The organism is Vibrio sp. qd031, assembly GCF_002100145.1.
Lineage (GTDB): Bacteria > Pseudomonadota > Gammaproteobacteria > Enterobacterales > Vibrionaceae > Vibrio.
The window spans coordinates 401,837-632,522 of sequence record NZ_JXQD01000025.1 but is presented as its reverse complement, the minus strand read 5'-3'; the positions used below and the strand labels follow the sequence as shown (position 1 = coordinate 632,522).

Below are 230,686 nucleotides of genomic sequence, written 5' to 3'. Positions count from 1 at the left end.
GTGAAGCCCGATTGAGCGACTAACATCTCGTCATACTTTAGGCCTGCAAGCTCAATGGCCTTTCGATAACCGAGTAATCGACCCCGCGCATCAGACTTATCGAGAGGTCCGGTAATGCACGCAATGCGTGTATGCCCATTTTTTAAGAGATGCTTAGTGGCTTCTATACCACCAAGTTCATTATCAATTCCTATGCAGCTGGTCGCCATTTCTGGTACAAAGCGATTGACTAAAACCACTGGAATACCGCGTTTATCTAAATCAATCAGGAAGTCATCACTTAACTCCAGAGTATGGAGAATCAGCGCATCTACACGACGTCCCAACAAAAAATCCACTGACTCTTGTTGCCCTTTTTGGGTATTTGAGCCTGCTGTTACGACAACGTGATAGCCAAATCGTCGTAAGTTATCTTCTATTTCTTGCAACAAGCTAGCGAAAAATGGACTACCCAACTCAGGAACGACAATACCAATGCTGTCTGTTCGGCTAGAAGCTAACGCTTGCGCAATACTGTTTGGTCGGTAACCCAGATCTTGAATCGCTTGTTCGACTTTAAACTTTTTGTCCGGGCTAACCGCACTGGTTCCGTTTATGACTCGAGATACCGTAGCTTGAGAAACTCCTGCTCGTTCCGACACATCTTTTATCGTTGTCACAGGTTTAATCCCTCACCACTTGAAACCGCTTACAGCAGAGTATCCGTTAGAAATTGATGGATTTACGTGAGTAAAATCACAATGACTACGCGGATTTATCGGTAAATATTCAAAGAGTGAATGTCTAGACAAAATCTCATTTGCTCATGAAACTGTTTCATGAGCAAATCTATATAAACTAAAGGATTAGTATATAGACAAGGAAATTGTGGCGATTTTTAGTAAATGAGTATTAATGGCGGGAATAGATTCAAATGCGCGTTAAGAGCAATATCTTTATTTACCACATCGAAAAACCTACTGGTGCCCGCATACGACAGCGAGCTCCTGAGGATAGACGAACGTCAGCTTTCATTGACTAGCAGCTCTACTTGTCGCAGTAATTGTTTGATCTTAAGTTTATTGTTTTGCTTAGAAACTTTACCTTCGCTACTTCTGCGGGTGATCAGTTCAGAAGCAATCCGGCGTTGTATTAGTGGCCCACGAAATAATGGGTCTTGGTTTTTCAACTGAATGGCTTCTTTTACCGCTTTCTCCCCAACCGCAATAAAATCTTGCTTAACCGTTGTCAGTGGTGGAGTAAAGTAAGCGCTATCAACAATCCCATCAAACCCGGTTACTGCAACGTGCTCTGGTACATTAATCTGCAGCTCATCCAATGCTCGCAGTGCGCCTAAAGCCATTTGATCACTCGCCACTACTATGGCATCAAACTCAATGTGCTTACCCACAGCTTCTCGCACGGCCAAATAACCACTGCTTGCCTGCCAATCGCCTTGGTACTGAAACGTGACCTCTTTATTAGCGTTGCCTATTTCATTAAGCCATGCGTTTAATCGACTGTTCGCTGCACTGGACTCGTGTGGGCCCGATAGCAATAAAAACTTTTCTCGCCCTCCCTCGATTAGATGCCGAATAGTTTGGGCTGCGCCCTGGACATACTCACCATGAACCCAATGGACAGGAGTCGATTCTGGCACATCAATAAAGATGAGATGCAAACTTGGAAATTGTTCTACTAAGGTCACAGCCTCTTCCTTAGAAAGAGGAACGTTCAAAATGATGCAATCGACTTGTTGAGCAATCAGTTCTCGCATTGCCACATGTATGCTATTGAGACCCGGCTCCGAGACTACAGAAAAGGCCGTTCCAAAATTTAGCTGATGCGCCTTTGTTCTCACACCGTCTGCAATAAGTGCTGCTCCATGCAACGCCATATCCAACGTGATCAGTCCAATATTGGTCGATTTTGCTCGGCTTAACATTTGCGCGCCTTTATTAGGCACGTACCCTAGCTGCTTGATCGCTTGATTCACCTTGTCGCGCGTCTGTTTCGCCACACTCTCTGAACCATTAGTAACTCGCGAAACTGTTTGAGTCGATACACCAGCTAATTTTGCAACATCTTTAAAGGTTACATTCATTGTATTTACCACCTAGCTCACCCCTACTCGTCGATGTTACTCCAACTGCACTTTTCGAACTGTGTACCACCTCTAAAAATGTTTTCGAAAACACTACAAATTGTTCTCGAAAACAGTCGATCTAGAGCTAATTTTGGTCAGTCTACAATGTATATAGATCACATATAGCGCCATTTTCGCTACTAAATTTTTGTCACTGACGCACTATTGCGAGCAGATAATGTTTACGTAAACATAAAGAGTTTGGTATGACAAAATTTTTACATCTGCAAAGCAAAAACCACAGTCTGATCATCAAGACAGATAAAGTGCCAGAGATTCTTCACTGGGGGGCTAAGATTGCACACATTGATGAAGACTTGCTGCTATCAACAGAGCGTCCTATTTCACAGGCGCGCCTTGATGTCGACGTTCCGCTGTCATTGTGTCCTGAATTAGGAAGTGGCCACTTTAATGCACCAGGTATTGAAGGCCATCGAGATGGTTATGACTGGGCACCCGTTTTTCAGCTTTGCTCTACCAAGATTGAGAACAATCACGCCACATTTGTCATGAATGACGAGGTTGCTCAGCTCGAGTTGACCGTTGAGATCAAATTGGATCACGCTACCGATGTGGTTCAAAAACGAGTGACCGTGAGAAATACGGGCAACAGCAACTACTATCTTGGAAAGCTCTCCTCTACCCTGCCATTACCTACTCATGCTAACGAGCTCATGACCTTTCATGGTCGATGGTGCCACGAGTTCCAAACTCAGCGTCAACGCTTTGAGCACGGCGGGTTTATACAAGAAAACCGTCGCGGCAGAACATCCCACGAAAACTTTCCGGGTCTGTTTGTCGGCAGTAACGGATTTAGTGAACAACTGGGTCAAGTTTGGGGTTTTCACTTAGGTTGGAGTGGTAACCATCAAATGCGCGCAGACGTTCGCAGTGACGGACGACGTTTTGTTCAGGCTGGTGAATTGCTTTTATCAGGAGAGTCGATATTAGATGTAGACACTCAGTATCAAACACCTTGGCTGTATGGCTGCTACAGTCAAACAGGTCTCAACGGTATTTCCCAACGCTTTCAGCAATTTGTACGTGACAATATTGTATCTTTTCCGGTTAAAAAACCCCGCCCGGTTCACCTTAATACTTGGGAAGGGATCTATTTTGACCACAAACCAGAATACATCAAAAAAATGGCCTCTGAAGCCGCAGAGATGGGTGTAGAGCGATTCATCATTGACGACGGCTGGTTTATCGGCCGCGACGGTGAGCGAGCAGCCTTGGGTGATTGGTATTTAGACGAACAAAAATACCCTAATGGTTTGGAGCCTGTCATTGAGCACGTAAATCAGCAAGGTATGGAGTTCGGTCTATGGGTTGAGCCAGAAATGGTCAGTGAAGATTCCAACCTTTACCGCAACCACCCTGATTGGGTGCTAGGCCTTAAAGGGTATCATCAGCCGTCTGGTCGCTGGCAATACGTTCTCGACTTGCAAAATCCCGACTGCTTTAATTATTTGTTTGAGCGACTTAACGATCTGCTCACTCGTTACAACATCACTTACCTTAAATGGGACATGAACCGTGAACTCGTCCAGCCAGGGCATCAGGGCCGCCCAGCGGTTCATGGACAAACTCACGCCTTGTATCGATTAGTCGATGCTCTCAATCACGCGCACAACAATGTCGAAATTGAATCCTGTTCATCCGGTGGCGGTCGCATCGATTTTGAAATTCTTAAACGTACTCAGCGTTTTTGGGCATCTGATTGTAACGATGCCCTAGAGCGTCAAGCCATCCAGAAAGGCATGAGTTATTTCTTCCCACCAGAAGTGATGGGAGCGCATATTGGACCTGCAGAGTGCCACTCAACCAACCGTCGACACGGTATTAACATGCGCGGTGTGACAGCATTAAGCGGTCATATGGGCGTGGAGTTGGATCCGGTAAAAGAGTCTACTCAAGAAAAAGCGGCATTTTCTCGATATATCGCCTTGCACAAGCAATATCGTCATCTGTTGCACGGCGGCCGAAGCTTTAGGATCGATCCTGCGGATAAAAACCAGAATATATATGGAGTGGAAAGCGACAACGAAATGCTGATCACAGTATGTCAATTAGCCATGCTAGATCATGCGCTTCCTTCGCCACTTCGGATCAGTTGTGCCGACATTAACGCTAAGTACCAAGTGAAGTTAGTAGAGATGCCACAAACCAGTTTCCAGCTAATGAAACAGCGTCCCAAATGGTTAGACAAAACGCTCACTCTAAGTGGCGACAACCTCAAAGAAATTGGTTTAACACTGCCTATTCTTGACCCTGAATCCGCGCTAATGGTGCATTTACAAAAACTCTAAATTATCCCAGGATGTTAATAATGCCCGCAATAACTTCATACCCACAACACACTTTATGTAGTGGGGTTTTATGTTTTAGGCCGCCTATCTGGTATTTACGCGCTTTGAAGCAAAAGTTGAATTGGAGCTCTACAACAATGTCAAAAGCATTCGCTGAACTCTGTTCAGTGTGCAGTTCAGAGAAAGCCCCCCTACGACGTAGTATCCTGTGAATTGAGTGAAGCGTGGCGCGTACGAGTTAGATGCTCCGCTACCCCTAACATCTAATGCTGCCTATTGATTAACCAGGATTACTCGACAACAACGCCCATAGTAGATCAACACTACTAAGGGCGTTGTTTTATTGTATTTCCATGACGTTATGAAACGTTTCCATACATATCTTAATATACTGCCTGAACCTCGCCATATAAACGCCTACTCATTATGGATAGAACAAGATTTTATTATTCATATTCTGAATGTTCGGTTAAAAATTCCACTCAATGTTTTGCTGTTGAGGTCGATAGATAAGTAGACACCGGAAAAGTGTAACAATTTGTATCCGGTGCAATTATAAAAATTAAACGTCGGATGCACTCATTACCCCGAATTTTTTGGTAAAGGAACAACTTATGAAACTCACAATTCGACAGCGTTTAGTCGCTTTGACGCTCATCCCAATATTGATCATATCGATATCGATGCTAGCGTTTACTCAATATGAAGCCAAGTTATTAACTGAGCAACAAATGGCGTCTGCTGAAGAACAGATGATGGAAATGAAGCGTATCGAACTTCGCTCGCTGGTTGAGGTTGCAGAAACATCACTCGCCGATCTTCGTCAAAACAATGGTACTAAAGAACAAGCTTTATCACTTTTAAAAAACCTCGCTTTTGGTCCAACTGGCTACTACTTCGCCTACGACTCGAAAGGGACTCGTTTACTGTTAGGTAAGAGCGACGCTGGTATCGGAGACAACTTTTGGAATTCTCGCGACACAGAGGGTAATCTATTTATTCAGCAGCTTGTTGAGCGCGCAAAACGCGGTGAATCCACTATTACCACTTACTACTTCCCTAAACTAGGGCAAACTCAATCTTTGCCCAAAATGGGTTACACCATTTACGTGCCAGAATGGGATATGATCGTTGGTACAGGCTTTTACACCGACTCTATTGATGCTACCCTCGCGAAAATGCAAGCGCAGGCCGCAGAAAAACAAAAAGAAGTGCTCTGGGAAACGATACTTATGTGTATTGCAGTCAGTGTGCTGTCACTGGCGTTTGGGCTCTTCATTTACCGTTCCATTAGCACCCCACTTAACGAATTTAGCACGTCAGTAGCACGCTTCGCGTCTGGTGATGCTGACCTTAAGGCGCGCATTAACGATTCACAAATTCCTGAGTTCAGTAGGTTAGCTAGCGACTTTAACCACTTCCTAGGTAACTTGCATTCCATAATCACTATGGTGAGAGAGGTCTCGGTAAACGTTCAAGATGAAACGGAGCAGATGAACAAAACCGCGAACGAAGTACAGCAAGTTAGCCAGTCGCAGCGTCAAGAAACTGAGCAAGCAGCCACTGCAATGACGGAAATGACCACCACTGCGCACGAGATTTCTGGAAACGCGAACCAAGCCGCAAGCGCAGCGCAAGAAGCAGAAACAAACGCTAAAGAAGCCATGGATACAGTAATCACTGCAGCCAATACTGTAACCGAACTTGCCACTGAAGTCTCCCAAGCTAATACGGTAATCTCTCAGCTCGAAGAAGATGTTCAAAACATCTCAGCAGCCCTATCGGTAATTCAGGGCATTGCTGAGCAAACGAACTTGTTGGCGCTTAACGCTGCAATTGAAGCTGCACGTGCAGGTGAGCAAGGTCGTGGGTTTGCGGTCGTTGCCGACGAAGTTCGTCAACTTGCCAGTCGCACTCAAGAAAGTACCGGTGAAATCCATGACATGATAGAAAGCCTCAAAGCGGCATCAGATGCTGCGGTAAGTGCTATGGATTCAAGTACCCAACGTGGTGAGGCATCGGTCGAAGAATCAGAACAGGCAAAAGTTGCACTAGAGTCTATTCAGCATTCAATTCATACCATCATGGACATGAACGACTTAATTGCGACGGCTACAGAAGAGCAGAGCATCGTTGGACAAGACATTTCGCAACGTATCGTAGCGATTGCCGATCAAAGTCAACAATCTGAAGAGATGGCGCAGTCTAACCGTGATAGAAGCCACACTTTACAAACAAAAGCTAATGAACTTACTCAACTTGTTGCACAGTTCACATTGTAAAATTTAGTTCAAGTTTCGCCCAATATTGATCGAGATCAATATTGGGCGATTTTATAATTTTTGCTTACAAATTCACTTCCCCTACTTGCGAAAAAGTGGCTAATATTAGTTCAGAAGGCGACGAAAACGATTGCGCAATATATGGGAGGTACACATGCAACGCGACTGCTACGGACTATGTCTCAATAAATCGACGCTTAAATCGCATAGTAATGCCATATTTACTCGTATTAGTGCCTATTCGAGGGGTAATAACGAGCCTAAAATTCAATTGTCTATCCCGCAAATGAACGGTACACAATTGCTGTCTATTATCAAACACCACTCACCCCTAATGTGGCGGGCAGAATACATGTGCAAACCGAGTGACTAATTACTCAGTGATTACCGATTAAACGCAGCATAAAGCTGCGTTTTTGCTATACAGTTCAAACGACTTTCAAACCAATTCAAAAACCTACCTAGCAAAAGCATTGCCAGAGTAAGTGTGCACTTCTACACTACACCTTCGTTCAAATATCTAAGAGACCTTCAATGCAGCAATCTTTAGACATTGCATGGCTTGATCTTGGCCTTTTTAGCACCCTGCTTCTCATACCCCTTGGGATCAGCCAATGCTATCGACTCAATATAAGCAGAGATGCACTGATTAGCATCGCAAGAATGGCCATTCAACTATTTCTTGTCGGGCTTTACTTAGAGTTTCTATTTACCCTAGATAGTATTGTCATCAATATTAGCTGGTTAATAGTGATGGCCTTGGTGGGTGGGAGTGCCATCACCACTAAAGCGCAGTTACTTCGTAAGCAAGCCTTAGCTTGCGTCGTGGTCGGGCTCTGTTGTGGGCTATTTCCGGTATTATGTATCACTGTCGTGTTGTTAATCCAACCAACACCGCTGTATAGCTCTCAATACCTCATCCCAATGGGAGGAATGTTACTGGGCAACAGCATGAGCGCTATAATAATTGCGCTTAAAACACTGACCAAAGCTTTCTCAGAACGAGAAATGGAATATCAAGGTGCAATAGCATTAGGAGTTAGCGGGCGCTATGCATGCCAACCATTTGTTCAAGATGCACTTAAAAGTGCGTTTGCGCCAACGTTGGCAACCATATCGACTACTGGTTTGGTGTCGCTACCTGGAATGATGACAGGGCAGATTTTAGGCGGTGTTTCACCACTCATTGCCATCAAATATCAGCTTGTGATCATGATGGCTATTTTTATTATGATGACCATCGCGACAACTGTCTCAATAGAGATGCTACTTAAGTTAAACTTATCCCAATCAGGTGCGAATAGACTTGAGCATAAATAGCGCTATATTCGATGCCCTGTTATTAACCACAGGGTACTTCCTTCCGGACATTGAGCGTAATCGAATCGTACCACTAACCTCGCAGCGAATACTCGAAAAGAGACTACAGCATGGTATTTGAAACTAGAAAATTGCTCAGTCGCAGTGTACTAAGGCGCTCGCTCACCAACGTCCACAAACGGCACGACCTGAAGCCAATGTATCTGGCACAGAGAAAGAAGCGGATTGTCGGGTGTAAGGTTGTTATCTAACGGGTAACGTTACTATAGTACAGAGTATAACGTCGCTTTTTCGTGACAACGGTTAGAAGCATAAGATCGTATTGCATTCCCGCCTCCAAGCGAAGTCCCTTGTGAATATGCCGTCTCATTGGCCACTTATTGTGAGCTGCCGTCTAAATTGACAACCTTCCATAATGGTGAATGGGCGGTTGATGAACCAGAATCTGAACACTAAATCTAGGTTAGGCCAAATCCCCGATTAAAATTTGTGCATTGCTCTCATCTGTTAAACAGAAAACCTATTTTTAAGCGCTTAGTTAGATAGGAAAATATTTTAGTGATTAAGAAGAAAATGTTCAAAACTATAGTTTCAGTCACAAAATACCCACAAAATTTGAGGTTAAAGCACACGTGAACTAGCTTTGCTATGCTTTAATGTGATCGAAATTAGTTGCGCTAAGCAACTGTTTTTATAGATAGCTCTAGGATTTGTTGCACAAACTAATTCTGGTCTACACTGTTGTTAGAAACAGAGAAGAACTCAATTAAAGGGAAAATTATGAATCGCAAAACAGGATTACTGACCGCTACAGGTCTAGCATTAGCTCTTGGATTTTCATCAGTCGCTACCGCTAACCAAAGCTTCGTAACTATTGGTACTGGTGGCGTAACTGGCGTTTATTACCCAACCGGTGGTGCTATTTGTCGTCTAGTTAATAAGTCTCGTGCAGACCATGGCATTCGCTGTTCAGTAGAAAGTACCGGTGGTTCGATTTACAACATCAATACCATTAAAGCAGGCGAGCTTGACCTAGGTATCGCTCAGTCAGATTGGCAGTACCATGGCTACAATGGTACTAGCAAATTTTCTGATGCGGGTCCATACAACGATTTACGTGCGGTATTCTCCGTTCACCCAGAACCGTTCACCGTGGTTGCTCGCGCCGATGCCGGTATCAAAACATTTGAAGACCTAAAAGGTAAGCGCGTAAACATTGGTAACCCCGGCTCAGGCCAGCGCGGGACAATGGAAGTGCTGATGGAGCGTTACGGTTGGGATAAAGGTGACTTTAAACTTGCGTCAGAACTTAAAGCGTCTGAGCAATCTAAAGCACTGTGTGACAACAAAATTGATGCAATGGTGTACGTAGTGGGTCACCCAAGTGGCGCAATCAAAGAAGCAACGACTTCATGTGATAGCGTAATCGTTAACGTTTCTGGTGAGAAAGTTGACGCACTGATCAGCGACAACAGCTACTACCGTACAGCAACTGTCCCTGGCGGTATGTACAACGGTAACGATGCAGACACCATGACATTTGGTGTTGGTGCAACCTTCGTTTCTTCTACCAATGTACCAGATGAAACCGTTTATCATATCGTTAAAGCAGTATTCGAAAACTTCGATACCTTTAAGAAATTGCACCCTGCTTTCTCTAATCTGAAGAAAGAAGAGATGGTAAAAGATGGTCTAACTGCACCCCTTCACCCAGGCGCACTAAAATATTACAAAGAAGTGGGTCTTGTACAGTAATCCCCTCGTTCTGTAATCTACTACTGCGGCCCACATATGTGGGCCGTTTTTTTTACGCTATGGGTGTCATTAGCGTTACATGGATCGCTGTTATGATAACTTTAGTGTACAGCGTGAAGTAACCTAGTATTTTTGGACTAAACTCAATACTATAGGCGATACCAACATCACTAAGGATGGTGACATGAAAGGAATAATTTTCACTGAGTTTTTAGAGCTTGTAGAGCAACAATTTGGTCTAGAAACACTAGATAAAGTACTCGATCTTTCTGAAGATCAAGGTGTTTACACCTCAGTAGGCAGTTACGATCACCAAAGTTTAGTAAAACTGATTGTTAATCTAAGCAAAACCACCGATATCCCTGCGGAAGCCTTGCAAGAAGTGTTTGGTGAAACCGTTTTTATCAGTTTACTGAACACGCTACCTGATAATGCGGGCATTTTAGATTGCACTCACTGTTTTGACTTCGTTCGCCATGTAGAAGAATACATCCATGTAGAAGTGAGAAAACTGTATCCAGATGCTAACCCGCCAAAATTTGATTTTGTATCAGAAACAGAAACACAACTGGTGTTCGATTACTCTAGTGCACGTTGCATGGGTCATGTCTGTATTGGGCTACTTAAAGGGTGCGCAAAACACTTTGACCAGCAGGTAGAGATTGGATCTCAATCGCTTAACGAGCAAGGAAGCGAAGTTCGTTTTGTGGTAAATCTAATTGCATGAGTATCTGCTAAGGATTAGGCGTGGAAAGCAAAATACCTGAGCCGCACAATAACACTGTCTCACCCCGCGCTCTTGACCGTAAGTTAGCGCGAGAAATAGCCTCGCGAAAACAGGCTGAGCAGTTGTTAGAGCAAAAGAGTCTAGAGTTATTTCAAGCTAATCAAAAGCTTGAAGTTGCGGTTGCCCAGCTCGAACGTTCATCACAGCAGAACATGCTTAAACTTGAGTTTCAGCGACATATAGATGCGTTGCTCATTTACTTTGGCAGAGCGTTTCTAAACCACCACTTAGACGACGTTTTAATCTCAAACTTAGTCCGCAGACTCACCCAAACCCCGCTTATTTGTTCCAGTTACGTCAAGCTTAACCCTAAACTCAATCTCGAGTTACAAAAGCCACATTACGGGTCTAGTGCCATTGCGCAAGACGTTGCCGAAACCCAATGGCAAGATCGCGTGTTGCATATTCGACTGATGGCGAAGCAAGAAGACATTGGTATTCTGAGTGTAGAAGTCATAGAAACCGATTATGATTTAGAATTTGTTCAGCGCTCATTTCAATTAGTTGCGGCCCTCTTGGCTGGTGCAGTAAACCGGCAGCTTATCATTGATAGGAACATCGAATCTCGCAAAAAAGCCGAACAATCAGAGCAGTCTACCCGTGATTTCTTAGCGATGATCAACCACGAGTTACGAACCCCACTCAATGGTTTATTGGGAAGCGCAGAATTACTGTCTCAAACCCCTCTCGATGCTCAGCAAGATGTTTTACTCAACAACTTGTCACAATCTGGCCAATTTTTAAGGGTCATCATTAACGACCTGCTCGACTTCAGTAAGATCAACACCGGTATGTTTGAGCTGATCCCGAACAACTTTGAAATGTGCAGCTTAATTAACACTTTACGCAGTATATTTTCCCAGAAAGCGATTGAAAAATCGTTAGAGCTTAGTATCGATAGTGACACGTCGCTACCAAGTCTCGTCAATGGAGATCGCGAGCGTATTACTCAAGTGTTCGTTAACCTTATTGGCAATGCTATACGTTTCACAGACCGTGGTTTTGTCTCCGTTAAGTTTAGTTGGCATAACAACATATTAAGCTTTGAGGTTAGTGACAGTGGTATTGGGATCAATGCTTCTGACTTTGATAAATTGTTTCAACCTTTCACTCAGGCCGATCGCTCAAGCAAACGCAATTTTGAGGGTACAGGGCTTGGGTTAGCAATATGTAATCAATTGCTCGAATTAATGGGTGGAGACATTCAGTTTGAAAGCGAAGTGAATGTCGGGACTCGCTTTTACGGTCACTTACCACTGCATAAGGCAGAGCAATCGGCCCCATCCCTCGCCCAAACAACCAAACAACGCACCACAGAGTTACCGCAAAGTACCAAAATTTTGGTGGTCGAAGATATTACGGTAAACCAGATCATCATCAAGCAGATGTTAATCAAAATTGGTATCACCCCCGATATCATGGCCAGTGGTATCGACGCGCTCGACGCTGTCAAAGCAAGCCACTACGATTTGATCCTAATGGATTGCCGTATGCCAGGTATGGACGGATTTGAAACCACCAGCAAAATTCGGCAGCTCGGATTCACTTTGCCAATCGTTGCCCTCACCGCTAGCACGACAGCTGCAGAGCGCGAACTCTGTTTTGAATCAGGCATGGATGACATTTTAACCAAGCCGTATACATCGACTGAACTCTCAAATGTCCTCTCAAAATGGTTATTAGACGAATAATCAAAATGAGAATAATCCCAAAATCCTATTTCTCAATATGAGAAATAGGCTATAAGGCATTGAATATAATATAAAATATATTTTGGCACGTAATCTGCTCTAACTACATTGCATTCGCAAGAACACAGTTAGGAGACAGGATTATGGAACTGCAAATCACCCCAGTAGATAACACCTCGCTATCACTCTGTGTCATTGGAGACTTTGACGCTCAAACCATAAAAGAAGCTCAAGTCTGTATCGATAAGCTACTTACCGACGACAGCCACGAGCACATCTGCATCGATCTCGAGCACGTAGATTTTCTCGATACCTCTGGCATTGGCACCATTGTCTACTTTTACAAGCGCCTGTATGAACGCAATAGAAGCTTGAGCATCTGTAATGCTCATGGACAGCCGCTAAAAATGATGGAGCTGCTGCGCATAGGTCAGGCAATCCCATTAAACGCTGTTGCAACACAGGTATAGCACCACAGCTATTTCCCCCAAACTTTTTCGACACAGTAATAATCAACAAAATTGCGCTCAACGGAGAACGACAGTATGGCTAATCTAACTATAAAAAACGTGTCTGTATCAATGCTGGCTGCAACCATTATCGGTTGTGCCAGCTATCCTGACCACGGCCAAGGTGGTTTAGGTGAATTTGCCTCTGCGTCAGACTTCTCTCCCGTGATGCCCGATGAGCCACTGGGACCGGAACATGGCCTACGTTTTGACTTTCATTTAACCAAACTGCATTTGGACTCATTGATCCAAAAAGGCGCAGAGTGGTGTTTTCCAGCGGCCGTCGTCCAAGCAAAAACCAAAGAAAATCGCATTGTAAGAGAGCTTGAAGGACAATTGCTTCTTGATGCCGCCAATGACATTGTGATCCAGAGAAAAAACCTAGCCAAACTGGAAAATCAGCTCGATTACGTGCGCTCTCAAGCAAGTTGCGTCCCACCAGAACATAATGCTGCATTTCAAAACGAAGTTGCCGTGATCACTGAACTGGTGGAACTGCTGAACATTGATAATCAGTTTGCTATAGACTCGATTGAGATTAATCCAAAGTACATGGGTCACCTAGCCAAAGCAACTACACTGCTTAACCAATATCCCAACTTAAATTTACGTGTGACCGGTCACGCTGATGCCACTGGCGATGCTCAATACAACGATAAGCTAGCGATGGGTCGCGCAGACCAAGTCAAACGCTACTTAACTGTGTTTGGTCTACCACCTATGCGCATTCAAACCCTTTCTGTTGGCGATACGCTACCTCTTTTTGAAGGTGAAAGCGTAGCAACCAAACTGACTAACCGCCGAGTCAGCATTGATGTTGTATCGACCAGTTCGACAGGAGGCAACCAATGAGCATCTTACCGCTTACACTCACCCTCATTCGCCGCATCGCGATCATTGCCGTGTTAATCAGCTATTCTGCTTTTGCCAGCGCAAACTCAGTGCAAATTGGCGATAGCGTGCAGATAAACCTACCTGGTGAAGCCAGTCTAAATAGAGCCTTTCAGGTGGATAAAACAGGCCGAATTGAGCTGCCTGAAGTTGGTCCAATTTACGTTGCCGGTTACAAAGATGACCAATTAGACAAAGCAGTGCGTGAGCAATTAAGCCAAGTCTATCGGGATCTCAACACATTAAGAGTGTTTGTGGCTAAGCGACAAATCTTGATTTCAGTGCAAGGTTACGTGCAAAACCCAGGTGAATATACTCTGGCTGACAACGCGACGGTGCAAATGGCGATTTACGCCGCAGGTGGCTTGCGTGCTGGTGCGCAATTAGACCGCCTACAGCTAAAGCGAGCGGGCGAAGTAAAACTATTTAACTATAAACAGTTTTTGGATACGGGCGTGAACAGTACACTGCCTAAGCTGGCTTCATTGGATACGTTGTTTGTTCCAGCATCACCGCTTGTCGGCAACATCGAACAAGAATTTGACGCCGCAAAGCTAGCCAATGCCGGTGACAGCGCCGACAGCCGCACCGCAATTAAAGTCTTTGGTGAAGTGAATGCACCTGGCTCTTTTAGCTACAAACAAGAGATGAACCTAGTGGACTTGTTGATGCGCTCTGGCGGCGTTACACGCTACGCCAGCGTAGAGCAGATCCGCGTGATTTCAGGAAACACCCCTGCGTTGTTTAACTTAAAACGCTATTTAGACACAGGCGACGAAAGCCTATTACCTAACATCGAAGCTGGCGCGACTGTATTTGTGCCAAAAATGGAAGAAGAGATCAAATCTGGCGCCAATACTGTGTATGTGATGGGAGAAGTGGCTTTTCCTGGTGCCTATGAGGGAAACAAAGGCGCTACCTTTATGGATATTCTGGCAAACGCAGGCGGCCCGACGCGCTTTGCCGAATCTCGTCAAATTAGACTAATTAAAGCAAATGGTCGCGTTATTCGTTTTGACCTTACCGCCTACTCGGAGGGGCTGACCAATCAAATGCCCCCTGCAATTGAAGCTGGTGACGCACTATTTGTTCCTGAAAAAACCGACATGAATGAGAAGTCATGGCTTAAAGTGGCTCCGAGTCGAGCCGTGAAAGTGATTGGTGAAGTCGTTAGACCTGGACGCATTGAATGGTCCAGTGAGATGGATCTAATGGATTTACTGGCTCACGTTGGCGGACCTACATTGCGCGCCGATACCACAAAAATTGAGATTGCATCAGGGCGTGGACCGGTAGTGATATTTGACCTCGACAATTACATCAAAAACGGCGCTCAGGTGAGTGAGCTTCCGCAAATTTCGGCCGGTGCTATCGTCCGAGTACACGACTTACCACAAGATCCGTCTGACAATAAATCCCAGTGGGTCCGTCAAAGCTCTGATGCGTCTATTTACGTCTTTGGACAAGTTAACTCTCCAGGTCGCTATCGCTTCACTAATGAGATGCATTTTCTCGACATTTTGTCGGCCGCGGATGGCCCAACTAAAGATGCCGATATCCATAATGTTCGCGTAACTCATCGTAACAAGGCACACGCGCAAGTCAGCAAACTCAATCTATCGCTTTACTTTGAAACAGGGGACGAATCACTATTGCCTGTTGTCGTACCGGGAGACACCATATACATTCCGGAGAAATCTAAAAACTGGCTCGATACTCCTAAAGAGACCACCGTACGCGTGTTAGGAGCAGTCAATAACCCTGGCCGCTATAACTTTGACGACAACATGACGGTTCTAGATTTGCTTGCCGAAGCAGGGGGCACCAGTGAGTTTGCCTATTTAGAGAAGATCAGCATTGTGAACCTATCATGTTGTCAAAACCAAGCACGCATTTTTGACCTTATCGAATTTAGTAAAACGGCTAACTTTAGACAGCTTCCTGTTATTCGCGCTGGAGATACGGTGTACGTTCCTCATGAAAAAGAGAGCTTTGCTCAAAAAGCTCGCAACAGCCTAGATGATGTATTCAAAATCGTAACCACTATAGTGTTGATTGGAGCGTTATAATGAGCCTATCTGCGACGTTGTCAGAGATTGAACAAATCTTCATTCAGCTTGAGCTGGATAAGATTGATACCCTGTGCGTGACCGCTGACAAGTCTGGAGCAGGTGCGACTAGCGTGGCTATGGCTCTTACCGAGCGTTACTTACTGGCAGGTTACAAAACATTGTTGGTCGACTTTAACTTGTTTAACCCCAGCTTTGATGCTTTTGTACTGCCTAGTAAGACACAGGTTGAAGGAAGTACGCCAGAATTTATTCGCCATAATCAGAGTCAGCATTTTTTTTCTGGGATCCAAGCCCCTGCTACACTAGAGCGACAACTGGCATTTAGAGATCCTATCAGTCTAATGAAAAGCATTGAGAAATGGCAAACCGAGTACGACAAAATTATCGTCGACACCACAGCGTTAAACCAATGCAACCAATCCAACATCCCTACTGTCACCATTGCGAATGTGGTGCAGGGGACGCTACTGGTTGTCTCGGCAGGTAAAAGCAACTCTAGCGACCTTAAAGCCGCGACCGCACTGCTAGAAAAAGCCCACGCCAATGTATGCGGTATCATTCTAAATCAACATCAGCAAAACACATTAGCGCAGGACATCGCCAATATTATATCCCGATTGCCTTTTGTGGGGTCACGAGCCTCAAGCAAAATCAAGAGCTACCTAACACGAAGTTCTCTGTTTCGCTACGGAGTCTAAATTATAGCATCAAATTTGCTCACAAATTTGGTGAAATGCCAATTTTTGGGTTATCGTTCTGTATATCTTGTCGACTAAGGAGGGTCGTATGAGTTCTCAATCTCTGCCAATTTTGGACCACACTGTTCTTGAAAGGATCATCGAAGATACTGGTAGAGAAGTATTACCTCTTCTTTTCGAAAGTTATCGAGCCGAATCCAGTGACTGGATGAATACGATCAACCAAGCTATCGTTGACAAAGATACCGAACAACTTGAGTTTGGCGTTCATTCGCTGGCCAGTACATCACTGTCGTTAGGGGTTTTGGCACTTGGACATACGGCTCGAAAAATCGAACACCTCTGTTTAGCAGGAAAACTCGATGAAGCCGTTACACATCATCAACATTTGGTTGGGCTGTTGCATTCATCACATCAAGCGCTTGAACAGTTTTCCAACGAACTCGGTAGTGATACCTAACCATAGAGCCCTACATTAAGGATTATATAGGTTAAGAATATTGGTAAGGATACGTTATGAGACCAAAGGTTTTACTAGTAGAAGACTCCAATTCACTGGCTATTTTGTACCAACAGTATGTCAAAGATGAACCCTATGATCTGTTTCGGGTTGATACTGGTGAAAAAGCGAAAGCATTTATTCGTGACCAACGCCCTGCCCTAATCATTCTCGATTTAAAGTTACCCGATACCTCTGGTGAAGAGATACTTGACTGGATTGTTGCTGAACAACTTCCTACTTCGGTGATCGTTGCAACCGCTCACGGCTCGGTAGATATTGCGGTTACCCTTATTCAAAAGGGAGCGAATGACTTCCTAGAGAAGCCTATTCAAGCCGAACGACTAAAAACCTCTATTGCACTTCATCTAAAGCAATCCAAACTCGAGAAACTGATCACTAACTTTGAAACCAAATTTGATCGCCATAACTTCCATGGCTTTATTGGATCAAGTCTGCCGATGCAGGCGGTGTATAAAACCATTGAAAGCGCCGCACCCACCACAGCAAGTATCTTCATTAATGGTGAGAGTGGCACAGGTAAAGAGGTGTGCGCAGAGGCCATTCATAAACAAAGCACCCGCGCGAAACGCCCCTTTGTCGCGATTAACTGTGGCGCAATCCCAAAAGACTTAATGGAAAGCGAGATCTTTGGGCACATTAAAGGTGCGTTCACGGGCGCAACCTCCGATCGAAAAGGCGCTGCGCAACAGGCCGATGGCGGGACGCTGTTTTTGGATGAACTGTGTGAAATGGAGCTTGAAATGCAGAAGAAATTACTGCGTTTTTTGCAAACAGGACGATTTACCCCCCTTGGAGGGAGCAAAGAAATTCAGGTAGATCTTCGCATCTTGTGTGCCACCAACCGAGACCCTATGGTTGAAGTTAGAGAAGGTCGTTTTCGTGAAGATTTGTACTATCGCGTTCACGTTATTCCAATTGATATGCCACCACTTAGAGAGCGAGGAAAGGACATTATTACTTTAGCGGAACATTTTGTGAAACTGTACGCCAAGCAAGACGGAAAGCAGTTTTCTAAAATAAGCAGTAACGTTAAACATGTCATGTCGAGCTACTCTTGGCCAGGAAACGTCCGCCAGCTTCAAAATATTGTGCGCAATATCATCGTGTTAAACGACGGTAAAACGGTGGAGTTAGAGCACCTTCCGCCACCGCTCAATCAACAAACGGCGACAGGCGCAAAAGCCTCAGAGCACGCTAAGTCTGCGATTATAGGGGCCAGTTTTACTGAGTCAATCGTCTCTCCGGCTATATCGCCACCCACTGTTGAACACAACACGCCGCTGGGATCTATCGAGACGTTATCCGCTGACGTTGCTGCACCAAAGCCATCAGCAGAAATGCTGGATGAACCGCTGCCACCGTCTACACCGAGACCTGTTAGACCGATGTGGGAAGTCGAAAGAGAAACCATACAAAATGCTATCGCATACTGCGATGGTAACGTCATTAACGCAGCAGTGCTGTTAGATTTGAGCCCTGCTACGGTGTATCGAAAAAAACAGCAGTGGGAAGCACAAGAGAGCGAGATAGAGTAATGCAGTGCACCTCATCCTATCGCGGAGGAAGTAACGTGGTTCGTCATGCAACAGATATTTGGTTACTACTAGACAGTCTAACGTTCGGCGGTATCGAAAGTTATGTTTTAGAACTGGCAAAAGGTTTAAAACAACAAGGACAAGTGGCGCAGGTCGTTTTACTGTCTAAGCACGACGAAGAATCACTGCTTATCGACAAATTAAAACAGGCCAATATTCGTTTTCGTTATTTGCATCAACTGGTCGACGCACAACCCTCTACCTCGTTACCCGCTCTGGCCAAACAACTGTTTATGGCGTCGCGAAAACATAAGCCAAAAGTTATCCATGCTCATGGCTATAAAGCGAGCATTATCAATAAATTGACTCCACATAATGCCAAAACAGTTATTACCTATCACAGTGGTGAAACGCCAAAAGGCAGAGTCTGGCTGTATGATTTTATTGACCGATACACAGCCGGTCTTGCTTCACACAACTTAACCGTAAGTGCGCAGATTTCGCAAAAAATTCCTTATTCAACCACGACCTTAAACAACTTTATTGCTGTCAATAACGTGCAGCCTTCTACTGGAAAACAAGTAGCCTTTGTCGGACGATTAAGCCACGAGAAAGGCCCCGACACATTTGTCTCACTAGCCGCAAAAATGCCAGATACCGAGTTTCATCTTTACGGTGACGGCCCTATGCGCTCAGAAATCACCTTACAATCGGGTAGCAACGTCCATTTGATGGGATTTGCATCAGATATGGATGAAGCTTGGTCTAACATTGGTTTGCTCGTTATAAGCTCACGATTTGAAGGGTTGGCGATGACGGCCATAGAAGCCATGGCTCGAGGGATCCCTGTGGTCAGCACGCGAGTGGGCGCAATGGATAGCTTAATCGCACACGACATTAATGGCTGGCTAGTCGACTCTCCAGACCAGCTGGCTCAATATGTAAAACGCTGGCAACAGTTGACACCGCAACAGCTCAATAAAATAAGTCGCAGCGCTCGTCAAACGGTTGTGGAAGAGTTCTCATCAGAGGCGGTTGTGACACAGCTGCTTAATCACTATGCTATAGCTTAGCGTTACCAACCAATAAACCTCATATCGACATGGATGACGATAGTGAAAAATATTCAACGGGCTTTGCCAGCGGCATTACATAGTTCGCTGGTCATTGCGATTGCTCTGCCCTGCTCAGTGCTTGCTGACGCAATAAACGACGACATAAAAACCCTGCTGCAAAGTCGATTCGCGGCTGCGGTTATACTCACCGACAGTGATGCGCTTGAGTTTGGCTTTGCCAGTTTTGATCCTAACGAATTGATTGACACTGGCGACGACAATTTGGGCAGTGACTCTGCCATAGAAAATCGAAACAACAAGTCTACTTATATTCTTCCCTACGGATTTGATTTTGGTGCGCACAATCAGCACAGCATCAACAGCAAATTGTTTTACATCAACTCAAAGAACGACGTTTCGCTTGTCGATGCATTTGACGATAGCCAACAACTTACTGAACACAGTTATGGTGGGGCTGTGGGTTACTCGTATCAAATCCCGCTGTCCGAACATTGGACACTGTACCCGTCATTCAACACCTACCTTACCTATTATAAAAACAGCTACAGTACCGACGTACCAGAAGCCCAAGAGATTGAAGACGCATTGAATGGCCGTATTATTAACACCTCTGCCTGGGCCTTACTGTTTGAGCCGGGATTTACTCTTGATTATCGCCTGCCAACCTCCTGGGGACGATGGCACGCAAGCTCGAAATGGAACTATTTCAACGGTATTGCTTGGGGCGATGCCAATGATGGAGATATAGGTCAGCCAGATGGCTGGTATATTACCAATAGAGTGACCGGTTATTACGATCTATTAAGCCAAAAGCACACTGTATTCTTAGGAGCAAAGCGTGTTGACCTATCCGCCATTTTGCAATCTGAGTTAGGCGCTCAACACTACTACGGCGCATCTATTGGTTGGCTTTATAACAACCCAACTCACTGGGACGCAATAAAAAATATTGGTCTTGGCTTAAACCTCAATTACGGCTCTGCGCTAAAAGGTGGCAGTATCGTCTTTCATTTCAATAAATTTTAGGCTTGATGAGAGAAGCCTGCCAAGCGCAGCGCAACCTACCGAGTCTAAGTTGAAGCTACCAAGCTGATTCTCAAATTGAGAATAGCAAATACAAATCAACTTAACCGTTGAAAAACAACAAGTTAAAAACTGGCATTGCACTTGCTCTACAACAATAGACACGTGGATTATCGTGGTCTTCGTTTTAAGGAGCTGGCAATGCAAAACTCAATACCGCTACTGTTTGTACACTTTGGGGATAATTGGATCCGTGGCAGCGAAGTATGTGCGCTGAATTTACTGAATAATCTCGATAGCCATTATGTGCCTGTTTTATGGACCAACAATTGCGCTATGGCGTCAGCAGCTCGACGTGCAGGGATCACCGTTGAGTTTGAACGTTTTGATATTGCTATTAGCTTTGATTCGTCTCGACGCCGCTTTAACCTGCTAGCTTGGGCAAAGCAGCGCCGCAGAGCCATTCAACTTATCAAGCATTACCAAATCCAGCTCATCCATATAAACAGCGGTGCGCCCTGTCAATGGGTACTCGGTGCCGCTAGACAATGCAATGTTCCATCATTGACTCATTTGCACAGCCCCTACAACTTGCATGACAGAATAACCTTAGGCCTACACATTGCGCCATACATCGTGTGCGTCAGTCATGCTGTAAGTCACGCTCTCCTCAATGAAGGCTACCCTAAACAGCAATTAAGTGTTGTTCACAATGGTGTGCCCGAACCACAAAACACAGACCAAAATGTATTTAGTGTCAAACAGCACTTGGGTATAAACCAAAACGAAAAAGTCGTTGTCAGTGTGGGTTCGCTCATTCATCGCAAAGGATTTGATCGGGTAATTAGTGCCATAGAGTGCTTACACCGCCAACAGTCTCGTTGCCATTTGGTCATCATAGGTGACGGCCCAGAAAAAACCGTTTTACAAACTCAAGTTGCAACCCTAGGACTTGAACACTTCGTCCATTTCGTAGGGGAACAACCTGACGTACCTAAATGGCTCTGCAGTGATATCGATCTTATGGTTAGCGGTGCGCGAAGCGAAGCCTTTGGACTGGTTCTTGTAGAAGCCGCTCTTGCTCGTTTGCCAGTCATTGCCCCAAATGTGGGAGGGATTGGTGAAGTTGTAGACCACCTTAAAACGGGTATTCTCTATGTAAGTAACATTAATACCGCACCATTGTTGGCTCAGCATATAGAACACCTGTTATCGGATCCGCTATTGGCAAGACGCCTTGCCTACAACGCGTATCGAAAAGCCAAAACACAGTTTACTGTTGCAGCTAACCAACAAAGCATGGAGCAACTGTATCAGGAGCAGTTGGAGCAAAACCCAGCTCAGGCTCAATCTCGACTGCGCGCGCTGCTAAGGCCTGTCCCTACCCTTATAGACCATATCAAACGCCGCTGGTTGTCCAATTCCTCCTCTGCGACACAAGGGTCTGCATTATGAAAACCAATACGACAACGTCCACTATTGTGTTTGATCCCATCCCTTTCCATGGTGGATCCAAAGTGGCAACTTCGGCGGCGTTAAAACAGTGTCCCGAGACCAGCAAACTCTATATTTTGACCGCCACCCCCAACAGTTGGAGCAAAGGCTTGCCTAGCGCTCATATCCAGACATTGTCGATAGCTGCTGTCTTGTTAAAGCAAACAACAGGGATAGGCTACTGGTTAAAGCAGTTTTACCTTACTGTCTATTTGGGGTTATTTTGCGCTCGGGTAAAAATGACAAATAAGCGACAACCGCTACAACTGGTTCTTGCGTCAGGTCATGGTGTCGATATGGCGGGCTACTGGTTGTCGGCGCTATTCGCCATCAAGATCACTCAATTGATCCATGGCCCTGTAGGAAAGAGTCGTCTCTCAAGTTATGCATTTCGACAAGGTCATCCCACTTTTTACTTACCGAGCGCTAAAGACTCTTTGTTGGCACTTAACCAAGACGGTGACAGCTTACCTCGCAACTGCTTACCCTTTGTTAATGGATTGGACAAGCAGGATTGGCCGACCTCAATTGAAGGTTCATTTGACTCGACTTTGCAAATTTTCTGGGCAGCGTCGCTGTTAAAATGGAAAGGCTTGTCGGTGTTAGACGAGGCATTGCAATTGAATCACTTGGACCAACAATTCCGAACACGCATATGTTACATACAACCTAAAAACTCACATCAGCCACAAAGTTCGTTGCCAACTACGCTTCAAAACTGCGTATCCATGCAGAATCCGAAAAATCTTGACCTTATTCGAGCTCAAAGCCACCTGTTTATTTCGACCAGTCATCAAGAACCCTTTGGCTTGTCGATACTGGAAGCATTAGCGGCAGGGCTAGTGGTAATAATTCCTAAAGATGGGGCTTATTGGGATCAGCAATTAGAACATGGCGTTGACTGCTTCAAGTATCAAGCAAACGATCCATTCGCACTTAATCTTTTGCTCGGCCAACTGCTTTTAAATCGTCCGAAGCTAGCATACGTCGCATGCAATGGGCAGCGCCATGCCCAGAGGTACCATGCACATACTTGTTACGCTCCCATTGTTGATGCGCTAACCTCACTTGACACCACAGCATGCCGACACAGCAGTCGTCGAGCATTATCGGCATTGAGGATTAAGTCATGACAGAAAATGCCACCGTTACCAGCAAAACTCGACCTGAGAACGCAAGTGCCACAACGACCGATAGACGCAATCCCATCGTATCAATGCTGCTTTATGCGTTCGCACTATTTATTATGAAAGGTTTATCGCTGTTGATGTTACCGATCATTACGCGATTTTTATCACCTGAAGTCATTGGTCAGTTAGAAATTATAGCCGTATCAACATCCTTTATCGGCTTATTTTTTAGTCTATCGCTGCATGAAGTGCTGTATCGTTTTGTCGCGCAAAAAAGTGGTAGTGCACAAAACAAAGCCGCAGCAGAGCTATTTTGGCTAACCTTGTTGTGCTCAACCGTTGGAGCAGCGTTACTCACCACTGTTGTCCAACTGACCTCACCAAACCTGTATGGCCTCTCCAAAGACGTACTTTCTTTAGCGGCGCTGTCTCTTAGTATTGAGGGGGGACTTGCCGTTGGGTTGGCCTGGTTACGTCTTCAAGATCGCGTGAGGTTATTTTGCGCAATCTGCGTTGCCGGCAGTGCCCTACAGGTTGCACTGGTGCTGGTTGCACTCAACGCTAACTGGGGGGTATTTGGCATCGTATCAGCGGGAGTGATCGCGCACTCTTTGCAGCTGTTCACTCTTGTTTTAGTGACAGGATTTACCCGTGTGTTACCCGATATCCACACCATTCAGCGCTACCTAAAATATTGCGTTCCAATGATGCTCTCAGGACTGTGCGCGTTTGGGTTAAATGGTGCAGAGCGCTACTTTATCGCTGAGTCAAGCGGGCTGGTTGCATTAGGATACTTTGCTATCGCTGCAAAGTTTGCTTTGGCAATGTGTGTACTGGTGCAACCCTTTGGGATGTGGTGGATGCCCAAGCGATTTGCGATGCTAACCGATAATCCTCAAAAGGCCTGCGACATCACCCAGTTAGGTATTGTATTGGTATGTACATTAGCCATTATCGTCACTTTTTTTGGACAATTTGGCATCACTTTTATTCTCCCTCAAAGCTATGCTCCCGTTGCGACGATCATATCAGGCACGATTTTCATGGTGTTGGGCAAAGAGTGCGCCGAACTGTTGAATCTATCTTTGCTGAGTCAAAAGCGCACCGTTTCGCTATTAAGGATTAATATCACCATTACACTCATTACCCTCGCTGGGTGTTACCTGTTAATGGATCACGGGCTATGGGCGCTAATGATTGCTGTAGGCGTTGGTCAGTTAATTCGAGCACTAACCATTTTGCTCGTCGGCCAATATGGTCAGCGTCTACCCTATTCTTATATCACCCTATCATCGACTCTTTTGGTGACTATTGCGGCCATATTGGGCCTTTCCCTTAGCTCTCATGCGCTAATGTCTTTAGTTACGACTTTGGGTGCTTTAGGCATTCTAGCGGCTATCGCCTCTACATTGGTTACCCAATCTAGGAGCTACCAGACACCTAGAGGTCTCAGCGATTGGCGTCATAAGTTGTCTCGTACTCTTACGCAGCAAAGGGTGAAGTCATGATAATGAGCCGCTACCCAAGTGTATTGATGTGCTGCGCTTACGTTATAGTAATTGTTGCACTGTGGGCCAAGATCCCGCACCCCGCGGTCGCCGCCGCACTTGGCCTATTGCCCATTGCTGCTTTGTTAACGATCCGCTATTTATTTATTTGGGTTTTGCTGTTTGTGCTGTTCTCTTTTTTCCGCCTACATGAAGTATTTCCAGTCCTTATGCCTTTTAAACTGCCCATGTTGCTGTCGTTGGCAGCATTAGGCTCGCTGGCGTGGCACAGTTTAGTTAGCCGAAGCCTTACCTTGTACTGGTCAAGACCGATGAGTTGGTTGTTTGCGTTTTGGATCTGTGTGATTGTTGGCTTAGTCATGGCGTCTAACCGTGGTATCGCGATTTCATCATTCACCAGTGTCTATTGGAAAATCATGGTCATGACACTCGCCATAATCTGGGTTGTCAATCACCCTACAAAACTCAAGTTGGCATGCTGGGGAATTGTTGCAAGCGGTTTATTGGTCTCTCTGGTCGCAATTCAAAATGCCCTTTTGGGTATTGGCCTAGTTGAAGGCAGTCGCGTCACAATAGGCAGAAGTATTGGCTCTATGCTGGGTGACCCCAATGACCTTGCGTTAGTTCTTCTTTTTCCTCTAGCGTTCGCCTGTGGCATTGCGTCTACATCAAGGTTAAGTAACAAACTGCGCTTTTTGACCGTTATCGTGTGCTTAAGTTTATCCTTTGCCATAATCCAAACTCAAAGCCGAGGCGGGCTACTAGGAATGATGACCGTCTACGCCGTTTTTTTACAGCAAAATATCCGTTCTAAAACCGTACTTATTTCATTAGCAGTTATTGGTGCGGTGGTTCTTTACTTTGTTGCAGGTATAGGAGAACGAGCATCAGGAGGCGCCGCAGAAGCCGGAATCGACGCCTCAGCAATGGGTCGATTATATGCGTGGGAAGCCGCATTCAAAATGGCATTGGATAATCCTTTAACCGGTGTAGGGCTAAACAATTTCTACTTTAATTACTATTTCTACAGCCCTCATTGGGATGGCCTCAATCACGCGGTACACAGTACTTGGTTTGGAGTGATGGCAGAAACAGGATTTTTAGGGCTGTTTGTGTTTCTGGGTTTAATCGTCTCACTGGCTAAAACGGGAGTGGCGACTTTAAAACGATTGAAAAGCGCAGACAATCCGCCTACTTACCTGTTTGTTGCAAGCAAGGCGGTAGTCGCAGGATTAGCAGGTACCGTGGTTTCTGGTACCTTCTTAACCCAAGGGTTTGTATGGCCGATCTATATCCTTGCAGCAATAACCATCGCTGTCGCGCAACTTAGCGAACAGCAGCCCACGTAACATTTTCTTCCAAAAAACAAGCACCTCAAATAACGCATAATACGCCACTGAGTAACCGTAGTAACTGACTGCCAGAGAGAAAAAAGAGTGCGTAACACGAGATCGCACTGGCGGTCCAGGGCAGCAAATCAATGGGCGCTTTATAGACTAATAAAATCAGACCCGTTTGCAAAATCATAAACACCCAGAACCATATCGCGCCCTTCGTTGGCCTATTTTGGAAGCGCCGTCTCCTTGATGAAAGTCTGTTATCGCATTTCAACAAAGCTGTGATTCTCATTTTGAGAAAATGTAAGCGACACTTGTTAACCCATTGTTATTATTCGTTTTAATAAGTGGCACAGATCATGGATTACCCCTATACACCCATTAATTGGATGCCGTCCGAGGAGTCGACCATGACAACGTCCCTAAACCACATGAAGGTTTGGTTAAAACACAGTGAATACCCGTTGGCAAAAAAGCTGTTTCGTTTGGCTAAGCGAATTCGAACCTTTGAAGTTAGAATGCCTAAAGCGGTTAACTTTTGTATCTACACCATTTACGTCGCTATTCGCTCGTTGTGTGGCGTAACATGCCGTTTGTTTATTGCGCAACCTGCGTTCCGTGGTCGCTGCGAAAAAGTCGGCTCACAGCTTTACCTCTATGGTGGCGTTCCACTGATTACAGGCCCCCTTCACATCGAATGTGGCGATCGATGTCGTATTTCTGGTCACACAACCTTTTCTGCAAGCAGTCATGTTTGCCAACCCACTCTGTTTATTGGCAATAACGTAGGAATAGGCTGGCAAACCACTATTGCAGTAGGCACAACGGTCAGTATTCATGACAATGTACGAATAGCAGGTGGCTGTAACTTATTTGGCTACTCTGGACACCCTCTAGACGCCAAGTCACGTGCCGAAGGCAAACCCGATGAGCTAGATCGAGTAGGCAGCATTACAATAGAAAAAGACGCATGGCTGGGAAGCCGGGTGATCGTTCAACCTGGTGTAGTCATTGGCGAAGGTGCCATCATTGCGGCAGGCAGCGTAGTAACATCAGACATTCCATCGTTTGTCATCGCTGCAGGCTCACCAGCAAAGGTGATTAAGTCACTCTCACCGTCGGCTCAGCGTTTTATCCCCAACAAGCATAAGATCAATAATAACGGCCACACCAAACACACGGAGGCCAAATCATGCGCGATCTAATTGTATTTGGTGAAGACTTTAATGGCCTGCCCTCAAGCACTCAACATTTGGTCAAACACCTTTCGACGACTCGAAAAATCCTATGGGTAAACTCCATTGGGTTGAGAAAGCCCAAACTCACAATCAACGATGCTAAACGTGCCATTGGCAAGCTATTTGGCGCGTCAAAATCAGATTTTCGTGGAACAGAAACCTCTTCCACAACACCACACAATATCGATGTGGTGAACGTGCGCACCATTCCAGCACCTAGCCGTCACTGGGAGCGCCAACTTGCAAAATCTCTGATTCGCGCCCAACTCGTTCCAAAGATTGAAAAGCTTCAATTACAGGCACCTATATTATGGACCTCACTGCCCACAGCCGCTGACCTTTGCGGCCAACTAGGCGACACCAACGTGGTCTATTATTGCGGTGATGACTTTGGCGCTTTAGCCGGCGTAGACCATGACACTGTTACGACACACGAACAAGAGCTGTCGAACAAAGCCGACCTCATTTTAGTGGCAAGTGCGAAAGTGCAGCAAAAGTTTCCTGCATGTAAAACCACGCTCATCCAGCACGGCGTTGATTTTGAACGTTTCACCCAACCTACCCCTCGCGCGCTAGATTTACCGCAAGGTAAACCCATTGCTGGATTTTATGGTAGCTTATCAAAATGGTTGGATTACCCCTTGCTCAACCAACTTATTGCAAACATGCCCGATTGGAATTTCGTTTTTATTGGCAAAAACGAGCTTTCTCATTCGCCGCTCAATCCAGCGCCCAACTTACATTTACTTGGTCCAAAGCCTCACTCCGCACTGCCCAGTTACAGCCAACATTGGCAAGTCAGCCTGTTACCGTTTTTAGACACGCCGCAGATCCAAGCTTGTAGTCCGCTCAAACTGTTGGAATACATTGCCGCAGGAAACCCTGTGGTGCATACCCACTTTGATGCCGCTAAACCCTACCTTTACCAAACAAACCTGGCTAATAATGCGGCTCAATTTGAGCGAGCACTTCGCACCTACCAGGATCTAAAGCAACCACAGCCTGCGTCAATCCAACAGGATAGTTGGTCATCGCGAGCTCAATTTGTAGATTGGTTATTGGAGTTATTATGACAGAGCTTACTGCACGGGTGACGCACATCATTCTAGCCGCCTGGAGACGTCGAGTACTGATTCTGCTGCCCACTTTGCTGTTACCTATTGCGGCGGTATTTGTGAGTAACAATGCCCCAAAAAGCTACACTTCTCACACCAGCATGCTGATCCAAGAAACGTCAAAAATGAACCCGTTTTTGCAGGATTTAGCGGTTTCCTCGATGCTCAACGAACGGATAAGTGGCATTAAAACGCTGCTTAAAAGTCGTCACATACTCACTATGGTCGCGCTAGAACAAGGCTTATTCGAAGAGGGCGATCCAGAAGGATATAAAGATGAGGTTATGGCAAGAATTGGCGCCAACTTAACGGTGACTCAATTGGGTAAAGACTTACTGAAAATTCAGTACACCTCTAACGAACCAAGTGGCATGAAATCGCTACTAGAGTCAGTAAGTGAGCATTTTATCGAGCAGATTTTAGCGCCCGAACGCAGTTCGATACGTGATTCTAGTGAGTTCTTAGCCGGTCACATCGATACTCGATTTGAACAGCTGCAGTTAGCCGAGCAAAAGTTGGCCGACTTTACCAATCTAAACTCCAGTCTCACTCCGGAAATGCAATCACAAAGCTACGCACAAATTGCCAGTTTAAGACTTACCTTGGCTGAGAAAGAAGCCGAGTTGTTGGGGGTCGAAAAAAGCTTGGGTAGTTTGGACGATCAACTGTCTAAGACCAACCCCGTGGTGGGCCGAATCGAAGAGCAGATTATTGATATCCGCAGTGATTTAACACTCTTGCAAGCCAAGTACACCAACAGTCATAGCGCCGTTCAGGCAAAACAGAGAGAACTGAAACGTTTAGAGCAAGAACGTGCATTACTTTTGTCCGCCAATCATCCCACTTTAAGTGCTGACCAATTATGGGATGTTGCCAGTAGCCAAAAGATCTCTACCTCAACCACGACTCAACCTTTGTTAATGTCTCAGCTTGAGCGATTGCAACAAGTACGTGGCAGATATGAGGCTCTAAAAGAAGAAACCATCACCATGAACGCCATGATCATCGATCTTGAGCAACGTACCCAACAATTTGGTGACAAAGCCAAGCAGATTTTTAGGTTACAGCGCGACGTTGAACTTAAGCGCGAGCAGTACGAAGCATTACTGCAGCGTTATGAGATGGCGCAATTAACGGGCAGTCTTGGCGATTTTGAAGAAAACAAACGGGTGAAAGTGATCGATCGTCCCTATACCCCAAGCACTGCCAATAACCTCCCTACCGTGGTTTATATCGCCGCAGGAGTCGTCGGCGGGTTAGGACTAGGCATTGGTCTTGCTATCGTATTTGAACTGTTTGATTCCACGATCAGAAATCGCTGCGACATAGAAGCAGTCACCGACATTCCAGTGGTGTCGTGTTTGCCTAATTTTAATCAAGTCGCTATCCAACTTGCTTCTCAAAATGAGAAGCCAACCTGAATGACAATTAATAACCTTTAAAAACAATTAGTTAAATATTGGCACGTACTATGCAGTTCACTTAGTAAGTAAACCATTCATCCACACATCTTGAGACATCAATGATGAAGCGGGTCACTGAGGATAGGGAACCAACGAATGATCACAGAGACACTGAAACATCGACAACCTTTGGATCTTTCCAGCGGACATAAGACAAAAAAGGTTGTGCATGTTGTCCAACATCTACGTCCTGGAGGGTTGGAATGCTTAGTACTCGATTTTTTGCGCTACGCGCCTGCCCACTGGGATGTACGAATTATCTCCCTCGAGGGTGAGGCTGAGCAGGCAATAAACGACTGGCCTGCGTTGCAAGCCTTTACAAACCAGATCACCTTTCTTAATAAAAATGGTCGAGGGGTCAGTGTTAAAAGCATTAAGCAACTCATCAACTACCTACGTAGCCAAAATATTGATGTGGTGCACAGCCATCATATAGGCCCACTTCTCTACGCTGGAATCTCCGCAAAACTAGCATCGTTAATCTCGACTCGAATAACATCGATACATACCGAGCACGACGCTTGGCATCTCAATGCTAGCAAAAATCGCGCACTACAAACAATACTGTTAAAACTTACCAATCCCATCTTAGTTGCCGATGCTCAGGCGGTGCAATCCACCCTTTCGACGCTGTTTGCGTTTACTCAACCGCAAACCATTTATAACGGAATCGACACTCGTTCATTTTCACTTGGTGACTGTCATAATGCGCGGACAACACTTGGTTTATCTGAGTTCAATAAGGGCGATATTCTCATCGGCAGCGCCGGCCGCTTAGAGCCCGTCAAAGGACACGACGTATTGATCAAGGCAATGCATTTTACACCAACCAACTACAAGCTCGTCATTGCAGGCTCTGGCAGTCAAAAAGAGACACTGCAAAACCTGATAAACCACTTAAACCTTCAAGATCGCGTCACATTACTCGGTCGAGTGGATGATATGCCTGCGTTTTACCAAAGTTTAGATGGGTTTTGCCTTCCCTCTCGACGCGAGGGGTTTCCGCTGAGTGCGTTGGAAGCGCAATCTTGCGGTATTCCCACTGTCGTCACTGAGGTGGGCGCAAGTGTACAAACCTTATGCCCTACATCGGGATTAAGCTGTGCACCCTTTAGGCCTATCGCCCTTGCAAAGATTCTTCTTCGTCTTAAGCCACTCGACAAACCTTGCGCCATTCAAACTCGACAGTACATCCAACACAATTTCGATGTAAGAAGCATGGTGAAGCAATACCAACAGTTAATAAAAACGGGGAGTTCACAATGAATACTTTTGACCTGATTTGGAGTTCGCTATTTTGTCTATCCGCGGCACTGATTATTTATCATCACGTTGGCTACCCGCTGCTTTTGAAAGTCTATTTAGGTGTGCTAAAACGTCGTGAAACTAACGAAAATGATCAATACGCATCGCAAAGTACCGATGATGAAATGCCATCTATAACTGTCATCATCCCTGCTTACAACGAAGCGCAATGGATTGCCGAAAAAATTCGCAATGTCGCTATGCTGGACTATCCAAAACAAAAACTAACTATCGAGATCATTTGCGACGGATGCACCGATGATACGGCCAAGATTGCCCAACAGACAATCCAAGAAGCGACCTGCGCCGATACCTTTTTTCGAGTTCATGTTCATCAACACAATAGAGGGAAAGTTCAGGTCCTAAATGAGGCAATGCGCAATGTGTCGAGCGATCTTACTGTACTCAGTGATGTCTCTGCCATGGTGTCTATCGATGCACTCAAAATTGCCCAGCACCACTTTGCCGACAATAATGTAGGGGTTGTTAACGGCCGTTACACGCTGTTTGAGAAAGGCTCTGAAGGCGAGTCACACTACTGGAAGTATCAAAGCGAAATCAAATACGCGGAATCTCAGATTGCGACCACAATAGGTTCACACGGTGCGTTTTACGTGTTTAGAAGTGCCCTATTTAGTCCATTACCTGCCAATACCATTAATGACGATTTCGTGATACCGATGAAAATCGTGGGGCAAGGTTACGCTTCGGTGTACGACACCAATGTAATTGCAACCGAACTTGAAGCCACCACTATCCAAAACGACTTCTCGCGCCGTTTAAGAATTTCAGCGGGGAACATGCAGCAAGTCATACTACTGGCTAACTTGTTTCACCCTCGGTTTCGACACATTGCATTTGCGTTTTTTTCCGGTAAAGGGCTTCGTTTGCTTACTCCATACCTAATGATGGTTGCACTTATCAGCAGTTTGCAAATGATTCATCTACCTATTTTCCAAGTACTTGTTTTTGCACAGTTGTCCGTTTACGTCATTGGACTTGCCGGCACCATGATCCCGGTGATCAATGCTAGTCGTGTTTTGCAACTAATCCACTACATGTTGCTCGGACACGCAGCCAACTTAATTGGTGGTATAGGGTATTTAGTCAATGACTCGCGAAAGCAAGGCCATTAAATCGCCAAATATCACTACAAAACCAACAATTTGCAATGACAGATAACGCAACATTGCACGTTCTACATCATTAAGTAAGGGATTCGTAATGAATAAACCATGCGCAATATCCAACAAAAGAAAAGTGTTTCACAGAGGACTGACCTTGTCAGCAACCTTACTGTTCAGTTTGAATGTATTTGCTGCCCCATTTGACACCTGTCCCAGCAAAGCGTATCTATTTCAATCCAAACCAGTGCAAGTATATGGACTTAACTTAGTCACTGGCGAATCAAAGCTTCTACAGGCAGATACTGGTACAGCATCTAACATCAATGGTGTGGGTTTTGATATGGACAGTCGTTATATCTACGGGTACGACACCACGAATAAAGGCTTAGTACGCCTAGGGAAAGACTTTAAAGTTGAGCCCCTAAACGTTGTTGGCTTACCGCAAGAGTTTACCTTCTACGTCGGCGATGTATTTGGTGGTGTGTACTATCTATACCGTAAGGGACAAGGTCTGTTTGCCGTCGATTTAACCCCACTAGAGAGTGACCCTAGTGCCAATTTAACTGTTCGTCTAGTAAGCAACAATGCAGCACTGACTCTTACTGATTTTGCGTTTCACCCGTTAAATCAATTGCTGTACGCCGTCGATAACAATACAGGCCTATTGCACGAAATCAATCCTAGCGATGGCTCTACTACTCAAATTGGTGACACCGGAGTTACCGGAACATTTGGGGCGGGATATTTTGACGTAAATGGGAATTACTATCTATCTCGCAATTCAGATGGCGCAGTTTTTAGAATCGATCTGTCGGATGAAATGCAAATCGCAAATGGGCAAGTCGCGGCGGTAAAATTCGCCGATGGCCCTGCGTCGGGTCAAAATGATGGTGCACGTTGTGCCCTCGCCCCTTTAATTGATGAAGACTCGCAGATTGACTTTGGCGATGCACCAGACAGTTATGGCACGCTATTAACAAGTAACGGTCCTCGCCACCAACTTGATGGTATTACGTACTTAGGCAGCGGAGTACCTGATGGAGAGCAAGATGGGTTTACAGCGCCACTAAGCGATCAAGACTCTGGGTATTACGACGAAGACGGGGTTAACTTTGTTACCTCAATAGAGCCTGGGCTCGATTCTATCGTTGTAGTAGAGGCTTCGACATCTGGTTACTTATCGGCATGGTTTGACTGGAACCAAGACGGCGACTTTTCTGACGAGGGTGAGCAAGCCTTTACCGATACTCTCGTCGTAGGAGGGCGTCAGTCTTTGATTTTCAACGTCCCAGTAAACGCAAAAACTGGAAGCAGCTGGAGCCGCTTTAGATTTAGCCAGCAACAAGGACTCAGTTTTGATGGTGGAGCAACATCTGGCGAGGTGGAAGACCATCCCATCTTAGTGACTGGCGAAGGGGCGACAGTACGCTACTTTCCATCACAAACCGGCTATGCCACCCTCGCCTACGAAGATAACTGGCCATACACCGCTGACTACGACATGAACGATGTCGTGATCCACTATCGCGTGACTGAGATCGTAAAGCAGGACAAAGTGGTGAAAAGCATTATTGAAGGACGTCTTGCGGCAGTCGGTGCCGATTACCATAACGGTTTTGCTATCGGCTTAACCGGACTAACAAGGGCTGATGTGAACGCAGCAACCACACGTCAATATCACAATGGTGTTCAACTGGCCGCTAGTGGATTGGAACAAGACAGCAACCAAGCTATTTTTATTGTCGATAACGATGTATCGACCAAAAAAACTGAACAGTGTCGCTACCACCGTACAACCGTTGATTGCTCCGCACCTGAGAACTTTTCGTTTGAGCTGCACATTAACCTAAACGATTCAGCGAGCGCCGAGAGCTTAATAGCCATGCCGTATGACCCTTTCATATTTGCCACTCCAGGATACTATCATGGCGAAGGGCTTCCATTTCAGCCAGGAAGATCATGGGAAGTCCATCTTCCCGATCATCCACCAACTGAGAAGTTTGACCAAGTACAGCTGTGGAATCTAGGTGTAGATGCGAGTAACCCAGACCAAGGTGTTTATTTTAAAACCGCCAATAATCTTCCGTGGGCACTGTTAATTACCGAGGAATGGCAATGGCCTCTCGAGCGCGTCGAACTGCTTCAGGCCTATCCACAATTTGCAGAATTTGCTCAAAGCAGTGGGATTAACAATGCGTTTTGGCACCTAAAACACCATGCGATACCTAACCGCACGTTCCAAAACCGTTAAGTAGACAGAAACGTACATTGATAGGATGATTATTATGAAGCAGCAACATAACAACACTTACAGCTCATTACTTGGGGTTGTCGTTTTAGCGATGACTCTAGGGATGTCTGGCTGTGGGTCCGACAGCAACACAACCAGTACTTCGCCAGCTAGCGAAGCCTCTTCGGAAGAAACAGACATAATTTTGAGCATGCACGATTTGTCGGTAGCTGCAGACTTTGACTACGAGTTGGTCGATACACGCCACTTGACGTTTGATCTCTCTACAGCAACAACGGGGTACATTGCAATCTACTCTCAATTTGATTCTGACGGGGACAACTATCGACCAAAACTGCGCTACAAAATTGCACAAATTCCCATTGTGTCGGGCAAAGGTGAGATTGATGTTACGTATGATATGGCAAACACCTTGTTACTTGCTGAGCTGTGGACACTAGAATCGACCCAACCCAAACAATACCTTATCGCTGAAGGTGTCGATCTGATCGCAGACTAAATGATCATCGTCTCGCGATATAACGTCGCGAGCGTTAGCGAAATACCAGCCAAGCTGGCCAACATATTTACGTGAATCACTCTTTAACAATCTTAGCTCGCATCGATTTCGTTTGAGAGCGAACCTGTTTGCCTTTAAGGCGTCGCTCTTTAGACGCGCGTGTAGGTCGTGTAGGACGTCGCGTTTTTTGAACAACCATCGCTTGCTGGATAATGGCCACCAAACGATTGAGCGCATCCTCTCTATTTTGCTCCTGATTTCGGTATTGCTGCGCCTTTATCGTGATCACGCCAAGTTTGGAAATCCGAGAATCATTCAGGGCTAGGATGCGCTCTTTATACACCGCAGGTAAGCTTGAGCGGTTAACATCAAACTGTAAATGTATTGCCGAGGACACCTTGTTAACATTCTGCCCGCCTGCTCCTTGTGCACGTATAGCAGTCAACTGTATTTCCCAGTCCGCCAGCGATACCGTGTTGGATATTTTTAACATACCTCGTGTACACCTTATCTAAATCCACTTTACAGTGGCGAGTGTACCGCTTAGTCGATGCAGTGGCTATGCCTGTTGTGCTACACTTCGCCCAACTTTTTCTGAGTCTTTATTATTATGTCATTTTCTAAGCTTGGCCTTAACTCAAACCTTACCAACGCGCTTCAAGAGTTGGGTTATACCACCCCAACATCCATACAAACCAAAGCGATCCCTGCGGTTCTCGAAGGTCGCGACCTTATTGCTGCTGCGCAAACAGGTACCGGTAAAACCGCCAGTTTTGTGCTTCCTATCTTGGAGCTGCTATCAAAAGGTGAAACCCAGAAAAAGAAACGTATTCGCGCGCTTATTGTTGCGCCAACTCGTGAACTGGCCATTCAAATTAACGACAAAATTGCTGACTATGCAAAACATACCGTACTGAAATCGGCGGTAGCTTACGGCGGCGTTAGTGACGCTCCACAAAAGCAAGCGTTGATCGACGGAATGGACATTTTAGTGGCAACACCGGGTCGATTGTTGGATCTATACGGCCAGCATGCCGTTTACTTTGAAGAAGTAGAAGTACTCGTGCTCGACGAAGCTGATCGCATGCTCGACATGGGCTTTATTGAAGACATCAACAAAATTTTAGATCGCCTGCCTGCAGATGTGCAAAACTTGCTGTTCTCGGCTACGTTGTCGAAAAAAGTACGCGACCTGGCGAAAACAGCAGTACACGACCCATTCGAAATTTCCATCGCTGCAACGGATGCGTCAAAGCCAAACATTGAACAGTGGTTAGTCACCGTCGACAAAGATAAAAAATCGGCGCTGCTTGCCCACCTCATCAACGAAAACCAGTGGCCACAAGCATTGATTTTTATCGAAACGAAACATGGTGCTGCAAAACTTGCCGCGCAACTAGAAAAGCGCGGCATTAAAGCTGAGCCTTTCCACAGTGGGCGCAGCCAAGCCATACGCTCAAACCTACTGGAGCAGTTTAAAGCCGGTAACATTCAATACATGATAGCGACAGGTGTGGGTGCTCGAGGAATTGACATTGAAGGCTTACCTCTTGTGATCAATTACGATCTCCCATTCCCGGCAGACGAGTACGTCCATCGCATCGGCCGAACCGGTCGTGCAGACCTGTCCGGTGAAGCCATCTCTTTTGTGTCTAAAGATAACTTCAAGAACTTATGCATGATTGAAAGCAGACTTGGGCACTTGTTAGAGCGCCGCGTCGTTGAAGGGTTTGAGCCGCGCAAAGAGGTCCCTATTTCGGTGCTAAATTACGTGCCAAAACATAAACGAACTTAACCTAACTAAACCCTAAGATCTGTGTGGGCAGGTACGTCCTATTAAAAGATGGGACGTAATCGTGCTGTTAAGTTTTTTAGCTTATCTCTACAACCTACCCACAGAGCCAACTAGCATAGTTACTAAATACTAAAAAAAACCAGTTCGGTTGGTTTAGTAAAACATACTGATCATTAAGGTATTCTCGTAAGGCGCTGAAATATGAAGCTTTTAGTCGGAAATGTTCGACCTAAAATTTGTGTGCATAACCCAACTACTATGGCTTAACGGACATCAACTCATTCAGCCCACCACCGTTATGTACTTTCGCATAGCCTTTTGACAGCAAGATCTGCTCTGCGCGACCAGAGCGATTGCCACTTCGGCAATACACGACAACAGGCTGATTTTTTGCTAGAAACGAAAGATCGGTGCGATCGAGTTCGGCTACTGGAATGTTTAACGCACCTTGTAAATGGCCAGATTGAAACTCGCCCACGGTTCGAACATCTATGACTACCGCATCTTGCTCAATCCACTCCCAAGCTGCTTGGGCTCGTTCACTGGCCGCCGCAATGCTCGGTAGTAGCGAGGCCAATACCATTACAAAATAACCTTTAATCTTACTCATACTGTGTTTACCCTTCAGTCCAAACATCGTTATAACGTAATTTTATCGCTAAATCTGAGCCTAATGGCCATTTCACCGTGTAACGGTACATATTCCATTTTACGTCCGTCTCAATTACACTGCTCACGTCATTATCAAACACATAAATGCTCATGAAAAGACTTGTCTTATACGTCGGTGATAAGTGCCCTCACTGCAAAGAAGCTCAACGTTACCTAGACTCGAAAGGGTACAAATACCGTCTCACCAACGCAAAAATGCAGCGCGGCCGTAAAGAGTTGCAAGCAATGGGCGCCCGCTCAATCCCTGTGCTAAAAATTGGCGATCAAGTCATGGTTGGGTGGAATCAAAAAAACTTTGAGCGGATGTATAACCAGTCGTAGCAGATGTTATTTGCTGATTGAAGCGGCAAAGGCTTTACGCTGAGTGTTGTCCATAAATGTCCATGCTGCGAAGCGGCTCACCTTCTGGCCTTGACTCATGTCGACAACTGTCATCTCTAGTGCACTGGTTTTCTCTAGTGCACGCTTCAACTGACGAACGTTCTCTTTTTTCGAAATCAGTGTCGAAAACCAGATCACTTGCTGGGCAAATTTTTGGCTTTCCAACGCCATATTGCGAATAAAGGCCGCCTCGCCACCTGAGCACCACAACTCATTGCTTTGACCACCAAAATTAAGCGTTGCCAGTTTTGATGATTTGTTCGCGCCCTGCCCTTTGTTTTTCGACAAGTTAGCGACTTTACGTTGGCTTCCTTGCTGTGCATCTTGCATCGACTTGTGAAAGGGTGGATTACACAATGTTACGTGGTAACGTTCATGAGGCTGAATAATCGACGTAAAGAAGTGGCGATCATTCACTTGGAGACGACACTCGATGTGCTCTTTTAAATGGATATTGTTTTCTACAATGCTGTTAGCGTTATTGATTGATACGGGATCGATGTCTGAGCCAACACAATGCCAACGATACTCGCTCGCACCAACAATCGGATAGATGCAGTTGGCCCCTGTTCCAACGTCTAATGCCTTAACTGCCACATCCTTGCTGTCGAGATCACGACACACCAATTCATGCAAACGATGGACATAATCGGCACGCCCCGGGATCGGCGGGCACAAATACCCTTGAGGTATATCCCACTTTTGCACACCATAACTGTGCGCAAGTAGCGCTTTATTCAGTAATTTGACCGAGTTGGGATCGGAGAAATTAATGCTTAAGTCACCATTTTTGGCCGTGATTAGGTGCTCACTCAGTTCAGGGGTCACTTGGCACAGCGCCTGCATTGGGTAGCGACCTTGATGGCGATTATTTGGGTGCAAACCCGCTTTGGATTTGTTTTTGGAGACTAAAAGTGTCGCTTTGGTTTTATTGTTGCTCATGACCCTTTTAACTCCAAGCAGATAAGAAATAAACGCGCGTCGAGCTCTAGCTGATGGTAGTCCGGCTCCATGTGACAACATAGCTGATAAAACGCTTTGTTGTGCTCTTTTTCTTTAAGGTGCGCCAGTTCATGCACCACGATCATTTTAAGTAGCGGCTCAGGGGCATCCCGAAACACTGTCGAAATTCTGATTTCGTTTTTTGCTTTCACTTTGCTGCCATGGACCCGGCTGACGTAACTGTGCAGACCCAATGCGTTATTCACCAGGTGAATTTTGTTGTCGTACACCACTTTACTCAGCGGCGCTGTTTTTCGCATATAACGATTTTTAAGCTGCATCGCGTAATCGAACAGTGCTTTTTCACTCTTATACTGGTGAGACTGTGGGTATTTTTTTTCGAACCACTGAGTCAGCTTACCAGACTCGGCTAACTGGGTAACTGGCGTAGTTATGTGCTCTGGGTAGCCTTGGATGTACTTTAACGATGTCAGCATAAAACCAAAAAATAGGCCGCTAAAAAGAATGGGATCGTATAGTAACGCAACTGCGCTAAGGCACCAAATGCCATCCACTCCCTGTGATCTTGTTCGCTTGTGCTCAATTAAGTAATAAGCATTGAATCGCGGTAGCAACACATTGAACTTTCTTATTCTATTATTGAAATAAGGTTAACTCGAACATAAATAAAACAGAGGATTTATCACAATGCAAAAATCGGTTAAGGGGTCTTGCCAGTGCGGGCAAGTGCGATATACATTGCACAACAAACCAAAGGGAGTTTTTGCCTGTCATTGCACCGAATGTCAGAAGCTTTCTACTGCCCCATACAGTGTCACCGCAATCATTGCTAAACAAGACATCGAATTTAGCGGCACGATGAATGAATGGTCACGCAGCTCGGACAGTGGCAATACCAATAGTGCTAAGTTTTGTCCCAACTGCGGAAATCGGATTTACCATTTCAATCCAGACGACCAAGCCACGGTAAAACTCAAACTAAAGCCAGTCGATAGCGAGTCGGCTCACCTTTTTGAACCTACCGCTCATATCTGGACGCAAGAAAAACTAGACTGGGTTGAAATCCCCAAGGGGCTCAAAGTGTGCCCCAAGGCGTTCCAATAACGAAGCGAGGTGCGCTTAACACTGTTTTGCTTAGCCGCTACTATGTAGCCCATGGTTGTAAGCAATCAGTCTACTTGAACTGACGAGCGATATAGGCTTTTTTGTCGTCAGGTTTGCGCTCTCTTTTAACCGCAATAGCGCGATTTTTTCCAAGCGCCACCTTAATCTGATACCAGGTTTCAAGCCACAGAGCTTTGCCTGGTGATGACCACCATGTGTTGTGATACAGTTTTTTGTTTGCAGCGAGCACATCGGGTGAGCGATTGATACACTCCAAAGCTAACGCGTAAGCCGCTTCAAAGGGGTCTTCCTCAATCTTGGTGACCAGACCATATTCTTTTGCTTGTTCTCCAATGATCTCTTTTGCGGTCATGGCCATTTCAAGGGTGTGATCTTTGCGCATCAATTCCCTAAACGCGATAGCGCCACCCATATCAGGGATCAGCCCCCATTTTGCTTCCATAATTGAAAAGCTGGCGTCTGGCGTCGCAATACGAAAATCCCCACCACTGGCAAGTTGTAAGCCACCACCCCAACAGCGGCCATGAATAGCGAAAATCACTGGAGCAGGGATCTCGCGCCAGCCTAAAGAAAAGCGCTGCGCTCCATTGGGTGAAAATGGCCACCATTTAAAGAGCAGCTTCATCGCGTCGGTTTTACTTGTAAGAATGGATTTAACGTCAAGTCCTGAACAAAAGTCACTGCCGTTGCCTTTCACAATCACCGCTCGCACAGACGGATCTTTTTTAAGGGCGCGTGTGGTTGCGTTTACGGCCTGAAACATCCTCATATCAATGGCGTTAAGCTTGTCTGCTCTATTCAAACAAACCGTAGCAATCCCCTGTTCGTCAATGGTGTAAGTCACTCGCTTTTGCTCAGCCATTACATCCTCCTTGAATGGTCTTACCAGTAAGATAAACAATTCATTAACATAGGAGAAGAGTTTTTTACACTTTCTGTGGGAGAGGATGGAAAACGGACGACCGAATTCAACGAATGACGGCCCACGGCTTAACGCTGGCCTCTGTCTGCAGCCTAAAGGTGCTGTCATCTTCTCGATACTCGAAACCTTGATGCTGTGCTTCACAACGCCTAAATCCAACTCACCAAAATACATCGCCCTCAATATGAAACCACATTGAGGGCGAATAAGGCGTTTAGTTTAAGCGCCAGCGCGTAAAGTTTAGTCAAACACTTCCACTTCATAAGAGGAGAACTTTCTGACATTGATTACACCGGTATCAAAGATAAGGTACTGTCCTTTTATCCCCTTTAATGTCCCTGTCACTTCTGGATTCTTATCGAAATTATGCGAGGTGATTTTCACCGGATGCTCGTTTACCGGATACGAAATGGCTGTCGTGTCTCCATCGAGCACTTGCACCGCATCGTCACCAAATTTTTGTCGGATCTCGGTTAACGTCTCTTCTACCAGCGGCAATAATTTGGAAAATTGTTCAGCCAAATCCATAGGCTCTCCGTCTTGTTTAAGCAGAGTACGCCAATTGGTTTTATCCGAGATTTGCTTCGCCAATTCAATTTCGATTAGGCCCGATATGTGGCGAGTCTTCACTTTAAAAATCGGCAAGCCTTGCGTGGCCCCTTGATCGACCCAACGCGTTGGAATTTGGTTATGCCGCGTGATGCCCACCTTTAAGCTTGAGGTATTGGACAAGTACACATAATGATCAATCATGCAGTTCTCTTCGCCCCACTCTGGCTCACGACAGGTCCCCTGGTCGTAGTGGCAAGTTTCGGGTTTCATTATGCACATGTCGCAACTGGCCAGCTTTCTCATGCACACAAAACAGTGACCTTGCGAGTAACTCTTCTTGGTCTTTTTTCCGCAAGACGAGCAAAAAATGTTTCCTGTGTGCACAAGTGTTAGCGGCTTTTCTAGAAACTGATTAAGCTCAACCAACTCTTCACCCACTGGCAATCGGTATTGAACATCACCACCTAAGCTAGACTTCATTTTGCTTAGCGTTCCCTTTGCGATTAACGACATACTTTTTGAACCTTTTCGATGAATGCAAAATAATGTAGTGCCAGAGTGTACCAAGAAGAGTGGCCTGTCAAAACACTTACCATCACGACTGTTACCCTCAGTTGCCTAGATCGCCGTTCCGTAGTATTTTGCACAACAAGCATTTTCTTTACTTTCGATAACAATAACCTAGGGACAGCAAATGACCGACGTGAAGCTCAGCTGTAAATGCGGAGAGGTACAAGGACGCTTAAAAGACGTTACCCCAAAAAGTGGTAATCGTCTGATCTGCTACTGTAAAGATTGCCGCAAGTTTTCTAATCAGTTCGAACATGGAAAAGAATTGCTCGACGAGTTTGGTGGATCGGAGGCTGTACAGGTTGCGCCTTCAACCTTTCGGATCGATAAAGGAATGGAACATGTCGCTTGCATGAGGTTAACGCCCAAAGGTATGAACCGGTGGTACACCTCGTGTTGTGATACACCGATTGGAACCGTGCCTAAGCCCACTATTCCCTTTATTGGTTTGCTGCCAAGTTTTATCGCGCCAGAACATAGCCTAGAACAAACCTTTGGACCCGTTATTGGCACGGTGTACAGCGAACAAGCGCAAAACCGACAAGGCAACAACCCTCACCTGCCAAAATCGAGCAAATTGACTCTCGCGAAAGTTGCTGGGCAAATACTATTATGGAAAGTAATCGGTAAAAGTAAACCTAACCTGTTTTTTGACGCAACAGGCAGACCCATTGTTAAACCGCTCATTTTAAATCAAGACGCGTAATCGTCTTTTTATAACGCATACAACCGCATTGCCATCCTTCGCAATGCGGTTTTATATTGGCTTTTATACTAATCGAAGTAAATCGCTGAGAACAAGGTGAAGATTGCCGTAGGTAGTTGTTCTACCTACAAAATACTTAACGCCGTTTTCAGTGATTTTATCGAGCAAGAATGATCAGGTAATTGCTTTGGTTGGTATTAGTCAGCGAACCAATACCCTTTGTTCAACAGCGTGCACAGTAGTTCTAATACGTCAGCTTCCATTGAAGTATCTTCGATGGTGAGCACTTCTTTGTCACTCATACTATCCACACAAGCCACCATTGATGGTGACACAGCAAAGACTTCACCATTAATGAACACTTTGCTGCGATCGTTTTGATGAAATAACACCCGCAGACCCGATACTTTTGTAAGGTCATTGCCTGTTTGCAAGTGCTCTGCAAGCTCTTGTGGACTCCAAGGCTGCTCAGTAGGAACGATATTAAGTTGATGCCTAGATTGACTCAACATGCAGCCCATAAAGTCCCCAACCATATCTGGATTGTCAGAGGCGCTAGTCAACATTTCAGTTAATTCATCGAGTGCAGAAGCACTGATCTCGCCATATCGGACCTGCTTGGACAAATTAGGCTGCTGCCAGTGCTCGTTACCCACATCATGTGCTAACACATAATCGGCAAAATTGCTGACTAGCTCTTGTTCGGTTGGAGAGCGATACCCCATCGAGTAGCTCAGTGATGGCTCTAATGCATATCCACAATGAGGAAAACCAGGTGGGATATACAAAATATCACCGGGCTCTAGCACGTCTTCGATGATTGGATCAAACGATTCAATCTGACGCAACCCACTGCTTAAGTTTGTTTCGGTGTATTGACCGATATCTTTGTCACCCACACTCCAGTGACGACGCCCCATCCCTTGAATGATAAACACATCATATTGATCGATGTGTGGGCCTACACCGCCATCCTTGGTTGAAAAACTGATCATTACATCGTCAAACAACCAGTTAGGCATACCTTTAAACGGTTCGACCAATTGCGCTGCACCTTGATGCCAATGATTTGCAGCTTGCACAATAAAAGACCAGTTTGTCTCTGGAAGCTCGGCAAACTTTTCTTCCGAAAACGGCCCATGCTCAGCAATCCATTGACCGTCAATATTTGACACAAAGCGAGAGTCAACTTCTTCTTCCAGAGTTAGACCTGCCAACTCATCAGGTGAGAGTGGGTCAACAAACTGCTGAAAGCCTTGCTTGATGATTGTGGGCTTTTTTTGCCAGTAGGTTTCTAAAAACTGATCGAGAGAAAAACAGAGTTGGTACATGTGTGCCTTGGAAATGGGAATTGATTTTGTGCGGCAGTATAGCCCAAAACATCTAAGCTTTAGCCATCATTTTTGGTACAGCTTTTGAAGCACATGGCGCTATGCGTTTACTGACGCACTAACAATAGGCGGCGACAGTTAAACTGGCGTCAACGCGGCATTGATACTGTCGACGATTAATACTATAGTGCGCCGTCATACACATAGGAGCACAAATATGTTTGATGATCTTCCCCAGCTTTCTCACAAAGAACAGCAGCAAGCGGTAGAAAAAATCCAGCAAATGATGTCGGAAGGTATCAGCACAGGCCAAGCGATTAAAATCGTGGCTGATGAAATTCGCGCCGAAGCGGCAAGAAACAAAGCGGCGAAAGATGAATCCTAAAAAATGGCTCAGCATTAGCTGAGCCATTTTTTTTTAAGACCATGTTGTATTAAGCCTCTGTTTTAAGAAAGGAGCAGTTCTTCAACAACCAGCGCGATACCATCGTCTTCATGGCTCGCCGTCACTCTGTCCGCAATGGCCTTAGTGTCCTCATCCGCATTAGCCATCGCAACACCTACGCCGGACATCTGCAACATTGCTCTGTCGTTACCAGCGTCGCCAAAGCTTAATACTTCGTCCATCGATATCCCTTTGTCTTCAGCGATGGCCTTTAATGCCACCCCTTTATTCACTTCTGGGTTTAAAAACTCAAAAAAGATGGGTGCACTTTGTACCAAAGTAAACTGCTCGGCCAAATGATTGGGTAACTTCGCAATACCATCGGTCAAACGCTCGGGTTCACTGACCATTAATACCTTGATGATGGGATGATCATCTTCTAAGTCATCAAAATTGTATTCTATGACATCGACTTTATTCACTTTAGCTTCATGAGCGGTTTGAGGGTTGTGACAAGGTGTAATGACGCCGTGGATGGTTGAGAATGCGTGCATACTTAAGCCAAGTTTATCGACTTCTTGTTTGATCATCTTCGCGTCTTTGCCAGTGATGCCTTTGCTCAATAACGTTTTGTCTTCAGTCAAATTGCTCGACAATGCGCCGTTAAAGCTGATCATGTAATTGGGTTTCGATGCTATCTTGAGCTGTTCCCATATAGGTGCAATACCAACATTAGGCCTGCCCGATGCCAACACAATTTCTACGCCTTTAGCGTGTGCATCCGCAAGGGCTTTTTGTGTACGAGGAGAAATTGTCTTGTCTTTTTTTAGTAGCGTACCGTCGAGATCTAGAGCGATCAATTTAATCATTTTTACTCGTGCCTTATAAACGATTTGAAGAAGCCATACTATGAGAGGGTACCACCTTACAACTTCGTTATTGTGCATGCAATGACACGCCTAAGGGATAGCGAACCAAAAAAATTGAGCGCATCAATACTCACTTGCCGTAATATACGCAAAGTTTATAAGGTTAATATGACTTGGGCGGTGTCAATTTATAAGCGTATGGAATACTATAACTGTAACTAAAGACCGCTCAGAGCTAACTGGACATCAAATGAGCCAAGACGACATCGCCAAAGCAACACACATCCTAAAGCAAACTGTTCCATTGATGATGCAGCATAAAGTCGCCGCTACGCCGCCCAATTATGCGCTGTGGTATACCTATGTTGAACAGTCTAATCCAGATCTAAACAGTTCATTAGATTCAATTGTCAAAGAAAAAAAGCCGTGCACACCAAGCACCAACCAAAATCTCTACAAACAGTTCATCGCCGGCACACAAGAAACCAGTTTAGATGAATTAAAAAGAAACCTAGAACTTATGGTGGCCGAGTTATCAAGCACCATGAACACGACTCTAGTAGACAGCTCCGATTTTTCACAAAAGCTAGACACCAGCTTCGCCCAACTCGAACGTGTTCAAAACGAAGGCCTATCAATGGACCAGGTTATGGACACCGTTAGGCTGCTGGTAAAAGAGTCTAAATCAATACGCCATTCCACCAGCTTTTTCACTAGCCAACTGAACAACGCTACTAGCGAAATTGCCAAGCTTAAACAGCAGCTTCAAGAAGTCCAAAAGGATGCTTTGTTCGATGCCTTATCGGGCTTGTACAATCGCCGTGCGTTTGACAAAGATATACAGATGCTATGCACAAGTGGTGATACGTTCAGTCTTATACTGCTGGATTTGGACCATTTTAAAAAGCTGAATGATGACTACAGCCACTTACTTGGTGATGCGGTGATCCGTGCCGTTGCCAATCGGCTAAAAGCCGTGAGTCGCGAAGGCATTAGTGCTTACCGTTATGGTGGTGAAGAGTTTGCACTCATTGTGCCAGACAAAGATTTGCGCATTGCCCGCCACTATGCCGAATCGGCTAGACGTTCGATTGAAAAGATTGCGGTAAAAGATAAACAAAGTGGCCGCAGCGTTTCCTCTATTACCGCGTCGTTTGGGGTTGCTCACATTGACGACAAAGAAAGTGCGCTGTCATTGATTGGACGAGCGGACAAATTACTGTATGAAGCGAAGCAACTGGGTCGAAACCGAGTTATGCCGCTTTAACGACACTTAGCACAATCAATTATGCTAACGTAGTGATACAACAGTAAGGAGAAGCCAGAATGGATTATGTGAAACTAGGCAGCAGCGATATTAACGTGTCGAATATATGCCTTGGCAGTATGACGTGGGGTAAACAAAACAACCAGACCGATGCGGATAAGCAAATTGACTACGCATTGGCACAAGGGGTGAACTTTATAGATACAGCAGAAATGTATGCTGTACCCCCTACTCCCGACACCTACGGCACAACAGAGACCATTATTGGTGATTGGATCGCAAGACACCAAAACCAACGCAAAGACATAACTATCGCTACAAAAATTGCGGGGACGGGTCTTCCTTGGGTTCGAAATGGCGGACCTATTACTGGCGAAGCGGTCATTCAAGCCGTTGACCACTCTCTAAAACGATTACAAACCGACTACATCGATCTCTATCAACTGCACTGGCCAAATCGTACTTCGCCTCATTTTGGCAAGCAGTGGCCCGGTCAAATTCGGTTTACGGACGTTGATGCACAGCACGAACGTAACCAAATGCTAGAGATATTACATGCTCTCGATGACTGCGTAAAAATGGGTAAAATCCGTCATGTCGGCCTTTCAGACGAAACCACTTGGGGGATAACCACGTATTTAGAGCTTTCTAAGACGCACGGCTTACCTAAAATGGTCTCGATTCAAAATGAATTTAACTTACTGTGCCTAAAAGATTGGCCTTATCTTATTGAACAATGCGTGCATCAGAATGTTGCGTACTTACCCTGGTCACCGCTTGCAAGTGGTGCCCTAAGCGGAAAATACGCAAACGGTGCCCGCCCTGATGGTAGTCGCTGGGCAATCAGCAAACCGCGGGGTCTGCACAGAGATACTCCTCAAACTCACCAAGCTGTCGAGCGCTATGTTAACATTGCCAAGCAAGCCAATCTTACGCCTGCACAATTGGCATTAGCGTGGTGTAACCAGGTCGATGGCGTCACATCAACAATTATTGGCGCAACCTCGCAACAACAGCTCATTGAAGATATCGCCGCGTTTGACGTTGTTCTGGACCAAGAAACGCTCGACAAAATTGGTCAGACGATCCGTCAATTTCCAGCCACTTTTTAATCATAGTACTCACCCAACACTCTACGTGAGTTTAACGAGGATACTCAATGACATTCCCGTCAAATACTACTGTCATTGTTGCCGGTAGCACGGGCTTAATTGGCTCTTCACTTATTAAGCAATTGCTACTAGAGCCCAATATTAGCAATGTGACTGCGCTTAGCAGACGACCGTTACCTTTTCAGGCAGACAAGTTACAGGTTGCAATGCACACCCCACTGGCTGTGCCAATAGTGGCAAGCACTGAAACCTCTTATCACTATGGGTTTATTTGCCTTGGGACAACCATAAAGCAAGCAGGCTCTAAAGACGCACTCGAAGCCATTGACCGCCACTTGGTCGTGAATATTGCCGAGCAAATGAAAACGGCTGGCGTTCGCCACCTTGCTGTCGTGTCCTCCATTGGCGCGAATGCCAAATCAGCATCGCACTACCTTCGCTGTAAAGGGTTAATGGAACAGGAAGTCGAAGCCTTGGGCTTTGATACCTTAGTGTTTGTCCAACCAGGCCCCCTATCGGGTGAACGAGAAACCACTCGCAAAGACGAAGTATGGCTTCAACGGGTATCTAAGTGGATAGAGCCGCTTATGATTGCAGGGTTGAAAAAGTATGTGCCTATTTCTGGCGAAGATGTCGCAACAGCGATGATGAGCGCTGTGACTCAACCCAACGCAAAAAGTGTTCAGCGACTTAACACGATTGAATTACGCGATCTCATACCTTAACCCACAAGCTTCAGGGTAAATCACCATGTCACAACAGTTTAAAAATCAGTGCTCTATTCATATTCCAGGAAATGCCGAGCCAACACCTGCCGAACATTTTCAGCTAATGGCCACGTGGTGTGAAAAGCACAACGTCGACCATGACGTTTACGGTGATGGAGCAACGCTGCAACAGTTTGAATCAAAAATAGCGACACTTTTAGGCTATGAAGCCGCGATGTTCGTTGTTTCTGGCACTATGACGCAACCCACTTTGCTGGAAATGGTCACCCAACAATCAGGCAAGTCCAACGTCGTGATGCACAGCAGTAGTCACATTCTTCTGCATGAAAATCAAGGGTTTCAACTGCAAAACCGTTTCAATGTCCTTCCTGTCGGTCATCGGTTTTCGCCTTGGACAACCAATGATTTGGAGCAAATTGTCGACCCAATAGCCGCGGTTCTCTATGAGCTGCCGATGAGGGAAATCGGTGGACAACTTCCAGAGTGGGAAGAGCTACAAGAAATCAAAGCTCACTGTCGTCGTAACAACATTCACATGCACATGGATGGCGCAAGATTGTGGGAATGCTCAGCCTTCTACGACAAAAGCTATAAAGAGATCTGTTCAGGATTCGATACCACTTATGTCTCACTGTATAAGGGCATAGGAGGAATGGGTGGCTCCATGCTGTGCGGCAGTCAATCCATGATCAATGCAGCAAAAGTGTGGATGCAGCGTGTTGGTGGCAACTTGTACCATAGAACGCCTTACGTGGTTTCTGCGATGATGCAGTTTGACCAACGAATCGATGCCATGCCTGCTCTCTTTAAGCGTACCCAAGAGCTTTACCAACTACTCAGCCACTACCCCACATTGCAACCCGTGCCTATTAGACCTAACTCGAACATGTTGCACCTTTACCTACCTCACAGCTATGAAAGCGCGGTCAATATTCGCGATACGCTGGCCAAAGAGCACGGAGTTTGGATTGGTAACCCGCAGCGAACCGATAACCCTATGCAGTCAAAAATTGAATGGTATGTAGGGGATAATCTGCTTGCGGTGTCGAATACCAATTTAGACAAAGTATTTTTAGCACTGAGTTAATGTTGTTTAACCATGTTTAAATAATGCACAAATTCTCTGCATAGTAGTAAGCCTCTCGTTTGCAATAAGGAGTAATTTAAAGCTTTCAATCGCCCACATCGCTTTTTTATAGGCAATGTCCAGCAACACCCAAAGCTAAACCGATTTAGGCCATTGATCACAGTATTTATTCAATGAATAACGGATAATCACATCGGTTAAAATTCAACCCATGGAGAACACATGCCTTTCCAACAGCCCAGCAATCACAGATTGAGTGACGTTTTAGCGGCCATAGAGCTTCCAAAAATGTCTAAAAAAGACAACGTTGTATTCATGGAGCGGCTGAATAATCACTTTCCAGAACTTGCTCAAAACCTTCACCTTTTATATGGCGAACACAAAGACTTTTTCAAATACCTACGAGATCTCGTCGTTACCCTAGCCAGCGCCTTTTCGGCTCGCAAGTTGGCACTAAAGAAACAAGATCAACAGCGCCTAAGTACACCTCAATGGTACCGCAGTGAGAAGATGCTCGGAATGGCGGTGTATGTAGACTTGTTTGCTGGTGATTTAAAAAAACTTAAGCACAAAATCCCCTATTTAAAAGAGCTTGGCATCACTTACTTGCATCTAATGCCGTTGTACAAAGCTCCTGAAGGAGACAGTGATGGTGGCTATGCGGTATCCGATTATCGTAAAGTCGACCCTAAATTGGGTAACAGTCGCGACCTAGTATCACTAGCAAACGCATTGCGCGATGCTGATATCAGTTTGGTATTGGATTTTGTGTTTAACCATACTTCAGATGAGCATGAATGGGCGCAAAAAGCCAAAGCGGGCGACCCAGAATTTGAAGACTTCTACTACTTTTTTGAAAACAAACAAGAAGTCGACGAATACAATCAAACGTGCCGCGAAATATTCCCAAGTGTACGACGTGGAAGTTTCACCTACCTAGACCAGCAACAGAAATGGGTCTGGACCACTTTTAATAGCTTTCAGTGGGATCTTAACTACTCAAACCCAGCAGTTTTTAACGCCATCACTGACGAAATGTTATTTTTGGCTAATATTGGCTGTGAGGGATTACGCCTCGATGCGTTGGCCTTTATTTGGAAAGAGAAATGGACGCAATGTGAGAGCCTGCCGAAGGCGCATACATTGATCCAATGCTTTAACTCATGTTTGCAAATTGCGGCTCCAGCGGTGCAATTTAAATCAGAAGCGATTGTCCACCCAGACGAAGTAGCCAAATACATCGACAAAAAAGAGTGCCAACTCTCCTACAACCCTTTGATGATGGCGCTGATGTGGGAAAGCTTGGCCACACGTGAGACAAAACTACTAACGGCATCGCTCAAGAAAAGCTTTAGCATTTCGCCAGAGTGCGGCTGGGTTAACTACATTCGTTGTCACGACGACATTGGCTGGACGTTTGATGATGACATTGCCCACCAGCTCGGCATTAACGGGTTTGATCACCGTCGATTCTTAAATCAGTTTTACACTGGACGCTTTGAAGGCTCATTCGCCAACGGTGTACCATTTCAAGAAAACCCAACAACAGGCGATTGCAGAGTTTGTGGTTCACTGGCCGCGCTGGCTGGGTTGGAAGAGGCTGTAAAAAATAACGATCAAAACGGCATCGTTTTAGCGCAAAAACGCATCCGTTTGCTCAACAGCATCAACCTAAGCATTGGCGGTATTCCATTGATCTATCAAGGTGACGAGTTGGCCATGTTTAACGACTTTAGTTACCTAGATGATCCGTATAAGAAAGATGACTCGCGCTGGGTCAATCGACCACAGATAACAGAAAGTGATATCGAGGCGGTACAAAACCCGAGTAATGCTAGCGCAACAGTGTTTAGCGACCTGAAGCAGATGATTGCACTACGCAAAGAGTCTGCAGTGTTTGGAGAAGCCAGTACTGAGATTTTAGAAACGTATCGCCCTCACCTCTTTGCTTACGCACGTCAGCATGAAAACGGTGAAAAAATGCTGGCGATCTGTAACTTCAGTGAACATCATCAATCTATACCTAGTTCTATCTGCGACATGCTCGCCTCTAAAGAGCTTATCGATGTACTGAGTAGTACCCCTATCAATCTAGAGCGCGATTTGGAGCTTGGCGCCTACGATGTCTTTTGGATCCGCGCCTCAAACGAATAGCAGTAAACTCTCAATGCTGTGAATGACATAAACAAAAGGCCCCAAACCGTGTTTGGGGCCTTCGTCTATGAAACAGTTAACGAGTGCTCAATGACAGGCTATCAAGCAACGCTTCCTCTGTAGGCAGCGCAGTCATCGCCCCTTTTTGTGTCGTCGCCAGAGCACCGCAGCCGTTTGCCCAATGTACTGCTTGTGTAACCCTGTCTTTCGATGCCCACTGCTGCTGACGAGCGAGATTACCCAGTAAACCGCCAACAAAGGCGTCACCGGCACCGGTTGTATCGACAGGTTTGGTTGGCGTGCCTGCAATGAGTCGCTGCTCACCCTCAAACACAACTAGCGCGCCTTTTGCGCCTTGAGTCACTAAAACCAAAGTGTTGTTCAGGCCATTCAATGCCTCCAACCCTTTCTCTAGCGAGTCAGTACTAGTTAAAAACATCAATTCATCGTCCGAAAACTTAACCACATCCGCAAGGGCGACGGCTTGCATCACTACAGGTTGAATCTCTTGAGGGTCAGGCCAAACTTCGTCTCGAAGGTTAGGGTCAAAACTTACGTAACCACCAGCAGCTTTAATACGGCGCATAGACTCTAGTGTTGCACTTCGGCTCGGTTCATTGGCGAGCGCGATCGAACAGCAATGTAGCCACTCACCCGCTTTAAACTCGGGAATATCCGCTTGCTGAGTAAATTGATCCGCACTCGGCTTGACCATGAAAGTAAAGCTGCGCTCGCCAGATGCATCAAGGTCGACCAGCACTGTTGAAGTACGGGCATTTTCATCGAAACAGAGCGCATCAACATCGACGTTTTCGTCGGCTAAGGTCTGCTTCATAAATTTACCAAGTGGATCCTGACCAACACGGCCAAAAAAGCCCACATTCCCACCTAAACGAGCAATGGCTACAGCCACGTTGGCTGGCGCGCCCCCTGGACATTTTAGGTAGGTATTTTCAGTTTCTGGAATGAGGTCAACAACCGCATCTCCGGTTACCCATACTTTATTCACTTCACTTACCTCAAATAGACATTTCAACGTGCCAATTATAATGCTAAAACGATTTAGCCGTCCAATGCAAAATGGCGTTTGATGGGGATATGCACGTCAATAACGTGATCAATATCTAGATTAGGCTCCACTACTGTTGGATAAACAGCCGCTGTTTGGCAACAGCCATAGCAATCTACATCTAGCGTAGTACACTACCCATAATGAAACGAAGCCGCTCACATAGAGATGGTTAGACAAGGCAACCATGACCAGTAAAAAGTTTAAACTCGCTGACATCGCCGAATTAGCCGGTGTGTCAAAATCAACCGTCAGTTTCGTGCTTAATGGCCACGCTAAAAAGCATCGCATCAACGAGGCAACCGTTAAAAAAGTAGAAGCTATCGCCAAGAAGTACAATTACTCACCGAGTATTTATGCGAGAGCGTTAAAGTCTAAACAAACTTACACCATTGGCCTTGTGATCCCAGATCTCACCAACATGGGCTTTGCACACATAGCTAAGGCTTTAGAAGCAAAATATCGAGAAAGTGGCTATCAGTTACTGATCGCATCAAGTGAAGACGACCCTAAACTGGAACAACAAGCTATCCAAAGCTTGATTGAAAGACAAATTGATCTGCTGCTGGTCGCAACATCAATGACCGACGACGTCTTTCTTAGCCAAGTTAAGCGAACAACTCCAGTCATTCTATTTGACCGAACCATCGACAGCCCCTTATTAACCAGCATTCGCACCGATTCCGCCAGCGCAACAGCGCAAGTCGTTGCGCATTTGGTAGAAGACATTCACGAGTGCGCTTATATTGGTGGTCAACATACGCTCTCACCCAGTCGAGACCGATTTTCTGGCTATAAGACTGGCTTAGAGCAAGCGGGTGTTCCCTTTCAATCGACATTGGTGTTGAGCAAAGACTACCAGTCTGTTTCTGGCTACCAAATGATGGCACAGCTCACTGAGCAGCTTGGTCGCTTACCTCAATCAGTATTTACAGCGTCGTATTCGTTGTTGGAGGGGGTATTGCGATATCTTACGGAGCATCAGTTACTCAACTCAGGCATCCGCATTGGGACTTTTGATAACTATGACATTCTCGACTGTTTGCCGATTAATATTGATTCCGCTGAACAAGATTGCGAGCTAATTGCAAAAACCTTGTTTGAGCAGAGTAAAGCTCTGTTAAGCGATCCAAGCCAATCGATACAACACACTGTGATCCCAGCAAAAATACATATTCGCAGGAACGCACAGTTGAATGATTAGAGCCTCGATTAAAAAGAGGCTCCCCATGTTTAGGTCATCGTCTTCAAAGAATTCGGTCACGTTATCAGTCTAATACGCATGACCCTGAAACACACACCAGTTTGTTGGGCTTAAGCACTTTTGGAAGATGATTTCATGCTGTGAGGTCGAGACTGACCGCGTGATAGTAACATGTAAAACCCATAAAGCGGGCTGGCAAGCAGCCCAATTAATACTTAGCCCTTTATGTCAGCATCAGCCAATCCACTGCCGTTCAGACACTAGCATTAATAGTGGAATCGCAATGCCATCGATGGGTATGATCATAAAAAAATAATGGGTAAAAAAATCCCCTGACACGTCAAAGGATTGGTTTTCGCTTATGAGGTTAGAAACACCCTACTGAATAAATGGCGCTGATGCAGGAGCCAATCGCTTGAGCACAGCCTTTACTACTCCTCCATTTACCGACAATGACGTCGACGCGTTTGATGTAAATACCCGCGACGTCATAACGGCTTCGCCACCGTTAACAAACACTTCAATCGACGACGTATCGGCTAAAATCCTCAATGCAATTTTTTCAGAGGTGAGTGGAAGTTCACGAACCGTATCATTGGCTCGATTAAGTGTTTGTGAACGATCTAAAACAAGACGCTTTGACGCCTTATCCGCACGTAAAACCACCTTGTGACTCTCGCCCTCAAAGAGATTCAGCGACATACCCCACTCCAGCGTTAGAGTAAGATCATAGGATTTAGTTTCCGCATCAAACAGACTGTTTGACAGTGCAACGTTGTGCTCTGATTCAACAAGATTGTTCAGTTCTTCAATCGGCCACTGAATTAAGCGACCATTTTGGACACTCATCTCGCGCATAGTCGTAAGTTGATGAACCCAGCCGCTGTCCGTTGATGGCTGATCGATCTCGTCAGGTAACCCCATCCAGCCGCACATAACGCGTCGACCATCTGGGGTTTGCAGACTTTGCGGCGCGTAAAAATCAAAACCATAATCAAGATGTTCAAAGTCAGACAGCGTTAGCCCTTCTCCGTCGCTCCAGACTGCTTTAGCAATACCATTATGGTGCTCAATAGTGTTATGCGATGAGAACGACTCGATGCCTTGTGGACCCAGCACCACATAGGTTTGCGCACCCAAATCAAACATATCTGGGCACTCCCACATGTACCCAAGGTGACCAAATTCGTCGCCATACAGTGCATCAAACTGCCACTCTTTTAGATCGCTTGAGCGATACACCGCAATACGCCCATTCATTTCGGTAGTTTGCGCACCCAGTAACATTACCCACTCGTCACCCTTTTTAACAATTTTAGGATCGCGAATATGCTCGGTAACACCTGGTGGTGGCGCCAAGATCACTGGGCCTTGTTTTTCAAAGTTCACTCCATCTTTAGACACCGCTAAACACTGTGTCGTATGACGTTCACGCTGTTCGCCAATCCGAGTGTTACCGGTATAGAACAGCATCAACTCGTCATTATGGCTCAGAGCATGTCCCGAAAAGACACCGTGTGAGTCAAACCAATCTGACGGTGTAAGCGCAACAGACTGCCAACTCCAGTTAATCAAATCTGGACTGGTTAAATGTACCCAATGCTTGTCTTTATGGACACACGCGTATGGGTACCACTGATAAAATAGATGATATTGGCCATCGTGGTACACAAATCCATTTGGATCGTTCAATAGACCACGCGGTGGCGAAACATGCCAAGCAGGACGATGAGAACATTCTACTGGCGAAAAAAGCGGCACCATTTGATGTTTTTGTTGTTCAGAAATGATTTTGCCAACCGACAGAAGCTGGTCTTGCGTTATTTCGATTGGTCGGGTGAAAACAACTTGCTCCTCACCTAGTATTTGGTTGATGACTAATTCCATGTCATTGTTTACAACTAACGCTTTGTCTTTAATAGCGAAAATTAGTTTATCGTCTGGTACTAAGACGCGGGTTATATTGGAATATCCACCGCATACATCGACGAACCGCTCAATTGACATGTTAACTTACCTATTTCTTATTTTCTGGGAACGTTTGCAAAATACAATATCATCTCCTTGTGCGCAATACTCAAAGGGTAAGTTTTAGCAAAACATAACGCGAATTAATTCCCCTGAATAGATATTGTCGTGTTGTCTCGACAGGCCACTAACTAACAGGTTTCTCGAACAATATTGTCAAATGACAACACCAGTTTGCTCATGACTTGTGGTTTACCCTCAATAAGGTCCAACAGTATTTCAGCTCCACTTTCTCCAGCCTTATCAAAAAGATAACTGAAAGTAGATAGACTAGGAGAGTTGATATATCCAAGTTCATCGTTGCCTACACCAATGACTTTAATTTGCTTACCAACCTCAATGCCCTTTTCTTTTAATGCTTTAATTGCCCCTACGGCGATACGATCGGTTGCACAGAATAGGCCATCAATATGAGGGAAATGCTGTATAAGCTGTTTCATGCTTTCATACCCAGACTCGATGCTGAATTCACCGTGGGAGTGAAACAGCAGTGACGCTGTTCCATTCATTTGTAGCGCTTGCTTAAGCCCATCAGAACGCAACACATCAACCGCAATATCGGACTTATCAACACCCAAAAAGCCAATGTTTTTAGCGCCTGCTGATAACAACCAGTTACCAGCTTCAAACCCTACACGTAGGTCATCATGGACAACGCTAGGGATATTAAATAAAGAGCCGTCTTGTCCGATTAGTACAACAGGGGCTGATGAGTGTTTAATGGCATTAAGCAGTGCGTCATCAATGTGCGTCGCATACAGCAATATCCCTTCCACACGCCGCTGGTTAAACACTTTAATATATTCAATCTCTTTTGCACTCGATTGCTGAGAACTGGCAAGTAGCACTTGCTTACCCGCCTTTTCCATTACACGACTGAGTCCATCAACACCTTCTGATGTGGCGTGTGAAGACACTCTTGGCACAATTACACCAATTAAGTTTGTTTTTTGGCTTTTCAGATCCTTAGCAACTTGGTTGGCCAAATAGCCAACTTGCTCCACGGCCGCCATTACTTTGATTTTTGTTTCCGCTTTTACACCGTACTCGTTGTTAACGACTCGAGATACAGTAGATTTGGACACACCCGCGAGTTTTGCGACGTCATGTAGGCTTGCCATGGCAAAGACCCTTGAAATTATTAGATTTGTTTGCAGAAACTATCAGAATTCTCGCTAAAGTCCACTTTGCACAATCGGTTTAGCAAAAGAAATTTGACGATCTTCCTCACACTAATGTGAGATAATCTTTGACTGTAACGGTGGCATCATCAAAAATCCATATTGCAAACGTTCCCAAGCCTGTAAGTACTAATTTTAGGGAACGTTACTATGAACTATCGAATACCCACGGGGACAAAGATGAACTATCCTAAAATCGCAAAAAATCTACTGGACTTGCTAGGAGGCAAAGACAACCTAGAGGCATTAGCACACTGTGCTACCCGCCTACGTCTGTCCGTTAAAGATGAATCCCTCATCAAGGAAGACGCTATCGATAACCTAGATGGTGTAAAAGGGCAATTTAAAATCGCAGGTCAATACCAAGTAATATTCGGCTCAGGCATTGTTAACCATGTTCATGCTGAACTCGCCAAACTGACTGGTATGGCTGAAATGTCAACCCGTGATGTCGCTGCAGCAGGTGCGCAAAAACAAAACCTATTGCAACGAATGATCAAGGGGCTTTCTGACATTTTCGTCCCTATTATTCCTGCGATTGTTGCTGGTGGTCTACTAATGGGTGTGTTCAACCTATTGACTGCTACAGGCCTTTTTGTCGAAGGGCAGTCGCTGATTGACCTCTACCCAGGTATGGCCGATCTGGCCAATATGATTAATGCATTTGCTAACGCCCCCTTCGTTTATCTCCCAATCTTGTTAGCGTTCTCCGCGTCCAAAAAATTTGGTGGCAACCCGTATCTTGGTGCCGCTTTGGGTATGTTGATGGTTCACCCAGACCTACTAAATGGATGGGGATTTGGTAGCGCAAGTATTGCCGGGAATATCCCAACATGGAACATCTTTGGATTTGAAATAGAGAAAGTCGGTTATCAAGGATCTGTACTACCCGTTTTAGTTGCAACGTTCATTCTGTCTAAAGTCGAGCATGGCTTGCGTAAGGTTGTTCCATCGGTTTTGGACAACTTGCTTACCCCAATGTTGGCTATCTTTATTACTGGCTTTTTGACTTTTACGGTTGTCGGTCCATTTACTCGCGATATCGGCTTCTTGCTAGGTGACGGCCTAAACTGGTTGTATGATTCTGCAGGCCTTATTGGTGGCGGTCTATTTGGCTTCATCTATGCCCCATTCGTTATCACAGGAATGCATCACAGCTTCATTGCTATCGAAACTCAGCTCCTTACCGATATTGCAATTACCGGTGGCTCTTTCATCTTCCCAATTGCCGCAATGTCTAACATTGCTCAAGGTGGCGCAGCCCTAGCGGTAGGATTCACCACAAAAGACATCAAAACCAAAGGTATTGCTATGCCAGCGGGGATCAGCTCGCTACTTGGTATCAGCGAGCCGGCTATGTTTGGTGTAAACCTTAAATTGCGCTATCCATTTATTGCTGCTATCTGTGCAGCGGCAACGGCCAGTGCCTTTATTACGATGTTCAATGTAAAAGCAGCAGCACTTGGTGCGGCAGGTCTACCAGGAATAATTTCAATTCGCCCAACCGATATCAGCTATTACGTAATTGGAATGGCGATCTCTTTTGCGCTGTCATTTGCTCTGACTATCGTTCTTGGTGCACGCCAAAAAGCAAAGCAAAACAAAATGGCGACGGCATAATCCCCCCCACTTAGTGTTATTGCCTATGCGTATTGCCTGTAGCCGCTTTGCTACAGGCTTTTTTTCGTTTTCCGTTTACGCTCAATGATGAAATAAAATGCTCGGGCATTGATGTTCACGAAATGTGCCAGGCACCTGATTCTCACGCTAGTTGGTTGCCAGTTTCATTGTGCTGTGAGTGCTTCAACTGCACGCAGTTTCTTTAGTCATTAGTTGACGACAAACTGATTGAACTAACCGTTTACGGGTCATCAATTTACGCGAGACTTTCATTCTTTAAGTTATGTTCTTACTACCCAAATTACTTTGGTCTAAAGCCATACTCAAATGCACGCAATACATAGACGCCACTTTTTCTAACGCCCAATTGATAACAGCAAAATTTAGCCCAGCGATATGATTGAGGCGATGTAACTTTTGCACAAAGTGCCTACTAGTCCGACGAATCACATTATTCCAAATGCGCTTTTGTGTAAAAATCCTAACTTTCACCAACCCAAGTTAGTGAGCTCTTGATGCTGATATAGAACACCTCAAATCGGTCATTAGAGCATGTTTAACGAGTCAATATGCTACAAAGGGGTATAGAATAAGAATGACCTATTTTTAGACATAACCCAATATTATAAAAACATATAAAACTTAACTAAAGGCCCGTGATCAAACTCTACTAAAAGGTTTTAGTTGATTGCTCAGTCATTTAACTTGGTCAAAAATTGCAGTGCCTACCGAGGACACTCAGTAGAGAAAATCAAAACATAATAAATGACATAGAGGAATAGAAAAATGAACACAGTATTTAGACTTTCCGTGACGTCACTCTTCGTTACAGCAGCAATGACGGCGAACGCTGGGATCAACATCGTAGACGGTGAAACAGGTAACTTTTCTATTGGTGGTAACGTAGAGCTAAACTTCAACTACCAACAAAGAGATTCAAACGCACAGCAACAATCTGAGTTTAACCAAGATGGACGAGTACTTATTGAATTTGCGGGTGAGAAATACAGCGACAATGGCTATTTCGTTGGCGTAAAGACCCAACCTCTCTTTGAGAGCACTGGCAACATCGCACTCGACGACGCGTATTTTGAATTCGGAAAACTAGAAGCCTGGAAAGTTACAGCGGGTCGATTTGAAGCTTACGACATGTTCCCAGTAGGGCTAGATGTGTTCTTAGAGTATTCAGGTAATACTTCTAATGAGTTGTACTCCAACGACAGCGCTTACGTTTATCAAATGAAGGAAGCGCGCGGCCGCGGATCCGATGGTCAACTTATGTATAACCAAACCTTTGGAAATTGGTATGTTGAACTAGGGACTATGTTTGGCGATCGTTCAGGTCTGTTTGCTGGCGAAACTGGCGTCGATAAAACCTACCATGGCCAAGTGATTACTCAGACTAAAGACTCCTTCTACGTTAGACCGGTAGTCGCCTATCAAACAGGTGACTTTACATTCGCTGCTGCACTAGAAACTAACTTAGTGAGTAACGCGGCTGTGACCAGTAATGGCGTCGACGTCTCTGATCGTACCGGATACGGTGTAACGGGTAACTGGCAATCCGGCAATACTAATGTGAATGCCAATGTCTCGTACATGGACGCAGTTGACGAAGATAACCTGTCGGCAGGATTGAACCTTATGCACTCTGGCTTTGGTATTGGCTATGTATACGCAAACAACGACTACGACTCAACGTGGGCAAAAGGAAACGTTACGGTAAACACGACTTATGCATCGTATGAGTTTACTAATGTGTTGGTTGATGACTTTTCAGTACTATTGGGAACGTACTACACCACCATCAATAACGACACGAATAATCAGAGCGCTTATTCTGAGGACGACGATTTTGGAGCGCGCGTTCGCTTGTTCTACGCGTTCTAACTTTATTGCTTAACAATAACAACAGCGCAACCATACATCAGGTGATTAACGGTTGCGCTGATAGTCACTGTGCGTGTTCGCTATGCAGCGTTCAATGCCGGTTGCGGCTTAGGGAACATTTTGAAAAACAAAAACCTAGCTATCGGGCCAGCAAACAAAAACTGTAGCGGTAAGGCAAATACTAAGTTCATGAAGAATACGTTTGCAAACGCCAGCAAAAACGACCCTTCATAACCCAGTGCAATTGTTGCTAAAAAAGACATTGCGGTACACATCAGCAGTACCATTAAACTTGATATAGAGAGTATCTTAATAATCATTGGCGTAGTGTCTGTGGTGAAACGAGACACTACGCTCTTTACAACAGGCGCAACAGCAAACCAGTCAATAATAAACGCGACCAAAAATACCATAGCAACCTGCACCGAAGCTAAGCTTGCTAATGTCGCAATCGGATCCTTAGTCATCAATGCATTGTTGTATGTCGTCATCCCCAAAACCATAAAAAAGCACATCGTTAATGAAAATACAAAATTTTCGAACCTGTTCTTACCCATCTTATCTATTTACCTTGCCACATTGTCAACTAAGTTGACGAAAGATACAGAACCAACCCCCGCACTGTCAACTAAATTGACAAAAATGGTAGATTTGCTTACCATGGCGCCTTTCTGTAATCAACGAGGCCTAAATGTGAATCACAGCGATTTCATGAAAACGCTTGGCATGGTAGACATCATCAGCGAATGCCATAAAACCTTGAGAAAACAGACAATGGAAAAAATCCATGCCCGTTTTGAGTTAAGATTTTCTGATACAGATACCTACCTATTAAGCTTGATCCAGCATCAACCAATCAGCGCCAGCGACGCTGCGCGCTTCATGAATGTTAGTCGGCAAGCAGTCCACAAACAGGTCAAACAATTGATCGCTCTAGGGCTTATCAAATCATCGGAAGAGAACAACAATAAGCGAAACAAACTACTCACTCTCACCACAACAGGCAAAGAGATCTGTACGCAAATTACAGAGATCAAAGCTCAGTTTGATGCACAACTAAAACAGCAACTAGGTCTTGAGCGCTATACGCTTCTAGCAGAGCTTTTAATGGATAAAGCTTTGTTGAAAATTGAGAAGTAATATCACTGAAGGATGTAAGAATTCTAGGCGCATATAAGTCAAATACCGTATACACCTCATAGTGATGTTGGTATCTAGTGATGGCTGTGGAGAAGAAGGTAAGGAAGCCTTAAAGCAGTTTTGATCTCGGGATCAGCTAAGCGCCTATGCTGTTTAGGCTTTTACCGTTAATGCCATCACTAGGCAAAAATTGTGTGCTGCATCAATTGATTATGCCGATCGCACACGATTTCTCTTGGACAAGACCACTGTTTAACCTTACCGAGCGTGAGTATCAAACCCTATGCTTTTTAGCGCAAGGTCAATCTGGAAAGCGAGTTTCGCAACGTATGGAGGTGAGTGTCGAAACGACTCGTAAATACATTAACGTATTGTTGCGCAGGACTAACACCCACTCGCAGCAGGAGTTGCTATCTTTGCTGCTCGCGTATTCGTGATCAGTTATTCATCATTTGCTCTATCTCAGTGAGATAAGGCGCAATAGCTTCACGGTCGGCGTCGGTGGTTTGTTTGGCGTATTCAAGTAACGAAGTAATGGCCGCTTGGCCAGCTTCAATATTTTTCTTCATCGCCTCGTTTGCGTATTCACTCTCAAGCATGGCGGCTGATTGTGCAAGACCTTCCTCCATTTGAGCGACCATCTCGGGGCTCATCGCCGCACCAAATATTTCGAAACTGGTCTCTTTGAGTTCGGTAATGCTATCGAAGCCATAGCCATTAATCATTTTTGAAAACTCGGGATAAAATGACTCTTTTTTGAGCATTGCCTCTGCTTCTTCGTCGCTCAACCCTTGAACTTTAGAGTCAAATTGCTCGAGAATGTCGCCGTTATCACTAGACCACTGCTCAATTGCCGGTATCGCTGCCATCCAGTTTTCAACTTTAGTGGCCGTTAGCGCAGCAAAGCTGGAAAAACTAACTAACAACGAGATGATTGTGACTACGTATTTTAGGGCTCTCATGACGACTTTCCTTTTCCCAAGTGCAAATATTCTAAGATAGTCAAAATTAACGTATTTAACGGCTAGATACAGTAATTCATAGGCGCTATTGAGGAAATTTCCTAAAAGTGACACTCACAATCCACATCACTAAGCCAAGCGATGAACCACTTTAGAGCAGCGGACAAGCACAATTACTCGTGAGCATATGATTCCACGAGGAGCAGCAGTGATTGCACTGCCTTCATAGTATCGTGCTGAGTGACCGATTCGGCTGGGTGATGGCTCACTCCCCCTTCGCAACGCATAAAGATCATTGAAACCGGCATTCTATCGGCCAATATCATTGCGTCGTGCCCTGCCCCAGACACTAAGCAAGTCGATGACTCACCTAACTGTTCCATTATTGTGAGCACGCGCTTCGTCATAAGAGGATCGCAAGCTACAGCACTTGCGTTGTGGGTTTGAAGCCATTTTAAACGGCCATTGGGCATGTCAGAGCACAGCTGCTCTAAATCCTGTTGTAGTGCTTCGATGACCGCATCTCGAGCCGCATCGCTGCTACTTCGAATATCCAAGCTTAACGCCACACTACCAGGAATAACATTTACCCCTCCTGGCATCACCTGCATTTTACCCACCGTGGCCACAACAGGATGGTCGCTGTGAGCGGTTTGCATTGCTCGTTGGTACACCGACTCGACCCATCGACTGGCACACACTAGCGCATCGCTTCTCAATGCCATAGGGACTGTTCCTGCGTGCCCAGCATGGCCATGAATTTCAATGTCAAAGCGTCTCGCGCCAGCAATCGAAGACACCGCCGCCAACGACAAATCTTTCTCTTCTAGCACAGGGCCCTGTTCAATATGCAATTCTACATAGCCAAGCACTTCATTGCTGTCGATGTGGGCGCGAGAGACTTTAGATGCATCGAGTCCAAACTCGTGCATCGCTTGTGCAAGGCTGATGCCGTCAGCATCGGTAAGCTCTCGCCAAGCAGGGTTCCACTTACCCGCGATGGCCGAGCTTCCCAGTAATGTACACCCAAAGCGGGTGCCTTCTTCGTCCCCAAAACCAACAACGTCGATGTGATAGTCAAACTGCGATTTTTGCTTGGACAACTGCTGTAAAATTACCAACCCAAGCACCACGCCCAATACTCCATCGTACTTGCCTGCATTGGGAACGCTGTCGGTATGAGAGCCTATAATGAGTCGCTTGGCATTAGTATTGGCGCTTGGCAATCTAAGCCATTGATTGCCCGCTGCGTCTTGCCAGCTACTGAGTTGATACTCACTTGCCCACTCAACCAGTGTGTGGTTGGCCTGTTGATGCTCACTGGTAAGATAACGACGGTCAACTTGGCCTGGGGTCTGAGTCAATAAAGCCAACTGCTCACAGTATTCCAATGCTCGCGCGGCTAATTCGTTAGTCACTGCGCTGCTAGTGTCTGCGGTGTTAGTGTCTTTGTTGTAAGAGTCTAGAGAAGTTAACGTTTCGTTCATTTAACCCTCCTCAGTAGCAGTAGCCTGTGATGTGTGGTTCACACCACCAACCACATGTCGTGAGCAAGAAAACTCTGCAAGAGCACTCGGATACGCTGCCCCTTGATTTACGGGAACCCCAGCCTGCGTTAACAGGGCTTCCAAAGCGACTAACGTGGTGAGTACGGTATCTAAGCGAGCGTTGTACCCCATTGTGCCTATGCGCCAGATTTTGCCGTGCAGAGGTCCAAATGAGGTGCCTATTTCAATATTAAACTGCGTAAGCATCGCGACTCTCAACGCTTCACCATCAATGCCACTAGGGATGACAACACCAACCACATTGTTCATTTTATGACTTTGGTCGCCAAACAGCGTTAGCCCCATCGCAGTGAGACCTGCGCTCATCGCCGCGCCAGCACGTTGGTGACGCTCAATGACCTTAGATAAGCCCTCTTGCAAGTTAAGCTGCGCGCACTCGCGCGCTGCATATAGCATACTGCTGGCTTCTGTATGGTGGTTAAGCCTTTCGCTGCCCCAATAGTCCAACACCATACCAATATCAAAATAGTTGGACGCTATTCGACTGTTACTGCCACTAATATGATCATCGGTACGGATCCCTTCTTCAATGTGTTTACGTGAGCGAATTAGAGAGACGGCTTTTTCACTTAATGTAATGGGCGCTGAGCCCGAAGGTCCGCCCAAACACTTTTGAAGACCGGCGGAAACAGCGTCCAGTCCCCACTCGTCACTTTTGAGCTCATTTCCTACGATGGACGCCGTTACATCGGAGTAAAATAACACTCCGTGTCGGCGACAGATCTCGCCAACTTCGGCAAGCGGTTGCAACATTGTGGTCGATGTATCACCTTGAACCAGTGCCAATAGTTTTGGCCGGTGAGTCTTAATGGCAGACTCGATAGTGGACTCAGGGACAACCGTGCCCCAAGGCACCTCAAAGGCAATAACCTGTGCACCAGCGCGTTCCGCGATCTCTTTTAATAAATGACCAAATCGACCAAATATTGGCACCAACACTTTATCACCGGGTTCTATTAAAGAGACCAGCACTGCCTCGATTCCGGCACGCGCTGTACCATCAATAAGAACCGTCGCGTCGTTATTGGTTTGAAAAATGCCTCGATACAGCGCCATCGTCTGGTTCATGTAATCGGTCATCTGAGGATCAAATTGGCCAATGAGTTGATTACTCATGGCTTGCAATACTCTTGGGTATGCGTTTATCGGCCCTGGCCCCATTAACAAACGCGGCGCAGGCGATAAACGTTCAAACATGTCCATATGTTATTTCCTTATTGTTCTTCTAATTGTTTGTACTTGGGTGCACGAGTGCACCTGTTTTTCTGGTCATCTGGTCATCTGGTCATCTGGTCAAATAAGAATGGCTATAAGACTTGAATTAGCATTCGGATGCCAGTAAAGGCCAACGTCACCGCAAACACCTTTTTCAGCATCACGCTGTCAAGTGCTTTGCCTATTCGAGCGCCGACTGGGGAAAACACCACCGTTAACGGCACGATACAGGCAAAGCCTAACCAGTTGACTAACCCCACGTTCCCAAAAGGTGCATCGTCAGGCGTTGTGCCCACTAGCAGCATGGTGATAACACCCGGCAGTGCGATTAAAAGCCCGACTGCCGCTGCGCTGCCTACTGCGCGGTGCGCTGGAAAGTTGCAAGCAGTGAGTGTGGGTACGGTTAACGTGCCACCACCAATGCCCACCATAGAGCTAAGCCATCCGATGACAGTGCCCATTACACCTTGTCCCGCCTTAGCGGGAAGTTGCTTTGACAAGGGTGCTGCATTGGCACGAAACAGCATGTTTACTGCCGAAACCGTCGCAACCACACCAAACAATCCGGTCAACCATGGACCACCAATTTTGGCGACCATTAAGCTTCCGCAGATCACCCCACCGGTGACAAACGGCGCCCACCAACGGATCAGGTCCCAGTCAACATTGCCATTTTTATGGTGCGAACGAATAGAGCTGATAGAGGTTGGTACAATGGTGGCTAGCGACGTGGCAGTCGCAATTAACATGGCTGACACAGGAGACACATCAAACCCTTGGAACAAAAAGTACAGCACCGGCACAATAACAATGCCGCCGCCGACACCCAGTAAGCCCGCTAAAATTCCTGCGACAATACCCGTCGCGACCAGTGCAAAAAACACCGGTAAAAGTAGTGTAAGTTGTTCCATGAATTATGATTTACCTTGTATTGATTGACTGACGAGGATCCCCGCACCATCGCTGCGTGGGTCACTCGAACATTGTGTGACAGCGTCACTTACATGAATCGCTCCGGCATGGCCAAAAAACTCAGCCAATGCTGGTGCAGCAACCGCATCATGACCTCTGCTAATCAGTTGAGCTCCATAGAGGTCAAACAGTGGCTGCTCCAATTTAAGATTATCTTCCGATTTGCCCCATGTTTTGCCTAACAACCATCTTGGCGCACTAATGGCCTCTTCTAGCGGTTGGCCTTGCACGAGATGTCGCCAAATAATGGCCGCTTGAGTTTGTGGTTGCCCCTCTCCACCCATAGTGCCATAAATTAAACGAGAGCCATCGTTAAGTAATGCCATAGGAGGATTAAGAGTATGCATCGGTTGCTTATTTGGCGCTATAGCGTTGGGGTGTGTTTGGTCAACATTAAAGCCTAGTGAGCGATTATTCCACACCACTCCTGTCGTTGGATTAACCAAACCACTGCCAAACTCCCAGTAGATGCTTTGAATATAACTCACTGCGAGCCCATCACTATCGACGACACCCATCCACACGGTATCGCCAATGGGGCCCGGTGATGGCCAAGGTGCGGCTTTTTCAGTAATACTCGCGAGCTGTCCTTTTAAAACAGCGTTGCTCAATTGCTGATGCTGCATTGCCCGGCACGCATCACTATCCGCCAAGTGCTGGTTACGCCAATCAAATGCCTGCTTAACGGATTCGATAAGTAGATGCAGCAGTTCTTCTTCACCGTCTGCACTTTGAGAATGGCCTTGTGAAACTGAATTGGCGCTAATGTACTTGTCCAATAACGCAACGATCGACAGTGATGCACTGCCTTGTGTTGGCGCGGCTACATTAAAAAACGCCCCCCATTGAGTCGATATGGACAATGGAGTTTGCCACGCAGCGCGAGTATCACAGAGGTCTTGAAAACGGATCGGACTGCCCTGCTCTTTCAAAAAATCGGCATTCTCTTTGGCGAGCTCGCCATCTAGCCAGCTTTGCAATCCATCGCTTGCTAGTCGACGGTAAGTCTGCGCAAGTGCCGGTAAGCAAAGCTTCTCTCCCACGCTCGGCACCACGCCATTGGGCATAAACACCTGCGTAAAGTTGTTGCTTGGGTAGTCAGTATGCAGCTTCTCAATACCAGCCTTTAAGGTCTCCGTTACTTCAACACCAGACTCAGCCAACAAGATCGCCGGTTCAAATATTTTGTCCAGGCTAAGCGAGCCTTTAAAACGCTGTAACGCCTCTTTCCAACCCGATACCGCCCCGGCTGTGGTCAATGCAACTTTGGGACCGCGTAAATGCGCGCCAAATTCACATTGACCAAGTTCCAGCGCACTTTTGCCCGCGGCATTAAGTGCTACCGGCGCCTCACCCGGTTTATGGATCATCCAAAAACCGTCACCACCTAAACTGGTCATGTGCGGGTACACCACTGTCAGCGCGCTCGCCATAGCAACACACGCCTCTATCGCATTACCGCCTTGTTGCAGAATGCGTTCACCTGCAGCAGCTGCACTTTTATGAGGGGCTGTCACAGCGGCGTGATATTGGGTGTCATTGTCCGGTTTGTTGCGGCTTGGCTGCATACTCACTCCTTTGATTTGATTAAAAAAAGCCCAATTGCTGTACTATACGCTTAGAACACGCTGAGCCATATCGAACAGATCCAGTTCTCGATGTTGATGGGCTAAAAAACTAATTGAATGTACGCTGACTTTGTCTTCCATCACATCAGACTTTAGTTGTGTGCTCGCAGGCGAAATTGGGCAGCTTAACTGAGGCCAACCGCTTAAACCTGCTATAGCTGTCAATCCTAATAACTGCTCCCTTGAATTATTGTTGGCCGTACTATGGGCAGATAACAGACTCTCTGCTGTTGGGGCAGTAGTTGGGGTTGTGGGTAACATCAACACCACGCCTTTGGGTAACCAAAAAGGCAATGCATCACGCCACTGTTTTAACCACTTGTCGGCTTGAATCTGCTTTGTTAAAGGAATAGATTCTCCCCAATCAATGCGTTGACGAACCGATTCTCCAAAACTATTTTTATGCGCGGATAACCACTCATAGTGCGTACGCCAAATAGACTCTGCCTGCAATACTGAAAAACACGCTGCTCGCTGCTTACTGGCTAATACTGGAGGGTCGAGTTGCATCTTTTCGCCTTCGTAAGCGTCAAAAAGTTTCCGCGACAACTGTTTCGTTTTAGCGTCGACGCCACTCCATAACGCCTCACACCAAGCTAGGGGCCGATCGACACTTTTACGCAGTGCCAAGGTTTGCAGCTCATTGTGATTGAGTAGCACACAACTGGCTTTTTTGAGCGCCTGCATATCGCGAGTCAGCAGCCCAACGGTATCAAACCGAGGCGCTAGCGGAACCATTCCTTTGGTCGAGATACTGTTCTGGGTTGGCCTTAAGCCGTATAAGCCACAGTAACTGGCGGGCACTCTTACCGAGCCTCCGGTGTCACTGGCAAGCCCAATGTCAGACTCTCCTCTGGCAACGGACACCGCCGCGCCAGAGCTGGATCCGCCAGACAGATGGTCATCACTGTGTGGATGGAGCGACAGACCATAATGGCTATTGTATCCTGCAAGCGAATACGCCAATTCATCCAATTGCGTCTTATCACCCAACTGCGCCCCAGAATCCAACAGCCTTGTCACAGCTTCTGCATGCTGAGTTGCCGGCTGCGCGGTTTCTGCCCATATAGGTAATCCTGCACCCGTAATTGTCCCCTCAACATCAAACAGATCCTTCACCGATACTGTCAGACCCGATAACACGCCTTCTCCCTTTTGTGGGATCGCACTGCGCAAGTCCGCAACCACATGGTTTTGCTTTAAAGGCGCCGCCAACTTAGATGGCGCAGCATTATGTGGATGCTCCGCTAGCCAATGCTCAGCAATGGCCTCTCGGGTTGTGCACCACACATCATCGAAACCCTTCACATAATCTAAAAAGCGTCGCAATCCTGCCAATCGGCCAGGACGCCCTGCTAATCGACAGTGCAAGCCGATACTGAGCATCTTAGGCGAATCAGAGCCTTCTTGATAAAGCTCATCAAAAGCGTCTTTCAAATATTGGAAGAAATGCTCACCGGTATTAAAGCCTTGTGGTGTAGCAAATCGCATATCATTGCTGTCTAACGTATAAGGAACAATCAACAACGGCTTACTGTATTGGGTATCCCAATAAGGCAGATCATCGGCGTAGCTGTCTGCGCAATAGAGAATGTCGTCTCGCTCTGCGATGATTTTAAGCGTGTGAGGGCTTGTGCGTCCGGTGTACCAACCTTTGGGTTTACGGCCAGTTACGCGCTGGTGGATCTCAATCGCTTGCTCAATATGCTCGCGCTCTTGCTGCTCAGTAAAGTGCTGGTAATGGATCCAACGAAGGCCATGACTAGCAATCTCCCAATTAGACTGCTGCATTGCTGCGACAGCGCTTGGATTTCTCTCTAATGCGGTGGCCACTCCAAACACAGTCACGGGAATTTGGTATTGATTAAACAATCGATGTAAGCGCCAAAAACCACTTCGACTGCCGTACTCATATATCGACTCCATGCTTAAATGACGATTGGAATATGACTCGGCACCGACAATTTCTGACAAAAACTGCTCTGAGCCTTCGTCACCATGAAGAACACAATTTTCTCCGCCCTCTTCATAATTCACTACAAATTGCAGCGCTATTTTCGCATCAAATGGCCAATGAGGGTTTGGGGGAAGCTCTCCATAGCCTATGAGATCCCTTGGGTATTGATTGGTCATCACTGCTCCTAACCATTAACACTGAATCGCTCACCAAGACATTGACTTGTCTGTTGGATTTGCACTTCATTTCAAACTTGTTATCAGTTGGTTAAGCAAAAATCTGACCAATTGTTCAGGAAATTAGTTTTAAGAGCTCGAAACCGCTAAATTTAGTCCTCGTAAAATGGTGCTTACGGTAAATTCTTGCGCCTGTAAAAACTCATCGTCGGATAATTCTCGACCTTTTAATAAAGTAATTTCCGTGTCGAAATCAGCGTAAAACTGGGTTGTGCCCCAGATCATGAACAGCAGATAGTACGGGTCTATTTTGGCCATTAGCCCTTGTTCGCCCCAGCTTTCAATCACGCTATGTTGATGGTGGGTCCACTGGATCATCGGTCGTTCAAGGACATCTCGTATGTTTGGAGCACCTTGTATAATTTCCATAGCAAATATTTTGGAATGCAACGGGTGTGAACGGCTGTATTGCATCTTTTGCTCAATATAGGTTCGCAGCACAGCCGCAGGGTCATGCTGGGCTTTATCGGCGCTAAACCCCTGATTCCACATATCCATTATGTCGCTAAGGAGCGCTTTATATAACCCTGTTTTCGACTTGAAATAGTAAAGAATATTCGCTTTGGGTAGGTCCACACAATCGGCGATTGCTTGCAACGACGTCCCTTTAAATCCGTGTTTAGCAAACTGTTTAGCGGCAGCTTGTAAAATGCGTGCTTCGTTGCGTTGACGTATTGTACCACTTGCCTTTAGAACACTTTCCATCTGATTTTCAAACCCTTATCGCTATCGTATCAAATAGTCTCGGTAGATCATTACCATCTATAAACCGCGAAATTGTGTCAAGTATTTCATCCCTTCAAGAGTGATTGCCTATTCGAGCAAAAGGTGAATAAAAAACTCTTATCGCTCTGCAATTACTCAACCATCTAGACCCTTCGCAGGTCAAAACATCGCACCAACATCGTGCAACTGCACCAGAGGGCGACACAATTTCACAACAAATGAACAACAAAGCCCCCAAATGCCATTTCTGAACACTTGGTCAAGTTATTGCATTAATCAGTCCATTGTTACAAAAAGTAAGCACAAGGGAGTGTGTCATCATGGACTCAACACCACTGATTGAATTGTGGAATCTGAGTAAATTGTTTCCGGGAGTTATCGCCAATGACAATGTCAGTTTCGACATTAAAAAAGGCGAAATCGTTGCGCTTCTTGGTGAGAACGGAGCCGGGAAATCAACCTTAGTTAAAATGATCTATGGGGTGAATCGTCCCGACGATGGGGCTATTTTGTGGGAAAACAAAGAAGTATCGATTCGATCTCCCAACCAAGCTCGGGCCTTAGGTATTGGAATGGTTTTTCAACACTTTTCGGTTTTCGAAACCCTGACGGTAAAAGAAAACATTGCACTTGGGCTCGACAAAGAATTTTTACGCAATATTGAAGATCTCTCCGCGTGCATTAACACTATTAGCCAAAAATACGATTTACACGTCGACCCCGATCGCTACGTACACAGTTTAAGCATTGGCGAACGTCAACGTGTAGAAATCGTTCGCTGCCTCATTCAAGATGTAAAATTGCTTATTTTGGATGAACCCACTTCTGTTTTAACCCCTTTGGAGGTCGCTGGGCTATTTCGTGTTTTGCGTCAGTTGGCCTCTGAAGGCAGCTCCATTTTGTTTATCAGCCACAAACTCAATGAAGTGACCGAGCTTTGCGATCGAGCGGTGATACTGCGCGGCGGTAAAGTGAGCGGGCACTGTAATCCTAAGCAAGAAACCTCTGCCAGCATCGCCCGCATGATGGTAGGCGATGAAGCGGAGATCACCACCTCATTTACTAAAAAGCACGCACAACACGAGCTTTTACGTACCCACCAACTCACACTGTCAGCTTCTCACCCATTTGGTTGCGGACTTACTAATGTGAACTTATCGATTAAGCAAGGCGAGATCATTGGTATTGCAGGTGTCGCCGGAAATGGACAAGACGACTTACTGGAAGCGCTAAGTGGTGAAGATGCTCGTATCCCAAATGAAGCCATTGTGTTTATGGACGCCCAGATTGGGCAGTTGGATCCTCATCAACGCCGTTTAAAAGGGATCACTCACGTGCCAACCAATCGGTTAGGTCAAGGCGCTGTGCCAGAGATGTCTCTTATAGACAATACGCTTTTGACAAACAGTCACCGCTTTACCCGTTTTGGTCTGATTGCAAAAAAGTCGCTGAAAGCATTGACTCAAACATTAATCAAGCGCCACCAAGTTAAGTGCTCGGGCGACACTGCTCAGGCTAAAAGCTTATCTGGGGGCAACCTGCAAAAATTCATTATCGGACGAGAAATAGAACAGACGCCAAAACTATTGCTGTGCGCGCACCCCACGTGGGGCGTAGATATTGCAGCAGCAAGTGCCATTCACCGTAACCTGATTGCCCTTCGCGATGCTGGGTCAAGTGTGTTGGTGGTGTCTGAGGACATTGATGAGTTATACATGATTTGCGATCGCATTGGCACACTGTATGAAGGGCAACTGTCGCCTATTGAACCCGTCGATAAACTGAATAAAGAAACCATTGGCCAATGGATGGCCGGTGCATTCGTTGAACGTAAGGATGTCGCTCATGCTTAAGGTCGAGCCTAGAGTAGAAAGTTCTGCAGTAATGGGATGGCTGTCTCCAGTATTAGCCATCGTACTCACTATGTGTGTCAGCAGCATAATGTTCAATGCGCTGGATATTCGTGTATTAGACGCATTGGACGTGTTTGTTGTCCAACCGCTGACCGACCCCTATAATTTGGGCGAGCTAATGGTAAAAACAGCGCCTTTGCTACTGTGTGCAGTCGGCTTGGCTCTCTGCTATAAAGCTAACGTTTGGAACATTGGTGCAGAAGGTCAGCTTCTCATTGGTGCGGTCGCCGCCAGCACCATTGCGGTCCAAGCCACTGAGCAAAGCAGCGCCGCAATCAGTCTGCTTGCTTTACTTGTAGGGATTGTCGCAGGTATGGCGTGGGCCGCTATTCCTACCCTGCTGTATCGCCTCTTCCACACCAATATAATTCTGACCACTATCATGCTCAACTACGTCGGTTTGTATACGCTACTATGGGCCGTTCATGGGCCGTTAGCCGATCCGCAAGGCTTTGGCTTTCCTGAGTCGGTAATATTCGCCGATCCAGTCTTGCTGCCAACGATCATGGAGCAAGGTCGTGCGACGATTAGCATTATAATCGCTGTGGTCTGCGCCATCATAGCAGGTATCATACTGTATAAAACCGTGCCTGGTTTTCAACTTCGCGTGTTTGGTGAAGAGCCGTCTGCTGCACGATACAGCGGATTTTCAAACAAAAAGATAATTTGGGCAGTCATGTTATGTGCTGGTGCACTAGCAGGACTTGCAGGCGCTGCCGAAGTCACAGGTCCCATAGGGCAACTGATCCCCTCGGTTTCACCTGGTTACGGCTATGCCGCCATTATTGTTGCCTATCTTGGGCGATTAAATCCAATTGGTATCATCTTCGCGGCGTTTTTCATGGGGACCCTGTATATGGGGTCCGATCTCGCGCAGATTGAATTGGGATTGCCTACAGCGATAACCGGTTTGTTTCAAGGAACGCTGCTGTTTTTCTTGCTGGCGTGCGATTTTCTAATCTATTACCAAATTAAAATTGTCCCTTGGCCTTCAAATAAAAACCGCCGTCAAGCGCTCGATGAGTCACGCACTCAAACCAAAACCAAACCGACCGTCCAAGGAGCGAACTAATGGATGCAATATTGATTCAACAACTGGCTATAGCCGCGTTAAAAACGGGCACTCCACTGCTACTGATCGCGCTAGGTGAACTGATTTGTGAGAAGTCGGGCGTGTTAAATCTCGGCCAAGAAGGCATGATGCTCATGGGCGCAATGGCAGGGTTTGCTGGAGCGTTTTACACCGGTAACCTTTGGTTTGGAGTGATGCTAGCGATGGTTGCAGGCATGACCATGTCACTATTGTTTGGCCTTTTGTCACTTAAGCTTAATACCAACCAAGTGGCGACCGGACTGGCACTGACTATCTTTGGTACCGGACTCAGTGCGTTTTTAGGCAGCTCTCTGGTAGGGGCAACCTTAGACGGTTTCTCGCCGTTAGCCATCCCAGGGCTGAGTCAAATCCCATTCTTAGGCCCGCTGCTGTTTAATCAAGACTTATTAGTGTATTTGAGTTTTATCTTGGTGGCAGTGAGCGCTTATGTCATGGGCTATACCCGCATTGGGCTCACACTGCGAGCGGTGGGTGAAAATCCGCACGCCGCCAACGCGCTAGGGATCAAAGTTGTGGCAGTTAGGCTAGGTGCGACCCTATTTGGTGGTGCTATGGCCGGCTTAGCCGGAGCCTATCTATCCCTTGCGTACACACCAATGTGGATGGAAAACATGACCGCAGGACGAGGCTGGATAGCGCTAGCACTGGTAGTGTTTGCTTCATGGAAAATAGGTTACTTAGTGCTAGGCGCCTACCTATTTGGTTTCGCTTCCATATTGCACCTCGTGATGCAAGGTATGGGTGTGGACATATCGCCAAACTTACTGGCGATGATCCCCTATTTGGCCACCATCATTGTCATGGTCCTTATCAGCTCTAATGCGCTTAAGCAAAAGCTTGCTACCCCAATGAGCCTTGGTAAACCCTTCGACGCACGCGTCTAACTTTCCGCTTCTTTTAGTCGGGTCTACACAACAAGATAAAGAGAGCCTTAATCCGCTCTCTTTTTTTGTGCACTTTTGAATGCATCATTTATGTGCAGCTGCGCATAAATGGTACATATAAATTACATTTCCGTTAACTTCTCAGCTAACCCACAAAAACAACAAGCACATAAGTAATTGAAAAATAACAAAACTAAATATAAATCACTCCGTAACACAAAAAACACGACCAATTGGTCAACTTTTTGCAAACACAACATATCAGTAACAAACAAAAATATGCTGACTACGGTCAGCAGTGATGGAGAAAGCGATGAAGGACTATTCTATGCAACTGAAAAAATGGTTAACTGCCACAGCGGTTTCCTTAGCAACATTATATTCTGGGCAACTATTGGCAGACGATCCGCTTAAAGTGGGCTTTGTCTATGTCGGCCCTGTCGGGGACCATGGTTGGAGTTATGAGCACGACCTTGGCCGTAAGGAAATGGAGCAGCACTTTGCTGGCAAAGTAGAAACCACTTACGTAGAAAACGTCCCCGAAGGTGCTGACGCCGAGCGAGTGATCACTCAATTAGCAAAATCAGGACACGATGTCATTTTTACCACCTCTTTTGGCTTTATGAACCCAACACTTAAAGCGTCTAAGCGTTTTCCTGATGTCACCTTTGAGCACGCTACTGGATATAAGCGTAGCGACAATCTGTCGACGTATGCACTGCGTACCTACGAGGGTCGTTACGTCTCGGGTGTTGCGGCAGGAATGACCACTAAAACCAATACCATTGGCTACATCGCCTCTTTCCCGATCCCAGAAGTGATCCGCGATATTAACTCGGTGTATATGGGTGCAAAAAGCGTCAACCCTGATATCGAAATCAAAATTGTATGGGTAAATACTTGGTATGACCCAGGTAAAGAGTCCGACGCAGCTAACGCGCTGATGGATCAAGGCGTTGACGTCATTTTACAGCACACCGACAGCCCAGCACCGCTGATTGCGGCCGAGAAGCGCGGCGTGATGGGCATTGGTCAAGCATCTGATATGAGTTCGTTTGCGCCAAAATCGCACATGTTCTCAGTGCGTGATGTTTGGGCTCCGCACTACATTCGAACTGTCGAAGAAGTCATGACCGACAGCTGGGCTCCAGAAGATTATTGGGGTGGGTTTGCTGACGACATTTTGCAGATTGTCTCTATCAATCCTGATCTTCCAGCCGAGCTGAAAGAAGCCATTGATTCAACCCACAAGTTGATTAAATCTGGCGAGTTCCATCCGTTTACCGGTCCAATCAAGGACAATCAAGGAAACGAAGTGGTTCCTGCAGGTCACACTTTAACCGATACCGAGTTAGCCGGTGTGAACTGGTACGTTGAAGGCATCGACGCCACTATTCCTAACTAACCCCCTTTAGCTCACCGGGTGGACTTAACAGGTTCAGCGGTGAGCTTTTTTATAACCAATAAATTGACCATTTGGACAGCTTTTTAAAACGTTAGGAAAACCATAATGTTAGAGATCATGTTTAACGACCAGATACAGGTTATTAATGGAGCAACAGCCGATACTATGCTGCTCGCCTACTTGCGTGAGCAGCAAGGGCTCACAGGCACCAAAGAAGGGTGTGGCAGTGGCGATTGTGGTGCCTGCACCGTTGTTATGGTCGAGTTGGCAGACGCCTCATCAAACAATCTGCATTATCAACAGATTAATGCGTGCATTACCCCGTTGCATGCCTTACATGGTAAACAAGTCCTTACGGTTGAGTATTTAAAGCAAAGCGACAACTTACATCCAATCCAGCAAATTTTGGTCGACAAACACGCCACTCAATGCGGTTTTTGTACGCCCGGGATCGTCATGTCACTGTTTGCCCTTGCAGCGCAAAAAAGCAAATCCGAACAGCCCCTAGAGTATTTAGCTGGCAATCTGTGTCGCTGTACCGGTTATGGGCCAATCATTGATGCTGCTAACACCATTAATGAACTGGAGCCTACCGCTGTTGATCTCGAAAAAGAAGCCGCGGCTATTAACTGGATGCAGCACTGTGAACCCCTGTCACTGCCTCATTACCAAACACCGACAAACCGCCTCGATCTCGCAAAAGCCATTAAACAACATCCAGATGCGAGCTTTGTCGCTGGAGGCACAGACCTGGCGTTAGAGATCACGCAACAACTTAACGACATTTCGCAATTTATCGACCTAACACAGGTCGATGATTTAGGTTCCATCACTGAGCACAGCACCTACTGGCGAGTGGGTGCTGCCGTTCCGTTGGTTAAGGTGCACGCTTTTTTCAATACCCACTTTCCAACCACCAACGAAGTATTTGAACGTTTAGGCAGTTTAACCATTCGCAACCGCGCCACACTCGGAGGCAGTCTTAGTCACGCCTCCCCGATTGGCGATATTGCGCCTCTTCTGATCAGTTTATCGGGCAAGGTAGAAGTGGATGATGGACAAACGAAGCAGCTATTTAAGACCGAAGACTACATTACCGGCTACCGTGAAACACGCTTAAAACCCGGCCAATGGGTGAGCGCCATACACCTGCCCAAACCCAACCTGAATCAGCAACACCGAATTTATAAAGTCAGCAAACGTTTTGAAGATGATATTTCGACGGTCGTGCTCGGCATCAATTTAGCGATTGGAAATGATCGCCGTATTAAACAGTGCTGCATCGCGGCGGGTGGCGTGGCGGCTCGATCTGTACGCCTAGCTCCGCTTGAGTCGATCATGTTGGGCAGTGAGTTTAATCAAACGCTGGTTAACCGAGTGAAGTCTGCTATTCCAGAGATCGTTCATCCACTGTCCGATGTAAGAGGCAGTGCTGAGTATCGGATTCAACTGCTGCAAAGCCTAATACAACGATTCTATTTCGAGTGCCACTCTATCGATACGAGGTTAAGCCAACATGCGTAAACTTACTCCTCCTGCAAGTTCCACTTCTTCAGCTGAAGCGCCAACATCATGGAAAGTGGTAGGCCAAAGCAAACACCATGAAAGCGCCATCAAACAGACCCGTGGCGACGCGCTATTTATCGACGACATTGTACTACCAGCAGGCGCTTTACATGCGGCCGTGGTGGTCAGTGATGTGGCAAAAGGTGTGATTCAATCCATCGATTTAAGCGCCGTTGAGCAGCACCCCGATGTAGTGAAAGTGCTAACGGCGGCTGATATACCAGGAAAATCGGATATTGGCCCCATCTTCGAGGGTGATCCACTGCTTGCTGATGGTCAGATTAAATATCACAGTCAGCCCATTGCTTTAGTTCTCGCAACCTCTCATCGCAGCGCTTGGCAGGCGGCAAAGCTCGCGTCGATCACACTCATGGATCAACCTGCATCCGTGGCATTCGACAGCGCAGAGCGAGAGCCACACATATTGCCAGCTCGACAATTTATCAGGCCAAACCACATCGAAACATCCAGCGAAGGGCACAGCGACACGTCAAGCGCTGACGACGTCATCATCAATTCCTCTCTGTCGATTGGCGGCCAAGAACATTTCTACCTTGAAGGTCAAATTAGTTTGGCGATGCCAAGCGAAGACCGCGGGATATTTGTTCGAAGTTCTAGTCAGCACCCAACCGAGGTACAAACTTTAGTCGCTGAAGTTCTTGGGATCCCTTTTAATCAGGTCACCGTCGATATGAGGCGAATGGGCGGCGGATTTGGTGGCAAAGAGTCGCAAGCTGCTCAATGGGCGTGTCTTGCCAGTTTAGGGGTCCACCATACTGGTAAAGCCGTAAAAATGCGTTTACCTCGGGGCATGGATATGTCCATGACTGGTAAGCGCCATCCTTTTCACAACCACTATCAACTGTCCGCAAACTCAGAAGGCATCATCAACAGCGCATCGATTACAGTAAATGGATTATGCGGTCACTCGGCGGACCTGTCCGGCGCTATTGTTGACCGAGCCATGTTTCACGCCGACAACGCCTACTACCTCAATAAAGCGACGATCACCGGAAACCGATTAGCGACCGACACCGTGTCGCATACCGCCTTTAGAGGATTTGGTGGTCCACAAGGGATGATCACCATCGAAGCGGCGATGCAACACTTAGCGATCGCGACGGGCAAAGATGCATTAGATATTCGTCTCGCTAACCTCTATCGAGACGACAAAAACATCACCCCCTATGGTCAGGAGGTGGAACAAACCAACGAAATGAAAGCGATCATCGAGCAGCTTGAACAGAGCGCCAATTATCGCAAGCGACGTCTGGCTATTCAGCAGTGGAATAAAACCAACCCAGTACTTAAAAAAGGACTCGCGCTAACCCCTGTCAAATTCGGCATCTCATTTACTGCTACCCATTTGAATCAAGCTGGAGCGCTGGTTCACATCTACACCGATGGAAGTGTTCAGGTATCTCACGGCGGTACGGAAATGGGACAAGGATTGCATACCAAGGTGGGGCAAATTGTGGCGCAAACTTTGGGGATCGACTATCAACACATTTTGGTGACGTCGACGCGCACCGATAAAGTGCCTAACACCTCACCCACAGCGGCGTCATCAGGCGCCGATCTCAATGGAATGGCTGCGCACAATGCCGCCAAAACGATTAAAGAGCGTTTGATCAATTTTGCTCAGCAGCACTACAAACTCAGCGAGCCCATTGAGATTATCGCGGATGAGCTCGTGAGTGGAGCATTCAGACTCTCGTGGCACAAGCTTGTCCAAGAGGCTTACTTTGCCCGCGTATCGCTTTCTAGCAATGGCTTCTACAAAACCCCTAAGATTTGGTTTGATATGGAAAAATCGGTGGGTAGACCTTTTTTCTACTTCTCATTAGGCGCTTCATGCAGTGAAGTCACCATCGATACACTCACTGGTGAAATGCAAGTAGACCGAGTCGATATTGTGCATGACGTGGGTAACAGCCTTAACCCAGCCCTAGACTATGGTCAAATAGAAGGCGCCTTTATTCAAGGTATGGGCTGGCTCACAACCGAGGATTTGCGCTGGGACGACAGTGGCAAACTCGCCAGCAATAGCCCGATGAACTATAAAATTCCCACCATTGGTGACTACCCGGCACAACTCAATATTTCACTGAGTGAACACGCCAATCCAGAACACAGTATTTACCGCTCTAAAGCGGTAGGTGAGCCGCCCTTTATGCATGCCATTAGCGTGTGGTGCGCCGTCTATGACGCTATTGGTTCGATCAGCGATCACACCATTGCTCCTAAGCTGCAAGCCCCCGCGACGGGTGAACAAATTTTGCAGCAATGCATGGCTCAGTATGAACAAATTGGTTACACGCGCGCCGAGGTTAAATCCACGGACTCGCGAGCTAAGGAGTGGGTATGAATACACTAAAGCCTCAATCATTACATTCCCCTTCCCTCTCCTGGCTAGAGGCGTGTCAGTGGCTAGAATCTGAGGCTCAAGCTTATTGCATCGCCACGGTAATAGCGCATATGGGATCGGTGCCAAGAGACAGCGGTAGTAAAATTGTGATCACCGAGTCGAGTCAGTATGACACGCTGGGCGGCGGCAACTTAGAGCACCAGATCATTAATCATGCTCGGGAGCAATTAACCCATCGCCTCAGTGAACCAAACGCCAATCAGACGGAAATCATCCGCTTTGCACTCACCGCCGACTTAGCGCAGTGTTGCGGAGGGGCGGTTCAAGTACTGCTTGAGTATTTCAATACCGCGCCCCAAAGGGTCGCTCTCTTTGGCGCAGGCCATGTTGGTCAGGCTTTATGCACCATATTGGCGAAACTGCCCTGCGCCGTCACCGTCTACGATCAAAGAGTCGATTGGTTGTCGACATGCAGCGCACTGGGTGTGGCCACGCAGTCTTTTAACTGTGCAGAGTCCGCGATACGGGGATTACCCAATAATACCTCGGTAGTGATCATGACCCATGATCACGCTCTCGATTACTCACTGGCAGAACAAGCTTTACAAAACCCACGCCTTCCCTTTGTAGGACTTATTGGCTCTGCGTCTAAAAACCAGCGATTTCGCTATCGGTTAAACCAGTCATTGGACAATAGCCAACTGCTTGAAAAGTTAACCTGCCCTATTGGACTTCCCGACATCAAAGGCAAATTGCCAATGCAAGTTGCAGTTTCGGTAGCGGCTCAGTTGATGCAGCAATTTGAGAAAAATAGCTCTCTAACACAGGTGCCAACATCCACTGCGAAGCTAAACACCTCTGAGCAAGTCACCTCTACGCAAGTCACCTCGAAGAAAGTCACCTCGAAAAAAGCAAACGAGATCCAATGGCAACAGGCCAATCTGGCGCGCAAGCAAATAGCGGCAATGCCTTTGGAGGGAAGTCACCATGGATAATCCACTGCCTATCACTGACGACATGGTCTTTATCGACCTAACCTGCGACCAACTGCAAACCGTGTGCAGCAGTGCGCATTGGCAACAGGTTATGGGTCAAAAGGCGCCATTTGTGAGTCGAGAGCACCTTATAAAATCGGCAACACAAGCGTTTGATGAGTTATCTCGAAAAGATTGGCTTGAAGCCTTCGCCGGGCACCCGATGATCGGCAATTTAGAATCACTCAAGAAAAAGTACGCCCAAGGGGCCGCTTTGAGTGAACAGGAGCAGTCTGGGACTAAAAGCGCCTCCGAACATGAGCTGCGCTCATTACTCACCCTCAATCAAGATTATGTCGAGCGCTTTGGCTTTATTTTTATCGTCTGCGCCACCGGTCAAAGCGCAGCCTCGATGCTGATAGAACTCAAACGACGCATTCGACGCGATGCTCAACAAGAATTTGACACAGCCACCACCGAGCAACGAAAAATTTCGATGATTAGACTCGATAACCTTATTTTGGAGACTCTAAAATGAGCCAACAACCTCCTGGCAAAAGTACTTCACTGCCGACCATCAGTTGTCATGTACTGGATACCGCACAAGGCTTGCCAGCACCAAACATTGACGTCTCGCTATTTGTGTTAGGCCAGCAGCAACCCATCGCCACTGGGATCACCGATATCGATGGCCGAGTCGTCCTTGATACCAGCAACCAGAGCATCGAAAGCAACACTTTACAGCTGCGATTTTATACCGCTGATTACTGCCTTGCGCAGTATAAGAGCGCCTTCTATCCGTTTGTTGATGTGCACTTTACCGTCGACCCAGAGCAGCGTTACCACATCCCATTACTGTTATCGCCTTACGCGTACTCCACCTATCGAGGCAGTTAGTATGAACCAACAAATACATCGCGGCAGTTTACTGCACTTTCCAAAATCGACCATCGATCCGGCCAATAACTACCAATACATTAGCGACGGCGTATTGGTCGTCGAAAACGGTAAAATATGTCATATCGGTGAGGCAAAGGCGTTTTTTAGTGACCGCACCAATCAGCAACGTCTTGAACAAGGCGAGGTTGAGTTACACAAAGGACTTCTATTGCCAGGGCTGATAGACAGCCATGTCCATTTCCCACAAATCGAAATGATCGCAAGCTTTGGCAAGCAGCTTCTAGACTGGCTCAATGAATACACCTTCCCCACCGAAATGCAGTTTTCCAACCCGCATTACGCACAAGCGCAAGCAGGCTTTTTTGTGGAGCAGCTATTCGCTCACGGCACAACCACCGCCAGTATCTTCGCCACCGTTCACACCCAGTCGGTCGACGCTCTATTTGAAGCAGCTCAGCGGTATAACGCTCGTATGATTTGCGGCAAAGTATTGATGGATCGATTTTGCCCTGAGGCATTACAAGACAGCGCTGAAAGTGGCTATAGAGACAGTAAGACGCTGATTGAACGTTGGCACAAACAAGGTCGCGCTATGTACGCAATTACCCCTCGCTTTGCGCCTACCAGCACCCCAGAGCAATTAGCCAAAGCCGGTCAATTAGCCAATGAGCACCCAGACACTTTCATCCAAACCCACCTAAGTGAAAATCTCGGTGAAGTCGAATGGATCAAAGAGCTTTATCCAAGTTGCCCCGATTACTTAGGCGTGTACGAGCGCTACGACCTTGTACGCGACCGCGCGCTATTTGGGCATGCCATTCACTTAAACTCTCGTGAATATACAGCGCTATCACGCTCAGGCGCGAGCGTCAGTTTTTGCCCCTCGTCCAACTTATTTTTAGGCAGTGGTCTGTTTGATTATGGCGCAATGCAAGACCATAACATTCCGGTGTCTATTGCCAGTGATGTTGGCGCAGGAACCAGCCTTAGCTTATTTGCCAATCAAGCGGACGCCTACAAAATTTGCCAGCTTCAATCACTGAGCCTAAACCCTTTCGAATCGCTTTACCTCTGTACTCAAGGGGCGGCGACTGCCATGGGACTTAGCGATCAGATTGGTAATTTGAACGCTGGCACAGAAGCCGATTTTATCGAACTCGACTTAATGGCCACCCCAATGTTGCAGCAGCGATTAGTGCGCTGCAAAACCCTCGATGAGCAGCTGTTTGCCGCCATCACATTAGGCGATGAACGCCTGATCGAAAAAACCTACGTTAATGGACAACAAGTGTATCAAAAAGGAGCAACGTCATGTGGCCACAACTCTACGAGTGGATTGCACTCTTCATTAAATGGTTCCATGTCATCTGTGCGATAGCTTGGATTGGTGCGAGTTTTTACTTCACTTGGCTAGACAACAGCCTAAAAACCCCTCCGCAATGGAAACAAGATCGCGGCATTAAAGGCGATTTGTGGGCGGTGCACGGTGGTGGGTTTTATGAAGTGGCCAAATACCAAGCAGGCCCCAAAGAGATGCCAGAAACCTTGCATTGGTTTAAATGGGAGGCGTACACCACCTGGCTCACAGGGACTGCGCTGCTGGTCTGGATGTACTATTTCAACGCCGCGGCCTATTTGGTCGACCCGCAAGTATTAGATCTTACCGGCCCTCAAGCCATTGGCTTAGGGTTAGGTGCGATCCTTGTTGGGTTAATGACCTATGAAATCATATTGCGCTCACCACTGTCTCGCACAAAAATCTCGTTAATGGCAAGCTTAGTTATTGCAGGAACGCTGTTCTTTTACCTGTTCTGTCATGCGTTTAGTGGGCGTGGTGCATTTATTCACATGGGAGCGTTAATTGGCACCATTATGGCCAGTAACGTGTTTATTAGCATCATTCCGGGGCAGCGAAAAATGGTGGATCAGGTGGCGGCAAAGCAGCCCATCGACCCCAAACCAGGGCTCGAAGGAAAAAGACGCTCCATCCATAACAATTACTTTACCCTTCCCATCGTTTTTTTGATGATCAGCAATCACTACCCGATGGTGTATCAACACGCCAATAATTGGCTGGTGGGCATGGCAATTTTACTGCTTAGCGCATGGGTTCGGCACTATTTTAACCTTAAGCATTCGGGTCAAAAGCAGCCCTGGGTTGCCATAAGTGGTGTGACAGGGTTGTGCGCGCTAGCGATAGCAGTGAGTTACCCAACCAACCACCCGCATTCTAGTATGCCAACAGCCACGAAGCAGTCGTTGCCATCCACTTCACTGACGGAGTCTCAGCAGGTGGTCATGACTATTATTGACCAGCGCTGCGTAAGCTGCCACAGCCAATCGCCCAGTGATGACGTATTTACCATTGCACCCGGAGGGGTAAAATTTGATAATTGGCCAGAGATTGAACGCTGGGCACCTAGAATATTAGCACGCTCTGTTCATACCCAAGATATGCCTTTTCTTAATAAGACCCAAATGACGCCGCAAGAAAGGTTGCAGCTAGGGAAGTTACTGCAATAAAAAAGCCGGAGTGGATAAACATCCACTCCGGCTTTTTTATTTAATAATATATTTAATACTCTTCAACAGCTTCATCAGAATAATCCGATTGATTGGCCATAACAGGCTGGTACTTTCCTCGGCTGTTTAATGTATGGAATGTTTTTCGGCCTCTGGCTAACTGAAGGTACTTTAACCACGTACGCTCAATTTTGCTCTTTGCTTTACCGGGGTTATGCAACACCTTTATAAAGTGCCGCTCTTCTGCATTGACCGGCAGTATCTCTCCAAGCTCAAGCGCTATTAGGGTTTGTCCAAAAGTGGTAAGAATTTCATCTTCTGAAATAGTGAAATTCCCACATTTCCCGAAACCACGCGGGAAGGCTACATTGTCGAAAAAGCGTCTTTCTCCAATACGAATATCACTGTCTATCATTGTCTTGTCCTCAATAGGAATCGATGGTCATGTTTCAAGTGAACAATATTGGCTAAATAGGCATTTTTCCAACGAAATATTTTTTTCTTATCAATAAAATCTGTTTGTCGATACAGAAAAATATCCACAAAAATTCATTATCGAATCAATAGAAATTATTCAATGAAAAATGACCATAGTTTTTAAAATAACCAATGACAGTTCTAAATAAATTACTATAATCCGCGCACTATTTAATATCGCCTCATCAACTGATTTACCAATTAAGAGCCAAGTTAATGCTAATCCCAGAGTTCAACCTCCCACCCAAAGTTTTGTTCACAGCGGCCTTTATCGTTGCTGTGTGGATCGTAAGACAGCTATGGATTACCACAATCAAGCGTTCGAGACGACGTTTGGAGGAGCGACAAAAGAGCTGGATTAGCGTCGCCAAAAACCTGTGTAACCTAGCCATTGTGCTTGGAATTGCTGCAGTGTGGTTGTCTGAATTGCAGAACTTCGCAATCTCGGTAGCAGCGTTTACCGTCGCCTTTGTGGTGGCGACAAAAGAACTGTTGCAGTGCTTTTTAGGGTTCTTTACTTGGGCGACTAACCGCCCTTTTCGTGTTGGAGATTGGATTCAAATCAACGATCAGTATGGAGAAGTGGCTGAAATTGATTGGATAAAATTTAGATTGCTCGAGGTCGACTTTGAAAATGGCTATAGCTATACCGGACGTTCAATCACCGTTATGAACAATGTGTTGCTCACTCACTCAGTGATCAGCCTAAATTTCATGCGTCGATACGTTATGCACAAGTTCTCGATTTATCGAGACAATAGTGTAAATTTATTTGAGCTTAGAGAGCCTGTCACACAGACAATAAACGAGCTGATCGCACCGTTTCAAGATGTAGCAGCGCGATACTCTAACCTTATCAGTAAGCGTCTCGAAATCGAAGCCACATCCATCGAGCCGTTTATCGATATTCATACCTCGGATCTCACTCATCAGGTCTTTTCGATTACTTTGTTTTGTCCAACTGAAGAAGCACACCAACTTGAGCAAGCCATTACTGAGCGGTTTATGGCACTGTGGTATCAACATGTGAGCTGCAACAACACAGAAAAAATCGTTTAATGAAATTGCTGGAGCTAAAGAGGTCGGTTAGTCATCGACTAAATTACGACTAATCGCACTAAATGGGTCGGGTTAAAAAAAGCCTCCTTTACAGCTAAGTAAAGGAGGCTTGGTTAGGTTTTGCTATTTTATTTGTTCACGAAATTCAAAGGATAAATTTCGTGGTCATGCATCGTTCCGTCACTCGCAGTAAAGGTTGCTCTAAGCGAATAAAAATGCCCTTCAGGTAACTCGCTTGTTGGCTTCACACCATCCAATGGTATTGTGTAAGAGTAGGTACCAGATACGGTATCTATTGCATCAGACTCTACAAGTACGATATCTCTTTGAGGTAACCATTTACGTTGGAAATGACGCAGCCATACTCGTACCCCACCTTCATCGGCAAAGATGACTTTGTTGCCTGTACCTGCATGATAATCAAGTTCGATAGTCATGTTTTCACCCAGAACTATTGGTTGCGTTGCGTATTTGTCACTGTCGTGGATGTTCACGAAACCTTCAATAAACGGCTCAACGGTCAACGAAACACTATCGTTAATCGCACTATTTGCGCTTGAAGTCGCGACAATCTCAACATCACCAGCGGACACGCCAGTGACCACACCTCGATTGTCGACGACAGCAACTTGTGGGTTGCTGCTGACCCATTCTAAGTTGCTATTATCCGGTTGGATTGGCTCAACTGATGATTCGATGGCAACACTTTGACCAACGATAACACTGCTTTTATTCGCCACTAATGAGAGCGCTTCGATAGGCTTTGCAGTCCACTTGGCAACAGTAATGGTTTTCTCAGCTTTAGTCTCACTTACAGTGCTATGCGCGGTGATAACAGCAGATTGACCCGCTGAACCCGTTGCCGTAACAATACCGTCAGCGTCAACACTAACAACGTTATCGTTACTGCTTGACCAAGTAACGGACGCATCGGAGTTGTGAGGCAGTGCATCAATGTTAAGCGGCATTGACGTATTCTCACGAACCTCATCATACGCCGATACTATCTCTAGATTCGTAGGATCAAGCTCATCGGTAAAGAACACTTGATTAACCGATTTATTGTTAAACTCGGCGGTTTCACCGTTTCTCCATGTCACCACTATCGACTCAATTTTTTCAGCGCTGCCCAATCCAAAATGAACCGTATTCAACAAGCTTTGTGAGAATACTTCACCCGTTGACCCAACGCGTTTTTGCCATTCACCTTTGGCGGTCTTAACACGTACCTTGGCCGAAATTGGATCAACATTATCGCGAGGAGAGTAACCCACTCGAACTAACGCATAGTTGCCAATGTTTTCAGTTTGGTTACTGTATAGATACCACTCACCAAACTCACTACCACTTAAAATATCAACGTTACCATTAAGATTGAAATCGAAAGACTGACCCATATCACCATAGCCTGGTCCACCGAAGTCGGCGGCGCCGTGCATAGTCACCGCCTCAAAGCGATCCTTATTATTAAGTAGCATTAGGTCCGAAATACGATGGTTAACATTACCCCAGCGATAGATGAGCAGATCTTGTTGACCGTTGTTGTTAAAGTCACCCGTTATAACGCCCTGCGCATTGCCACCTTTTGGAATATTCCATTCGCGCGATACATCAACAAAAGCATCACCGTCGTTGCGCAAAAGTACATCGTCTAAGTTTCGGTTTTCAGGAACAAAATCGAGTTCGTACGACGTTACACCCGTCAGATTAAATTTGTAAGCCCAAAAGATATCGCCTTTACGTACTAATGCTGCTTTCCATTTGCCATTTCCTAAATGTCCAAAGTAAACACCATTTTTATTGGTATCCTCTGGCCATCCCTCAGCGTCTTCAGCCGAAAATTCAAACTCGCTGCCCGATGTGACGTTTGTTGCAACTTTATCCTTACCTAGATAGATAGGATAGTCTTTGTGGCGAAAGCCGTTTTGCCCCAAGAAGTAATAATTATCGAGTTTCAGTGGCCCGTCAGCGGTAAATTCCCAACGGTCACTACCATGGTATGGACGTGGTTTAATAGAGAACTGCTTCAGTTCTGGATCGAAATCAACGGATGTGGCTTCACCACGGCCATGTTCAAATTCCTTGCCGCGAGCAAAATACAGATCCGTCATTCCATTGTTGTTTATGTCTAGATCGACGACTGCCGAAATTTGCTTGCTGTCTCGTAACTCTTGAGGGAATTGCTCAGTAATATCGGTAAACGTGAAATCCCCATTGCCCAACCACACCGAGAGCGAGTGCCGATGGCCATATAAGATAATATCGTCGATACCATCATTATTAAGGTCTGTAACTAACGCTCTTTCAGGTTGTTCCGTTTCAATGCCAGGAACGGTTTTGAGTTCAAACTTGCCATCGCCTACATTTTCATAGAAATGATGTTGAGGTGTTTCTCCAAATAAACCCATTTCGTTAATCATGACGAAATCGAGTTTACCATTTTGGTTAAAATCGCCCCATTTCGAACCTCGCCCCCGAGCACCTTTTTCAATACCAACGTCGCCTGTGTAAAGCACAAACTCATCGTTGTTATTTTTATAGAAATTGTTCGTTGCAGGGTTGCGACCGTTTCCTCCCCCTTGCGCGAGTATCATGTCTAAGTGACCATCTCCATCATAATCAGCAAAAGACGTACCGTGTAAGTCATGCATTGTCCATCTTGAAAGATCTTTGTGATGCTTCGTTACCGTACCGTCTCCATTATTCCAATACAATTTACTGGTGACGTCATTATGATTATTGACTACAAAGTCATAAAAGCCATTGTTGTTGATATCGGCGACCGTGGGGCCTGCGTATTTAAGTGAATTCACCTTATCTATCCCAGCTTGTTCCGAGATATCTTTGAATTGAGGAATCGTAATACCAGATACATCCTCTAGCTTCATTGAGTTAACGATAATGGTGGAAGTCAAACTTTTAATTTTTATTGAAATATCACCAAGCTGCTTAAAGTTCACCAAGACTGAAAGTTGCTGTTGTCCTTTTGAGGGTACATTAATATTATCTGCGATCAGCTCATCATCCGCGAAAATGCTTAAGGTTGCGTACGCTCCTAAATTATTCACGTCTAAATTAATTCTCTTGGTAGAGCTCCCTTCAACTTGGGCACTAAACATAACTGGCGTCTCTGGAAATACTTCCATATTATTACTGCCAATTTGCTGTGCTTGTGCAAATAAAGAGTATGAGAGACATAGTGGTAATAACGCTAACTTTGACTTAAATATCGTCATTTATTTTCCTGCCAACTGTAGAGAATGCCTAACGGCAAACGTTTGAGAAATTATTTGAATGCGGGGTTCATTAAGAACCTTTTCCTGTAGCTATTTCGAACCGAAAAGACATTATTTCGAATCAACTAGCCTTTTCAGCGCTGTGATATTTTTGCTCTATCAACGTGCCTCCTTAAAAAACTCATGATTAACAACTACATACCCCACCAATTAGAGCTATCTTAACTGATACCCACGATAACTGGTTGTCCTATGTGGTGCTATTGGTCATCCAATTTCGGTGATACTACCATCATTTAGCAGACCAATATTTGAGCTGTGTCGCAAAGTCGCTTGGCTAAAATTTATACCGTAAGAAAATGTAACGGGGGTATGTGTCGAGTTGAGGGCAGTCATCACCTTACGTTTAAATAAGGTTTCTGACTCAAGCATTACCTTTATAAGTCGCTATGATAAATAACACGTGCTACTAGAAACTTATGGCACTTCGTTATTTAACATATCGCTTGGAACATGGTAGAAATGTAATTTTAGACAGTAAAAAAGGGGATTTACTGGGGACTTGGTTCGCCCGCTTTATGCTAGTTTTACCGATGCTTTAGTCTACAAAATATTTTGTAAACGGTAATTTTATGTTGGGATTATTAGTATTAATAATGAGTATCAATAATTGTCAATCAAAAGATGATTTGCATAAAATCAGTCTCTGCTCTTACAATCCTTTGAAAATCAATAGTGCTCGTTGCGGAGCGCTTTAACATTTATTAATTTAAAGAATATAAAAGAAATATGCCGAAATAGGCACGACAAACAGCAACACGATACACGCTTTTTTTGTCGACTCTAGTTTCACTTGCCGTGACGATTTACGATCGGTGCGTCCCGTCACCATGGCTTTCACTAAAGGTTTGCCTTTGATCTTATAAATCGCAATAGCGGCCAGATGGACACCAATCACGTAAGGCAGAATGGTCGAACCCCATTCGTGCGTTTCAACCGCTAAATCGTACAGGTCATCGGTGATCAACAGCGCCGTAATACTCACCTCGTCGAACAACCCACCAACCACCATCCCGGTAACGCACTGAATAAACAGTAGCAAGATCATTACCACCACCATCCATCCCCCTGCCGGGTTGTGTCCTACTGAGTCATCTTCTCGACCTGATAGATAACTGAACACGCGCTTTGGACCAGCCAAAAACTGAGAAAAACGGCTGGTTTCACTACCCAGTAATCCCCACACTATGCGCCACAAAATCAGGGTTATTAGCAGCAGACCCAACTCAAAATGCGGTCCTTCACTAAGATTCCCCGTGATAATCATCGCGACAACCAAAAAGGCCTGTCCCCAATGGTAAAGGCGTGTCGGTAAGTCCCAGATTTGCATGGCTCTCTTCCTTAGCGGTGTTGACAAAAATTTACACTACCCAATTTGCATGCGCAACTGGGACTCGGTACATTATTCACTTAAACAGGACGTTATTACCTTAAAAGGACAGAGTAATGAACAAACCTCTACTCGTACTATGCATGCTCTTGCCAACGCTTGCGCTGGCCAACCCTCATAAAGAAATCATTGAAGCGCGCCAAGCTGCATTTCAAACCGTAGAAGAGAATACCGACGCCATTGCCGCTGCGCTGCGAGGCTCCGAGATCGATTGGGCGGCTCTAGCAACACTAAGCGCTCAATTGGTCGAACAGACTCTGCTGCTGCAAACCGCCTTTCCACAAGGAAGTACTGAAGACAGTAAGGCAAGAACCTCTATTTGGGAAAACCCAGACAAGTTCAAAGAGCAGTTAGCCAAACTCGATGCCAGCATGATTCAGTTAAACACTGCGGTTTTAGCACAAAATCAAAGCGGTGCTAGCGATACAATTAAGGAAGGCCTCACCACCTGTAAAGCTTGCCACAGAAGCTACCGTGCTCGTCGTTAATACCTCATACAGCTTATGCGCTAGCCCTTAAACAGTCATTTTGGGTTGGCGTACATTGACTTCTAAATATTACATGGGTGCATAATGCTAACTCCTAGTGACAAGTCGTTGGTGTTATTGTTCTAACCCAGATATGCCCGGTTTTAAACTTGCGCACCAGAACACTGATAATACCCACAACAGATCAACTGTCCTTATACTAGGGGTAGACAAGCAGTTCCAATGCTTTAGAACTCTCTTTTACAATAAAAACAGACGCTTATAGACACAATTTAGTCGGCATATCTATTCAATAGTACGCTCAGTCGTGTTAGCTTGTATCTAAAGATGTGTATAAGGGTTATTAATATGGATTTTAGAAGCTTACACTTTCAACCACAGCCGGTTATTTTATGTAACGTATGGGATGTAACTAGTGCAGTTATAGCAGAGCAGGCTGGCTACCAGTGTATCGGTACCTCCAGCGCGGCAATCTCGCACCTATTTGGATATTCAGATGGAGAAGAAATATCTTTTTCTGAATTGCGCGATCTTGTGATTAAGATTAAGAGTCGCACAACCATTCCATTAACGGTTGATATTGAGGCTGGTTATGGAGATACCGTTGCTGAAATCTACGAGAATATTAAGCAACTAGCGGAGATCGGAGTTGTTGGTGTTAACATCGAAGATAGCATAGTCATAGATGGAAAGAGAGTTCTAAAAGATCCATATGTAATGGAAGAGACTATCTCTGGTTTAGTCGCACTTTTACGTGCATCAGACGTTTCTATATTTTTAAACGCTAGAACCGATGCCTATTTAGTTAAAAGTGCTGCTCCTCTAGAGGAAACAAAGCTTCGCATATCCCTGTATGAGAGAGCAGGAGCAGACGGCATTTTTGTTCCATTCTTAGACGAGCCAAAAGATATTAAGATTCTTGCTGAATTCACGGATTTACCCTTAAACGTAATGTGTACACAACGTTTGCCTGATTTTAGGGCTCTTTCCGAGTTAGGAGTAAAACGCATTAGCATGGGGAATTATGCTTATAGTAAGATCTGTAAAGAGTTGGAAAAAGACTTGTTGAACGTCGCAGCTACTCAGTCATTTGCACCTCTGTTCGGTGACACCAACTGAGTCAGGGGAAAGCAAATTATTCGCGATAACGAACATCTTTCCTACACTGGAATTCTAGAGTATAGGGTTACCAAGTTTGCTGGATGAGAATAGTTGGCACTGTACATACCCTTTCAATGAGGATGTCATTTGCGCAGTCAACGTAAAGTCCTGCATAAAGCCAATCCATCTCCACAGGTGTAAGGAGAACGGTTTTGCCCAATTGCGAGTTACAGCGACAAATTAAAGCAAACTCTGCAGAAGCATCCCTCCAACAAAAGCCCTACCAACGCGGGATAACCCGCTTGTTAGGGCGTAAGTCTGAAACTCAAACTGATAATACTTTAAAAAATTCAGCGCTTACTGATTCGTTTTCAATCGTTAACTATCTATCTCACTAGCCTGTTGCAGCAAGAACGCGGTAGACGGATCAATATTTTGAACCAGTTTCTCAACTTCCATGATCGCGTCGATGGACGAGCTTTTCTTACGATAGCTGAGATACAAAGGTCGCTCTAACTCTAAACTATGATTGACACGCACCAACTGGCCTGACTCGATAAACGGCTTAATGACCGACACGGGTAAGTAAGCACTGCCGCCCTTCTCTAACATAAAATCGAGGGCGATTCGGCCTGTCGATGTTCTGAGGAATGGCGCATTACTTTGGGCGTGTCTAACCGCGTGCTCTTGTGCAAAGGCGGTCCCCCAGTCAACGTAGATGTAGCCTTTTTCTAGAGCGCTATCTACATCGCGGGTTTCTGTCGAGACAAAGACCAGTGGCAAATCAGCAATTTTTTTGCACTCGAGCTCGTCAGCTTTTACGGGATCAAACGAAAAAGCCATGTCCAAGGTACGCTCTATCAATCCACGGTTCATCTGCTCTCTGCTGAGCACTTCGGCATTAAATCCATATCCTTGAAACGAGTCGGTGACCACACTTAAGCAGTTTTGCAGATACGCATCCCAAATATTGGGGGTACCTGCAATGGTCAGTTGCAGCGCTTTAGAACTCTCCAAAGAGAGTTCATATTTTGCCTGTTGTAGAGTTTTCACCATCACTTCCGCATACGCTATCAGCCTTTCACCGGAAGATGTGAGCTTGATATTGTTGCGGTCGCGGGTAAACAGCACGGTCCCAAAAAAACTCTCGAGCTGTTTTATTCGTGCGCTTACAGCGGCTTGGGTAATGTGCAGGTTTTCGGCCGCTCGGCCAAAATGTCTGACACGAGCGACTTCTAAAAAGGTGCTTAATACTCTTACGTCCACTGTATGCTCTTTTTTCTTTGAGTGTGTGCGATGCACGGTTTGACCATTAGACATAAATTTACACCAAAAAAACAGCGCCTAAGCTTAAAAACACTAAAAAACCAACCACATCTGTAACTGTGGTCAATACAACCGAGCCTGCTACTGCAGGATCGATATTAAATTTTTTGAGAGTAAAAGGGATCAACGTTCCAGATAGAGCAGCGGCCAAGCTGTTTACGGCAATGGCACAACCAATAATAAGTCCTAGCCCAATAGAGCCAAACACCGCATACACAATGGCGCCAATTACCGAGCCCATCACCAGGCCATTGATGGCGGCAATTTTTAACTCTTTTTGCACCAGCATTTTTAAGTTGCTTTGATGCAAGTGGTTAAGCGCAATACCTCGAATGGCAACGGCCAACGTTTGACTGCCTGCAATGCCGCCCATACTCGCCACCACTGGCATTAGTATCGCCAGTGCAACAACTTGTTCAACAACGCCTTCAAAGATCCCAATAACCGCCGAGGCCACAAACGCGGTGAGCAGATTAATCACCAGCCACAAGCCACGCAAACGCGCCGCGACTTTTAGGGGAGTGAACAAGTCTTCTTCGCTCTTACCACTTTCTTGCACTACAGCTTGTAACCCAAGCTCACGCAGGCTAAGCGCAATAGTCGTCATAGACAATACCCCCATCACCTTTCCCGCGGTAAGCACCGGAAACCATAACTGGCTACCATCAATCGATACCTGTTTGCTTATCTCATCTAAGTCGTGAGTATCTTCAAGCAGTGGTGACGCCACTGCTAGGTGTTTAAGCTTGGTGGTATCGTCTTGCAGTAGCAGCATGTTGGGGTCAACGGTGCCAACAATGCCCGTCATGTCACGAACAATGATCACTTTCACCGGGCTTTCGATGCGTTTAAGCAGTTCGTTTCGAATGCGGCCAACACTGTTCTTGGCATTGGCCATCAAAAAACAGGGCTCGGCATAACGACCCACTTTATCGTCTGAGTAAGACAAAGCCTGCTGAATATGCGCTGCAGTCTCTGAGCTTTGGGTAAGCAAAAACTCGTCGACAAACTCACTTGGCAAGAAATCCGCAAAAGCAATGACATCCGATTCACTAATACACGCCAGTCGCTCATTCGCTCGCTCAGCAGACAGACTGGCGTGAATGTGACGCGCTGTTTCGTACTGCAGTAAGTTAAGAACCAACCAATACTGGCTAACCGGGATCGTTTCAATAATGGCGAGTCGAATCGGTACAGTTACCGATTCGAGCACATTGGCGATATCTGCTGCGCTGCGATTGGCCAGTAAACTCAAGTCTTCACTGGTCGCGCTCAGTTCGATAATTTCAGCCAGCAGCTCTGGGCGAGTTTCAATGTCGTGTGGTTGAATATTGTCGGTCATTGCAATAGTCCCTAAGTATTCACATTGTCTGTGGTGGATCGTCTTCTAACGTAAATGCACGGCTCGGATCGACAAACACGCGATCGCCCATACCTTCTCTGCCAAGTAACATGAGATAACTCATCTCCTGTCTGTTGGTTAGGGTTATTTCTATAGGCCACTGCTGCCCACCCAAGGCAAACGTGGTTTGTATTACGTAGCGCTGCTCTGTGACGCCGTTTGAGGACTTAATTTTCCGAGAGTCCACAACAGGCGCTGAGCACTGCACGGTTTTACCCAAATTGTAGATGTCTGGGTGGAGGTCAAACTCTACAAACAACTTGCCCTTTTTGCGAAAGCGTCGAATATTGTCGACATGCAGCGAGGAGGTTTTTGCTCCCGTATCAACGCGAACTTCTAAGTCAGTAATGCCTAAGTCCGGCAGCTGACAAAGCTCTAGATTACCTATAATCATTCTGTCCATGGACTCTCCTTACTGTGCGACGAGCGTGTCATTTAATCGCTCAATATGCTCAGCCACATCATCTTCATCTTTTCCAAAATAGGCGATGTGGAACATGGCATCCCCTTCTTGAACTAAGGGAATGTTTTGCTTACCAATCACAATGCCCGAACGGGTCGATACCACTTGCTGAATCAACTCACCCAATGGGGAGTTAATTTGTGCCAGAATCTGCCCTTTTTCCACCTGTTCACCGAGCTTTGCAAACTCATTAAACACGCCACTTGCCGTCGCTCGGATCCACTCACTTTTGTTGGCAACAAACGGGTCAATCTTGCGTTTGCTTAGGCGCTTTTTGGTCAACAGTCCTAACCTGGTCAACACATTCTTTACCCCTTTAACGCCGGCTTGCAGCGACAACTCATCAAAGCGCAATGCTTCGCCAGCTTCGTACAGCAATATTCGAGTATCGTTTTGTGTTGCCGCTTCGCGCAAAGAGCCATCCCTTAAATCTGAGTTTAGAAGCACTGGCACGCCAAAGGCTCTTGCCAGTTCCAGTGTCTCTGTATCACTCAAATCGGCTCGGATTTGAGGGAAATTGGAGCGGTGTATCGCGCCAGTATGCAAATCGATTCCATACTGGCAGTGACTCACGATATTCTTCATAAAAGTGTGCGCCAATCGCGCCGCTAGAGACCCTTTTCCAGAGCCGGGAAAGCAGCGATTCAGATCTCTGCGATCGGGTAAGTAGCGGCTTTGATTTAACACGCCATACACGTTTACCATAGGAACAAGAATGAGCGTGCCACGGATCACTTTTAGCTCAGAGGCGATAAGCCTGCGAATAATTTCAATACCATTCAGTTCGTCACCATGGATCGCCGCGCTAACAAACACCGTTGGCCCATCGCGACGAGCTCGCTGAACGTGTACAGGAATGGAAAACTCCGTATCGGTGTACAGTTTAGCCACAGGAATATCTATCTGCAGTTTTTGCCCTGGCAATACCTCTGTTCCAGCAATTACCAATGGTTTTGCCATTAGCCTCTACCTCGTGTTTTGGTGGCGTTTGGTTTTGCGTTTTTTTCGATAAAATCAAAAATTACACCCGCCACATCTTTTTCTGTTGCAAGCTCAATGCCTTCGAGCCCAGGTGAAGAGTTCACTTCCATGACTACCGGCCCACGGTTAGAGCGCAAGATATCGACGCCACAGACGTTCAGTCCCATCGCTTTTGCTGCATTTACTGCGGTTAAACGCTCTTCTTTAGACAGCTTAACCAGTTCTGCACTGCCGCCACGGTGTAGGTTCGAGCGAAACTCGCCTTCACCAGCTTGACGCTTCATAGCAGCTATCACGCGGTTGCCCACCACAAAGCAGCGAATATCGGCGCCACCCGCCTCAGCAATAAATTCTTGCACCAAGATGTTGGCTTTTAGTCCCATAAAGGCTTCAATCACGCTTTCTGCCGCCTTGTTGGTTTCTGCCAGTACCACACCGATCCCTTGCGTTCCTTCTAGTAACTTGATCACTAGCGGAGCGCCGCCGACATTTTTAATCAAGTCTTGAATTTTGTCGGGCTTGCTCGCAAAGCCAGTACGCGGCAGACCGATCCCTTTACGAGAAAGCAGCTGCAACGAACGCAATTTATCGCGAGAGCGGCTGATAGCAATCGACTCGTTGACGCAGAAGGTCCCCATCATTTCAAACTGTCGCACAACCGCAGTGCCATAAAAGGTAATCGACGAACCAATACGTGGGATCACAGCGTCATATTTAGGCAATTCCTGTCCGTTATAGCGCAGGTTTGGGTTGCTGCTGGTGATGTCCATATAACAGTGCAATGTATCGATGATATCGACTTGATGTCCTCTTAATTCTCCTGCTTCTTTTAAGCGGCGAGTTGAGTACAAAGATTCATTTCTAGATAAAATTGCGATGCGCATGATTGTGTCCAAATGGAGGTTACGGGTTAATTTGAGGCGAATTTATCCGTCAATCTTTGAACAATACAGTAAAAGATATTTATCCTAACGATAGAAATTTTTATCGTTCAAAAAGCTTCTGTTTTTTGATGAGAATGCCGTAAGGCCATTGCACTCCCAATCGTCTATAACCCACAAAATTAAATTAAATAACAATAAGTTACATAAATCACATTAAATTCAACCATACAGCTATCATGGCCATTACCCCCTGTAAATTGGGGCAAACTTGCTTCTACAAAATATTTTTGTCTTAATGAACAAATAGTTTTGTTGGTGCTATGTAGAAACGTTTGCTAATTAGGCCATATCAACTCACTTTTACCTTTTATGAATGGATAAAATGATTAACTCACTATTAGAAAGTCAGCTGCTAAAACAAATATTGATTGGTGTGATTTTGGTTGGCATATACTTGCTGATCAAAAATATCGCCCACAACAAGCTCTCTTCTTTGGCAGACAAAAAGCGTGTTTCTTTGCCACGAAAGCAATTTATCCTAAAGTCATTTAACATCGCTGCATTTCTGATGTTTGCGTCGATATTGACCATTCTGTTGGGTATCGGTTTTGGCGACATATCGCTGTTTTTGTCGTCGATATTTGCGGTTCTAGGGGTTGCGCTGTTTGCTCAATGGTCGATATTGAGTAACTTAACCGCCAGTATTTTGATTTTCTTTGCATTTCCGTATCGGATTGGCGACAAAATTCAGGTGATTGAAAAAGATGCAGACATCACAGGTAAGATTGTCAATATCACCATGTTCCATGTGCTGATTAAGCACAGCACTGGTGACGTGATCAGCTATCCAAATAATTTGCTCCTACAAAAAGGCGTCGTAAAGCTAAGCCATGGTGATAGCAGTGCTGTAATGACTAAGCCCGCCGAACAGGCGAAAGAAATGCAACCCTCTCAACTTGTGCAAAAATAGCCGCAAGCTTTCTCGAGTGCATTGCCCATAGGTCTATGTTCGTAACATGAGTGAAGATAACACGTGGGCAATTGTCCAATTAAGCTTATAATGGTCGTTGTACGTTATTAAACTGAGTTAACCATGCAAGATAAAAGCCTCGAAGAGCAGCAAAACAACCCATTACACGGTGTGGGGTTAGAGCAAGTGATCACTGAACTTGTGGATCACTATGGTTGGGATATTTTGGATACCGCAATGCGGTTCAACTGTTTTCACATGAACCCGTCCATTGCCAGTAGTGTTAAGTATCTGAAAAAGACGGAATGGGCACGGGAAAAGCTAGAGCGCTTTTATCTGTCTCGCTACAAACGCATGCCAAAGCCAACTCCAGAAGAGATGGAAACACCCGCAAGGCAGCGTACGTTTGCCGTGGGTGTAACGCCAAGAGAGCCAATGGTGTTAACCGTAGACTCTATTTTGGACTCGCAAGCAAAAGCAGCCTCCACCTATAAAGCGAAGAAGGCACAAAATAGAAAGCCGCGTCGCTAACAATATGCACGATTAACCCCTCTTTGTTAGTCAACGCTTTTAAAAATATTGCCCCATCCTAGGATGGGGCAATATTATTGTAGTTACCGCAATTGTGAAAGGTTGCCAAGCGCTATATCAACGCGTGTCGGACTCTTGCCGATACCCACTCAGACACCACAACCGTTGCCAGTATCGCGCAACAAATAACCGCTACCTGTGGCCACGCTAATACGGCCATCGACTCTTCAAGTTTTAAGCCAATGCCGCCCGCTCCAACGAGCCCAAGCACGGTCGATTCTCGAATATTAATGTCCCATCGAAACAGCGATGTACCAATAAAGTTAGGCAATACCTGAGGCCAAACAGCGTAGTTTAATATCTGCATCTCACCCGCCCCTGTTGCTCTAACCGCATTGACCTGCAAAGGGTTCACTTCCTCGATTGCTTCGTACAACAGCTTTGCCACAAAGCCTATCGAGCGCAGTGCAATCGCGATGATGCCCGCCAGCAATCCAGGCCCCAAAATCGCCACTAATAGCAAAGCCCAGATAATCGAATTAATCGAGCGACTCGCCGCAATAATAAACAGCGCAATGGGTCTTAGTATGTATTGGTTAGGGGTGGTGTTTCTTGCGGCCAAAAACGCCACTGGAAACGCGATTGCCACACCCAGTGCGGTGCCCATTGTCGCAATATTGATGGTATCCCATAGTGCGCCCCAAATTTGATCAAGATAAGACCAACGCGGTGGCCACATTCTGCTACCGATGTCGGCCATTTGATTGGGCGCGTCGGTGACAAAATACCACAAGGTGTCTTGGTTCATTCGTTGCCAGCAAAAGACACACAAAACAACAAACAAAAACCACAGCGTGAATTGGAACAGCGATTGCTGCTGGGAGTGTTTACTCCATTGAGTTGGGTATTTCATTTATCTCACTCTTTGTCTAATCAGCGTAGACGTGTATTCCGCCAACATCACAATCGCGATGATGATAAGTAATATGGCTGCTGCCGTGTTGTACTCGTAACGATCCATTGCTGTGTTCAGCGTTGCGCCAATACCACCCGCACCCACAATGCCAATTACCGCTGACTCGCGAAAGTTAATATCGAATCGGTACAAACACAGCCCTAACAGACGCGGCATCACCTGCGGTTGTATGGCATAGTTGATGCGCTGTAACCAACTGGCTCCCGTCGCGGTCATTGCGGCCAATGGCGCGGGATCCAGAGACTCTATTTCTTCGGCAAACAGTTTTGCCAAAAATCCGATGGTGGCGAAGGTGAGCGTGACAAACCCGGCAAAGGTGCCAAAGCCAAACAGAGCCACACAAAATATGGCGATGATGATCTCTTGCATACTACGCGCGACGGCAATAAAGGCGCGGCAGACCACATAAACTGGCTTAGGTGCCAAATTTTTAGACGCCCCTAATGCAAATGGGACAGACAATACTATGCCGAACACCGTTGCGCAGAGTGTCATGGTGAGACTTTCAATCAATCCTTTGACAATATTGTCCCAACGACTGCCAAAATCAGGGTTAAGAAACCCAGCCACAAACTTCATTCCGCGCTCAGAGCCTGCAATGATACGCTCGATGTTGATCTCGATGGAATTAAACGCCACATATAGATACACCGTAATCAACACCATCAAGCCATGCCGAACCCAAGGGTTCGAAATCATAGGCGGACGTCGCCAGTGTGTCCCATAGCTGGATACAGAGCTAGAAGCCGAAGAACTCATACCGCTGGCTCCAACACTAAGCCCAAGTTAGGCGCTTTTGGCTCTGGTGCGGCTTCATCGCTTGACCAGTCCTCTTCACCATAGATGCGCGTCAATTGCTGCTCATCCAATTGCTCAGGCGTGCCATCAAACACCACTTCGCCCGCTTTAAGACCCACAATCCTGTCCACAAAGCGTTTTGCCAGATTCACATCATGAATGTTAATAATGGCAGGCAGTTGCTGCTCCTGGCAGATGTCTGAAATGAGGCGCATTATTTGTCTAGCGGTTTTTGGATCCAGTGCCGCGGTAGGCTCGTCAATAAGCAGTAATGAAGGCTGCTGTGACAACGCTCGTGCAATACCAACGCGTTGCCTTTGTCCACCAGAGAGCGCGTCCGCACGTTTGTTGACGTGCTCTGACAAGCCCACACGGTCAAGCAGCGCATAAGCACGTTGAATATCACTTCCCGGAAATCGACGCATTAGACTACGCCAGAAAGGCACATAACCGAGTCGACCCGAGAGGACATTCTCCATCACCGTCAGCCGTTCAATGAGCGCATACTCTTGAAAAATCATCCCGATTTGGCGACGGCTCTGCTTAAGTGACGAACGGTTAAGGCCCACCAAATTGACACCCTGAAAGTTCACTTCACCAGACGTTGGCTCAGTCAGTCGGTTAATACAACGGATCAGTGTTGATTTACCGGCCCCAGAGGGACCGATAAGACCAATCACTTCACCCGCTTCGACGTTTAAGGTGACATTGGTTAGCGCTTTATCGTCAGCGCTGTAGTGCTTGGTCAATCCTTTAATGCTTAGTGCGGACATAATGATCTCTCTATTAACTGCAGCTGTACGACACGTCGTTCGCGGTGTCGATAGTACGGATCACTTCCCAGTGTTCTTGGTAGGTGATTGGGATAAATTGAGATTCACCGTTACGCTCAAATTCTTCTTTTAGCTTACTTCCAGCCCAATCGAAGGTGAAAAACGACTGCATGATCTTCTCTTGTAGTTCTGGGTGGAGGTTATGAGCCATGCCGTACGCAGTAGTAGGGAACGTCTGTGACTTGTAGATAGACGTTACGTTCTCGTCATTTACAACATTGCGAGAAAGCATACGATTGAGTACTGAATTAGCAACGGCAGCTGCATCGTAATCGCGATGAGCCACGCCTAAGATAGAGTTATCATGAGCACCAGAGAACGCTGGGGTGAAGTCTTTTTCTGGGTGCATCGCATATTCCGCAGCTAAGATCGCAGATGGCGCTTTAAAACCCGAATTAGACGTTTGAGACGTAAAGGCTAGATTTTTACCTTTAAGCTCTTCAACACTGTTAATGCCAGAGTCTGGGTGAGTAATGATTTCCATCTCATACCCAAATGAGCCGTCTTCTGCGGCCATCATAGTAAAGGGGGCAAATCCTGCACAATTTACCGCAAGTGGCGTTGAGCCAGTATTAAACCCGGCGACATGCAGTCGGCCAGAGCGCATCGCTTCGATTTGTGCCGCGTTACTTTGTACTGGGAAAAAGCGAACATTTTTGCCGGTTGTCTTTTCCATGTGCGCCAAAAACTCGCTCCACACATCCGCATATACCGCAGGATCTTCAACCGGCGTGTAAGCAAAAATCAATGTAGATGGATCTTGCCATTCACTTTTCTCGGTAGGGACGTCTGCAACTAGGTTACCAGAACGATCTTCGTAGCGAGCATCCAAAGCAAACGCGCTGCATGAAACAGCGATAGACGCTGCGACGAGGGATTTGATGAGTTTCATTAATGTGTGTCCAGTTAGGTTTGTGACGGAGCACACAAAGTAAAGTGAAAGTATGACAGTCACTTTTAACTTAAATGACAGCAAAAAGTCACAATGAAACAAAATGTTAATTCAAACACTAGCCACAAATTCAAAAAACGGGTCACGACTAAAAAGCCGCAAATAATAGAAATCACTAAATTAGATATTGCTAATAAAGGAAATGCTGTTATTATTCTTGCATTAGGTTTCGCTAATATACTTTGTATGGCAAGGAGCTCATCATGTTAGTTCAAAATGTTAAACACTATTCCCCACTCTATTTTCTCGCAGCATTAGGTCCAGGTGGTCTGGCTGTCTCGTTTTTTATGTACCTGATGTTCCTCGTTCCACACAAAGGCACTCCGATGGCTGCAATGGAACATTGGTTACCCATCGTTGCTCAAGGTGGGATCGCTTCGATTTTGATTCTGCTGGTGCTATCAATAGTTTTGGGTCTGGCAATTCTCCATTTCACCCTACTGGGTTGGAACTTCAAACAGTTTCGTCAGTTCAAGCACAGCGATGACATCAACCAACTTCGTTCAACTAACGCAGCGGTAACAGAGATGGCCATGCCATTAACTGTGTCAATGTCTATCAATATGGGCTTTATTCTAGGTTCGCTGTTTGTGCCAAACTTGTGGCAGTTCATCCAACCGGTATTTCCTGTTGCAACATTAGGGTTTTTAAGCGTTGGCGTATGGGCTTTGACTATTTATGGCCGCTTCCTAACCAATGTCGTTATGGCTGGCAAATTTAATCCCGATGCCAACACTAATTTTAGTCAACTACTCGCACCCTTTACCTTTGCTATGGTGGCGGTAGGTCTTGCAGCCCCTGGGGCGATGAGTCACAGCACATTAGTCAGTGGCGTATCACTCACCCTTGCGGTTATGTTTGGCGTGCTTGCTGCAGTGACTACCGTTATTTGGCTTATTAATGGGTTTTCTCAAATCGTTAAGAATGGGCTAGACCTTAATGGCTCACCAACGCTTTGGATCCTAATCCCAATATTAACGCTGCTTGGCATTACTTACGTTCGCTACACCATGGGTACACACCATAATTTTGATGCACCGCTTATTAACAGCCAATTTATCACGGTGATGGGCGCTATTTTGGGACTGCAGCTTTTTGTGGGACTGTTTGGGCTTAAAGCAATGAAACGTAATGGTTATTTTGCAGAGTTTGTGTCTGGTGACAAAACCAATCCAGCCACATTCGGTCTAGTGTGCCCGGGTGTTGCACTGGTAGTATTTGGGTTCTTTTTCGTGAACTACGCGCTAATTGGCAATGCTATTATCGTTAAGTACAGCTTGGCTCACTTCATCTTGTTGTTACCGATTCTGGTGCTTCAACTTAAAACCACTGCCGTGATGTTCAAGTTGATGGGAAAAACGGTGTTCAATCTAGAAAAAAACATGAAAACGGCCTAGAAAAGTGAACCCAACGACCCAAAAAAGCGAGCATTGCTCGCTTTTTTAATACCCGTTAGGCAGCAGGAATTAAGGTTGGAACCAGCGAAGATAGGTGTTTTGCCAACGTCGCATGTTGATCGACTGGCCAATGAATCCCCTCTTTATCGCATGGCCGGATCAGCTTTGCTGCATCCAAGAAGTGACAATTAAGTTCGTCTGCTCGTAGCGCATAATAATGTGCCAACTGTTTCGATTTATCCTCTGCACCGTCGAAACCTTCTTGACCATTGCCGACTTCTAGAACGTGTGGCGGTGATATCAATAACACCTCTGGTGGCTTTTCCATAAACCCGTGGTGAAACTGTTGAACGACCTGAACCAAACGAGCAGCACCTTTCGATATGTCACTCGCTGCCACGTTATATCGAGATTTAAGATCATTGGTTCCCAACAGAATGATCACCAGATCTGGGTGATGGCTTTCGAGACAAGGCAGTAAATAGTCAAGCCCCTTCTTGCCAATTTCAAACGGGTCTTCGAATACCGTGGTTCGGCTATTTTGCCCCTCTTCTATAACGCGATAGCGCCCTTGCAGCGCATCTTGCAATCGCATGGTCCAGCGCTCTGTTTCATTGTAACGTCGCGGTAAGTCTGGGGCGTATCCCCAGGTATTTGAATCACCAAAACACAGTACCGTTTTCATGGTTGGTTTATTCCTAGTCAATTATTAACGTAATAAAGGGTTTAAGTAGATAGGCCAACATCCGTTTAGCTTATTAAGCGAACCACCAAAGACCCAGGGGCTCTGACCGACTCAACGTTATGACTGATCACAACACCATCACCGGGCGAATAGTATTCGTCGATAATATCGCCAAAACTGTTGTATTGCGTAGCGATGTGCTCACCTTGGCGCACCTTTTCGAGCAAAGTGACGTGACAAAGGACAAAGCCACCTTGCTTCGCACGCACGCTGGTTATGATATCCCCTTCGACGCAGGGTAAGGTTTGCGTTTTTACCTCACCCTCAATCAACTTATAGGCTCGCAAAATATTCAGCAGACCTTCTACCGCTCTATCTACCATGATGAGGTCGGTATACCGACCTACACCAATTTCTAATGTTACCGATGGGATACCCGCTCGGTTGTAGGCGGTTTCTAAAATTCCGGGATCGCCTGGGTCATTAAGGATCACATCGGGATTAATCAGACGAGCCATGGACAGCGCATCGTCTAACCGATAATCGGCAAACGCATACAATGGATAGGCCGAGCCCGAGGTTTGTGAATGCAGATCAATGGCTAAGTCTGCATTAGGTTTAAGTAGATGAGTCCAAAGGCTGTGCGCATAACGATGCGCATCGTCACCGTCTTCTTGCCCAGGGAAGACTCGATTTAAATTGGTCGATGAGCTATCTGGCGCTGCCGAGTGAAAATCCCGACTGTGCCGAGCAATACCAGAAAGGTTAATAGCGGGAACAATAGTCACGACCCCAGCCACCATTTTACTGACTAGCTCGCGTGCTAATTTTTGCGCGGTCAAAATCCCGTTCTGCTCATCACCATGAATACCAGCTGTGATCATGATTTTTCGACCTGGCTTGTTTCCTTTAAACACACGCACTGGCAGTGTTTGCGGATGCCCGATCGCGTCTGTCGCTACGGCAAACCAAAACTTGTGCTCTCCTGAATCTAGCGCATCCACGTCCAGCGCTTGTAATGTTGGATACATAGGAACGATGCTTTGGTTGAGCGATATTGACATGTTAACTCCAAGATATTGACGAGGTGACGATATGGGTTAGCGGCTAAATAACCATAGAGTACTGTATATAACATACTGAGCCACATAAACAAAAACCGCAGCCTGTCAGCCACGGTTTTAATTCAATCCTGTCGCGATCCATCAACCAACCATGCGACTAAATGATCGCTGGTAAAGGTTACCGCATCTCAAACAGTTCTTGATGAAAAGCGTCTTTCGCAATGCCCGAATCAACTAGATCTGACTGAATGGCCTTACCAAACTGAGTGGGCCCGCAGAACCAGTAGTCTGCGTGTCGCCAATTTGCCACCCGTTGCTTCAGGATCTCTGCATTTATTTGTCCATCTCTATCTTCGACAAAGATATAAAGTTTCACATTAGCGTTTTTTGCAGCGCGACTGACGTACTCGATCATTGGCACATCCATTTCTTTAACGCAATAGAACAAGGTGGTGGGTTGTTCAAAGCGTTTTGTCATCGCTAAGTACTTCATTCTGGCTAAAAACGGCGTGATGCCAATACCACCAGCAATCCAAACCTGCTCATCTTTCTGACTCGCGAAGTCAAACTCTCCATACGGTCCTTCAACGGATACCTCTGCTCCCGTTGATATTGAATGCACGATCTGCTGGGTATGATCGCCGAGTGCTTTCACTATAAACGACGCACGATTGTCGTCTTCCCAAGCCGATGAAAGGGTAAATGGGTGCGCTTCTTTAGTGTCATTAAATCGCACGAACGCAAACTGCCCTGCTCGGTGACCTGGCCAACGACCGTCTAGTGTGACATCTATTTTAACTTGTTGAGTGTTATTGAAACGAGTCACTTTATCGACGGTTGCTTTATGTCGGTTTCGCGCGCCTATTGCACCAAACAAACTTAACAGCGCGGAAACGGTCCCACCGATTAACAATATCGCGGTGAGCCACCCGATTGGCTGCATCCAATACGATGTTTTCACCAGTATCAGCGCATGAAACACTAAGGCCAAATAGACCACTGAAAACACTCGGTGGAAGTTAAAACTGCGGTTATATGCCACGCGTTTGATTAACGCCAGCGCTATTAGTACAACGGTAATGTAAAAAGCCCACTCACCGACGGTTTCTGCGAGGCTTCGCTGACTTCTCAACCATGTCGCTAGTGCATCTAACTCTTGGCCGCCCGCTCCGCGCGGCCCTCTTCCTCCTCGAGAACCACCTTCCAATAATCCCAGAGAAAATGCCCACTTGGGACCGACAGCAAAGAGGAAATGTGTTACTGACGTGACTAATGCGGTGATCCCAAGCCATTTATGAAGTCTATAGCCTTTATCTAGCCCGTTAATCATAGGTTCAATAAACCTGGGTCGCGCCGCCAAAATCATCGCTACGCTCATCACCGCTATTGACATAAATCCGGTGTAATCAACCATAAATCCACGCAAGCTCATAAACGTGCCAGAGTAAGTAGAGAAATCAGCGGCAAGCACCCATGCTGCAGAGACAATCCCAAGTAGAAACAAATAAGTCAGTTTGATATTTTTCATGCGGTTTCCTTTTCGCCTGTAAGCCAAAACACTAGCCACAGTTGCTAAGCTCCAACTATAATACCCGCACTATATGTAAGCCTTTTGTTTTACTCATCTTTTCAATAATTTACATTGCTTTACCTAACAATTGACCACGATCAATTTACCAACGCACTACCCTTAGCTATTCACTGAAACCGCACAAACCTTGCGCAACGAATGAGACACCCATTGAACTCTAAACACAATTAATTCTTGGAAGATAGCCATTGAGAATGCAATTGCTGACTGTTCCCTAAATAGTCGATAAACCAGCTCAGTAACTTGTGATTGGGGTCTCTTTTCCACACTAGGCAGCAGTGGCTGTCTGGCTGTTTTGCGGGAATTTCTTTTGCAATCAACTCTCCTTCTTCTAGCATTGGGTTAGCGATGTGTTTAGGTAAATAACCTACGCCACCTCCGCTGCGAATCATAGAGACTGCACTGTGCCAATTGGGTAACAGCAAACGTCGCTGCTGAGGGTAGTTTCCCATGTGCCTTTTGGGCAGTTGTGTTGAGGTGTCATCAAGGCAAATAAATGGATATTGCGAGAGTTGATCCTCTGTAAGGTGGGTCACTTGCGAAAGAGGATGAGTATTGGCCACCACAAACTGCCACTGCAAATGCCCCATGTCTTTAACTTCAAAGTCACCGTTGACTGGAATGGATGACGTAGCACCAATGACCACATCGGTTCGGCCTTGAGATATGGCCTCCCACGAGCCGTTATACACTTCCATATTGATCTGAAGCTCTGCGTGTTCGAATGTGCGGTAGAAATCGTCCACCATGGGTTGCAAGCGGTCGAGCTTAACCACATTGTCCAAAGTCACTCTAAGACGCGACTGCCACCCTAAAGCGGCGCGCTGAGTTTGCACCGTCGCTTGTTCCATTTTTAACAGCAATGACCGTGCTTCTTCGATAAATATTTGGCCAGCAGGAGTCAGTTCGACCCGCCTAGGAAGCCGTTTAAATAACACCACATCCAACTCTTGTTCCACCTGTCGTACCGAGTAGCTAATCGCCGATGGGACTTTATGCAACACCTCAGCGGCAGCCGTAAAACTTTCCAACCGCGCAACGGTGACCAACATTTCTAAAGAAGACCGTGAAAACATGTACTTACACCCTTTTAACGCTATGTAATTTTATCAATCAAATAATTTGATTGATAACCACAAAGATTATCGCTTAATTGTACGCCCTAATACCCATAAAATCCTCGCCAACTGCGATGTTAGTCGCTAAACACTGAATATTTACAATCAAATAATTTAAATGAGATAGCATGACCGTATCTAAGTACCAAATTTTTTACCTCTCCGCATTGTCTATGCTGGGTTTTGTCGCAACCGATATGTACTTGCCTGCGTTTGATGCGATGCAAACCTCTTTGGCTACTGGTCCGCAACAAATGGCGCTATCACTAACCGTTTTCTTAGCCGGCTTGGGGATAGGTCAGATCGTCTGGGGTATGTTGTCCGATAAATATGGTGATCGAAACTCACTGATTATGGGATTGCTCATCTTTACGGCAGCATCATTTGGGCTGACTCAAAGTACTGAAGTGTCTCAACTTCTAGGATTTCGCTTTGTTCAGGCTGTAGGGGTATGTGCACCTGCTGTAATTTGGCAAGCAATGGTTATTCGTCGCTACCCTGAAAAAACGAGCCAGCAATTGCTCGCAACCATTATGCCTCTTGTCGCTCTTTCTCCGGCACTTGCTCCTCAGCTAGGTGTATTGCTTCTAAGCACATTCGGTTGGGAAAGTATCTTTACTGCACTAACAGTTATTGGTGGCTTGCTTATCGTCGCATCGCTGGCGCAGCCTGCAACGAAGGTTACAGCAAAACAAAGTAGCTTTACCCAAGATGTTGGAAATCTCGTCAAGTCAAAAGTCTATATGGGTAACATTACGATCTATGCGTTTGCGTCAGCGGTGTTTTTTGCCTACCTCACTGGTATGCCAGAAATCATGAATAAACTGGGTTACTCGCCAAAAGATATTGGGTTAAGTTTTGTACCACAAACTATTGCCTTTATCATCGGTGGTTTTCTGGGTAAAAAATGTACGCCAAAATTTGGCTCGGACAAAACGCTATTTGCTCTACTGATTGTGTTTACTGTAGCGACCTCGTTAGTCGGTATATTCTCGCAAACCGCGATGACCACAATTTGGCCGTTGCTAATACCGTTCTGCTTTGTTGCTATGGTCAATGGTGCGCTTTACCCAATCGTCGTAAGTAAAGCATTGAGCAGCGCAAAAGAAAGTCCTGCCACTGCAGCGGGCTTCCAAAATAGCTTCCAGATAGCCATCAGTAGTTTAGCCAGTGCGTTAGTCGCCGCCTTTGCCTACAACGCGCTAGAAGTCACTGGTGCGGTGATCATGCTGTGTACATTAGGCTTATGGTTTGGCTACCTACTCGCTGCAAAAGCGACAAAGACTGTCCATAAAACTGAACTTGCCTAATTTGCCGTCACCTGCACAGGTTACTGCCATTCATGCAGATAAGTATGACACTTCGTCATTGGTCACCTACTTCATTACTCGTCATTCGTCCGCTTGTGTTCTATAACTGTACCGTTTAAAAAGCGGCCCTCGGGTCGCTTCTACTTATACGTTATGTCCTGTGTTCATCTCCCACATCCCTGACCGATAAATATCAGCAATAATTCTATATCAAAGATTACGGTGTCGTGACAAAGATACCAATATGATCCATTTGAGATTAGGATAGAGCCTGTCTCTAGCATTCACTTAAACAACACTATGAAGCCATTAACTCTTCTCGACGGCGGTATGGGTCGCGAGCTAAAACGCATCGGGGCTCCTTTTTCTCAACCTCTTTGGAGCGCACAAGCCCTAATTGAGTCGCCACAGCATGTTACTCAAGCACATCAACGCTTTATTGATGCTGGCGCAGAGGTCATTATTACCAACAGTTATGCCTGTGTGCCCTTTCACCTCGGTGAAGAACGTTACCGACAACAAGGTGCTCAGCTTGCTCGTTTGGCAGCAAAATTGGCCAAAGATGTTACTTTGAAACACCCTAATGTGCACGTTGCGGGATGCCTCCCGCCACCCATGGGGAGCTATCGACCGGATCTGTTTGATAAACAGCGTGCAGAAGATATATACCAGACCCTCTATACAGCCCAACGCGATCATGCCGATCTGTGGATGGTAGAAACACTCTCTTCCATTGAAGAATTTCAGTCTGCACAGATTGTCCTCTCAAGCAGCACACTGCCAAGCTACTACGCCTTTTCACTGCAAGACACTGTTAAGGAGGCAGCATGCATTCGTTCAGGCGAGTCAGTCACTGACGCCATACAAGCAGTATTAAATGCCGGAGAGAGTAAGGTATTATTTAACTGTTCAATGCCAGAGGTCATGTTGCAGGCGGTAGTAGACGCTAAATTATGCGCAGCTGAACAAGGTAAAGAGATTGAAGTGGGCGTTTACGCCAATAACTTCACCGCGATTGATCCCGACCATCAAGCCAATACACTTTTTCAAGCAGAGCGGAGTGTGTCACCAGACGAGTATTTGCGCTTTGCCCAGCAGTGGTATGATGCTGGCGCTACTATTATTGGGGGCTGCTGCGGCATAGGCCCAGAACATATTGAACGACTGAGCGAATGGAAGGCCTCACTAGAGTCTTGATAGTTAGCCACAGAGGTTAGTGTTGACCTCTGTGACCAGTAAGCCCATTAAGCTTGTCGTAATTTAAACGCATACACCTGCTCAGATTGCAGTTCTGATTGTAATCACCAATGATGGTACTAAATACCGACAACGTATTATTTGCCGGTGAAGCTCGAGAAAGTAAGTGATTAGAAAATAGCTTAATAGCACAAGGTTGCCGACGATTAAGCAGCAACCTTGTAACCATCGTTAATTTACACCGCTTCTTTGAGGGTCAACATCCCTTCAGTCACGATAAAATCAATAATGGTTTCTAAGCCGATGCCTTCTTTTAAATTGGTAAACACATAGGGTTTGGTCGGTCGCATGCGCGCCGTATCTTGCTCCATCACTTCAAGCGATGCGCCCACGTACGGGGCCAAATCGATTTTGTTGATGATCAAAAGGTCAGAACGAGTAATACCTGGGCCACCTTTACGAGGGATTTTTTCACCTTCGGCAACGTCAATCACATAGATGGTTAAATCTGCCAATTCGGGACTGAACGTTGCGCTTAGGTTATCACCGCCGCTTTCGACAAACACCACGTCCAAGTTTTGATGAAGTTTGGCCAACTCTTCTACCGCTGCCAAGTTCATTGAGGCATCTTCACGAATCGCAGTATGAGGGCAGCCGCCTGTTTCGACGCCAATGATGCGGTCAGGCTCTAATGCCTCTGCTCGAGTTAATATTTTGGCATCTTCTTGGGTGTAAATATCGTTAGTCACCACTGCAATATTGAGCTTGTCGCGGATGGTTTTACACAAGATTTCGAGCAGCGCGGTTTTTCCAGATCCAACTGGGCCACCAATGCCAATGCGAAGCGGTTGTTTATAAGTTTGCATGAGGGTTCCTTTACATGTTTAAGACCGGAAAAGTCGAGTGTATTGAGTTTGATGAAGCGCACTTGCCATCGCAATCGAGGGGGTAAAACTGCCAATCATCCAGCTCTCTTGACGAGAAGCCTTAGCGATCACCGATGGAAATGCAGCGCTAATATTAATAAGCGCTACTTGACCTGCGGTTTGCCCAAGCGGGATGAGTTTTACACCCGCGGTTACGATGTTTTCGAGCCAGCTCCAAAGGTAGCCTTGCTTTAAGCTCTCTAAGTCGATTTGCCAGTGGTGCGCCGCAACGCAAAAGCCAAGCAGCTGATTGGGGTGACTGTCGACGTTGTCTAGCCAAGACAAGTCCATATCAAGCTGCTTGAGCAAGGTATATAACGCGTTTCCTCGCTGACGCTCTTCGGCTCGCAGTTCACTGGTTTCACGACTCGAGTACAAAACGTCACTCCAGTGTGTGCACGCCTGATGATCCTTCTCTAACACAGCGTGGTAGAGATGCTCAATAATGGGTAACTCGAGCGTGGCAACGCTCGACTCCACCATGTGCATAAGCCAGCGTTCCATGCTCTCGCGATCGTTGACCCAACCGGCTTCAACCGCATACTCCAGACCTTGCGAGTAGGTAAACCCACCGATAGGCAGTGCGGGACTTATCAGTTGAAATAGCCGATAACTGACGAGCGTCTCGCCGCGGACATCGGTAGCTAGCTTCATCGTAGTGTTCTCTAGTTACACTTTATGACGATTTTTTGTGCTTGAACATCGCGTATGCGCCACCGAGCAAAACGATGGCGCCAACGCTAACAAGCAGGTCTGGATTGCTCAGAAGGTGAATCAAATCAGCCCACACTGAATGGTGATCGTGACCGGTGTGAGCAAAGGCAAGTGATGGGCTTGCTAAAAGAGCTACTAGAAGCGTTTTTTTGTTAGTCATTTTTGGGGTAATCATAGTGCGTTCCTTAAAGTAAAAATCCATAAAATTTAAATTAGTGATGATGGTGATGACCGCCAGACCGGCCGCCGTAAGCGCCGCCTTCAGGCTCAAAGGGCTGTTTTTCGCAGGTAACTTCTGCGCCCAGTCCCTCTACCATTTCATCCAATACGTGATCATGCTGATAGCGCACCCATCCTGGTTCTACTTGCAGCGGAACATGACGGTTGCCTAAATGGTAAGCGACACGGGTCAGCAAATGAGGGTCGTCGCAATACACGGTCGAGACCTGCTCTGGCGCAGCCTTTACTTCCACAATTAAGCCACACACACTGGCGAGCTTTTCGCCGCCACGTAAAATATGCCCACGAGGTAAAAACAATCCTGCGTCACGGCCATCGTCTAAGCTCACTTTGAGTCGACTTTTAATGCGGCTGTCGATGGGCAAACTTAGGTAGCCGTCGGCACCACCTTCATTGACCGTAATTTTGGTTAGTTCAATCATTGTTTCGCTCCTATCAAGCTCAATTAGGAAAAGATTTAAAACAGAAAATAACGCTGCGCCATCGGCAGCACGTCAGCGGGCTCGCACACCAACAACTCGCCGTCGGCACGCACCTGATAGGTTTGTGAGTCCACCTCGATGTTAGGCATCCAATCGTTGAGTTTCATGTCGCGCTTACTGATGTCCCGACAATGACTCACCACACCTATCTGACTTTGCAGTCCCAGTTGGCCTGCGATGTCTTCGTGTTTTGCCTGCTGAGAGACAAACAGCATTGAGGTGCTTTTATTGGCCTTACCATAGCTGCCAAACATCGAGCGATAGTGCACCGGCTGAGGCGTTGGAATAGAGGCATTGGGATCGCCCATTGGCGCCATGGCAATCATGCCCCCTTTAAGCACGACGCTTGGCTTCACCCCAAAAAAGGCCGGCTTCCACAGCACTAGATCGGCAAGCTTACCCGCTTCAATCGAGCCCACTTCGTGAGCCATTCCGTGGGTGATCGCAGGGTTAATGGTGTATTTTGCAACGTATCGCTTTAAGCGAAAGTTATCACTGTAGCTAGAATCTTCAGCCAAGCTGCCACGTTGCACTTTCATTTTGTGTGCGGTTTGCCAAGTTCTCGTGATCACCTCACCCACCCGCCCCATGGCTTGAGAGTCGGACGCGATCATCGAAAATGCCCCCAAATCATGCAGAATATCTTCGGCGGCAATGGTCTCTCTTCGTATCCGAGATTCAGCGAACGCCACATCTTCGGCAATGGACGGCGACAAGTGGTGACACACCATTAGCATGTCTAAATGCTCGTCTACGGTGTTAATGGTATAGGGGCGTGTTGGGTTGGTTGACGATGGCAATACATTGGCTTCACCGGCGGCTTTAATAATATCGGGTGCGTGACCGCCTCCTGCGCCTTCGGTGTGGTAAGTATGAATAACACGATCGCCAATGGCGCCCAGTGTTGATTCAACAAAGCCTGATTCATTGAGTGTATCGGTGTGAATGGCTACCTGCACATCCATTTCATCAGCAACGGATAGGCAGGTATCGATAGAAGCTGGAGTGGTGCCCCAGTCTTCATGAAGCTTAAGACCTACCGCACCTGCGGCGACTTGCTCTCGTAACGCCTCTGGCTGACTGGCATTACCTTTACCCAGCAGGCCAAAATTCATAGGAAAGTCGTCCAACGACTCTAACATTCGGTGCATGTTCCAAGGCCCCGGCGTACACGTGGTAGCGTTGGTCCCAGTATTGGGGCCTGTTCCGCCACCAATCATGGTGGTCACCCCAGACGCCAGCGCTTCTTCAATTTGCTGAGGGCAAATAAAATGAATGTGCGAATCGATGCCGCCAGCCGTCAAAATGTTGCCCTCTCCGGCCAACACTTCGGTTCCTGGGCCAATCACAATGTCCACGCCTGGCTGTACATCTGGGTTACCGGCTTTGCCCAGAGCTTGAATACGACCATTTTTGATAGCGACATCGGCTTTTACGATGCCCCAATAGTCCAAAACCACTGCGTTGGTGATCACTAAATCTGGTGTCTCTTGGCTCGGTCTTTGGCTCTGGCCCATGCCATCGCGGATCACCTTGCCGCCACCAAATTTTACTTCGTCACCATACACCGTGTAGTCTCGTTCAACTTCCAACCACAGTTCGGTGTCGGCCAAGCGAACTCTATCGCCCAGCGTTGGACCAAACATCTCTGCGTAACCTTGTCTGGATATCGTTGCCATCTGCTTTCCCTAATTCATGCCTTATGTGCGCGCCCTAGCGTGATCCATTGCCCGCCATACACTTATAACTTGCCCATCACTTTGCCTTGGAAGCCGTAGACTTCTTGCTTACCCGCGTATCGCACCAGCTCTACCGTGCGAGATTGGCCTGGTTCAAATCGAGTGGCGGTTCCCGCAGCGATGTTGAGTCGAAAACCTTTGGTTTTGTCTCGGTCGAATTGCAACGCGTTGTTGGCTTCAAAAAAATGGTAGTGAGAGCCGATTTGCACAGGGCGATCACCCAAGTTCTTCACTTTTACCGTTGTCGTTTCTCGCCCCTCATTAAGCACAATGTCGCCATCGGGGGTCTGAATTTCGCCGGGTTTAAATCCATGATGTGTGGTTGTGGTAGCCATCGAACTCTCCTTTAATTCCCTGTTTACACAATCGGTTCATGCACCGTGACAAGCTTGGTGCCGTCAGGAAACGTCGCTTCCACTTGAACATCAGGGATCATCGACGCAACACCGTCCATCACATCTTCAACGCCGAGCAAGGTGCGGCCATAATCCATCAATTGCGCCACTGTTTTTCCTTCTCTGGCCCCTTCTAATATTGCGCTACTGATCAGTGCTATCGCCTCTGGGTAGTTCAGTTTTATGCCTCGCTCTTTGCGCTGATTGGCAAGCATGCCCGCGCAAAAAATCAGTAATTTGTCTTTCTCTCTCGGTGTCAGTTCCATACCGCTATCCGCCTTTGTATCCTTTGCCCAACTGATGACTTTTGCTTTCTTTAAGTCGCCCAAATCCGTGGTTTATCCGGGGTTGCCCCTGTCATCTTTCCGCGCGTTAATCGCCAAATATCGCCAAAAAGGTTAATAAGATCTTCGCTCCAATGCCCAAGCGCGCGCATCACTATTACCCCTTCCAACTCAGTCGCACCCGCAATCCAACTCGTGGGTGAGGCTGCCGAAGCAGTTGTTTGCTCGGTGAGATATGCCTGAATCGGCTCAAGTAGCGACGACTCAAAATGTCGAATGTATAACGTGCCCATCAATGGGTAGTTGAGCAGTCCTTTTTCCATTAACAGTTCATCGCCACCCACCATCTGTATGCCTTCAGTGAGGATGATTTTTTGGTCAATAAACAGTTGCGTCTTTCCAATCAGGTGCCCCGCGCTAAACGGCTCGTCCAGAGCAGGACGCCCAAAACAGTTAAGCTCCCACCCCCAAAATTGTGCATCGCCTTCAAGGCGAATATCGGTGTCTAGGCGAACATGGGCGTGAGGAAAGAAAATATTGTCTTGCGGAAACCATTCCAAACGCCCGCCAGCCTCTACTCGAAGAACTTGCTTTTGCTGTGCGTATCGGTGATTAGAACGGTAAAACTTAGTCGAGCCAGGTGTTGTAATTAACACCTCGGCATTACTCTCTACCGTGATGTCGATGTTTAAAGTGTCACCACCCACCACGCCACCTGGGGGATGCAATAAGTAGGCGTGACAGGTAGTGCCATCTGGATATAACGGGCGTTGGATGGCCAGTGGGCCACTTTGATGACGATGTTTGAGCACCGTTTTATCGCCGCGTTGAGTAAACGACAGCGACAAGTCCGCTTTCCAACCCTCACGAATATCGTCTTCGATCACTTGATCTATGGCTCGAAGCGACGGGCTTTGGGTAAGCAGCTGGGGACCTGGCTTCGTTAATTCGTTCACCATCGTCATACAGTGAGGTACTCTTTGATTAAACGCTCGTCCAACTGCTTGATATCGCCCGACGCCACTTGTCTGCCTCTGTCTAAAATGCAAAACACGTCGCCGACTTTTCGCGCAAAGGGAAGCTTTTGTTCAACCAGCAACACGGTTAACCCCATCTTCTCGTTGAGCATACGGATAATGTCACCAATCTCTTGTACGATGTTAGGTTGAATACCCTCTGTCGGCTCATCAAGGATCAATAGCTTAGGCTCAACCACTAACGCGCGACCAATCGCCAGTTGTTGCTGTTGACCCCCAGATAAGTCGCCTCCTCGGCGATGCAGCATCTCTTTGAGTACCGGAAATAAGTCAAAGATAAATTCTGGAATTTGGCGATCACCTTTGGCGCGTATCGGCAAACCCACTTCGAGATTTTCCTGAACCGTCAGCATCGGAAAGATTTGGCGGCCTTGAGGTACGTAACCGATGCCGTGGCGTGGTCTCTCTTCGGTTTCCATGGACAGCAGCGACTGACCAGATAGCGTTATGTCGCCGCTCTTTACCGATACCAAGCCCATGATGCATTGCAACAGCGTGGTTTTACCGACGCCATTTCGCCCCATCAACACAGTGCATTTCCCCTCAGGCACACTCATATTAAGATCCCACAAGGTATGACTTTCACCGTAATACTGGTTCAGTGATTCAATCTCTAGCATGCTACTCTCCAAGGTACACTTGTTTGACTTCGGGGTGGGCTTGGACCTGATCCATGCTGCCTTCTGCTAGCACATGCCCTTGGTGCAAAACGGTAACGTGACTGGCAATGGAGCGGACAAAGTCCATATCGTGCTCAACCACCACCACTGAGTGTTTTCCCGCAAGAGAATTCAGCAGCTCTGAGGTGCGGTCCATTTCTTGGTGTGTCATTCCTGCTACTGGCTCATCCACCAACAGAAGCTTCGGGTTTTGCATCAGCAGCATGCCAATTTCTAGCCACTGCTTTTGACCGTGAGACAAGTTTTTAGCCAGATTTGCCGCGTCGTCTTTTAAGTGAATAAGCTCGAGTACAGACGCCAACTTGTCGCGCTGCTCGCCACTCATTTGCGCGGTAAAGGTTCCCCACACTGAGCGGGCTCCCGCCATCGACAGTTCGAGATTCTGCCAAACACTTAGACATTCAATGACGGTTGGTTTTTGAAATTTTCGACCGATACCCGCATTGGCAATCTCGGCTTCATTCATTTTAAGAAGGTTAATGTTCGACCCGAGCCAAACCTCACCCGAATCTGGTTTGGTTTTGCCTGTGATGATGTCCATCATGGTGGTTTTACCCGCACCATTTGGACCGATAATGCAGCGAAGCTCGCCTTCTCGGATATACAAGTTCAAATCGTTGATCGCTTTAAACCCATCGAAGCTTTTGTTTACCCCTTCGATATACAGCAATACATTGTGACGAGTATCGATGGCCGGATGCACATCCGGCTTTAGAAAAGAGAACACCTCATCACGACGAGTAAACGACTGGTAGTTACGCTTGAGCTGCTCAAGTTGTTTTAGCTCTGTCATGCAGAGGCCTCCTTGGTATTAGCGGCGTCTGGCGTTGACCGTCCAAGACGAGATTTGAGTTGAGCACTGCGCTCGCTGACAAAACCAATCACCCCTTGAGGCAAATACATGGTCGATAGCACAAACAAGCCACCTAAAGCAAATAGCCACACCTCGGGAAACTCAACCGTGAACCAACTTTTGGCGTAATTAATAATCAGAGCCCCAACAATCGCACCGAACAACGTTGCGCGACCACCAAGAGCCACCCACACCACCACCTCAATCGAGTTAAGCGGTGCAAACTCACCTGGGTTAATGATGCCCACCTGCGGGACATACAGCGCGCCTGCTACCCCAGCAATAACTGCGGACAATACAAACACCCACAACTTAATGCCATCCACGTCATAGCCCATAAATCGGGTGCGTGATTCGGTATCGCGAATCGACAACGCGACTCGCCCTAGACGACTGCTTACCACTATTCGGCACACGGCATAGCTGAGCATCAGTGCCACACCGGTCGCGACAAACAGCGCAACTTTGGTGGCATCACTTTGCAAGCTAAAGCCTAAAATATCTTTAAAATCGGTCAGACCGTTGTTGCCACCAAAACCCATTTCGTTGCGGAAAAATGCCAACATCAATGCGTAGGTTAATGCTTGGGTCATGATAGAGAGATACACCCCTGATACCCGCGAACGAAACGCTAAATAACCAAACAAGTAAGCCAAGGCACCTGGCACCAACACCACCATCAAGCAAGCAAACCAAAACTGATCAAAGCCAAGCCAAAACCAAGGCAACGCATCCCAGTTTAGAAACACCATAAAATCGGGTAACACTGGGTCGCCATACACACCACGAGTACCAATTTGGCGCATCAAATACATTCCCATGGCGTAACCGCCTATGGCAAAAAACGCGGCGTGTCCCAAACTCAAAATACCCAAATAGCCCCACACTAAATCCAGTGCCAGCGCTAACATGGCGTAACTGAGGTATTTCCCCATCAGCGAGATGGTAAAGGTCTCGACATGCAATGGGTGACCTGAGGGTAATAAGGTGTTGGCTAACGGAACTAAAATCGTAGCCGCCAAAATGACCAGTAGCGTCAGTTGGCCACCACGGTCACCTTTAAAAGCTGAAAGTACGAAAGACTTCGACTGCATACTGCGCTCCTTATCCTTCAGCTGCTCGTCCGCGTTGAGGGAATAGCCCTCTTGGACGTTTTTGAATAAATAAAATGATGAACACTAGAACCAAAATCTTAGCCAAGACTGCGCCAGTCCACGGTTCGAGTACTTTGTTAAAGAGTCCAAGGCTAAGACCTGCGACCAACGTGCCCCATAAGTTGCCGACGCCACCAAATACCACCACCATAAAGGAGTCGATAATGTACGCTTGTCCCATATTAGGTCCGACGTTAGTCAACTGAGACAGCGCCACTCCAGCAATTCCGGCAACCCCAGATCCCAGACCAAAGGTCATTGCGTCCACGCGCTCAGAGCGGATCCCCATAGCGCGCGCCATGGCTCGGTTTTGCGAGACGGCGCGAACCTGCAAGCCAAGTGGTGTTTTCTTAAGCACCATCAGCAATCCCACAAACACTAAGAAGCAGAACAGCACGATATAAAGGCGGTTATAGGTAAGTGACAACATTGGGTTAATTTGCAGCGCACCCGACATCCATTCAGGTGTGCTCACAGAGCGGTTAAGCGGTGAGAAGATCGAACGAACCGCTTGTTGCAAAATCAAACTGATACCAAAGGTCGCCAGCAGTGTTTCAAGAGGTCGACCATATAAATGGCGGATCACGCTGCGCTCAATGGCAACGCCTACCAAGCCAGAGACGATAAACGCCATTGGAATAGAAAGGATTAAGGCAACGCCGACATGATTAGGCAGCAATAACTGCATCACGTAGGTGGTGTATGCGCCAATCATGATCAGCTCACCATGGGCCATGTTTATCACGCCCATCACGCCAAAGGTGATCGCAAGGCCGATGCCCGCAAGCACCAGTACAGAGCCTAAACTCAGTCCGAAAAAGGCGGTTTCGATTCCGGTATAAAGGGATTGATACTGCTGATAGGTGGCAATGCCTTTGTTGGCAGCCTCATAAACCGGCGAATTTTCTTCAACATCGTTAGCCACTTGGTTGAGTGTTTGCGCGACGATAGGCAGTTTGTAGCCAGCGACAGTTTCTATCGCGGCAATTCGGCTAGGCTCGTCTAACGCGCTGTCTTTGGCCGCATCAATTGCTAGCGCAAGCTCAATCATCTCGGTGACGTCTGAATCATTTTCAATGGTGAGTCGCTTGCTCAATGCAGCCAGTAAGTCATCGTCGGTAGTGCCTAATAACGTTGATACTGCGTTGTACCGCTCATTTTGCAGTTCGCTATTAATGCCGATTGACGCAAGTTCTGCACGAATTTCACCGCGCAGGCGGTTATTCACTCGTACTTTTTTGAAATCTCTTGAATTGTCGATAGCAAGGGTCGAATCGCTCCATGCCGCTAGGGCAACGCTATCGGTTTTGGGGTTTTCCACCACATAAAAGGTTTGGTAGTGTTCGCTTTTGCGGTCGCCATAATAGTAGAGATCGCCTTCTAACCATGCGCTGAGCAACGTTTTGGCTTGCTCTGAAGACTGAGTGCCCACCAACCACTCTATGGCTTGAGTCTTATCTGAATTGTTCTTGCCAAGCAGCGCAGCGTTGAAACTTGCTGTGTCATTTACCTCGGCCCAAGACGCGGCGGTAAATGCCCACATTAGCAAGACTGCTTTCAATAAATTTGACACCATGTGCATGACTTCCTGCTCGTTTGCGAGCGTAAATGACGAGGCAGAAAAGAACCTGCGCCGCCAAAATAGACAAACTATTGAGAGTGCTCCAGCAAGCCGGATCACTCAGGGTTTACTCAGTTACTGTGCGCCAGAACAAGTTTTAGTTTCGATGTTGTACGCGCCACAAGAGAACGGTTTGGCCCAGCTAGAGTAGAGCTTCGCCGACTCTGGCAGGAAGTTTGACCAAGCGTCACCGGCAACCAGACCTGTTGTTTCCCACACCACATCAAACTGACCGTCGTCTTGGATTTCACCAATCAATACTGGCTTAGTAATGTGGTGGTTTGGCATCATGGTTGAATAACCACCTGACAAGTTCGGTACAGAGACACCAATCAACGCATCTTGTACTGCTTCTGCATCTGTAGTACCTGCGTTGGTCACCGCTTGTGCCCACATGTTAAATCCAATGTAGTGCGCTTCCATTGGGTCGTTAGTTACGCGGTCTTCACTTTTAATAAACTCTTGCCACACTTCCACAAACTCTTCGTTCGATTCGGTGTCAACGCTCATAAAGTAGTTCCAAGCCGCTAGGTGACCGACTAGTGGTTCGGTATCCATGCCGGACAACTCTTCTTCACCTACCGAGAACGCAATGACTGGAATGTCTTCAGACGAAAGACCTTGTGCACCTAGCTCTTTGTAGAATGGAACGTTGGCATCACCATTGATGGTTGATACCACCGCGGTTTTCTTGCCTTCGCCACCAAAGCGTTTGATGTCAGCAACGATTGATTGCCAGTCAGAATGACCAAATGGCGTGTAGTTGATCATGATGTCGGCTTCAGCAACGCCTTTGCTCGCCAAATACGACTCCAAGATTTTGTTGGTTGTACGCGGATAGACGTAGTCGGTTCCTGCTAATACCCAACGCTCAACCTCAAGCTCATTCATTAAGTAATCCACCGCTGGGATAGCTTGTTGGTTTGGCGCAGCGCCAGTATAGAAAACGTTTTTAGACGACTCTTCACCTTCGTATTGAACAGGGTAAAACAAGATACTGTTAAGCTCTTCAAATACAGGTAGCATCGATTTGCGCGATACTGAAGTCCAGCCGCCGAACACCACATCCACCTGCTCTTTTTCGATCAGCTCGCGAGCTTTCTCTGCAAAAAGTGGCCAGTTTGACGCAGGGTCGACCACGACCGCTTCCAGTTTCTTACCAAGCAATCCGCCCTTTTTGTTTTGCTCGTCCACCAGCATCATAACCGTGTCTTTCAGTGTGGTTTCACTGATTGCCATGGTGCCAGAGAGCGAGTGTAAAACACCGACCTTGATGGTGTCTTCCGCTGCCATTGCAGGGATGCTAAACAGTGATGCCGCCAATAACGAACTAGCAACTAAATTCCTTTTCATGAGTGATTTCCTTAATACGTTTGTTTTGAAGTAAAACCAGTAACAGGGCAGAAAAGCACACGCTGACCTATCAAACATCTACCTCTAGTATTCACCCATCACTCGGATTTGGGTATGCGCAATTAGGGCAGCTTATGTACGTCAAATTACGCATAGTCTTTGATGAATTTTTATGCGTATAATCGAAGAGGGATTGAGGAGCAGAAATTCTTAGGGCGAGAGAGTAAAAAATTTTTGAGCGCAATTGTGTGTGTGATTGGAGCAAGGATACACGGCAAGGACGCCGTGTTTGAGCCATCATGGATGATTTTACGGCGCCTTGCGGAAATCGCACACACAATTGTGCGGGGTATGCACACACAGCAATAGCCCTAAAACGGAAGCTCACCCAAACGACGGATCGACTTTTTATTGAGAAATGAACCCACTTTATGCATGAAGTTCCACCTATACGGCGAAAATACAATCGGCTGGTTGCCAACGAGCTATTAGAAGATTTTGCGCTGCGTTTTACCGCCAAGCGAGCTCGAAAATGGTCGTCTGGCTGGATAGCCAATACCGCTCTTGGCATTGTCTCTTTTTTGGTGCTCGAAGCATTAGGGGGGTCGATCACCCTTTCTTACGGCACCATTAATGCGCTGTGGGCGATCGCAGCTGTGTCTGGCGTGGTGGTGTTTAGCGGGATCCCCATTTGCTACTACGCCGCTAAGCACGGGGTCGATATCGACCTTTTGAGTCGAGGTGCCGGTTTTGGCTACATTGGCTCGACCATTGTGTCACTCATCTATGCCTCGTTTACCTTCATATTTTTTGCTTTAGAAGCCGCCATTATGTCGATGGCACTGCTGCTAATGTTTGGGTTGCCTCTGTTTTGGGGTTACATACTCAGCGCAGTCATCGTGATCCCTATCGTGGTGCTTGGGATCACCAACATCAGTCGCTTTCAAATGTTTTCACAGCCCCTATGGCTGTTAATGCAGTTAGTGGCGGTGTTTTACGTATTCAGTCACCCACAAACCGATGTCGAAAACTGGCTGCAATATGCAGGGATTTCTGGCTCGCACAGTGAGTTTAACTGGTTGCTGTTTGGTGGAGCCTCTGCGGTACTGTTGTCGGTGGTTGCCCAAATTGGCGAACAGGTCGATATCCTGCGCTTTTTGCCAGAACAAAAAGAGTGTGGCCGCACCAAATGGTGGCTGGCTATATTACTAGGCGGTCCTGGATGGATACTGTTTGGCGCAGCCAAAATGGTACTAGGAAGCTTTTTAGCTTGGCTTGCGATTAGCTCTGGTGTTGCCGCGTCTGTGGCGGGCGATCCCGCCAACATGTACTTAAATGTGTTTAGTGCCATCACCGAAAATACCCAACTGGCGCTGATCATGGCCGGTGTGTTTGTGATCATCTCTCAGCTTAAAATCAATGTTGCCAACGCCTATGCAGGCTCATTGGCCTGGTCCAACTTTTTCTCTCGCCTTACCCATAGCCACCCTGGTCGCGTTGTGTGGATGGTGTTCAATGTGATCATAGCGTTGCTGCTCATGGAGCTGGGCGTTTATCAACTGCTCGAAAAAACCCTACAGATTTATTCTGTATTGGTCCTTGCGTGGATAGGCTCATTGGTGGCGGATCTGGTGATCAACAAACCGCTTGGATTAAGCCCATCGGGGATTGAGTTTAAACGCTCTAAGCTGTTTGATATTAACCCAGTCGGGCTTGGCTCGATGATCATAGCCTCTTACGTGGGGCTCACTGCGCACCTAGATATGTACAACGACACGGTTAAGGCCTTTGCCTCTTATATCGCGTTTGCCCTGCCTTTTATTACTGCCCCACTCATCGCTTATCTTACCAAAGGCCGCTACTACTTGGTGGACTCTGACACCGAGATTAGAGGACACCACCATGGCGATATTGGTTGCAGCGTCTGTGAAATTGCCTTTGAAACCGAAGACATGGCCTATTGCCCAGCCTACGGTGGACATGTCTGTTCGCTGTGCTGCTCATTGGATGTGCGCTGCCAAAACAAATGTCGCCCACAAGCCACCTTGTCACAACAGCTGCATACGATGTTGGCCCCATTTGTACCCTTGTCGATGCTACGCAAGATTTCATCGCCCGTTGGACAGTTTTTCGCGGTGCTCACCATTGTCAGTACCTTTATGGGGTGCATCTTTATTGTCGCGTATAACCAAATACCCTTTGTCTCATCGCAGGACATGCAAAACATTCACCTCGGCCTAATTAAAGCTTTTGTGATGCTCCTTATTCCCGTAGGGATCATCAGTGGTTTACTGGTACTTGCGCGCAATAGTACTAAATCGGCCATTAATGAATTACAGTCGCACACCCAATTGCTGGTTCACGAAATCGAAGCGCACGAAGTCACCTCGCATCAACTGGAACAAGCTAAAAAACTAGCGGAGACTGAAAACAATGCTAAAAGCCGCTACTTGGCCGGCTTAAGTCATGAGTTAAGAACCCCACTTAACGTGTTGCTTGGGTATTCACAGTTACTTGGCGACGACAAAGAGCTGGATAAACAGACGCGAGATTACGCTCACACCATTCACCGAAATGGGGAGCACTTGGCTAACCTCATTGAAGGCTTGTTAGAGATATCTAAGATAGAAGCGGGCCGGTTAGAGCTGCGCTATGAGGAGTTTAATTTACACAACCTGCTCGAGCAGTTAGTCGACATGTTTTCGATGCAGGCCGCCCAAAAGGGGCTCACCTTTGAGTACCACCCAAGCCCCAACTTGCCCACTCATATTGCTTCGGATCAGCAGCGCCTTCGCCAAATACTAATAAACTTGCTGACTAATGCGGTTAAGTATACCCGTAATGGTTCGGTTAAATTCAATGTCCATTACCGCAATCAAGTAGCAAGCTTTGAAGTTGAAGATACGGGTGTGGGCTTGTCTGAACAAGAGCAAGAACTGGTGTTTAAGCCCTTTGAACGCATTGAGTCGACTCACGCAAACAAGGTCTCTGGCACTGGCCTGGGACTGACCATTTCTAATGCACTTGCGAGTATGATGGGTGGCGAGATATCTTGTCGAAGTGAGCTCGGCATAGGCAGTACATTTGTGCTTAAATTGATGGTCTCACCTATCACCGCAGCCGACACAATTAGCGAGTTAGCAAGCGGCGACATCATCGCCTATCGAGGCAACCGACAAACTATTTTGGTGGTTGATGACATTGAAGATCAGCGCAATTTGGTCAGCAATATTCTAACGCCACTAGGGTTTACTGTGTTGCTAGCAGACGGTGCCGACACGGCTTTAGAGCTGATTAAACATCATCCTATAGACTTATTCATTCTAGACATTACCATGCCACAAGTCAGTGGCTGGCAATTGGCCATCCAATTGCGAAAGCAAGGTATCCGCAACCCCATTATGATGCTGTCGGCCAATATTCACGAGCTTGAGAAAAGTAACCTGCTGGCTCAGTATCATAATGATTACTTAAGCAAACCGGTTGACCGTGACTTATTGCTGGCAAAGCTCAATAAGCTGCTCGCCATCGATTGGGTTTTTGACGCAAAGATTGGCCAAGCTGATGATGTTGAAGACACTACCGAAAGCAAAACTATAGAGATTCCTAGTAACGAAGACTTAATCATATTGCGCGATTATGCCTCTATCGGATTCATGTCTGCGTTTAATGATAAAGTCACTGAGCTACAAACGGCGCAGCAAAACAATAGCGCTTTTTACGCTACACTCAAAAGCGATATGTCACAGTGTAACTTTCAGAAAATTGTCACCCACCTAGATGAGTTAATAAATGAGCATTATCCAGTCCAATAACATAATCGCCCTTGTCGTCGATGACTCACCTGAATCTCTGGGGATGCTAAACGCTACGCTAAATCAGGAAGGGCTCACTGTCCTTGTCGCTTTAAGCGGGCTGCAAGCGCTGTCGATTGTGGATAAAGTGCAACCTGACGTTATTTTGCTTGATGCCGTCATGCCAGAGATGGATGGCTTTGAAACCTGTATTCGCCTTAAAGAAAAACTCCCGTCTACCCCCATCCTATTTATGACCGGACTCAACGATTCCGAGCACATTGTTAGAGGGTTTGAAGTTGGTGGTGTCGATTACATCACCAAACCCGTCGTGCCCAATGAAGTACTGGCGCGAATTAAAGCGCACAGCCACAACGCCAAGCTAGCTAAATCGGCGCAAATTGCACTTGATTACGCTGGCCAATACATCTTTTGCGTATCTCAAAGCGGCAAGCTTGAATGGGCAACCCCACACGCACAGGAACTGCTAGAAGAATTAAGCGGCAATTTAGTCGACGACTGGGAAACCATCGGATCTGAGATCGCTGTTTGGCTTAAATCGGAGCAGCGAACCACCCCATTGGCCCTGCACTATTTTGAAACGCCTCTTCAGGCAGAATACGCCGGCGACTATGACCAACTCCACTCTCTCATTCGTTTAGTCACCCAAAAAGTCATGGGCAAAGAGCAAGACCTGCAAGCTGCGCTCAACGTGACTAAGCGCGAGTCGCAAGTGCTGTATTGGCTTTCATTTGGTAAAACCAACTGGGAAATTGCGCAGATTTTGGATATTAGTCCCAGAACCATCAACAAACACCTTGAGCAGATATTTAGAAAGCTAGATGTGGATAATCGCACCGCGGCGGCGAGTATTTCCATACGAGTGCTTGAAGGTCACGAACCTTTATGACCGGTGTACACAAGGGTCGATTACGAGTAAATCTCAAACTGTTGCCTGAACAACTTTCCTTACTAACGTAAACGGCCAAACGAAAGGCCCATGAAACCCCCGGTCAGATCAATTTAACTTCAGATACACGCCAAAATTTGGATTTTATCTTTATTTACAAAATCATTAATGAGAGCATCGAGTCAACATCAGTTATATTTACCCGCTGTCAACACCTAATTGTAAGAATTTATAAAAGCAAATTAAAGAAATTTAGGTGGGAGTTTAGTTAGAAAATGAAAACAGGGATTGCCCTATGGGCAGGTTTAATACCATTTATTGCGCTTGCAAATGATACGTCAATACAAGAACTCGACCTTGATTCTTTGATGGACTCCGACGTCCAGTTGTCTTCAGTAATGAAAAGATTACAGTCAACCAAAGAAACCGGAGCATCAGTCTATGTCCTTTCGGGAAATGAAATCATGCAGTCTGGAGTCAGTTCAATTCCCCAGGCCCTAACACTTGTTCCTGGAATACAAGTGAGAAAAATAGACAACAACGCTTGGGCTATAACTGCTCGCGCCACGGCGGGAAGGTACTCAAGTAAATTGCTAGTGATGATCGATGGCCGCAGTGTTTACGATGCTGTGCATGTTGGGGTTAACTGGGAAACACTTGACCTTCCTTTATATGACATTGAAAAAATTGAAGTTGTTCGTGGTCAAGGTGGTTTACTTTGGGGAAGTAATGCCACCAATGGCGTCATCAACATTATCACCAAACACAGTGAAGATAGCCGAGGCTTAACCGCGATGGGTCAGGTGGGCACAGGCAGTTCTTATGATGCTAGTATCCGGTATGGCAGTGAAATAGGCACGGCGGGCGCTTTTCGGGTATTCGCTTTTGGTGATAGCTCTGATGGTTTATCTCGCACAGAAAACAATACCGCAGCCAATGATGGGACAGCATCAAACAGCATTGGGGGTAGGTTAGATCTAAACTTAAATGAGTCCCTCTTTTTGCAAGCCCAAGGCCGTTATCTAGATGCTGATTACGACAATACCCTAGAGATCCCATCAACTACTTACGGAAAAGTGTATCAGGCTGCATCGGATAATCGTCGCTCTTATGCCGGCAATGCCCGGTTAGAACATTGGCTGAACGAGTACTCTAGTCAAGCGTTGCAAATCGCCTATTTCGACCTAGAGGTTGACACAATTTATTACAAAGAAAACCAGCATCAGTTTGATGCTGACTATCAAATTAATACTCAGCTTAGCGAAACTAAACTCGATTTTGGCGCGAGCTATCGATATATCGGGATTGATATTGAGAATACCGACTATGTGTCTACGATTTCAGACGAAGACAAACTCATAGTTTATGGTCTATTCGCTCAAGCTCAATTCGATTTACTGTCTGATGAGTTACGCTTAGTCGTGGGTAATAAATCTGAACACAACTCTTTTACGGGTTGGGAACATCAGCCAATGGGAAGGTTGATTTGGACTATCAATGATACAAGTACCGCATGGGCATCGCTTTCAAGAGGTGTGAGAATTCCCTCTTACGTAGAGTACAACCTTTCGGTTAAAGCAAATGGTGTCGCCGTTTCTGAGTTTCTACAAACTGGTGTTTCAGCCATCGATGACTCTTATATCAGCAGTACCGTTGTCGGTAACGATAATATTGATGCTGAGACCTCTGATTCCATAGAAGCAGGGTATCGGATTAACTTAAGCGGTGTTTCGAGCGATGTGTCTCTTTTCTATACTCAGGCAAGAAATGTTCTGGCCATTGAGCCTGAGTTAGTGCTTGGTGCATCTGAGGCCGACATTCAAACTGCCATTTTTACTAATAATTTTGCCGCTTTAGCGCAATACTTATCTGCGTCAAACTATAACTGGTCTATGGTGAGCAATGCTGAACTGGTCACTTATGGCGGTGAGTGGGTGATTGGCTGGCAAGCCCTACCAAACCTTAAAACTGAATTTGGTTTTAGTTATACGGATTACGAATACGAACTCGCCGATGGCACCACCACTGCTATTGGGTTTGATACTGCGCTGCAACAGTTTTTGACTAAGGCTGCGCTGTCACTTCATGAAGACCATTCTCTCTTTGCACTGCTAAGATATGAAACAGGAGATGCTTACAAAACGGACGATTATGCAGCGCTTGATTTAAGCTGGAACTGGCAGGTAACTCCTTCATTGCAAGTTGGCCTTACAGGAACCAACCTTTTTCATGACAATGAGCTCGAGTACGACAACAGTAGAGAGGTGTTCACCGTTCCTAGTTATATTGAGACATCCTATTCAGCAAGACTGAAGCTCGACTTTTAAGGCGCTGCTGTGAAAGTATCTCGACGCTTTTTAATTCTCATCTTTTGCTCAGTGACACTATTTTCGAATAGTGTCACTGCTTTCGAGCGAGAAATGGCCATTAAAGCCGGGTTTATTTTCAACTTTGCTCGCTATAGTGAAAGTCGCTGGTTCAATGAACAGCAAGACGACCAGTATCTAATATGCAGCACCAGTCAAAACTTCGTTGATGTTGCCGAAAAGACACTCGCCGACCAAACCGTTAAAGATCAACCTGTTTCAGTAGTCTATATCTCAGAACCCACCCCTGGTTGTCATTCTCTATTCATGTCCAAAGATTTGCTCGAACCAACCTATTTTCAGTCCAAACAGTTTGAACACACGATGCTCGTTGGCGAAAGCCCTGGTTTTATTCAGCAAGGAGGACATCTAAACTTTTTTGTCACAGGAGGCAAAGTACGATTTGAAGTGAGCCCAGAGAATCTAACCCAATCCGGGCTGAAGTTAAGCTCAAAGGTTATGCGAATGGGTCGCCTGGTCAAAGAGGGCAATTAATGAGATTTTTAAGACTAATCGTTAGACAATCTATCTATATCAAACTCATCTCATTGCTCATGCTCGTTGCGGGTCTATCGGTGTTGATTACTGCGGCTATATTTTCGGCGTATGAACTGGATCGTATGCGCGAGTCAGAAAATGTACGCCTTCACTCGATTGCAGGCATGTTAGAGTCACACCTTACCGCAGCCATTTTATTTGATGACACTGTAACTGCGAAGGAGTTAATTTTACCTTTATTGCTCCAGCCTAATATCGTGAATGTCGAAGTACTTGATAAAAACAATGTTTCCTTTTATTCAACGCATAATAGTGATCAGTCTCAAGATAATAGCCACATCGCTGACAAAGTCATCTCAAGTCGCTTAACGTTGGATGATACCTATTACGGTAAGCTTGTGATCTATGCCGACAACGGCGCGGAAGAAGAACACACTAAAGCTTACGTATCATTTCTTATCGGCATATTGATTATCATCCTCTCTAGCAGCCTATTCGTATCTATCTGGTTGGGTAAAAAGTTTGTAAAACCCATAGTTTTATTGGCAGAAACTGCCACCAAAATAACCTCTACCAATAACTACTCGATTAGAGCCGTAAGTTATAGCCATGATGAAATGGGTAAACTGACCGACTGCTTTAACGATATGCTAGACACCATTGAGCAACGAGACCACACGCTTGAACGGGCTGTTAATCAAAGAACTGAGCAGCTAGAGGTTGCAAACAAAAAACTAAAGAATCAAGCCTATATAGACAGCTTATCTGGCCTGCCCAATCGTCGTTACATTCTAGAAATGATCAATCGAATGACACTAGAAGAAGAAACACCGTTTTCTGTGCTATTTGTGGATCTTGATGGTTTTAAAGAGGTCAACGACACAATGGGGCATGATTTTGGCGACTCGCTAATCGTCTGTGTCTCAGAGCGAATTAAACATTCGATAAGAAGCAAAGACACTATTGCAAGGCTCGGAGGTGATGAATTCACTGTGATTCTTGATGGATTAGTCAATCATGAAGACTTACATCAAGTAGCGATGAAAATCTTAAAAGAGCTCAATAAACCCTACTCCATTAATGGTGAGGTCATTAATATCTCTGGCAGTGTTGGAATCAGTTCGTATCCCGAACGAGGAAAAAACACCGAAGAGTTAATGAAGAACGCCGATATGGCGATGTATGAAGCAAAAGCCGCAGGACGAAATTGCTATCGTTTTTTTGAGCCTTCTATGCACAGAAGAGCCCTCAAAAAACGTCGCCTACTCAATGACCTTCGAGCCTGTATTACCGACGAACAACTGGAAACCTATGTTCAACCAATAATAAATACCAAAACAGGTGTAATCGAAAAGGCAGAGTTGCTCTTACGTTGGAATCACCCCGTAAGAGGCACTATTTATCCAGAAGAATTTATACCCGTAGCTGAAGATAATGGACTCATCAACGACATTGGACTTTGGGTTGCTAGAGAGGCAATCGAACTTACAAAACATGTCCGCGGTCATTATTCGGAACAGTTTTGCGTTAGTTTTAATGTATCCCCTATCCAACTTAAAAAGGACAGTCCTTGGGTAAGGCGTTTTATAGACTTGGTGGTAGACGCAAGATTGGGCGACAACGCGCTGTTAATCGAAATCACCGAAAACAGTCTCATTGATAGTGAAGCGACGTCCCTCAATCAATTAATGTCGACGAAAAACCTTGGCGTTAATGTTGCCATTGATGATTTTGGCGTGGGCTATTCCTCTTTATCTTATCTTCAGAAATTAGAGGTCGATATGCTAAAAATCGATAAAAGCTTCATTTGCAAGATTGCGTCTGATGAGGCAAGTGCAACGCTGTGTCATACAGTGATTAACTTGGCAAAAAATTTAAACATTGCTGTTGTAGCTGAGGGCGTTGAGAAGAAAGAGCAAATGGACAAATTACAGATGTTTGGCTGTGACTATATGCAAGGGTTCTATTTTTATCGACCTCTTTCAACAACGAGCTTCGAGACTTTACTCAAAGAAAAGTTCCAAGCGAGTACTCTCTCTAACACCAAGACACTCTCTAGTTAACGCTAATCATTTTGAGTGACTGCCCACTTATTCTAGAGGCTGCTCATCTGTGCCTTATGAGAAGTGCGGAGGTCATTTCTGCATCAATACCTTTTCGCCATACGCATTGATGCAGAAATAGAATTTGCCTACATTGGCAATTCACTCTTATGATCAAACAATGAACAGCGCTGAATGTCGATACCGATACGAATCTTATCACCATTACTGACCTTCATTTGCCCATCAACACGAATACGGAAACTCTGATCGCCCAATTGAGTCCAGATTTGAGTATCTGAACCCATAGGTTCAAACAGCTCCACTTCGAGTTCGGTGCTAAAGTGATGATCTTTAATCGCTTCACCAATCAAAATGTGTTCGGGTCTTACCCCTAAAATGGCGTCGCCATCTCGAGTATCCGTGACATAATGGTATTGAGTTAAATCGATAGTCACGTCACCAAATTGGAACTGCCCCTCCTTGAGGTTTCCGTCAAGAAAGTTCATTGCTGGCGAACCGATGAACCCAGCCACATAGAGGTTGGCAGGCTCATTGTATATCTCACTAGGTGTACCCAACTGCTGTATTTTCCCGTTACGCATAATCGCAATTCGATCAGCAAGGGTCATTGCCTCAACTTGGTCGTGAGTCACGTACACCATGGTGTTACCCAATTGATTGTGCAACCGTTTGATCTCTACACGCAGATCGGCGCGCAGTTTAGCGTCCAAATTAGACAAAGGTTCGTCAAATAAGAACACATCCACTTCACGCACTAATGCTCGACCTATGGCAACACGCTGACGCTGTCCACCAGACAGTGCGCCTGGCTTACGCTTTAGCCAATCTTCCATTTGCAAGATCTCGGCGGTGCGTTTAACCCGTTTTGCGATCTCATCTTTTGGTACCTTCGCGTTCTTCAAACCAAAAGAGAGGTTCCCCTCCACGGTCATTTGCGGGTATAACGCGTAGGACTGAAACACCATGCCTATGCCGCGATCAGACGGCTCACACCAAGTGACGTTTTCGCCATTAATAAATATTTGGCCATCAGAGATGTCCAAAAGCCCGGCAATGCAGTTAAGTAGCGTCGATTTCCCACACCCACTTGCGCCCAGTAACACCAAAAACTCCCCTTCTGGGATATCTAGGTTTAACTGCTTTAAGACTTCTACATTGTCGAAATTTAAATCCAGATTTCGAATGCTTACACTGCTCATTAATTATCCCTTTACTGCGCCTGCCGCGATACCACGAACAAATAATTTCCCTGAAACCAAGTAGATGACCAACGGCAATAGCCCGGTCAATAATGTGGCTGCCATATTGACGTTATACTCTTTCACGCCTTGTACCGAGTTTACGATATTGTTGAGTTGGACGGTCATTGGATAGAGTTTAGGTTCGGTGAAGATCACGCCAAATAGGAAGTCATTCCAAATGCCCGTTACCTGCAAAATGATCGCCACCACAAAAATTGGCAACGACATGGGCACCATGATTTTCCAATAGATGCCCCAAAATCCCGCACCATCAATACGGGCAGCTTTAAACAACTCATCCGGTATGCTGGCGAAATAATTCCGAAATAGCAGCGTCAATATAGGCATACCGAAAATGGAATGCACCAATACCAATCCCCAAAGCGACCCATATAGCCCCAGCTCTCGCAATATAATTACGATGGGATACAGCATCACTTGATAGGGAATAAATGCGCCAATAACTAAGATGGAAAAGAATACTTCTGACCCTTTAAACTTCCAATTAGAAAGGGCGTACCCGTTGACTGATGCAATCAAAATCGACAGCACTACAGACGGAATCAGTATTTGAATAGAGTTACCAAACCCTCGACTTAATCCATCACAGTTAATGCCTGTACACGCTTCGGCCCAAGCTTTCACCCAAGGCTCAAAGGTGATTTCAACTGGTGGTGCAAACACGTTACCAATGCGAATTTCCGGCATCCCTTTCATGGAGGTAACCACCATCACATAAAGGGGCAATAAGTAGTACAGAGCCACAACAATCAACGTGCCATACAGCATTATGTTGGTGCGACTAAACCGGCGTTTAGGTTTTGGGCCTTTAGGGCCCGATGAAATCGTTGAATTAGCCACTTTTCTTCCCTCTAAATTCTAAATAGGCCCACGGAATTAAAATGATGGCAACTGTCACCAGCATCATGGTAGAAGCGGCAAAACCTTGAGCTAGGTTCTGACTTGCAAACATTTTGTCGTAGACGTACTTGGCGGGGACTTCGGACGCGATGCCCGGTCCGCCTGACGTTTGCGCCACCACTAAGTCGTAGACTTTAACGATGCCAGAAGAAATCAGCACAAGAGCCGTCACAAACACAGGCTTCATCATTGGGATAATGATCAACACATAGGTTTTCCAAGTAGGAATACCATCAACTCGCGCCGCTTTCCAAATATCTTCATCAATACCGCGTAATCCCGCCAACATAATGACCATGATGAGACCCGTACCTTGCCATAACCCGGCAATAAGAATGCCGAAGATAACAATGTCGGGATCGTACAGTGGATCGAAAGTGAAACTTTCAAACCCAAGCGATCTCACCACCTTTTGAACACCAAATTCGGGGTTTAATATCCACTGCCATACCAACCCAGTCACGATAAAACTGAGGGCAAAGGGATAAAGAAAAATAGTACGAAAGGCGTTTTCGAAGCGAATTTTTCGGTCGAGGAAAGTGGCTAAGGTAAAGCCAATCACCAAACTGAGCACCAGCGAACAGATGCCAAACACCGCTAAGTTTTCTATGGACACCAACCAGCGTCTGGTGCTCCATAGTCGCTCGTATTGATCAAAGCCAACAAAATCGAGCTTGGGCAACAGTCGAGACTTGGTAAAGGAATGAACGATCGTCCAAACCGAACAACCGATGAAAATGCCCAAAGCGGTCATGATCATCGGTATGGCTGCAATTTTTGCGCTGAGGTTTTTACGCCATGACGCTTTGGGTTTTACGTTATTAGAATTAGAACGTTCCATGTCTACTCCAATATGGCAGCAGCTAACGCTGCTGCCATAGACTTCGAGGTATACTTATTAACTCGTCGTTAAAGATGTGCGTATTAATCTGCGTCAGCAATAATTTCTGCGTAACGCATTTGTGCATCTTTAGCGCTGTAGCTTGGGTCGTTCCAGAACTCAACCATCAAGTCTTCAACCTGACCTTGAGTATCTGCCGAAAGCAACATATCGCCACTTGGTAATACATTTCCGTCAGCCAGTATTTTCAGACCTTTCTGCATACAGTCGTTGGCTGTAGACATGTCGATATCGCCACGCACTGGCAGTGACCCTTTCTTCAAGTTAAACGCCACTTGTACAGACTGCGACAGCATCAAAGACGCAAGCTCTTTCTGTGCCGCTTCAATTTCTGGATCGTCTTGTTTAGGGAAGTAGAACGCATCACCACCGGTTGAGATAACTTGGTTCGCGCCTAGACCTGGTAGACAGGTGTAGTCTTCACCAGCCACTTGATTTGCCACAGAGAATTCACCTTGTGCCCAATCCCCCATGATTTGGCCACCTGCTTGACCGGTGATGACCATGTTAGTGGCTTGGTTCCAATCCTGAACTTTTGACTCTGACGCCATTTCACGCGCCGCAACCGCCGCTTCAAACACTTTTTGATACTCTGGTCCATTGGCTACATCGACGTTCTTATCAATGTTTACCGCTTTCCATGCATCAATACCTGCGATGGCAATAGCCATTACGCCAAAGGCACCATTGGCCTGCCAAGCTTGTTTACCCATCGCAAGTGGGATTTTTCCGGCTTTTTCAAGTGCCGGAGCAGCCGCAACAAATTCATCCCAGTTAGTTGGAACAGCAACACCTGCGTCTTTATAGGCTTTGTGCGATAACCAAATCCACTCCCAAGAGTGAATGTTTACCGGCACACAGTAAATCTTGCCATCTAAGGTACAAGAGTCGAGCAGCGAGCTTGGGTTTACAACATCTTGCCAACCCTCTTTCATCGCTACGTCGGTCAAATCAAGAAGCAACCCTTCTTCAATTAACTCTTCTGCCTGACGACCGTGGTTAAGTTGTGTCGCGCCCATAGGTTTACCACCCAAGATTCGGCTGATAATAATTGGACGAGCAGTACCACCAGAGCCTGCAATGGCTCCATCCACCCAGTTGTGGTCGGTGTTTTCGTTAAATGCCTTTGCAAATTCAGCGACCGCTGCCGCTTCACCACCGGATGTCCACCAGTGGGTCACTTCAAGATCTACCGCTTGTGCGGCTGTCGCCGTCATAATTGCGGTGCTAAGTATGCTTACTGAACGTAATTTTTCCATGGCTCTCATTAAATAGTTCTCCTAAAATCAGTAAAATCCTACCGAACTTTGATATCTACAACGTTTTAGTTCATATAATGGATAAACCCTTTGTGTAAATTAATCTAGCTGCTACTGTTAATTTTTTGTAAACATAGATCTGAGTCACAGGCTATTGGCAAATCAACGAGGTGCACCTTGAGTAACTCCAAATCGGACGAAAGACCAACCCTAAAAACCATTGCTCAAATCAGTGGCTTAGCCATTACTACTGTTTCTCGTGCTTTGAAAGATGCACCCGACTTGAGTAAAAACACCAAAAAGCGCGTGAAACAGATTGCGAAAGAGATTGGTTATGTACCAGATCGAGCAGGGATTCGACTTCGAACCGGTAAAAGTCAGGTCATTGCGGTGGTGCTTTCAACCAGTGAAAATATATCGGATTTAATTGGTGAGCTAATTAGCCACATCACTCACGCCATCGCTCACACTTCCTACCACATTGTGGTCACGCCAGAATTACCGAGTCAGAATCGCATGGACCCTATTGAATACCTGGTGCAAAACCAAGCAGCTGATGCGGTGATTTTTGATCGAACAGAAGTTGACGACGAACGTGTCGCCTACCTACTTGAAAATAAAATGCCGTTTGCGACCTTTGGTCGGACGCAGTGGAGCGCGCAACACGCCTATTTCGATTTTGACAATTATGATTTTGGCTGTCATGCCGCCAATAAACTACTGCAGCAAGGACGCCGAAGTCTGCTCATGATCGCGCCACCAGAAAAACATCAGTACACTCAGCACCTTACCGAAGGCGCGAAGCGAGTTGCTATGGCCAATCAGGCTCAATTCAATATTTTACCCAATGCCAACAACGACGATAGCGAGCAAAAAATCACCACGGCGTTAGAAGATTACTTACGTGAATATCCACTTACCGACGGTATCATCTGTTCCTCTACCATGGCCAGCGTATCGGCCATAAAGTGCATAGATAAACTTGGCAGAAACCTTGCCGAGGACATTGATTTATATACCAAAAACTCTTCTCCCTACCTCAGCTATTTTAGACCACAGATTTTTACTGCGAAAGAAGATGTTGAGCTCGCGGGAACCTTTTTGGCTGAAGCGGTAATTCATGCAATAGAATACCCCGATGAACCACCGATGCAGCGCGTAGAATCGGCACAGTTCAGTTAGGGGTCAGAGTCAATCGACTCTGACCCCTACCGTCAGCATCGTGCTTAACTAACCTTACTACTAAAGAGTTACGTGCTACATCACATAACTTGATTCGAGAATGAATCTAATTCGTAACAGAGGTCGCGTATTTCATGCTTAGTTGAGTAAGATCAAAAATGTAACAACTATTTTTAACGGAATGCCGTACCAATTAGACTACACCATAAGGACTGCTAAAATAGACTCACTCCCAAAGCAAAAAGTGAATCAGTATGCAGCTAAGTGTCAAACAAAAGCTTCTATGTATCTTGGTACCGGTAACTCTGGCACTGATATTTTTAGCAAACCGTCAAATCGTTCAGTCTTACCACGCCAAAGAATCTGCCAGTGATATCACTCAGTTTGTCGAGCTGTCTGCAATAAATAGCCGTTTGGTTCACGAACTGCAAAAAGAGCGCGGCATGTCGGCCGGTTATTTAGGCTCTAAAGGGAGCAACTTTGCAGCGGAACTCAAAGCACAATACCAAGCAACCGATCAACGCTTTAGGGAGTTGGATAACTATTTAGCCAGCAACAAGCATGCGCTTCAAGCCTTCCCAGAATTTTGGAGTATTGTAGATAGAGCAAATGCTAGGCTCGCAGGGCTCAGCAATATGCGCCAGCAAATCCAATCACTCAGCGCTCCACTCAATACTGCGCTGTCTTTTTATACGTCAGCCAACGCCGACCTGCTGTCTATTCCTGGCCAGGCCGTACAAATTTCTGAAGTCGCTGACATCAGCCGCTCTTTAGCGGCATACTACGAATTTCTACAAGGTAAAGAGCGAGCAGGAATAGAGAGAGCGGTATTGAGCAACACGTTCGGGGCTGGCGCGTTTTCAGACGGTATGTTCCGTAAATTTGTTACTTTGGTGAGTGAACAAAACAGCTATCTCAACACCTTTGAAGTTTACGCGTCAGCACACGCTAAACAGATTTATCAAACCACAGAGAAATCCAATGAGTTTGCTTTAGTCGAACGTTATAGAGCCCATGCCTTTAATAATCAGCTCGATCAAGATTCGAAAGCTTGGTTCAGTGCGGCAACCAACAGAATTAATCTACTTAAAGACGTAGAAGAGCAGCTGACGCAAGAAATATTGACTCTGTCTCGATCCATAGTCGACGTCGAAACACGCACGTTTTGGGTTTACCTAATACTGACCATATTAATGCTTAGCGTGGTGGTCACGACGAGCTGGTTGTTGTTAAAAGGCATTAACCGACAAGTTGAACTGCTCAATACCACCATGAAGCGTGCATCCTCCAAAGATCTCTCTTCGCGTTGTGACATTGTCGCAAACGATGAGCTAGGCAGCATATCTAACAACCTCAATACTATGTTGAATGAGTTGACTACAGCTGTGCATGTCATTGGCAGCTCAAGTGAACAACTTGCCGCAGCCTCAGAAGAATCGACGGCAACCATCAGCCAAAACTCGATGAATTTGGAGCAGCAACGACAAGAAGTTCTTCAAGTTGTCACTGCTATGGAAGAGATGCGAGCCTCTGTTCAAGAGGTCGCACAGAACATTCAAAATACGTCCGATGAAGCAGAAGCTGCCAACGTTCAAATTACAGAATGCAGCAAGATTGTCGATGTCTCTACACAGTCATTTGAAAAGACCAGCACTCAAATTCACGCAGTTTCTGAGACCATCGGTTCTTTGCATCAAAGCAGCAGCAGTATTTCGAGTGTTGTTGATGTTATTCAAGGCATTGCAGAACAAACTAACCTTCTCGCACTTAATGCCGCTATTGAAGCGGCCCGAGCAGGGGAGCAAGGCCGTGGATTTGCCGTTGTTGCCGATGAGGTACGCTCACTGGCGCAGCGCACACAACAGTCAACGCAAGAAATTGAAGCCATGGTGAGTCAACTTCAGCAAATCAGCAACAGTGCGTTTGAGCAGATTAACGATGCCCACCAGTATGTAACCCAAAGTGTCGAGCAAGCGGGTGAAGTAAAACAGCAATTGGCCACTACCGTCAGCTCAATAGTCAGTATACATACCATGGCGCTTCAGATTGCGACTGCCGCTGACGAGCAAGTTACGGTAAGTTCCGATATCGCAGCACGTGCACATGCTATCGGTGACAGTGTTGAGCAGACAACTGAAAGTGGCAAACAAATCGCCATAGCCGCTCAAGAACAAACGGGGTTAGCGGATAAACTGCAGCAATTGGCTCGTCAATTTACTACTTAAAAAAACACACCCAAGGAAAGCTTTTCCTTGGGTGTTTTTTTAGAGCAGCTACAACCCTTACTATAAGCCTTCTCTCCCCCTCTTTGTTTACCTTAGTAAACGCTGCGGCTTGCCATTTATCTGTACGAACGGCTTGTCCCTGGTTTATACGCTCTTAAAACTGCGTACCACGCGTGATCACGGATAGGAAGGAAGTTAGGACTGTCTTCGTGCCCGTTCGTGTCAGAGCTCAAGTAAATCGTTTAGCTACCATCCGCATCTGGGATCAGCGGCATCTGGGGGGCAGAGTACGATCGCCCCTAGAATGGCGAGCCATTGCGTTAAAATACATTACGCGAATTAAACCGCCGTATGCGCTATAAGACCTAAATCCACCTTTTTCTAAAGTCGGTGCATCAAAAATCACTGTATAATCGTACTTACTTCCATCCAACGGTTGACCGTCTGAGTCAACAATTTCGCCCAAGTACATAGTGTACTCTGCAGGCAATCCTCATTGGCTAAACAATGCACCGTAAGCATGTTGAAAGCTCGGAAGTTGCGGCGTCTCATCTCGGATACCGAACACATTTAGTGAATCGTCAAAGCCTGCGGTCTCGATGCTCTCAGAGCTCACCTCTTGCGCCTGCTCGATAAGGTTCAACTACTTAATGGGAAATAAAGTGTCGACGCTTTGATCTAGATGGATAAAAGTTAGTCAAACCATTTTCCAATAAGGCAAAAATGAGATAGTGCTTTATCTGACTTTGTCAGCAACATATCTAGATTGACTGTCAATCAACCAACTGTGTGAAGTCCCAGCAAAAGTTAGGTCAACGTTGACCATTTTGCATGGTCTAAAATTTAACTGTAGATATAGTCTGCTAAGCTAAAAGGATGAATAACCAAAGGTCTACACCATGCTTACTAAACATCCAATTACACTATTGACCCTTCCCCTAATTCTTACCGCCTGCGGTGGAGAGTCGAGCACTCAAGAGACAAAGACTGCAAAAGTGTCTTTCGCCATTACTGACGCCCCTGTATTAAGCGCAACAGAGGTCGTGGTCGCGTATGACGCCATAGAGATAAAGCATCAAAATGGAGAGCGCTATTATTTTGAACTAGCTGACGCCAATAATAGCGGAAACTACTTGAGCGTAAACCTACTTGATTACCAAGGTGATGACGCTCTGCCTATTTTGTCTAATGAGCCCATTGCGGTTGGTACCTACAAAGAGGTGATCCTGCATACACTGTCTCAGCACTCTTATGTCGTCGATAATGGACAACACTATCTAAAAATACCAAGCAACAAACTCAAGTTAGGCGGATTTGAAGTCACTCAAGAAGCCGTTCAATCTTTCACTATTGATTTTAATTTGCAAAAGTCGTTGGTGTTAAGAGGCAATTCTAGCTCGAACAATGGCTACAACCTAAAACCACATGGCGTCAGTATTGTGGATAACAGTGCGGTGGCGACGCTTACCGGCAATGTGGAATCAGATCTATGGAGCGCTGGTGATTGCGCACTAGAAGATGGCAAGGTGGTTTACCTCTACAAAGGGCACAACCACATCTTGACAGACTTGGTGGACAACCTCGATCCTACTGACTCCGAGTATGTTACCAACCCTAGCCTACCTTCCCAGTATGTCGCGCCTTTCTCCTCGGTCTATATCGATGAAATCGGAAATTATACCTTCGGTTTTGTACCTGCAGGCGATTACAGTGTCGCTTTTTCATGTAGCGCGAACGATGATCCTATTCAATATGACGAAATCGCTATTCCAAACCCAGAGGGTCAACTCAAAGAGGTCACTCTGGTGGCAGGTGAAACATTAACCGCTGATTTTATCACTCCGTAATCTATTGGGGTCAGAGTCAATTGACTCTGACCCCTCGTATGAAATTCTTTCACAGGTACATCGTATGACGTGATATTCGTTGATATTTTGCATCGACAATACCTCCTACATCAAAACTCTCCACTGCATATCACCACTACTGCCTCAGTTCGAATTACCCTGCTTACAGTATTGCCCTTTTTGGACAGTTATTCTTACGAGGTACTTCTATTGAAAATTAAGACTATTGCACTCGCGACTATGGCCATTTCGGTCTCCCACACAGCTTATGCCGACCAAGCACCGAATCAGGACACACTATTAGAACAAGGCTCAAAAAACAGTTCATCAGTCCAGCTTTACGGTGCTGAAGTATACAGTCATGAAAAAGTACTGTTTGGTAAGTTTGTTATCCGAATGAAAATGGTGTCCCACCCTGGCGTCGTATCGTCATTTTTTACCTATGACAATGAATCTTGGCAAGGCAGTGTCCCTTGGCGTGAAATTGATATTGAAGCGCTAGGCAAAACGCCCAACACGCTACAAACCAACTTAATCACAGGTATGGCGAATCAACGTGTGCACTCAGAACGCACTGAGACGATTCCCAACTTAAACGACTTTCACGAGTACACGCTCACCTGGACGCCAGATGCCATTACTTGGCTGCTTAATGGCGAAATGCTTCACCAAGAGTTGGCCAGCAAGTCGCAGCAAGTCATTGATATGCGAGATTCTCCACAAAGCTATCGCATGAACATCTGGATATCAGAAGCAATTGCGTGGGTAGGAAAGTTCGATGCCTCTACTCTGCCATTAACCCAAGAAGTAGATTGGATAGAGTACTACCGCTACCACGACGGTGAATTTGTCCTAGACTGGCGCGATGATTTTAACTCATTTGACTCAAAGCGCTGGGGTAAAGGTGACTGGACATTTGATTCCAATCTGGTGACTTTTTCGCAAAACAACGCTTATATTGAAAACGACAAACTCATCTTAAAACTCTCAAAATAGACATTTGTAGCGCTCACTAGCGAGCGAATACCTAAAGGTCGGTGTACCACGACTCGCCAAAAGACAAAGGAAGAATTGCAGTACAACCGGCTCATTGGTTTGCTCAGTGGGCGTTACCGCTCACTAGCATTTCCTGTAGCGTCGATAATTTAAAATTTCTGGCGCACTTTGTAGTCGAGCATGTACGTCACTTTGCCAGTGTCTCGAAACAATTTATCGAGACCTTTTTGATCAAAGGCATCGAACTGCCCCATCTCTTTTGTCGATTTGTTAGATTCACCCACATTGTCACTGTTCATCGCCAAGATATGCTCACTCACTTGAGTGATAGCGGTGCGATACCCTTCTGCTGTCATTAAATCGAATTCAGAAACATCGATAGCTTTACGAACTTCCTTAGACCAATAGAACTCCAAAAATGGCACTGGAGAGGATGGTTTGTTCCAACCCACATCACGCGAGAAATACATCATTGAACGATAATGGTCATTCTGAAAATGCTCTATTCCGAGCGTCGATGGAAGCTGTGAATGGGCAATAGACTCGCCATGACTGTCGTACAGCCAGGTGTTGCCATCGACAATCATCGCCTCCCAAAATTGATCCATCGATGCTAAGTCGCGATAGTCTTTGTCTACGACGACATGAACACCAAAGTCGTCACCGCCACTAGGCATGTGCCAAAACACGTTAAACGTATGGTGGCCGTCGGTGAGATAGTATTGACCGTTGGGCGCGATGACGACCGTTTTCATGTCTTTTGTACGAGCCCCAATAGGCTCTTTACATTCAAAGGTAGTTAAGTCTTTTGGGTTCGACTGCTCCGAATACGACGTCAGTCCCTTTTGTCCATTGGCTTCACATACTTCATCAAACATCTTTTTAGTATCGTGCTCAAAGCGGCCTAGCTTATAGAACACCTGATCGTAGCCAACCGATGGTTGAGTTGGATGAACGTCACTAAGCGCAACGCGAATAACATCCCCTTGGGAAATAGTCTCTGCGTAAATACCCGTTGAGGAAATTAAAAGCCCGATGGTTAGCCATAGTTTGTACATATATTAAGTAATCCAAATATTTAATTTGCAAGCAATGTAGAGTGTCTGTATGACATTTACATGTAACTTTTTTTAGGATTTGATTTGAAAATCTATATTTTACAGTTGCTTACATTAAGTAATCGAACTGTCATTAGTGGCAAGCGCTAAATTCATATTATCGGTACAAATTCTTACCAATCGGTTTTCAATTGGTGAGGAACAAGCACAGACGATCGTCATTGATAGACAGGTTCCGGGGTTTGGAACTGAGGAAACACACTATGTGAGTATAAAAACGATCACGTGTTATAAAGTGATACAACTAATGCTACAGACAGTAGTAGTTAAGTAAAACTCCTTGTGAACATCCGATATCGTCATTTTGACTAAAATTCAACGTCAAATTGACGATATAGTAGGCAATGCACTATAATCAACCAGTACTCTCACAATTGGAGTGGCCACAATGATCACCGTCCCGAATCCACATAAACCCTCAGATCAACTGAACGCCATTTTTCCTGAGTTTGATTTGTTAACCACTTCAGGTTACTTCAAAGCGGTTAATCAAGGTGTGAGCGGGCAGCACCTTAAAAGTGTCGTCTCAATTATTGCTGACAGAGACATTTTTGCCAAAGTGATTGGCAAAGATAAATCTAACCTAAGCCGTAGCTACCGGGTAAACAAGTTGCCTTCATTAATTGGCGATAGTGTGCTCGATACGGTGCGCATTTATATGCAAGCAAGTGATATATACGGGTCTTTAGATCTCGCTAGAGAGTGGTTGAGTATGCCTATTCCTGCGCTAGGCGGCGAGCTACCCATTGAGCTCATCGATACCCCTGCCGGACGAGAACTGGTGCGTCAGACTCTAAGAAAAATAGAGTATGGTGAATACTCCTAATCATGAACTTATATCGAGTCACTAACAGTAAGTTTGCCAACAACTTCAGTGGACGGGGGGCCAGTTTTGACGATGGCGCTCGCTGGAACAGTGCCGGGAACCCCGTTATATACTATGCATTAGACATGGGTACTGCCTTAATAGAAGCCGCCAATTACCACCCTAGTCCTCGATTGGTGCCGCGAACGCACTGTAAAGCCATCTACACAGTTCCAAACTCAGTACCGATACACTCCTTAGATACCAGCAAACTGCCCGAGGACTGGCAGTCAATGCCCTATCCTGCAAGTACCCAGCGTATTGGTGATCAGTTTTTATTGGCTAAGCAAGCGCTGTTGTTGATTGTTCCCAGTGTGGCTATTGGGTTGTCTGAGTCTAGCGTGGCCATAGTCAACCCATTACACCCTTATATTAACAAAATTAAGCTCGTTGAATGCGTTCAGCCGGTCTATTCCGAGCGAATGTTCAGTGGGCTATAAGCGCACTCGACGCTAGGCAAATAGCCCACCATTTCTGCCGCAGTTTATCGGCCTATCGTGCCAAACTCACCGTGCTGCTTCCGCCCAGCGCGACATACCTACCTCACACAGATTTCGTCTAATTAGCGCGGCAACCTGAGGCACGTTAACAACGTAAAACAATGTAAACGCCCTAACAAAAATGTGATCTAGATCGTATATTTCTAGCTCGTGATCAAGCAGTACACGATTTGCGCCTGAGTTAGGCGGCTAGGTAAATACAAGGAACTCGTTATGAAAACACTAATAAACGTAGGGCTGCTTATTACGATTGCGATCAGCGGAGCAGCAATGGCTGACCAATATCGCACCTCAAATACCCACCAGTCCGCACTGTATACAAGTGACTCAGCATCTGGCGAAGCTGAAGCGGTAAATATGGCCAACTCTTATGCAGATTCACTGCAAAACATGAGCGCCATAGAGTTGAGCCAAAAGCTACCCACTCCCCACAGACGCGTCGACAAGCGCTCGCTGGGATTAGACTCAACAGAGGTTGAAGTCGTTAGCCAACAAAATGATGATGGCAGTACCGACTATTTTGGCCAGGTTGTGGTGAAGTACAGTTACGAATACCGCACTAGCAAAGGAAACCGAAGTGGTGGTGCTAGTTCCGCAAGCGTTTCGGCGGCGGATGAAGAAAGCTCAGTTTCAACTCCTGATTCTGGATCTGGGTCGACACCCGATACTGATTTACCGCTTTAGCACTGTCTAAAGCTTAAACCAGAAGCGCGCGAAAATGCGCGCTTTTTGCCAGCTGCAATTCCTACCAATCTCTATAGCTCAGATCTCTTGCTGGGTCGAGCGATACCGAAAAAGCCGCGTTCTAAAACCTATCTGGATAGCTTATCACGCCATCCTCTCTGATGCTTTCACGCAACAGGTCCACCATTAGTCGAGACTTGAGCGATAAATAGGGTAATGACGCGTAGGTTAACGTTACCTTTAGATCTTGAAATGAATGACTGGTAAGCAGCGGGATAAATAAACCCTCTTCAATGCCTTTTTTAAGCATTACTGTAGGCAAAATCGTAATCCCTTTACCGTCTCTTGCTAGATTGCGAAGAAGATGTAGATCTTCACTGTACACGTAGAAGTCGGTTTGATTGGGAAGCCACATTTTACAATATCGACTTCCCAGTAAAAAATGGTTTGATAAGTCTGCCATAGACTTTGGGTGACCATTTCTTTCTAAGTAGTCACGACTGGCAACCATACAACATGGCAACTCTAGAAAATGTTGTTGAACACAGTCATCGCTTAAAGGAGGTGCGTAAGCAGGCAACATTTGAATATCGGTATTGGTGCGCTCGAGGTCAACAGCTTGCGAATGATGTTCAACCACCACACGCACTTTTGGATACAAGCAGGTATAGCGTTCAATAACATGGGTAAAAAACTCTGTAACCCCTAATACGGGTGGGATCGCCATGCGAAGCGTACCAATAGGCTCACGGTTTTGTTCTTCTAACTGGGTGATGGTTGTCTCTATTGAAGCAAGCGGTTTGGCAACCTGCGAGTAAAGCCACCGGCCCTGTTTGGTCAATTCAATATCGTGCGTAGTGCGAATAAGAAGTTGATAACCCAGTTTGCGTTCAAGTTCATGAATGCGGCGACTCACCTTACTCCGATGTAACTTTCGCTCACGAGCCGCACTGCTAATTCCTTTGTATCGGACCACATCCGTAAACAACTGTAAGTCATCAATACTTGGCATCGTTGCTGTCCTATTTTTAGGTCATCTATCGCTCATCTTACCCACTTCAACGGGGTCAATTATAGTCCTAAAATAGTGTTAATACTCTAATTGTGAAACCGATCTTCTCGGACCTAACAGTTTTTACAAAGAGAGCACAAATTTTGATTCCATGGAGGTATGACTATGTTTTTATTCGAGCCACTGGCGACCCATCAAGTGGCGGCTTTTTTTGCCGTTCTGTTTGGCCTGATTATTCTTAATGAGATATCAAGGCGCAGCATGTGGGCAGGCATCGCTTGTTTTATTGTGCTGCCACTTGTTCTGTCGTTCGCTGTATGGCCCACCACGACCACTGCTGAAGGTTCGACCGTAGGCACTTGGTTTCACTGGGCAAAAGTGTATTCCTGTTTAGCAGGTTGCATCGGCTTTATGGCGCTTCGCTATGTTAAAGGAGCCGCAAAAAACAAGTATATGCTGTTCTTTCCAGCCTTTATTTTAGGACTCAACATCCTCGAAGCAGTACTGCGAGATTTTCAAGTGTCGACATTTGGATCGCCAAGCTTGCAAGATGGAATGATGATCCAAGGTGGACTTTGGAATATCTTTAATGGTGTTGCAGGCATCCTCAATATAGTCACCATTTGCGGCTGGGTTGGCATATTTGTTAGCAGCCGAAAATCCAAAGATATGCTTTGGCCGGACATGTTGTGGTTTTGGATCATCGCCTATGACCTATGGAACTTTGCTTACGTGTACAACTGCGTACCCGATCATGCTTTCTACGCTGGCGCTGCGCTGCTCTTGTCGTGCACCATCCCAGCGTTCTTCATCCAAAAAGGCGCATGGTTGCAACACCGTGCGCACACGCTAGGGTTTTGGATGATGTTTGTGATGACCTTCCCAGCTTTTGTCGATACCTCATCATTCGCCGTAAAATCATCTGGCAGCGTGGAAGCGCTATGGCTGATGTCTATACTTAGCTTTGTTGCGAATGTGGCGGTATTTGTGTACCAAGTTAAGCGAATTAGAGCACGTAAGCTGAGCCCGATTCATGACGAGCTTTATCAAGACTTAGAGGCTTTTGACGATGTGGCGAAGTTGAAAAACATGAATGGCCAGGGTGCTTCTGGAAGTATCGCTGCTACTAGAGGCTAGTAGGGAACTAACAGTTCTATACTTATATCAACACACTAAAGCATTGAAAATGTGACATAAAAAAACCGCAGCACAGTGCTGCGGTCTTAAATGTGGCGGGAGTGAGACATTCGACTTTACCATTTAACTTATTGCTTTATAATGACTATAAGTACAAAAGTAAACTTAGGTATTACCACAGGTATTACTTAAAAAAATACATTGAGTCACAACAGTGTATTTCTCATCAAACCTTCACAACCAAACGATCAGTACCTTTCAACAACAACGAACAAACAGAACAGTTCAGAACATGACCTATCAACACTAATGAGTAAGGAATTCAAGCCGTCTTAGTTGTCACCTTAGTTAACATTTTCTGGACAGTATCAAGATCTGAATCGGCGCATATGTACTAACTGACTGACTCAAAAAGCTTTCTTCTACAAGCTACTGTTGCCTCAACCACTCCATTTCATCTACTCCATTTCTACTCAAGTCACCAACAACATTAATCACTCTCTTTTGTGCTTGAAGTTCCTCCAAATCGCCAATCCATCGGTATTTTTTTCTAAGGCTATCTGAAGATTCAAATATTAGCATTCCGTTCTCATCGCGACATTGAACTCTTCCTTCTAAAGGTGCAAACCCAATGTGTTCCAAGTTGAAAAACTTATTCTGCGTACTCAACGTTATGTAGCCAGTTAAGTTTAAGTCTCTAATTACTAGATCAAAACCTTTATCAGATTCAACTAATGGTGCAAAAGAAAAATTATGTACTCCAGAAAGCCGAACGGTGTCACATTTTGGAGTTACGCATAAATAGTACTTACTGGTACCTATACAGTAAATCACAGTGCCTTGCGTTAAATAAGGGTAGTCTTTAGAAATATCTACTCTTGTTCTCTTGAACAAAGAAAGAACCGAAAGCTCCTTAATGGATTCTAGAGCATCCCCCGATTTAGAGTATACTGAGAATGCGTTGTGAATATCTGTTTTAAGAATCTTATTTACTTTACCTTTTGAAAGTTTGTTGTTTTGATTATTTTTATCATTCAAAGACGCCAGAACTTTTTTTAGGCCATAATCATCTCGTTGACTATCATAGCCGTCGGTTAGAACTTCAATAAGGTTAGCTTTAGTAAAATTGAATTGACCTCCTCCAGCTTCAATATCTCTTTCCAAAATAATCTGGTTTTCAGAGATCCACTTGTCGATAGCCTTAACACCTAGACATTCCTGGTCAGCTTTAGATATAGCAAGTAAACTTCTTAAATGAGTAACAAAAATCTCTAACATAAAAAGCTCTGCATCTTCCGGGGATGGAAGTAGAGAGCGATGTGTTAAGTACCCTGCATCAACAGTCTTTGCAAACTTTGAAGTTAAACTACCAATATTTCTTCTAATTTCTGAAGCTGACCTGACTGCGAACACTGGCATCAAACCATCTAGAAGTTCAGAAAAGCATTCGATGGATTTTTCCGGGAGCTCTTCTTCAGTGAGTGCTCGGTTGATCTGTACTTGCTTATCTTTGCCATAAAAATCAATAATCAAGTTTTTCCCGCTTATCCTATAGTCACCATCAGCTTGAATTTCATCAAAGTTTAAGTACACCAGCAATTTATCTCTCAAATCTGAAAGATCAGTTTCTCCAGTATAGATAATAATAGAACGTAACCTACCGCCGGACTCTTTATCATGCTCAAGAATTTTTTTTACTATGGCTTTGCTATATTGGCTTTGTTGTTCTTTAAGCATCCAATCCAATATCACTATATCCGCACTCGCGGACACCCGTACCGCTTTTGAAGCAAACTCAAGTTCATCCTCATCATCTCTAATCTGAGGTTGATAAACTCCAGGGACAATCCCCAAATCATAAAATGCATTGGTCAACTCTAACGTTCGGAGAGGATGACTCATTTCACGCTCATCACTATCCTCTTCGTTTGTGTCGAAATCAACTGTTGGCTCTTCAAGTGCAAAAGGGTCACCTGGAGCATCCACAACAGCTGCGCTTTCACCCTTGTCTCCTAGACTCGCCCCATCATCAATGATTAAAACAGTCTGTATAAACTCTTTGGCAACAATACTACAATGCTCTTTAAAGTCTGACATCACTCATTCTCCTGCTTTAACTTGCTGATAATGAAACTTACAGGATCTCCAGACCTATTGCTTGATAATTGGATATCAAAGCCTTCATTATTAAGAGTTTCCTTACTTATATATAGTCCCATACCTCGACCATCCAATTTACGAGAAAAGGTGAATTCAAATATTCTTTCTTCATCAATAACAGAAATTTCAGGGCCATTATTACTTATGATAAGTTCATCATTTTCTACATCAAGATTTATAAATTTATTTCTATTTTCACTCTCAGGCTGCCTGTTCAACCAATAAATAGCATTATCTACCACATTAATAAATACAGGCAAAAATGATGAAGGAAAAACATGTGTTTTTTTAGCTCTAAACTCATCACTAACTTTTAACTTGATGCTATGACGTTCTAAGCGATCATTGAAAATATCTAGTAAATAAGCTTCAATTTCCTTACCCGACAAATCTACTTTACTTCGATATAACCTTCTATTGAGGGGAGTGAACATTTTTAGGTAGCCGTCGAGATGAGAAAAGCTATGACTAATGTTTTTATATAAATCCCCTAGTTTAGGGTTTCTATCAGCCCAAGGTTTAAGAGATTTAATTGAACTACGAACACTTCTAGCTGTACTGCTAAATTCATGTTGGATTATACCCAAAGACATTCCCAGCTGTGCAAACTCAAAGTACTTATTAAGTGATTCTTTCACTTGTTCATTTTCATTTTCTAATGCCGTCAATATATCAATTGAACTCGCATCTTCATTGTTGATATCATTTATAACTAATTCAACAGTGTCACGCATCTTAATGAAGTATTGCTCAGTCTGACTGCTCACTTCTTCAAGCATTTTTTCCCAGCCTGATATTAACTCCATTGATTCTTCATCTGATATGGCATCAATATCAACCGAGTTAACTGACGTAATGATTTTTGATAGTTCTTGTGTATACTCGATGGACTTAGCCCTAGCTTTGTCTTTGATTGCTAACTCAATTTCACCTACATTATTTTTCAACTCATCTCTATATAAAGAAATGTTTTTTGTGAGGGACTTCCTCTCTTGTTCCAACAGAACGTTGACACGCTCTCTTAGAGAAAATGACAATCCATTTTCAGACACGTACTCAGAAATTAATTTTTCAATAGAAAAACGTATAGGTTCTACAAGTTCTGCGTTTAGCTTTTCTTTGTTTCTTAAGTATGCTTCCCAGTCACTTCTCAGGTTTTTATTTATGCCTATATTAGGCTTAGTTATTTTCAAAGATTTATTAATAATCTTCCATTTATCAGAGACCTCACTTTTAAGCTCATTAATAAAAGTATACTTTTTACGTTCTGGCCACTTATCATCTGTCTTAGTTAAAGATATCTCTACGTAACTTTCTAATGATTGAATTTGTTTTGTGAAATAGTCATCCTTCAATAAATCGAAGAAATTCGTTAGGTCTTTCTCGAAGTTTTTCTTTCTTAGTCCTACTTGCTTCTTTCTTCTATTTAGAATTTCCTTCTCTTGAGCTGCTTGAACTCTAAAATCGTTCTTTATTTCTGCAAAGCGATCATTAGTTGAATTTTCACGAAAGAAGTCAACAGCTAGTTGCTTGAAAAAGTTTATAAGAATACTTTTAAATTCTCTATACGCAATATTCTCTATTAGCCCTTCACGACCAGCCTTTTCAACTAAATTCTTATTAACATCATGTTCAATCTCTATAGCACCAAACATTAATCGATATGAGAAAAAGTTATCAGAAGCTCGCTTCGTTCTTCTCTCTTCAAATTTGAGGAAGTCAAACTCAGGCTTACCATATGGCAATACTCGAATACCATCTTTATACAGATATAACCCACCATACATTTTAAGTTTATTATTTATATCAGCATAAGTTTTTGGTGGAACGAAACTTTCAGAAGGTTCTCCTTGAAGATACGTAAATTTAATGCTAAATGGGCCACATTTAGTCTTGGATCCAAAGCTTTCATTCCAGTTGATAATATGTTGTTGCTCTTCACCTTTATATACCGTAACTGCACCACTAAACTGTCCGAACTCATCGAATTTTCCTGAGACAAAGTGATCTCCGTCCGAAGCATCTGTTTGTGTAAAAAAGCCTTCTTCGATTAGTTCTACAGGTTTAGCTGAACCTTGATGACGACGAAACTTAGTTCCTAACAAATTGGACTCATTTGTAGACAATGAATTAGAAAATCCAACTAGTATTTTTTGTAATTCGGTCGTTCCCTTCTCATCAGTCTTGACATCAAGCTCTAGTGACTCGTCACATGGCATTATTATGAAATGAGTTCCTCTACCTAGCCCATCTAAAACAGGGGGGGGGCCAAGTTTACACTTATCTTCTTGAGGTAGGCCCTTGTGAGCTTCTTCCCAATTTTCTACTGTTTTTTGCTGCAAATTTTTAAAAAGCACTTCTGGAGAAAAAGTGAGTAGCTTTAAATCTTCCTTTATTACATCAAAGAATTCATGTGGAATCCGACTTCTTAGAACATTTAAATTGTCTAGCAATTCTTCAGACATTTCCTTTAAATCATTTTCTGTAGGAAGCTCACCTTCAGGAAAAGTACGTGTAGGAATAACAATATCTGAAATGCTAATATCCGGTATCTCAAACTGCGTCCAATGAATAAGGGCTACAATCATTTCATGCAAACCGCCTTCACGTTCTGCACGACTCAAGGCCACAACTTGCCTACCAATAGAAGCAATGGCTAAACGGCCTATTCCCTTTTCACCCATAAGCTTGCGCTCTGTCATGCCATCAGGAATGTACTCAGACTTTCGATTTACACCATATTTACTTGAAGTACCAATTGTTAGCCACTTGTCAATAAAGTCACTCTCAGTCATACCTACGCCATCGTCACGTAAGGTTACCAAATTCTGGTTTTCGTAGTAATCTATCTCAGCATTCTTCGCATAAGCGTCGTGTGCATTTTTAAACAACTCATGTATAGCTGTGGGGATACCAGCAATCTGCTGTCGACCTAACATATCAACAGCTCTGGCACTAACACTCATCTTGGCCATTTTTAGCTAAATCTCAGTAATTTAGATACAAAAAAGTACCTTGCATTTTAGTCGCTTTTATTACTTCAATCTACTGCATATATCAGTTATGAGAACTTTCCCGAGCAATGGAGGGACCGCATTGCCGATTTGCCGAGCTTGTTCGGTTGAACTGCCATAAAAATTGAACCAGTCAGGGAACGACTGTAAGCGGGCAGCGTGGCGAAGTGTCATTCCATGATCTTCCCATGGGTGTACAAAACGGCCTTTTGACGGATTATTACAACCAGTAGTAATTGTATTGCTAGGGGTATGAACCAGTATCCGTCCATACACATCTTTGTGCCCTTTATAGCCATTTGAATGACACTTTAGCCGGTGTTGTTCACCAGCATCCTCACGGCTACCATTTAGTGGGGTGTCTGCAAAGCGCACTTTCATCATGTCACTTGGCGTCATGTGAATGTTACATGGGTCATTTGTCTTAAACGGTTTTCCATGCGGAAGTGATTTGAGAAGTTTAAACACTTCATCTTTATCACGCTTATCTTTCTTATCGAAAAAGTCTTCCCAGTAAACCGCGTATAGATGTTCTGGGATCTTTTCAAATACTGATGATGCTGTTAACCATTCAGGCTTGTTTACTGAAGCAGGAGAAAAATGCGTTTCTGCAGGTGGGAATACAATTTCGTCCGAGTCCAAATCCTTCCGAATTCCAAAGATAAAAACGCGTTTACGGTTTTGAGGGACCCCGTAATCTTTCGCATTTACTGTATCGCAGAACTTAATAACATAGCCTGAATATTCAGCTAATGCTATGAACTTGTCTAAAAATGGTTTATGGCGTTTCCATAAAAGACCTGAGACATTTTCCACCAAAAAAGCTTTAGGTGAGAATTCATTGACGAACTCAAAATATCGAAGAAGCAAAGCATTTCTCGGGTCATCTTTACCCGCATCTTTTATGCGGTGTGTTGAAAAACCTTGACACGGTGGCCCCCCAAGTATCAGGTCCAGTTCCCCTTGCTTTAGTTTAAGCTCTTGACGAAGTGCTTCCGGCTTGATCAGGTTAATATCTTCGTTGAGCAATTTAACCTGATGCTTCTGATTTTGATTGAAATTCCTATCATAAGTATCTGCAGCTGCTTTATCGAACTCAATTGCCGCTAAAACCTCCACTCCCGCATCATGAGCTGAGAGAGTGAACCCTCCCGCACCGGCAAACAAATCAATAGCTTTAACTGACATCAAAAAACCTCAAAATACTTAGCCGCCACATTCTACTGATTTGCAGAAAAAATACCATGAAATCGCGTCAATCACTTTTCACAAATGCCTCATCGAGCTGCTTGTAGAGCTCAAGAGACTTATCTGACTCTGTTTTTATGTTCACGTACAAACTGCTAGCAATCACTCGAATTGCGTGGCGTTCATTCTCGTTAAGACACGGATAGTTGTAGTACTGGAAGTTTTCCAGGATCTTTCGCTCTCTTTCTTCATACAGGTGTTCTTGTACCCTAATAGCACAGACATTTTTCAAGTGTTGCCTCCAATCACAATAGGTAGAGCCACTCACCCTACTCCGCTTATTGCACTCTTTACAACATGGCACGATGTTCCCCGGGTGATGTAAACCAAACTCAGTGCGATTGAACATCAACACATGCTCAATCTGTAATTTTCCACTCTTTTCACCACAATAAGCACATCGATTTTCAAATCGAACTGTTTTTATTTCTTCCCAGAGCCTCTTCCCTTTACCGCTTCCAGTATTAAATGAAAACCCCAAATAATATTCACCGACTTTCGTCAGAAAGGCTCGCACCGCAGTATTTGCGGAATCTGAAGCCGTGTTATACACCGCCACTATTTTCCCCTACACAAAATTCATTAACTCTTTTCACAATCCCTCCCCTCTAGAGTACCAATTTCTTGATAAGCAAACGAAGAACCCGCTCTATTTGAACAGTTCATTGATTAACCTAGCAGTGCTCCTTTAATGAACAAGCTAGCGAGCCAGAGTATATCTGAAAATTACTATATTGCTTGCAATCAAGCCTTCCTAAGTTAGTTGAGCCTCGGGCTCGGCAATCAAACTGATTAAGTGCATAAAATTAACTACATCCCCATCAGCATTTGCTGATGGGGATAACATGACCGAAAAATTCGCGCTATGTTGATAGACCTGTACCTCTAAACACCTTGAGCAAGCAATAAGCTACAAACTTGGCAATACCTCTTTGCATTTTGTGATGCTATCGTCTCGTGAATAACCACTCTGACTACGAACATTAAGTTTCATGTATGTTTTATCAAAATAGCGCTTGTCGGACCAAACCTGTATGTCTCCGATCACAAACAAGTGTTTTTTAGCTCGGGTAACAGCAACGTTCAGCAAATTTGGTTTTGAAGAAGCCCAAGACGCCCCACCATTATTTTTTTTATCGCAACCAAGTACCAAAATGACTGTATCATTTTCCTTACCTTGGAAGGTATGCACGGTCCCTACGTTGTAATTCAAAAAGCTATTAAACTCCTTCCCGCTCCAACTAGAGTTACTTAGCAGCTCTGATTTGCAGTGTCTCAGATCTTCTTTCAACTCTTTTTTTACCGCTTTAAACGGTGTTATTAGATAGATGCAGCTTAAGTCACCCTTGTGTGCTGCTAATTCGAGTAAAAGGGCTTTAACATCTTCACCCAACTCACGTTTGTACTGTTTGAGTACACAGTCGCCTTGTGAATCATTCCATCGATTATGTCCTAAAGCCTTATGAATTCTTGGCTCAACGTCTTTGCCGTTATCAGAACCATGTATCATTCGATTGTTGTAAGCTATTTCATTCGAAATGCTAAACATAGGCTCTATACATCGACGATGAACCCATAATGGAATGCCTATCCATTGGTCCTCACCATCCATATCTATCATACAGCCATACGGATTAACGCGATCGGATAACGTCTGAACTGACCACATGCAAGGGTCCCACTTCTCAGATTCCTCTTGCAACTTAGATTGCATTAAGTAGTCAATAAGTTCTGGTGGGGAAGTAAACACTGGTTCGATTTGCAGCGGGTCGCCAACAACCACGGCTCGCTTAGCACGAAGCAGTCCACCGACCGCTGCTTGGGGTATTGCTTGCCCTGCCTCATCAATCATTAGCCAACCTAGAGACTCTGGTGGCAACTTAGAAAACATGTTCCCCAAGGAAGCAAAAGTCGTCGAAACTACGGGGACAAACATAAATAGAATCTGCCAAATCGCCAGTGCATTTTCGTTACTCTTCCCTAATACAACATCGTTGATTTTTCTTATCTGTGATAGAAAGGTACTCTGCTTGCTGGCCTCTATCAGCCAAGCCTCGTGCAGTTGTAACGCTGCCGCGTAAATGTCAGACCGCAATGCATTTATCTTTTCCTGCTGCCAGCAAGCGTGTCTCTGCCTGTCATGACCGACGATATCATCAGTAACTTCCGGTAAGTGATACCCTTTAAACTCCGTTCTATAGACATCTAACTCATCTAGAAGCTTCTTCTTTTCAAGCTCTTTAGCTTGAATATCAACCTGCTGCTGTGAAATTTTCTTTGTCCAACCTTTTATCTTGAGCTCTTTGGCCTCAACATCGCCAACAGTCAGCCGTATAGCTTTTTTTACATTTTCGTACTCACCAAGCTTTTGGGATAGTGAGGCTTTGTACTGTTTATTTTTCTTAGTGTTAAAGAACCGACTGAACCAACCAGGAGAGTTAACCTTTAGTAACTCTAAGGAAACTGCGATTTCTTCTTCCCTTTTCACTCCAGCGTTTCTTATTGAATTAAGGGCATCGAGCTCCACAGAGAGCGAATGGGCATAGTTTTCAAGCTCATCTAGATCATCATTCATTCGTTGTAAGTCAACATCGAATTGGTTGTCATCGAAAGTTTTCTGCAGACTCTCAAAATAAGCTAACTTGTCATTTAACTCATGAAAACGAGATAACTTCTCGTTAAAAGATTTTTTGGCCGTGTTAAAAGAAGGCCCTGTATAAGTTGAGCGATATTGCCAAAAGTTCAAGAAGTCTAAAGATGGTTCTCTAACTGCTGGCTCCTTGCCTTTTTCATGGTGGTATTTAAAGAAAAAGCGGTCGAGAAACTTTTGCCTCTTTTTATAAGCTCCCATAGCAGCAGAGATATTCCCCCAGCTCTGCCTATTATCGTCCAAGGGCTGTAAACGTCCTTTCTTCTCATCAGCACTTACTTGATTGGCTACAGAGCGAAAAAAAGCGGTATCAGCATATCTGCCAGCTACCGATTTTGCTTGAGGAAGCTCCTTTGAGATATTTTCAACCGCTGCATTGTTCGAGGATGCAACCACCATTTCAAAATCAGTAAGGTCTTCAATAAGAACCCCGTCAGGGCTTAGTCCGTCACGAGCATTTGAAAAGGACGCTAACACCTTCGCTCTTTCAACGATATTTTGTGCAATTATATCTCGTAATAACGTCGTTTTTCCTGTTCCAGGAGGACCATTAACTGAGATAAGACCACCAGTATCTAGCTCCTTGAACACAGTATTGATAGCAAACTGCTGCATTAAAGACATGTTGTGAGCAGGCTCTGTCAGCCATCTTCCTTCTGGCGTGTTTTTAGGGCTTAGATGCTTATGAATCAATGGTAACGAATCGTTTGTATACAAATCGACATGCTTATGACCGGACTGTCCCAGATAGGTTTGCAGAGGCTTGCTGGCCCTTCCGGTAGAAATCGCATTAATGGCACGTTCTATATCTCGAATATAAAAGCTGTTCAGAATGGGTAACTGAGATTCGTCATCATTAGGTTCATCTTCATCATCGTCTTCAACTATTTCTGAGTTCTTTTTGTTTTCCAATAGATAGTCTGATTTAGCTTCATATTCATAGAAAGCCATCTGAAATGGATAAACCTTTGAGTTTTCTGAAAACAATAAGTCCCGATTGGAAATGCCAGCCCATTGATAAAGTCCCTCGACCAAACTCGTTATAGTTTTTACACAAAGAGTATGTCGTCCCTCTGAGTTGGGGTGGCCTGGCAAGGTTGCTTCCCAGCGCTCCACAAACTCGTTGAGATCGTCACACCGACTATCAAATCGTTCCTGAGATATCGTTCCAGCCCTGCCGCCAAGTAACTCGGCTAAAGCCCAAGGTAGAGTGCTTACCGAAAAAGTATCAAGTCGGGGAGTACCAAACTCATCCAACATCAATTTGGCAAAGCAAGACGCCCCTTCATTGTCTCTTCTTTGCTCTATCTCTTCAGAGAAGCAATCCTCCTGGCGGTTGGTTGAGAAGTACTCTGCAACTTTTTTATCTATCGCCGATTTATCGAACAACCCCAGATATAAGGTATAAACACACTTTTTACCTGGAGTAAGACCGAGCTTGTCACGAGCAGCGGGATTTAACCACGGAAGTAGGTAATTACCCTGCGACTGCAGTTCGTGACCGGTCACGTTAACTGGTGCAATTTTACTATCGTCTTTATCTGGTACCGAGTAGGCTTGGAAAAATTCCACTAGATGCCAGGATTTCAATATGTTTTTTGAACTTTCTATTCTACTGTTCACTAACCAAAGCCTATCAATACTACAAAAGATCATTAACTTACGATGTTATACACCATAGTTGCATAAGGCGATGATGAATCTCAAAAAAAGATAATGTGACCGTCTTGTTGTTACCAAACAATCTTTGAATTACCTAACAGCCAAACAATCCTCCATCCACAACTCCACTTCACTTTCCACCCAGGCCACGGCCCTATCCCCTAAGCTGATGGACTTCGGAAACTCATCATCATTCATTTTGCGGTAAATCGCGGAGCGACTCAGGGCTGTCTTTTCCATCACTTCTTTTAGTTTTAAAAATCTCATGGGTTGATCTCCTTGTTATTCGACATAACAGGAGTCCGCCATTAAATTTTTACCCAAGACGTCTCAAGAAGACTGAACAGGTCCCACGCTGTCACACCTAGCACATCAATCCCTTCATTCAAAAACCATTCAGATATATGTCATCAAAGTGAACCGGAAACACCATTCACTTTAAGGAGGCATACCATGCCAAGACACAACTACCCTCCCCACCAGCCATCGAGCTTAAATGAGCTACTTGAAACAGCAGCAGAGGCCCTCGCACAAAAGTACAAGCGCGAGGGAACATTTACGAACCCGAATAATGTAAAGGAGTATTTAAGGCTCAAGCTAGGGTCATACGACCGAGAAGTGTTTGCTTTGATGCTGCTCGATAATCAACACCAGTTAATAGGATTTGAAGAGCTGTTCTTTGGCACTATCGATGCGGCAAGTGTATACCCAAGGGAGGTGGTTAAAGCTGCACTCAATGCCAATGCTGGTGCTGTGATATTTGCCCACAATCACCCTAGTGGCGACGCTGAACCGTCTAGTGCTGACAGGCGTATTACCACCAGATTGAGTGATGCCTTATCACTCATTGATGTTCGAGTGCTTGATCATATTGTGGTAGGTGAAAACTGTGTCTCTTTTGCAGAAAGGGGATGGATATGAACAGTGTTATTACCCGTTATGAATGTATTTCCCTTTCACAGAATCTACAGAGTTATATCTCGGCTTTAATTGACTTAGCGGCAGTCCCTGAGCACGCAGAACGAATTGCCCTTAACTTTCGTCATTCTGCCTATCACGCCAATAAAAAAGGACCTCATCCTTTAGAGGTCCACTTAACAAGGTTAGACAATAGCCAAGTTTGGAAGATTACCACCATGACGAGCTTCGCCTTTCCTGACGACTCCAGCTCGGAGTTGGAAGTCGAGCTCTACTTTAACTTCAATCACCAATGGTTCTATCAACCTGATATTGATCGGTGTGAACTTAACCGACCGGAAGTGATAGATCTGTTCCATTCATGGCAACGGGCATTGCTTAAGGTTTTCCGCACTGGAGGCTTTGATTCTTTTGCCATCTCAACAATCAACCGTTCAGCCCAAACCACTGCTTAAATCCGTCACACACCAACACGAGGCGCCGTTAAGCGGTGCTCGGAGGCCCTATGCCTGTAAAAGCATCAATGATTAGTTTTGCCCATTCATGCCTACCAGTATCGAAGGGATTTCAAAAATGCCTGGCCCAAACGCTTAACCAGCATCATGAAGATTTGGCTAATCACATAACCCTTAATTTTCGCGATAAAAACTACAGTGCTACTAATGGAGGTTTTCACCCTGTCGAGATAGCACTGCAAAAGATGGAAGGGACGCATTACTCCATTTTGTACATTACCGACTTTAGTTATTGCGGTGGCCCTTATCCAGAACTGGAGAGAGATGTCGATTTTGATATCGGCAATGGAATGGCATTTTCTCGCTACGGGGGATGGCAAAGTATCCGTGAACCCTTGATGGCGGAACTGTACGAATTGTGGCAAAGCAACTTTGTCGCTTATGTCGACATGGACGCCTACGACGAAATCAAAGTCAGTAGCCACTAAATCCCCGCACAACCATCACGACAACAAACCAACCTAGAACCACGTTCAAAAACACTCTTCACTGGCACACATGAGTGCAGATGTCGCTGCTTCCCATATTGTTAAAACGGGAAGCTTGGAAGCCTTGATACATAAGGGTTTAGCGGTGTCGGCCTCTCTGTGCTTCCCAAAACACCCCTCTACAGACAAAAAAGGAAGCAGGCTATGGCTGAGGTCCACGCGATCAAAGACGACGACACAATACGACTCATTGGCCACTTACTCGCTATTCGTTGTAATCCGCAAATGGCTGACGTTTGGCATATAGGGTTAAACCTGGCACTACGAATATCCGATTTACTCTCTATCCGCTTTGAAGACATCAATGATGACCGACTCATTATTCGTGAAAGCAAAACGGGCAAACTGGCAAACATCCAGTTAAACACCAAGGCACGAGAACACATTGCCAAAGTGCGAGAGAAGTACCCTGACCATGTGTACCTATTTCAATCACATCGATGCCAGCAACTAAAACATAAACCGCCGCAGCCGATCTCTCGGCGTGCGGTGTCTATGGCCTTTCAACAAGTAGGGCAAGAACTCAAGCTAGCGTTAGGTACTCACTCCATGCGCAAAACACGAGGTTACTTCCTCTACCAATCCACAAAGGATATCGGTCGTGTGATGAAGATGCTACGCCACACCTCAGAGGGCGTGACGCTTCGTTATATCGGTATCACTCAAGATGAAGTCGACAAAGACTTCGTATCACTCGAACTGTAACTAAGAGAGGTTCTATCATGGAACACTTACAACCTGGCGATCACCTGGTGGTCGATATAAGCAACAACACCAGCGAGCAATATACTCGTTACGTTGGCTCCAAACATCATGGGCTTTATGTCGGTGATGACATGGTGATTCACTTTAATGCTCAGTTAGATGAGGTTACAACCGACTGCATAGATAACTTTCGTGATGGTTGCAGCTTACATATAAAGCGACACGCCAGTAGCCCTAAACGTGCAGTCAGCAAAGCACACAACAAGTTAGGTTATCGGGGCTACCATGTTCTTACCAACAATTGCGAGCACTTCGTCAACTACTGCTTGGATGATCATCATACATCTGCCCAAGTAGCCAACAACTATCACATAAGCGCGCATGTCGCTGCGCGTGTTGGGCTGCTAGGCAGGGGAGCCGCTGAGGTAGCAAAGGGGCCTCTTGGCATCGTCACCATCAGCTCTACCCTCGCTAAGGGCGCTGGTGAAGCCATTGGCCTTCCAGACAGAGTCAATACTGTCATTGGTACCCCTGGTGATTTAGTATCTAAACCGTTGGAGTCATGTATTAATGGCGCTGGTAAAACGATATCTAATACTACCGATAAAATAGGCAGTGGAGATATTACTGGTGCCGTTGGAGAATTAATTTATGGCACCACCGAAACAGTTATAGACACAGCGTTTGCACCTGTGCATGTTATTTTTAAGTGTTGGGATGCCATTTGGGATTAATCATATAAAGGCCAGAGGGGACTCCTGGCCTATTTTATTACCTTTGACTGCAACCAAAGTTTCTTTTTCTTTCTCCATTGTGCTTAGTGTCTTTTTTAGCCAGGTAGCTTAATCGATAAAAAAGATCCGCGTATTGTTTGTTAAAATCTCGACTATTTTCATTTAAATGATATCTACCATTTTTAGAAAAATGCACTAAACCAATTACGCTATCAAACTCCAAACCAAGAGCACTTGCCCACGACTCTATAATAATTCCTAACAGGCTTTCTCTATTCTCCCAGTTTCCTAAAGTATAAAATCTATCTTTATTAAATAATAGGGACATATGGAAATGGTCATTTTCAGAAGTATCACGTTCTCTACACCAAATAAATCGAACACTAGTAGGATAAATTCTTTTATTCACTTGTTGATATCTTCGGTCCATTGCTTTTATTTTTGCCTTAAGCGAGTCGATAAATCTAGACATTAGCCTACCTCTAAATCGGCAATGACTGACTATTTCATCTCTACTCAAGCAATCAAGGTCTTGAGGACCATGTGGCAGCTTTAAATCAATTCTTACTGCGAAGACACGCTTGTAGTCATCACATGCATGATTGATCGTGTCTAGTATCCGATCTAGGTACCTTACATTGTAGTCATTTAAATTGCCTTGTATTGGCATTCCTTTGAAGTTGTTACCGTTCATCTTTTTCTCCTATGGGTTTTCATTCATAGGTGATGAACTGCATTAATTTTTTAGTGACGTGACAGCGACGTGATCATACTAAGGTATGTTCACTTAGAGCTATGTATATAACTATACCAACACTGGTACCGCGATCCTGCCACGTGATTCCCTCTTCTATGCATTTGCGAAATCAGATACGTAACACCGCATGATTCACTCTGGAGTTATTAATTCCAACAAAAGCTGCGATAAACCAACCATTTTGACTAGAACCCCTTATAGCCGAGGGTTATGAAAGAAAATCCTTACTTTATAATTACGTAATAATTATGTGATAATTACACGTTATTTATAGCTAACTTAGTGTAAATTCAAGTAGCAATGGTGTGATTGGATTGAAGGAATAATCAAATGGATTTACAGCTAGGTAGTTGGAGAGAGGGTTTCTTTTATGCCCGTGAGTTAGATGGGCTATTGAGGTTAGGCTGTGTCGTAGAACTCAACCATATTCGCAATTTGAGAGAAGCTGAAGATTACTTGAGCGGCATCTTATTCAACATGCCCCAAACTGAAGCATCAGAAGTAGTCAATAACTTAGGTATAAAAACAAACCTGTTTGATGATAAGTATCCACTAGCCACTCATCTTAAAAGTAAGTTCTCCGAAAAGCATCAACTACCAAACGACGCCTATCTGTTAATGGAGGGTAACCTGACATTTTGTGCTTTTTGTTATCAGTTCCTATATTTCAATTCGAGCCATATTGGTGATGAAATCAAGGATAATGAAGGTAAGGTATTAGATCCAAAACATTCACGTCAACCACTAATTAAAACTAATACCTTCCCTAGGTTACCCACCTTCCTGGAAAATAGAGATCTAATTAGAATTCCTTCAATTGTAAAACGTACACTAACGCCCAATACTATTTCAGACCTTATCAACTGTATTAAAACTGCATTTAATGAAAGTGAAATTGATATAATTGGCCAGAAATACATCCTAGACTTATTAGCTGACGCATGGAAAAAAACATCTAGAAGTGAATATTGCAAAAAATTTAATAAGTGGTTAAATATTGAAGATACAAACCAAATCTCTTGGTTACAGGAGTACTTCATTAAAAAATCTCCTGATAGAGCTCTTCCTTGGGAGCCAACTAATATAAATGATTACTACTACATACAACATGCAGAATTTCATTATCACTACTTAATAAAATTCACTTCTGCTAAATTATTTTTCCAAGAAGCTAGGTCAGCTTGGAATCAAAGAAAGTTTCAGAATAAAAATAAGGGCACCAAATCTAGAAGTATATCCATGTCAGAAAGAACTAATAAACGCTTAAACTGGCTAGCAGAAAATAAAGACCAAAAAATCAATGCTGTAATTAAAGAACTTATTGACCTTGAATTTGAACATTTAGGTGGACCGTCAAAATTGTGAAATTAGTAGACAAATGGAGAACAATCACGCTCTCCATTTGCACACTGACTATCGGTTAATAACCCTATCAATCACCCAAGCTTGAACCTCAGACTCGACCCAGGCTACAGCTCTATCACCAAGCGACACCTGCTTAGGGAACTGCTGTCTTACTATAGAACGATACACACCAGATCTAGATAACCCAGTCATCGCGAGTACTTCATTTAGGCGTATTAAACGAATCGGTTTGTTTGGCATTGTGACACCTCATCAGTTAGTAGATTTCACTCTGATGACATATGTCTGTAAAAATATGGTATCGATGTCTATTGGCCATCAACTAGAACCTCTCCATTGCTCTAGCCGCAAGACACTAGTTAACCTGCTGCAAGTAACTGCCACCGGTAACACTGTAACTTCCATAGCTTGATTTCTCTATATGTTCACTCCACCAGGACATGAGTTGGCGTCGAGAGTCGAGGTAGTCGGTTCTATTGTAGGCTTTGCGTATTTGGTTCTTATCGGTGTGAGCCAGCGCCGCTTCAATCACATCGGCATCAAAACCTTTTTCATTGAGGGTGGTACTGGCAAGTGCCCTCATGCCGTGAGCCGTCGTTCTATCCTTAAAGCCCATTCGGCCAAGCGCTTTGTTGGCTGTCTCGGAATCAGTGGGTACCTTAGGATTACGGCTCGATGGGAAAACAAATTCACGATGGCCACTAATCGGTTTTATTGCCTCAAGGATTGCCAAAGTCTGGGCCGTTAGAGGAACTACATGTTCACGGTTCATCTTCATTCGCTCCTTAGGAATGACCCAGAGCTTATTGACTGTGTCTATCTCTTCCCAGCGAGCTCCTGAAGCTTCATTAGGCCGTACCATGGTGTGAAGCTGCCACTCAATTAAAAAGCGCGTCACGTGTTGTATGTTGGCTGTAGCGATGGTACGAATTAACTCATGCATTTCATGAGGTTGTAGCGCTTTCATGTGCACCACTTTGTGCTTCCTAAATACATCACGTATTCCAGAAAGTGGGTTGGCATGAATAACCCCGCTGTTCACAGCGTAATTCATGATCTCATTCATTAATTGTGCGGTACGTTTCACTGTTTCAAGTAGGCCCTGTGACTCAGTTGGCCGTAAAGCAGCGATAGCAATTGGCGCCGTGATCTTACTGACTGGAATGGTACCAAGCTTTGGAAAAGCGTAGAGTTCGAGCTTACGCCAGTTCCCATTCAACGTCTTCTCTTTGATCTGACCTTCTTTTGTCACCTTCCATTGCTCGGCAACAAACTTGAATGTCGCATTTTGCTCAGTGATCGCTTTGGCTTTCTGTTCTGCTTTAGCCAATTGAGGATCAATGCCATCAGCTAACAGTTTCCTTACCTCTAGCGCTTTATCTCGCGCCTCTGCCAAAGTTACGTCTGGGTAGGTACCAAAAGAGAGATAAGTGATTTTATCTTGGCCTGGTCGCTTGTAACGAAACTGCCAAGAACGGGAGTTACTCGGACGCACGCAAAAGTAAAGATTGCCACCATCAGATAGTCGATAAAGCTTATCTCTGGGTTTTGCCGTTTGGACTTGCCTTGCCGTTAGATTATTCGCCATTTTGATCCCTCAAGTAATACCTGGTACGAGCATAAAAATTGAAAAATATAGGTATTACTTATGACCTGATAACTGATTAATTTACATTAAGTTATAGATCATGCTGGTGGAAAAAATAACAACAAAGTAATACCTGAATTTACGCTCTAAAGTAATACTAGCACTAGATAGGAATACCAGGTATTACTTTAGGTATTACGAAAAACAAACGCTTTTACGGAACATTATGGGATGCTACGGAATCGTAACTGATTGATTTTGATAAGTTTCAGATAAGAAAAAAGACGTCCTGAGACGTCTTTAAACTTGAATGTGGCGGTGAGTGAGAGATTCGAACTCTCGATACGTTTCCGTATACACACTTTCCAGGCGTGCGCCTTCAGCCACTCGGCCAACTCACCGTAATTGATAGCGTTAGCTTGGCTAACGGAGCGTTAATCTAAAGATTTAGAGGTCAATGGTCAAGTGTAAATACGCAAAAAGCTGTACTTTGGGGCTTGAGTGTTCATTTATTAGCTGTTTTGGCAAATTTTGTGCGAAATAGCCCTAATAACTGATAGAATCAGCGCAAACAATTTGCAGGATTTTATCGTGGATTTACCTAGTTTACTGGCTCTTCCTGAGCTGCAGAATACCGTACTTAACGAAGCCAAAACTCGTGGTTTTGTATGCTCTATGGCGGCAGCGCCTCATGTATTGTCTCCTGAAGAATGGCTACCCTTTTTGTGGGGCGGCGCTGAGACGGCACCCTTTTCTAGCGCAGAACAATTAGAACATTACGCAGAAGCTGTGATTGGGATTTGGAATGCGTATCGCCCTGCACTTCTTGATGGTAACTGGGAATGGCCGGCAGAAGCATCAATCGATGATGAAGAGATTGTGAATCAGTATGCTCGAGACTTTTGTGAAGGCATTTTGCAAGGCTGGCAATTGGCCAGAGACGATTGGGAGACGTTGATGCCAGAGCACAGCGAAGATAACGCTCTGCTTGGCGGTGTGCTACTTTCTATAAGCATGTTATTTGACCCAGAAACAGCGATGGAAACATTGAAAGATCAAGGCGCTGAAGGACTTGACCAGTTTGAGGAGATATTCAATGCTATCCCTGTGATGCTGTGTGGACTCACTCAAAAAGGCGTTATGCTCGCAAAGCAGTAAACACCGTCTAGAGACACAAAAGATAAAGCCGCTAGCCATACTGGTTAGCGGCTTTTTTGTTATGCCAATCGAAGTAATTAACTGTTCAGAAATTTGCGACGGAAAAATCGCTAAGAACAAGCTTAAGATTACCGTAGGTAATTGTTCTACCTACAAAATCTTTAACGCTGTTATCAGTGATTTTAACGAGCTAGGATGATCTGGTAATTGCTTTGGTTGGTTCTATGCGTCGTGCTTTTCGCGCAGCGCTTGTAGATTCTCGTTGATCTTAAATATCACAATCATCAATTCACACCAAATACGTGCGGCCAACATACCACCTACAATAGTCAATAGACCCATAATGACCGACTCGGCTGTTACTCCGTAGTAACCTGCGAACATCGTAGTAAGACCCGTGATGATAGACGCTGCAATAAGCAGCCAATATAAAATGGTCACCAATTTTGGTGTAAGCATTGAGTCAAAGGTAAAAATAGATTTCATAGTTCATTTCCAAATTTTTGATTTTTATTTAAATAGCCAAGCAACGTATTCGCTTTTATTGAAACGATGCCGCCCAATAATAGGCGAATTTTAAAGCACCCTTCAATTGCGTAAGTGTTACAAAATACGTCGTTTAAGTCCATATAAGCCATTGAATTAATAGGCTTTAATGAAACCAATTGTTCTTAGCCTTCAATCAAAAAAGCCCCGCATTATAGCGAGGCTTTGAATGGTTTACCGGCTCTAACGCTAGGCGTTGCCTTTTACCTTAATGTTTAATTCTTCCGCAAATTTGAGCATACGATCGAGAGGAATAAGCGATTTAACGCGAACTTCTTCGTCGACAAAAATTTCGTGGTTGTCACCACCATTTTCTAACGCGTTCTCAATGGCTGCCAATCCATTCATTGCCATCCAAGGGCAATGTGCGCAGCTGCGACACGTTGCACCCGCTCCGGCCGTTGGGGCTTCGATGAGCTCTTTCTCAGGGACTAGCTGCTGCATTTTAAAGAAAATGCCTTTGTCTGTGGCGACAATCAATTGCTTATTAGGCAGCTCTTTAGCGGCCTTAATTAACTGACTGGTTGAGCCAACAGCGTCTGCGAGTTCAACAACACTGGCTGGAGATTCTGGGTGTACCAAGATCGCAGCGTCTGGGTAGAGCGATTTCATGTCGCTGAGTGCTTTAGACGAAAACTCATCGTGGACCACACATTCGCCATTCCACAGTAGCATTTCAGCGCCAGTTTGATTTTGAATGTAAGAGCCTAAATGACGATCGGGCCCCCAAATAATTTGTTTATCTTCGGCGTCCAAGTGTTCGACAATTTCTAGGGCGATGCTTGAGGTAACAACCCAATCGGCGCGCGCTTTGACCGCTGCAGAGGTATTGGCGTAAACAACCACAGTATGGTCTGGATGCTCATCACAAAAGCGACTGAACTCGTCTGCAGGACACCCAAGGTCAAGTGAACACTCCGCATCGAGTGTCGGCATAAGGATACGTTTTTGCGGGGTGAGAATCTTTGCTGATTCCCCCATAAAGCGCACGCCAGCAATAACCAAGGTACTTGCGTCGTGGCGATTACCAAACTTGGCCATTTCTAACGAGTCACCAACAAACCCACCCGTTTCTTCTGCCAAAGCTTGAATTTCTGGGTCGGTGTAGTAATGCGCAATCAGCACCGCGTCTTTCTCTTTGAGAAGTCGCTTAACATTAGCAAGATGCTGAGCCTTTTGCTCATCACTCAATGGTACTGGCTTTGGTGGAAATGGATATACGGGTGATTCAACGATGTCGAGAATGTGGCTCATGAGACGGCTCTGATACCTGTTACTATATTAGCGTAAGTGTACCGCAATAAAGTTTTGGAGTTAATACTTTCTTCTAGATGCAATAAAGCCAGACAACGACATAGGCTATGTCGTTGTCTGGCTTTATTCGTATCTAAAACCTTAATGCTAGTTCAACGCTTGCATGCGCTCGCCAGCCTTGGTTGCCGATGCGCTACCTTGATACTCATCCAACACTTGTTGGTAGTACTGTTTCGCAGCAGCAGAGTTACCGTTACGCGCGGCTATTTCACCTAATTTGACCAAGGCATCAGCGCGCTTGTTCGAATCTTGATTAGAAACAACAATGGCAAATGCTTTAGCCGAATCTATGTCTTCTTTCTTAGTGAAATAAAGCTGACCTAGCCAGTAGTTAGAGTTCGCCGAGTATACGGATTGTGGGTAATCTTTATTAAACGCTTCAAAAGCGACTAGCGCAGCATCATAATCACGCTGCTTGATCACCAAATCTACCGCGGTTTGGTAAGCGGATTTTTCCGCTTCGTTGTCGGTATACGTTCCCGCAGTTTGCGGCTGATCTTGAGTGTTAACTGGCACAGCAGCGGCCACACCGTTTTGCTTAAGTTCAGCCAGTTCTGTACGCATTTTGTCGAGTTCGATAAACAACTCTTTTTGGCGCAATACCATTTGATTTGAATCGTATTGGCTTTGTTCTAATGCCCCGCGTAGTTCACTGATTTCCAGTGACATATCATCGACCTGTTGCTGTAAGTTTACTTGCAGTCGATTGCTGTTTTGCAGGAGGCGTTCGAGGCGTTGCACAGACGATTCGCTCGAAGAGCTCGCCGATGCTGATGGGGTTGTAGAATTGAGATCCGATACTGGAGCTGGTGCAGCAAACGTAACGCTTGCTGCACTTACCAGTAACGAAAGCGTCATTAATCGCTTCATGTTACTGACTCTTATTTAAGTGTACTGAAGATTAGTATACTAGAACCGCGCGACGGTTTTTAGCGTAAGCGTCTTCAGATTGGCCTAGAATTTCTGGTTTTTCTTCACCGTAGCTTACGATAGAGATTTGACCAGCTTCAACGCCAGATGCTTGTAGGTAACGAGAAACCGCCATTGCACGACGCTCGCCTAGTGCGATGTTGTACTCAGGAGTACCGCGCTCATCCGCATGACCTTCGATTTTAACATCTAGGTTAGGGTTTTTGCTTAGGTAAGCTGCGTGAGCCGCTAGCATTTCTTCGTATGACGTTTCGATGGTTGAGTTATCGAACGCAAAGTAAATCGTTTGAGATTCACGAAGAGCTTCTTCTTTCAGCTCTTGCTCAGACATTTGAGCAGACTCGTCAATTGGAGAAACGACAGTCGTGTCCGTTGTGCCGTCAGTTGCGCCAGCTTGTTGGTTAGTGGTTTGCTCTGCGTTAGAAGCGTTAGCTGCGTCGTCACTTGAACTACAAGCAGTCATTGCTAGAACAGGTAGCGCAATAAGAAGCCCTTTAAGAACTTTATTAAGTTGCATTATTTTTTTTCCTTTATACGTCAAGTTATCGGAGTTACAAAAACGGTGACCAAGCTGGCGCTCTTACACGCCCTGTAGTGGCTGGCAGTCGTGCACTGAATCTGCCGTCAATAGAAACCATCGAAAGAACGTTTTTCTTGTTATACATTGAACTGTAAATAACCATTCCACCGTTTGGTGCAATACTTGGGGATTCGTCCAACTGAGTTTTGGTCAGTATTTGAACGGCACCAGTTTCCAAGTCTTGTTTCGCCAGATTAAATCCATCACGTGACGCGTTCACCATTATGAGAAATTTGCCATCTGGAGTGATCTGACCACCAAGGTTTTGATTGCCTTGCCAGGTTATACGATTTGTCGACCCGTTCGACAAATTTACTTGATAAATCTGTGGTTTACCACCCCTATCGGAGGTAAATATGAGCGATTCGCCATTCGGGTGCCAAAACGGTTCCGTGTTATTTGAACGGCCGCGAGTAATTTGAGTCAGTTTGCGAGATTCAAGATCCATCACGTAGGTATGCAGGCTTCCCGATTTAGACAATACCATCGCCAATGACTTTCCATCAGGGGAGAAACGAGGGGCACCGTTATGTCTTGGGTACGACGCTAACTTCTCACGTTTGCCTGTGTAGATGTCCATTATAAAAATTTCTGCTTGGCCGCTTTGGAAGCTTACGTACGCCAGTTGACGCCCATCGGGTGACCAATCTGGAGACATCAGTGGCTGTTTTGAGCGCAGCACCATGCGTTCGTTGTAGCCATCGTAATCGGCTACGCGAAGTTGGTAAGGGTAGGTAGCGTTGTCTTCTACCACCACATAAGCAACGCGCGTTAAAAAGGCGCCGCGCTCACCAGTAAGGCGTTCGTAGACAAGGTCTGAAATGCGGTGTGCGTACTCTCTTAAACGCGATTCGGGAACCGTCGCGCGCTTAGTAAATAGGACGTGATCACGTGACAGCTCAAGTTCACCATTGGCATTAAGTGCTTTCGCATCACCACCAGTGAGCGCACCGCGCACCACATCGATCAATTGGTAATTAATTTCGTAGTCGCCGTTTGCGGTTGGCGTAATGGTCCCAGTAACCACGGCATCCACACCTAAACCGGTCCATGCATCGAAGTTTACTTCGCTATCGCTATAAGGGGTTTGGGGCATTTTGCTTACAGCAACGGGGCTAAACTTACCACTGCGCTGTAAATCGGAAGCAATAACCGCCGAGACGTCTTGAGGCAACTCCGCGCTACCTGTCCATTTAAACGGTACAACGCCAATAGGCCTTGCTGAGTTAATGCCATCGGTGATCACCAGTTCTAATGCTGCATAGGCATTGGGTGCTGCCATAGCTACGATCAGCACAAGTGAAGTAAAAAAGTTCTTAATCACTGTAACATCCTTATTCTGGTACTACCGTCAAATTAATGTTGGTCAATTGTTTTGCCACCTCGGCTGCTGTTGGAAGTGGGAAACTGCTTACTTGGCTAATCGCGCTTCGTGTCGCGCTGCATAGCTGATTATCACCACTGATCACTTTTACCTGACTCACTATCGCGTCAGCCCCAGTCGGTATCAACTTAAGATTGACGCGACATTGCTTTCCCCGATAAGCATCATCTATGCGAAGTTTACTTTGGATAAGTTGCGTATAGATGGCAGAGTATCGAGCCAATTCATCGGCATTGCGTTGACTTCGAGCACGAGCGGCCGCTTCCGCGTTAGCTGCGTTTTCTTCTGCCATACCGGCAAAAATATTATTAAGTGCTTCTTCTTGCGCTTTGCGTTCGCGCTCAAGTTGCTCCAAACGCTGCTGCTCAATTTTGGCTTTCTCTGCCGCCTCTGCTGCTGCTTTCTCTTGGGCAATTCGCTCTTGCTCAGCTTTCTCGGCACGTTCACGCTCTAACTGTTCTTTCTTCACCGCTTCGGCAGCTTCTTTCTCTTTGGCAATACGAGCTTTTTCAGCCTCTTCAGCTTTAAGGCGCTCTTTTACTGCCCGCTCTTCGGCTTCTTTTGCTGCTGCAATTCCTGCCAGCCTTGCTGCCTCTGCTTTGCGCGTCGCTTCTTCTTTTTGCTTGCGCTCTGCCTCTGCTTGACGCGTTTTCTCTTCTTCTACTTTTCGCTGCTCTTCTTGCTGCTTGCGTTTTTTATCCGCTTCCACAGCGGCTTTTTCGGCGCGCGCTTTATCTTGCTGAAGTTTACGAATGCGTTCTTCTTCTTGCTTGCGATTCTTCTCAAGCTCTTCACTTTGCTTGCGAAGTTTATCTAAACGATCTTGCTCTGCTTTAGAAGCCGCCTGCCGCTGCTCACGGATTTTTGCAGCTTGCTCGCGTATGGCACTTGGATCGATCACCACCGCCTGCACAATTTGCCCAGACGGTTCTTTGGGAGACATATTAAAATCGGTCCCCCATATCAACGCCGCCACGAGCAAAGCATGCATGGCAAACGAGATGATGAGTGATTTGGTTAATTTATTGTTTTTCTTCATACAACCAACGGAAGTTATTCCTTAATATCCGTTAACAATCCTACTTTAGGAATGCCTGCCTGACTGAGTTCGTCAAGCACTAATACAACATCAGCATACGGTGTTGCGGCGTCTCCACCTACCGCAACCGGTGAGTTTGGAGAGAGTGACATTTCTGCTTTTACTCTCACTATCACCTCGTCTAGACTTAGACCGCGTATCATGTCTTCATCATTTACGCTGAGTCCCAGTACACCGTCTGCTGCAATTTCGACAATGATAAAGCTGCCCACATCACTGCCATCGAGTTCTGACGCAGGCTTAGCGGTGGACGCCTGTGGCAACTCAACATCCACACCTTGCGTGATAAAGGGTGACGTCACCATAAAGATGATCAGCAGTACTAACATCACATCGATGTAAGGCACCACATTAATCTCGGCAGTTAACTTGCGTTTTTTAGGTTGATAACCGGCCATGCTTAGTCTCTTTCTGTCGTGCTCATTGCTTGACGATGCAAGATGCTGTGGAACTCTTCAGAGAACGTCGCATAGGAATGTTCTAGTTTTGATACTTGGTTGCTTAAGCGGTTATAGGCCATAACCGCTGGAATTGCGGCAAACAGACCCATAGCGGTCGCAATCAATGCTTCGGCAATACCAGGGGCTACCATAGCAAGCGTCGCTTGTTTCACTTCACCTAGGGCAATAAACGCGTGCATGATGCCCCAAACAGTACCAAACAGACCGATGTAAGGACTGATTGAGCCCACTGTAGCTAAAAATGGCAAGCTGGTTTCAAGCTCTTCTACTTCTCGTGCCACAGACACTCGCATAGAACGGCCAGTGCCTTCCATCACGTAATCGGGCGAATTGGGATTGCTGCGGCGTAAACGAGCGAACTCGGTAAAGCCTGAATAGAATATTTCTTCAATACCATAAATCGAGTCTTTGCGCGCTTTCACTTCTTGATAAAGCTGCGACAACTCTTTACCTGACCAGAATTTGTCTTCAAATTTTGCGGTTTGATCCTTGGCCGCAGAGATCACTTTACTGCGCTGAATAATCATGGCCCATGAAGCGACTGACATCCCTACTAGCGTCAGCATCACAAGCTGAACAAGTAAACTGGCTTCTAGGATAAGATCGATAAAATTAATTTCAGCTGACACTGGTCGTTAACTCCGTTACTAAATAGCTGGGTATAGCCATGGGCTTCATTTTCTGAGTGTTGACACATGCTACCTTAACTGTGGCACTACACAATACTCGCCCATTATCATTAACCATCTCCTGACAAAAGATCAGGCTGGCCTTTTTCTGTTCTTTAATCCAAGTGTTCACTATCAACGCTTCGTCGAGAGTGGCTCCTTGCTTAAAATCTATGTCCATATGGCGAACCACAAAGCCCGTGTGTTGCTCTAACAACACTTGTTGTGAGACACCTTTACTTCTTAAAAGTTCGGTTCGAGCGCGCTCAAAATACTTAAGGTAATTAGAGTGATATACAATCCCACCGGCGTCGGTATCTTCGTAATAAATTCTGACTGGCCATTGAAAATGGGAAGTGCTGCTCACGAGTCATTCCTTGTACGTTGTAAACGCGGTTTTCACCAAATACCCCACTATATACAAAGTACTGAACATTGTGACTCTATTTAGGCAAATTTTTGATTAGTGTGGAATAAATGCATGATAAATGTCCAAAAATAAGACAACCTCGATGGGGTCAGAGTCAATCGCTAGGTGAGCAAGCTTCGCTGTTGCATATGCGAACGCTGGATTGAACTAGGTTTTCGACCACCGCTGTCTTGTTAATTGCAGTCATGTCAGCTTACAAACACAGCAGCGAGCAAGGCGTAATATTTGGGCAAGTTCAGACAAAAAATTAACGGGAATGGCCTGTTGGTCAGTTTGTTGGGGTCAGAGTCAAATGGGCCCCGAGTTCAACTTGGTGTTCCGAATGAAAAATTGACTCTGACCCCCATTGGGAAAATTGATCATTTTGACTCTGACCCCAACAAACCGTTGACTCTGACCCCAACTAAAAAGGCGCTTCTGGGAAGCGCCTTTTACATTACTCGTTGATGTCTTTGTCCATCATCTCACTGTGCTCTAGCCACAATGCGTTGATGATGCCAAAGGCACAGGCTAATAGTACGCCCAAAATCCAAGCAAAATACCACATGGTGTTGTCTCCTTAGTACAGTGAGTTCTTGTTGTCTTCAATATATTGCTCGTCCAAACGGCCAAACATTTTGTAGTAGCTCCAAGCGGTGTAAGCCAAAATAATTGGCACCATCACTACAGCCACTGCCGTCATCAATCCGAGCGTTAGCTCACTAGATGTCGCGTCCCACATAGTCAAACTATGATCAGGATTTAGAATCGACGGCATCACGAATGGGAACATGCTAAGACCCGCGGTAAAGATGATCCCGGCGTTTGCAAGGGATGACGTCAAGAATGCAAATCCAGCTCGATTCATCTTCGAAAAGACAACCGCAAGCAGAGACATAGCAATACCAATAACGGGTGCCAACCACATCAACGGATACGCGGTATAGTTATTGAGCCATGCGCCCTGCTCTACCGACACTTCCTTCAGCAAAGGATTGGAAGGACCATTTGTGTCCATCACGCTCGTGATCACGTATCCATCCATGTTTTTCACTATAAAGCCAGCCAAAACAAATAGCACAACAGTCACCAGACCAAAGATCTGAGATAAGGTTCTAGCGCGTTGATGCACATCGGCTGTCGTTTTCATTTGCAGCCAAGTTGTACCTTGCATCAAAATCATCGACAAACTCACCAGTCCACACAACAGAGCGAATGGATTCAAAAGGCCAAAGAAAGAGCCATGGTAGGTCGGCATCATAAAGTCGCTTAACTGGAACGGTACGCCCTGCAACAAGTTGCCAAACGCGACGCCAAATATTACTGGCGGTACAAATCCACTAATAGAGATACCGATATCCCAAGCCTTACGCCACGGTTTATCCTGAATTTTAGAGCGGTAATCAAGCCCAACAGGACGTAGCCATAATGCCGCTAACGTCACAATCATGGCAAAGTAAAAGCCAGAAAACGACGTCGCATACACTAGAGGCCAAGCAGCAAACAGCGCACCACCTGCGGTGATCAACCATACTTGGTTGCCATCCCAGTGCGGCGCTATTGAGTTAATCATGACACGGCGTTCGTTGTCGGTTTTACCAATGATTGGCACCAACGCGCCAACGCCCATGTCAAATCCATCGGTGATTGCAAAACCAACCAGCAAAACGCCAATCAGTAGCCACCAAATAAATCGTAGTACTTCGTAATCAAACATATCGTACTCCCTTACGCTTCTACGGCTTTGTCGATGTTAGTTTCTGCATTACCTTCCTGCTCGAAGTGATAACGCCCAGTTTTTAAAGAGCTAGGCCCTTTGCGTGCGAATTTGAGCATCAGGTACACTTCTGCAATCAAAAGCACCGTATAGAAAGCGATGATCACACCCAGCGAGCTCCAAAGCTGACCTGGGGTAAGCGCAGATGCGGCAACGTCAACAGGTAAAATCTCACCAACGGCCCAAGGCTGTCGACCATATTCTGCAACAAACCAACCGGCTTCAATCGCAATCCAAGGTAGTGGAATGCTATACATCGCCGCTTTAAGCAGCCATGGTTTCTGCTCGATGCGTTGACGACAGGTTTGAACAAACGCCATACCAAATACAAACAGCATCACGAAGCCACAGCCAACCATCAAGCGGAATGACCAAAATAGTGGCCACACTGTTGGAATAGAGTCATCAGCAGCAGCTTGGATCTGCTCTTCTGTCGCATCGACTACATTGTCGGTATAGCGCTTAAGAAGTAGGCCGTAACCGAGGTCTTCTTTTACTTCATCAAAATCGGCGCGCAGCTGTTCATCAGCATCACCTGCTCGAAGCGTCTCAAGTAATTGGTAAGCAACCATTCCCTGACGGATACGATCAACGTGCTCTTCACGAAGATCGCGAAGGCCCGTGACTTCCTTATCTAATGAACGTGTAGCAATAATGCCCATCACATAAGGAATTTTTACCGCGTAATCGGTATGCATGGTTTCTTGATTAGGAATACCAAACACGGTAAAAGGTGCAGGCGCAGTCTCGGTGTGCCATTCGGCTTCTATAGCCGCGAGCTTCACTTTTTGTACGTCACCCAACTCATATCCAGACTCGTCGCCAAGTACGATAACCGACAATATTGCGGCCATACCAAATGATGCTGCAATAGCAAAAGAGCGACGTGCAAACGCGACATCACGGCCTTTCAATAGGTAGTACGAACTGATACCAAGAACGAACATCGCCCCTGTGGTGTAACCCGAAGCAACAGTATGGACAAACTTAACTTGAGCGACTGGGTTCATTACTACCTCAGCAAAGCTCACCATTTCCATACGCATGGTTTCAAAGTTAAATTCGGCGCCTACTGGGTTTTGCATCCAGCCATTTGCAACCAAGATCCACAATGCAGAGAAGTTTGAACCTAACGCCACCAACCACGTTACTGCCAAGTGCTGGCGTTTAGAGAGGCGATCCCAACCAAAGAAGAACAAGCCAACAAAAGTAGATTCTAAAAAGAAAGCAACCAATGCTTCAATGGCGAGCGGTGCACCAAAGATGTCACCGACGTAGTGGGAATAGTAAGACCAGTTTGTACCAAACTGGAACTCCATAGTTAGGCCAGTGGCTACGCCTAGAGCAAAGTTAATACCAAATAACTTACCCCAAAACTTAGTCATGTCCTTGTAAATCTCTTTACCGGTCATTACATAGACCGACTCCATAATGGCAAGTAGAAATGCCAATCCTAAAGTGAGAGGGACGAAAAGAAAGTGATACATCGCAGTCAGCGCAAACTGAAACCGCGATAACTCCACTACATCGATCATAAAAGCTCCTTGCAGGCACCGTCCGCAGTCAACAACTGTAAATTAACTGTTATCAATAGTTAAAAATATTGTAAAATTGACTTTGGCCAGTAAAAAATGGGTGTTTTACACCGTAATCATAGCTGAAAACAATATTATAGGATTTTCAAATCGATTCAATTTGTTTCTTCAAATATTTTTGCATTGATTCAAATCAATTTGAATTACAACGACTGTGGAAATTTTAACCGCAAATGATTTCAATCAATATATTGAGGAAGTTTAGAGAGAACGTGGGCAAATTTTGCGCCGTTTAAGTGACGATTGGCAAACGCGGTACACAGCTAATTGTATCAATTAACCGTGTACTGGCTCATGGAGCAAAACTAGTTTAAGAAATGCTCTACTGCTGATTGAATCAGCGGTTAAACATATTAGTCTGGGATATCGAACCCGAAATGCTGATATGCTCTTGGGGTAGCAATACGGCCTCTGGGGGTCCGCTGCAAAAATCCTTGTTGTATGAGGTATGGTTCTAACACATCTTCGATAGTTTCGCGCTCCTCACCAATGGCTGCCGCAAGGTTGTCTAATCCAACGGGGCCACCCATGAACTTCTCTATGATGGCAAGCATCATTTTGCGGTCCATATAGTCAAACCCTTGTGTATCGACATCCAGCATATTGAGCGCACTATCGGCGACATCGACACAGATATTACCGTCTGTTTTGACTTCTGCGTAGTCTCGTACACGCCTTAATAGTCGGTTTGCAATACGAGGGGTCCCACGTGCACGGCGTGCAATCTCGAGTGCACCTTCACCTTCAAGAGCGAGCCCTAAACAGTCGGCGCTGCGCTGGACGATATTTTGCAAATCTGCGGTTTTGTAGTACTCAAGTCGCTGGGTTATACCAAAACGATCTCTTAGTGGTGAGGTTAACGAGCCTGCTCGAGTTGTCGCCCCAATAAGCGTAAAAGGAGGCAAGTCTATTTTTATCGAACGCGCGGCAGGACCTTCGCCAATCATAATATCGAGTTGGTAGTCTTCCATTGCAGGATACAAGACCTCTTCGACCATAGGGCTAAGCCGATGAATTTCGTCGATGAACAACACATCATTCTCTTCGAGGTTGGTCAGTAGAGCGGCCAGATCTCCGGCTTTTTCTAATACTGGTCCTGAAGTGGTGCGAATACTCACACCCATTTCATTTGCGACAATATTGGCCAAAGTGGTTTTACCCAAACCCGGAGGGCCGAAAATCAGCAGGTGATCCAACGCCTCACCACGCATCTGCGCGGCTTTAATAAAAATTTCCATCTGACCGCGAACATGATCTTGGCCTTGGTAGTCTGACAGGTTTTTCGGTCGTATCGCGCGATCGATCACCTCTTCATCTTTAAATGATGGGTTATCTGGGGCAATCAGTCGGTCGGCTTCTATCATTATTTACACCATCGATTTTAAGGCTTCGCGAATCAGCTGCTCGCTGCTCATACCCGGTTTGGCCACTTGCGATATGACTTTGGATGCCTGCACAGGCTTGTAGCCTAGCGCGAGCAATGCGCTCACCGCTTCATCGTCGGCGCTTACTTTATTGCTTGACGCGGATTCAATTGGCGCGGCATCGGTCGCAGGCGTGAATAAGTCCCCTGCTCCCCACCCTTTAAGGCGATCTTTCATTTCAACCACCAAGCGTTCGGCGGTTTTCTTACCCACTCCCGGCAGTTTAACCAATGTAGAAATATCTTCGCGCTCAACACAAGCCACAAATTGACTGGCGGTCATGCCTGACAAAATACCCAATCCAAGCTTTGGCCCAACTCCATTAGCTTTAATCACTTCGCGGAACAACGCACGCTCTTTCACGCTATTAAAACCATACAGCAACTGTGCGTCTTCTCGAACCACAAAATGAGTATAGATGATGGCTTCTTCTCCGAGTTCTGGCAGCTCATAGAAGCAGCTCATCGGCATTTGCACTTCATAGCCAATGCCGTTCACTTCGATGAGAAGTTCTGGGGGTTGTTTTTCGACTAAAATGCCGCGAAGTCGTCCAATCACGCTTATCTATCCTAACCTAAAGAATGAGTAGGCTAGAATAATTGAGAACTGGATGTTTATCCAGTTCTTCACGCACATTTTGAGGTTAAAGTGACTTACTGCCTAAGTATTGTTCAATGCTGGCATCGATCATTTTTAGGTGCATGTCGATAAAGTCGGTCCCATATTGATGTTGCGACAGAATATTCAAACGCATGGTTGCAGCAAACTGAGTATTCACCAACATCACAAATTCGCTTAGCTTTGCAAGTTTATCCGGTGATACCCATGGCGTTATGGTTTGTACAATAATGTCGGTATTTCGCTGGGTATCTTCTAGCGCCATTAAGTTTAGCTTAGGATCATTGGACTCGAACCAAATTCGTTGCAGCGCCAATTCATTAAGGTGCAGTTCATAGATATCGTAGAACGCACTACCAATCACTTCCATGACATCGGTGTGAGCTTGCAGCTTACTCATATTGTGGTTTAGCAACGCTCGAATTTGATCCATGTAGTCCAGCGCTAAGGCTTGAATGATGGTTTCTTTATCCGAAAAATACTGGTAGATGGAGCTTGGTGATACTCCTGCATGCGCGGCTATATCGTTAATTTTTAGATTAACAACCCCATCTTGCGCAATCAGAACCTTTACTGAGCTCAAAATATTTTCAACTTTTTCACGGCTTCGTTGCTGCGTGGGTCTGCGGCGATTGGTTGGCGCCACTTCTAGCTTAGTCATGTTAGATGTTCCTCAACGTTGACGAGTTTCCCACAATGCACTGCGAGACATACTTCATCACTCTGGCATGAAACCTTCTGTGTTTCACTGTTTACGTACCGGTAATTTATCAAAAAGTGACCCACAGCATAAAACATGAATAGAATTCATATTTAGGTTTGAATCGTTACATTTTAGAGTGCACACTCTAAACATAAATCTGATTCACATTTTGTTATGGCAAAAAAGAGCTTATTTAAAAGCCATGCCCATCAGGTTTTCGTGGAACTTTAGAATGTAGTTGAAGGAATAATTCTATGAATAAACTGTCTACTCTCGCGCTAACTGTTGGCTTTGCCATCGCTGCAAGTGCACAAGCATCGCCATTTTTCACCGACTCAACGCTCGATCTTAAATGGCGTGTGAATTACTACGATATCGAAGGCGAAGGGGCAAAAAGTCAAATTCCCGTTTCTCTCGGTGAAGTGGTGGCATTAAAGCCTGAACTCGCGGCGATGATCCCAGACCCCTCTATGTTAGCCATGCAAATGCAAGCGGATCTGGTCAACGACATGAGCATCAACGACTTTGGCACAGCTGCGTGGCTTAACTGGCATTCGGGCTGGCTGGCGAATGTGTTTGCTGTCGAAGTCGAGTACCAAGGCGCGGCAATATTCGACCAATCAGGGCAGTTTAGCTCTACCTACTCTGCGGAGATTCCAGGTATGGGTTTAGCAACCGATACTCTCTCCATGGACAACCCCTACTTCTATCGTCCAGATTCAGATGCCAGCTATGTCGGTAAACTGGGTAATGCTAACGCGCGTCTGCGAGTTGGCGATGATAAGAGCAACACGCAACTGGTAGTAGGCCGCATGACGCCGACCATCTATAACCTCCTCCATAGACCCGATACCATCTACTACGCATTGCACCAAGTCTATGAAGGGCTGTCGCTACAAGGTGACTATCCATTGTGGGGTGGTTTCATACAGCCATGGGCGAGCTACTACACGGGTTTTTCCAGTGAATACAATGAACAGACCATCAATTTTAAAGACGATCTAGACCCAAATTACAGTGCAAATGGCCTCAACACCTATCTCAACGGCAGTTACGACGCGATCATCAATGTCGGCTTTCATACTGAGACCGACTACTTCACCAGCAGCGCATCATTTTCTTACGCTGAAGACTACCTCAGTAACGGTATTATCGAAGTCTATTCTGGGATCCCTTACTCGCTATTTGGCATTGGCGACAGCGAGTACGACAAAGACCATTTCATTAAATACATGGGTAAAGTCGGCTACGAACAGGGTAAAGGCGTAAATAGCGAGCACAAAACCGATGTGTGGGAAGTCGCTGCTGGCCTACAGCACGGCGGGCTCGACTTTCTATTGGGCATGACACAAATAGGCGACCAAAAGTTCGCAGGATTTGAAACTCAGGGCAGCGAAAAAGCCGGCGGTGGCACCGCGGTTTGGGGCGATATGGCCATTCTTAACCGCTTCGATCTTCCAGGGCAGCGCACTTACTTTCTTGTCGGTGGCTACAACTTCGAAGCCTTTGGCATGCCTGGTTGGCGCGTACAAGGGGTCGTTGCGAACGCCAATGGAACGGATTTAAATGAGCTTGCACTCATGGACAGAGTCTTATCCCCTAACGAAGACTACACTGAGTACAATATCGATTTCATGTACACCGACAGTGGCTACCAAGGAGACGGTATGAGTTATGTGCTTAAGATTGGCAAAGATACCAACTTCAATGCGTTTGGGTTTGGCCTCTTTGTTGAATACAACGGCGATTTAACCAATCTGTTCTAGTTTTTCACAGACTTGAGGGCATCATTGCCCTCTTTTCGTTCTGTTTTTCCAAAATTAAAGAGACGTTTATGGATACTCACTCCTTATCCAAATGGAAAATAGCCGCGTTCGCGATGGGTAATTTTGGTTGGTGCATCGCCACTTTCTCCTACACCATTTTGATCACCTACTTCTATTACCCGCCCATTATAGAAGGCAGTGCTGAACTGCCCGAGTTTATTACTCGTTCACCGATAATATTTGGCGCGACAATTGTTGGGCTTGTGTATGCACTGAATCGTGTTGTCGATGCAGTCTCTGACCCGATTATTGCCAATTTAAGTGACAAGAGCCAAAGCAAGCTTGGCCGTCGTCGCTCATTTATGTTGTACAGTTTTATTCCTACCGCTGTTGCCGCGGCGTTAATATTTTTCCCACCGACCCTAGGTGTGAGCGCCATAAATGTGGTGTGGCTAATTGCGTGCTGCATTGTTGTGACGCTAAGTCTAACCATGTATACCGTGCCCTACATGTCACTGATCCCAGAGCTTGGAAAAACCAATGACGAACGAGTGCTTATTTCAACCTTCTGCTCGGTGACCTGGGCGCTTGGGTTTGCGTTTGGTCAGCTCATTTGGGTGATAAAAGGTGCATTACAAAATATCGGATACACGCCGTTGGAAGCCATTCAAATCTCGGTGTGTCTATTTGGCGCCCTTGGACTGATTGGCATGTTAATTCCCATTCTGGTGATTAACGAACAGCGCGACTGCCAGGTTGATGAGAGCTCAGCAACCACACAACACCATATGGGGGCGTTTGCTTCGCTAAAGTCTGCGTTTGCCAATCGTCACTTTTCGACATTCACGGTATCGAATGGTCTAGCGTTTATGTCTCGATTCTTTTTAGAAGTGGGCGCCATATATTACATTACGATGCTGATGGGATTGCCCGAAGAAAAAGTCTCTTTAATGATGATGAGCCTGTTTGGCTTAAGCTTTGTATTGTACCCAGTGGTAGTGCTTCTGAGTCGCCGCATGAGCAAAAAGCATCTATTCCAATTAGCGCTTGGTGGCCAAGGCATATTACTTATTGCGTTCTCCTTTAGTGGCATTGCACCTAATCCGGAGTTATTGGGCTGGGGAATCATTGTGTTGTTTGCCTTCCCGCTTGCGATACTCGGTATTATTCCCAATGTTATTGTGGCTGATTTGGCGATTGCTGACAGTCGAGAAACCGGCTTTAAGCGAGAGGCGTTATTTTATGGGGCAAATATGTTTGCGTTTAAGGCCGCAACGTCACTGACCGCTTTGGTGTTTCCATCGATTATTATTTTGGGTTCACATTCAAACTTTGCCCAAAGTGCCCAACCAACGACTTTTGGTGTGACTGCAAGTGCTGTTTTGGCGGGTTTGCTTGCGTTTATTGGGGTGATATTGATGCGTCGTTATAATGAAGAAGAAGTGTTAACGGGCGCTATGCCTAACAAGCTGGATGAACTCGCCCCCGTTACACAAACAAAGTAACCGGTTTTCTTTGTCAAAAAACCAAGGGGGCTATCAACGATAGCGCCCTTTTCTGGCGCTACTCGCTTGTCCTGCAAGCGCCACCAGCGTTTTATTGGTATTGGCATGACAAATTGCGACGCCGAGGGCGTCGGCAGCGTCGGCCTGCGGTTTTGCGGGCAGTTTTAGCATCTGTTGTACCATGTGTTGAACCTGCGTTTTGTCTGCAGCTCCCGTTCCGACAACCGCTTGCTTTATCAGTCGTGCAGCGTATTCATACACAGGTAAGTCAGCATTCACGGCCGCCACAATGGCACTGCCTCGTGCTTGGCCAAGCTTAAGCGCCGAATCGGCGTTTCGCGACATAAACACTTGCTCAATAGCGAACACCTCCGGCTGAAACTGCGTAATAATTTCACTCACGCCTGCATAGATTTGCTTAAGCCGTCCAGGGAGCTCTTTTTCTGACATTCGAATACAACCACTGCCTAAGTAGTGCAGATGTCTGCCTTGCTGCCTAATGACACCATATCCGGTAATACGAGAGCCGGGATCAATGCCTAAAATAATACTCACTACGTTGGGTCACTCTAAGGGTTGTTCACTCAATTAAAACAAAAAACTCCCGTCAATGCGGGAGTTTTTGTTGGTTGCGTTAACGAGCGCTTATTCTGCGTCTTTCTTTTGTGCAGCAGTCACCGCTATCGCTAGCTCTTCCAATGCTGCAGGGTTAGCAACACTTGGCGCATCCGTCAGCAGACAGGCTGCAGCGGTTGTTTTAGGGAATGCGATCACGTCACGGATGTTGTCCGTACCGCACAGCAGCATCACCAAACGATCCAGACCAAACGCAAGACCTGCGTGAGGTGGTGTGCCGTATTTTAGTGCATCCAACAAGAAGCCAAATTTTTGCTGCTGCTCGTCCGCTTCAATGCCCAAAATATCAAATACTGTTGCTTGCATTTCAGCATTGTGAATACGAACAGAGCCGCCACCGACTTCATAACCGTTCAATACCATGTCGTAGGCGTTAGAATTTGCTGCGGCAGGGTTTGCTTTCAGCTCTTCTGGCGTTACGCCCAATGGAGAGGTAAATGGGTGGTGCATTGCGTGAAGATTACCTTCGTCGTCTTCTTCAAACATTGGGAAGTCCACAACCCAAAGTGGTGCCCATTTGCTCTCGTCGGTCAGCTCAAGATCTTTACCGACTTTAAGACGAAGTGCGCCCATTGCTTCAGCAACGACGTTTGCAGTATCGGCACCAAACAGAATGATATCGCCAGTTTGAGCACCAGTGCGCTCCAAAATGCCGTTAATGACCGTTTCGTTGAGGAACTTAGCTACAGGTGATTGAATGCCTTCTAGACCTGCGTCCAGATCGTTCACCTTCATCCAAGCTAGGCCCTTAGCGCCGTAGATGTTGACGAATTCTGCGTATCCATCAATTTGCTTACGAGTCAGTTTTGCACCACCTGGAACGCGAAGAACGGCAACGCGGCCTTTCTCATCGTTAGCTGGTCCTGCAAACACTTTAAACTCGACATCTTTAACGAGATCAGCAACATCAACAAGCTCAAGCGGGTTACGCAAATCAGGCTTGTCTGAGCCAAAGCGGCGAATCGCTTCGCTAAATGGCATAACAGGGAACTCACCTAGATCAACGTTGAGCAGCTCTTGCCACATTTCACGAATCATTTTCTCGGTAAGACCACGAACTTGGTCGGCGCTCATGAAAGACGTTTCGATATCGATCTGAGTAAATTCAGGTTGACGATCAGCACGTAAATCTTCATCACGGAAGCATTTTACGATTTGGTAGTAGCGATCAAAACCAGACATCATAAGCAGCTGCTTAAACAACTGAGGCGACTGTGGCAATGCGTAGAAGCTGCCTTTGTGTACACGACTTGGTACTAAGTAGTCACGTGCACCTTCTGGTGTCGCTTTAGTGAGTACTGGCGTTTCGATGTCTAGGAACGCGTTATCATCCAAGAAACGGCGTACAAAGCTTGATGCTTTGGCGCGCAACTTAATGCGATCGCTCATTTCAGGACGACGAAGATCGATATAACGATACTTTAGGCGCTGCTCTTCGCTGTTGGTTTGGTTGAAATCCAGTGGCAATGCTTCGCTGCGGTTGATGATTTCTAAGCCGCTTGCCAAAATTTCCACTTCGCCTGTTGCCATGTCTTTATTGATCTGGCTATCTGGACGGGCACGAACCTCACCCGTTAGCTTAATGCAGAACTCGTTACGAAGTTGACTGGCCAATTCGTAAGCGCCAGTCATATCGGGATCCACTACAACCTGAACAATACCTTCGCGATCTCGCATATCAATGAAGATTAAGCCGCCTAAATCACGACGACGATTGACCCAACCGCACAACTCTACTGTTTGTCCTGCTAGGGACTTGTTCAGGTGACCACAATAATGGCTACGCATAGTGAATTCCCATTCTCAATTAGTGAAAAAAAACACTGCCAAATAACTGGCAGAAGAATGGTCTTTATACGCAAAAATGGAAAGAAAATCGACTAACTTAAATAGTTTTTATAGGGAAAACGCGTTTTCGTATACAAAAGCAGCGAAATGCAGAAAATCATGCATATTCGATTAAATAGGTTGCGCTTAAACGCCGTGGTACATTTTGCCCATCAACACAAAAATACCGATGCAAACGAGATAAGGTGCAGCATATTCAACCACCCTCCAAAACCCTGAAAAAATTTTCTCTCCCAGCATAGGGTACTTTCCTTGCCCCTTTATGAAAGTCACGTCAGAAGACTCAAATCGAAGGGGTTCTTCTTCTGTCTTTTGCGTCACTTTAGGAGCATGGTAGGAAAAGTCATGGATCTCTTCATATAGGTCACCATAGCAAAAATGCTCTTTTAACTTCGCTAGGGTGATTGCACGACCATTGAGCTTAAAGGTTACTTTGTTGCCGTTGGTTATATCCACTATTTTAGTCACCCGATCATTATCAATGACCTTTTCTGTGCTCCAGGAGCGATCAGATTTATCACGCTGGGGTAAGTGTTCAGCGATGACTTCCGTGCGTAACGCACCGCACAACTGATTAAGTTCAACTTGGTATAACGTTAGCTCGGGCAACGGTTTTGCAAAGAAAACTCGTAACGCCGCTAATGAAATGCGGCGTCCATTAAGGTAGTAATTAGTCAAATAACCTTGGCGATGTGGTCGGCGGCGGCGAGTGACGACATTCCCCATCACGACAATGCGATTATAAGGACTCGCTACAAAGTCTTCGAGCAATACTTGATTGCGAGTGAGCACCGCGTCGAACGGGCCAGAAACTGTATAGCTTTGAGATGATATTACTTCTGTCATGGACAGGACCTGCAAATAGCAAACCTAAGGTTTGATACCAATCAAAGCAATTACCTGATCATTCTTGCTCGTTATCAGTGATTTTTCCGGCGCAATTTTCTGATCAGTTAATTACTTCGATTGGTATGAGTTGATTAATTTAGTTGCCTGTTCGTGACAACGCGCCTCTTTAGAGTAAATATTCTAACCGCATAAGAAAATGTAACCAACTGTAAAAATTAATCAGTACTAATCACTTGACTAAAAGAGATGCTTTTAGGTGCATTTATAAGCAAACCCATGTGACAATTACTGTGCTATCGCCTACAATCTTGCATTAATTATTACACCGTCACCATTATGAAAAAAGATACGATATTTTCAGCTCCCATCGATAAGATTGGAGACTTCACCTTTGATGCTCGCGTAGCCGAAGTCTTTCCAGACATGATCCAGCGTTCCGTCCCTGGATACAGCAATATCATTTCGGCTATTGGCATGCTGGCAGAACGCTTTGTTTCACCAAACAGTAACGTTTACGACCTGGGTTGTTCACTGGGCGCAGCAACGTTGTCGATTCGTCGACATATAGATTCAGTTGAAGGTGCGAAGATTATTGCGGTGGATAACTCTTCTGCCATGGTTGAACGATGCAAGCTGCACGTTGATGCTTATCGCTCACCGACGTCTGTAGACGTTATCGAAGCCGATATTCGTAACATAGAGATCAACAACGCCTCTATGGTTGTGCTTAATTTTACTCTGCAGTTTTTATCCCCAGACGATCGCTTCTCCCTAATAGAGAAAATCCATCAAGGCCTAAACCCTGGCGGTGTACTCATCGTGTCTGAAAAGTATGTGTTTGACGATAAACAGTCCCATGAACTGCTTATCGATTTACACCATGACTTTAAACGTGCTAACGGTTACAGTGAATTAGAAATTAGCCAAAAACGTTCCGCCATTGAAGACGTGATGCGTCCAGACTCAATAGCCCTGCACAAACAGCGTTTTGCAGAAATAGGCTTTAGTAGCGCAGAAGTTTGGTTCCAATGTTTTAACTTTGGGTCAATGTTTGCAATCAAATAAAAACAAACATCGATGTACTAAGAAGCGCTAGATGTGCACTTCTTTTTTACGTTTCTAGCCGATGTATAAAAAGCTTCGTCCAGGCGAAGCTTTTTCGTTTTATCACCAAATATTACGCTACTTCAATCGGCCCACCAAAGCTGGTAACCGGTGGCACGTCACCCTTGAACTTCTCAAACTGCACCAAACAGGTGTTTGCCGATGTGGCCTGTGCCAGTTCGGACGATGGAATGTCTTGGGTCAGTGTATTCGGATCGCCATAAGTATCCAGCGCCCCGATTTTCTCGTTCATAGGTCCATACCAGGCACCTTCTTCAATTCGCACTACGCCAGGTGCGTAGCCTTCATCTAATACGGCGCCCGCAAGCAGTTGTCCACGGTCATTAAACACCCGGACTAGATCGCCATCCTTAATCCCTTTGTCTCTTGCATCGCCTGGGTTGATATAAATAGGCTCGCGGCCTTGAACAGCATAGGTTGCGCGATACTCTTCAGATTCACACATTTGTGAATGTAGCCGTTTATCGGGGTGACAAGATTGTAACCAAAACGGGAATTTATCAGAGCCAGGGCCACCATGAGAGCGCTCTGATTTTTCAAACCACATTGGGTGCTCTTGACAGTGTTCGTAGCCAAAACGCCCAATAGTACGACTGCTGATCTCGATAAAGCCTGACGGCGTACCTAGCGCATTAATTTCTGGGTCTTCACGGAATGCCGCATGGCGAGTCCAAGGTTCACCTTTACCAAAATCTAAGTAGCCCTTGTCCCAAAACGCTTCAAATTCAGGCATGTCAAAACTCGGGTTGCCGGCTTTGCAATCGTCGTAGAGTGACTTAATCCACTCCATTTCGTCCATGCCTCGCGTATAATCTTTGTCTCGTCCCCAACGTTTGGTGAGCTCGGTCATGATCTCAAAATCGGTTTTAGATTGGAACAATGGATCCACAAGCTTGTGCATTGCAATAAGACCGCGACCTGAGTACGCGCCATAGCCATCGATATCGTTGCGCTCAAACTGAGTGCAAGCTGGCAACACAATATCAGCATGACGACACGTCGCAGTCCAAGCAAAATCAATAGCGACTACCGTTTGCAGTTTTTTGAACGCTTCGCGCATTCGATTTCTGTCTTGGTGGTGGTGCCACGGGTTATTTCCACTAAACACCATCATTTTAATGTCTGGTAGGGTAACGTTTGAACCGTTTGACTGGATTTGTTTGCCAGGTTCAAGCAGACAGTCCACCCAACGAGCAACGGGTATTACACTACTATAACGCTCAAAGTTGTTGTTGGTATGTTTTGGCTCTTGACCAGTGTCGATGTTAAGGGGGAATGCGCCTGGTGCGCCAAACCCGGTGGATGACACACCGATACCCGAGTAATGATGACCGTATGAAACGCCGCCACCAGGAAGACCGATTTGACCAACCATTGCGGCAATGACTGCTCCCATCCAATAAGGCTGTTCGCCGTGCTCTTGCCTTTGTATACACCAACCAAACATTAACTGCGTGCGACCATTAACCAACATGCGTGCAAAATCACGAATCCTTTGTGGGTCGACACCGCAGATCTCTGAGGCCCACTCTGGCGTTTTTTCCACATTGTCTTTAGTGTCGCCCATCAGATAAGGCACAAACTCCTCAAACCCTAAACAGTACGTCTCGATAAACTCTTTATCATGCAGATCTTCAGTATACAGGGTATGCGCAATGGCTAGCATAAATGACACATCGGTTTGAGGGTTAACATATAAATGCTCACTCTCTAAGAACCGTTGGGTTTTATTTCTAACTGGATCTACCGAAATAACATTGACCTTTTTCTCTGCGACTTTTTGTTTCAGTTGCTCTAAGTATTCAAAACTTTCGTGGGTTTCACAGGTCCAACCGACTTGAAGGTTCTTGACCGGATCGTTAGCCCAAATGATGATGTTATCGCTATTTTCAAGAATCAGCTCCCACGAAGTGCCCTGCGCATAGACTTCCGTGGAGCCAAGCACATAAGGCAATATCGTTTGACCAGCACCCGTTGAGTAATCACCTACTTTTTTGACAGAATACCCATGTAGTCCAATTGCCCTTTGCATGTGGTTATTACAGCTGTGGAATTGACCTGTTTGGCGCCACCCTGTTTGGCCTGCATGGAGTGCCCAAGGGCCATAGTCTTTTTGAACCCTTTCTAGCTCTCGATAAAACAGGTCTAACGCTTCATCCCATGTGACGCGAACGAAGCGGTTGTTACCACGGCTATCAGCGGCATATTTATGTTTTTTAAGCCAATCCAGTCGTACCATTGGATAGCGCACTCGTGACGGGTTGTAAATAACGCCTTTTATACCGTTGAGCATATCTGTTGGATGTTTATCCAACTCAAGCGGTTTGATTTCTTGCACTTTGCCTGCCCACACTCGAGCTCGAAACGCTCCCCAGTGTGACCCTGATGTTTTCCAAATACCGTCCGTGGAATTGGTCTCGGCTAATGCTGAACTAATTAAACTTGGACCAATCAACGTCGCAGCACTGGTGGTAACTACACCTTTCAGAAAGCTTCTTCTACTTAGTGACATTGTTTTACTCCCATCAAGATCTAGTGGTGTTCATCAGAAAAGTCCGATGAATGTTTCTGAAGGTATTTCAGTACCAATGCTTCTGTATCCGTATCAAAGTTTACAAATGCAGACATACCGTTAAACATACCAGGCCAACTATTGCTGCTAAAGTGCGCGGGGGCAGGTTGAGTGTGACAGGTCGAACAGTTGGTTTTGTAAGACTCGCCCGCTCTGTCCCAAATGGGCTGATATCCGTCAATCAAAGCCTCAGCTTTTAGGTACACTGTTGCTGTCACGCGCTGCCAAGGCAGACCCGTTAAGTCGTCTTCTTTTTCTTCATAGCCTTGAACAATCTGAGCATTTTCTGCGGACTCTTTAAGCAAAGAGCCCACCGCGATGTTCAAACCAAAGTCTTCTTGGAATACACGTCCAAAACCTTTGAGTTTACGCCACCCGGCCAATTCGATTTTCAGCGCGTTACCATCCACTTGCAATACTTTGACTTCAGAGGCTGGGTTGAGTAACCCCGCTTCTTTGGTCAGACCCGCATCTTCATACATTGGCAAATGACGTACTGACACGTAACTATTTCCAGCCCTGTACGAGGTCGCACTCGCGATTTGCTCAAGCTCGCCCACAATACCACTCGCGGCTTCCATATTGGCAGGAAGCTTGTGCGCTATGCCTTTATGACAATCGACACAGCTTTGATCACGTTCGGCCGCACTTTTCATTTGTAAACGTGCCGTTGGTCGCATTGACTCAAAGTCCATTGAGTCGTAGTTGTGACAGTTTTTACACTCTAACGAGCCATTCGAAGAGAATCGGTCCCATTCGTGCATTGCGAGGTCTAGTCTTCGTGCTTCGAATTTTTCTGGGGTATCGAGGTCACCAAATATTTGCGCAAACACTTCTTTAGATGCTTGGATTTTACGGGCCACTTTTGCTGTCCACTCGTGAGGGACGTGGCAGTCGGGACAAGTTGCGCGTACACCGGAGGTGTTTTTCCAGTGTGGGGTATGTTGCAACTCTTGATACACGTTGTCGCGCATGGTATGGCAACTCACACAAAACTTTTCAGTATTACTGAACTCCATTGCGGTATTAAAACCACCCCAGAAAAGCACACCCGCAATAAAGCCACCAAGCGTCAATACACCAAGGCTAATATGCACCGCTGGGCGTCTCATGGTTGCCCAAAGTTTCTTAATAAGAGCTAGCATAATATTTCGTTCTCACATCAATATGGTTGAGCGCTGGCGTTACGACCAACGTGATACAGGCAAAAGCGTCACCTATCCCAAAGGGCCGTGAGCCCCAGGTGGACCGTAAACAAACACTTGCAGCATCCAGATCACAAAACCATACCCACCCACGAGAACTATGCTGAGGATTGGAAAAAGGACCACGGCGATAAAAAAGAAAGATTGCCATTCTAACGACTTGGTCTCTGCAGAAGAGACTTGCTCAGATTTACTCATAGTTTGCGGTAACCTACAGTTAGAGTACGTGAAATATAATTTTAGTTTATGCTGTAAAAAACACGAAAAAAATGTTGCACATTGTTTCCGCTCAACTATTTTGCAGCTTGTTTTATCCGAGTTTTATCAATCTATTTGAGAATTTGAATCCACAAAGAGCAACTTATCCACAAATTGTGTGGATAACCGTTTTCATAAGTTTGTATTAGTGAGTTAATGTGACTCGCTCCACTGATTTCAGACCAATAAAACAGTACTGTCAGCGAAGTATTTACAAAAAGGAAAACCACTATGAAATTTACACCTGAGCATTTAGCAGAGCTTAATCTACTGCGCCAATTTGACGTAAGCAGTGCTGCCACAGGGATTAAAGTGCATTCAGACGCTGCACAAGAGTTGCAAAGCGCCGCAAAGAGCCTTTTTGAGAAAGGGTTGTGTACCCAAGTTGATGGTGGTTACCTGACCGATGAAGGGATTGAAGTTGCAGAACGTGCAGATAAAGTTTTGCGCGTACTGAGTACAAAAATCTAGAGAACTATGTCTAAAGTACTAGTTATAGGTGCGGGTTGGTTAGGGGATCCTCTGGCCAACCATTTTGCTGCACTTGGCCAGCAAGTCCTAGCCACCCATCGTTCGCGTCCCCCTTCTACTGCTCATTCAATACCTCTAAACTTACAGGAAGATCTCCCTGCTGAGGCATTACAAAGCGTTGCAAGCTTTAATCCTGACGTCATTGTTGGATGCTTTCCTCCAGGGTACAGGCATTTATCCGCTGACGATAAAGACCTAAACCCGTACATGGAGTGTTGGAAGAAGGTTTTAGTATTAGCAAAGCAGTGCCATAATCCAATAGTGGTGATGGTGAGCTCAAGCGCTGTTTACCCCGACTATCTTGATGTCGCTACCGAAGAAGATGCCAATGTGCACACCGCAACAGGTGTGAATGGGTTTTCTGACAAGTCGATGAAACTGCTCGCAACAGAGCAGCTAATTATTGAATCCTCCTACCGTTACTTAATTTTACGAAGTACCGGCCTTATTGGCCCCAATCGTCACCCATCACGTTTTGTGGCTAAACTATCCACTGTAAGCCAAGCTGCACCAGTGAACATGGTGCATTTAAACGATGTGATTGGTGCAATCACCCATTGCATCAATTGGCTGACCACACATCCCCAAAAACGCGGCGAAACGATAAACATCACCACCCCGCACACCTGCTCTAAAGCAGAGTTCTATCAGGCTGCACTTGATGCTGCGGACTGCGACCTACCGCTACCCACTGTATCCAACAAACCGGCCAAACGAGTCAGTTCCGATAAACTCCTATCAATCGGATACCATTTTGAGTTTGAGCATGTGCTAGACGCGCTCAACGCCATCAAAGTATGAAATACAAAAAAGGCTGAAGACATAATCTTCAGCCTTTTCATCACTTTCAATACAATTAAACTGGGTCTGCCACATTTTCCTCTTTAGGAAGATGCGAGCTGTCTCCAATTTGCGCAAAGCCCTTTAGACCCACCACATGAACATGTTCGTGATCTTTAAATACTTTTCGCACCAGTTTGTAAGTTGTACCTTTATCAGGGCTGATATTCTCTGGGGCCGCAATCAATAGCTGCATATTGAGGCGGTGACACAGCTCAAATAATGTAGCAATGGATTTAGCATCCAATCGAGCCGCTTCATCTAAGAACAGCAAACGACATGGCAAAATATCTTTACTGCGCAGTCGGCGAGACTCTTCTTCCCAGCTCTGCACGACCATCAATAGAATAGATTGACCTGTACCAATGGCTTCACCTGTTGACAAGGCGCCCGATTCGGCCTGTAGCCACCCGTCGGTACCACGATTAACTTCGACACTGAGCTCTAGATAGTTTCGGTAGTCTAATAGTTCTTCACCCAATACCTGTGGAGAACGTTGACCTACATCCACATGCGGATTGACACGTTGGAACAACTTAGCCATCGCTTCAGAGAAGGTGAACCGAGCATTTTCGAACAGATCACTATGCAGGTTTTCGCTATCGTACAACCCTTTTAGTAGAGATTGATGCGACTCTCGAATCGACACATTCAAGCGAACGCCTTTCACTTGCCCAAAGGCAATGTTCGACAAGCCTTGGTTTAGCATTCGAATGCGGTTTTGCTCGCGTTGAATGGTCTTTTTAATGATGGTCGCCACCGACTCTGAACTGATCGCCAATCGCTGCTCACGCAGGTTAAGCTCGTCGGTTAGACGCGCAAGCTCAATCTCCATCTCTTCAATGGCTTCAACAGGATCATCGGTATGAATAATGTCCTGACGGATACGTTGGCGAAGATACTGATACACGCTGATGTAAAACAACACTTTGCGTTCAGGATGGCTCGTATCTTCGGATGCACGTAACGAATCTCTTAGGTCATCTTCGTTTGCAACTGCCAAACGCAGTGCACCCAATGATTTATCAGACATCGAGCGCAAGTCTGCTTCAGATAAATAAGCCAACTCACGTTTGTGCAAGCGACGTTCTACATCGTGATGTTTGGCCAGTTTAAGCACACTGCACCACCCCGCTTTTGCATTCACAACGTAAGTGCGCAATTGCTGATAGTCGGCTTGAGCTTTCTTCAGTGATTTCACCAAAGATTTCAACTCTAGCTCTGTGGCAGTCGATGTCCGCTCTAGTTCGCTCTTGCGTTGTCGGTAAGTGGTTAACTGCTCTGCCAACTGGTGCTTACGCGATTCGGCTTGGGTCAAACTGTGTTCATCAACCACAATGCCAATATGCGCAATTTCTTGTTTAAACTCTTGCAGGGTTTCTTGCTTAGCCTGATGCGCACTTTTCAGTGATGCCAAGATTTGGTTCGACTCAGAACAGCGTTGCTGCTGCTGTTTTTGTCCGTCACGAGCTTGAGTGCGATTATGCTCTGCTTGCGCCAATTTTCGCTTGAGCTGTTCACTCATTTCACTTTCTTTGTCTAGAAGTTCTACGGAGTCTGAATAGCTAAAGTGCGCGCGGCGCTCCAAAATATCGGATAACGCAAACAGCACGCTTTTGGTTTTTTTCAACTCACTGTCTAGCGTATTGGCATGTGCTTGTTGTTCGTCAAACAGTTCTGGGTCAACGCTTAATGAACCCACCAAAGGTTTGAGTTTGCTAATGGTTTGTCCGTGCGTCTCAACAAATCGAATTTGTTCGCTCACAGTCTGTAACTGTTCTGCTATTTCTTGCTCGCGCTGTGCGAGAAGCGCTCGGTCTTCACTGTCAAAAATAGGAGTAAGCTGGTCGAGCAATCTAACCACTTGAGACGCGCGCTCTATAGCGACTTTGCAGTTTGATTGAATAGTGCTTTGCTCTTCGAGTCGACGCTGCACAGCATTGAGCTCTCGATTTAACTCAATAATCGCTTGCTCAGGATCGTCTTCAAACGCGACTTGAACATGCTTGGCCACAAATTGATTAAAGCTTGCACATAGACGCTGGTATTTCTGCTCATCAAACGAGGCGATTGCGTGAGCTTCTTGTACTTGCTCACGCTCGTCACGAAGCTGCTCTAATCGCGCCTCGCGAGCTGCTCGACCAAATATTGGAATGGCCGGGAAACGAGAATAGCGCAATTGTGAGGAAGCAACTTGAACACACACTGCACCTTCTAGCTCTTCGACCGCAAAACCGCTGTCATCAAAGGCATCAACATCACCTTCTAGCAGGTATACATCATCAGGACAGTCATCAAACTCTTGCAGCTTTTCTGCAATACCGTCTAGGTTGGAGACGACAATGGCGTTTCGTGCAGGGCCATACATCGCGCTGAAATACGGCGCATCCTCAATGGCAATATCGTCATAAATTTCAGACAGTAAAACGCCACCGACAGAATCTGCAATTTGCTTTAACCTTGCATCGTTGGCACCACCTGCTGCGCCCAGCTGTTCAATTGAGGTATCCAATTGTGTACGGCGCGCTTGAAGCGTTAACTTAGACTGAGCATTGTCTTGCTGCTGCTCCATCGCCCATTGCAGGGTTTGCATGACGGCGTTGGCATCGGCCATCGGCGATTCAATCTGCTGATTGAGTGAATACAGAGCATCGTTTGCTTGGATCCATTTTGGTGCCAAGGATTGATATCGCTTAACCTCAGCTTGCAGTGCTTGGCGTTTTTGCTCGAGTTCTGCTCGCTCTTCACGGGCCGATTCTAACTGCTCTTCCGCCGAAGACTGCACTTCTCGCTGCTGCTCTTTTTCCAACTCCAAATCCGACGATTGCGAAATCTGAAGTTGATACTCTTTGGCGAGTTTCTCAAGCAATTGCTGCGCTTTGTTTGCCGTTGCTATACGCTGCAAAACATCTTTTTGCTGAGACTGCCAATGCGAACGTTGACTCAGCGCCGTCTGTCCGTCTTGGGCTTTTTGTAATAGTTGATTCGCCACTTCGTGAGCGTCGATTCGGGCGGTATTTGGTGCAATGCTATTGACCAGTGCAAATGCCTGTTCAAATTGTTGCTGCGCCGCTTGGCTAATGTCGAGGGTATGTCTCACCGCCAACAACTGCTCAGTCACTTGTGCTTCTTGGTCTTTGTATTGCTTTGAAAGCTCAGTAACCTCGTCTAAGTCCAAGAGATCACTCTCGAGCAAATCACTGGCTTTATTTAACGCCTCTATGGCCTGTTGATATTGCAGAGCACGAGTTTGCTGGATATCGAGAGCTTGTTGATAATCAGCAAGTTGCGTTTTTAGCGAGTCGACTTCGCTTTCACTCAGTTCAAGCTGCTCTTCTTGCGAATGAAGAAGCTCTTGCGCTTCTTCAACAACCATCATCTGCTCTTCTAAACGCTCGCTGAGCTCTTCGAGATCATCTTGATAACGATGTATTTTTTCTTGTTGGCGAAGCGCCGTTTGCATCAATTGCAAGTGGTCACTAGCAGACTGAAGATCTTGCTCTATAAAACGTTCTTGCTCAGCCATGTCGCTAAGCTCTTGAGTGACCTTATTCAATAGATCGTTTCGGCTGGTCAATTCACTCTTTTGAGACATCACCGCCTGACGATGTATCAGTACCTGTTCAATTTTCTGCGAACGTTCATTGGCATGGCGCATGTAGTCTGCGGCTACATAATTGGTAGATTCTGTCAGTAGATGCTTAAACAGATCACGATCTCGCTGGGTTGTGTTGATCGCTTCTAGCGTGGCTCGGTTTTCCCGCAGCGCTGTTTCCATGTCTTGGAATGCTTTTTTAACCCCACCATTTTGCGGCAACAAATAATCGCGCAAAGAACGCGTTATCGCGCTTGAAATACCACCGTACAAAGACGCTTCGATGAGCTTGTAGTACTTTGAGCGATCGCTGCTGTTGCGAAGCTTTTTAGGCAATGCACCCAACTCAAACATTTGCGCATGGTAATCCACAATAGAGTTAAAGGCTTTAAATTGTACGCCGTCAATATTCGCGACAAACTCTTTTAATTCACTAAGTTGGCGCACGCGAGCTTGACCGTTTTCCAAGGTCTCTGTTAATAACTCGGCAGGCTTGATTGCACTTGGCAATCCTTGAATAAGCAGCGGTTTGATGTCGACCTTTTTATCGCGCCCTGCAACTTGCTGCAGTTTTACCACAAAAAGCAGACGCTGATTGCGTGAGTTGATCACTTCAAGTACCGAATAACAGACGCCAGGCTGCAATTTACCGTAGAGGCCTTTGTCACGAGATGCGCTGGAACTGCCTGCCTCTGTGGTGTTCCTAAAGTGGAGCAGTGACTGATCGGGAATGAGCGCCGTTATAAACGACGCCATTGTGGTGGATTTGCCTGCCCCGTTACCACCAGAAAGTGTGGTGACTAAGTTGTCAATATCGAAGGTACGAGCAAAAAAGCCGTTCCAATTGATCATGGTTAGCGATTGATATTTACCGCGCTCAATCATGCTTCACCTTCCAGCTGCTGTTGATGTGTTTCTGTGTCATGGTTTATTTCGGTCTGCTCGTCGAGTAACGATGCTTGCCTGTGCTTTGGCTCAACAACGGCTTCACCATCTCGGATCAAGCGCAGTTGTGCTTCTTTAATGTCTTCACCAGAGCGAACATCCGCGCCAAAGCGGAAGCAAGCTTCACTGATACTAAACTTGTTGGTATCGCCAATAGGCAGTAGCATGCCTACACGCTTGAGTCGGCGAAGAGAGCCGCGCACTTTTTCAAACAGTTTTTCGCGATCTAAGTCGGTTCCTGTGGCCTTTAAACCAACAAAGCGCATGAGTCTTTTCTCGTCGGCTATGGCGAGAAGTTCGTCATAAAGATCTTGGTTACTGAATACGCCTTCTTGAGCAAGCCTCTCTGGGCTTAAATACAAGAAACACAATACCTTACCAATCAACATATCCAGTTCAGACATGACGCTTTTACCAATCAAACTGGTTGAACGAGGTCGTAAATAGAAAAAACCCTCTGGCGCGCGAACCAACTCACAGTTGTAGCGGCGATAAAAGGTGCCTAAGTCAATTTCGTAGTCTGACAGCAGCGCGTAATTGTCGAGGTCATCCCTAGAGATATGACGACCCGCACGAAGGGCACTGTCGAGGGCTGGAAATAGAGAGTTTGCCAGCGCTTTAGCTAAGTTTTCAGTTAGCGCTGATTCAGAATTTGTTGATAACATTTGCTTGTACCTTTGCGCCTCGATTATTTATAGATTGCCATTCAGGTTGGATCGCCGCGTAGTCAGATTCGGAGAATCCGAGTCGTACGGCCTGATCAACCACCATTCTGGCGATATCGAAATGTTGCGCGTGGGGATGTTCAGCCAGGTAATCTTTTAGAACCTGACCAAGATCGATGGAACGGTGTTGATGCTGATGTGCGCTCAACGTGTTAGAGATAGCTGTATACAGCTGATCGTTCACTTGACTGTATTCTTGATACTCCACTTCCAGCGGTACAATACCTGTCACCTCTTGATCGCGAAGTACCATAGACTCGTCACGGAGATCGAGCAGCTTTTCAGCGTCTGCCACAACCAATTGCCACGGCAGAGATTCAAAGTTTTGTATAGATTCACGCAGTCGTTGACTGAACGCGCGATTCTTATCCATATCGATAACGGTACGAATGTATTTATGAATGTGCCTGTCGTAGCCAATCCATAGATCAATCGCCTGCTGACCCCAGTTTACGATGCGGTCCAACTTAGTTTGCAACCCAAACAGTAGGTTACCAATATAGTCCAACTCATCTTGAGCATAGACGGCGTCTTGCAAGCCCATCAGATAGGTTTGCAACTCATCACCCACAGCGTGCAACGAAGACTGCAGTTCGTTGAGGTTGTCGGATGTTTCGGTGAGCAGTTTTTCACACTCAGAAATGGCTTCACGCCAATCAATATTAAGCAGTTCGGCAATTTTGTTTTTTACTTCGCCTTGCTGCTCATCCATGACGCGCTGATTGAGATCTATTTGGTCAAATATTTCGTTGACCGAATACTTCAAAATGGCGTACACCTCTTTTCGCCAGTCTTCTTCCGTCACCGCTTGGACGGCATTGTCTGCGGCCTTTTTCAGCTCAGCAGAGACTAAAGAGAGCTGGATAGACAGCTTAAGCTTAGAAAAAGCCCGATGACGCAGATAGTAGTCGGTAATGCCCACGGCAAGAGGTGACAACCGATAGATTGCCGCTCCTTCTGAATGCTCACTGGTAAAACGACTAATGAGGCGCTGCTTCACCATATCGTTAATGGCATTATTCGCGCGAAAAGCGCTGGATTCGCCGGTATCGCTAAAACGGTCACTGACCAATTTGAAGGCATCGTGTAATTCACCTTCACCCAACTCTTCATCGAGTTTTTCTTGGCTAAGCAGCGCGATAGCGATCAAAAAGCTCAGCTTCTCTGGTGTAAGATTGACGGAAAAGTCGTGCTGCTGCACCCAATCCACCACACCTTCTAGCGAGTGATCATCCGCTGAATCTAAATGATGACTCATTTTAGTTCCTATTGTTTCATTGCCCACACGTGGATATAGCGTCCCATCGAGACATACGGCTCTTTGCGACACAATTGTTGCTCTAGCTCGAGTACGTCATCATCGGTGTAATCACCAAGGTACTCACGATCGCCAATGTAGTCACTAAAGCAGCGTATCCCAGATTTACCGAGAATGCTGAAGCCTTGCGACTCGATCCATTGATAGACGTCTTCTGGAAGCAGCCCACGTTGTGGTTGTAATTTAAATCGTTTGCGATGTGGCATTCCTTTCAAAACATGAGGAAGGTTGCCACACACAACATTTTTGTACACTAAGCCGTGATGATTATAAAACATGACCGACACGATCCCACCAGTCACTACCTCCGAGAGCAAAGACTTTAGCGCAGTTTCCGGATCAGCAAGCCATTCCATCACAGCATGGAACAACACGATGTCAGATTTGGGTAAAGACAACTGCGAAAGTTGTTGTACAGAAGTGTGTAAATACTGGTACTGTTTATCCAATCCGTTAGCGTGTATATCCTTTTTGGCTAAAGAGAGCATCTCTTGCGACACATCACATAAGCAGACATTATGACCCTGCTTTGCCAGTTTTTGAGACATCTGCGCTAGCCCGCCTCCTGCATCTAAGATATTCAGAGTAGAGGAAGGGAAATGTGTGAGAATATCGCACAAATCTTGCCACAGTATGACTTGGCGAATATCGCCTTTTTCAGAACCGTAAATATTTTTAGCAAATTTGTGGGCGATATCGTCGAAATTGCGATCGTGACTCACCATTTTTAGAGTATGATGTTCCAAAAATTAAGTTGAGCCTATTGTGGCACATTCATTGGGCGAGAAAAAAGGAAATCCTCGTTTTTGTCACTAACTGAGCAATTTTCGGACTGCATTAGAATGTTTGAAGCAAAAAAAATAATATCTTCACTGTTGATGCCGCTGCCAGCCTTGTTAATCCTTGGGTTTATTGGCTTGGCGTTGATCATGTTTACTCGCCGACGTCGATTCGGCTGCATGGTCATTTTCACTGCATTAGCAGGGTTATTCAGCGTCTCTTACTACCCTGTATCGTCTTCTTTATTGATGCCTATGGAGCGTCAATACACGACGTTTACCGGCTCTGCCGACAGCGTTGATTACATTATGGTATTAGGACACTCTCATGTAGTAGACAACTCCATTAGCCCTGTTTCTGAGTTATCTCGTACTGCATTAATGCGTTTGGCTGAAGGTATCTCCATACATCGTCTTTACCCAGGTTCAAAACTGATTTTATCGGGCTATTCTGGTGGGACAGAGACAAGCCATGCTCGAATGATGGCCAAAGTCGCGATTGCATTGGGTGTGTCTAAGTCGGACATCGTGCTGTTAGAATCTGCTCAAGATACTGCAGAGGAAGCACAACAAGCCGCTGGTTTCGTTCGTCAAAAAAGTATGGTGTTAGTGACTTCTGCAAGTCATATGCAGCGATCATTAGTCGAGTTTGAGCGTGTCGGCTTAGATCCTATCCCGGCTCCAACCAATTTTATGGCACAGCGTGACATCGAGCAGCCATGGTCAAAATACACCCCACGCGCCAGTTATCTAGAGCAAACAGAGCTCTATTGGCACGAGAAGCTCGGCCAGTGGTGGCACTGGATGAAAGAAACCGTCAGCAACCAGTGATACATTGGAGCACGCAAAACCCTTTTAATCAGTATTGCGTGCTTTATGTTTTGACGGTTTCAGTTACACTTTAGCTATGCTAAACAGATTAACGGATTGAAAAGGTGCAAGAAGTTAAAGCGTTTAACGAGCAACGCGCAGAAATTTATTGGTGGCTGTCGAGTCTTTTAAGTCAAGAGTTGTCACAAAACGAACTCGACAACTACCATACGCCAGAAATACGGTCATTTTTGACCGGTCTTGCAGAAAACCCAGCGCTAAAACAAGCTGTGGACGACATGATCACGGCGCTCAATCGTTTAAAAGACAGAAATGATGCGCAATTGGAACTTGCCTCCGATTTTTGTCAAGCCTTTCTAGTCACCGATAAAAGTAGCGCTTTACCTTATGCCTCGGTGTATCTCACTGATGACAAACAATTACATGGCGAGCCCGCACAAAAAATGGCCACTCTGTTGGCCGAGCATAATGTCAGTGTCGGTCAAAACTTCAATGAGCCGGCAGATCACATCGCTATCCAACTCGACTTTTTGGGTCACCTGATCATTAAAAGCAATGAATTGGAAAAAGAGGCTCATTTAGAAGACGCCTTTGTGCAACAAGCTGAGTTTCTCGATCGCCATGTGCTAAGTTGGGCACCTCAATTTTCGGAGAAATGCCGCCAAGTCGATGAGTTTGGGTTCTATGCTGCGGTTTGCGAGCTCGTGGTACGTTTCTGTGAATTGGACCTACAATATCTTGCTAAACCTCAATGACATTTAACCAAAAAACCGATATTGTGTGACCCCATAAAAACTAAGCTATTATCTTCACGCAAACGTTTTCTTTTTTAAGTTGGGGTCCTCTTTTACCAACCCTAGCTAATTTTCGCTATTGACAGGAAATACTATGGCAACAATCAAAGACGTCGCAAAACTGGCGGGCGTATCCACCACCACTGTTTCGCATGTGATTAACAAAACTCGATTTGTAGCCGAAAGCACCCAACAACGTGTTATGGAAGCCGTTAAAGAGCTTAATTACGCTCCTTCTGCCGTAGCCCGTAGTCTTAAGTGTAATTCAACACGAACCATTGGCATGCTGGTTACCCAGTCCACTAACCCGTTTTTTGCGGAAGTGGTTGATGGTGTAGAGAGCTATTGTTACCGCCAAGGTTACACGCTCATCTTGTGTAACACCGGTGGAATCTACGAAAAGCAACGCGATTACATCCGTATGCTTGCAGAGAAACGTGTCGATGGCATGCTTGTTATGTGCTCTGATTTAACAGAAGAACTGCGTGAAATGCTGGATGCACATAGTGATATTCCTAAAGTGATCATGGACTGGGGCCCTGAAAGTTCTAGAGCAGATAAAATTATCGATAACTCGGAAGAAGGCGGTTATCTTGCTGGTAAGTTCCTTATCAAAAACGGCCATACCGACATTGCTTGTCTAACAGGTCAAGCCGAGAAATCGGCATGTATCGAACGTGTCGCGGGCTGTCGCCGCGCTATGGAAGAAGCAGGCTTAACACTGAATCCTGAGTGGATATTTGAAGGTAACTTTGAAGCCGACACTGCGGTTGAGATTGCGGATCGCATTGTAAACTTAGAAAAACGCCCTAGTGCGGTATTCTGCTTCAATGACATCATGGCACTTGGGTTAATCAGTCGCCTTGAACAGCGTGGATTAAGTGTACCTCAAGATGTGTCCGTTATAGGGTACGACAATATTGACCTTGCAGGCTACTTTAGCCCGCCGCTGACGACTGTGCACCAACCTAAGCGTCGTGTAGGCAAAACGGCATTTGAAATATTACTTGAGCGCATCAAAGATAAAGAGCACGAAAAACAAATCTTTGAAATGCACCCAGAAATTGTCGAACGCCAGAGTGTACGCAACTTAAAATAACGTCACAATTTCAAATGAGAAGACCAGCACCCTGTGCTGGTTTTTTTGTTCGCGCGAATTGACGCAGCCCTAACAATAATTTCATGTTCATCACTTATTCTCAGTAACGCATTAGTACCATCATGCCTACGGAATAAAATAAGACATGGATAGAAAGCAGTTAACCCAAGCCTTAAACGTACTCTCCCCCCTTGGCGACACGCTAAAAGCGCGCTCAATGTTCGGTGGATTTGGCTTATTTGTCGACGACGTGATGTTCGCCGTTTTGGTCGACAATGGTATTGCGCTTCGCAGCAATACCGCCCTACTCCCTAGTTACCTATCATTAGGTATGGTTCCTTATTGTTATCAGAAAAAAGGGTTCCCCGTCACCACGAGCTATTATTTAGTGCCTAAAGCCACTTGTGAGGATATCGACCACGTTTTGTCTTTAGCCAGGGAGTCTCTCCAGCACGCTAAACACGATAAACTCGCCTCCGTTCAAAAAAAGAAACGGCTTAAAGATTTACCCAACATGCGTCTCGCAACAGAACGCATGCTGAAAAAAGCGGGCATTGTTTCTGTTGAACAACTGCAAAATGTAGGTGCCAGTGACGCTTATAATGCGATCCGAATAAGCCACGACGTCGAACCAAAAACGCAACTTTTGTGGGCACTAGAAGGGGCGATTAAGGGCATGCATTGGTCACTCGTTAGCCAAGAACGACGCAAACAATTATTGGAACGAGTATCGGGCTCTTTGACCAGTGCATAGATGAGCCTCAAGCAAAAAAGCCAACAACACAAAAAGTTTGTATTTCCATGAAATTTTCCACATAGTGCCTCTGTCTACTATGGAAGACACATCATCATGGAGCAGTAAGATGAACAAAAAACTCATTCTTGGCCTAATCTTTGTTTTGGTCATTATTGGACTAGGTTACTCATTTGGTGACCTATTCACGTTAGAAAATGCGAAGCAACAACACCAAGCGTTAAAGCAAACTATTGCGGATAACTTTATTCAATCTGCTGCAATCTATTTCGCAGTTTATGTTGCAGTCACTGCATTCTCGATTCCGGGCGCCGCTGTCGTCACATTGCTAGGCGCCGCTCTATTTGGCTTTTGGACAAGCTTGGTGTTGGTGTCTTTTGCCAGTACCATTGGTGCCACCATCGCTTTTATTAGTAGCCGCTACTTGCTACGTGACTGGGTACAAAGCAAGTTTGGTGACAAACTAGGCTCTATCAATGAAGGTATTGAAAAAGACGGCAGCTTCTACCTATTTTCGCTGCGATTGATCCCAGTATTTCCGTTTTTCCTGATCAATTTATTAATGGGTCTTACACCACTTAAAGTGTCTCGATTCTATTTAGTCAGCCAATTGGGTATGCTGCCTGGCACCATGGTGTATTTGAACGCAGGTACTCAACTGGCCGAGATTGATTCGTTATCAGGAATTGCGTCGCCAACCGTTATTGGGTCGTTTGTATTGCTGGGTCTTTTCCCAATTATCGCTAAATGGATCATGCAAAAAGTACGTCCAAACTTAGATGAAAAACACTCATGAAGCTCTACAGCGCCGCCAACCCTACCGAAGCGCATCTATTGAGTGAGCTTCTTCGCTCTCAACGAATACAGGTTGAGGTTCGAGGCGATGCACTTTTTTCGTTAAAGGGTGAACTGCCTTTAACCGATGACAGCGATCCTTATGTCTGGTTATTGGACCTTACTCAACAACACCAAGCCGAAAAAATTGTGCAAGAATTTGTAAGCCAAGCCAATGACACCTCTGGGCCTAATTGGCGCTGCGAACACTGTGGTGAAGAAAATGAACCGCAGTTCGGCGCTTGCTGGCAGTGCTCTACCGCTCATTAACTGCAAACGCGCATAGTGGTAGCAAAAGTTAGACAGTGATCCTTTTGCTCCTTTACTACGATATAATGAGAAATAAATTCCTTTGGTATTAGAACAAATATGCTTTATCACAAAATCTATTCACACCCGACCAGTCAAGAGTGGGTGGTGTTTGTTCATGGAGCGGGTGGCAGTTCTTCGATATGGTTTAAACAGCTCAAAGAGTACAAGCAACATTTTAACTGCGTTCTTATTGACCTACGCGGGCACGGCCGCTCACAGTCACCGACAAAAGCGTTCGTTACAAGCCACTACACCTTTAAAATGGTCTCTCAAGACGTTATAGAAGTTTTAAATCACCTCAACATTACCCAAGCTCACTTTGTCGGGATTTCGTTGGGCACCATCATCATTCGTAATATCGCCGAACTTGAGCCTGAGCGCGTTAAAACCATGGTTTTAGGCGGCGCGATAACTCGTTTAAACGGTAAATCTCAATTTTTGGTTAAGTTAGGTGACTTAAGTAAGAATTTCCTGCCCTATATGTGGCTGTATAAGCTTTTTGCTTATATTGTCATGCCACAGCGAGGGCAAATAGAAAGTCGTCACCTGTTCGTTAGGGAGGCGAGAAAGCTATGCCAAAAAGAATTCAAACGATGGTTTAAACTGGCTGCTGACGTAAACCCTATGATGCGGTATTTTAAAGAAAATGAGCTCTCTATCCCTACGCTTTACTTAATGGGCGAGCTTGATTACATGTTTATTGCGCCGGTTAAAGAGATGGTGGCGAAGCATCAACATAGCGCTCTACTCGAATTGGCTGAGTGTGGCCACGTATGCAATGTCGAAAAGCCTAAACAGTTTAATCGAGCGTCGATTAAGTTTATTCATTCACACTCTTAAACATTAAGTTTTGCTCATAAAAATGCCGAGGCTGATTCAGCGTCGGCATTGTATATTAGGCAAGTCTTAAGCTATGAGTAAGACACGTTATAATCATGGACACTCAAATTACGGTGCTTCTCGTTACCAGGATTTTTGTAACGCTGCCTGATACATGGTGTCGTACTCTTTAGCCGCAATGTGCCAACCAAAGTCAGACTTCATGCCCCGCAGTTGCACATCGGTGTACCCTTTTGGATCTTGCAGGTAGAACAAGATAGCGCGCTGCAACGCAATAAGAAGCGCGCTTGGCTCTGGTGCATCAAATACAACACCGGTTGCATTGTCGCTATCTTGGTCAATATCTTTAACGGTGTCTTTCAGCCCACCAACCCCACGTACTACCGGTAAGGTTCCGTAAGCCATACTATAAATCTGATTAAGCCCACACGCTTCAAACTCAGAAGGCATCAAAAAGAAGTCTGAACCCGCTTCAACCAAGTGCGCGTATTCATTGTCGTATGCTTCGACAAACTTAAACTTGTCTTGATGCAAATTAGCGTGCCATTCCAAGTCTGTCGCGATTTCCGGATCGCCAGTGCCGACGATAACCAGTTGCACATCCAACAATAAAAATTGCTCTAGAATGGGGATGATGTAGTGAAAACCTTTTTGATGGGTCAAGCGACACACCATGCCAAACATCGGCGCATTGGATTCTGGAAGGCCCAATTTCTGTTGCAGTGCTCGTTTAGACGCCTTTTTACCGGCTTTTAAGCTTGCTTTAGTCGGCTTGTACGTTTGAGGCAGGTAGGCGTCTGTTTGAGGATCCCACTCGCTGTAATCACACCCATTCACAATGCCGCTTAAATCCTCGCTTCGAGACAAAAAGTCGTTACATAATCCATGAGAGCCTAGTTGCGTTTTTAGCTCTTCGGCGTAATTGGGACTCACCGCATTGATCTTATCTGCATAGTGAATAGACGCTTTAAGCATGCTAATCCCGTCGTGACCAACACGTATTCTGTCGTCATGAAGGTGCACCAACTCTTGGATGGAAGAGAGTTCAGTTTGCGCAAAGTTGCCTTGAAAGACTGCGTTATGAATAGTCATTACAGAGCGTATGGACTGATAAAACGCATCGTGCTGATAACGCACTTTCAGCAATAGCGGAACCAGCCCAGTATGCCAATCATTGGCGTGCACGATAGCTGGCTTTAGCTCAAGTTTACTTAGACAATCTAGGCTTGCCGAGCTAAAAAAGCTGAAACGTTCGGCGTTATCAGGGTATGCCTGATTATTCTCTGCGTACATTTCAGGGCGATTAAAATAGTGATCGTTTTCAATCAAATAAACGCTCACACCATCGAACACCATATGTCTAACTTGATAGGGTGTATGCGGCCAGTGAGTGAGTTGTGTGGAGAGAATTACGTCACTTTCATGTTGTTCTATAATTTTTGCGTAAGCAGGTAGCGCTATGGCGACCTCTTTACCTTGCTCTTGTAATGCCTTAGGAAGCGCCTTTGCAACGTCGGCAAGACCACCACTTTTTACGAGACCAGCGAGTTCACTGACCACGTACCAAAGGTCTATATTTTTCATTATGCGTGATTCCCATTACTACGCTGAGGTTCCAAATCTTCCCATAATTTAACACAGTTTCGTCCCGCATGTTTAGCGCTGTATAACGCCAAATCCGCTCGACTTAACGCCTCTTTCAAAACACTGGTGTGGTCAAGCTCGGTGCCACCAATCGATACACTCATTAACATTGAAACCACTTTATCTTGGGAGGAGACTTCAATTTGGCGGGCTGTACGTAACAAACGCTGTGCTACATCTTCCAGATCGATATCTTTATCCAAACGAATTAGCACCAAAAACTCATCTCCGCCCCATCGACTTGCACTGTCGTAGTCTCGGATCATGCTGTTGATGCACTTTGCGACCGACACTAATGCCTGGTCACCTTTATCATGCCCTAATGTATCATTGATTTCTTTGAAGTTATCGACATCAATACACAGAAGTCCAACACGATGCCTATCTCGCCGAATATGATTGAGCTCTTGACTAAGTTGGCGTTCCATACCTCGCCGGTTAAGCAGCTCAGTGAGTGAATCGACATTGGCTAGCCGATCGAGCGCTTCTGTCCGCTGTTGCACTTTTTCTTCAAGTTCAGCGCGGCTTACTTTTAGTGCTTTCGCCATATTTTCGAAGTTGTCCATCAACGCACCGATTTCATCGCGCGGTTTACGTGAAAACACTACCTTGGAGTAATCCGTATTGGGCTGAGTAATGATCCAAGTTTTTTCTTCCAACTCGGTAATGGGACTGGTTACCCAACGCTGCAACATTAAGTTTACAATAACCACAAGCAGGATGATGATCCCTCCAAGTACCACATACAGCGAGGTAAACTTACTACTTGGAAATATGACCTCCATATCGATTACCGTTAACTCGTACCAGTCTAGCAACTCTATATGGTCTATTACGTAGAGATAACGCTTGTTGTTTTGAGTAATGATGGTGCTGACGGTTTTCGATGAGCCTTGAGCCGATATGAGCTCTCTCTTTAACTTGGCATATTCCACATCACTCATGATGTAGTCTTCGATGGGTAACAGTTGATACTGGCCGGTTATGATGTCGTCTTCAAAATAAGGGTCACGTTTACGGTAAATCTGAATGATTTCATCGGCATCAATAAAAATGGTATCGATGCCTTCGTGACGACCACCAAGCAACGGTTCTAAGCCACGGCTAAACTCCATTCCGGTACCGGCGACGCCAATAACCTCGCCATTTTCATCTTTTAATTGATGATCAATCCATAAGCGGTTAATGTGCAAGTTTTCATCATAACTACTTAAAATACGTGAACTTTTTTCTGATTCAACAAAGCGAAAAAACCATCGATCGGTGTTTTTGGTGTCATCAAGTTGATAACGAAATAACTGTTCTTCAAAGTCGTTGGTTTTATTGTTTGAGTAGTAACCAAGGTTCGCAGTAGACGCGACATAGAAATTATTGCCTTTAAAGGCCCAGCGATAGGTTTCTAAAAGAGGTTGGACCGCTTCGTACAATTGAGGATCCGTTGGGTTTTGAACCCAGTCTAACAATTGTGGCTCTTTGGCAAATTTGCGCATCAAACGCGCTTCTTCCATGATTGGAGCAAACGATTTTTCTTGATCGTATTGCGCTATCGCTTCGCCATATTTAACTAAGACATCGGCCACCACTTCTTCGGCAAATTTTTGCACTGAGTTAAATACCGTTACCTCGATGAAAATCATCATGACAACGAGCAACGCGGTGAACTTTACATTGAGCTTCATTCAAATCCATTTGAAACGTTTTCCCGTCAACATTGTAACGGTTTTGTAACTACAAAACAAAAGAGCTTGGCACTCGCCAAGCTCTTTCTCAATTTCGATTCACGCTACACTATTTCTCATCGCGATAGGAGTAGGAGTAACCAATTTCGACCTGTGCGAAATACTCCATGGTTCCGTCATCGGCCTCTTCAGAAATGACGTTCATTTCTGTTGAATCGAGACTCATACTACGGCGGTCAATTTTGCGATGTGGTGTAGGTAAACTTTGCGCCAAATCGATGTCTCTTGTCGCGCTTAATTTTTCGATATACGCAGCACCGAGAGTTTCAGCTTCAGCTTGTGTTGCTACTGCATCGGACATAAAAATGGCATTTTGGTTAGTATGGATACTTTCCATTTCGCCAGCGAATGCTGCAGAACTCATCAATAGTGCAGCGCTAAGTACTGTAAGTGCTCTCATAACGTATTCCTCACAAACGATCACCGTATAAATTGGTCGGTGAAAATAATCGTGTTTCGTTTAATCACAATTACAATCTAGTACCCAGATCACATAACCGTTAGGGGGTTTACATTAATTTACTTAAAAAGTGTGAATCTTGACAAACATTTACACTAAGGCGACACAAGTTCTGCGATTGTGATTAATCCACATCGACGAGCCACTTTTTGAACGCTTTCTTATCCTCGTCACTAAGTTGTAAGAAATGATGCTTTGTCGAGTCTAGAGTCGGAGATCCCGAGGCTACGGAATTCGACGCATCCACTACAAATTGTGAGTTTTCAGTCATAATGCCTTTAACTTCATCAACCACAATGCTGTGTTTCTTGTTGTAGTCCTCAACGACTCGCTCAATATCGCTATAAGGCAGCAGTCCTGGTCGACCCGGAATAAATTCTGTCGTAAACTCAAGAGCAGCCCCGTTTTGGTCTTGCATTACCCATTCAATTTGATCATTGGCAAATGCATACTCCGCCTGTGAATATCGATTATAACGTGGCGCATTTAATCTTATGGTTTCTTCATTAGTGACAACAACGTCAAACACTTTAACTTCCGATTGAATACGCTTTTTCTTATTGCCTGTGTCTGCCAATTGATGGGAATAACGAGCGACCAGCTGATGTACTCCCGGTTCAAGCTGTACTTTTCTTTCGCTAAATGCTGAGCCATTAAGCGCTAATACCGAAATGGGTTTATCAATAATCAGTTCCGCTGCAAACGCGTTTAATGAAAAAGCAGCGACGGTCAATACAAGCACTTTCTGTAACATATCCATTCCTTATAAAAACGAAAAGGGCTGCCGAAGCAACCCTTTATACTAAACCGGTAAGGGTTTAATTAGAATGACATAGTCATACCAATTGAAGCACCGAAATCGCTATCGTCGTCATTGCCTTCAGTACCGATTTCGCCGTATAGACCAACAACGTCATTTAGCGCGTAAGTACCGTTTAGGTAAACGTTGTATGCGTCAGCATCACCTTGTGCACCGTACTGAGTACCTAGGTACCAGTCAAGAACTGCAGAGAAACCAACCCATGCATCGATGATGTAAATATCTTCTGCGTCATCTACAGAAGTTGCAGCGTAAGAACCACCTACAGAGAATACGTCCGCAGTGTATGTAGCTTTAATGCCGTAAACCGCTTCGTTAACATCTCCTTGAGAACCGAAACCAGCGTCACCACGTAGGTATACATCGCCAAATGTGCCGTCTACGTAGAATGCGAAGTTATCGTCTTGGCCACCTTCAATGCGGTTAAGGTCGTAAGAAGCACCAAAGCCGAACGTCTCACCTGTGTAACCGTAAACAATGATGTCTTCTACTGCTGGAAGCTCAGAGTTATCGAAATCTATACCGATGTCTTTAGATTGGTTGTTACCAAGGTCAAGTACGTGAGAAGTTTCACCGAACTCAATCATGTGGTTTTGGTAAAATTTGAAACCAGCAACGATGTCAGTTGTAACAACATTGTCTGCGCCGTAAGGCATTTCAAGACCATACTTCAAGAATGCTGTCCAATCATCGCTGATTACAGACTCAGCTGCAAAACCGATTTCTGCACCATCATAATTGATTGTAGGATCGTCAGCGCCAGGAGCGAAAACAAGTTTAACTTCGAAGTCAGCATCTGTAGTTACAGATACGTTACCTGTGTTCATAAGCTCTGCTGCGTTAACAGAACCAGCTGCAGCTACAACTGCAAGTGCTAATAGAGTCTTTTTCATTTTAATCCACTGCCTTTTTCTTAGAGTTGGGAATTCCATTTCATTCCCTTTTAGTTTTATTGAGAGCTAATTGAGCAGTTTCACACTGCTTCCATCAGCGCCTTCAAAATTCGAAAACAAGATTGCGTCATCTGCTCAAGGTTGTCAACGGCATAAAAAAATAACAACAAAAAAACATAAAACTATAAAAAACAATGACTTACACTGGTTTTGTTGATCTAAAACACTTTTTCCCCCCCTGTTTAGAACGCTTTTTTAGTGCTCATTTTTCACCCCATTAAAGAGTAATAGACCAAAAAATCAGATTTAGAATGGACAATAAAGTATAAAATATTAGATATTACACCGCAAAGCACATAAAATTTCGTAGTTAAATAACAAGTAAAAATTATTGAAGTTGTGAATATTTTTGTGATTTAGCTCAGAAAAACATTTATTTGCCTTGTCTGCAGCCCTTTATTTATGGGGGCTTCAGCTGTGTTATCATGTCCCTAACACAACGCAGGTCACACTAATGCTTAATCCAAACATTCAACAATCCATTCGCAAAAGTTACCAAAACTTACAACATCAATTGCCACACTTTATTCCTAGAAGAGCGCAAAACTACCTTGTTTCCGAGATAGCTAAGACGCTGGCAGGCCAGTACAGCAACGACCACCGGATTTTAGTGGGTGAAGCAGGTACCGGTATTGGCAAATCTTTGGCGTATTTAATGGCTGCGATTCCTGTAGCAAAACAAAACAATCGAAAACTGGTCATTTCTACGGCAACCGTAGCGTTGCAAGAACAGTTGATCAATAAAGACCTTCCTCTATATCGGCGACTCACCGATTTTGAGTTTAGTTTTCAATTAGTAAAAGGGAGGCAACGCTACTGCTGCGCAGAAAAGCTGGCTGTTGCTTCAGGTGCAGACGAAGGTCAACTGGCGATGTTTGAGTTTAAGCCACAGCAAAGTGACACTGAAACTTTGCAACAGCTTTACGACACATTGAATCAGGCTAAGTGGGACGGCGAAAGAGACTCGTTAGAGTCACCGATAAGAGATGAGCTGTGGAACTCCATTGTGAGTGATAAGCATAGTTGTAATAACAGTTTGCCGGCACATCGCCACTGCCCGTTCCAAAAAGCTCGCAGTGAACTGGATCGGGCCGACGTATTGATCGCCAACCACAGCTTGGTGATGGCCGATCTAGACCTTGGTGGAGGCATTATTCTTTCTGAGCCTAACAATACCTTCTATATCTTTGACGAGGCGCATCACCTACCTAGGGTTTGTCGTGATCACTCGTCGGCATCGGCCAGTTTAAAAGGAGGCGCATCTTGGTTAGAGTCGTTAACTAAGCAACTGCCTAAAATTATTGGGTTAACAGACGAAAGCCGATCGAGTCGATTTAAAAACGAACTGCAAAGTCAAATTGCACAGCTTATTCCGCAACTTAGCCAATTGAGTAAGCGTTTTGACCCCAGTGAATTTGCAGAGGGTGTCTATCGTTTTGAGCATGGGCTCCTTCCCGACTGGCTACAAGCAGAAAGCAAAGAGCTTAAAGGACACAGTGAAAAAGCGCTGCATGCGGTTGGAAAAATTTCGGACCTCATCGCCGAGCGAGTCAAAGATGGTCAAGTCTCTAGCCGCTTGGCAGAGCCTGCAATGGCAGAATTGGGTTTTTATATTCACCGTTTAGAAAATTTAACAAAAGTTTGGCAGCTCATGGCAGAGCCACCTCGTGATAAAGGGGCGCCACTCGCTCGCTGGTTAGAATACATTGCGGATAAAGATGATTTTATGGTGTCTGTTTCGCCGTTGGAAGTCGGTTGGCAGTTGGACAGAATGCTTTGGAGTCAGTGTGTCGGCGCAATATTGGTATCGGCCACATTGCGCGCGCTCAACTCGTTCGATTATTTTGCTCGTGAGGCAGGGGTATCGCTGGACGAAAAAGATGGCGTTCGCTATTTGGCCTTAGCGTCACCGTTTGATTACCCGAATAACGCCGAGTTGTTAGTGCCTAGCTTCCCATGCGAGCCACAAGTTGACGCCTATACGGAACATCTATCGGAACTGCTCGACACTTGGATAATGCCCGATAAAGCCAACCTGGTCCTTTTTTCGTCCTACTGGCAAATGAACAAAGTCGCCGACGCTGTCCAAAAACGCTGGACCAAATTAGGCTGGGCATTGCAAGTGCAAGGCGAAACCTCAAGAAACGCGATTTTGAAACGTCACAGCAAACTGATCAAGCAAGGAAAAACCTCCATCTTATTTGGAACAGGCAGTTTTTCTGAAGGGTTGGACCTACCGGGTGAGCTACTTGAAAACGTCGTGATCACCAAAATTCCATTTGGCGTCCCGACCTCCCCTGTAGAACAAGCGCACACGGAATACATCACAGACAAAGGTGGCAATGCGTTTATGCAAATTGCGGTGCCAGAAGCCAGTAAAAAGTTGATTCAAGCCGCGGGTCGCCTGCTGCGAAAAGAAAAAGATTCTGGTAGAGTTGTGATCTTAGACCGCAGGGTTGTCACCAAACGTTATGGAAAGTTGCTGCTTGATTCGCTGCCTCCTTTCAAGCGCACCATTCATAAATAGAGAACAATATGGAATTTATTGAGCCAACCACGCTCATCATTTTAGCTTGTGTGGCATTTGCCGCGGGATTCATTGACGCTGTCGCCGGGGGTGGCGGTATGCTTACTGTACCTGCACTGCTTTCTCTGGGGCTACCTCCCCATATCGCGTTAGGTACAAACAAACTCGCAGCAACCTTCGCCTCTTCTACTGCAGCGCTCACCTATTATAAGAAAAAGCTGTTTGATCCGACTCTTTGGAAAAGTGCGTTTATCGCGACTTTAATTGGTGCAACGATGGGAACCCTTATCGTTGATCTCATTTCAACCGAGCTGTTAGAAAAGTTCTTGCCACTGGTCATTCTCGCGGCAGCCATGTATACCGTGTTTCACAAGTCACATGATGCAAACACCAATGTGCTACCGGAGCCGAGCAAACGACATACCAAGCAGCAATGGCTACAAGGATTAAGTTTGGGGTTTTACGATGGTGTCGCGGGACCAGGTACTGGCGCATTTTGGACCGTCAGTAGCATGGCGTTATATCGCATAAATATACTACTGGCGTCCGGCCTAGCAAAAGCAATGAACTTTACCAGTAACTTCACCTCACTGGTAACTTTTGCCATTTTAGGCCACATAAACTGGGTCTTGGGGTTAACAATGGGGGTCTGTCTGATGGCTGGCGCTTATTTTGGCGCACATTCTGCAATCAGGTTTGGCGCCAAATTTATTCGCCCTGTATTTGTCACAGTTGTTAGCGTATTGGCCATAAAGTTAGCGTTCGAAGCTTGGTTTATTTAGGCAGTGAGTGAGCGCCTGTTGCATGCGCACAATGTGAACCCTTTTATTATAAAGGTCGATAATGAGTAATGTCATGGTCAACAAACTGTCTGCGTTATCCCAGACACTGAAAATACAAGCGCAGACGTTTGATCAAAATAACCCGCCACGTTCGAAAATGGCCTTTGATGACTGGGTATTTAACCACAGCCACCGAGCCCTCACCCCGTATTTTAGCGAGATAGAGCATAATATTGCTGAGCTTGCACGATGCGTAGACTTACAACAGGTCGAAGAAGTTGAGTATTTGGGCGAGATCGTTGAAAACCAATTGAGCGCGGTAATAAAGCTTCTACACAATCCAGTCGCTCTTTACCAAGCCAAGCCGACCACAACCTTATATGACGAGCTTCACCAGCTCAAAGTTTGGGAGGCGCGCCTTACCGCATTAGTTTCGACGAAACGACAAGAGTTTCACCGTTTTGGTCGCACCCCTCATGCCGAATCAGCACTGCTCGCGACAGAGCAGCGACTAATGAGGTGCCAACGCGCCATCGAACAGCTTAAAAAGAAATTGCCACAACGAGAAGAGAACCGTGAACAACAGCACGACGCAAAGGATGACGAATATGAGCAATAAAAAAACCGACGATGGCGTGAAAGACAACACCGATCCTTTGCAATCAGCGCCTAAAGACGTGCAACTTGCGGTTGACCTAATTTATCTTTTTGAAAGTAATCATATTGACCCTTCGACAGCACTAAGTGCGTTGGAAATGGTAAAAACAGATCTTTTGAGAAAGCTATCCGAAACGGCGTAATAAAATCCCACCGGCTCGTATCGCTCTGGCTGTAAAAGCTAGACCACAGCAGGATGTGATTGAGGTGATTTAATCTTTGCCTCAACCCTATGCAGATGCCTCTTTACTCTGGTGTAAGATCGTGCTGCACTCTCTGTTTACTGTTTCTGGAAAAATAAGGTCAGAGTCGCCACTTCAATGCCAAACTTCCTTATCGAGGTTAGATTAAACACATGTTTGTCGTCTTGACGGTAAAGCCAATCGTCAAAGTAGACATTGATGGTTGACTCTCCATAAGGAAGCTCAAAATCATAAGACCAACGTAATGCATTTCCTTGTTCTTCGCCGCTGGCCTCGCCAATAATATCATCAGCTCGACCACTATACCGACCATCAGGCAGTTTTGTTATGACCCAAATCCTTTGATCTACCTCGCCATCATCAAACAAAAAATCTTCAACCAGCGTTAACGTGTTGCCGTCGATGGTACCTTTAAGAGCGACCTCAAAACGCCGCGTCTGCTTTCCACTTCGTTCTTGGATCATTCCCCATGCAGCTGTATCACCTTCGAAGTACTCAAACAAATCAAAATTCGGACCGGCTTCTCTGTAGTCAGTGAGATCAGCGCTACAGCCAACCAAGAGCGTTAACCAGCCTAAAGCAAACAGACTTAGGACCTTTCTTCGTATAGTAGTCATCTATTTTTTCCCTATTAAAGCCAAACGATGGTCTGGATATTCCGTGTTGGGTGATAACCAAATAGCAACAAAAGCATCGTTGAACTGTTCGGAGTCTATTTTTCCCAAGGCACTAAATGGTGCAAAGTTTCGAGAAAAATAAAACTCGCCGCTCTGTCCATCTGTCACATACAACAAGCGGTCATTTTCTTTAACCTCAGGGAACAGCGTGGTTAATCGGCTAGCCCAACGATTAGCCAATGCCGGTTCCACACCTTGCAGAAGCCACTGCTTTACCGTTGCACTCACTAATTGATCGCTGCTTATCGACCGTTCATACCGTATTTGAAGTGCAATAGGGTGAGGGGTTACGTCCTCACCCACTTGGTACTGACCGTCGGGAGAAAGCAGTCTTGATGTGTAAATATCAAAGAACAGCACATTCAGGTCAGCTTCCCCGACCGTTTTCCACTGTTGCCATTGCTCACTCACAGGCTGTTTCGATGCATCACCGGCAACCGAGACATTGGCAGTAAACGTCAAGAAAGTAAGAGATATAGCACACGCCATCGAGCGTAACAGAGATGTGGGGTTATAAGTTGCCATAGTAAGTTGCTGCGTTTAAATGAGTTTGTTCTCTTTGTACGCAGTGCTTTGGCGATTGGATCTCAGTTGTATTTGATTAATTGACACAATAATGGTAGATAACACTGTCCATGCGGCTGCAAGCGCTAGTGATGAATGCCAAATACCCCAGGGCAACTCAACGGCTCCAAAACGAGCACCGGCGATATAACTCAGTGTTCCTCCAGCAGCGCCAAAAATGACCACGATCACCGGTTTTACTTTTTGTATAACTGGCTTCATCATCACCGCATACCAAGCGAACATGCACCACAACAACACTAACCAACTGGGCAAGCCCATTAGGCTGCCCCCCTCAAATTGGAACACGCCCACTCGAACATGAATAAAATCAACCGTTAACCCCATCCCTAACAAGGCAACTAACTCAAAAGAGATAACGCGGTTGCGCCAACTCCAAATGTACGTTGCAACAACCAGTATAAGCAACGGCCATATCAACGTTTCCCGTCCCAACACGGCCATAAACCATATCAGCTGAAACCATATGGAGCCAATAATAACTGAACGTTGCATACATCCCCCTACGAGGCCGCTTTATCAAAAGTAAGTTGAACGGTGCTAATGCTTTTGGCACGAAAGCCCCCTTCACAATACGCTAAGTAATAGCGCCACATCCGGATGAAACGCTCGTCATAGCCTTGAGATTTAACAGACTCTAACGACAAGTTAAACCGCTTGTCCCAGTCCGCTAATGTTTGTGCATAGTCGAGACCAATGTCGTGCAGATCCCTCAACACCAACTGGCTGTATTCTGTTGTAGAGGCCAATAAAGACGTCGTGGAGGGTAGAAAACCACCAGGGAAGATGTATTTTTGGATAAAATCGACGTTACTGCTGTAATGGTCATAACGTTGATCCGCAATGGTGATCGCTTGTATTGCCATCTTGCCACCCGGTTTTAATAGTTGATTGCATTTTTGCACATAAGATTTTAGAAACTGCTTACCGACTGCTTCTATCATTTCAATGGATACCAGCTTGTCGAATTGCCCTTCAAGATCTCGATAGTCTTGCTCTAAAAGGGTAATACGGTCTTCTAAACCCAGCTCTTGCACACGCCGTTTGGCAAAAGCGAGCTGCTCTTTTGAAATGGTCGTCGTTGTGACATGGCAACCATAGTTCTGCGCCATATAAATGGCCATGGCGCCCCACCCGGTCCCAATTTCTATCACGCGCTCACCGTGTTGCAGATTCAGTTGCTGACAAAGACGTTCCATCTTGTTGACTTGAGCCTGCTCTAGCGTGTCTTGGGGGGTTTGGTAAATAGCGGACGAGTACAACATTTTAGAATCTAAAAAAAGCTCATAAAGGTCGTTACCTAGGTCGTAGTGTGCGTGGATATTTTTTTTAGAGTTGGCCTGTGTATTTCGATTAAGCCAATGGGCAATTTTATATGCGGATTTCTTGAACCAGCTGGATTGTTGACTAATCGCATCGAGTGTTGCAAGGTTAAGCGCCATTAGCTCCATGACTTGAGCCAGGTTGGGGCTGCTCCACCAACCGTCCATGAAAGCTTCACCCGCAGCAATACTGCCGCCTGTAAGCATTCTACGATAAAAGTCTGGATGATGTACTTCTACGGTGACAGACAAGGGATGATCACTGTCTCCAAAAACGTGCGCCTGTGTCCCCTCACCCTGAATAAACTGCTCAATTAACGTAATGCTGCCATGTTGTAGGAAAGCCATTTTTGACAACATGAGTTGTCGCGCAGCTGACTGCATACGGCTCATCCCTGCTTGGATATTCCCGGCCTCTACAGATCCAAGTTGGCTACGTTCGTTGAGTGTTGCACTCTTGGTTTGGGTGGATATTGACGACATAGTACTTCCCTTTTTTGTCATGCAAATTTTAGTTTATAGTTGGCTCTAGCTATTTTTGTTTCGCTGGGTGGGTGTATAAAGGAACCCCTTTTCTCCACAGCTTAAACGCGTGCCAATAAATACCTATCACTACTTTTACTGTTAAAACAGGCATTTTGATCAACTGCCACACTAAATTTTTTGAATTAAGTGGTTCTGCTTTGAGTTTCAACGTTGCATCAAATACCTTACTTGAACTGGTTAGCTGTTCTTCCTCGCTAGCACTTTTTAACGCTGGCTTGTGACACTCTAAGTGCACCATCAGAGTGTTGGTTAGCGGCTTGAGTGTCCAACGGTAACGTTGATCAACGGGATTAAAAGGTGAGACATGGAATGCTTTTTGCTGCTGCCAATTCTTGTGATCAACACCAGCATCGGCATTCACCGCGTAGTAATGGCGCTCGTTCCATGGCGTGTTGCTCACCTCCGCCAACATATAGCGCCACTGCCCGCCCTCGTCGTACAAGTAGTAAAAGTTGACCGGACTGAAGTAGAGACCCAAGTATCGAAGGTGGCACACCATCTTGACCGTTCCTTCGATTTTCTCACCAGTCAACGCATACACTTTGTTTTGAACTGCTTGTTTTATATCGCCTGTAGAGCCGACATAATCTGAGCGCTTAAATCGTGCCCAATGCCACCAACGATAACCAAACCCCCATACGCTCTTGGCTAGGTCATCGAGTTCATCCACATCAATACAAGGCATAAACAATGGATAATCTAGGTGATGAGATTGAGGCGAAAAGCGCCTGTGCGAGACTCTTCCTACCATTAATGTGCTGTTACCATCACTGCTCATCAGAATCTCCTGCTATCAAGCAACGCCTCGAGGTGCACCGGAGGTTTGTAAAGAGCGCTCAAGTTCTTCTACAACATCTAATGCACTACGCACACCATCTTCATGAAAACCGCTGTGCCAATATGCGCCAGCAAACCACAGTCCATTCACCCCTTGAATTTCGTCTCTGCGCAGCTGCGCAGCTCTCGACTCGAGCGTAAATACAGGATGATCGTAGCTAAATGTCCTAATGATTTTGCTTGCATCTATACGTTCACGGCTATTCAGCGATACACAAAACGTGTGTTCGCTCTCTATATGCTGAAGTATATTCATGTCGTAAGTAAGAGCGGGTTTTCTCGCAGCCTGGCCCTTTTGACCATCTAGGTAGTAATTCCAAGATGCCCAAGCAGCTTGTCGCTTGGGAAGTAAAGAGGTGTCGGTATGCAATATTACTTCGTTCGCTTGATACGCCATATCCCCTAATATTTCTCGCTGAGCGGCACTCGCCGACTCACCCAAGATCGCCAAAGCCTGATCAGAATGGCAGGCAAAAATGACCTGATCAAAACGCTCAGTTTTGCCGTTAGAAGTGACTGTTACGCCTGCACTGTCTGTTTCTACACGCTCAACAGCACTGTTGAGCCTAATACGGTCTTTAAAACCTTGAGTGAGTGGATCAATATAGGCCTTGGACCCACCATCAACCACAAACCATTGAGGGCGATTCTTAATATCGAGGAGTCCATGGTTTAGAAAGAACTGCAGAAAAAAGCGTAGTGGGAATCCGCGCATATCGGCCAACGTTGAAGACCAGATAGCCGCGCCCATAGGGAGTATGTAGTTATCACAAAAGTAGTCACTAAAATTGTGAGTTTGCAAAAAATCGCCGAGCGTTTCAGACGTGACTGTATCATCGTGTGCTGACGCTTTAGCCAGCTTGTTAAACGCGAGTATCTCGCGGATAAAACTATAAAAGCGAGGGTTAAACCAGTTTCGTTTTTGCGCGAATAAGGTGCTCAAAGAGTGACCGTTATACTCTAATCCGCTGCTGTCGTTGCGGATACTAAAGCTCATTTCAGTTGGCGTACCGGTTACGCCTATTTCGTTCATCATTTTAATGAACCTAGGGTAGGTTCTGTCATTGTAAACAATAAAGCCGGTATCGACGCGATAGTCTTGGTCCTGCCACTCAAAATCGATTGTGGCCGTATGGCCGCCAATATAATCGCCCGCCTCAAACAAGGTGACATCATGCTGTTTGTGAAGATAATAGCCGCTCGTTAGCCCTGAAATTCCGGTTCCGATAATTGCAATTTTCATCTAATTGTCCTTAATTCTATCTACTGCTGTTGGGTTATTAAGCACTACTCTTTTGGCTGCTTTAACAAACGTCCAATAAGCGCATGTTGCCAGCTGTATGGCAAAGTCCCTAACAATCTAATAATGCTAGTAAAACGACGCGGGAAGTAGAGATTGCTCTTCCCTTTGCTCAACCCCTCAATCAAAGACTTCGATGCCTGCTCAACTGAGATGATCATTGGCATGGCGAAATTATTTTTGTCTGTCAGTGGCGTTTCAACAAACCCTGGGAAGATGGTCGACACATGCACTTGCTTGGCAGCGAGGTCCATGCGTAAGGTATGAGCAAGGTATTTTACTGCCGCTTTTGATGCCCCATATGCTTCCGCCCTAGGCAGTGCCAGTTCACTCGATATCGAGCCCACGATGGCCAAACGATGCCCTGCTGTAAATTGGTCTTGAATGGCTTCAATACAGTTACTCAAACCAATGACATTGACAGTAATAACGCGGCGAAACAGCGCGGCGTCCATAACACCGTCGTCTATATATTCGCAGTCACCTGCATTGAGTACCCACAACGTTGGGCAGGGCTCTAATCCGCTGAGTGCTTCTCGGCACGCATCTGCATTTGTGATATCAAAGGCTAAAGTCGCAATGTTCGGAAATTTGAGCGCAAGCTCGGCAAGCTTAGCTTGATTGCGTCCACAAGCGACAACGTTCCACCCTTTCTTCGCGTAATCTTGAGCAACCTGCTGGCCAATGCCAGACGTCGCTCCGGTGACCAATACGGTCTGATGGTTTATTTCAAACATTTATTGACCCAATCTTTGCTTAATGGTTCGGATGACACCGCCCAGCACGGGTAAGTTTTCATAGAGCATCTCACCCATGTCAAAGTAGTCACGATGGTGTATTACTTTACCTTCCGCAAACTTTATGTGGCTAACCCCTTGCACCGCGACCGACTTTCCACCTTTGAGTTTTGGGTGAGATAAATGCATCGTCCACACCAAAAATCCGCAGTCATCAGACTGGTGTTCACTGTGGATCTCAAAGTCACAACTGTTGACGTTGAGGTATAGATTCTCGAAATAACGTTGCAGGTTAGTCCAACCGTTGATGGTGTGCGCTGAATCCTCAAAAATAACTTCTTGGTGATAGATGTCTGATAGCGAGTTGAGATTGTTCTTACTCAACTTACTGTAAACTTGAGAAACTGTTGAAATGTCCATTTTCATATCCTAAGTGTTTGCTTCAGTAGTTATCTACGAATCAAAGAGAGCTTTTGGATCAATTGGTTAGTAAAAAAAACCTTTTACCCTATATGGGTACTACATTGTTGCCTACAGCACCACTTTTTTATGCGAATTCTTTGGGATTCAACGCACTATGGGAGGGAGTAGCCGCGCGGTCTAAGGCTTCGACAGGCTCTCATCCGTGACAAAATGACAAAATCATCTAAAAAAATGCACTGCTCGAGAGAAACCGTCAATGCTAAAGATGATAAGGATGGTGGGAGGTAATAAGTTAATTGATGATAAATATCTGAAAATTTGCGCAAAAAAAGGCATTTACAATGACTGTAAATGCCCAAATTTTAGGTGAGTTCTTAAATTTAGAAGCTGCGTCGGCTACGCAGCGCATCGATGCGCTTGTCGAGCGGCGGGTGAGTCATTAGCAACTCACTCAAGGTTTGCTGTTTACCGTTAATGCCGAACGCCATCATCGAGCCTTCAAGCTGAGGCTCATAGCTCACTTTGAGCTTTTCTAATGCAGCAATCATCTTGTGACTGCCCACTAGTTCAGCGGCACCCGCGTCAGCAGCAAATTCGCGTTTGCGGCTGTACCAGCGTGTTAGGAAGCTGGCCAATATACCAAACACCATCTCTAGGACGAGAGAGACACCGAAATAGACCATCATACTGCCGCCACCATTTTCATCACGGTTGCCTGCCACGATATTGGCAATAAAGCGTGATAAGAAGATTACAAAGGTATTTACGACCCCCTGCATTAGCGTCATAGTGACCATGTCACCGTTAGCGATGTGACTGACTTCATGTGCCAAAACTGCTTCGGCTTCATCTCGTGACATATTGCGCAGCAGACCCGTTGATACCGCAACCAAAGAGTCGTTGCGCTTGGCCCCTGTGGCAAACGCATTAATGTCTGGAGAGTCATACACGGCAACCGTTGGCATGCCGATGCCTACTTTTTGAGACTGCTGTTTTACCGTTTCAATTAACCAATGTTCTGTTTCGTTGCGAGGACTATCGATGACTTGGCCTCGAACTGAGCGAAGAGCAATCGATTTGGACATTAACAGCGAAATTAATGACCCGCCAAATCCAAATAGCGCAGCCAAGACTAACAAGCCAGATAAACTGCCCGGCTCAACATCTGTTACCGAATAAACAATGTTTAACACGACACTTAGCACTAGCATGACCGCTAAGTTAGTCGCCAAAAATAAAGCAATACGCTTCATCGAACTTCTCCACTCTCGTTTTAATTATGTGTATATATTGGCGCGCTAATTTGAAGTTACAAGGCCTATTTACAATATGATACTAAATTGATCAATGTCAAAATTAACGCGACAACGCCGAGCATAGACTTTGGTCTTATTGCTCCATACCTATAGGGTGGTAAAGTCAGGGCACATTACAGAGAACATGAGATTCTCGACAAGGAGAGACAATATGGAAGCCAAAGCAAGCCATCAAATGGCCATCGATTTATTGATGTGTCACCTGGGTATTAGCGAAGAGGAAGCCACTGCACAATTAGGCCTTGAGGACCGAGCTCAATTGCAACAACAGCAAATTGCGGAAGTTCAAGCTGCTTTCATGGGGTTAGAAGATAACCACTCGTAACGGGTGAAACATCAAACATTTCAATGTTAAATAACCACGCTAAGGCGTGGTTATTTATTTTACTAAGACGATGGATTTGCTTATACAATCAACGTTAAATCTACATATTCACTCAAATCGCGTTTTTTAACACTCGGCATGTATGGGATCTCACCCAGTTTAGGCGCATTAATCTTTTGCTCTAACAAGCTAATGATCTCTCGGTAGTGTTTTTCGCCTGGGTTAACACGATTCGCCACCCAACCCACAATGTTGAGACCGTCACGTTCAATCGTTTCTGCGGTTAACATCGCATGACTCAAACATCCCAACTTAACACCGACCACCAATATGACCGGTAAGTTGTGTTGCTGAACCCAACTAGATAGGCATTCACTGTCTGACACTGGCACTCTCCATCCACCAGCCCCTTCAACCAAAACGAAGTTGGCTTGTTGTTTCAGCTCTTCCAGTTTATTCGATAAAACTGTCCCATCAATATTAACGCCTTCCAATTTTGCCGCTATGTGCGGCGAACAAGGCTCTAATAGCGCGTAAGGATTTACTTTATCATAGGCAACAGACACATTAGCGGCATCTTGTAAATGCAATGCATCGGAGTTTCGATTGCCATCAGGCGTGACTTCACAACCCGCAGCGACAGGCTTGTAGCCAACGGTTGTCATTCCCATTTTATCCGCAGCTTGCAAAAGCGCTTTTGAAACGACAGTTTTGCCGACATCGGTATCCGTTCCAGCAATAAATAGTGTGTGTGTCATTAAAGAATTCCTAAACAGACTTGATAGGTTGCAGGGAGACCATCTGGCTGCGCAAATCGTTGGTAGTGACGCTCGACATCACGTAGAGTTTCTCGCGAAGTTAGCCCTGTACTGCGGCCATCTACATGTGTTGCACCAATACCTTTCAAGTCTTTCATTAGACTCAATGCACTGCTGTACCAGATCACAAATTGACGACAGTGTAATGAGTTGTCCCATGGAGAAACTTGCTGTAACGCAATTTTTATCTTATTTGTATGACAAAAAGTATTCACATGTTGATGTTGGTCAATTTCGGCCCACGCTTGTTTCAACTCGTATAATGACCCTTCACTTAGACTGGTAAAAAGCCCTTGTCGGTTTGGTTTAAGCACCCTCTTCATTTCTTTTAGCGGATGCGAAAGCTCGGTACACCATTGCAAAGCCAAGCTACTGACTACGCCATCAAAGCTTTGATCAGCAAAAGGTAAACACTCTGCATCTGCTTGAACAAAACGTGTTTGTGTTGAGGTAAGCCTTGCTTTTGCCTGATCGAGCATCGCTTGAGATAAGTCAACGCAGGTTACATGTGCTCCCCGCTCAATCAACTGCTGAGCGACATATCCGGTGCCGCAACCGAGATCGAGAAAATGCAATCCAGTGAGATCGCTCGCCACTTCTGACATAAGCCAATCGGCAACGTCACGTTGAAATTGCGCATGAGCATCATAAGTTTTTGCTGCGCGATCAAAGGCTTGACTAATCGCCTCTTTCGCCATACTCGATTGCGTCAGATTTTCATCGCGCAAATCGACGGCAATGCTATCAATGCGTTCTTGAGCCTCTGCTTCGATACAACTGACCACAGTTACTCCTTTACAACTTGATTCAGGGCTTGGCATAACGTTTCAACGTGTTTATCGCTATGCGCCGCCGTTACGGTGATACGCAACCTAGCGGTATTAGGTGGAACAGTAGGAGGTCGTATTGCCGTCAATGCAATACCATGCTGTCGCATCGCACTTGCCACAGCGACCGCTTGATCAGCATCTCCAATGATGAATGGCTTAATGGGGGTGGAAGTATCCACATAGCCTGCTAAATGACCCAATTTATGCCTAATTCTATCGCTATGCTCCGCGAGCTTTTCCCTACGCCACGTCTGGGACTGGATCATTTTAGCTGCGTGATTTAATGCAAAGGCTTGAGCCGCAGGAAACGCAGTAGAATAAACATGGTGCTTGGCAAATTGCGTAAGGTAGTCGCCTACTGTGTGGTTACACATAATTGCAGCCCCAGACAAACCAAACGCTTTACCAAACGTCACAATCAATAAGTCGGGACGCACATTCGCTTGCTCACAACTGCCGCCGCCTGTTTTGCCCAACACGCCAATACCGTGTGCATCATCAACCGCTAGCCACGCCTGCTGGTCTGTCGCTTGTTGCAGCTCAGCAAGGGGGGCCTGATTGCCATCCATGCTAAACACACCTTCAGTCACGACCAGCGTTGGGCTAGACTTAGCTGCGTTAAGACGCTGTTTTAGATGCGCAATATCATTGTGCCGAAAACGCACCATTGTCGCATCACACAACTGCCCTGCTTCCATCAAAGATGCGTGATTGAGCTTGTCTTGGATCAGCGTGTCGCCTTGGTGCATCAACGAAAATAGTAGCGCTTGATTAGCTGAAAAACCCGAGCTCAGCAGCACCGCTCGATCAAAACCTAACCAATCGCACAACGTATCTTCGAGTAGTCGATGCGCATTAGAAAAGCCAGATACCATCGGCGAGGCCGCGCTTCCGTTACCGTAAACGTCTATCCCTTGCTGAAACGCTTTTTTAAGCTCAGGATCATTCGCTAAGCCCAAATAGTCGTTATTGGAGAAGTTGAGTAAGTTACGGCCCGCGATGCTGACCGTGGTGGAGTTTCCTCCATCACAAGGGGTCAGAATACGCGTCAGCCCCTTTGAGTGACGCGCATCAAGTGCCTGTTGAATTCGCTCGTTAAACGCTGGCATCGTAGAACAGATCGTTTTTAGTGGGTCTAGACGCGACGCGCTCTACAACCTGATCCAGCAACTCGCTCTCTTGCACTTCGTCGGGTTTTTGAGCCTTTTCAACACTGTTAATGCCCAGCTTTTTAAACAGCAGCATATCGCTGTCTTCATCAGGATTGGGGGTAGTTAACAATTTACAGCCATAAAATACTGAGTTAGCACCCGCCATAAAACAGAGCGCTTGCATTTGCTCGTTCATTTTCTCGCGACCGGCCGATAAACGAACCGCAGAATGAGGCATCATGATACGCGCACAAGCGATCAGTTTAATAAAGTCAAAAGGTTCAACATCTTCCGCATTTTCTAGCGGTGTGCCCTTTACCTTTACCAGCATATTGATAGGCACACTTTCTGGGTGTACGGGTAGGTTCGCCAGCTCCATTAGCAGTCCGGCGCGATCGTTTACTCCTTCGCCCATCCCTATGATCCCGCCAGAGCAAATTTTCATGCCAGCGTCACGCACATGGGACAGGGTATCCAAGCGATCTTGGTATGTCCGTGTGGTAATGATGTTGCCGTAGAACTCGGGAGAGGTATCCAGATTATGGTTGTAATAATCAAGGCCCGCATCCGACAGACGCTCTGCTTGCTCAGGTGTAAGCATGCCTAGAGTCATACAGGTTTCTAGCCCAAGGTCTTTCACACCTTTAATCATGTCTGAAAGTAGCGGCATGTCTCTTTCTTTGGGGTTTTTCCAAGCCGCGCCCATACAAAAACGGGTTGAGCCAGACGCTTTGGCTTTTTGAGCCGCATCCAAAACGCGCTCGACTTCCATCAATCGCTCTTTATCAATATCGGTGGTGTAACGAGCACTTTGCGGGCAATATTTACAATCTTCGGGGCATGCACCGGTTTTTATCGACAGCAACGTGCTCACTTGCACATAGTTGTGTTGCTGATACTGGCGGTGCACGGTTTGAGCCTGATACAGTAGATCCATAAAGGGGAGATCAAGAAGCGCATTTACGTCTTCCAATGTCCAGTCGTGCTTAAGTTCCAAATTCGCTTCCACAGGGCGTCCTTTCTGATGATTTTCGTTTTAATATTGGCTAGTCTACCGAGAGTAGGTAGACTGTCAACTTTCACAGATCGCAAAAAGTTTACAGGTGGTTAAAAATCCACCGATTGTAATTTGGAATTTTACATGGATTTAGAGTTTGACCGCCAGCATATCTGGCATCCCTACACCTCAACCTTATCTCCTCTGACCTGCTATCCAGTGGTCAGCGCCAAAGGTGTACATCTGCATTTAGAAGATGGAACGACACTGGTCGATGGCATGTCATCGTGGTGGTCAACCATCCACGGCTATAACCACCCAGCTCTTACTAACGCGGCAAAAGAGCAGCTGGATAAAATGTCACACGTTATGTTTGGCGGTATTACCCACCAACCCGCCATTGAGCTATGCAAGAAATTACTGGCAATGGCACCCAACAATCTCGAGCAAGTGTTTCTCGCTGACTCGGGCTCTGTCGCAGTAGAAGTCAGTTTAAAAATGGCGCTGCAATACTGGCACAGTAAAGGCGAGCGCCGTTCGAAATTTGTGTCACTTCGCCATGGCTATCATGGAGATACGTTCGCAGCGATGTCAGTGACCGATCCAGACAACTCGATGCACTCGCTGTATAAAGGATTTTTGCCAGAACACTTGTTTGTCGACTCTCCCTCTTCTGTATTCGGCGGAGTTTGGGATCCATCGGATATAGCCCCCCTAAAAGCGATGCTTGCTGAGCGACATTCAGACATCGCAGCCATTATATTGGAGCCAATCGTTCAAGGCGCTGGAGGGATGCGCTTCTATCACCCAAATTATCTAAAAGAAGTTCGTGCCCTGTGCGATCGCTACTCGATCTTGTTGATTTGTGATGAGATAGCTACTGGCTTTGGCCGCACCGGTAAACTGTTTGCGGTAGAACATGCCGATATACAGCCCGATATAATGTGTGTCGGTAAAGCGCTAACCGGTGGTTACATGACGCTTTCGGCGACGCTCACCAGTAAGCACGTAGCCGATATCGTTTGTGGCGGTGAGGCAGGATGCTTTATGCACGGCCCAACTTTTATGGGTAATCCCTTAGCGTGCGCCGTCGCGTGTGCAAGCCTTGAACTCATCGAATCTGGACAATGGCAGTCGCAAGTACGCGACATTGAGCAGTTCCTTAAGCAGAAAATGCCTGCTCTGCTAGAGTGTGAGTATGTTCATGATATCAGAGTGTTAGGTGCTATTGGAGTGGTTGAAGCTACGCATCCAGTCGCGATGGAATCCATACAAGCATTTTTTGTTGAACAAGGTGTTTGGGTCCGTCCATTTGGAAAACTCATTTACATAATGCCACCTTACGTCAGCAGTGAGTCCGATTTACGCTTGCTGATAGAGGCTATTGAAAAAGCGGTTTCCAACAAACAACATTTCGTGATCAACTAACACTACCTCGCTAATGCAAGGGGTCATAACGATCCTGTGAAAGGAATCACACATGGAATACATCCTAGAGGCGCGCGATTTGGCGCGCCACTTTGGCACGCTAAAAGCCGTTGATGGCGTTAGCTTTGGCGTAAAAACAGGCAGTTGCTTCGGTCTACTCGGCCCCAATGGCGCAGGAAAAACTACCACCATAGAGATGCTTGAAGGCATTGTAGCACCGACCTCTGGGCAAATTTTGTATCAGCAGCAACCAATTGATAAAACCGTGTACGAGAAACTGGGGATCCAGTTTCAGCATACCGCGCTGCAAGACTTCCTTACTGTGAAAGAAACACTGACTCTGTTTTCTGCGTTTTATCCGCATACCACGCCTATTGAGACGTTGATAGAGCAGTGTCAACTCAGCGAGTTTTTAAACCAAGACCATCGAAAACTGTCCGGCGGCCAAAAACAGCGCTTGTTGCTCGCACTGGCATTAATCAATGACCCTCAACTGCTGTTTCTGGATGAACCCACCACAGGACTCGATCCCCATAGCCGTCGGCTATTTTGGGACTTGATTAACGATATCAAAGCGTCTGGAAGAAGCATTCTCCTCACCACACATTACATGGATGAAGCCGAATATCTCTGTGACGAAATTGCGGTCATGAGCCGAGGGAAAATCATCGAGCAAGGCGTGCCAAATCAGCTTCTACAACATCACTTTAGCGGGGCTTTAGTAAGCTTGCCAGAAGAGAACTTCAACACTACCGCCTCAAAAGAGGCCATTAGGGTCAGTAACGGGCGTGGGTATATCCAAAGCGAATATGTTGAGTCAACACTGTCGTCGTTAATTAAACAGGGGATCAGTTTAGAAGGTTTACAAGTTAAGTCTGCCACACTCGATGATCTGTTCTTAAAACTTACCGGCCATTCACTGGAGAAAGATAGCCCTAACTCACAGGAAGAGATTCAGCATGTTTAAACGATTTTTAGCCATTCTCATTGCCCGAAATTATGAGTTCACCCGCGACCGGTCAGCCTTAGGCTGGAACTTAGTCTTTCCTGTATTGATGGTGGTGGGGTTTGCCTTTGTATTTTCCAATGACAACCCTACGCTCTATAAAGTTGGGGTGTTAAACCAATCAAGCTCACACCCTCTTCAAGCTCTAGAGTATTTGG

At 45.6% G+C, this 230,686-nt stretch carries 206 protein-coding genes, 1 tRNA gene and 2 pseudogenes (2 of these 209 cut by a window edge); 99 read left to right on the top strand and 110 right to left on the bottom strand.

The window, feature by feature from the left end:
* On the bottom strand, positions 1-659 hold the 5' portion of the coding sequence (locus tag ST37_RS14865; RefSeq protein WP_084887734.1) for a LacI family DNA-binding transcriptional regulator. It extends 385 nt beyond the left edge of the window; only the first 659 of its 1,044 coding nucleotides appear in the window; its start codon is at positions 657-659; its stop codon lies off the left edge, out of view.
* 344 nt (positions 660-1,003) lie between these two features.
* Entirely contained in the window at positions 1,004-2,083 is a 1,080-nt protein-coding gene (locus ST37_RS14860; protein WP_084887732.1) for a LacI family DNA-binding transcriptional regulator, read from the bottom strand.
* A gap of 248 nt (positions 2,084-2,331) precedes the next feature.
* On the opposite strand from ST37_RS14860, the gene ST37_RS14855 reads away from it, so the two are divergent.
* The 25 genes from ST37_RS14855 (at position 2,332) to ST37_RS14730 (ending at position 35,063) form a co-directional block, all read left to right on the top strand.
* Positions 2,332-4,434, top strand: coding sequence for an alpha-galactosidase (locus ST37_RS14855; protein ID WP_084887730.1), 2,103 nt, complete (start codon positions 2,332-2,334; stop codon positions 4,432-4,434).
* Between the two features lie 614 nt (positions 4,435-5,048).
* Entirely contained in the window at positions 5,049-6,716 is a 1,668-nt protein-coding gene (locus tag ST37_RS14850) for a methyl-accepting chemotaxis protein (RefSeq protein ID WP_084887728.1), read from the top strand.
* 534 nt (positions 6,717-7,250) lie between these two features.
* The gene (locus ST37_RS14845) at positions 7,251-8,036 is read left to right on the top strand and encodes an ABC transporter permease (RefSeq protein ID WP_084887726.1); all 786 of its coding nucleotides are present in this window, start codon (positions 7,251-7,253) and stop codon (positions 8,034-8,036) included.
* 780 nt (positions 8,037-8,816) lie between these two features.
* Positions 8,817-9,791, top strand: coding sequence for a TAXI family TRAP transporter solute-binding subunit (locus tag ST37_RS14840; protein WP_084887724.1), 975 nt, complete (start codon positions 8,817-8,819; stop codon positions 9,789-9,791).
* Between the two features lie 184 nt (positions 9,792-9,975).
* Positions 9,976-10,518, top strand: a complete 543-nt coding sequence (locus ST37_RS14835) for a heme NO-binding domain-containing protein (RefSeq protein ID WP_084887722.1) — start codon at positions 9,976-9,978, stop codon at positions 10,516-10,518.
* Between the two features lie 20 nt (positions 10,519-10,538).
* Positions 10,539-12,269, top strand: a complete 1,731-nt coding sequence (locus ST37_RS14830; protein WP_242426309.1) for an ATP-binding protein — start codon at positions 10,539-10,541, stop codon at positions 12,267-12,269.
* Between the two features lie 143 nt (positions 12,270-12,412).
* Complete coding sequence (locus tag ST37_RS14825; protein ID WP_084887720.1) at positions 12,413-12,739, top strand: STAS domain-containing protein; 327 nt, start codon at positions 12,413-12,415, stop codon at positions 12,737-12,739.
* 75 nt (positions 12,740-12,814) lie between these two features.
* Entirely contained in the window at positions 12,815-13,630 is an 816-nt protein-coding gene (locus tag ST37_RS14820) for an OmpA family protein (RefSeq protein WP_084887718.1), read from the top strand.
* Positions 13,627-15,738 (top strand): SLBB domain-containing protein, encoded by a 2,112-nt coding sequence (locus ST37_RS14815; protein WP_084887715.1) that lies wholly within the window; start codon positions 13,627-13,629, stop codon positions 15,736-15,738. Before ST37_RS14820 ends, ST37_RS14815 begins: the two co-directional genes overlap by 4 nt.
* Complete coding sequence (locus ST37_RS14810) at positions 15,738-16,439, top strand: AAA family ATPase (RefSeq protein ID WP_084887714.1); 702 nt, start codon at positions 15,738-15,740, stop codon at positions 16,437-16,439. The genes ST37_RS14815 and ST37_RS14810 overlap by 1 nt, the downstream gene beginning before the upstream one ends.
* An 88-nt stretch (positions 16,440-16,527) precedes the next feature.
* A complete protein-coding gene (locus ST37_RS14805) occupies positions 16,528-16,899 on the top strand; it encodes an Hpt domain-containing protein (RefSeq protein ID WP_084887712.1) in 372 nt (123 codons plus the stop codon).
* A gap of 56 nt (positions 16,900-16,955) precedes the next feature.
* Positions 16,956-18,497, top strand: coding sequence for a sigma-54 dependent transcriptional regulator (locus ST37_RS14800; RefSeq protein ID WP_084887710.1), 1,542 nt, complete (start codon positions 16,956-16,958; stop codon positions 18,495-18,497).
* Entirely contained in the window at positions 18,497-19,570 is a 1,074-nt protein-coding gene (locus ST37_RS14795) for a glycosyltransferase family 4 protein (RefSeq protein WP_084887708.1), read from the top strand. The genes ST37_RS14800 and ST37_RS14795 overlap by 1 nt, the downstream gene beginning before the upstream one ends.
* 42 nt (positions 19,571-19,612) lie before the next feature.
* The gene (locus tag ST37_RS14790) at positions 19,613-20,599 is read left to right on the top strand and encodes a Solitary outer membrane autotransporter beta-barrel domain (RefSeq protein WP_172401007.1); all 987 of its coding nucleotides are present in this window, start codon (positions 19,613-19,615) and stop codon (positions 20,597-20,599) included.
* 198 nt (positions 20,600-20,797) lie between these two features.
* Positions 20,798-22,051: a glycosyltransferase gene (locus tag ST37_RS14785; RefSeq protein WP_084887703.1), complete on the top strand. Its 1,254-nt coding sequence runs from the start codon at positions 20,798-20,800 to the stop codon at positions 22,049-22,051.
* Positions 22,048-23,223: a glycosyltransferase gene (locus tag ST37_RS14780; protein WP_084887701.1), complete on the top strand. Its 1,176-nt coding sequence runs from the start codon at positions 22,048-22,050 to the stop codon at positions 23,221-23,223. The genes ST37_RS14785 and ST37_RS14780 overlap by 4 nt, the downstream gene beginning before the upstream one ends.
* Positions 23,220-24,728 (top strand): oligosaccharide flippase family protein, encoded by a 1,509-nt coding sequence (locus ST37_RS14775; protein ID WP_084887699.1) that lies wholly within the window; start codon positions 23,220-23,222, stop codon positions 24,726-24,728. Before ST37_RS14780 ends, ST37_RS14775 begins: the two co-directional genes overlap by 4 nt.
* Before the next feature lie 2 nt (positions 24,729-24,730).
* Complete coding sequence (locus ST37_RS14770) at positions 24,731-26,077, top strand: O-antigen ligase family protein (protein WP_084888154.1); 1,347 nt, start codon at positions 24,731-24,733, stop codon at positions 26,075-26,077.
* A gap of 398 nt (positions 26,078-26,475) precedes the next feature.
* Positions 26,476-27,270: an acyltransferase gene (locus ST37_RS14760; protein ID WP_084887695.1), complete on the top strand. Its 795-nt coding sequence runs from the start codon at positions 26,476-26,478 to the stop codon at positions 27,268-27,270.
* Positions 27,258-28,376: a glycosyl transferase gene (locus ST37_RS14755; RefSeq protein WP_084887693.1), complete on the top strand. Its 1,119-nt coding sequence runs from the start codon at positions 27,258-27,260 to the stop codon at positions 28,374-28,376. Before ST37_RS14760 ends, ST37_RS14755 begins: the two co-directional genes overlap by 13 nt.
* On the top strand, positions 28,373-29,839 hold the full coding sequence (locus ST37_RS14750; RefSeq protein ID WP_084887691.1) for a Wzz/FepE/Etk N-terminal domain-containing protein: 1,467 nt from the start codon (positions 28,373-28,375) through the stop codon (positions 29,837-29,839). The genes ST37_RS14755 and ST37_RS14750 overlap by 4 nt, the downstream gene beginning before the upstream one ends.
* A 138-nt stretch (positions 29,840-29,977) precedes the next feature.
* The gene (locus tag ST37_RS14745; protein ID WP_084887689.1) at positions 29,978-31,147 is read left to right on the top strand and encodes a glycosyltransferase; all 1,170 of its coding nucleotides are present in this window, start codon (positions 29,978-29,980) and stop codon (positions 31,145-31,147) included.
* Positions 31,144-32,322, top strand: a complete 1,179-nt coding sequence (locus tag ST37_RS14740; RefSeq protein WP_084887687.1) for a glycosyltransferase family 2 protein — start codon at positions 31,144-31,146, stop codon at positions 32,320-32,322. Before ST37_RS14745 ends, ST37_RS14740 begins: the two co-directional genes overlap by 4 nt.
* Positions 32,323-32,410: 88 nt before the next feature.
* The gene (locus ST37_RS14735) at positions 32,411-34,564 is read left to right on the top strand and encodes an LruC domain-containing protein (protein ID WP_084887685.1); all 2,154 of its coding nucleotides are present in this window, start codon (positions 32,411-32,413) and stop codon (positions 34,562-34,564) included.
* Positions 34,565-34,598: 34 nt separating this feature from the next.
* A complete protein-coding gene (locus ST37_RS14730; protein WP_084887683.1) occupies positions 34,599-35,063 on the top strand; it encodes a hypothetical protein in 465 nt (154 codons plus the stop codon).
* Positions 35,064-35,139: 76 nt separating this feature from the next.
* On the opposite strand, the gene arfB is transcribed toward ST37_RS14730, so the two are convergent.
* Positions 35,140-35,556, bottom strand: a complete 417-nt coding sequence (gene arfB / locus ST37_RS14725) for an alternative ribosome rescue aminoacyl-tRNA hydrolase ArfB (RefSeq protein ID WP_084887681.1) — start codon at positions 35,554-35,556, stop codon at positions 35,140-35,142.
* Positions 35,557-35,673: 117 nt separating this feature from the next.
* Here arfB and ST37_RS14720 point away from each other — a divergent pair, with 117 nt between their 5' ends.
* Complete coding sequence (locus ST37_RS14720) at positions 35,674-36,858, top strand: DEAD/DEAH box helicase (RefSeq protein WP_084887679.1); 1,185 nt, start codon at positions 35,674-35,676, stop codon at positions 36,856-36,858.
* A gap of 256 nt (positions 36,859-37,114) precedes the next feature.
* Here the strand turns inward: ST37_RS14720 and ST37_RS14715 are convergent, their stop codons facing one another.
* Positions 37,115-37,468 carry a rhodanese-like domain-containing protein gene (locus ST37_RS14715; protein ID WP_084887678.1) on the bottom strand — a complete coding sequence of 118 codons (354 nt, stop codon included), beginning with the start codon at positions 37,466-37,468 and terminating at the stop codon, positions 37,115-37,117.
* Positions 37,469-37,620: 152 nt separating this feature from the next.
* On the opposite strand from ST37_RS14715, the gene ST37_RS14710 reads away from it, so the two are divergent.
* Positions 37,621-37,851, top strand: a complete 231-nt coding sequence (locus ST37_RS14710) for a glutaredoxin family protein (RefSeq protein ID WP_084887676.1) — start codon at positions 37,621-37,623, stop codon at positions 37,849-37,851.
* A 6-nt stretch (positions 37,852-37,857) separates the two neighbouring features.
* Here ST37_RS14710 and rlmF read toward each other — a convergent pair whose 3' ends face one another.
* Together rlmF and ST37_RS14700 are read right to left on the bottom strand one after the other, a co-directional pair.
* Entirely contained in the window at positions 37,858-38,853 is a 996-nt protein-coding gene (gene rlmF / locus ST37_RS14705; RefSeq protein WP_084887674.1) for a 23S rRNA (adenine(1618)-N(6))-methyltransferase RlmF, read from the bottom strand.
* The gene (locus ST37_RS14700; protein ID WP_084888152.1) at positions 38,850-39,350 is read right to left on the bottom strand and encodes a M48 family metallopeptidase; all 501 of its coding nucleotides are present in this window, start codon (positions 39,348-39,350) and stop codon (positions 38,850-38,852) included. The genes rlmF and ST37_RS14700 overlap by 4 nt, the downstream gene beginning before the upstream one ends.
* A 211-nt stretch (positions 39,351-39,561) precedes the next feature.
* Here ST37_RS14700 and ST37_RS14695 point away from each other — a divergent pair, with 211 nt between their 5' ends.
* Positions 39,562-39,978, top strand: a complete 417-nt coding sequence (locus ST37_RS14695) for a GFA family protein (RefSeq protein WP_084887672.1) — start codon at positions 39,562-39,564, stop codon at positions 39,976-39,978.
* A gap of 70 nt (positions 39,979-40,048) precedes the next feature.
* Here ST37_RS14695 and ST37_RS14690 read toward each other — a convergent pair whose 3' ends face one another.
* Together ST37_RS14690 and ST37_RS14685 are read right to left on the bottom strand one after the other, a co-directional pair.
* On the bottom strand, positions 40,049-40,861 hold the full coding sequence (locus ST37_RS14690) for a crotonase/enoyl-CoA hydratase family protein (protein ID WP_084887670.1): 813 nt from the start codon (positions 40,859-40,861) through the stop codon (positions 40,049-40,051).
* A gap of 300 nt (positions 40,862-41,161) precedes the next feature.
* Positions 41,162-41,986: a DUF2797 domain-containing protein gene (locus ST37_RS14685; protein ID WP_084887669.1), complete on the bottom strand. Its 825-nt coding sequence runs from the start codon at positions 41,984-41,986 to the stop codon at positions 41,162-41,164.
* A 181-nt stretch (positions 41,987-42,167) separates the two neighbouring features.
* Between ST37_RS14685 and ST37_RS14680 the strand changes: the two genes are divergently transcribed.
* Positions 42,168-42,749: a DUF6151 family protein gene (locus tag ST37_RS14680; protein WP_084887667.1), complete on the top strand. Its 582-nt coding sequence runs from the start codon at positions 42,168-42,170 to the stop codon at positions 42,747-42,749.
* Positions 42,750-42,946: 197 nt separating this feature from the next.
* Here the strand turns inward: ST37_RS14680 and ST37_RS14675 are convergent, their stop codons facing one another.
* Positions 42,947-44,080 carry a cupin domain-containing protein gene (locus ST37_RS14675; RefSeq protein ID WP_084887665.1) on the bottom strand — a complete coding sequence of 378 codons (1,134 nt, stop codon included), beginning with the start codon at positions 44,078-44,080 and terminating at the stop codon, positions 42,947-42,949.
* Positions 44,081-44,297: 217 nt separating this feature from the next.
* Here ST37_RS14675 and ST37_RS14670 point away from each other — a divergent pair, with 217 nt between their 5' ends.
* The gene (locus tag ST37_RS14670; RefSeq protein ID WP_084887663.1) at positions 44,298-44,465 is read left to right on the top strand and encodes a YoaH family protein; all 168 of its coding nucleotides are present in this window, start codon (positions 44,298-44,300) and stop codon (positions 44,463-44,465) included.
* Positions 44,466-44,527: 62 nt separating this feature from the next.
* On the opposite strand, the gene ST37_RS14665 is transcribed toward ST37_RS14670, so the two are convergent.
* Positions 44,528-45,334, bottom strand: a complete 807-nt coding sequence (locus ST37_RS14665) for a Cof-type HAD-IIB family hydrolase (RefSeq protein ID WP_084887661.1) — start codon at positions 45,332-45,334, stop codon at positions 44,528-44,530.
* A 250-nt stretch (positions 45,335-45,584) separates the two neighbouring features.
* Here ST37_RS14665 and ST37_RS14660 point away from each other — a divergent pair, with 250 nt between their 5' ends.
* The 5 genes from ST37_RS14660 (at position 45,585) to ST37_RS14640 (ending at position 51,682) form a co-directional block, all read left to right on the top strand.
* Positions 45,585-46,601 (top strand): GGDEF domain-containing protein, encoded by a 1,017-nt coding sequence (locus ST37_RS14660; protein ID WP_084887659.1) that lies wholly within the window; start codon positions 45,585-45,587, stop codon positions 46,599-46,601.
* A gap of 59 nt (positions 46,602-46,660) precedes the next feature.
* Positions 46,661-47,713 (top strand): aldo/keto reductase, encoded by a 1,053-nt coding sequence (locus ST37_RS14655; protein ID WP_084887657.1) that lies wholly within the window; start codon positions 46,661-46,663, stop codon positions 47,711-47,713.
* A 47-nt stretch (positions 47,714-47,760) separates the two neighbouring features.
* Positions 47,761-48,438 carry an NAD(P)H-binding protein gene (locus ST37_RS14650; RefSeq protein WP_084887655.1) on the top strand — a complete coding sequence of 226 codons (678 nt, stop codon included), beginning with the start codon at positions 47,761-47,763 and terminating at the stop codon, positions 48,436-48,438.
* Between the two features lie 25 nt (positions 48,439-48,463).
* Complete coding sequence (locus ST37_RS14645; protein WP_084887653.1) at positions 48,464-49,528, top strand: aminotransferase class I/II-fold pyridoxal phosphate-dependent enzyme; 1,065 nt, start codon at positions 48,464-48,466, stop codon at positions 49,526-49,528.
* Positions 49,529-49,750: 222 nt separating this feature from the next.
* Complete coding sequence (locus ST37_RS14640; protein ID WP_084887651.1) at positions 49,751-51,682, top strand: alpha-amylase family glycosyl hydrolase; 1,932 nt, start codon at positions 49,751-49,753, stop codon at positions 51,680-51,682.
* A 76-nt stretch (positions 51,683-51,758) separates the two neighbouring features.
* On the opposite strand, the gene ST37_RS14635 is transcribed toward ST37_RS14640, so the two are convergent.
* Positions 51,759-52,691 (bottom strand): aminoimidazole riboside kinase, encoded by a 933-nt coding sequence (locus ST37_RS14635; protein ID WP_084887649.1) that lies wholly within the window; start codon positions 52,689-52,691, stop codon positions 51,759-51,761.
* Between the two features lie 247 nt (positions 52,692-52,938).
* Here ST37_RS14635 and ST37_RS14630 point away from each other — a divergent pair, with 247 nt between their 5' ends.
* Entirely contained in the window at positions 52,939-53,955 is a 1,017-nt protein-coding gene (locus ST37_RS14630) for a LacI family DNA-binding transcriptional regulator (protein ID WP_084887648.1), read from the top strand.
* A 378-nt stretch (positions 53,956-54,333) separates the two neighbouring features.
* Here ST37_RS14630 and ST37_RS14625 read toward each other — a convergent pair whose 3' ends face one another.
* Both ST37_RS14625 and ST37_RS14620 read right to left on the bottom strand, forming a co-directional pair.
* Entirely contained in the window at positions 54,334-55,962 is a 1,629-nt protein-coding gene (locus tag ST37_RS14625) for a glycoside hydrolase family 32 protein (RefSeq protein WP_084887646.1), read from the bottom strand.
* A gap of 152 nt (positions 55,963-56,114) precedes the next feature.
* Positions 56,115-57,104: a LacI family DNA-binding transcriptional regulator gene (locus ST37_RS14620; RefSeq protein WP_084887644.1), complete on the bottom strand. Its 990-nt coding sequence runs from the start codon at positions 57,102-57,104 to the stop codon at positions 56,115-56,117.
* Between the two features lie 240 nt (positions 57,105-57,344).
* Between ST37_RS14620 and ST37_RS14615 the strand changes: the two genes are divergently transcribed.
* Both ST37_RS14615 and ST37_RS14610 read left to right on the top strand, forming a co-directional pair.
* Positions 57,345-58,784, top strand: coding sequence for a sucrose-specific PTS transporter subunit IIBC (locus ST37_RS14615; protein WP_084887642.1), 1,440 nt, complete (start codon positions 57,345-57,347; stop codon positions 58,782-58,784).
* 786 nt (positions 58,785-59,570) lie between these two features.
* Positions 59,571-60,674 (top strand): carbohydrate porin, encoded by a 1,104-nt coding sequence (locus ST37_RS14610; RefSeq protein WP_084887640.1) that lies wholly within the window; start codon positions 59,571-59,573, stop codon positions 60,672-60,674.
* Positions 60,675-60,754: 80 nt separating this feature from the next.
* Here ST37_RS14610 and ST37_RS14605 read toward each other — a convergent pair whose 3' ends face one another.
* Complete coding sequence (locus ST37_RS14605; RefSeq protein ID WP_084887638.1) at positions 60,755-61,165, bottom strand: DUF2798 domain-containing protein; 411 nt, start codon at positions 61,163-61,165, stop codon at positions 60,755-60,757.
* 202 nt (positions 61,166-61,367) lie between these two features.
* On the opposite strand from ST37_RS14605, the gene ST37_RS14600 reads away from it, so the two are divergent.
* Complete coding sequence (locus ST37_RS14600) at positions 61,368-61,814, top strand: MarR family transcriptional regulator (protein WP_172401004.1); 447 nt, start codon at positions 61,368-61,370, stop codon at positions 61,812-61,814.
* 194 nt (positions 61,815-62,008) lie between these two features.
* On the top strand, positions 62,009-62,251 hold the full coding sequence (locus tag ST37_RS14595; protein WP_172401003.1) for a LuxR C-terminal-related transcriptional regulator: 243 nt from the start codon (positions 62,009-62,011) through the stop codon (positions 62,249-62,251).
* Here ST37_RS14595 and ST37_RS14590 read toward each other — a convergent pair whose 3' ends face one another.
* From ST37_RS14590 to ST37_RS14560, 8 genes and pseudogenes are all read right to left on the bottom strand, one after another.
* Entirely contained in the window at positions 62,252-62,776 is a 525-nt protein-coding gene (locus tag ST37_RS14590; RefSeq protein WP_084887631.1) for a hypothetical protein, read from the bottom strand. It abuts the gene before it with no gap.
* A 173-nt stretch (positions 62,777-62,949) separates the two neighbouring features.
* Positions 62,950-64,263, bottom strand: a complete 1,314-nt coding sequence (locus ST37_RS14585; protein WP_084887629.1) for an allantoate amidohydrolase — start codon at positions 64,261-64,263, stop codon at positions 62,950-62,952.
* The gene (locus ST37_RS14580) at positions 64,264-65,547 is read right to left on the bottom strand and encodes an alanine--glyoxylate aminotransferase family protein (protein ID WP_084887628.1); all 1,284 of its coding nucleotides are present in this window, start codon (positions 65,545-65,547) and stop codon (positions 64,264-64,266) included.
* A gap of 104 nt (positions 65,548-65,651) precedes the next feature.
* Positions 65,652-66,470, bottom strand: a complete 819-nt coding sequence (locus tag ST37_RS14575) for a sulfite exporter TauE/SafE family protein (protein WP_084887626.1) — start codon at positions 66,468-66,470, stop codon at positions 65,652-65,654.
* A 3-nt stretch (positions 66,471-66,473) separates the two neighbouring features.
* Positions 66,474-68,099, bottom strand: a complete 1,626-nt coding sequence (locus ST37_RS14570; RefSeq protein WP_084887624.1) for a gamma-glutamyltransferase — start codon at positions 68,097-68,099, stop codon at positions 66,474-66,476.
* 42 nt (positions 68,100-68,141) lie between these two features.
* Positions 68,142-69,329, bottom strand: a pseudogene (locus tag ST37_RS20290) (amidase family protein); the annotation flags it as partial.
* Between the two features lie 63 nt (positions 69,330-69,392).
* A pseudogene (gene puuE, locus ST37_RS20285) lies at positions 69,393-70,292 on the bottom strand (allantoinase PuuE); the annotation flags it as partial.
* A 129-nt stretch (positions 70,293-70,421) separates the two neighbouring features.
* Positions 70,422-71,057, bottom strand: a complete 636-nt coding sequence (locus ST37_RS14560) for a TetR/AcrR family transcriptional regulator (protein WP_084887622.1) — start codon at positions 71,055-71,057, stop codon at positions 70,422-70,424.
* A gap of 341 nt (positions 71,058-71,398) precedes the next feature.
* On the opposite strand from ST37_RS14560, the gene ST37_RS14555 reads away from it, so the two are divergent.
* The 11 genes from ST37_RS14555 to ST37_RS14505 all read left to right on the top strand — a co-directional run bounded on the left by ST37_RS14555 (position 71,399) and on the right by ST37_RS14505 (position 84,725).
* Positions 71,399-72,931: an ABC transporter ATP-binding protein gene (locus ST37_RS14555; RefSeq protein WP_084887620.1), complete on the top strand. Its 1,533-nt coding sequence runs from the start codon at positions 71,399-71,401 to the stop codon at positions 72,929-72,931.
* Entirely contained in the window at positions 72,924-74,063 is a 1,140-nt protein-coding gene (locus ST37_RS14550) for an ABC transporter permease (RefSeq protein ID WP_084887618.1), read from the top strand. Before ST37_RS14555 ends, ST37_RS14550 begins: the two co-directional genes overlap by 8 nt.
* Positions 74,063-74,989 carry an ABC transporter permease gene (locus ST37_RS14545; RefSeq protein WP_084887617.1) on the top strand — a complete coding sequence of 309 codons (927 nt, stop codon included), beginning with the start codon at positions 74,063-74,065 and terminating at the stop codon, positions 74,987-74,989. The genes ST37_RS14550 and ST37_RS14545 overlap by 1 nt, the downstream gene beginning before the upstream one ends.
* 328 nt (positions 74,990-75,317) lie before the next feature.
* The gene (locus tag ST37_RS14540) at positions 75,318-76,394 is read left to right on the top strand and encodes a BMP family ABC transporter substrate-binding protein (RefSeq protein ID WP_084888149.1); all 1,077 of its coding nucleotides are present in this window, start codon (positions 75,318-75,320) and stop codon (positions 76,392-76,394) included.
* 105 nt (positions 76,395-76,499) lie between these two features.
* Positions 76,500-77,918, top strand: a complete 1,419-nt coding sequence (locus ST37_RS14535; RefSeq protein ID WP_084887615.1) for an FAD binding domain-containing protein — start codon at positions 76,500-76,502, stop codon at positions 77,916-77,918.
* Positions 77,911-80,328, top strand: coding sequence for a xanthine dehydrogenase molybdopterin binding subunit (gene xdhB / locus ST37_RS14530; protein ID WP_084887613.1), 2,418 nt, complete (start codon positions 77,911-77,913; stop codon positions 80,326-80,328). The genes ST37_RS14535 and xdhB overlap by 8 nt, the downstream gene beginning before the upstream one ends.
* The gene (xdhC, locus tag ST37_RS14525) at positions 80,325-81,323 is read left to right on the top strand and encodes a xanthine dehydrogenase accessory protein XdhC (protein ID WP_084887611.1); all 999 of its coding nucleotides are present in this window, start codon (positions 80,325-80,327) and stop codon (positions 81,321-81,323) included. Before xdhB ends, xdhC begins: the two co-directional genes overlap by 4 nt.
* The gene (gene uraD / locus ST37_RS14520) at positions 81,316-81,840 is read left to right on the top strand and encodes a 2-oxo-4-hydroxy-4-carboxy-5-ureidoimidazoline decarboxylase (protein ID WP_172401001.1); all 525 of its coding nucleotides are present in this window, start codon (positions 81,316-81,318) and stop codon (positions 81,838-81,840) included. The genes xdhC and uraD overlap by 8 nt, the downstream gene beginning before the upstream one ends.
* Positions 81,837-82,199, top strand: coding sequence for a hydroxyisourate hydrolase (uraH, locus tag ST37_RS14515; protein WP_084887609.1), 363 nt, complete (start codon positions 81,837-81,839; stop codon positions 82,197-82,199). The genes uraD and uraH overlap by 4 nt, the downstream gene beginning before the upstream one ends.
* Position 82,200: 1 nt before the next feature.
* Positions 82,201-83,580 (top strand): guanine deaminase, encoded by a 1,380-nt coding sequence (gene guaD / locus ST37_RS14510; protein ID WP_084887607.1) that lies wholly within the window; start codon positions 82,201-82,203, stop codon positions 83,578-83,580.
* Positions 83,514-84,725 (top strand): urate hydroxylase PuuD, encoded by a 1,212-nt coding sequence (locus ST37_RS14505; RefSeq protein ID WP_084887605.1) that lies wholly within the window; start codon positions 83,514-83,516, stop codon positions 84,723-84,725. Before guaD ends, ST37_RS14505 begins: the two co-directional genes overlap by 67 nt.
* A 52-nt stretch (positions 84,726-84,777) precedes the next feature.
* On the opposite strand, the gene ST37_RS14500 is transcribed toward ST37_RS14505, so the two are convergent.
* Positions 84,778-85,140 carry a DUF413 domain-containing protein gene (locus ST37_RS14500; protein ID WP_084887603.1) on the bottom strand — a complete coding sequence of 121 codons (363 nt, stop codon included), beginning with the start codon at positions 85,138-85,140 and terminating at the stop codon, positions 84,778-84,780.
* Positions 85,141-85,418: 278 nt separating this feature from the next.
* Here ST37_RS14500 and ST37_RS14495 point away from each other — a divergent pair, with 278 nt between their 5' ends.
* Positions 85,419-86,261, top strand: coding sequence for a mechanosensitive ion channel domain-containing protein (locus ST37_RS14495; protein ID WP_084887601.1), 843 nt, complete (start codon positions 85,419-85,421; stop codon positions 86,259-86,261).
* Between the two features lie 128 nt (positions 86,262-86,389).
* On the opposite strand, the gene ST37_RS14490 is transcribed toward ST37_RS14495, so the two are convergent.
* Positions 86,390-89,497, bottom strand: coding sequence for an FG-GAP-like repeat-containing protein (locus ST37_RS14490; RefSeq protein ID WP_084887599.1), 3,108 nt, complete (start codon positions 89,495-89,497; stop codon positions 86,390-86,392).
* A 769-nt stretch (positions 89,498-90,266) separates the two neighbouring features.
* On the bottom strand, positions 90,267-90,887 hold the full coding sequence (locus ST37_RS14485) for a cytochrome b/b6 domain-containing protein (protein WP_084887597.1): 621 nt from the start codon (positions 90,885-90,887) through the stop codon (positions 90,267-90,269).
* Between the two features lie 116 nt (positions 90,888-91,003).
* Between ST37_RS14485 and ST37_RS14480 the strand changes: the two genes are divergently transcribed.
* Both ST37_RS14480 and ST37_RS14475 read left to right on the top strand, forming a co-directional pair.
* Entirely contained in the window at positions 91,004-91,435 is a 432-nt protein-coding gene (locus ST37_RS14480; protein ID WP_084887595.1) for a cytochrome c, read from the top strand.
* 348 nt (positions 91,436-91,783) lie between these two features.
* Entirely contained in the window at positions 91,784-92,554 is a 771-nt protein-coding gene (locus ST37_RS14475; RefSeq protein ID WP_172401000.1) for an isocitrate lyase/phosphoenolpyruvate mutase family protein, read from the top strand.
* A gap of 360 nt (positions 92,555-92,914) precedes the next feature.
* Here the strand turns inward: ST37_RS14475 and ST37_RS14465 are convergent, their stop codons facing one another.
* Genes ST37_RS14465 through rimK form a run of 5 tightly spaced genes read right to left on the bottom strand, consistent with a single transcriptional unit; the run spans position 92,915 to position 97,592 of the window.
* Positions 92,915-93,802, bottom strand: coding sequence for a LysR family transcriptional regulator (locus ST37_RS14465; protein ID WP_084888145.1), 888 nt, complete (start codon positions 93,800-93,802; stop codon positions 92,915-92,917).
* 58 nt (positions 93,803-93,860) lie between these two features.
* Positions 93,861-95,204 carry a magnesium transporter gene (locus ST37_RS14460; RefSeq protein ID WP_084887590.1) on the bottom strand — a complete coding sequence of 448 codons (1,344 nt, stop codon included), beginning with the start codon at positions 95,202-95,204 and terminating at the stop codon, positions 93,861-93,863.
* 19 nt (positions 95,205-95,223) lie between these two features.
* The gene (locus ST37_RS14455) at positions 95,224-95,667 is read right to left on the bottom strand and encodes an ATP-dependent zinc protease (RefSeq protein WP_084887589.1); all 444 of its coding nucleotides are present in this window, start codon (positions 95,665-95,667) and stop codon (positions 95,224-95,226) included.
* A 9-nt stretch (positions 95,668-95,676) separates the two neighbouring features.
* Complete coding sequence (locus ST37_RS14450; RefSeq protein ID WP_084887587.1) at positions 95,677-96,687, bottom strand: succinylglutamate desuccinylase/aspartoacylase family protein; 1,011 nt, start codon at positions 96,685-96,687, stop codon at positions 95,677-95,679.
* Positions 96,687-97,592, bottom strand: a complete 906-nt coding sequence (gene rimK, locus ST37_RS14445) for a 30S ribosomal protein S6--L-glutamate ligase (RefSeq protein WP_084887585.1) — start codon at positions 97,590-97,592, stop codon at positions 96,687-96,689. The genes ST37_RS14450 and rimK overlap by 1 nt, the downstream gene beginning before the upstream one ends.
* A gap of 382 nt (positions 97,593-97,974) precedes the next feature.
* Between rimK and ST37_RS14440 the strand changes: the two genes are divergently transcribed.
* Together ST37_RS14440 and ST37_RS14435 are read left to right on the top strand one after the other, a co-directional pair.
* Positions 97,975-98,562, top strand: coding sequence for a mechanosensitive ion channel family protein (locus ST37_RS14440; protein ID WP_084887583.1), 588 nt, complete (start codon positions 97,975-97,977; stop codon positions 98,560-98,562).
* 123 nt (positions 98,563-98,685) lie between these two features.
* Entirely contained in the window at positions 98,686-99,093 is a 408-nt protein-coding gene (locus tag ST37_RS14435; protein ID WP_084887581.1) for a VF530 family DNA-binding protein, read from the top strand.
* A 112-nt stretch (positions 99,094-99,205) separates the two neighbouring features.
* Here ST37_RS14435 and phnE (ST37_RS14430) read toward each other — a convergent pair whose 3' ends face one another.
* From phnE (ST37_RS14430) to phnD, 4 genes are read right to left on the bottom strand one after another with little or no spacing between them, the layout of a single operon-like run.
* The gene (gene phnE / locus ST37_RS14430; protein WP_084887579.1) at positions 99,206-100,006 is read right to left on the bottom strand and encodes a phosphonate ABC transporter, permease protein PhnE; all 801 of its coding nucleotides are present in this window, start codon (positions 100,004-100,006) and stop codon (positions 99,206-99,208) included.
* Complete coding sequence (phnE, locus tag ST37_RS14425; protein WP_084887577.1) at positions 100,007-100,828, bottom strand: phosphonate ABC transporter, permease protein PhnE; 822 nt, start codon at positions 100,826-100,828, stop codon at positions 100,007-100,009.
* On the bottom strand, positions 100,825-101,640 hold the full coding sequence (gene phnC, locus ST37_RS14420; RefSeq protein WP_084887575.1) for a phosphonate ABC transporter ATP-binding protein: 816 nt from the start codon (positions 101,638-101,640) through the stop codon (positions 100,825-100,827). Before phnC ends, phnE (ST37_RS14425) begins: the two co-directional genes overlap by 4 nt.
* 13 nt (positions 101,641-101,653) lie before the next feature.
* Positions 101,654-102,592, bottom strand: coding sequence for a phosphate/phosphite/phosphonate ABC transporter substrate-binding protein (phnD, locus tag ST37_RS14415; protein ID WP_084887574.1), 939 nt, complete (start codon positions 102,590-102,592; stop codon positions 101,654-101,656).
* A 263-nt stretch (positions 102,593-102,855) separates the two neighbouring features.
* On the opposite strand from phnD, the gene ST37_RS14410 reads away from it, so the two are divergent.
* A complete protein-coding gene (locus ST37_RS14410) occupies positions 102,856-104,049 on the top strand; it encodes a hypothetical protein (protein WP_084887572.1) in 1,194 nt (397 codons plus the stop codon).
* 55 nt (positions 104,050-104,104) lie between these two features.
* On the opposite strand, the gene ST37_RS14405 is transcribed toward ST37_RS14410, so the two are convergent.
* From ST37_RS14405 to punR, 4 genes are all read right to left on the bottom strand, one after another.
* The gene (locus ST37_RS14405) at positions 104,105-104,734 is read right to left on the bottom strand and encodes an SGNH/GDSL hydrolase family protein (RefSeq protein WP_084887570.1); all 630 of its coding nucleotides are present in this window, start codon (positions 104,732-104,734) and stop codon (positions 104,105-104,107) included.
* A gap of 65 nt (positions 104,735-104,799) precedes the next feature.
* On the bottom strand, positions 104,800-105,798 hold the full coding sequence (locus ST37_RS14400) for a succinylglutamate desuccinylase/aspartoacylase family protein (protein ID WP_084887568.1): 999 nt from the start codon (positions 105,796-105,798) through the stop codon (positions 104,800-104,802).
* Between the two features lie 178 nt (positions 105,799-105,976).
* Positions 105,977-107,326: a ferric reductase-like transmembrane domain-containing protein gene (locus ST37_RS14395; RefSeq protein ID WP_084887566.1), complete on the bottom strand. Its 1,350-nt coding sequence runs from the start codon at positions 107,324-107,326 to the stop codon at positions 105,977-105,979.
* Between the two features lie 230 nt (positions 107,327-107,556).
* Positions 107,557-108,465, bottom strand: a complete 909-nt coding sequence (punR, locus tag ST37_RS14390) for a DNA-binding transcriptional activator PunR (protein WP_084887564.1) — start codon at positions 108,463-108,465, stop codon at positions 107,557-107,559.
* Positions 108,466-108,635: 170 nt separating this feature from the next.
* Here punR and punC point away from each other — a divergent pair, with 170 nt between their 5' ends.
* Together punC and ST37_RS14380 are read left to right on the top strand one after the other, a co-directional pair.
* Positions 108,636-109,817, top strand: a complete 1,182-nt coding sequence (gene punC, locus ST37_RS14385; RefSeq protein WP_084887562.1) for a purine nucleoside transporter PunC — start codon at positions 108,636-108,638, stop codon at positions 109,815-109,817.
* A 300-nt stretch (positions 109,818-110,117) separates the two neighbouring features.
* The gene (locus tag ST37_RS14380; RefSeq protein WP_084887560.1) at positions 110,118-111,014 is read left to right on the top strand and encodes a homocysteine S-methyltransferase family protein; all 897 of its coding nucleotides are present in this window, start codon (positions 110,118-110,120) and stop codon (positions 111,012-111,014) included.
* A 236-nt stretch (positions 111,015-111,250) separates the two neighbouring features.
* Here the strand turns inward: ST37_RS14380 and ureG are convergent, their stop codons facing one another.
* The 13 genes from ureG to urtA all read right to left on the bottom strand — a co-directional run bounded on the left by ureG (position 111,251) and on the right by urtA (position 122,492).
* A complete protein-coding gene (ureG, locus tag ST37_RS14375) occupies positions 111,251-111,880 on the bottom strand; it encodes an urease accessory protein UreG (RefSeq protein WP_084887558.1) in 630 nt (209 codons plus the stop codon).
* Between the two features lie 18 nt (positions 111,881-111,898).
* Positions 111,899-112,594 (bottom strand): urease accessory UreF family protein, encoded by a 696-nt coding sequence (locus ST37_RS14370; RefSeq protein ID WP_084887556.1) that lies wholly within the window; start codon positions 112,592-112,594, stop codon positions 111,899-111,901.
* A gap of 22 nt (positions 112,595-112,616) precedes the next feature.
* On the bottom strand, positions 112,617-112,829 hold the full coding sequence (locus ST37_RS14365) for a hypothetical protein (protein WP_084887554.1): 213 nt from the start codon (positions 112,827-112,829) through the stop codon (positions 112,617-112,619).
* Between the two features lie 37 nt (positions 112,830-112,866).
* Positions 112,867-113,316 (bottom strand): urease accessory protein UreE, encoded by a 450-nt coding sequence (ureE, locus tag ST37_RS14360; protein WP_084887552.1) that lies wholly within the window; start codon positions 113,314-113,316, stop codon positions 112,867-112,869.
* A 35-nt stretch (positions 113,317-113,351) separates the two neighbouring features.
* The gene (gene ureC, locus ST37_RS14355) at positions 113,352-115,055 is read right to left on the bottom strand and encodes an urease subunit alpha (RefSeq protein ID WP_084887550.1); all 1,704 of its coding nucleotides are present in this window, start codon (positions 115,053-115,055) and stop codon (positions 113,352-113,354) included.
* A gap of 62 nt (positions 115,056-115,117) precedes the next feature.
* Positions 115,118-115,450 carry an urease subunit beta gene (locus ST37_RS14350; RefSeq protein ID WP_084887547.1) on the bottom strand — a complete coding sequence of 111 codons (333 nt, stop codon included), beginning with the start codon at positions 115,448-115,450 and terminating at the stop codon, positions 115,118-115,120.
* A 23-nt stretch (positions 115,451-115,473) separates the two neighbouring features.
* Positions 115,474-115,776 carry an urease subunit gamma gene (ureA, locus tag ST37_RS14345; RefSeq protein ID WP_084887545.1) on the bottom strand — a complete coding sequence of 101 codons (303 nt, stop codon included), beginning with the start codon at positions 115,774-115,776 and terminating at the stop codon, positions 115,474-115,476.
* Between the two features lie 50 nt (positions 115,777-115,826).
* Positions 115,827-116,759, bottom strand: coding sequence for an urease accessory protein UreD (locus ST37_RS14340; protein ID WP_084887543.1), 933 nt, complete (start codon positions 116,757-116,759; stop codon positions 115,827-115,829).
* The gene (gene urtE, locus ST37_RS14335; protein WP_084887541.1) at positions 116,756-117,451 is read right to left on the bottom strand and encodes an urea ABC transporter ATP-binding subunit UrtE; all 696 of its coding nucleotides are present in this window, start codon (positions 117,449-117,451) and stop codon (positions 116,756-116,758) included. Before urtE ends, ST37_RS14340 begins: the two co-directional genes overlap by 4 nt.
* A gap of 1 nt (position 117,452) precedes the next feature.
* The gene (gene urtD / locus ST37_RS14330; RefSeq protein ID WP_084887539.1) at positions 117,453-118,304 is read right to left on the bottom strand and encodes an urea ABC transporter ATP-binding protein UrtD; all 852 of its coding nucleotides are present in this window, start codon (positions 118,302-118,304) and stop codon (positions 117,453-117,455) included.
* Positions 118,301-119,458 (bottom strand): urea ABC transporter permease subunit UrtC, encoded by a 1,158-nt coding sequence (urtC, locus tag ST37_RS14325; protein WP_084887536.1) that lies wholly within the window; start codon positions 119,456-119,458, stop codon positions 118,301-118,303. The genes urtD and urtC overlap by 4 nt, the downstream gene beginning before the upstream one ends.
* A gap of 10 nt (positions 119,459-119,468) precedes the next feature.
* Positions 119,469-121,100 (bottom strand): urea ABC transporter permease subunit UrtB, encoded by a 1,632-nt coding sequence (urtB, locus tag ST37_RS14320; protein ID WP_084887534.1) that lies wholly within the window; start codon positions 121,098-121,100, stop codon positions 119,469-119,471.
* 114 nt (positions 121,101-121,214) lie between these two features.
* On the bottom strand, positions 121,215-122,492 hold the full coding sequence (urtA, locus tag ST37_RS14315) for an urea ABC transporter substrate-binding protein (protein WP_084887532.1): 1,278 nt from the start codon (positions 122,490-122,492) through the stop codon (positions 121,215-121,217).
* A 431-nt stretch (positions 122,493-122,923) separates the two neighbouring features.
* On the opposite strand from urtA, the gene ST37_RS14305 reads away from it, so the two are divergent.
* From ST37_RS14305 to ST37_RS14285, 5 genes are all read left to right on the top strand, one after another.
* Positions 122,924-126,307 (top strand): ATP-binding protein, encoded by a 3,384-nt coding sequence (locus ST37_RS14305; RefSeq protein ID WP_084887528.1) that lies wholly within the window; start codon positions 122,924-122,926, stop codon positions 126,305-126,307.
* Positions 126,285-127,196, top strand: a complete 912-nt coding sequence (locus ST37_RS14300; protein ID WP_084887526.1) for a DNA-binding response regulator — start codon at positions 126,285-126,287, stop codon at positions 127,194-127,196. The genes ST37_RS14305 and ST37_RS14300 overlap by 23 nt, the downstream gene beginning before the upstream one ends.
* A gap of 275 nt (positions 127,197-127,471) precedes the next feature.
* Positions 127,472-129,523 carry a TonB-dependent receptor gene (locus ST37_RS14295; protein ID WP_084887524.1) on the top strand — a complete coding sequence of 684 codons (2,052 nt, stop codon included), beginning with the start codon at positions 127,472-127,474 and terminating at the stop codon, positions 129,521-129,523.
* 9 nt (positions 129,524-129,532) lie between these two features.
* Positions 129,533-130,057, top strand: coding sequence for a YfiR family protein (locus tag ST37_RS14290; RefSeq protein WP_084887522.1), 525 nt, complete (start codon positions 129,533-129,535; stop codon positions 130,055-130,057).
* Positions 130,057-132,123: an EAL domain-containing protein gene (locus tag ST37_RS14285; protein ID WP_084887521.1), complete on the top strand. Its 2,067-nt coding sequence runs from the start codon at positions 130,057-130,059 to the stop codon at positions 132,121-132,123. The genes ST37_RS14290 and ST37_RS14285 overlap by 1 nt, the downstream gene beginning before the upstream one ends.
* 128 nt (positions 132,124-132,251) lie before the next feature.
* Here the strand turns inward: ST37_RS14285 and ST37_RS14280 are convergent, their stop codons facing one another.
* From ST37_RS14280 to ST37_RS14265, 4 genes are all read right to left on the bottom strand, one after another.
* Positions 132,252-133,325 carry an ABC transporter ATP-binding protein gene (locus ST37_RS14280; RefSeq protein WP_084887519.1) on the bottom strand — a complete coding sequence of 358 codons (1,074 nt, stop codon included), beginning with the start codon at positions 133,323-133,325 and terminating at the stop codon, positions 132,252-132,254.
* 3 nt (positions 133,326-133,328) lie between these two features.
* Complete coding sequence (locus tag ST37_RS14275) at positions 133,329-134,156, bottom strand: carbohydrate ABC transporter permease (protein ID WP_084888143.1); 828 nt, start codon at positions 134,154-134,156, stop codon at positions 133,329-133,331.
* Between the two features lie 64 nt (positions 134,157-134,220).
* Positions 134,221-135,129: a sugar ABC transporter permease gene (locus ST37_RS14270; RefSeq protein WP_084887517.1), complete on the bottom strand. Its 909-nt coding sequence runs from the start codon at positions 135,127-135,129 to the stop codon at positions 134,221-134,223.
* Positions 135,130-135,212: 83 nt separating this feature from the next.
* Positions 135,213-136,448 (bottom strand): ABC transporter substrate-binding protein, encoded by a 1,236-nt coding sequence (locus ST37_RS14265; protein WP_197687470.1) that lies wholly within the window; start codon positions 136,446-136,448, stop codon positions 135,213-135,215.
* 177 nt (positions 136,449-136,625) lie between these two features.
* Here ST37_RS14265 and ST37_RS14260 point away from each other — a divergent pair, with 177 nt between their 5' ends.
* The 4 genes from ST37_RS14260 to ST37_RS14245 all read left to right on the top strand — a co-directional run bounded on the left by ST37_RS14260 (position 136,626) and on the right by ST37_RS14245 (position 142,698).
* Positions 136,626-137,630 carry a LacI family transcriptional regulator gene (locus ST37_RS14260; protein ID WP_084887513.1) on the top strand — a complete coding sequence of 335 codons (1,005 nt, stop codon included), beginning with the start codon at positions 136,626-136,628 and terminating at the stop codon, positions 137,628-137,630.
* A gap of 254 nt (positions 137,631-137,884) precedes the next feature.
* The gene (locus ST37_RS14255) at positions 137,885-139,855 is read left to right on the top strand and encodes a methyl-accepting chemotaxis protein (RefSeq protein WP_084887511.1); all 1,971 of its coding nucleotides are present in this window, start codon (positions 137,885-137,887) and stop codon (positions 139,853-139,855) included.
* Between the two features lie 899 nt (positions 139,856-140,754).
* Complete coding sequence (locus tag ST37_RS14250; RefSeq protein ID WP_084887509.1) at positions 140,755-141,702, top strand: DUF4382 domain-containing protein; 948 nt, start codon at positions 140,755-140,757, stop codon at positions 141,700-141,702.
* A gap of 210 nt (positions 141,703-141,912) precedes the next feature.
* Positions 141,913-142,698 (top strand): family 16 glycosylhydrolase, encoded by a 786-nt coding sequence (locus ST37_RS14245; RefSeq protein ID WP_242426306.1) that lies wholly within the window; start codon positions 141,913-141,915, stop codon positions 142,696-142,698.
* Between the two features lie 149 nt (positions 142,699-142,847).
* Here ST37_RS14245 and ST37_RS14240 read toward each other — a convergent pair whose 3' ends face one another.
* Complete coding sequence (locus ST37_RS14240) at positions 142,848-143,756, bottom strand: ParB/Srx family N-terminal domain-containing protein (protein WP_084887507.1); 909 nt, start codon at positions 143,754-143,756, stop codon at positions 142,848-142,850.
* A gap of 448 nt (positions 143,757-144,204) precedes the next feature.
* Between ST37_RS14240 and ST37_RS14235 the strand changes: the two genes are divergently transcribed.
* From ST37_RS14235 to ST37_RS14225, 3 genes are all read left to right on the top strand, one after another.
* On the top strand, positions 144,205-144,642 hold the full coding sequence (locus ST37_RS14235; protein ID WP_084887505.1) for an MbcA/ParS/Xre antitoxin family protein: 438 nt from the start codon (positions 144,205-144,207) through the stop codon (positions 144,640-144,642).
* 2 nt (positions 144,643-144,644) lie between these two features.
* Positions 144,645-145,121, top strand: coding sequence for an RES family NAD+ phosphorylase (locus ST37_RS14230; protein WP_084887503.1), 477 nt, complete (start codon positions 144,645-144,647; stop codon positions 145,119-145,121).
* 273 nt (positions 145,122-145,394) lie between these two features.
* Positions 145,395-145,865: a DUF3316 domain-containing protein gene (locus ST37_RS14225; protein WP_084887501.1), complete on the top strand. Its 471-nt coding sequence runs from the start codon at positions 145,395-145,397 to the stop codon at positions 145,863-145,865.
* A 121-nt stretch (positions 145,866-145,986) separates the two neighbouring features.
* Here the strand turns inward: ST37_RS14225 and ST37_RS14220 are convergent, their stop codons facing one another.
* A complete protein-coding gene (locus ST37_RS14220) occupies positions 145,987-146,877 on the bottom strand; it encodes a LysR family transcriptional regulator (protein WP_084887500.1) in 891 nt (296 codons plus the stop codon).
* Positions 146,878-147,042: 165 nt separating this feature from the next.
* On the opposite strand from ST37_RS14220, the gene ST37_RS14215 reads away from it, so the two are divergent.
* Positions 147,043-148,014: a DUF5692 family protein gene (locus ST37_RS14215; RefSeq protein WP_084887497.1), complete on the top strand. Its 972-nt coding sequence runs from the start codon at positions 147,043-147,045 to the stop codon at positions 148,012-148,014.
* Positions 148,015-148,443: 429 nt separating this feature from the next.
* Here the strand turns inward: ST37_RS14215 and ST37_RS14210 are convergent, their stop codons facing one another.
* From ST37_RS14210 to ST37_RS14185, 6 genes are all read right to left on the bottom strand, one after another.
* A complete protein-coding gene (locus ST37_RS14210) occupies positions 148,444-150,111 on the bottom strand; it encodes a response regulator receiver domain (protein ID WP_084887496.1) in 1,668 nt (555 codons plus the stop codon).
* On the bottom strand, positions 150,111-153,149 hold the full coding sequence (locus tag ST37_RS14205) for an ATP-binding protein (RefSeq protein WP_084887494.1): 3,039 nt from the start codon (positions 153,147-153,149) through the stop codon (positions 150,111-150,113). Before ST37_RS14205 ends, ST37_RS14210 begins: the two co-directional genes overlap by 1 nt.
* Positions 153,150-153,209: 60 nt before the next feature.
* Entirely contained in the window at positions 153,210-154,376 is a 1,167-nt protein-coding gene (locus tag ST37_RS14200; RefSeq protein WP_084887492.1) for a DNA cytosine methyltransferase, read from the bottom strand.
* A 67-nt stretch (positions 154,377-154,443) separates the two neighbouring features.
* A complete protein-coding gene (locus ST37_RS20280) occupies positions 154,444-154,668 on the bottom strand; it encodes a hypothetical protein (RefSeq protein WP_242426304.1) in 225 nt (74 codons plus the stop codon).
* A 678-nt stretch (positions 154,669-155,346) separates the two neighbouring features.
* Positions 155,347-158,709: an ATP-binding protein gene (locus ST37_RS14190; RefSeq protein ID WP_084888139.1), complete on the bottom strand. Its 3,363-nt coding sequence runs from the start codon at positions 158,707-158,709 to the stop codon at positions 155,347-155,349.
* A gap of 129 nt (positions 158,710-158,838) precedes the next feature.
* Positions 158,839-159,015 carry an AlpA family transcriptional regulator gene (locus ST37_RS14185; RefSeq protein WP_084887489.1) on the bottom strand — a complete coding sequence of 59 codons (177 nt, stop codon included), beginning with the start codon at positions 159,013-159,015 and terminating at the stop codon, positions 158,839-158,841.
* Between the two features lie 186 nt (positions 159,016-159,201).
* Here ST37_RS14185 and radC point away from each other — a divergent pair, with 186 nt between their 5' ends.
* From radC to ST37_RS14160, 5 genes are all read left to right on the top strand, one after another.
* Entirely contained in the window at positions 159,202-159,669 is a 468-nt protein-coding gene (gene radC / locus ST37_RS14180; RefSeq protein WP_084887487.1) for a DNA repair protein RadC, read from the top strand.
* Positions 159,666-160,121, top strand: coding sequence for a DUF2787 family protein (locus ST37_RS14175; RefSeq protein ID WP_084887485.1), 456 nt, complete (start codon positions 159,666-159,668; stop codon positions 160,119-160,121). Before radC ends, ST37_RS14175 begins: the two co-directional genes overlap by 4 nt.
* A 50-nt stretch (positions 160,122-160,171) precedes the next feature.
* Positions 160,172-160,609, top strand: a complete 438-nt coding sequence (locus tag ST37_RS14170; protein ID WP_084887483.1) for a DUF2787 domain-containing protein — start codon at positions 160,172-160,174, stop codon at positions 160,607-160,609.
* A 204-nt stretch (positions 160,610-160,813) separates the two neighbouring features.
* Positions 160,814-161,374 (top strand): tyrosine-type recombinase/integrase, encoded by a 561-nt coding sequence (locus tag ST37_RS14165; protein ID WP_084887481.1) that lies wholly within the window; start codon positions 160,814-160,816, stop codon positions 161,372-161,374.
* Positions 161,375-161,391: 17 nt separating this feature from the next.
* Positions 161,392-162,108 carry a lecithin retinol acyltransferase family protein gene (locus ST37_RS14160; protein WP_084887479.1) on the top strand — a complete coding sequence of 239 codons (717 nt, stop codon included), beginning with the start codon at positions 161,392-161,394 and terminating at the stop codon, positions 162,106-162,108.
* 37 nt (positions 162,109-162,145) lie between these two features.
* Here the strand turns inward: ST37_RS14160 and ST37_RS14155 are convergent, their stop codons facing one another.
* A complete protein-coding gene (locus ST37_RS14155) occupies positions 162,146-162,802 on the bottom strand; it encodes an inovirus Gp2 family protein (protein ID WP_084887477.1) in 657 nt (218 codons plus the stop codon).
* Positions 162,803-163,195: 393 nt separating this feature from the next.
* Between ST37_RS14155 and ST37_RS14150 the strand changes: the two genes are divergently transcribed.
* Positions 163,196-164,230 (top strand): hypothetical protein, encoded by a 1,035-nt coding sequence (locus ST37_RS14150; RefSeq protein WP_084887476.1) that lies wholly within the window; start codon positions 163,196-163,198, stop codon positions 164,228-164,230.
* 48 nt (positions 164,231-164,278) lie between these two features.
* Here ST37_RS14150 and ST37_RS14145 read toward each other — a convergent pair whose 3' ends face one another.
* The 3 genes from ST37_RS14145 to ST37_RS14135 all read right to left on the bottom strand — a co-directional run bounded on the left by ST37_RS14145 (position 164,279) and on the right by ST37_RS14135 (position 166,219).
* Complete coding sequence (locus ST37_RS14145; protein ID WP_084887474.1) at positions 164,279-164,470, bottom strand: AlpA family transcriptional regulator; 192 nt, start codon at positions 164,468-164,470, stop codon at positions 164,279-164,281.
* Positions 164,471-164,585: 115 nt separating this feature from the next.
* On the bottom strand, positions 164,586-165,818 hold the full coding sequence (locus tag ST37_RS14140) for a tyrosine-type recombinase/integrase (RefSeq protein WP_084887472.1): 1,233 nt from the start codon (positions 165,816-165,818) through the stop codon (positions 164,586-164,588).
* Between the two features lie 313 nt (positions 165,819-166,131).
* Positions 166,132-166,219, bottom strand: a tRNA-Ser gene (locus ST37_RS14135).
* Between the two features lie 190 nt (positions 166,220-166,409).
* On the opposite strand from ST37_RS14135, the gene ST37_RS14130 reads away from it, so the two are divergent.
* Positions 166,410-166,976, top strand: coding sequence for a UPF0149 family protein (locus tag ST37_RS14130; protein ID WP_084887470.1), 567 nt, complete (start codon positions 166,410-166,412; stop codon positions 166,974-166,976).
* Between the two features lie 222 nt (positions 166,977-167,198).
* Here ST37_RS14130 and ST37_RS14125 read toward each other — a convergent pair whose 3' ends face one another.
* From ST37_RS14125 to ST37_RS14050, 15 genes are all read right to left on the bottom strand, one after another.
* Complete coding sequence (locus tag ST37_RS14125; protein ID WP_084887468.1) at positions 167,199-167,462, bottom strand: DUF4282 domain-containing protein; 264 nt, start codon at positions 167,460-167,462, stop codon at positions 167,199-167,201.
* A 249-nt stretch (positions 167,463-167,711) separates the two neighbouring features.
* Positions 167,712-168,776 (bottom strand): quinolinate synthase NadA, encoded by a 1,065-nt coding sequence (gene nadA, locus ST37_RS14120; protein WP_084887466.1) that lies wholly within the window; start codon positions 168,774-168,776, stop codon positions 167,712-167,714.
* A 147-nt stretch (positions 168,777-168,923) separates the two neighbouring features.
* Positions 168,924-169,706, bottom strand: coding sequence for a tol-pal system protein YbgF (ybgF, locus tag ST37_RS14115; protein ID WP_084887464.1), 783 nt, complete (start codon positions 169,704-169,706; stop codon positions 168,924-168,926).
* Positions 169,707-169,737: 31 nt separating this feature from the next.
* Positions 169,738-170,283, bottom strand: a complete 546-nt coding sequence (gene pal, locus ST37_RS14110) for a peptidoglycan-associated lipoprotein Pal (RefSeq protein WP_084887462.1) — start codon at positions 170,281-170,283, stop codon at positions 169,738-169,740.
* A gap of 34 nt (positions 170,284-170,317) precedes the next feature.
* The gene (tolB, locus tag ST37_RS14105; protein ID WP_242426331.1) at positions 170,318-171,628 is read right to left on the bottom strand and encodes a Tol-Pal system beta propeller repeat protein TolB; all 1,311 of its coding nucleotides are present in this window, start codon (positions 171,626-171,628) and stop codon (positions 170,318-170,320) included.
* A 52-nt stretch (positions 171,629-171,680) separates the two neighbouring features.
* Positions 171,681-172,769: a cell envelope integrity protein TolA gene (tolA, locus tag ST37_RS14100; RefSeq protein WP_084887458.1), complete on the bottom strand. Its 1,089-nt coding sequence runs from the start codon at positions 172,767-172,769 to the stop codon at positions 171,681-171,683.
* 14 nt (positions 172,770-172,783) lie between these two features.
* Entirely contained in the window at positions 172,784-173,227 is a 444-nt protein-coding gene (locus ST37_RS14095) for an ExbD/TolR family protein (RefSeq protein ID WP_084887456.1), read from the bottom strand.
* A gap of 2 nt (positions 173,228-173,229) precedes the next feature.
* Entirely contained in the window at positions 173,230-173,919 is a 690-nt protein-coding gene (gene tolQ / locus ST37_RS14090) for a protein TolQ (RefSeq protein WP_084887454.1), read from the bottom strand.
* On the bottom strand, positions 173,909-174,325 hold the full coding sequence (ybgC, locus tag ST37_RS14085) for a tol-pal system-associated acyl-CoA thioesterase (protein ID WP_084887452.1): 417 nt from the start codon (positions 174,323-174,325) through the stop codon (positions 173,909-173,911). The genes tolQ and ybgC overlap by 11 nt, the downstream gene beginning before the upstream one ends.
* A 499-nt stretch (positions 174,326-174,824) precedes the next feature.
* The gene (gene cydX, locus ST37_RS14075; protein ID WP_084887448.1) at positions 174,825-174,935 is read right to left on the bottom strand and encodes a cytochrome bd-I oxidase subunit CydX; all 111 of its coding nucleotides are present in this window, start codon (positions 174,933-174,935) and stop codon (positions 174,825-174,827) included.
* Between the two features lie 12 nt (positions 174,936-174,947).
* Positions 174,948-176,084: a cytochrome d ubiquinol oxidase subunit II gene (gene cydB, locus ST37_RS14070; protein WP_084887446.1), complete on the bottom strand. Its 1,137-nt coding sequence runs from the start codon at positions 176,082-176,084 to the stop codon at positions 174,948-174,950.
* A gap of 11 nt (positions 176,085-176,095) precedes the next feature.
* Positions 176,096-177,679 (bottom strand): cytochrome ubiquinol oxidase subunit I, encoded by a 1,584-nt coding sequence (gene cydA, locus ST37_RS14065; RefSeq protein ID WP_084887445.1) that lies wholly within the window; start codon positions 177,677-177,679, stop codon positions 176,096-176,098.
* Positions 177,680-178,092: 413 nt separating this feature from the next.
* Positions 178,093-179,103 (bottom strand): Holliday junction branch migration DNA helicase RuvB, encoded by a 1,011-nt coding sequence (gene ruvB / locus ST37_RS14060; RefSeq protein WP_084887443.1) that lies wholly within the window; start codon positions 179,101-179,103, stop codon positions 178,093-178,095.
* 3 nt (positions 179,104-179,106) lie between these two features.
* On the bottom strand, positions 179,107-179,721 hold the full coding sequence (gene ruvA / locus ST37_RS14055) for a Holliday junction branch migration protein RuvA (RefSeq protein ID WP_084887441.1): 615 nt from the start codon (positions 179,719-179,721) through the stop codon (positions 179,107-179,109).
* 85 nt (positions 179,722-179,806) lie between these two features.
* Positions 179,807-180,442, bottom strand: a complete 636-nt coding sequence (locus ST37_RS14050; protein ID WP_084887439.1) for a TetR/AcrR family transcriptional regulator — start codon at positions 180,440-180,442, stop codon at positions 179,807-179,809.
* A 296-nt stretch (positions 180,443-180,738) separates the two neighbouring features.
* Here ST37_RS14050 and ST37_RS14045 point away from each other — a divergent pair, with 296 nt between their 5' ends.
* Positions 180,739-182,250 (top strand): hypothetical protein, encoded by a 1,512-nt coding sequence (locus ST37_RS14045; protein ID WP_084887437.1) that lies wholly within the window; start codon positions 180,739-180,741, stop codon positions 182,248-182,250.
* A 68-nt stretch (positions 182,251-182,318) separates the two neighbouring features.
* The gene (locus ST37_RS14040; RefSeq protein ID WP_084887435.1) at positions 182,319-183,755 is read left to right on the top strand and encodes an MFS transporter; all 1,437 of its coding nucleotides are present in this window, start codon (positions 182,319-182,321) and stop codon (positions 183,753-183,755) included.
* A gap of 33 nt (positions 183,756-183,788) precedes the next feature.
* On the opposite strand, the gene ruvC is transcribed toward ST37_RS14040, so the two are convergent.
* The 3 genes from ruvC to ST37_RS14025 all read right to left on the bottom strand — a co-directional run bounded on the left by ruvC (position 183,789) and on the right by ST37_RS14025 (position 187,085).
* Positions 183,789-184,310 carry a crossover junction endodeoxyribonuclease RuvC gene (ruvC, locus tag ST37_RS14035; protein ID WP_084887433.1) on the bottom strand — a complete coding sequence of 174 codons (522 nt, stop codon included), beginning with the start codon at positions 184,308-184,310 and terminating at the stop codon, positions 183,789-183,791.
* Between the two features lie 90 nt (positions 184,311-184,400).
* On the bottom strand, positions 184,401-186,179 hold the full coding sequence (gene aspS, locus ST37_RS14030) for an aspartate--tRNA ligase (protein WP_084887431.1): 1,779 nt from the start codon (positions 186,177-186,179) through the stop codon (positions 184,401-184,403).
* A gap of 186 nt (positions 186,180-186,365) precedes the next feature.
* Complete coding sequence (locus ST37_RS14025) at positions 186,366-187,085, bottom strand: hypothetical protein (RefSeq protein WP_084887429.1); 720 nt, start codon at positions 187,083-187,085, stop codon at positions 186,366-186,368.
* A 339-nt stretch (positions 187,086-187,424) separates the two neighbouring features.
* On the opposite strand from ST37_RS14025, the gene cmoA reads away from it, so the two are divergent.
* A complete protein-coding gene (gene cmoA / locus ST37_RS14020; protein ID WP_084887427.1) occupies positions 187,425-188,153 on the top strand; it encodes a carboxy-S-adenosyl-L-methionine synthase CmoA in 729 nt (242 codons plus the stop codon).
* A gap of 112 nt (positions 188,154-188,265) precedes the next feature.
* Here the strand turns inward: cmoA and torA are convergent, their stop codons facing one another.
* The 3 genes from torA to torE all read right to left on the bottom strand — a co-directional run bounded on the left by torA (position 188,266) and on the right by torE (position 192,188).
* Positions 188,266-190,725 (bottom strand): trimethylamine-N-oxide reductase TorA, encoded by a 2,460-nt coding sequence (gene torA / locus ST37_RS14015; protein ID WP_084887425.1) that lies wholly within the window; start codon positions 190,723-190,725, stop codon positions 188,266-188,268.
* 20 nt (positions 190,726-190,745) lie between these two features.
* Complete coding sequence (gene torC / locus ST37_RS14010; RefSeq protein WP_084887423.1) at positions 190,746-191,930, bottom strand: pentaheme c-type cytochrome TorC; 1,185 nt, start codon at positions 191,928-191,930, stop codon at positions 190,746-190,748.
* A gap of 72 nt (positions 191,931-192,002) precedes the next feature.
* Positions 192,003-192,188: a trimethylamine N-oxide reductase system protein TorE gene (torE, locus tag ST37_RS14005; protein WP_084887421.1), complete on the bottom strand. Its 186-nt coding sequence runs from the start codon at positions 192,186-192,188 to the stop codon at positions 192,003-192,005.
* 291 nt (positions 192,189-192,479) lie between these two features.
* On the opposite strand from torE, the gene ST37_RS14000 reads away from it, so the two are divergent.
* Positions 192,480-192,719 (top strand): TIGR02647 family protein, encoded by a 240-nt coding sequence (locus tag ST37_RS14000; protein WP_084887419.1) that lies wholly within the window; start codon positions 192,480-192,482, stop codon positions 192,717-192,719.
* Positions 192,720-192,725: 6 nt separating this feature from the next.
* Positions 192,726-193,580, top strand: coding sequence for an NAD-dependent epimerase/dehydratase family protein (locus ST37_RS13995; RefSeq protein WP_084887417.1), 855 nt, complete (start codon positions 192,726-192,728; stop codon positions 193,578-193,580).
* A gap of 55 nt (positions 193,581-193,635) precedes the next feature.
* On the opposite strand, the gene mukB is transcribed toward ST37_RS13995, so the two are convergent.
* Genes mukB through cmoM form a run of 4 tightly spaced genes read right to left on the bottom strand, consistent with a single transcriptional unit; the run spans position 193,636 to position 200,924 of the window.
* Positions 193,636-198,099: a chromosome partition protein MukB gene (gene mukB / locus ST37_RS13990; protein WP_084887415.1), complete on the bottom strand. Its 4,464-nt coding sequence runs from the start codon at positions 198,097-198,099 to the stop codon at positions 193,636-193,638.
* Entirely contained in the window at positions 198,096-198,824 is a 729-nt protein-coding gene (gene mukE, locus ST37_RS13985) for a chromosome partition protein MukE (protein ID WP_084887413.1), read from the bottom strand. The genes mukB and mukE overlap by 4 nt, the downstream gene beginning before the upstream one ends.
* Positions 198,805-200,142, bottom strand: a complete 1,338-nt coding sequence (mukF, locus tag ST37_RS13980; protein ID WP_084887411.1) for a chromosome partition protein MukF — start codon at positions 200,140-200,142, stop codon at positions 198,805-198,807. The genes mukE and mukF overlap by 20 nt, the downstream gene beginning before the upstream one ends.
* A gap of 8 nt (positions 200,143-200,150) precedes the next feature.
* Positions 200,151-200,924 carry a tRNA uridine 5-oxyacetic acid(34) methyltransferase CmoM gene (gene cmoM, locus ST37_RS13975; protein WP_143698219.1) on the bottom strand — a complete coding sequence of 258 codons (774 nt, stop codon included), beginning with the start codon at positions 200,922-200,924 and terminating at the stop codon, positions 200,151-200,153.
* A 120-nt stretch (positions 200,925-201,044) separates the two neighbouring features.
* Here cmoM and elyC point away from each other — a divergent pair, with 120 nt between their 5' ends.
* The 7 genes from elyC to ST37_RS13940 all read left to right on the top strand — a co-directional run bounded on the left by elyC (position 201,045) and on the right by ST37_RS13940 (position 206,445).
* The gene (elyC, locus tag ST37_RS13970; protein ID WP_084887407.1) at positions 201,045-201,812 is read left to right on the top strand and encodes an envelope biogenesis factor ElyC; all 768 of its coding nucleotides are present in this window, start codon (positions 201,045-201,047) and stop codon (positions 201,810-201,812) included.
* Positions 201,813-201,916: 104 nt separating this feature from the next.
* Positions 201,917-202,567: a molecular chaperone TorD gene (gene torD, locus ST37_RS13965; protein WP_084887406.1), complete on the top strand. Its 651-nt coding sequence runs from the start codon at positions 201,917-201,919 to the stop codon at positions 202,565-202,567.
* A 133-nt stretch (positions 202,568-202,700) separates the two neighbouring features.
* On the top strand, positions 202,701-203,705 hold the full coding sequence (purR, locus tag ST37_RS13960; RefSeq protein ID WP_084887403.1) for an HTH-type transcriptional repressor PurR: 1,005 nt from the start codon (positions 202,701-202,703) through the stop codon (positions 203,703-203,705).
* Between the two features lie 145 nt (positions 203,706-203,850).
* On the top strand, positions 203,851-204,459 hold the full coding sequence (locus tag ST37_RS13955; protein WP_084887401.1) for a TfoX/Sxy family DNA transformation protein: 609 nt from the start codon (positions 203,851-203,853) through the stop codon (positions 204,457-204,459).
* 109 nt (positions 204,460-204,568) lie between these two features.
* The gene (locus tag ST37_RS13950; RefSeq protein WP_084887399.1) at positions 204,569-205,255 is read left to right on the top strand and encodes a TVP38/TMEM64 family protein; all 687 of its coding nucleotides are present in this window, start codon (positions 204,569-204,571) and stop codon (positions 205,253-205,255) included.
* Positions 205,252-205,563 carry a DUF2007 domain-containing protein gene (locus tag ST37_RS13945; RefSeq protein WP_084887398.1) on the top strand — a complete coding sequence of 104 codons (312 nt, stop codon included), beginning with the start codon at positions 205,252-205,254 and terminating at the stop codon, positions 205,561-205,563. Before ST37_RS13950 ends, ST37_RS13945 begins: the two co-directional genes overlap by 4 nt.
* Positions 205,564-205,650: 87 nt before the next feature.
* A complete protein-coding gene (locus tag ST37_RS13940) occupies positions 205,651-206,445 on the top strand; it encodes an alpha/beta hydrolase (protein WP_143698206.1) in 795 nt (264 codons plus the stop codon).
* 123 nt (positions 206,446-206,568) lie between these two features.
* On the opposite strand, the gene glgA is transcribed toward ST37_RS13940, so the two are convergent.
* The 5 genes from glgA to ST37_RS13915 form a co-directional block, all read right to left on the bottom strand.
* Complete coding sequence (gene glgA / locus ST37_RS13935) at positions 206,569-208,029, bottom strand: glycogen synthase GlgA (RefSeq protein ID WP_084887394.1); 1,461 nt, start codon at positions 208,027-208,029, stop codon at positions 206,569-206,571.
* Positions 208,029-209,768, bottom strand: a complete 1,740-nt coding sequence (locus tag ST37_RS13930; protein WP_084887392.1) for a GGDEF domain-containing protein — start codon at positions 209,766-209,768, stop codon at positions 208,029-208,031. Before ST37_RS13930 ends, glgA begins: the two co-directional genes overlap by 1 nt.
* A gap of 109 nt (positions 209,769-209,877) precedes the next feature.
* Positions 209,878-210,228 carry a DUF3316 domain-containing protein gene (locus tag ST37_RS13925; protein WP_084887390.1) on the bottom strand — a complete coding sequence of 117 codons (351 nt, stop codon included), beginning with the start codon at positions 210,226-210,228 and terminating at the stop codon, positions 209,878-209,880.
* Positions 210,229-210,412: 184 nt separating this feature from the next.
* The gene (locus tag ST37_RS13920; protein ID WP_172400999.1) at positions 210,413-211,042 is read right to left on the bottom strand and encodes a DUF2057 family protein; all 630 of its coding nucleotides are present in this window, start codon (positions 211,040-211,042) and stop codon (positions 210,413-210,415) included.
* 68 nt (positions 211,043-211,110) lie between these two features.
* Positions 211,111-212,040, bottom strand: coding sequence for a porin (locus ST37_RS13915; RefSeq protein ID WP_084887386.1), 930 nt, complete (start codon positions 212,038-212,040; stop codon positions 211,111-211,113).
* Between the two features lie 475 nt (positions 212,041-212,515).
* Between ST37_RS13915 and dinG the strand changes: the two genes are divergently transcribed.
* From dinG to rsmS, 4 genes are all read left to right on the top strand, one after another.
* On the top strand, positions 212,516-214,588 hold the full coding sequence (dinG, locus tag ST37_RS13910) for an ATP-dependent DNA helicase DinG (RefSeq protein ID WP_084887384.1): 2,073 nt from the start codon (positions 212,516-212,518) through the stop codon (positions 214,586-214,588).
* Between the two features lie 8 nt (positions 214,589-214,596).
* The gene (locus tag ST37_RS13905) at positions 214,597-215,370 is read left to right on the top strand and encodes a TSUP family transporter (protein ID WP_084887382.1); all 774 of its coding nucleotides are present in this window, start codon (positions 214,597-214,599) and stop codon (positions 215,368-215,370) included.
* A gap of 61 nt (positions 215,371-215,431) precedes the next feature.
* Entirely contained in the window at positions 215,432-215,989 is a 558-nt protein-coding gene (gene priC / locus ST37_RS13900; RefSeq protein ID WP_084887380.1) for a primosomal replication protein PriC, read from the top strand.
* Entirely contained in the window at positions 215,979-216,170 is a 192-nt protein-coding gene (gene rsmS / locus ST37_RS13895) for a pleiotropic regulatory protein RsmS (protein WP_084887378.1), read from the top strand. Before priC ends, rsmS begins: the two co-directional genes overlap by 11 nt.
* Before the next feature lie 137 nt (positions 216,171-216,307).
* Here rsmS and ST37_RS13890 read toward each other — a convergent pair whose 3' ends face one another.
* The 9 genes from ST37_RS13890 to htpX form a co-directional block, all read right to left on the bottom strand.
* A complete protein-coding gene (locus ST37_RS13890; protein WP_084887376.1) occupies positions 216,308-216,847 on the bottom strand; it encodes a DUF3833 domain-containing protein in 540 nt (179 codons plus the stop codon).
* Complete coding sequence (locus ST37_RS13885) at positions 216,848-217,432, bottom strand: hypothetical protein (RefSeq protein WP_084887374.1); 585 nt, start codon at positions 217,430-217,432, stop codon at positions 216,848-216,850.
* Positions 217,433-217,447: 15 nt separating this feature from the next.
* The gene (locus ST37_RS13880) at positions 217,448-217,987 is read right to left on the bottom strand and encodes a DUF2878 domain-containing protein (protein WP_084887372.1); all 540 of its coding nucleotides are present in this window, start codon (positions 217,985-217,987) and stop codon (positions 217,448-217,450) included.
* Positions 217,988-217,995: 8 nt separating this feature from the next.
* Positions 217,996-219,207, bottom strand: a complete 1,212-nt coding sequence (locus tag ST37_RS13875; protein ID WP_143698217.1) for a cyclopropane-fatty-acyl-phospholipid synthase family protein — start codon at positions 219,205-219,207, stop codon at positions 217,996-217,998.
* Positions 219,208-219,346: 139 nt separating this feature from the next.
* The gene (locus ST37_RS13870) at positions 219,347-220,138 is read right to left on the bottom strand and encodes a DUF1365 family protein (protein WP_084887368.1); all 792 of its coding nucleotides are present in this window, start codon (positions 220,136-220,138) and stop codon (positions 219,347-219,349) included.
* 15 nt (positions 220,139-220,153) lie between these two features.
* Positions 220,154-221,440 carry an NAD(P)/FAD-dependent oxidoreductase gene (locus ST37_RS13865; protein WP_084887366.1) on the bottom strand — a complete coding sequence of 429 codons (1,287 nt, stop codon included), beginning with the start codon at positions 221,438-221,440 and terminating at the stop codon, positions 220,154-220,156.
* Positions 221,441-221,484: 44 nt separating this feature from the next.
* On the bottom strand, positions 221,485-222,234 hold the full coding sequence (locus tag ST37_RS13860; RefSeq protein WP_084887364.1) for an SDR family NAD(P)-dependent oxidoreductase: 750 nt from the start codon (positions 222,232-222,234) through the stop codon (positions 221,485-221,487).
* Positions 222,235-222,654, bottom strand: a complete 420-nt coding sequence (locus ST37_RS13855; RefSeq protein ID WP_084887363.1) for a nuclear transport factor 2 family protein — start codon at positions 222,652-222,654, stop codon at positions 222,235-222,237.
* A 383-nt stretch (positions 222,655-223,037) separates the two neighbouring features.
* Positions 223,038-223,910: a protease HtpX gene (htpX, locus tag ST37_RS13850; protein ID WP_084887361.1), complete on the bottom strand. Its 873-nt coding sequence runs from the start codon at positions 223,908-223,910 to the stop codon at positions 223,038-223,040.
* Between the two features lie 214 nt (positions 223,911-224,124).
* Here htpX and ST37_RS20015 point away from each other — a divergent pair, with 214 nt between their 5' ends.
* Entirely contained in the window at positions 224,125-224,298 is a 174-nt protein-coding gene (locus tag ST37_RS20015; protein WP_172400998.1) for a hypothetical protein, read from the top strand.
* 80 nt (positions 224,299-224,378) lie between these two features.
* Here ST37_RS20015 and bioD read toward each other — a convergent pair whose 3' ends face one another.
* From bioD to bioB, 4 genes are all read right to left on the bottom strand, one after another.
* The gene (gene bioD, locus ST37_RS13845) at positions 224,379-225,074 is read right to left on the bottom strand and encodes a dethiobiotin synthase (RefSeq protein WP_084887359.1); all 696 of its coding nucleotides are present in this window, start codon (positions 225,072-225,074) and stop codon (positions 224,379-224,381) included.
* Positions 225,056-225,814 (bottom strand): malonyl-ACP O-methyltransferase BioC, encoded by a 759-nt coding sequence (gene bioC / locus ST37_RS13840; RefSeq protein ID WP_084888137.1) that lies wholly within the window; start codon positions 225,812-225,814, stop codon positions 225,056-225,058. Before bioC ends, bioD begins: the two co-directional genes overlap by 19 nt.
* 89 nt (positions 225,815-225,903) lie before the next feature.
* Positions 225,904-227,055, bottom strand: coding sequence for an 8-amino-7-oxononanoate synthase (gene bioF, locus ST37_RS13835; protein ID WP_084887357.1), 1,152 nt, complete (start codon positions 227,053-227,055; stop codon positions 225,904-225,906).
* Positions 227,042-228,094 carry a biotin synthase BioB gene (bioB, locus tag ST37_RS13830; protein WP_084888134.1) on the bottom strand — a complete coding sequence of 351 codons (1,053 nt, stop codon included), beginning with the start codon at positions 228,092-228,094 and terminating at the stop codon, positions 227,042-227,044. Before bioB ends, bioF begins: the two co-directional genes overlap by 14 nt.
* Before the next feature lie 144 nt (positions 228,095-228,238).
* Between bioB and bioA the strand changes: the two genes are divergently transcribed.
* The 3 genes in view from bioA to ST37_RS13815 are tightly spaced (at most 52 nt apart) and all read left to right on the top strand, a layout consistent with a single transcriptional unit that may run on beyond the window.
* Positions 228,239-229,522 (top strand): adenosylmethionine--8-amino-7-oxononanoate transaminase, encoded by a 1,284-nt coding sequence (gene bioA / locus ST37_RS13825; RefSeq protein ID WP_084887355.1) that lies wholly within the window; start codon positions 228,239-228,241, stop codon positions 229,520-229,522.
* A gap of 52 nt (positions 229,523-229,574) precedes the next feature.
* Positions 229,575-230,489 (top strand): ABC transporter ATP-binding protein, encoded by a 915-nt coding sequence (locus ST37_RS13820; RefSeq protein ID WP_084887353.1) that lies wholly within the window; start codon positions 229,575-229,577, stop codon positions 230,487-230,489.
* Positions 230,482-230,686 carry the beginning of an ABC transporter permease gene (locus tag ST37_RS13815; RefSeq protein ID WP_084887351.1) on the top strand. 797 nt of this gene lie beyond the right edge of the window, so only the first 205 of its 1,002 coding nucleotides appear in the window; its start codon is at positions 230,482-230,484; its stop codon lies beyond the right edge, outside the window. The genes ST37_RS13820 and ST37_RS13815 overlap by 8 nt, the downstream gene beginning before the upstream one ends.

Excerpts from the sequence above, each read along its gene's own strand:
- rsmS (WP_084887378.1), top strand. The coding sequence starts at position 215,979 with ATGAGCAATAAAAAAACCGACGATGGCGTGAAAGACAACACCGATCCT.
- ST37_RS14580 (WP_084887628.1), bottom strand. The coding sequence starts at position 65,547 with ATGGACATGTTTGAACGTTTATCGCCTGCGCCGCGTTTGTTAATGGGG.
- ST37_RS14770 (WP_084888154.1), top strand. The coding sequence starts at position 24,731 with ATGAGCCGCTACCCAAGTGTATTGATGTGCTGCGCTTACGTTATAGTA.
- ST37_RS14340 (WP_084887543.1), bottom strand. The coding sequence starts at position 116,759 with ATGACGATGGTGAACGAATTAACGAAGCCAGGTCCCCAGCTGCTTACC.
- ST37_RS14280 (WP_084887519.1), bottom strand. The coding sequence starts at position 133,325 with ATGAGCAGTGTAAGCATTCGAAATCTGGATTTAAATTTCGACAATGTA.
- ST37_RS14720 (WP_084887679.1), top strand. The coding sequence starts at position 35,674 with ATGTCATTTTCTAAGCTTGGCCTTAACTCAAACCTTACCAACGCGCTT.
- ST37_RS13890 (WP_084887376.1), bottom strand. The coding sequence starts at position 216,847 with ATGACTACTATACGAAGAAAGGTCCTAAGTCTGTTTGCTTTAGGCTGG.
- bioA (WP_084887355.1), top strand. The coding sequence starts at position 228,239 with ATGGATTTAGAGTTTGACCGCCAGCATATCTGGCATCCCTACACCTCA.
- cydB (WP_084887446.1), bottom strand. The coding sequence starts at position 176,084 with ATGTTTGATTACGAAGTACTACGATTTATTTGGTGGCTACTGATTGGC.
- ureG (WP_084887558.1), bottom strand. The coding sequence starts at position 111,880 with ATGCAAACTTATAAACAACCGCTTCGCATTGGCATTGGTGGCCCAGTT.
- pal (WP_084887462.1), bottom strand. The coding sequence starts at position 170,283 with ATGCAACTTAATAAAGTTCTTAAAGGGCTTCTTATTGCGCTACCTGTT.
- ST37_RS14845 (WP_084887726.1), top strand. The coding sequence starts at position 7,251 with ATGCAGCAATCTTTAGACATTGCATGGCTTGATCTTGGCCTTTTTAGC.
- ST37_RS14450 (WP_084887587.1), bottom strand. The coding sequence starts at position 96,687 with ATGGCAAAACCATTGGTAATTGCTGGAACAGAGGTATTGCCAGGGCAA.
- ST37_RS14040 (WP_084887435.1), top strand. The coding sequence starts at position 182,319 with ATGGATACTCACTCCTTATCCAAATGGAAAATAGCCGCGTTCGCGATG.
- ST37_RS14800 (WP_084887710.1), top strand. The coding sequence starts at position 16,956 with ATGAGACCAAAGGTTTTACTAGTAGAAGACTCCAATTCACTGGCTATT.
- ST37_RS14490 (WP_084887599.1), bottom strand. The coding sequence starts at position 89,497 with ATGACGATATTTAAGTCAAAGTTAGCGTTATTACCACTATGTCTCTCA.
- ST37_RS14050 (WP_084887439.1), bottom strand. The coding sequence starts at position 180,442 with ATGACTAAGCTAGAAGTGGCGCCAACCAATCGCCGCAGACCCACGCAG.
- guaD (WP_084887607.1), top strand. The coding sequence starts at position 82,201 with ATGAACCAACAAATACATCGCGGCAGTTTACTGCACTTTCCAAAATCG.
- ST37_RS14235 (WP_084887505.1), top strand. The coding sequence starts at position 144,205 with ATGATCACCGTCCCGAATCCACATAAACCCTCAGATCAACTGAACGCC.
- ST37_RS14405 (WP_084887570.1), bottom strand. The coding sequence starts at position 104,734 with ATGAAAACGGTACTGTGTTTTGGTGATTCAAATACCTGGGGATACGCC.
- ST37_RS14400 (WP_084887568.1), bottom strand. The coding sequence starts at position 105,798 with ATGTCAATATCGCTCAACCAAAGCATCGTTCCTATGTATCCAACATTA.
- ST37_RS14610 (WP_084887640.1), top strand. The coding sequence starts at position 59,571 with ATGAACACAGTATTTAGACTTTCCGTGACGTCACTCTTCGTTACAGCA.
- ST37_RS14560 (WP_084887622.1), bottom strand. The coding sequence starts at position 71,057 with ATGGAAAGTGTTCTAAAGGCAAGTGGTACAATACGTCAACGCAACGAA.
- ST37_RS14545 (WP_084887617.1), top strand. The coding sequence starts at position 74,063 with ATGGATGCAATATTGATTCAACAACTGGCTATAGCCGCGTTAAAAACG.
- ST37_RS13875 (WP_143698217.1), bottom strand. The coding sequence starts at position 219,207 with ATGAGCCGTATGCAGTCAGCTGCGCGACAACTCATGTTGTCAAAAATG.
- urtD (WP_084887539.1), bottom strand. The coding sequence starts at position 118,304 with ATGACAGAGCTAAAACAACTTGAGCAGCTCAAGCGTAACTACCAGTCG.
- ST37_RS14535 (WP_084887615.1), top strand. The coding sequence starts at position 76,500 with ATGTTAGAGATCATGTTTAACGACCAGATACAGGTTATTAATGGAGCA.
- arfB (WP_084887681.1), bottom strand. The coding sequence starts at position 35,556 with ATGTTAAAAATATCCAACACGGTATCGCTGGCGGACTGGGAAATACAG.
- ST37_RS14410 (WP_084887572.1), top strand. The coding sequence starts at position 102,856 with ATGTTAGTTCAAAATGTTAAACACTATTCCCCACTCTATTTTCTCGCA.
- ST37_RS14265 (WP_197687470.1), bottom strand. The coding sequence starts at position 136,448 with ATGGAAAAATTACGTTCAGTAAGCATACTTAGCACCGCAATTATGACG.
- ST37_RS14815 (WP_084887715.1), top strand. The coding sequence starts at position 13,627 with ATGAGCATCTTACCGCTTACACTCACCCTCATTCGCCGCATCGCGATC.
- ST37_RS14175 (WP_084887485.1), top strand. The coding sequence starts at position 159,666 with ATGAACAGTGTTATTACCCGTTATGAATGTATTTCCCTTTCACAGAAT.
- glgA (WP_084887394.1), bottom strand. The coding sequence starts at position 208,029 with ATGAAAAATATAGACCTTTGGTACGTGGTCAGTGAACTCGCTGGTCTC.
- ST37_RS14625 (WP_084887646.1), bottom strand. The coding sequence starts at position 55,962 with ATGTCAATTGAGCGGTTCGTCGATGTATGCGGTGGATATTCCAATATA.
- cydX (WP_084887448.1), bottom strand. The coding sequence starts at position 174,935 with ATGTGGTATTTTGCTTGGATTTTGGGCGTACTATTAGCCTGTGCCTTT.
- ST37_RS14650 (WP_084887655.1), top strand. The coding sequence starts at position 47,761 with ATGACATTCCCGTCAAATACTACTGTCATTGTTGCCGGTAGCACGGGC.
- ST37_RS14810 (WP_084887714.1), top strand. The coding sequence starts at position 15,738 with ATGAGCCTATCTGCGACGTTGTCAGAGATTGAACAAATCTTCATTCAG.
- ST37_RS14585 (WP_084887629.1), bottom strand. The coding sequence starts at position 64,263 with ATGAACGAAACGTTAACTTCTCTAGACTCTTACAACAAAGACACTAAC.
- ST37_RS14200 (WP_084887492.1), bottom strand. The coding sequence starts at position 154,376 with ATGTCAGTTAAAGCTATTGATTTGTTTGCCGGTGCGGGAGGGTTCACT.
- ST37_RS13950 (WP_084887399.1), top strand. The coding sequence starts at position 204,569 with ATGAACAAAAAACTCATTCTTGGCCTAATCTTTGTTTTGGTCATTATT.
- xdhC (WP_084887611.1), top strand. The coding sequence starts at position 80,325 with ATGAATACACTAAAGCCTCAATCATTACATTCCCCTTCCCTCTCCTGG.
- ST37_RS14740 (WP_084887687.1), top strand. The coding sequence starts at position 31,144 with ATGAATACTTTTGACCTGATTTGGAGTTCGCTATTTTGTCTATCCGCG.
- ST37_RS14170 (WP_084887483.1), top strand. The coding sequence starts at position 160,172 with ATGCCTGTAAAAGCATCAATGATTAGTTTTGCCCATTCATGCCTACCA.
- ST37_RS14210 (WP_084887496.1), bottom strand. The coding sequence starts at position 150,111 with ATGTCAGACTTTAAAGAGCATTGTAGTATTGTTGCCAAAGAGTTTATA.
- ST37_RS14645 (WP_084887653.1), top strand. The coding sequence starts at position 48,464 with ATGTCACAACAGTTTAAAAATCAGTGCTCTATTCATATTCCAGGAAAT.
- ST37_RS14395 (WP_084887566.1), bottom strand. The coding sequence starts at position 107,326 with ATGAAAAATATCAAACTGACTTATTTGTTTCTACTTGGGATTGTCTCT.
- ST37_RS13930 (WP_084887392.1), bottom strand. The coding sequence starts at position 209,768 with ATGAAGCTCAATGTAAAGTTCACCGCGTTGCTCGTTGTCATGATGATT.
- ST37_RS14840 (WP_084887724.1), top strand. The coding sequence starts at position 8,817 with ATGAATCGCAAAACAGGATTACTGACCGCTACAGGTCTAGCATTAGCT.
- ST37_RS14440 (WP_084887583.1), top strand. The coding sequence starts at position 97,975 with ATGATTAACTCACTATTAGAAAGTCAGCTGCTAAAACAAATATTGATT.
- ST37_RS14150 (WP_084887476.1), top strand. The coding sequence starts at position 163,196 with ATGGATTTACAGCTAGGTAGTTGGAGAGAGGGTTTCTTTTATGCCCGT.
- ST37_RS14775 (WP_084887699.1), top strand. The coding sequence starts at position 23,220 with ATGACAGAAAATGCCACCGTTACCAGCAAAACTCGACCTGAGAACGCA.
- ST37_RS14215 (WP_084887497.1), top strand. The coding sequence starts at position 147,043 with ATGTTTTTATTCGAGCCACTGGCGACCCATCAAGTGGCGGCTTTTTTT.
- ST37_RS14540 (WP_084888149.1), top strand. The coding sequence starts at position 75,318 with ATGCAACTGAAAAAATGGTTAACTGCCACAGCGGTTTCCTTAGCAACA.
- xdhB (WP_084887613.1), top strand. The coding sequence starts at position 77,911 with ATGCGTAAACTTACTCCTCCTGCAAGTTCCACTTCTTCAGCTGAAGCG.
- ST37_RS14230 (WP_084887503.1), top strand. The coding sequence starts at position 144,645 with ATGAACTTATATCGAGTCACTAACAGTAAGTTTGCCAACAACTTCAGT.
- ST37_RS13925 (WP_084887390.1), bottom strand. The coding sequence starts at position 210,228 with ATGAGAGCACTTACAGTACTTAGCGCTGCACTATTGATGAGTTCTGCA.
- rlmF (WP_084887674.1), bottom strand. The coding sequence starts at position 38,853 with ATGAGCAACAATAAAACCAAAGCGACACTTTTAGTCTCCAAAAACAAA.
- ST37_RS14165 (WP_084887481.1), top strand. The coding sequence starts at position 160,814 with ATGGCTGAGGTCCACGCGATCAAAGACGACGACACAATACGACTCATT.
- ST37_RS14660 (WP_084887659.1), top strand. The coding sequence starts at position 45,585 with ATGAGCCAAGACGACATCGCCAAAGCAACACACATCCTAAAGCAAACT.
- ureA (WP_084887545.1), bottom strand. The coding sequence starts at position 115,776 with ATGGAACTGACACCGAGAGAGAAAGACAAATTACTGATTTTTTGCGCG.
- ST37_RS14695 (WP_084887672.1), top strand. The coding sequence starts at position 39,562 with ATGCAAAAATCGGTTAAGGGGTCTTGCCAGTGCGGGCAAGTGCGATAT.
- dinG (WP_084887384.1), top strand. The coding sequence starts at position 212,516 with ATGCTTAATCCAAACATTCAACAATCCATTCGCAAAAGTTACCAAAAC.
- ST37_RS13945 (WP_084887398.1), top strand. The coding sequence starts at position 205,252 with ATGAAGCTCTACAGCGCCGCCAACCCTACCGAAGCGCATCTATTGAGT.
- ST37_RS14500 (WP_084887603.1), bottom strand. The coding sequence starts at position 85,140 with ATGATAGACAGTGATATTCGTATTGGAGAAAGACGCTTTTTCGACAAT.
- nadA (WP_084887466.1), bottom strand. The coding sequence starts at position 168,776 with ATGAGCCACATTCTCGACATCGTTGAATCACCCGTATATCCATTTCCA.
- ST37_RS14675 (WP_084887665.1), bottom strand. The coding sequence starts at position 44,080 with ATGTACCAACTCTGTTTTTCTCTCGATCAGTTTTTAGAAACCTACTGG.
- cydA (WP_084887445.1), bottom strand. The coding sequence starts at position 177,679 with ATGATCGATGTAGTGGAGTTATCGCGGTTTCAGTTTGCGCTGACTGCG.
- ST37_RS14045 (WP_084887437.1), top strand. The coding sequence starts at position 180,739 with ATGAATAAACTGTCTACTCTCGCGCTAACTGTTGGCTTTGCCATCGCT.
- ST37_RS14730 (WP_084887683.1), top strand. The coding sequence starts at position 34,599 with ATGAAGCAGCAACATAACAACACTTACAGCTCATTACTTGGGGTTGTC.
- ST37_RS13870 (WP_084887368.1), bottom strand. The coding sequence starts at position 220,138 with ATGAGCAGTGATGGTAACAGCACATTAATGGTAGGAAGAGTCTCGCAC.
- ST37_RS14475 (WP_172401000.1), top strand. The coding sequence starts at position 91,784 with ATGGATTTTAGAAGCTTACACTTTCAACCACAGCCGGTTATTTTATGT.
- punR (WP_084887564.1), bottom strand. The coding sequence starts at position 108,465 with ATGTTTTCACGGTCTTCTTTAGAAATGTTGGTCACCGTTGCGCGGTTG.
- ST37_RS14140 (WP_084887472.1), bottom strand. The coding sequence starts at position 165,818 with ATGGCGAATAATCTAACGGCAAGGCAAGTCCAAACGGCAAAACCCAGA.
- ST37_RS14710 (WP_084887676.1), top strand. The coding sequence starts at position 37,621 with ATGAAAAGACTTGTCTTATACGTCGGTGATAAGTGCCCTCACTGCAAA.
- ST37_RS14835 (WP_084887722.1), top strand. The coding sequence starts at position 9,976 with ATGAAAGGAATAATTTTCACTGAGTTTTTAGAGCTTGTAGAGCAACAA.
- ST37_RS14555 (WP_084887620.1), top strand. The coding sequence starts at position 71,399 with ATGGACTCAACACCACTGATTGAATTGTGGAATCTGAGTAAATTGTTT.
- torC (WP_084887423.1), bottom strand. The coding sequence starts at position 191,930 with ATGCTAGCTCTTATTAAGAAACTTTGGGCAACCATGAGACGCCCAGCG.
- ST37_RS14860 (WP_084887732.1), bottom strand. The coding sequence starts at position 2,083 with ATGAATGTAACCTTTAAAGATGTTGCAAAATTAGCTGGTGTATCGACT.
- ST37_RS14795 (WP_084887708.1), top strand. The coding sequence starts at position 18,497 with ATGCAGTGCACCTCATCCTATCGCGGAGGAAGTAACGTGGTTCGTCAT.
- ST37_RS14670 (WP_084887663.1), top strand. The coding sequence starts at position 44,298 with ATGTTTGATGATCTTCCCCAGCTTTCTCACAAAGAACAGCAGCAAGCG.
- ST37_RS13915 (WP_084887386.1), bottom strand. The coding sequence starts at position 212,040 with ATGGAATTCCCAACTCTAAGAAAAAGGCAGTGGATTAAAATGAAAAAG.
- ST37_RS14025 (WP_084887429.1), bottom strand. The coding sequence starts at position 187,085 with ATGACAGAAGTAATATCATCTCAAAGCTATACAGTTTCTGGCCCGTTC.
- aspS (WP_084887431.1), bottom strand. The coding sequence starts at position 186,179 with ATGCGTAGCCATTATTGTGGTCACCTGAACAAGTCCCTAGCAGGACAA.
- ST37_RS14240 (WP_084887507.1), bottom strand. The coding sequence starts at position 143,756 with ATGTACAAACTATGGCTAACCATCGGGCTTTTAATTTCCTCAACGGGT.
- ST37_RS14615 (WP_084887642.1), top strand. The coding sequence starts at position 57,345 with ATGAACTATCCTAAAATCGCAAAAAATCTACTGGACTTGCTAGGAGGC.
- ST37_RS14850 (WP_084887728.1), top strand. The coding sequence starts at position 5,049 with ATGAAACTCACAATTCGACAGCGTTTAGTCGCTTTGACGCTCATCCCA.
- uraD (WP_172401001.1), top strand. The coding sequence starts at position 81,316 with ATGGATAATCCACTGCCTATCACTGACGACATGGTCTTTATCGACCTA.
- bioC (WP_084888137.1), bottom strand. The coding sequence starts at position 225,814 with ATGGCGAAAGAGGCGATTAGTCAAGCCTTTGATCGCGCAGCAAAAACT.
- elyC (WP_084887407.1), top strand. The coding sequence starts at position 201,045 with ATGTTTGAAGCAAAAAAAATAATATCTTCACTGTTGATGCCGCTGCCA.
- uraH (WP_084887609.1), top strand. The coding sequence starts at position 81,837 with ATGAGCCAACAACCTCCTGGCAAAAGTACTTCACTGCCGACCATCAGT.
- ST37_RS13865 (WP_084887366.1), bottom strand. The coding sequence starts at position 221,440 with ATGAAAATTGCAATTATCGGAACCGGAATTTCAGGGCTAACGAGCGGC.
- radC (WP_084887487.1), top strand. The coding sequence starts at position 159,202 with ATGCCAAGACACAACTACCCTCCCCACCAGCCATCGAGCTTAAATGAG.
- ST37_RS14155 (WP_084887477.1), bottom strand. The coding sequence starts at position 162,802 with ATGAACGGTAACAACTTCAAAGGAATGCCAATACAAGGCAATTTAAAT.
- torE (WP_084887421.1), bottom strand. The coding sequence starts at position 192,188 with ATGAGTAAATCTGAGCAAGTCTCTTCTGCAGAGACCAAGTCGTTAGAA.
- ST37_RS13920 (WP_172400999.1), bottom strand. The coding sequence starts at position 211,042 with ATGTTACAGAAAGTGCTTGTATTGACCGTCGCTGCTTTTTCATTAAAC.
- priC (WP_084887380.1), top strand. The coding sequence starts at position 215,432 with ATGAGTAATGTCATGGTCAACAAACTGTCTGCGTTATCCCAGACACTG.
- ST37_RS14370 (WP_084887556.1), bottom strand. The coding sequence starts at position 112,594 with ATGAAGCTAGCTACCGATGTCCGCGGCGAGACGCTCGTCAGTTATCGG.
- ST37_RS14590 (WP_084887631.1), bottom strand. The coding sequence starts at position 62,776 with ATGAGAGCCCTAAAATACGTAGTCACAATCATCTCGTTGTTAGTTAGT.
- urtE (WP_084887541.1), bottom strand. The coding sequence starts at position 117,451 with ATGCTAGAGATTGAATCACTGAACCAGTATTACGGTGAAAGTCATACC.
- ST37_RS14480 (WP_084887595.1), top strand. The coding sequence starts at position 91,004 with ATGAACAAACCTCTACTCGTACTATGCATGCTCTTGCCAACGCTTGCG.
- phnE (WP_084887577.1), bottom strand. The coding sequence starts at position 100,828 with ATGAGTTCTTCGGCTTCTAGCTCTGTATCCAGCTATGGGACACACTGG.
- ST37_RS14735 (WP_084887685.1), top strand. The coding sequence starts at position 32,411 with ATGAATAAACCATGCGCAATATCCAACAAAAGAAAAGTGTTTCACAGA.
- ST37_RS14495 (WP_084887601.1), top strand. The coding sequence starts at position 85,419 with ATGCTAATCCCAGAGTTCAACCTCCCACCCAAAGTTTTGTTCACAGCG.
- ST37_RS14350 (WP_084887547.1), bottom strand. The coding sequence starts at position 115,450 with ATGGCTACCACAACCACACATCATGGATTTAAACCCGGCGAAATTCAG.
- ST37_RS14630 (WP_084887648.1), top strand. The coding sequence starts at position 52,939 with ATGACCAGTAAAAAGTTTAAACTCGCTGACATCGCCGAATTAGCCGGT.
- ST37_RS14270 (WP_084887517.1), bottom strand. The coding sequence starts at position 135,129 with ATGGAACGTTCTAATTCTAATAACGTAAAACCCAAAGCGTCATGGCGT.
- ST37_RS13905 (WP_084887382.1), top strand. The coding sequence starts at position 214,597 with ATGGAATTTATTGAGCCAACCACGCTCATCATTTTAGCTTGTGTGGCA.
- ureC (WP_084887550.1), bottom strand. The coding sequence starts at position 115,055 with ATGGCAACGATATCCAGACAAGGTTACGCAGAGATGTTTGGTCCAACG.
- ST37_RS14000 (WP_084887419.1), top strand. The coding sequence starts at position 192,480 with ATGAAATTTACACCTGAGCATTTAGCAGAGCTTAATCTACTGCGCCAA.
- tolA (WP_084887458.1), bottom strand. The coding sequence starts at position 172,769 with ATGAAGAAAAACAATAAATTAACCAAATCACTCATCATCTCGTTTGCC.
- ST37_RS14160 (WP_084887479.1), top strand. The coding sequence starts at position 161,392 with ATGGAACACTTACAACCTGGCGATCACCTGGTGGTCGATATAAGCAAC.
- ureE (WP_084887552.1), bottom strand. The coding sequence starts at position 113,316 with ATGATTGAACTAACCAAAATTACGGTCAATGAAGGTGGTGCCGACGGC.
- ST37_RS14550 (WP_084887618.1), top strand. The coding sequence starts at position 72,924 with ATGCTTAAGGTCGAGCCTAGAGTAGAAAGTTCTGCAGTAATGGGATGG.
- cmoA (WP_084887427.1), top strand. The coding sequence starts at position 187,425 with ATGAAAAAAGATACGATATTTTCAGCTCCCATCGATAAGATTGGAGAC.
- ST37_RS13955 (WP_084887401.1), top strand. The coding sequence starts at position 203,851 with ATGGATAGAAAGCAGTTAACCCAAGCCTTAAACGTACTCTCCCCCCTT.
- rimK (WP_084887585.1), bottom strand. The coding sequence starts at position 97,592 with ATGCGCATCGCAATTTTATCTAGAAATGAATCTTTGTACTCAACTCGC.
- ST37_RS14685 (WP_084887669.1), bottom strand. The coding sequence starts at position 41,986 with ATGTCGTTAATCGCAAAGGGAACGCTAAGCAAAATGAAGTCTAGCTTA.
- ST37_RS14250 (WP_084887509.1), top strand. The coding sequence starts at position 140,755 with ATGCTTACTAAACATCCAATTACACTATTGACCCTTCCCCTAATTCTT.
- ST37_RS14380 (WP_084887560.1), top strand. The coding sequence starts at position 110,118 with ATGAAGCCATTAACTCTTCTCGACGGCGGTATGGGTCGCGAGCTAAAA.
- ST37_RS14605 (WP_084887638.1), bottom strand. The coding sequence starts at position 61,165 with ATGACGACATACAACAATGCATTGATGACTAAGGATCCGATTGCGACA.
- mukE (WP_084887413.1), bottom strand. The coding sequence starts at position 198,824 with ATGTTATCAACAAATTCTGAATCAGCGCTAACTGAAAACTTAGCTAAA.
- ST37_RS14640 (WP_084887651.1), top strand. The coding sequence starts at position 49,751 with ATGCCTTTCCAACAGCCCAGCAATCACAGATTGAGTGACGTTTTAGCG.
- ST37_RS14125 (WP_084887468.1), bottom strand. The coding sequence starts at position 167,462 with ATGAAATCTATTTTTACCTTTGACTCAATGCTTACACCAAAATTGGTG.
- ST37_RS14820 (WP_084887718.1), top strand. The coding sequence starts at position 12,815 with ATGGCTAATCTAACTATAAAAAACGTGTCTGTATCAATGCTGGCTGCA.
- torA (WP_084887425.1), bottom strand. The coding sequence starts at position 190,725 with ATGTCACTAAGTAGAAGAAGCTTTCTGAAAGGTGTAGTTACCACCAGT.
- ST37_RS13820 (WP_084887353.1), top strand. The coding sequence starts at position 229,575 with ATGGAATACATCCTAGAGGCGCGCGATTTGGCGCGCCACTTTGGCACG.
- ST37_RS13995 (WP_084887417.1), top strand. The coding sequence starts at position 192,726 with ATGTCTAAAGTACTAGTTATAGGTGCGGGTTGGTTAGGGGATCCTCTG.
- ST37_RS14690 (WP_084887670.1), bottom strand. The coding sequence starts at position 40,861 with ATGGCTGAGCAAAAGCGAGTGACTTACACCATTGACGAACAGGGGATT.
- ST37_RS14700 (WP_084888152.1), bottom strand. The coding sequence starts at position 39,350 with ATGCTGACATCGTTAAAGTACATCCAAGGCTACCCAGAGCACATAACT.
- urtA (WP_084887532.1), bottom strand. The coding sequence starts at position 122,492 with ATGAAAAGGAATTTAGTTGCTAGTTCGTTATTGGCGGCATCACTGTTT.
- ST37_RS14750 (WP_084887691.1), top strand. The coding sequence starts at position 28,373 with ATGACAGAGCTTACTGCACGGGTGACGCACATCATTCTAGCCGCCTGG.
- ST37_RS14275 (WP_084888143.1), bottom strand. The coding sequence starts at position 134,156 with ATGCTGTATGGCACGTTGATTGTTGTGGCTCTGTACTACTTATTGCCC.
- ST37_RS14655 (WP_084887657.1), top strand. The coding sequence starts at position 46,661 with ATGGATTATGTGAAACTAGGCAGCAGCGATATTAACGTGTCGAATATA.
- phnD (WP_084887574.1), bottom strand. The coding sequence starts at position 102,592 with ATGAAACTCATCAAATCCCTCGTCGCAGCGTCTATCGCTGTTTCATGC.
- ST37_RS14460 (WP_084887590.1), bottom strand. The coding sequence starts at position 95,204 with ATGACCGACAATATTCAACCACACGACATTGAAACTCGCCCAGAGCTG.
- ST37_RS14505 (WP_084887605.1), top strand. The coding sequence starts at position 83,514 with ATGTGGCCACAACTCTACGAGTGGATTGCACTCTTCATTAAATGGTTC.
- ST37_RS14455 (WP_084887589.1), bottom strand. The coding sequence starts at position 95,667 with ATGGACAGAATGATTATAGGTAATCTAGAGCTTTGTCAGCTGCCGGAC.
- ST37_RS14225 (WP_084887501.1), top strand. The coding sequence starts at position 145,395 with ATGAAAACACTAATAAACGTAGGGCTGCTTATTACGATTGCGATCAGC.
- mukB (WP_084887415.1), bottom strand. The coding sequence starts at position 198,099 with ATGATTGAGCGCGGTAAATATCAATCGCTAACCATGATCAATTGGAAC.
- mukF (WP_084887411.1), bottom strand. The coding sequence starts at position 200,142 with ATGAGTCATCATTTAGATTCAGCGGATGATCACTCGCTAGAAGGTGTG.
- ST37_RS14095 (WP_084887456.1), bottom strand. The coding sequence starts at position 173,227 with ATGGCCGGTTATCAACCTAAAAAACGCAAGTTAACTGCCGAGATTAAT.
- ST37_RS14305 (WP_084887528.1), top strand. The coding sequence starts at position 122,924 with ATGCATGAAGTTCCACCTATACGGCGAAAATACAATCGGCTGGTTGCC.
- urtC (WP_084887536.1), bottom strand. The coding sequence starts at position 119,458 with ATGCAGTCGAAGTCTTTCGTACTTTCAGCTTTTAAAGGTGACCGTGGT.
- ST37_RS14780 (WP_084887701.1), top strand. The coding sequence starts at position 22,048 with ATGAAAACCAATACGACAACGTCCACTATTGTGTTTGATCCCATCCCT.
- ST37_RS14220 (WP_084887500.1), bottom strand. The coding sequence starts at position 146,877 with ATGCCAAGTATTGATGACTTACAGTTGTTTACGGATGTGGTCCGATAC.
- ST37_RS14185 (WP_084887489.1), bottom strand. The coding sequence starts at position 159,015 with ATGAGATTTTTAAAACTAAAAGAAGTGATGGAAAAGACAGCCCTGAGT.
- ST37_RS14255 (WP_084887511.1), top strand. The coding sequence starts at position 137,885 with ATGCAGCTAAGTGTCAAACAAAAGCTTCTATGTATCTTGGTACCGGTA.
- tolB (WP_242426331.1), bottom strand. The coding sequence starts at position 171,628 with ATGGCAGCACCCAATGCCTATGCAGCATTAGAACTGGTGATCACCGAT.
- ST37_RS14855 (WP_084887730.1), top strand. The coding sequence starts at position 2,332 with ATGACAAAATTTTTACATCTGCAAAGCAAAAACCACAGTCTGATCATC.
- ST37_RS14435 (WP_084887581.1), top strand. The coding sequence starts at position 98,686 with ATGCAAGATAAAAGCCTCGAAGAGCAGCAAAACAACCCATTACACGGT.
- ST37_RS14570 (WP_084887624.1), bottom strand. The coding sequence starts at position 68,099 with ATGCAGCCAAGCCGCAACAAACCGGACAATGACACCCAATATCACGCC.
- ST37_RS13885 (WP_084887374.1), bottom strand. The coding sequence starts at position 217,432 with ATGGCAACTTATAACCCCACATCTCTGTTACGCTCGATGGCGTGTGCT.
- ST37_RS14285 (WP_084887521.1), top strand. The coding sequence starts at position 130,057 with ATGAGATTTTTAAGACTAATCGTTAGACAATCTATCTATATCAAACTC.
- ST37_RS14745 (WP_084887689.1), top strand. The coding sequence starts at position 29,978 with ATGATCACAGAGACACTGAAACATCGACAACCTTTGGATCTTTCCAGC.
- urtB (WP_084887534.1), bottom strand. The coding sequence starts at position 121,100 with ATGCACATGGTGTCAAATTTATTGAAAGCAGTCTTGCTAATGTGGGCA.
- ST37_RS14785 (WP_084887703.1), top strand. The coding sequence starts at position 20,798 with ATGCAAAACTCAATACCGCTACTGTTTGTACACTTTGGGGATAATTGG.
- ST37_RS14205 (WP_084887494.1), bottom strand. The coding sequence starts at position 153,149 with ATGGCCAAGATGAGTGTTAGTGCCAGAGCTGTTGATATGTTAGGTCGA.
- ST37_RS20015 (WP_172400998.1), top strand. The coding sequence starts at position 224,125 with ATGGAAGCCAAAGCAAGCCATCAAATGGCCATCGATTTATTGATGTGT.
- ST37_RS14680 (WP_084887667.1), top strand. The coding sequence starts at position 42,168 with ATGACCGACGTGAAGCTCAGCTGTAAATGCGGAGAGGTACAAGGACGC.
- htpX (WP_084887361.1), bottom strand. The coding sequence starts at position 223,910 with ATGAAGCGTATTGCTTTATTTTTGGCGACTAACTTAGCGGTCATGCTA.
- ST37_RS14620 (WP_084887644.1), bottom strand. The coding sequence starts at position 57,104 with ATGGCAAGCCTACATGACGTCGCAAAACTCGCGGGTGTGTCCAAATCT.
- ruvB (WP_084887443.1), bottom strand. The coding sequence starts at position 179,103 with ATGATAGAAGCCGACCGACTGATTGCCCCAGATAACCCATCATTTAAA.
- ST37_RS14825 (WP_084887720.1), top strand. The coding sequence starts at position 12,413 with ATGGAACTGCAAATCACCCCAGTAGATAACACCTCGCTATCACTCTGT.
- ST37_RS13880 (WP_084887372.1), bottom strand. The coding sequence starts at position 217,987 with ATGCAACGTTCAGTTATTATTGGCTCCATATGGTTTCAGCTGATATGG.
- bioF (WP_084887357.1), bottom strand. The coding sequence starts at position 227,055 with ATGCCAGCGTTTAACGAGCGAATTCAACAGGCACTTGATGCGCGTCAC.
- ST37_RS13860 (WP_084887364.1), bottom strand. The coding sequence starts at position 222,234 with ATGTTTGAAATAAACCATCAGACCGTATTGGTCACCGGAGCGACGTCT.
- ST37_RS14805 (WP_084887712.1), top strand. The coding sequence starts at position 16,528 with ATGAGTTCTCAATCTCTGCCAATTTTGGACCACACTGTTCTTGAAAGG.
- ST37_RS14715 (WP_084887678.1), bottom strand. The coding sequence starts at position 37,468 with ATGAGTAAGATTAAAGGTTATTTTGTAATGGTATTGGCCTCGCTACTA.
- ST37_RS14575 (WP_084887626.1), bottom strand. The coding sequence starts at position 66,470 with ATGGAACAACTTACACTACTTTTACCGGTGTTTTTTGCACTGGTCGCG.
- ST37_RS14755 (WP_084887693.1), top strand. The coding sequence starts at position 27,258 with ATGCGCGATCTAATTGTATTTGGTGAAGACTTTAATGGCCTGCCCTCA.
- purR (WP_084887403.1), top strand. The coding sequence starts at position 202,701 with ATGGCAACAATCAAAGACGTCGCAAAACTGGCGGGCGTATCCACCACC.
- ST37_RS13855 (WP_084887363.1), bottom strand. The coding sequence starts at position 222,654 with ATGGACATTTCAACAGTTTCTCAAGTTTACAGTAAGTTGAGTAAGAAC.
- ybgF (WP_084887464.1), bottom strand. The coding sequence starts at position 169,706 with ATGAAGCGATTAATGACGCTTTCGTTACTGGTAAGTGCAGCAAGCGTT.
- phnC (WP_084887575.1), bottom strand. The coding sequence starts at position 101,640 with ATGTCCGCACTAAGCATTAAAGGATTGACCAAGCACTACAGCGCTGAC.
- ST37_RS14665 (WP_084887661.1), bottom strand. The coding sequence starts at position 45,334 with ATGATTAAATTGATCGCTCTAGATCTCGACGGTACGCTACTAAAAAAA.
- phnE (WP_084887579.1), bottom strand. The coding sequence starts at position 100,006 with ATGAAATACCCAACTCAATGGAGTAAACACTCCCAGCAGCAATCGCTG.
- ST37_RS14145 (WP_084887474.1), bottom strand. The coding sequence starts at position 164,470 with ATGCCAAACAAACCGATTCGTTTAATACGCCTAAATGAAGTACTCGCG.
- ST37_RS14760 (WP_084887695.1), top strand. The coding sequence starts at position 26,476 with ATGACAACGTCCCTAAACCACATGAAGGTTTGGTTAAAACACAGTGAA.
- ST37_RS14485 (WP_084887597.1), bottom strand. The coding sequence starts at position 90,887 with ATGCAAATCTGGGACTTACCGACACGCCTTTACCATTGGGGACAGGCC.
- punC (WP_084887562.1), top strand. The coding sequence starts at position 108,636 with ATGACCGTATCTAAGTACCAAATTTTTTACCTCTCCGCATTGTCTATG.
- ST37_RS14365 (WP_084887554.1), bottom strand. The coding sequence starts at position 112,829 with ATGATTACCCCAAAAATGACTAACAAAAAAACGCTTCTAGTAGCTCTT.
- ST37_RS14295 (WP_084887524.1), top strand. The coding sequence starts at position 127,472 with ATGAAAACAGGGATTGCCCTATGGGCAGGTTTAATACCATTTATTGCG.
- ST37_RS14300 (WP_084887526.1), top strand. The coding sequence starts at position 126,285 with ATGAGCATTATCCAGTCCAATAACATAATCGCCCTTGTCGTCGATGAC.